The organism is Streptomyces sp. NPDC002623, from assembly GCF_053592635.1.
In genome coordinates this window covers 57,672-285,452 of sequence record NZ_JBSFWB010000002.1, presented here as the reverse complement: position 1 = coordinate 285,452, position 227,781 = coordinate 57,672, and the positions used below count along the sequence as shown (strand labels likewise).

Annotated in this window: 205 protein-coding genes, 2 tRNA genes, 4 pseudogenes and 1 riboswitch (2 of these 212 running past the window's edge); of the genes and pseudogenes, 121 read left to right on the top strand and 90 right to left on the bottom strand. The window is 71.5% G+C overall.

Features of this window, described 5'->3' with window-relative positions; genetic code table 11:
* The 5 genes from ACWD4O_RS03985 to ACWD4O_RS03965 all read left to right on the top strand — a co-directional run.
* On the top strand, positions 1-1,307 hold the 3' portion of the coding sequence (locus tag ACWD4O_RS03985) for a hypothetical protein (protein ID WP_451277152.1). 1,210 nt of this gene lie to the left of the window's left edge; 1,307 of the gene's 2,517 nt are visible here — the last part of the coding sequence; its start codon lies beyond the left edge, outside the window; the stop codon is at positions 1,305-1,307.
* A 107-nt stretch (positions 1,308-1,414) separates the two neighbouring features.
* Positions 1,415-2,410 (top strand): ABC transporter ATP-binding protein, encoded by a 996-nt coding sequence (locus ACWD4O_RS03980; protein ID WP_451277150.1) that lies wholly within the window; start codon positions 1,415-1,417, stop codon positions 2,408-2,410.
* A complete protein-coding gene (locus ACWD4O_RS03975) occupies positions 2,407-3,147 on the top strand; it encodes an ABC transporter permease (RefSeq protein WP_451277148.1) in 741 nt (246 codons plus the stop codon). The genes ACWD4O_RS03980 and ACWD4O_RS03975 overlap by 4 nt, the downstream gene beginning before the upstream one ends.
* Before the next feature lie 5 nt (positions 3,148-3,152).
* Positions 3,153-4,352 carry a sensor histidine kinase gene (locus ACWD4O_RS03970; protein WP_451277725.1) on the top strand — a complete coding sequence of 400 codons (1,200 nt, stop codon included), beginning with the start codon at positions 3,153-3,155 and terminating at the stop codon, positions 4,350-4,352.
* Positions 4,349-4,966, top strand: coding sequence for a response regulator transcription factor (locus ACWD4O_RS03965; protein ID WP_363166908.1), 618 nt, complete (start codon positions 4,349-4,351; stop codon positions 4,964-4,966). Before ACWD4O_RS03970 ends, ACWD4O_RS03965 begins: the two co-directional genes overlap by 4 nt.
* Before the next feature lie 17 nt (positions 4,967-4,983).
* Here the strand turns inward: ACWD4O_RS03965 and ACWD4O_RS03960 are convergent, their stop codons facing one another.
* On the bottom strand, positions 4,984-5,829 hold the full coding sequence (locus ACWD4O_RS03960) for a transglutaminase family protein (protein ID WP_451277146.1): 846 nt from the start codon (positions 5,827-5,829) through the stop codon (positions 4,984-4,986).
* Positions 5,826-6,827 (bottom strand): GNAT family N-acetyltransferase, encoded by a 1,002-nt coding sequence (locus ACWD4O_RS03955; RefSeq protein WP_451277723.1) that lies wholly within the window; start codon positions 6,825-6,827, stop codon positions 5,826-5,828. The genes ACWD4O_RS03960 and ACWD4O_RS03955 overlap by 4 nt, the downstream gene beginning before the upstream one ends.
* Before the next feature lie 140 nt (positions 6,828-6,967).
* Between ACWD4O_RS03955 and fdxA the strand changes: the two genes are divergently transcribed.
* Together fdxA and ACWD4O_RS03945 are read left to right on the top strand one after the other, a co-directional pair.
* Positions 6,968-7,288 (top strand): ferredoxin, encoded by a 321-nt coding sequence (gene fdxA, locus ACWD4O_RS03950; protein WP_007495984.1) that lies wholly within the window; start codon positions 6,968-6,970, stop codon positions 7,286-7,288.
* A 113-nt stretch (positions 7,289-7,401) separates the two neighbouring features.
* On the top strand, positions 7,402-8,502 hold the full coding sequence (locus ACWD4O_RS03945; protein WP_451277144.1) for a bifunctional succinyldiaminopimelate transaminase/glutamate-prephenate aminotransferase: 1,101 nt from the start codon (positions 7,402-7,404) through the stop codon (positions 8,500-8,502).
* A 79-nt stretch (positions 8,503-8,581) separates the two neighbouring features.
* Here ACWD4O_RS03945 and ACWD4O_RS03940 read toward each other — a convergent pair whose 3' ends face one another.
* Both ACWD4O_RS03940 and ACWD4O_RS03935 read right to left on the bottom strand, forming a co-directional pair.
* A complete protein-coding gene (locus ACWD4O_RS03940; protein WP_451277142.1) occupies positions 8,582-9,031 on the bottom strand; it encodes an ATP-binding protein in 450 nt (149 codons plus the stop codon).
* A 333-nt stretch (positions 9,032-9,364) separates the two neighbouring features.
* Positions 9,365-10,327 (bottom strand): heavy metal transporter, encoded by a 963-nt coding sequence (locus ACWD4O_RS03935; protein ID WP_451277140.1) that lies wholly within the window; start codon positions 10,325-10,327, stop codon positions 9,365-9,367.
* 94 nt (positions 10,328-10,421) lie between these two features.
* On the opposite strand from ACWD4O_RS03935, the gene dapE reads away from it, so the two are divergent.
* A complete protein-coding gene (gene dapE / locus ACWD4O_RS03930) occupies positions 10,422-11,501 on the top strand; it encodes a succinyl-diaminopimelate desuccinylase (protein ID WP_451277138.1) in 1,080 nt (359 codons plus the stop codon).
* Between the two features lie 109 nt (positions 11,502-11,610).
* On the top strand, positions 11,611-12,369 hold the full coding sequence (locus ACWD4O_RS03925) for an LOG family protein (RefSeq protein ID WP_451277136.1): 759 nt from the start codon (positions 11,611-11,613) through the stop codon (positions 12,367-12,369).
* 129 nt (positions 12,370-12,498) lie between these two features.
* Here the strand turns inward: ACWD4O_RS03925 and folP are convergent, their stop codons facing one another.
* Positions 12,499-13,359 (bottom strand): dihydropteroate synthase, encoded by an 861-nt coding sequence (folP, locus tag ACWD4O_RS03920; protein ID WP_451277134.1) that lies wholly within the window; start codon positions 13,357-13,359, stop codon positions 12,499-12,501.
* Between the two features lie 130 nt (positions 13,360-13,489).
* On the opposite strand from folP, the gene ACWD4O_RS03915 reads away from it, so the two are divergent.
* The gene (locus ACWD4O_RS03915; RefSeq protein ID WP_451277721.1) at positions 13,490-13,834 is read left to right on the top strand and encodes a DivIVA domain-containing protein; all 345 of its coding nucleotides are present in this window, start codon (positions 13,490-13,492) and stop codon (positions 13,832-13,834) included.
* The gene (locus tag ACWD4O_RS03910) at positions 13,831-14,409 is read left to right on the top strand and encodes a DNA-3-methyladenine glycosylase I (protein ID WP_451277132.1); all 579 of its coding nucleotides are present in this window, start codon (positions 13,831-13,833) and stop codon (positions 14,407-14,409) included. The genes ACWD4O_RS03915 and ACWD4O_RS03910 overlap by 4 nt, the downstream gene beginning before the upstream one ends.
* Before the next feature lie 35 nt (positions 14,410-14,444).
* Here ACWD4O_RS03910 and chcB read toward each other — a convergent pair whose 3' ends face one another.
* Positions 14,445-15,236, bottom strand: a complete 792-nt coding sequence (gene chcB / locus ACWD4O_RS03905; protein ID WP_451277130.1) for a 2-cyclohexenylcarbonyl CoA isomerase — start codon at positions 15,234-15,236, stop codon at positions 14,445-14,447.
* Between the two features lie 378 nt (positions 15,237-15,614).
* Here chcB and ACWD4O_RS03900 point away from each other — a divergent pair, with 378 nt between their 5' ends.
* Entirely contained in the window at positions 15,615-15,782 is a 168-nt protein-coding gene (locus ACWD4O_RS03900; RefSeq protein WP_003966491.1) for a DUF3117 domain-containing protein, read from the top strand.
* Between the two features lie 191 nt (positions 15,783-15,973).
* On the opposite strand, the gene ACWD4O_RS03895 is transcribed toward ACWD4O_RS03900, so the two are convergent.
* Positions 15,974-16,672: an O-methyltransferase gene (locus ACWD4O_RS03895; RefSeq protein ID WP_450948290.1), complete on the bottom strand. Its 699-nt coding sequence runs from the start codon at positions 16,670-16,672 to the stop codon at positions 15,974-15,976.
* Between the two features lie 235 nt (positions 16,673-16,907).
* Here ACWD4O_RS03895 and sigE point away from each other — a divergent pair, with 235 nt between their 5' ends.
* The 5 genes from sigE to ACWD4O_RS03870 all read left to right on the top strand — a co-directional run bounded on the left by sigE (position 16,908) and on the right by ACWD4O_RS03870 (position 22,216).
* Positions 16,908-17,621 (top strand): RNA polymerase sigma factor SigE, encoded by a 714-nt coding sequence (sigE, locus tag ACWD4O_RS03890; RefSeq protein ID WP_351916789.1) that lies wholly within the window; start codon positions 16,908-16,910, stop codon positions 17,619-17,621.
* Positions 17,618-18,631, top strand: coding sequence for an anti-sigma factor family protein (locus ACWD4O_RS03885; RefSeq protein ID WP_451277128.1), 1,014 nt, complete (start codon positions 17,618-17,620; stop codon positions 18,629-18,631). The genes sigE and ACWD4O_RS03885 overlap by 4 nt, the downstream gene beginning before the upstream one ends.
* A 109-nt stretch (positions 18,632-18,740) precedes the next feature.
* Positions 18,741-20,624 carry a trypsin-like peptidase domain-containing protein gene (locus tag ACWD4O_RS03880; protein WP_451277126.1) on the top strand — a complete coding sequence of 628 codons (1,884 nt, stop codon included), beginning with the start codon at positions 18,741-18,743 and terminating at the stop codon, positions 20,622-20,624.
* Positions 20,625-20,914: 290 nt separating this feature from the next.
* A complete protein-coding gene (locus tag ACWD4O_RS03875) occupies positions 20,915-21,376 on the top strand; it encodes a sec-independent translocase (RefSeq protein ID WP_358801108.1) in 462 nt (153 codons plus the stop codon).
* A gap of 180 nt (positions 21,377-21,556) precedes the next feature.
* Positions 21,557-22,216 carry a hypothetical protein gene (locus tag ACWD4O_RS03870; protein ID WP_451277124.1) on the top strand — a complete coding sequence of 220 codons (660 nt, stop codon included), beginning with the start codon at positions 21,557-21,559 and terminating at the stop codon, positions 22,214-22,216.
* An 82-nt stretch (positions 22,217-22,298) separates the two neighbouring features.
* Here the strand turns inward: ACWD4O_RS03870 and ACWD4O_RS03865 are convergent, their stop codons facing one another.
* From ACWD4O_RS03865 to ACWD4O_RS03855, 3 genes are read right to left on the bottom strand one after another with little or no spacing between them, the layout of a single operon-like run.
* Positions 22,299-23,432, bottom strand: coding sequence for an Mrp/NBP35 family ATP-binding protein (locus ACWD4O_RS03865; protein ID WP_451277122.1), 1,134 nt, complete (start codon positions 23,430-23,432; stop codon positions 22,299-22,301).
* Between the two features lie 43 nt (positions 23,433-23,475).
* Complete coding sequence (locus tag ACWD4O_RS03860; protein ID WP_451277120.1) at positions 23,476-24,075, bottom strand: DUF1003 domain-containing protein; 600 nt, start codon at positions 24,073-24,075, stop codon at positions 23,476-23,478.
* Positions 24,065-25,405: a magnesium transporter MgtE N-terminal domain-containing protein gene (locus ACWD4O_RS03855; RefSeq protein WP_451277118.1), complete on the bottom strand. Its 1,341-nt coding sequence runs from the start codon at positions 25,403-25,405 to the stop codon at positions 24,065-24,067. The genes ACWD4O_RS03860 and ACWD4O_RS03855 overlap by 11 nt, the downstream gene beginning before the upstream one ends.
* A gap of 175 nt (positions 25,406-25,580) precedes the next feature.
* Here ACWD4O_RS03855 and ACWD4O_RS03850 point away from each other — a divergent pair, with 175 nt between their 5' ends.
* Complete coding sequence (locus ACWD4O_RS03850) at positions 25,581-26,333, top strand: hypothetical protein (RefSeq protein WP_451277116.1); 753 nt, start codon at positions 25,581-25,583, stop codon at positions 26,331-26,333.
* Between the two features lie 60 nt (positions 26,334-26,393).
* Here the strand turns inward: ACWD4O_RS03850 and ACWD4O_RS03845 are convergent, their stop codons facing one another.
* Both ACWD4O_RS03845 and ACWD4O_RS03840 read right to left on the bottom strand, forming a co-directional pair.
* Positions 26,394-26,924, bottom strand: a complete 531-nt coding sequence (locus ACWD4O_RS03845; RefSeq protein ID WP_451277114.1) for a hypothetical protein — start codon at positions 26,922-26,924, stop codon at positions 26,394-26,396.
* A 25-nt stretch (positions 26,925-26,949) separates the two neighbouring features.
* Complete coding sequence (locus ACWD4O_RS03840; RefSeq protein WP_451277112.1) at positions 26,950-28,080, bottom strand: magnesium and cobalt transport protein CorA; 1,131 nt, start codon at positions 28,078-28,080, stop codon at positions 26,950-26,952.
* 511 nt (positions 28,081-28,591) lie between these two features.
* Between ACWD4O_RS03840 and ACWD4O_RS03835 the strand changes: the two genes are divergently transcribed.
* Positions 28,592-29,176, top strand: coding sequence for a suppressor of fused domain protein (locus tag ACWD4O_RS03835; RefSeq protein WP_451277110.1), 585 nt, complete (start codon positions 28,592-28,594; stop codon positions 29,174-29,176).
* 52 nt (positions 29,177-29,228) lie between these two features.
* On the opposite strand, the gene ACWD4O_RS03830 is transcribed toward ACWD4O_RS03835, so the two are convergent.
* Positions 29,229-30,494, bottom strand: coding sequence for an MFS transporter (locus ACWD4O_RS03830; protein ID WP_451277108.1), 1,266 nt, complete (start codon positions 30,492-30,494; stop codon positions 29,229-29,231).
* A gap of 127 nt (positions 30,495-30,621) precedes the next feature.
* On the opposite strand from ACWD4O_RS03830, the gene ACWD4O_RS03825 reads away from it, so the two are divergent.
* The 3 genes from ACWD4O_RS03825 (at position 30,622) to ACWD4O_RS03815 (ending at position 32,932) form a co-directional block, all read left to right on the top strand.
* A complete protein-coding gene (locus tag ACWD4O_RS03825) occupies positions 30,622-31,263 on the top strand; it encodes a DUF6758 family protein (protein ID WP_450948264.1) in 642 nt (213 codons plus the stop codon).
* 154 nt (positions 31,264-31,417) lie between these two features.
* Entirely contained in the window at positions 31,418-32,275 is an 858-nt protein-coding gene (locus ACWD4O_RS03820) for a PHP domain-containing protein (protein ID WP_451277106.1), read from the top strand.
* A 51-nt stretch (positions 32,276-32,326) separates the two neighbouring features.
* Positions 32,327-32,932 (top strand): MarC family protein, encoded by a 606-nt coding sequence (locus tag ACWD4O_RS03815; RefSeq protein ID WP_351916712.1) that lies wholly within the window; start codon positions 32,327-32,329, stop codon positions 32,930-32,932.
* Positions 32,933-33,015: 83 nt separating this feature from the next.
* Here the strand turns inward: ACWD4O_RS03815 and ACWD4O_RS03810 are convergent, their stop codons facing one another.
* A complete protein-coding gene (locus tag ACWD4O_RS03810; protein WP_451044433.1) occupies positions 33,016-33,168 on the bottom strand; it encodes a hypothetical protein in 153 nt (50 codons plus the stop codon).
* A gap of 195 nt (positions 33,169-33,363) precedes the next feature.
* Here ACWD4O_RS03810 and ACWD4O_RS03805 point away from each other — a divergent pair, with 195 nt between their 5' ends.
* Entirely contained in the window at positions 33,364-34,260 is an 897-nt protein-coding gene (locus tag ACWD4O_RS03805; protein ID WP_450948266.1) for an NYN domain-containing protein, read from the top strand.
* A 71-nt stretch (positions 34,261-34,331) separates the two neighbouring features.
* Here the strand turns inward: ACWD4O_RS03805 and ACWD4O_RS03800 are convergent, their stop codons facing one another.
* Both ACWD4O_RS03800 and ACWD4O_RS03795 read right to left on the bottom strand, forming a co-directional pair.
* A complete protein-coding gene (locus ACWD4O_RS03800) occupies positions 34,332-35,216 on the bottom strand; it encodes an alpha/beta fold hydrolase (protein WP_451277103.1) in 885 nt (294 codons plus the stop codon).
* A gap of 118 nt (positions 35,217-35,334) precedes the next feature.
* Positions 35,335-38,052, bottom strand: a complete 2,718-nt coding sequence (locus tag ACWD4O_RS03795) for a DEAD/DEAH box helicase (RefSeq protein ID WP_451277101.1) — start codon at positions 38,050-38,052, stop codon at positions 35,335-35,337.
* Positions 38,053-38,572: 520 nt separating this feature from the next.
* Between ACWD4O_RS03795 and ACWD4O_RS03790 the strand changes: the two genes are divergently transcribed.
* Positions 38,573-39,313 carry a ferritin-like fold-containing protein gene (locus tag ACWD4O_RS03790; protein WP_451277099.1) on the top strand — a complete coding sequence of 247 codons (741 nt, stop codon included), beginning with the start codon at positions 38,573-38,575 and terminating at the stop codon, positions 39,311-39,313.
* Between the two features lie 72 nt (positions 39,314-39,385).
* Here ACWD4O_RS03790 and ACWD4O_RS03785 read toward each other — a convergent pair whose 3' ends face one another.
* The 4 genes from ACWD4O_RS03785 to ACWD4O_RS03770 all read right to left on the bottom strand — a co-directional run bounded on the left by ACWD4O_RS03785 (position 39,386) and on the right by ACWD4O_RS03770 (position 41,304).
* Entirely contained in the window at positions 39,386-39,655 is a 270-nt protein-coding gene (locus ACWD4O_RS03785) for a hypothetical protein (protein ID WP_351903043.1), read from the bottom strand.
* A gap of 232 nt (positions 39,656-39,887) precedes the next feature.
* Positions 39,888-40,115: a DUF3107 domain-containing protein gene (locus tag ACWD4O_RS03780; protein ID WP_189920010.1), complete on the bottom strand. Its 228-nt coding sequence runs from the start codon at positions 40,113-40,115 to the stop codon at positions 39,888-39,890.
* 147 nt (positions 40,116-40,262) lie between these two features.
* Positions 40,263-40,904, bottom strand: coding sequence for a TetR/AcrR family transcriptional regulator (locus ACWD4O_RS03775; RefSeq protein ID WP_069771643.1), 642 nt, complete (start codon positions 40,902-40,904; stop codon positions 40,263-40,265).
* Positions 40,905-41,085: 181 nt separating this feature from the next.
* Positions 41,086-41,304: a hypothetical protein gene (locus tag ACWD4O_RS03770; protein ID WP_451277096.1), complete on the bottom strand. Its 219-nt coding sequence runs from the start codon at positions 41,302-41,304 to the stop codon at positions 41,086-41,088.
* 251 nt (positions 41,305-41,555) lie between these two features.
* On the opposite strand from ACWD4O_RS03770, the gene ACWD4O_RS03765 reads away from it, so the two are divergent.
* The 7 genes from ACWD4O_RS03765 to moeZ all read left to right on the top strand — a co-directional run bounded on the left by ACWD4O_RS03765 (position 41,556) and on the right by moeZ (position 50,770).
* The gene (locus ACWD4O_RS03765; RefSeq protein ID WP_451277094.1) at positions 41,556-42,533 is read left to right on the top strand and encodes an alpha/beta fold hydrolase; all 978 of its coding nucleotides are present in this window, start codon (positions 41,556-41,558) and stop codon (positions 42,531-42,533) included.
* 196 nt (positions 42,534-42,729) lie between these two features.
* Positions 42,730-43,911, top strand: coding sequence for a DUF3152 domain-containing protein (locus ACWD4O_RS03760; protein WP_451277092.1), 1,182 nt, complete (start codon positions 42,730-42,732; stop codon positions 43,909-43,911).
* Between the two features lie 384 nt (positions 43,912-44,295).
* Positions 44,296-46,035, top strand: a complete 1,740-nt coding sequence (locus tag ACWD4O_RS03755) for a glycosyltransferase (RefSeq protein WP_451277090.1) — start codon at positions 44,296-44,298, stop codon at positions 46,033-46,035.
* Positions 46,032-47,432 carry a hypothetical protein gene (locus ACWD4O_RS03750; protein ID WP_451277088.1) on the top strand — a complete coding sequence of 467 codons (1,401 nt, stop codon included), beginning with the start codon at positions 46,032-46,034 and terminating at the stop codon, positions 47,430-47,432. The genes ACWD4O_RS03755 and ACWD4O_RS03750 overlap by 4 nt, the downstream gene beginning before the upstream one ends.
* A gap of 378 nt (positions 47,433-47,810) precedes the next feature.
* On the top strand, positions 47,811-48,773 hold the full coding sequence (locus tag ACWD4O_RS03745; protein WP_451277086.1) for an NAD-dependent epimerase/dehydratase family protein: 963 nt from the start codon (positions 47,811-47,813) through the stop codon (positions 48,771-48,773).
* Positions 48,761-49,528 carry a spherulation-specific family 4 protein gene (locus tag ACWD4O_RS03740; protein WP_451277084.1) on the top strand — a complete coding sequence of 256 codons (768 nt, stop codon included), beginning with the start codon at positions 48,761-48,763 and terminating at the stop codon, positions 49,526-49,528. The genes ACWD4O_RS03745 and ACWD4O_RS03740 overlap by 13 nt, the downstream gene beginning before the upstream one ends.
* Before the next feature lie 63 nt (positions 49,529-49,591).
* Complete coding sequence (moeZ, locus tag ACWD4O_RS03735) at positions 49,592-50,770, top strand: adenylyltransferase/sulfurtransferase MoeZ (RefSeq protein WP_351903065.1); 1,179 nt, start codon at positions 49,592-49,594, stop codon at positions 50,768-50,770.
* Between the two features lie 86 nt (positions 50,771-50,856).
* Here the strand turns inward: moeZ and ACWD4O_RS03730 are convergent, their stop codons facing one another.
* The 3 genes from ACWD4O_RS03730 to ACWD4O_RS03720 form a co-directional block, all read right to left on the bottom strand.
* Positions 50,857-52,419, bottom strand: a complete 1,563-nt coding sequence (locus tag ACWD4O_RS03730) for an alpha/beta hydrolase (RefSeq protein ID WP_451277081.1) — start codon at positions 52,417-52,419, stop codon at positions 50,857-50,859.
* Positions 52,420-52,557: 138 nt separating this feature from the next.
* Positions 52,558-54,102 (bottom strand): alpha/beta fold hydrolase, encoded by a 1,545-nt coding sequence (locus ACWD4O_RS03725; RefSeq protein ID WP_451277079.1) that lies wholly within the window; start codon positions 54,100-54,102, stop codon positions 52,558-52,560.
* A gap of 72 nt (positions 54,103-54,174) precedes the next feature.
* On the bottom strand, positions 54,175-56,862 hold the full coding sequence (locus ACWD4O_RS03720) for a lysylphosphatidylglycerol synthase domain-containing protein (protein WP_451277077.1): 2,688 nt from the start codon (positions 56,860-56,862) through the stop codon (positions 54,175-54,177).
* A 186-nt stretch (positions 56,863-57,048) separates the two neighbouring features.
* Here ACWD4O_RS03720 and ACWD4O_RS03715 point away from each other — a divergent pair, with 186 nt between their 5' ends.
* From ACWD4O_RS03715 to nudC, 5 genes are all read left to right on the top strand, one after another.
* On the top strand, positions 57,049-57,456 hold the full coding sequence (locus ACWD4O_RS03715) for an MGMT family protein (RefSeq protein ID WP_451277075.1): 408 nt from the start codon (positions 57,049-57,051) through the stop codon (positions 57,454-57,456).
* Positions 57,457-57,788: 332 nt separating this feature from the next.
* The gene (locus tag ACWD4O_RS03710; protein ID WP_451277073.1) at positions 57,789-61,103 is read left to right on the top strand and encodes an ATP-dependent helicase; all 3,315 of its coding nucleotides are present in this window, start codon (positions 57,789-57,791) and stop codon (positions 61,101-61,103) included.
* A 118-nt stretch (positions 61,104-61,221) separates the two neighbouring features.
* A complete protein-coding gene (locus ACWD4O_RS03705) occupies positions 61,222-64,773 on the top strand; it encodes a UvrD-helicase domain-containing protein (RefSeq protein WP_451277071.1) in 3,552 nt (1,183 codons plus the stop codon).
* A 10-nt stretch (positions 64,774-64,783) separates the two neighbouring features.
* On the top strand, positions 64,784-66,196 hold the full coding sequence (locus ACWD4O_RS03700; RefSeq protein ID WP_451277069.1) for a dipeptidase: 1,413 nt from the start codon (positions 64,784-64,786) through the stop codon (positions 66,194-66,196).
* 155 nt (positions 66,197-66,351) lie between these two features.
* Positions 66,352-67,296: an NAD(+) diphosphatase gene (gene nudC / locus ACWD4O_RS03695; protein WP_451277067.1), complete on the top strand. Its 945-nt coding sequence runs from the start codon at positions 66,352-66,354 to the stop codon at positions 67,294-67,296.
* Between the two features lie 84 nt (positions 67,297-67,380).
* On the opposite strand, the gene ACWD4O_RS03690 is transcribed toward nudC, so the two are convergent.
* A complete protein-coding gene (locus ACWD4O_RS03690; protein ID WP_450948919.1) occupies positions 67,381-67,623 on the bottom strand; it encodes a mycoredoxin in 243 nt (80 codons plus the stop codon).
* Between the two features lie 116 nt (positions 67,624-67,739).
* On the opposite strand from ACWD4O_RS03690, the gene ACWD4O_RS03685 reads away from it, so the two are divergent.
* The 4 genes from ACWD4O_RS03685 (at position 67,740) to ACWD4O_RS03670 (ending at position 71,431) form a co-directional block, all read left to right on the top strand.
* Positions 67,740-70,043 carry an ATP-dependent DNA helicase UvrD2 gene (locus ACWD4O_RS03685; protein WP_451277065.1) on the top strand — a complete coding sequence of 768 codons (2,304 nt, stop codon included), beginning with the start codon at positions 67,740-67,742 and terminating at the stop codon, positions 70,041-70,043.
* Positions 70,044-70,243: 200 nt separating this feature from the next.
* The gene (locus tag ACWD4O_RS03680) at positions 70,244-70,561 is read left to right on the top strand and encodes a hypothetical protein (protein ID WP_451277063.1); all 318 of its coding nucleotides are present in this window, start codon (positions 70,244-70,246) and stop codon (positions 70,559-70,561) included.
* A 178-nt stretch (positions 70,562-70,739) separates the two neighbouring features.
* Positions 70,740-71,108: a WhiB family transcriptional regulator gene (locus ACWD4O_RS03675; RefSeq protein WP_030038270.1), complete on the top strand. Its 369-nt coding sequence runs from the start codon at positions 70,740-70,742 to the stop codon at positions 71,106-71,108.
* Complete coding sequence (locus ACWD4O_RS03670) at positions 71,105-71,431, top strand: hypothetical protein (protein ID WP_351903101.1); 327 nt, start codon at positions 71,105-71,107, stop codon at positions 71,429-71,431. Before ACWD4O_RS03675 ends, ACWD4O_RS03670 begins: the two co-directional genes overlap by 4 nt.
* Positions 71,432-71,701: 270 nt before the next feature.
* On the opposite strand, the gene ACWD4O_RS03665 is transcribed toward ACWD4O_RS03670, so the two are convergent.
* Entirely contained in the window at positions 71,702-73,081 is a 1,380-nt protein-coding gene (locus tag ACWD4O_RS03665) for an ABC1 kinase family protein (protein ID WP_451277060.1), read from the bottom strand.
* Entirely contained in the window at positions 73,074-74,288 is a 1,215-nt protein-coding gene (locus ACWD4O_RS03660) for a TOMM precursor leader peptide-binding protein (protein WP_451277058.1), read from the bottom strand. Before ACWD4O_RS03660 ends, ACWD4O_RS03665 begins: the two co-directional genes overlap by 8 nt.
* 241 nt (positions 74,289-74,529) lie before the next feature.
* Between ACWD4O_RS03660 and ACWD4O_RS03655 the strand changes: the two genes are divergently transcribed.
* From ACWD4O_RS03655 to ACWD4O_RS03640, 4 genes are all read left to right on the top strand, one after another.
* On the top strand, positions 74,530-75,126 hold the full coding sequence (locus ACWD4O_RS03655) for a M48 metallopeptidase family protein (RefSeq protein WP_451277056.1): 597 nt from the start codon (positions 74,530-74,532) through the stop codon (positions 75,124-75,126).
* 145 nt (positions 75,127-75,271) lie between these two features.
* Positions 75,272-76,972 carry a TerD family protein gene (locus ACWD4O_RS03650; RefSeq protein WP_451277054.1) on the top strand — a complete coding sequence of 567 codons (1,701 nt, stop codon included), beginning with the start codon at positions 75,272-75,274 and terminating at the stop codon, positions 76,970-76,972.
* A gap of 11 nt (positions 76,973-76,983) precedes the next feature.
* Positions 76,984-77,664, top strand: a complete 681-nt coding sequence (locus ACWD4O_RS03645; RefSeq protein ID WP_351903116.1) for an AIM24 family protein — start codon at positions 76,984-76,986, stop codon at positions 77,662-77,664.
* 18 nt (positions 77,665-77,682) lie between these two features.
* Positions 77,683-78,438 (top strand): AIM24 family protein, encoded by a 756-nt coding sequence (locus ACWD4O_RS03640; protein ID WP_450948913.1) that lies wholly within the window; start codon positions 77,683-77,685, stop codon positions 78,436-78,438.
* A 70-nt stretch (positions 78,439-78,508) separates the two neighbouring features.
* Here ACWD4O_RS03640 and ACWD4O_RS03635 read toward each other — a convergent pair whose 3' ends face one another.
* Positions 78,509-79,024: an NUDIX hydrolase gene (locus ACWD4O_RS03635; RefSeq protein ID WP_451277051.1), complete on the bottom strand. Its 516-nt coding sequence runs from the start codon at positions 79,022-79,024 to the stop codon at positions 78,509-78,511.
* Positions 79,021-80,472, bottom strand: a complete 1,452-nt coding sequence (locus tag ACWD4O_RS03630) for a zinc-dependent metalloprotease (protein WP_451277049.1) — start codon at positions 80,470-80,472, stop codon at positions 79,021-79,023. The genes ACWD4O_RS03635 and ACWD4O_RS03630 overlap by 4 nt, the downstream gene beginning before the upstream one ends.
* 192 nt (positions 80,473-80,664) lie before the next feature.
* Between ACWD4O_RS03630 and ACWD4O_RS03625 the strand changes: the two genes are divergently transcribed.
* The 4 genes from ACWD4O_RS03625 (at position 80,665) to ACWD4O_RS03610 (ending at position 83,945) form a co-directional block, all read left to right on the top strand.
* Positions 80,665-81,774: an SDR family oxidoreductase gene (locus ACWD4O_RS03625; RefSeq protein WP_451277047.1), complete on the top strand. Its 1,110-nt coding sequence runs from the start codon at positions 80,665-80,667 to the stop codon at positions 81,772-81,774.
* Positions 81,775-81,997: 223 nt separating this feature from the next.
* Positions 81,998-82,459: a molybdenum cofactor biosynthesis protein MoaE gene (locus tag ACWD4O_RS03620; protein ID WP_451277045.1), complete on the top strand. Its 462-nt coding sequence runs from the start codon at positions 81,998-82,000 to the stop codon at positions 82,457-82,459.
* Positions 82,460-82,634: 175 nt separating this feature from the next.
* Positions 82,635-82,799 carry a hypothetical protein gene (locus tag ACWD4O_RS03615; RefSeq protein ID WP_358801141.1) on the top strand — a complete coding sequence of 55 codons (165 nt, stop codon included), beginning with the start codon at positions 82,635-82,637 and terminating at the stop codon, positions 82,797-82,799.
* A 54-nt stretch (positions 82,800-82,853) separates the two neighbouring features.
* Positions 82,854-83,945: a YlbL family protein gene (locus ACWD4O_RS03610; RefSeq protein ID WP_451277043.1), complete on the top strand. Its 1,092-nt coding sequence runs from the start codon at positions 82,854-82,856 to the stop codon at positions 83,943-83,945.
* Positions 83,946-83,982: 37 nt separating this feature from the next.
* On the opposite strand, the gene ACWD4O_RS03605 is transcribed toward ACWD4O_RS03610, so the two are convergent.
* On the bottom strand, positions 83,983-84,525 hold the full coding sequence (locus ACWD4O_RS03605) for a PPA1309 family protein (protein WP_351903139.1): 543 nt from the start codon (positions 84,523-84,525) through the stop codon (positions 83,983-83,985).
* Positions 84,526-84,688: 163 nt separating this feature from the next.
* Between ACWD4O_RS03605 and ACWD4O_RS03600 the strand changes: the two genes are divergently transcribed.
* The 4 genes from ACWD4O_RS03600 to ACWD4O_RS03585 all read left to right on the top strand — a co-directional run bounded on the left by ACWD4O_RS03600 (position 84,689) and on the right by ACWD4O_RS03585 (position 90,029).
* Positions 84,689-87,670: a UPF0182 family membrane protein gene (locus ACWD4O_RS03600; RefSeq protein WP_451277718.1), complete on the top strand. Its 2,982-nt coding sequence runs from the start codon at positions 84,689-84,691 to the stop codon at positions 87,668-87,670.
* A gap of 41 nt (positions 87,671-87,711) precedes the next feature.
* A tRNA-Met gene (locus ACWD4O_RS03595) sits at positions 87,712-87,785 on the top strand.
* Between the two features lie 207 nt (positions 87,786-87,992).
* Positions 87,993-89,873: a tetratricopeptide repeat protein gene (locus ACWD4O_RS03590; protein ID WP_451277041.1), complete on the top strand. Its 1,881-nt coding sequence runs from the start codon at positions 87,993-87,995 to the stop codon at positions 89,871-89,873.
* A gap of 82 nt (positions 89,874-89,955) precedes the next feature.
* Positions 89,956-90,029 (top strand) — tRNA-Met (locus ACWD4O_RS03585).
* Positions 90,030-90,298: 269 nt separating this feature from the next.
* Here the strand turns inward: ACWD4O_RS03585 and ACWD4O_RS03580 are convergent.
* From ACWD4O_RS03580 to hisN, 4 genes and pseudogenes are all read right to left on the bottom strand, one after another.
* Positions 90,299-90,682 (bottom strand): annotated as a pseudogene (locus ACWD4O_RS03580) (ATP-binding cassette domain-containing protein); the annotation flags it as partial.
* A 127-nt stretch (positions 90,683-90,809) separates the two neighbouring features.
* Entirely contained in the window at positions 90,810-91,226 is a 417-nt protein-coding gene (locus tag ACWD4O_RS03575) for a Fur family transcriptional regulator (protein ID WP_363166974.1), read from the bottom strand.
* Between the two features lie 228 nt (positions 91,227-91,454).
* Positions 91,455-91,847, bottom strand: a complete 393-nt coding sequence (locus ACWD4O_RS03570; protein ID WP_451277038.1) for a CBS domain-containing protein — start codon at positions 91,845-91,847, stop codon at positions 91,455-91,457.
* Between the two features lie 174 nt (positions 91,848-92,021).
* Positions 92,022-92,822: a histidinol-phosphatase gene (gene hisN / locus ACWD4O_RS03565; protein ID WP_451277036.1), complete on the bottom strand. Its 801-nt coding sequence runs from the start codon at positions 92,820-92,822 to the stop codon at positions 92,022-92,024.
* A 137-nt stretch (positions 92,823-92,959) separates the two neighbouring features.
* Between hisN and ACWD4O_RS03560 the strand changes: the two genes are divergently transcribed.
* Positions 92,960-93,574 carry a TetR/AcrR family transcriptional regulator gene (locus ACWD4O_RS03560; RefSeq protein ID WP_351903164.1) on the top strand — a complete coding sequence of 205 codons (615 nt, stop codon included), beginning with the start codon at positions 92,960-92,962 and terminating at the stop codon, positions 93,572-93,574.
* Between the two features lie 16 nt (positions 93,575-93,590).
* Here the strand turns inward: ACWD4O_RS03560 and ACWD4O_RS03555 are convergent, their stop codons facing one another.
* The 4 genes from ACWD4O_RS03555 to ACWD4O_RS03540 all read right to left on the bottom strand — a co-directional run bounded on the left by ACWD4O_RS03555 (position 93,591) and on the right by ACWD4O_RS03540 (position 97,305).
* Positions 93,591-93,914: a DMT family transporter gene (locus ACWD4O_RS03555; RefSeq protein ID WP_451277033.1), complete on the bottom strand. Its 324-nt coding sequence runs from the start codon at positions 93,912-93,914 to the stop codon at positions 93,591-93,593.
* A 110-nt stretch (positions 93,915-94,024) separates the two neighbouring features.
* Entirely contained in the window at positions 94,025-95,035 is a 1,011-nt protein-coding gene (gene rsgA, locus ACWD4O_RS03550; protein WP_451277031.1) for a ribosome small subunit-dependent GTPase A, read from the bottom strand.
* Between the two features lie 11 nt (positions 95,036-95,046).
* A complete protein-coding gene (gene aroA, locus ACWD4O_RS03545; protein ID WP_451277029.1) occupies positions 95,047-96,375 on the bottom strand; it encodes a 3-phosphoshikimate 1-carboxyvinyltransferase in 1,329 nt (442 codons plus the stop codon).
* Between the two features lie 207 nt (positions 96,376-96,582).
* A complete protein-coding gene (locus ACWD4O_RS03540; RefSeq protein ID WP_450948902.1) occupies positions 96,583-97,305 on the bottom strand; it encodes a M50 family metallopeptidase in 723 nt (240 codons plus the stop codon).
* Between the two features lie 50 nt (positions 97,306-97,355).
* On the opposite strand from ACWD4O_RS03540, the gene ACWD4O_RS03535 reads away from it, so the two are divergent.
* From ACWD4O_RS03535 to rsrA, 4 genes are all read left to right on the top strand, one after another.
* Positions 97,356-98,171, top strand: coding sequence for an SOS response-associated peptidase (locus ACWD4O_RS03535; protein WP_451277027.1), 816 nt, complete (start codon positions 97,356-97,358; stop codon positions 98,169-98,171).
* A 12-nt stretch (positions 98,172-98,183) separates the two neighbouring features.
* A complete protein-coding gene (locus ACWD4O_RS03530) occupies positions 98,184-98,813 on the top strand; it encodes an alpha/beta hydrolase family protein (protein ID WP_451277025.1) in 630 nt (209 codons plus the stop codon).
* A gap of 257 nt (positions 98,814-99,070) precedes the next feature.
* On the top strand, positions 99,071-99,766 hold the full coding sequence (sigR, locus tag ACWD4O_RS03525) for an RNA polymerase sigma factor SigR (RefSeq protein ID WP_351903184.1): 696 nt from the start codon (positions 99,071-99,073) through the stop codon (positions 99,764-99,766).
* Positions 99,763-100,092: a mycothiol system anti-sigma-R factor gene (gene rsrA / locus ACWD4O_RS03520; protein ID WP_450948899.1), complete on the top strand. Its 330-nt coding sequence runs from the start codon at positions 99,763-99,765 to the stop codon at positions 100,090-100,092. The genes sigR and rsrA overlap by 4 nt, the downstream gene beginning before the upstream one ends.
* A gap of 45 nt (positions 100,093-100,137) precedes the next feature.
* On the opposite strand, the gene ACWD4O_RS03515 is transcribed toward rsrA, so the two are convergent.
* Positions 100,138-100,503, bottom strand: a complete 366-nt coding sequence (locus ACWD4O_RS03515; RefSeq protein ID WP_451277022.1) for a hypothetical protein — start codon at positions 100,501-100,503, stop codon at positions 100,138-100,140.
* 164 nt (positions 100,504-100,667) lie between these two features.
* On the opposite strand from ACWD4O_RS03515, the gene ACWD4O_RS03510 reads away from it, so the two are divergent.
* From ACWD4O_RS03510 to ACWD4O_RS03465, 10 genes are all read left to right on the top strand, one after another.
* Positions 100,668-101,033 carry a hypothetical protein gene (locus ACWD4O_RS03510; RefSeq protein ID WP_450948897.1) on the top strand — a complete coding sequence of 122 codons (366 nt, stop codon included), beginning with the start codon at positions 100,668-100,670 and terminating at the stop codon, positions 101,031-101,033.
* Positions 101,030-101,908: a hypothetical protein gene (locus ACWD4O_RS03505; protein ID WP_451277020.1), complete on the top strand. Its 879-nt coding sequence runs from the start codon at positions 101,030-101,032 to the stop codon at positions 101,906-101,908. Before ACWD4O_RS03510 ends, ACWD4O_RS03505 begins: the two co-directional genes overlap by 4 nt.
* 275 nt (positions 101,909-102,183) lie before the next feature.
* Positions 102,184-102,342: a hypothetical protein gene (locus tag ACWD4O_RS03500; protein ID WP_451277768.1), complete on the top strand. Its 159-nt coding sequence runs from the start codon at positions 102,184-102,186 to the stop codon at positions 102,340-102,342.
* Positions 102,343-102,401: 59 nt separating this feature from the next.
* Complete coding sequence (locus ACWD4O_RS03495) at positions 102,402-102,803, top strand: roadblock/LC7 domain-containing protein (protein WP_450948895.1); 402 nt, start codon at positions 102,402-102,404, stop codon at positions 102,801-102,803.
* Positions 102,804-103,017: 214 nt separating this feature from the next.
* The gene (locus tag ACWD4O_RS03490; RefSeq protein WP_451277017.1) at positions 103,018-104,358 is read left to right on the top strand and encodes an HD-GYP domain-containing protein; all 1,341 of its coding nucleotides are present in this window, start codon (positions 103,018-103,020) and stop codon (positions 104,356-104,358) included.
* Positions 104,355-105,623 (top strand): HD-GYP domain-containing protein, encoded by a 1,269-nt coding sequence (locus ACWD4O_RS03485; RefSeq protein ID WP_451277015.1) that lies wholly within the window; start codon positions 104,355-104,357, stop codon positions 105,621-105,623. Before ACWD4O_RS03490 ends, ACWD4O_RS03485 begins: the two co-directional genes overlap by 4 nt.
* Before the next feature lie 125 nt (positions 105,624-105,748).
* A complete protein-coding gene (locus ACWD4O_RS03480; protein ID WP_451277013.1) occupies positions 105,749-106,729 on the top strand; it encodes a tetratricopeptide repeat protein in 981 nt (326 codons plus the stop codon).
* Positions 106,730-106,855: 126 nt separating this feature from the next.
* Positions 106,856-107,506: a peptide deformylase gene (gene def / locus ACWD4O_RS03475; RefSeq protein WP_451277011.1), complete on the top strand. Its 651-nt coding sequence runs from the start codon at positions 106,856-106,858 to the stop codon at positions 107,504-107,506.
* A gap of 285 nt (positions 107,507-107,791) precedes the next feature.
* Positions 107,792-108,889, top strand: coding sequence for an epi-isozizaene synthase (gene cyc1 / locus ACWD4O_RS03470; RefSeq protein ID WP_451277009.1), 1,098 nt, complete (start codon positions 107,792-107,794; stop codon positions 108,887-108,889).
* The gene (locus ACWD4O_RS03465; RefSeq protein WP_451277007.1) at positions 108,886-110,256 is read left to right on the top strand and encodes a bifunctional albaflavenone monooxygenase/terpene synthase; all 1,371 of its coding nucleotides are present in this window, start codon (positions 108,886-108,888) and stop codon (positions 110,254-110,256) included. Before cyc1 ends, ACWD4O_RS03465 begins: the two co-directional genes overlap by 4 nt.
* A 10-nt stretch (positions 110,257-110,266) precedes the next feature.
* Here ACWD4O_RS03465 and ACWD4O_RS03460 read toward each other — a convergent pair whose 3' ends face one another.
* The 7 genes from ACWD4O_RS03460 to ACWD4O_RS03430 form a co-directional block, all read right to left on the bottom strand.
* A complete protein-coding gene (locus ACWD4O_RS03460; RefSeq protein WP_451277005.1) occupies positions 110,267-111,235 on the bottom strand; it encodes a helix-turn-helix domain-containing protein in 969 nt (322 codons plus the stop codon).
* A 257-nt stretch (positions 111,236-111,492) separates the two neighbouring features.
* Positions 111,493-112,527 (bottom strand): ribonucleotide-diphosphate reductase subunit beta, encoded by a 1,035-nt coding sequence (locus ACWD4O_RS03455; RefSeq protein WP_451277003.1) that lies wholly within the window; start codon positions 112,525-112,527, stop codon positions 111,493-111,495.
* Complete coding sequence (locus tag ACWD4O_RS03450) at positions 112,527-114,896, bottom strand: ribonucleoside-diphosphate reductase subunit alpha (protein WP_451277001.1); 2,370 nt, start codon at positions 114,894-114,896, stop codon at positions 112,527-112,529. The genes ACWD4O_RS03455 and ACWD4O_RS03450 overlap by 1 nt, the downstream gene beginning before the upstream one ends.
* A 122-nt stretch (positions 114,897-115,018) precedes the next feature.
* A riboswitch (cobalamin riboswitch) is annotated at positions 115,019-115,154 on the bottom strand.
* Between the two features lie 52 nt (positions 115,155-115,206).
* A complete protein-coding gene (locus tag ACWD4O_RS03445) occupies positions 115,207-115,713 on the bottom strand; it encodes a GNAT family N-acetyltransferase (RefSeq protein WP_451276999.1) in 507 nt (168 codons plus the stop codon).
* Between the two features lie 84 nt (positions 115,714-115,797).
* A complete protein-coding gene (gene mctP / locus ACWD4O_RS03440; protein WP_451276996.1) occupies positions 115,798-117,426 on the bottom strand; it encodes a monocarboxylate uptake permease MctP in 1,629 nt (542 codons plus the stop codon).
* Complete coding sequence (locus tag ACWD4O_RS03435; RefSeq protein WP_451276994.1) at positions 117,423-117,689, bottom strand: DUF3311 domain-containing protein; 267 nt, start codon at positions 117,687-117,689, stop codon at positions 117,423-117,425. The genes mctP and ACWD4O_RS03435 overlap by 4 nt, the downstream gene beginning before the upstream one ends.
* Before the next feature lie 111 nt (positions 117,690-117,800).
* Entirely contained in the window at positions 117,801-118,565 is a 765-nt protein-coding gene (locus ACWD4O_RS03430) for a GntR family transcriptional regulator (RefSeq protein ID WP_451276992.1), read from the bottom strand.
* 342 nt (positions 118,566-118,907) lie between these two features.
* Here ACWD4O_RS03430 and ACWD4O_RS03425 point away from each other — a divergent pair, with 342 nt between their 5' ends.
* From ACWD4O_RS03425 to ACWD4O_RS03410, 4 genes are all read left to right on the top strand, one after another.
* Positions 118,908-120,188: an extracellular solute-binding protein gene (locus ACWD4O_RS03425; protein ID WP_451276990.1), complete on the top strand. Its 1,281-nt coding sequence runs from the start codon at positions 118,908-118,910 to the stop codon at positions 120,186-120,188.
* A 150-nt stretch (positions 120,189-120,338) separates the two neighbouring features.
* Positions 120,339-121,322: a carbohydrate ABC transporter permease gene (locus tag ACWD4O_RS03420; RefSeq protein ID WP_451276988.1), complete on the top strand. Its 984-nt coding sequence runs from the start codon at positions 120,339-120,341 to the stop codon at positions 121,320-121,322.
* Entirely contained in the window at positions 121,319-122,158 is an 840-nt protein-coding gene (locus ACWD4O_RS03415) for a carbohydrate ABC transporter permease (RefSeq protein WP_451276986.1), read from the top strand. The genes ACWD4O_RS03420 and ACWD4O_RS03415 overlap by 4 nt, the downstream gene beginning before the upstream one ends.
* Positions 122,159-122,166: 8 nt before the next feature.
* Entirely contained in the window at positions 122,167-123,696 is a 1,530-nt protein-coding gene (locus ACWD4O_RS03410; protein WP_451276984.1) for a glycoside hydrolase family 3 protein, read from the top strand.
* An 83-nt stretch (positions 123,697-123,779) separates the two neighbouring features.
* On the opposite strand, the gene nagB is transcribed toward ACWD4O_RS03410, so the two are convergent.
* On the bottom strand, positions 123,780-124,565 hold the full coding sequence (gene nagB, locus ACWD4O_RS03405; protein WP_451276982.1) for a glucosamine-6-phosphate deaminase: 786 nt from the start codon (positions 124,563-124,565) through the stop codon (positions 123,780-123,782).
* 475 nt (positions 124,566-125,040) lie between these two features.
* Between nagB and ACWD4O_RS03400 the strand changes: the two genes are divergently transcribed.
* A complete protein-coding gene (locus tag ACWD4O_RS03400; protein ID WP_451277716.1) occupies positions 125,041-126,507 on the top strand; it encodes a sensor histidine kinase in 1,467 nt (488 codons plus the stop codon).
* A 228-nt stretch (positions 126,508-126,735) separates the two neighbouring features.
* On the opposite strand, the gene ACWD4O_RS03395 is transcribed toward ACWD4O_RS03400, so the two are convergent.
* On the bottom strand, positions 126,736-126,993 hold the full coding sequence (locus ACWD4O_RS03395; RefSeq protein WP_006380970.1) for a WhiB family transcriptional regulator: 258 nt from the start codon (positions 126,991-126,993) through the stop codon (positions 126,736-126,738).
* A gap of 321 nt (positions 126,994-127,314) precedes the next feature.
* Positions 127,315-128,283 carry a diacylglycerol/lipid kinase family protein gene (locus tag ACWD4O_RS03390; RefSeq protein WP_451277714.1) on the bottom strand — a complete coding sequence of 323 codons (969 nt, stop codon included), beginning with the start codon at positions 128,281-128,283 and terminating at the stop codon, positions 127,315-127,317.
* A gap of 148 nt (positions 128,284-128,431) precedes the next feature.
* Between ACWD4O_RS03390 and ACWD4O_RS03385 the strand changes: the two genes are divergently transcribed.
* Positions 128,432-128,872: a hypothetical protein gene (locus tag ACWD4O_RS03385; RefSeq protein ID WP_451276980.1), complete on the top strand. Its 441-nt coding sequence runs from the start codon at positions 128,432-128,434 to the stop codon at positions 128,870-128,872.
* 46 nt (positions 128,873-128,918) lie between these two features.
* On the opposite strand, the gene ACWD4O_RS03380 is transcribed toward ACWD4O_RS03385, so the two are convergent.
* The 3 genes from ACWD4O_RS03380 to ACWD4O_RS03370 all read right to left on the bottom strand — a co-directional run bounded on the left by ACWD4O_RS03380 (position 128,919) and on the right by ACWD4O_RS03370 (position 131,045).
* A complete protein-coding gene (locus ACWD4O_RS03380) occupies positions 128,919-130,067 on the bottom strand; it encodes an RNA polymerase sigma factor SigF (RefSeq protein WP_451276978.1) in 1,149 nt (382 codons plus the stop codon).
* A complete protein-coding gene (locus ACWD4O_RS03375) occupies positions 130,064-130,477 on the bottom strand; it encodes an ATP-binding protein (protein ID WP_020130755.1) in 414 nt (137 codons plus the stop codon). Before ACWD4O_RS03375 ends, ACWD4O_RS03380 begins: the two co-directional genes overlap by 4 nt.
* Positions 130,478-130,784: 307 nt before the next feature.
* Positions 130,785-131,045, bottom strand: a complete 261-nt coding sequence (locus ACWD4O_RS03370; RefSeq protein WP_358801172.1) for a UBP-type zinc finger domain-containing protein — start codon at positions 131,043-131,045, stop codon at positions 130,785-130,787.
* Positions 131,046-131,105: 60 nt separating this feature from the next.
* Here ACWD4O_RS03370 and ACWD4O_RS03365 point away from each other — a divergent pair, with 60 nt between their 5' ends.
* A complete protein-coding gene (locus tag ACWD4O_RS03365; protein WP_451276975.1) occupies positions 131,106-132,701 on the top strand; it encodes a Na+/H+ antiporter in 1,596 nt (531 codons plus the stop codon).
* Positions 132,702-132,722: 21 nt separating this feature from the next.
* Here the strand turns inward: ACWD4O_RS03365 and ACWD4O_RS03360 are convergent, their stop codons facing one another.
* On the bottom strand, positions 132,723-133,610 hold the full coding sequence (locus ACWD4O_RS03360; RefSeq protein ID WP_451276973.1) for a 1-aminocyclopropane-1-carboxylate deaminase/D-cysteine desulfhydrase: 888 nt from the start codon (positions 133,608-133,610) through the stop codon (positions 132,723-132,725).
* A gap of 170 nt (positions 133,611-133,780) precedes the next feature.
* Between ACWD4O_RS03360 and ACWD4O_RS03355 the strand changes: the two genes are divergently transcribed.
* Complete coding sequence (locus tag ACWD4O_RS03355; RefSeq protein ID WP_451276971.1) at positions 133,781-135,187, top strand: family 2B encapsulin nanocompartment shell protein; 1,407 nt, start codon at positions 133,781-133,783, stop codon at positions 135,185-135,187.
* The gene (locus tag ACWD4O_RS03350; RefSeq protein WP_451276969.1) at positions 135,184-136,302 is read left to right on the top strand and encodes a family 2 encapsulin nanocompartment cargo protein polyprenyl transferase; all 1,119 of its coding nucleotides are present in this window, start codon (positions 135,184-135,186) and stop codon (positions 136,300-136,302) included. Before ACWD4O_RS03355 ends, ACWD4O_RS03350 begins: the two co-directional genes overlap by 4 nt.
* 172 nt (positions 136,303-136,474) lie before the next feature.
* On the opposite strand, the gene ACWD4O_RS03345 is transcribed toward ACWD4O_RS03350, so the two are convergent.
* Entirely contained in the window at positions 136,475-137,077 is a 603-nt protein-coding gene (locus tag ACWD4O_RS03345; protein ID WP_451276967.1) for a TetR/AcrR family transcriptional regulator, read from the bottom strand.
* Positions 137,078-137,198: 121 nt separating this feature from the next.
* Between ACWD4O_RS03345 and ACWD4O_RS03340 the strand changes: the two genes are divergently transcribed.
* Genes ACWD4O_RS03340 through ACWD4O_RS03330 form a run of 3 tightly spaced genes read left to right on the top strand, consistent with a single transcriptional unit; the run spans position 137,199 to position 138,349 of the window.
* Positions 137,199-137,783, top strand: coding sequence for a dihydrofolate reductase family protein (locus ACWD4O_RS03340; protein WP_451276965.1), 585 nt, complete (start codon positions 137,199-137,201; stop codon positions 137,781-137,783).
* 56 nt (positions 137,784-137,839) lie between these two features.
* Entirely contained in the window at positions 137,840-138,034 is a 195-nt protein-coding gene (locus ACWD4O_RS03335; protein WP_451276963.1) for a hypothetical protein, read from the top strand.
* A gap of 42 nt (positions 138,035-138,076) precedes the next feature.
* On the top strand, positions 138,077-138,349 hold the full coding sequence (locus ACWD4O_RS03330; protein WP_451276961.1) for a hypothetical protein: 273 nt from the start codon (positions 138,077-138,079) through the stop codon (positions 138,347-138,349).
* An 11-nt stretch (positions 138,350-138,360) separates the two neighbouring features.
* Here ACWD4O_RS03330 and ACWD4O_RS03325 read toward each other — a convergent pair whose 3' ends face one another.
* The 3 genes from ACWD4O_RS03325 to ACWD4O_RS03315 are packed head-to-tail and all read right to left on the bottom strand — an operon-like array spanning position 138,361 to position 140,029.
* Positions 138,361-139,170 (bottom strand): VOC family protein, encoded by an 810-nt coding sequence (locus ACWD4O_RS03325; protein ID WP_451276959.1) that lies wholly within the window; start codon positions 139,168-139,170, stop codon positions 138,361-138,363.
* A gap of 26 nt (positions 139,171-139,196) precedes the next feature.
* Entirely contained in the window at positions 139,197-139,613 is a 417-nt protein-coding gene (locus ACWD4O_RS03320) for a VOC family protein (protein ID WP_450948868.1), read from the bottom strand.
* A gap of 11 nt (positions 139,614-139,624) precedes the next feature.
* The gene (locus ACWD4O_RS03315; RefSeq protein ID WP_451276956.1) at positions 139,625-140,029 is read right to left on the bottom strand and encodes a helix-turn-helix domain-containing protein; all 405 of its coding nucleotides are present in this window, start codon (positions 140,027-140,029) and stop codon (positions 139,625-139,627) included.
* On the opposite strand from ACWD4O_RS03315, the pseudogene ACWD4O_RS03310 reads away from it, so the two are divergent.
* The 5 genes and pseudogenes from ACWD4O_RS03310 to ACWD4O_RS03290 all read left to right on the top strand — a co-directional run.
* Positions 139,913-140,392, top strand: a pseudogene (locus tag ACWD4O_RS03310) (inorganic phosphate transporter); the annotation flags it as partial. The gene ACWD4O_RS03315 and the pseudogene ACWD4O_RS03310 overlap by 117 nt on opposite strands.
* Positions 140,393-140,517: 125 nt before the next feature.
* Positions 140,518-141,438, top strand: coding sequence for a polyphosphate kinase 2 (ppk2, locus tag ACWD4O_RS03305; RefSeq protein WP_451277712.1), 921 nt, complete (start codon positions 140,518-140,520; stop codon positions 141,436-141,438).
* A gap of 150 nt (positions 141,439-141,588) precedes the next feature.
* Positions 141,589-143,376: an aminotransferase class I/II-fold pyridoxal phosphate-dependent enzyme gene (locus ACWD4O_RS03300; protein ID WP_451276954.1), complete on the top strand. Its 1,788-nt coding sequence runs from the start codon at positions 141,589-141,591 to the stop codon at positions 143,374-143,376.
* On the top strand, positions 143,376-144,179 hold the full coding sequence (locus tag ACWD4O_RS03295; protein WP_451276952.1) for a phosphatidate cytidylyltransferase: 804 nt from the start codon (positions 143,376-143,378) through the stop codon (positions 144,177-144,179). Before ACWD4O_RS03300 ends, ACWD4O_RS03295 begins: the two co-directional genes overlap by 1 nt.
* Before the next feature lie 115 nt (positions 144,180-144,294).
* Entirely contained in the window at positions 144,295-144,648 is a 354-nt protein-coding gene (locus tag ACWD4O_RS03290; RefSeq protein ID WP_451276950.1) for an SCO4225 family membrane protein, read from the top strand.
* Between the two features lie 140 nt (positions 144,649-144,788).
* On the opposite strand, the gene sodN is transcribed toward ACWD4O_RS03290, so the two are convergent.
* Positions 144,789-145,184, bottom strand: a complete 396-nt coding sequence (gene sodN / locus ACWD4O_RS03285) for a superoxide dismutase, Ni (RefSeq protein ID WP_010353595.1) — start codon at positions 145,182-145,184, stop codon at positions 144,789-144,791.
* A 144-nt stretch (positions 145,185-145,328) separates the two neighbouring features.
* Between sodN and sodX the strand changes: the two genes are divergently transcribed.
* On the top strand, positions 145,329-145,781 hold the full coding sequence (gene sodX, locus ACWD4O_RS03280) for a nickel-type superoxide dismutase maturation protease (RefSeq protein ID WP_351903305.1): 453 nt from the start codon (positions 145,329-145,331) through the stop codon (positions 145,779-145,781).
* Here the strand turns inward: sodX and ACWD4O_RS03275 are convergent.
* Entirely contained in the window at positions 145,667-146,314 is a 648-nt protein-coding gene (locus ACWD4O_RS03275; RefSeq protein ID WP_450948860.1) for a CGNR zinc finger domain-containing protein, read from the bottom strand. The genes sodX and ACWD4O_RS03275 overlap by 115 nt on opposite strands.
* 100 nt (positions 146,315-146,414) lie before the next feature.
* Between ACWD4O_RS03275 and ACWD4O_RS03270 the strand changes: the two genes are divergently transcribed.
* Complete coding sequence (locus tag ACWD4O_RS03270; RefSeq protein ID WP_451276947.1) at positions 146,415-147,185, top strand: class I SAM-dependent methyltransferase; 771 nt, start codon at positions 146,415-146,417, stop codon at positions 147,183-147,185.
* Positions 147,186-147,250: 65 nt separating this feature from the next.
* Here the strand turns inward: ACWD4O_RS03270 and ACWD4O_RS03265 are convergent, their stop codons facing one another.
* From ACWD4O_RS03265 to ACWD4O_RS03255, 3 genes are read right to left on the bottom strand one after another with little or no spacing between them, the layout of a single operon-like run.
* Complete coding sequence (locus ACWD4O_RS03265) at positions 147,251-148,012, bottom strand: amino acid ABC transporter ATP-binding protein (protein WP_451276945.1); 762 nt, start codon at positions 148,010-148,012, stop codon at positions 147,251-147,253.
* Complete coding sequence (locus ACWD4O_RS03260; RefSeq protein WP_451276943.1) at positions 148,009-148,971, bottom strand: amino acid ABC transporter permease; 963 nt, start codon at positions 148,969-148,971, stop codon at positions 148,009-148,011. Before ACWD4O_RS03260 ends, ACWD4O_RS03265 begins: the two co-directional genes overlap by 4 nt.
* 39 nt (positions 148,972-149,010) lie before the next feature.
* Positions 149,011-149,973 (bottom strand): ABC transporter substrate-binding protein, encoded by a 963-nt coding sequence (locus ACWD4O_RS03255; RefSeq protein ID WP_451276941.1) that lies wholly within the window; start codon positions 149,971-149,973, stop codon positions 149,011-149,013.
* Between the two features lie 618 nt (positions 149,974-150,591).
* On the opposite strand from ACWD4O_RS03255, the gene ACWD4O_RS03250 reads away from it, so the two are divergent.
* From ACWD4O_RS03250 to ACWD4O_RS03235, 4 genes are all read left to right on the top strand, one after another.
* On the top strand, positions 150,592-151,821 hold the full coding sequence (locus ACWD4O_RS03250) for an NAD(P)-dependent malic enzyme (RefSeq protein ID WP_358801190.1): 1,230 nt from the start codon (positions 150,592-150,594) through the stop codon (positions 151,819-151,821).
* 297 nt (positions 151,822-152,118) lie between these two features.
* Complete coding sequence (locus ACWD4O_RS03245; protein ID WP_451276938.1) at positions 152,119-153,084, top strand: zinc-binding dehydrogenase; 966 nt, start codon at positions 152,119-152,121, stop codon at positions 153,082-153,084.
* Between the two features lie 68 nt (positions 153,085-153,152).
* Positions 153,153-153,362, top strand: a complete 210-nt coding sequence (locus tag ACWD4O_RS03240; RefSeq protein ID WP_282511538.1) for a helix-turn-helix domain-containing protein — start codon at positions 153,153-153,155, stop codon at positions 153,360-153,362.
* Positions 153,362-153,952, top strand: coding sequence for a Clp protease N-terminal domain-containing protein (locus ACWD4O_RS03235; RefSeq protein ID WP_451276936.1), 591 nt, complete (start codon positions 153,362-153,364; stop codon positions 153,950-153,952). Before ACWD4O_RS03240 ends, ACWD4O_RS03235 begins: the two co-directional genes overlap by 1 nt.
* A 9-nt stretch (positions 153,953-153,961) precedes the next feature.
* Here ACWD4O_RS03235 and ACWD4O_RS03230 read toward each other — a convergent pair whose 3' ends face one another.
* Both ACWD4O_RS03230 and ACWD4O_RS03225 read right to left on the bottom strand, forming a co-directional pair.
* Entirely contained in the window at positions 153,962-155,107 is a 1,146-nt protein-coding gene (locus ACWD4O_RS03230) for a helix-turn-helix transcriptional regulator (protein ID WP_451276934.1), read from the bottom strand.
* Between the two features lies 1 nt (position 155,108).
* Complete coding sequence (locus ACWD4O_RS03225) at positions 155,109-156,188, bottom strand: DUF4097 family beta strand repeat-containing protein (RefSeq protein ID WP_451276932.1); 1,080 nt, start codon at positions 156,186-156,188, stop codon at positions 155,109-155,111.
* A 145-nt stretch (positions 156,189-156,333) separates the two neighbouring features.
* On the opposite strand from ACWD4O_RS03225, the gene ACWD4O_RS03220 reads away from it, so the two are divergent.
* A complete protein-coding gene (locus ACWD4O_RS03220) occupies positions 156,334-157,188 on the top strand; it encodes a hypothetical protein (RefSeq protein ID WP_451276930.1) in 855 nt (284 codons plus the stop codon).
* Positions 157,189-157,424: 236 nt separating this feature from the next.
* On the opposite strand, the gene ACWD4O_RS03215 is transcribed toward ACWD4O_RS03220, so the two are convergent.
* Positions 157,425-157,604 (bottom strand): DUF6104 family protein, encoded by a 180-nt coding sequence (locus ACWD4O_RS03215; RefSeq protein ID WP_046418474.1) that lies wholly within the window; start codon positions 157,602-157,604, stop codon positions 157,425-157,427.
* A gap of 166 nt (positions 157,605-157,770) precedes the next feature.
* Here ACWD4O_RS03215 and ACWD4O_RS03210 point away from each other — a divergent pair, with 166 nt between their 5' ends.
* The 8 genes from ACWD4O_RS03210 (at position 157,771) to fxsT (ending at position 171,520) form a co-directional block, all read left to right on the top strand.
* Positions 157,771-158,328, top strand: coding sequence for a CU044_2847 family protein (locus ACWD4O_RS03210; RefSeq protein ID WP_451276928.1), 558 nt, complete (start codon positions 157,771-157,773; stop codon positions 158,326-158,328).
* A gap of 68 nt (positions 158,329-158,396) precedes the next feature.
* Positions 158,397-160,682 carry a VMAP-C domain-containing protein gene (locus ACWD4O_RS03205; RefSeq protein ID WP_451276926.1) on the top strand — a complete coding sequence of 762 codons (2,286 nt, stop codon included), beginning with the start codon at positions 158,397-158,399 and terminating at the stop codon, positions 160,680-160,682.
* A gap of 108 nt (positions 160,683-160,790) precedes the next feature.
* Entirely contained in the window at positions 160,791-161,813 is a 1,023-nt protein-coding gene (locus ACWD4O_RS03200; RefSeq protein ID WP_351903346.1) for an AAA family ATPase, read from the top strand.
* A gap of 7 nt (positions 161,814-161,820) precedes the next feature.
* Positions 161,821-165,186: an SAV_2336 N-terminal domain-related protein gene (locus ACWD4O_RS03195; RefSeq protein ID WP_451276923.1), complete on the top strand. Its 3,366-nt coding sequence runs from the start codon at positions 161,821-161,823 to the stop codon at positions 165,184-165,186.
* A gap of 45 nt (positions 165,187-165,231) precedes the next feature.
* Positions 165,232-165,507 (top strand): FxSxx-COOH cyclophane-containing RiPP peptide, encoded by a 276-nt coding sequence (gene fxsA / locus ACWD4O_RS03190; protein WP_451276921.1) that lies wholly within the window; start codon positions 165,232-165,234, stop codon positions 165,505-165,507.
* A gap of 55 nt (positions 165,508-165,562) precedes the next feature.
* Positions 165,563-166,759, top strand: coding sequence for an FxsB family cyclophane-forming radical SAM/SPASM peptide maturase (locus tag ACWD4O_RS03185; RefSeq protein ID WP_451276919.1), 1,197 nt, complete (start codon positions 165,563-165,565; stop codon positions 166,757-166,759).
* On the top strand, positions 166,759-168,378 hold the full coding sequence (locus ACWD4O_RS03180; RefSeq protein ID WP_451277710.1) for an aKG-HExxH-type peptide beta-hydroxylase: 1,620 nt from the start codon (positions 166,759-166,761) through the stop codon (positions 168,376-168,378). The genes ACWD4O_RS03185 and ACWD4O_RS03180 overlap by 1 nt, the downstream gene beginning before the upstream one ends.
* Positions 168,379-168,508: 130 nt before the next feature.
* A complete protein-coding gene (gene fxsT, locus ACWD4O_RS03175; RefSeq protein ID WP_451276917.1) occupies positions 168,509-171,520 on the top strand; it encodes an FxSxx-COOH system tetratricopeptide repeat protein in 3,012 nt (1,003 codons plus the stop codon).
* 94 nt (positions 171,521-171,614) lie between these two features.
* On the opposite strand, the gene ACWD4O_RS03170 is transcribed toward fxsT, so the two are convergent.
* From ACWD4O_RS03170 to ACWD4O_RS03155, 4 genes are all read right to left on the bottom strand, one after another.
* Positions 171,615-175,427 carry a multifunctional oxoglutarate decarboxylase/oxoglutarate dehydrogenase thiamine pyrophosphate-binding subunit/dihydrolipoyllysine-residue succinyltransferase subunit gene (locus ACWD4O_RS03170; protein ID WP_451276915.1) on the bottom strand — a complete coding sequence of 1,271 codons (3,813 nt, stop codon included), beginning with the start codon at positions 175,425-175,427 and terminating at the stop codon, positions 171,615-171,617.
* Positions 175,428-175,729: 302 nt separating this feature from the next.
* Positions 175,730-176,833 carry a sensor histidine kinase gene (locus ACWD4O_RS03165; RefSeq protein WP_451276913.1) on the bottom strand — a complete coding sequence of 368 codons (1,104 nt, stop codon included), beginning with the start codon at positions 176,831-176,833 and terminating at the stop codon, positions 175,730-175,732.
* Complete coding sequence (locus tag ACWD4O_RS03160) at positions 176,830-177,570, bottom strand: response regulator transcription factor (RefSeq protein WP_358801205.1); 741 nt, start codon at positions 177,568-177,570, stop codon at positions 176,830-176,832. The genes ACWD4O_RS03165 and ACWD4O_RS03160 overlap by 4 nt, the downstream gene beginning before the upstream one ends.
* A gap of 122 nt (positions 177,571-177,692) precedes the next feature.
* Positions 177,693-178,379 (bottom strand): spermine/spermidine synthase domain-containing protein, encoded by a 687-nt coding sequence (locus ACWD4O_RS03155; RefSeq protein WP_451276911.1) that lies wholly within the window; start codon positions 178,377-178,379, stop codon positions 177,693-177,695.
* Positions 178,380-178,596: 217 nt separating this feature from the next.
* Here ACWD4O_RS03155 and ACWD4O_RS03150 point away from each other — a divergent pair, with 217 nt between their 5' ends.
* A complete protein-coding gene (locus ACWD4O_RS03150) occupies positions 178,597-179,346 on the top strand; it encodes a rhomboid-like protein (protein ID WP_451276909.1) in 750 nt (249 codons plus the stop codon).
* Here the strand turns inward: ACWD4O_RS03150 and ACWD4O_RS03145 are convergent.
* On the bottom strand, positions 179,343-180,359 hold the full coding sequence (locus tag ACWD4O_RS03145; protein WP_451276907.1) for a DUF5954 family protein: 1,017 nt from the start codon (positions 180,357-180,359) through the stop codon (positions 179,343-179,345). The genes ACWD4O_RS03150 and ACWD4O_RS03145 overlap by 4 nt on opposite strands.
* Before the next feature lie 140 nt (positions 180,360-180,499).
* Between ACWD4O_RS03145 and ACWD4O_RS03140 the strand changes: the two genes are divergently transcribed.
* The 3 genes from ACWD4O_RS03140 to ACWD4O_RS03130 all read left to right on the top strand — a co-directional run bounded on the left by ACWD4O_RS03140 (position 180,500) and on the right by ACWD4O_RS03130 (position 183,826).
* Positions 180,500-180,667 (top strand): hypothetical protein, encoded by a 168-nt coding sequence (locus tag ACWD4O_RS03140; RefSeq protein WP_451276905.1) that lies wholly within the window; start codon positions 180,500-180,502, stop codon positions 180,665-180,667.
* Positions 180,668-180,761: 94 nt separating this feature from the next.
* A complete protein-coding gene (lon, locus tag ACWD4O_RS03135; protein ID WP_451276903.1) occupies positions 180,762-183,176 on the top strand; it encodes an endopeptidase La in 2,415 nt (804 codons plus the stop codon).
* 170 nt (positions 183,177-183,346) lie between these two features.
* A complete protein-coding gene (locus ACWD4O_RS03130) occupies positions 183,347-183,826 on the top strand; it encodes a MarR family winged helix-turn-helix transcriptional regulator (protein WP_451276901.1) in 480 nt (159 codons plus the stop codon).
* A gap of 49 nt (positions 183,827-183,875) precedes the next feature.
* Here the strand turns inward: ACWD4O_RS03130 and ACWD4O_RS03125 are convergent, their stop codons facing one another.
* Positions 183,876-184,667, bottom strand: a complete 792-nt coding sequence (locus ACWD4O_RS03125; protein WP_451276899.1) for a protein phosphatase 2C domain-containing protein — start codon at positions 184,665-184,667, stop codon at positions 183,876-183,878.
* A 369-nt stretch (positions 184,668-185,036) separates the two neighbouring features.
* On the opposite strand from ACWD4O_RS03125, the gene ACWD4O_RS03120 reads away from it, so the two are divergent.
* From ACWD4O_RS03120 to ACWD4O_RS03100, 5 genes are read left to right on the top strand one after another with little or no spacing between them, the layout of a single operon-like run.
* Positions 185,037-187,760: a nitrate- and nitrite sensing domain-containing protein gene (locus ACWD4O_RS03120; RefSeq protein WP_451276897.1), complete on the top strand. Its 2,724-nt coding sequence runs from the start codon at positions 185,037-185,039 to the stop codon at positions 187,758-187,760.
* On the top strand, positions 187,757-188,287 hold the full coding sequence (locus tag ACWD4O_RS03115; RefSeq protein ID WP_351903387.1) for a roadblock/LC7 domain-containing protein: 531 nt from the start codon (positions 187,757-187,759) through the stop codon (positions 188,285-188,287). The genes ACWD4O_RS03120 and ACWD4O_RS03115 overlap by 4 nt, the downstream gene beginning before the upstream one ends.
* Positions 188,284-188,736, top strand: coding sequence for a DUF742 domain-containing protein (locus tag ACWD4O_RS03110; RefSeq protein ID WP_451276894.1), 453 nt, complete (start codon positions 188,284-188,286; stop codon positions 188,734-188,736). The genes ACWD4O_RS03115 and ACWD4O_RS03110 overlap by 4 nt, the downstream gene beginning before the upstream one ends.
* Complete coding sequence (locus tag ACWD4O_RS03105; protein ID WP_451276892.1) at positions 188,717-189,361, top strand: GTP-binding protein; 645 nt, start codon at positions 188,717-188,719, stop codon at positions 189,359-189,361. The genes ACWD4O_RS03110 and ACWD4O_RS03105 overlap by 20 nt, the downstream gene beginning before the upstream one ends.
* A 14-nt stretch (positions 189,362-189,375) precedes the next feature.
* A complete protein-coding gene (locus ACWD4O_RS03100) occupies positions 189,376-190,629 on the top strand; it encodes a styrene monooxygenase/indole monooxygenase family protein (RefSeq protein WP_451276890.1) in 1,254 nt (417 codons plus the stop codon).
* On the opposite strand, the gene ACWD4O_RS03095 is transcribed toward ACWD4O_RS03100, so the two are convergent.
* From ACWD4O_RS03095 to ACWD4O_RS03080, 4 genes are all read right to left on the bottom strand, one after another.
* The gene (locus ACWD4O_RS03095) at positions 190,602-191,720 is read right to left on the bottom strand and encodes an NlpC/P60 family protein (protein ID WP_451276888.1); all 1,119 of its coding nucleotides are present in this window, start codon (positions 191,718-191,720) and stop codon (positions 190,602-190,604) included. The two genes, ACWD4O_RS03100 and ACWD4O_RS03095, sit on opposite strands and share 28 nt — an antisense overlap.
* Before the next feature lie 101 nt (positions 191,721-191,821).
* A complete protein-coding gene (locus ACWD4O_RS03090; RefSeq protein ID WP_451276886.1) occupies positions 191,822-192,175 on the bottom strand; it encodes a hypothetical protein in 354 nt (117 codons plus the stop codon).
* 14 nt (positions 192,176-192,189) lie between these two features.
* Positions 192,190-192,840 (bottom strand): TetR/AcrR family transcriptional regulator, encoded by a 651-nt coding sequence (locus tag ACWD4O_RS03085; RefSeq protein WP_451276884.1) that lies wholly within the window; start codon positions 192,838-192,840, stop codon positions 192,190-192,192.
* A 94-nt stretch (positions 192,841-192,934) separates the two neighbouring features.
* The gene (locus tag ACWD4O_RS03080; protein ID WP_451276882.1) at positions 192,935-193,876 is read right to left on the bottom strand and encodes an AurF N-oxygenase family protein; all 942 of its coding nucleotides are present in this window, start codon (positions 193,874-193,876) and stop codon (positions 192,935-192,937) included.
* A 131-nt stretch (positions 193,877-194,007) separates the two neighbouring features.
* Here ACWD4O_RS03080 and ACWD4O_RS03075 point away from each other — a divergent pair, with 131 nt between their 5' ends.
* Both ACWD4O_RS03075 and ACWD4O_RS03070 read left to right on the top strand, forming a co-directional pair.
* A complete protein-coding gene (locus tag ACWD4O_RS03075; RefSeq protein WP_451276880.1) occupies positions 194,008-194,610 on the top strand; it encodes a Uma2 family endonuclease in 603 nt (200 codons plus the stop codon).
* Positions 194,607-194,921, top strand: coding sequence for a hypothetical protein (locus tag ACWD4O_RS03070; protein ID WP_451276878.1), 315 nt, complete (start codon positions 194,607-194,609; stop codon positions 194,919-194,921). Before ACWD4O_RS03075 ends, ACWD4O_RS03070 begins: the two co-directional genes overlap by 4 nt.
* 15 nt (positions 194,922-194,936) lie before the next feature.
* On the opposite strand, the gene ACWD4O_RS03065 is transcribed toward ACWD4O_RS03070, so the two are convergent.
* The 7 genes from ACWD4O_RS03065 to ACWD4O_RS03035 form a co-directional block, all read right to left on the bottom strand.
* Positions 194,937-195,536, bottom strand: a complete 600-nt coding sequence (locus ACWD4O_RS03065; RefSeq protein WP_451276876.1) for a DUF3291 domain-containing protein — start codon at positions 195,534-195,536, stop codon at positions 194,937-194,939.
* 45 nt (positions 195,537-195,581) lie between these two features.
* Positions 195,582-197,039, bottom strand: a complete 1,458-nt coding sequence (locus tag ACWD4O_RS03060; protein ID WP_451276874.1) for a peptidoglycan D,D-transpeptidase FtsI family protein — start codon at positions 197,037-197,039, stop codon at positions 195,582-195,584.
* Complete coding sequence (locus ACWD4O_RS03055; RefSeq protein WP_451276872.1) at positions 197,036-198,556, bottom strand: FtsW/RodA/SpoVE family cell cycle protein; 1,521 nt, start codon at positions 198,554-198,556, stop codon at positions 197,036-197,038. Before ACWD4O_RS03055 ends, ACWD4O_RS03060 begins: the two co-directional genes overlap by 4 nt.
* Before the next feature lie 53 nt (positions 198,557-198,609).
* A complete protein-coding gene (locus tag ACWD4O_RS03050; RefSeq protein WP_451276870.1) occupies positions 198,610-199,812 on the bottom strand; it encodes a hypothetical protein in 1,203 nt (400 codons plus the stop codon).
* A gap of 70 nt (positions 199,813-199,882) precedes the next feature.
* Entirely contained in the window at positions 199,883-201,199 is a 1,317-nt protein-coding gene (locus ACWD4O_RS03045) for an ATP-binding protein (protein ID WP_451276868.1), read from the bottom strand.
* A complete protein-coding gene (locus ACWD4O_RS03040; RefSeq protein ID WP_451276866.1) occupies positions 201,196-201,990 on the bottom strand; it encodes a hypothetical protein in 795 nt (264 codons plus the stop codon). The genes ACWD4O_RS03045 and ACWD4O_RS03040 overlap by 4 nt, the downstream gene beginning before the upstream one ends.
* Positions 201,991-202,086: 96 nt before the next feature.
* Positions 202,087-202,596, bottom strand: coding sequence for a protein-tyrosine phosphatase family protein (locus tag ACWD4O_RS03035; protein WP_351903435.1), 510 nt, complete (start codon positions 202,594-202,596; stop codon positions 202,087-202,089).
* A 111-nt stretch (positions 202,597-202,707) separates the two neighbouring features.
* Here ACWD4O_RS03035 and ACWD4O_RS03030 point away from each other — a divergent pair, with 111 nt between their 5' ends.
* Positions 202,708-203,511, top strand: coding sequence for a nuclease-related domain-containing protein (locus ACWD4O_RS03030; protein ID WP_451276863.1), 804 nt, complete (start codon positions 202,708-202,710; stop codon positions 203,509-203,511).
* 44 nt (positions 203,512-203,555) lie between these two features.
* Here the strand turns inward: ACWD4O_RS03030 and ligD are convergent, their stop codons facing one another.
* Positions 203,556-204,437: a non-homologous end-joining DNA ligase gene (ligD, locus tag ACWD4O_RS03025; RefSeq protein WP_451276861.1), complete on the bottom strand. Its 882-nt coding sequence runs from the start codon at positions 204,435-204,437 to the stop codon at positions 203,556-203,558.
* 64 nt (positions 204,438-204,501) lie between these two features.
* Here ligD and ku point away from each other — a divergent pair, with 64 nt between their 5' ends.
* Positions 204,502-205,530: a non-homologous end joining protein Ku gene (gene ku / locus ACWD4O_RS03020; protein WP_451276859.1), complete on the top strand. Its 1,029-nt coding sequence runs from the start codon at positions 204,502-204,504 to the stop codon at positions 205,528-205,530.
* Between the two features lie 48 nt (positions 205,531-205,578).
* Here the strand turns inward: ku and ACWD4O_RS03015 are convergent, their stop codons facing one another.
* Complete coding sequence (locus tag ACWD4O_RS03015; RefSeq protein ID WP_451276857.1) at positions 205,579-206,940, bottom strand: acyltransferase family protein; 1,362 nt, start codon at positions 206,938-206,940, stop codon at positions 205,579-205,581.
* A 155-nt stretch (positions 206,941-207,095) separates the two neighbouring features.
* Between ACWD4O_RS03015 and ACWD4O_RS03010 the strand changes: the two genes are divergently transcribed.
* The 7 genes from ACWD4O_RS03010 to ACWD4O_RS02980 all read left to right on the top strand — a co-directional run bounded on the left by ACWD4O_RS03010 (position 207,096) and on the right by ACWD4O_RS02980 (position 216,843).
* Positions 207,096-207,647: a DUF6336 family protein gene (locus tag ACWD4O_RS03010; protein WP_451276855.1), complete on the top strand. Its 552-nt coding sequence runs from the start codon at positions 207,096-207,098 to the stop codon at positions 207,645-207,647.
* A gap of 175 nt (positions 207,648-207,822) precedes the next feature.
* Positions 207,823-209,034, top strand: coding sequence for an MFS transporter (locus tag ACWD4O_RS03005; protein ID WP_451276853.1), 1,212 nt, complete (start codon positions 207,823-207,825; stop codon positions 209,032-209,034).
* Between the two features lie 270 nt (positions 209,035-209,304).
* Positions 209,305-211,110, top strand: a complete 1,806-nt coding sequence (locus ACWD4O_RS03000; RefSeq protein WP_451276851.1) for a glycoside hydrolase family 35 protein — start codon at positions 209,305-209,307, stop codon at positions 211,108-211,110.
* 81 nt (positions 211,111-211,191) lie between these two features.
* Positions 211,192-213,654 (top strand): beta-galactosidase, encoded by a 2,463-nt coding sequence (locus tag ACWD4O_RS02995; RefSeq protein WP_451276849.1) that lies wholly within the window; start codon positions 211,192-211,194, stop codon positions 213,652-213,654.
* A 76-nt stretch (positions 213,655-213,730) separates the two neighbouring features.
* On the top strand, positions 213,731-214,795 hold the full coding sequence (locus tag ACWD4O_RS02990; protein WP_451276847.1) for a LacI family DNA-binding transcriptional regulator: 1,065 nt from the start codon (positions 213,731-213,733) through the stop codon (positions 214,793-214,795).
* Positions 214,796-214,965: 170 nt separating this feature from the next.
* Entirely contained in the window at positions 214,966-215,703 is a 738-nt protein-coding gene (locus ACWD4O_RS02985) for an ABC transporter ATP-binding protein (RefSeq protein WP_451276845.1), read from the top strand.
* Positions 215,704-215,799: 96 nt separating this feature from the next.
* Positions 215,800-216,843 (top strand): ABC transporter ATP-binding protein, encoded by a 1,044-nt coding sequence (locus ACWD4O_RS02980; RefSeq protein WP_451276843.1) that lies wholly within the window; start codon positions 215,800-215,802, stop codon positions 216,841-216,843.
* A gap of 82 nt (positions 216,844-216,925) precedes the next feature.
* Here ACWD4O_RS02980 and ACWD4O_RS02975 read toward each other — a convergent pair whose 3' ends face one another.
* Both ACWD4O_RS02975 and ACWD4O_RS02970 read right to left on the bottom strand, forming a co-directional pair.
* Positions 216,926-219,871, bottom strand: a complete 2,946-nt coding sequence (locus tag ACWD4O_RS02975) for a hypothetical protein (RefSeq protein WP_451276841.1) — start codon at positions 219,869-219,871, stop codon at positions 216,926-216,928.
* Positions 219,872-219,981: 110 nt separating this feature from the next.
* Positions 219,982-223,251 carry an FtsX-like permease family protein gene (locus ACWD4O_RS02970; protein WP_451276839.1) on the bottom strand — a complete coding sequence of 1,090 codons (3,270 nt, stop codon included), beginning with the start codon at positions 223,249-223,251 and terminating at the stop codon, positions 219,982-219,984.
* Between the two features lie 516 nt (positions 223,252-223,767).
* Between ACWD4O_RS02970 and ACWD4O_RS02965 the strand changes: the two are divergent.
* A pseudogene (locus ACWD4O_RS02965) lies at positions 223,768-224,583 on the top strand (IS5 family transposase).
* Here the strand turns inward: ACWD4O_RS02965 and ACWD4O_RS02960 are convergent.
* Both ACWD4O_RS02960 and ACWD4O_RS02955 read right to left on the bottom strand, forming a co-directional pair.
* Positions 224,575-225,099, bottom strand: a complete 525-nt coding sequence (locus ACWD4O_RS02960; RefSeq protein WP_451276838.1) for a DUF5959 family protein — start codon at positions 225,097-225,099, stop codon at positions 224,575-224,577. The pseudogene ACWD4O_RS02965 and the gene ACWD4O_RS02960 overlap by 9 nt on opposite strands.
* A 29-nt stretch (positions 225,100-225,128) precedes the next feature.
* On the bottom strand, positions 225,129-225,788 hold the full coding sequence (locus ACWD4O_RS02955; protein ID WP_451276836.1) for an HNH endonuclease: 660 nt from the start codon (positions 225,786-225,788) through the stop codon (positions 225,129-225,131).
* Positions 225,789-226,022: 234 nt separating this feature from the next.
* On the opposite strand from ACWD4O_RS02955, the pseudogene ACWD4O_RS02950 reads away from it, so the two are divergent.
* Positions 226,023-226,307, top strand: a pseudogene (locus tag ACWD4O_RS02950) (tyrosine-type recombinase/integrase); the annotation flags it as partial.
* Between the two features lie 65 nt (positions 226,308-226,372).
* On the opposite strand, the gene ACWD4O_RS02945 reads toward ACWD4O_RS02950, so the two are convergent.
* The 3 genes from ACWD4O_RS02945 to ACWD4O_RS02935 form a co-directional block, all read right to left on the bottom strand.
* On the bottom strand, positions 226,373-226,711 hold the full coding sequence (locus ACWD4O_RS02945) for a type II toxin-antitoxin system PemK/MazF family toxin (RefSeq protein WP_451276834.1): 339 nt from the start codon (positions 226,709-226,711) through the stop codon (positions 226,373-226,375).
* Positions 226,705-227,034 (bottom strand): hypothetical protein, encoded by a 330-nt coding sequence (locus ACWD4O_RS02940; RefSeq protein WP_451276832.1) that lies wholly within the window; start codon positions 227,032-227,034, stop codon positions 226,705-226,707. The genes ACWD4O_RS02945 and ACWD4O_RS02940 overlap by 7 nt, the downstream gene beginning before the upstream one ends.
* Positions 227,035-227,774: 740 nt before the next feature.
* Positions 227,775-227,781, bottom strand: the 3' end of a protein-coding gene (locus ACWD4O_RS02935; RefSeq protein WP_451276830.1) for a hypothetical protein. Its footprint extends 515 nt past the window's final position; 7 of the gene's 522 nt are visible here — the last part of the coding sequence; the start codon falls outside the window, past its right edge — the gene reads right to left on this strand; the stop codon is at positions 227,775-227,777.

Sequence of the window (227,781 nt, the reverse complement as noted above, 5' to 3'; positions counted from 1 at the left end):
CGACCCGCCCGCCCGGCGCCCCGCGTGCCGCCGGCCCCGGCGCCGGACCGGGCGCCGCCCCCGGCACCGGTCGTCTCCCCGGCGGTGGTCTGAGCGACGACACCGCGATCCTCACCCCGCAGAAGCCCGCCGCCGAACCGGGCGCGGGCGGCTACGGCGGACGGCCCGTCGACAACGTCTCCGGACACACCGTCACCAGCGGCATCCCCGTCGTGCCCGCCGGCGGTCAGGCCGGGCCGGGCGGATCCTTCCCGCCGGGCCCCGTACGCACCGACGGACCGGGATCCGGGCCGCACACCCCGCCGAACGGGTCGGAGCAGGTCAGGCCGCCCGCGCCCGCGGGCGACTCCAAGAAGAAAAAGAAGAAGGGCCGCAGCAAGGCCCCCCTGCTGGGCGGCCTGGTGGTCGTCGCGGGGATCGGCCTCTACGGCGCCGGCCTGCTGATGAACCACTCCGACGTGCCCAAGGGCACCACCGTGCTCGGCGTGGACATCGGCGGCGGCACCCGCGACGACGCCGTCAAGAAGCTCGACGACGCCTTCGAGAAGCGGGCCGTCACGCCGCTGAAGCTGTCCGTGGACGGCACCACCGTCACCCTCAAGCCGGACCAGGCGGGCCTGCAGTTCGACATGCCGGCCACGGTCGAGGACGCCGCCAAGAGCGACTACAACCCGATCTCCGTGATCGGCTCGCTGTTCGGGCAGCACCGTGAGGTCGAGCCCGAGATGCCGGTCGACGAGGAGAAGCTCCAGGCGGCTCTGGCGACCGCCGCGGGCGGCTCCGGCTCGGCCACCGAGGGCACGATCAAGTTCGAGTCCGGCAAGGCCGTCGCCGTCTACGGCAAGGCGGGCAAGGGCATCGACGCGGCGAAGGCCCAGACCTCCGTCGTGGCGGCCTACCGCGCGCAGGTCGAGTCGGGCACGACCACCCCGGTCAAGGTCCCGACCACGGCCAAGCAGCCGACGATCACCGACGCCGAGGTCGACCGGATGATGAAGGAGTTCGCCGAACCGGCGATGTCCGACCGGGTCACGGTCGAGACCGACGCGGCGCACTCCGTGCCGATGAGTCCGAAGAACTCCCTGTGGAAGTTCCTCGGCGTCAAGGCCGTCGACGGCAAGCTGGTGGAGAGCTACGACCAGGCCGCCCTGAAGGAGCTGTACGGGAACGCCTTCGACGGCGTCCTGATCACCCGCGGCACCGGCCAGAAGACCGCCGTCACCGTCCAGGACGTCATCAGCGCGCTGCGCCCGGCCCTGGTCAGCAAGACCGACCGGACCGGGATCATCGACACCGACCCCAGCTAGGCAGCTACGGGTCTCGGAGATCCGCGGTGCCGCATGACATCTGTCATGCGGCACCGTGGACGGCCGACACTGCCGCCCGCCCGGTCCCCCCGACGACCATTGCCGTCATGACGACGACGACAGCACCGGTGGTCGGGTTCGACCAGGTGACCAAGAGCTTCGGGGACGTACGGGCCGTGGACGGCCTGACCCTGGCCCTGCGCCCGGGGGAGACCGTGGCGCTGCTCGGGCCCAACGGCGCCGGCAAGTCGACCACTCTCGATCTGCTGCTCGGCCTCAAGCACGCCGACAGCGGAGCCGTCCGCCTCTTCGGCGCCACCCCGCGCGAGGCGATCGTCACCGGGCGGGTCGGCGCGATGCTGCAGAGCGGCGGCCTGATGGACGAGGTGACGGTCGCCGAACTGGTCCGGCTCGCCTGCGCCCTGCACCCGAGGCCGTACCGGCCCGCCGATGTGCTGGCCCGCGCGGGCGTCACCCAGATCGCCGACCGCAAGGTCGACAAGCTCTCCGGCGGCCAGGCCCAGCGCGTCCGGTTCGCCCTGGCCACGGCCGGCGACAGCGACCTGATCGTCCTGGACGAGCCCACCACCGGCATGGACGTCACCACCCGGCAGGCGTTCTGGGCCACCATGCGCGAGCAGGCCGACCAGGGCCGCACGGTCCTGTTCGCCACCCACTACCTCGAAGAGGCCGACGCGGTCGCCGACCGGGTGCTGGTCCTGCACCGGGGCCGGCTGCTGGCCGACGGCACCGCCGCCGAGATCAAGGCGAAGGCGGGCGCACGCCGCATCTCCTTCGACCTGGACGTCGACCCGGACGTCGACCCGGACAACGGCCCGGACAACGACCCGGACATCGACCTCGGCGCCGGCCCGGCGGGCGAGATCGACGAGGCAGCGCTGCGCGCCCTGCGCGCCCTGCCGTTCCTCACCGCCCTCGACGTCTCGGGCCGGACCGTCCGCATCCAGTCCACCGATGCCGACGCCACCGTCCACGCGGTCTACGGCCTCGGCCTCTACCCCCGCAACCTCGAGGTCGCCGGGCTCGGCCTGGAACAGGCCTTCGTCGCCCTCACCACCGCCGAGGAGGCGAAGTCGAAGTGAACGGCCTGATCAAGCTGGAGCTCACCCGCGCCCTGCGCAACCGCAAGTTCCTGTTCTTCTCGGTGATCTACCCGTCCGTGCTGTTCCTGCTCATCGCGGGCAGCGCCGACGGCACGGAGAAGGTCGACGGCACCGGCCTGACCCTGCCGACCTACATGATGGTGTCGATGGCCTCCTTCGGCGCCCTCACGGCCGTCCTGATGGGCAACAGCGAGCGCATCGCCAAGGAGCGCCAGAGCGGCTGGGTGCGCCAGCTGCGGCTGACGGCCCTGCCCGGGCGCGGCTACGTCCTCGCGAAGACGGCGAGCGCCGCGGTGGTGAGCCTGCCCTCCATCGTCGTCGTCTTCGCGGTCGCCGCGGCCGTGAAGGACGTCCGGCTGGACGCCTGGCAGTGGCTCGCGCTCACCGGTGCGATCTGGGCCGGCAGCCTCGTCTTCGCGGCCCTCGGCGTGGCGATCGGCTACCTCGCGAGCGGGGACGCGGTCCGCCCGATCACGATGATCACCTACTTCGGCCTGTCGATCCTCGGCGGCCTGTGGATGCCGACGACGACCTTCCCGACCTGGCTGCAGGACATCGCCAGGTGGGTGCCGACGCACGCGTACGCTGCCCTGGGGCAGGCGATCGAGCAGAGCCAGGCCCCGCACGCGAAGGACATCGTCGTCCTGGCCGTCTTCTTCGTCCTGTTCACGGGCGGTGCGGCCTGGCTGTACCGGAAGGACACGCTGAAGGCGTGAGCGGCATGACCGACGACCAGCTGTCCCAGAAGGCCCGGCGGGAGCCGCTGATCCCGATCGGGCAACCGGCCCGCAACCGGCGCGAACTGTGGCGGCGAAAGGCGCTGTGGATCGGCGTCTGGCTGGTGTTCCTCAGCTCGCCGGTCCACGACCTCGTCTCCGGCAACCACACCACCGGCGCCACGGTGGCCGGCTGGCTGGGCCTGGCGGTGTTCGTGGCCGGCTACCTCTCGCTCCTCTTCCGGGACATGGGGGCCACGCCCTACCCGTCGAAGCTCATCGGGGCCCTCATCGGCTCCATGGCGGTGCTCGCCACCGTCCTGTCCCTCACCCTCGGCTCCGCCTGGCTCGGCCTGTACTGCTACGTCTCCGTGGCCTGCGGGATGGTGCTCCCGCTGCGGGTGGCGTTCTGGACGATCCCGGCCACGGGCGCGACGCTGCTCCTCGTCGGCCTGCGCACCGACGAGGAGGAGGCGCTCAACCTCCTGCTGCTGGTGCTGCTCATCGGCTTCGCGATGACGGGCGTGAGCCAACTGGTGCGTACGACGATCGAGTTGCGCCAGGCCCGGGCCACGGTCGCCCAGCTCGCCGCCAACGAGGAGCGTCTGCGCCTCGCCCGGGATCTGCACGACCTCCTCGGCCACTCCCTCTCCCTCATCACCCTCAAGAGCGAGCTGGCCGGCCGGATGCTCCCCGACCACCCCGACAAGGCCGCCCAGCAGGTCGCCGACATCGAGCAGGTCAGCCGGCAGGCGCTGGTCGACGTCCGTGAGGCCGTCACCGGCTACCGCCGCCCCCGCCTGGCCTCCGAACTCGCCGGTGCGCAGGTCGCGTTGACGGCGGCCGGCATCACCGCCGCGATCCCCGCCGAACCGGACCTGGACGGCGTCCCCGAGGGGAGCGAGTCCGCCCTCGCCTGGGCCCTGCGCGAGGCGATCACCAACGTCGTCCGGCACAGCGGCGCCGACCGCTGCACGGTGGACCTCGTGCGCCGCCAGACCCTCGACGGTCCCGTCCTGGAGCTCTCCGTCGAGGACGACGGCGCCGGCGGCTCCGGAAAAGGCCCCGGCAACGGCCTCACCGGCCTCACCGAGCGCCTGGAGAAGGCCGGCGGCACTCTGGAGGCGGGCGGCGGCAGGCGAGGCTTCCGGCTGACCGCCCGGGTCCCGGCCGGTCCGGCGCCGGACGTAGGATCCCGCTCATGAGTGGTGGCACGATCAAGGTCCTGCTGGCCGAGGACCAGTCGATGGTCCGTGAGGCACTGGCGGCCCTGCTCGGCCTGGAGGACGACATCGAGGTGGTCGCCCAGGTGGCGCGCGGCGACGAGGTCCTCGCCGCCGCCCACGCCCACGACGTCGACGTGGCCCTCCTCGACATCGAGATGCCGGGCGCGACGGGCATCGAGGCGGCGGCTCAACTCCACCGGGAACTCCCGCGGTTGAAGCTGGTCGTCCTCACCACCTTCGGCCGCCCCGGCTATCTGCGCAGCGCCATGGAGGCCGGCGCCGACGCCTTCCTCGTCAAGGACGCCCCCGCCGCCCAACTCGCGCAGGCGGTCCGCAAGGTCCTGGCGGGCGAGCGGGTCATCGACCCCACGCTCGCCGCCGCGGCCCTGGCGGAGGGCGCCAACCCGCTGACCGACCGCGAACGGGAGGTCCTGCGCGCGGCGGCCGACGGCTCCACCAACGCGGAACTGGCGACGGCCCTGCACCTGTCCCAGGGCACGGTCCGCAACTACCTGTCCACGGCGATCCAGAAACTGGCGGTGCGCAACAGGGCGGAGGCGGTACGGATCGCCCGGGACAAGGGCTGGCTGTGACAGCCCTGCGGCCGGGCTCAGTTCAGCATCGCCCGCGCCGCGAACGCCTCTTTCCGTACCCGTTCCGCGGCTCCCTCGTCCACGACCTCCACCAGGTCCGCGTACTCCTCCATCTCCGCCGCCCCGCCCAGGAAATCGCCCCGCCGTACCAGCAACTGCCCCCGCTCGTACCGCAACCGGGCCGGGTGCGAGGGAATGGTCAGCCCCAACTCCACCGCCCACAGGGCGACATCGGACCGCTCCGGCCGGGCCGCCGCCCAGGCCCGGACGTTGTTCAGGATGCGCACGACGACGTCCAACGGCTCGGCCGGCGTCAGCATCGACGCCTCCAGCGGCGCGCCCGTGGCCCCGACGACCAGCGACGACGCGTCCTCGTCCGTCAGCAGCCGCCCCCCGTCGAAGGGGTCGACGAGCACCTGCCGCTCCGGGTCCTCGGGCGGCCCGAACCCCACCACGAAGTGCCCCGGCAACGCGACCCCGTACACCGGCGCCCCGGCCCGCCGCGCCACCTCCACCCACACCACGGACAGCAGGATCGGCAGCCCCCGCCGACGCCTCAGCACCTGATGCAGCAGCGACGACTCCAGCCGGTCGTAGTCCGCCGCCGACCCGCGGAACCCGTACCCCTCGCCGAGCAGGTCCCGCAGCGCCACGGCCCAGGCCCGCGGCCCGCCCGCCGGTCGGTACGGCAGCTGCCCCGCCAGCCGGTCCAGCTCGATCTGAGCGGCGTCCAGCCCGGCCTCGTCCAGCTCGGCATCCGCCTCGGCGCCGATCAGCAGACACAGCAGAGCCAGATCGGGCCGCTCGGCCCGCACCTCCTGCGCGAACCGCCGTACCGCCTCGCCGCCCTCGAACCCGCTCACGCCGCCGGCTCCCGGTAGTGGTGGTACGCGTGATGCGCCGCGAAGCCCATCCCGGCGTACAGCGCCCGCGCCCCCGCGTTCTCCTCCTCCACCTGCAGCCAGGCCGCCGACGCCCCCTCCGCCAGCGCCCGCCGCGCCAGCGCGGCCATCACGGCCGTGGCCAGCCCCCTGCGCCGCTGCGCCGGATCGACCTCGACGGCGCCGAACCCGGCCCACCGCCCGTCCACGACACACCGTCCGATGGCGGCCGGAGCTCCGCCCTGCGGTCCGGGCACGGAGGCGAACCAGACCGACGGCCCGCTGCTGAGCACTTTCAGGGCCACCTCGTCCACGCCCTTGCGCTGGTACCGGGCCAGCCAGGCCGCGTCGGCCTCCCGCGCGAGTGCCACGCTCTCCGCGTCCGCCGCCAGATCGGCGACCGGCGCCAGCGCTCCGACCCACAGCTCGGCCGTCACCTCCCGCACCCACCCACGCCGCTCCAGCTCCGCGCACAGCGGCTCCTGGGCGCTCTCGGCCCCCGTCGCCGTCTGCACATAGGCGGGCAGCCCGCGCGCGCCGTACCAGCGCCGTACGACCTCCAGGGCCTCGTCGAGCGGGACGCCCGGCTCGCCGAGCGGCAGCACCGAGTTGGCCCGGCGCGTGTACCCGGCGGCGGCCCGCAGCTCCCACCCGCCGAGCCGCTCGCTCTCCACGGGCCGCCAGCCCCGTGCGGCGACCCGGGCGAGCTCCTCGTAGGAGGCGGCAGGACCCCGACGGCGGGCCGGGGCGGCCGGGACGACCTTCCCGGCGACCAGCGAGGACTCGTCAATGCGGACGCTCTCGCCGCTCTTCCGTGTGATCGCGAGCACACCGTCGTCCCATGATGTGAGAACACCCACCGTGTCGGTGAATTTCCCCCCGGTCTCTCCAGGGTCGCTCAAGCGGCGCACGGAGACACGTTTGCCCACGTCAGCAATGGTGAGGCGGACCTCGAGGCGTCCGGCGGCCGAGATTTCCACAGGTCTGTTCACCCCTCCTGTTCGGATCATGCCCAAGAACGGAGATACTAGGGGCGGGCATCGACGACGCCGCGCTCCCGCGCGCCAGGCGGCGGAGCCTGAGGAGGCCCGCCAGCGCCCTATCGAGGAGGAACGACAGCGTGACCTACGTCATCGCGCAGCCTTGTGTCGACGTCAAGGACAAGGCGTGCATCGAGGAGTGCCCGGTCGACTGCATCTACGAGGGCCAGCGGTCCTTGTACATCCACCCGGACGAATGCGTCGACTGTGGCGCCTGTGAGCCGGTCTGCCCGGTCGAGGCGATCTTCTACGAGGACGACACTCCGGAGGAGTGGAAGGACTACTACAAGGCTAACGTCGAGTTCTTCGACGAGCTCGGCTCCCCCGGCGGCGCCAGCAAGCTGGGTCTGATCGAGCGCGACCACCCCTTCGTCGCCGCGCTGCCGCCGCAGGCCGAGTAATCCCCGTCAGCGGTCCGCACCACGTGCCGCCTCGGTCCCGTACGGCCTGATCGCCCTTGATCGCCGTACGGGACCGAGGCGTTTGCCGTACGTACGAAAGTGAGCCAGTAACCGTGTCCTCCGTAGTCTCCGACCGCCTCCCCGCCTTCCCCTGGGACAAACTGGAGCCGTACAAGAAGACGGCCGCAGCGCACCCGGACGGCATCGTCGACCTCTCCGTCGGCACCCCGGTCGACCCGGTCCCCGATCTGATCCAGAAGGCGCTGATCGACGCGGCGGACTCCCCGGGCTACCCGACCGTCTGGGGCACCCCGGCGCTGCGCGACGCGATCACCGGCTGGCTGGAGCGCCGTCTGGGGGCCCGTGAGGTCACCCACCGGCACGTCCTGCCGATCGTCGGCTCCAAGGAGCTCGTGGCCTGGCTCCCGACCCAGCTGGGCCTCGGTCCCGGCGACCGGGTCGCCTACCCGCGCCTGGCGTACCCGACGTACGAGGTGGGCGCGCGCCTCGCCCGCGCCGACCACGAGGTCTACGACGACCCGACCGAGCTGGACCCGACGGGCCTGAAGCTCCTCTGGCTGAACTCCCCGTCCAACCCGACGGGCCGGGTCCTGTCGAAGGCGGAACTGACCCGGATCGTCGCCTGGGCCCGCGAGCACGGGGTGCTGCTCTTCTCCGACGAGTGCTACCTGGAACTGGGCTGGGAGGCCGACCCGGTCTCGGTCCTGCACCCGGAGGTCAACGGCGGCTCGTACGAGGGCATCGTGTCGGTGCACTCCTTGTCGAAGCGCTCGAACCTGGCCGGCTACCGGGCGGCCTTCCTGGCGGGCGACCCGGCCGTCCTGGGCCCGCTGCTGGAGATCCGCAAGCACGGCGGGATGATGACGTCCGCGCCCACCCAGGCGGCGGTCGTCGCGGCGCTGGGCGACGACGTCCACGTCCGCGAGCAGCGCGAACGCTACGCGGCCCGCCGCACCCGGCTGCGCGAGGCGCTCCTGTCCCACGGCTTCCGCATCGAGCACAGCGAGGCCAGCCTCTACCTCTGGGCCACCCGGGACGAGTCCTGCTGGACGACGGTCGCCCACCTGGCCGACCGAGGCATCCTGGTGGCCCCGGGCGACTTCTACGGTGAGGCCGGCGAGAAGTTCGTCCGAGTGGCCCTGACGGCGACGGACGAGCGGGTGGCGGCAGCGGTCGAGCGTCTGGCGCTGTAGCCCCGCCCGGACGCGCAGAGCGACGGGGCCCGGGGAATTCCCCAGGCCCCGTCGCTCTGTGTGCCTGCGTGGGCGTGGCTCAGCCGAGGGGCAGGCCCTTGACCGGCAGGGTCTCCGCTCCCGGCAGCCCACCCTTGGTGAGCGAGTCCGTCGGCAGCCCGCCCTTCGTGGCGGTCGACGCGGTGTCCCCGAGGATGCCCCCGGCGGAGCCCGCCGCCTCGCCGGCCGTCTTCTGCGCCACGGGCGCGGCCTTCTTCACTGCCTTGCCGCCGGTCTTGCCCGCGGCCGGCACCGCCTGCTTGACGGCCTTGCCGCCGGTCTCACCCGCGAGCCCGGTGACGTGCTGCGTCGCGCCGTCGAGCGTGTTGCCGACGCCCGCCGCGTCCAGGGCGGTCAGACCGCCGAGGCTCGGAGCGGCGGGAAGGCCGGGGGCCGCACCGGCGGAGCCGGCCGCACCGACCCCGGCGGCCGCTCCTGCAGCGACGAGCAGCGCGGCACGGGCGATCCGGCGGGTCAGGGGGAGGGACATGGTGCTCCTTCGACGGGAGAGTACAAGGACTGTCTGTGACTGTCTGTGACTTTCTGTCCGGGCCCGGACGCAGTGACTACCGCTCGAAGCCCGCGAAGGTTGCGCACGGCCGACGTAAAGAGTTGGCAATGCGTCGCATTATCGGCTGTGGATAAAAACGGGCAAAAGCGGCCCGATATGAAAGTCCGGCAAACCCCCGGAGCCCTTTGATCGCAAGGGTCTCCCCGGATGCGAGGGTGACGGCGCGAAAACCTGAGCACCCGGCCGCCCGCCGGCCCGGCACATGACCCGTCCGGGTGAAGACCCGCACTGCTGCGCGGTCTGCTGCGCGGTCTACTGCGAGGTGACGATCCGCACGCTGTCGGCGGCGCCGCCCGCCGCCGAGCCGCCGGCGGCCTCCGCGGTGGTCGCACCGGTTGCCCGCCACTGGCTGCCGCTGTTCCCGGAGACCCACACCCGGCCGGCGTACGAGACGCGCTCTATGCGCAGCGCCGAGGCGTTGGCCACCGCCCAGTGCGCCAGCTGCCAGCCGCGCTCGCTGACACTGCGTCCGCCCGCGGTGGTGTCCTCGGTCACCGGCAGCGTCACGGTCCGCCCGCCGCTCTCGGCGGCCGGCGGGGCGGTGTCCTGGTCGGTGTCCTCGTCGGCGACCCGTCCGAAGTCCCGTGCCAGTGCCGCCTGTACCGCGGCCGGGCCGGTGGTCGTCGTGGGGCCGGAGCGGCCGTCGCAGGTCAGCGAGGCCGCCGAGGCCCCGGTCAGCGCGGCGGCCAGCACGGTGGCGTCCGGCTCGTGCTTGGCGTACGCCTCCGGGTAGCCGCTGCGCTGCACGCGCTGCGCGGCAACGGTGAGCGGGAGTTCGGTGTAGTCGTCGACCTTGGCGAGGTGCTCGTAGAAGATGTTCGCCGAGTACGCGGGGTCCGTGACCTGTTTCACGGTGCCCCAGCCCTGCGAGGGCCGCTGCTGGAACAGACCGAGCGAGTCCCGGTCGCCGTGGGTGAGGTTGCGCAGCCCCGACTCCTGGATGGCGGTCGCGAGCGCGATGGCGACGGCCCGCTCGGGCATCGCCCGGTCGGTGCCGACGGCGGCGATCGTGGCCGCGTTCACCGCCTGCTCCGGCGTGAACTCGTACGTCAGCCCGGTTCCGTCGCCGGAAACGACTCTGCAGCCCGGATCTCCGGTGCCACCGGCGACGTACTGCACCACGACATAGCCCGCGACGGCGGACAGGACCACGCAGGCCGCCCCGAAACGGAGGAGGCGGCCGCGGCGCTTGGGGGAGGGGGACTGCGTCGGCACGCGTACAAGGTACTGGAGACTACTGAGGAGTAGGAGGCTCTTGCGCACAGACGGGAAGAGCGGTATCGACAACTGGCGCGTTAGGGTCGACGGCATGGCCGACACCCCGCTTGACCTCACTCTGGACGCCGCCGCACTCACCGCGCGGCTCGTCGACTTCCGTTCGGAGAGCGGCGCCGAGAAGCCGCTCGCGGACGCGATCGAGACCGCCCTGAGCGCGCTGCCCCACCTCACGGTGGACCGCTACGGCAACAACGTGATCGCCCGCACGAATCTGGGCCACGCGGAGCGAGTGGTCCTCGCCGGCCATATCGACACGGTCCCGATCGCGGACAACGTCCCCTCGCGGCTCGACGAGGACGGGGTGCTCTGGGGCTGCGGCACCTGCGACATGAAGTCGGGGGTGGCGGTCCAGCTGCGCATCGCGGCGACGGTCCCGGAGCCCAACCGCGACCTGACGTTCGTCTTCTACGACAACGAGGAGGTCGCGGCCGACCTCAACGGCCTCAAGCACGTGGCCGAGGCCCACCCGGAGTGGCTGGCGGGCGACTTCGCGGTCCTCCTCGAACCCTCCGACGGCCAGGTCGAGGGCGGTTGCCAGGGCACCCTGCGGGTCCTGCTCAGGACGAAGGGCGAGCGGGCCCACTCGGCGCGCGGCTGGATGGGCTCCAACGCCATCCACGCCGCCGCCCCGATCCTGGCCCGCCTGGCCGCCTACGAGCCGCGCCGTCCGGTCATCGACGGCCTGGAGTACCGGGAGGGCCTCAACGCGGTCGGCATCACGGGCGGGGTGGCCGGCAACGTCATCCCGGACGAGTGCGTCGTCACCGTCAACTTCCGTTATGCGCCGGACCGGAGCGCCGAGGACGCCGTCGCCCATGTCCGCGAGGTCTTCGCCGACTGCGGGGTCGAGGAGTTCGTGGTCGACGACCACAGCCCCGCCGCCCTCCCCGGCCTCTCCCACCCGGCCGCGGCGGCCTTCATCAAGGCGGTGGGCGGCACCCCGATGCCCAAGTACGGCTGGACGGACGTCAGCCGCTTCTCCTCCTTGGGCGTCCCCGCGGTCAACTACGGCCCCGGCAACCCGCACTTGGCGCACAAGCGGGACGAACGCGTGGAGACGGCCAAGATCCTGGCGGGCGAGGAGCGCCTGAGGACCTGGCTGACGCTCTGAGGGGACGTTCGGCGCGGCGGCGCTTCGTGGCGGACACGCCGACGTCCCCCGCACGTAACCGGCGTAGATCTACGCTGAGGTGGAACCACTGCAAGCGGAGGGAGCTCACATGGCTACAGGGAACCCCGAGGGCAAGAAGCAGCCACCGGAGGAACAGCGCCTGGGACCTGTCCTCCGGAGGCGGGGCCAGGTCACGGCGAGCACGACCGACCAGCGCCTGCTGGACGCCGGCGGCCCGTCGGACTGGGTCCACACGGACCCCTGGCGGGTCCTGCGCATCCAGTCGGAGTTCATCGAGGGCTTCGGCACCCTCGCCGAACTCCCCCCGGCCATCAGCGTGTTCGGCTCCGCCCGTACCCCGGTGGACTCACCGGAGTACGAGGCGGGCGTCCGGCTGGGCAGCGCGCTGGTCGAGGCCGGCTGGGCCGTGATCACGGGCGGCGGCCCGGGCGCGATGGAGGCGGCCAACAAGGGCGCGTGCGAGGCGGGTGGCATCTCCGTCGGCCTCGGCATCGAGCTCCCCTTCGAGCAGGGCCTCAACCCGTACGTCGACATCGGCCTCAACTTCCGCTACTTCTTCGTGCGGAAGATGATGTTCGTGAAGTACGCGCAGGGCTTCGTGGTCCTGCCCGGCGGCCTCGGCACCCTGGACGAACTCTTCGAGGCGCTCACCCTCGTCCAGACCCAGAAGGTCACCCGCTTCCCGATCGTCCTCTTCGGCACGGAGTACTGGGGCGGCCTGATCGACTGGCTGCAGAACACCCTGATCGCCCAGGGCAAGGCCTCCGAGAAGGACCTCCTGCTCTTCCACATCACGGACGACGTGGAGGAAGCGGTGGCGCTGGTGTCGAAGGAAGCGGGCCGCTAGGGCTGTCGGAAGCCTTTCGAACGCCGGGCGGGTGTCTGTCTTTCAGCCCGTCCGGCGTTTGAGGACGAGGCCCATCGAGGGCCGATCGGGGGTCCAGGGGGCGGAGCCTCCTGGTACGGCACCTGAGGCCTACGCCAGCCCGCGCCGGGCCACCGCCGGAGGCCGGTGCCCGGCGATGGACGCGACCATGTCCAGCACCTGCCGGGTCTCGGCGACCTCGTGCACCCGGTACACCTGCGCCCCCAGCCACGCCGACACCGCGGTCGTCGCCAGGGTCCCCACCACCCGCTCCTTCACCGGCCGGTCCAACGTCTCCCCGACGAAGTCCTTGTTGGACAGCGAGACCAGCACCGGCCACCCCGTCTCCACCATCTCCCCGAGCCGCCGAGTCGCCTCCAGGCTGTGCCGGGTGTTCTTCCCGAAGTCGTGCCCCGGATCGATCATGATCGACTCCCGCGGCACGCCCAGCGCCGCCGCCCGCTCCGCGAGCCCCACGGTCACGTCCAGGATGTCGGCCATGACGTCGTCGTACGTCACCCGGTGCGGACGCGTCCGCGGCTGCGCGCCCCCCGCGTGCGTGCACACCAGCCCGACCCGGTACCGCGCCGCGACCTCCGCCAGCCGCGGATCCACGCCGCCCCACGCGTCGTTCAGCAGATCCGCGCCCGCCTCGCAGACCGCCTCCCCGACCTCCGCGCGCCAGGTGTCCACGCTGATGATCACGTCCGGGAAGCGCCGCCGCACCTCGGCCACGAAGCCGACGGTCCGCCGGGCCTCCTCCTGCGCCGTCACCTCTTCGCCGGGCCCGGCCTTGACCCCGCCGACGTCGATGACGGTCGCGCCCTCCGCCACCGCCTGCTCCACGCGCGCGAGGGCCGGCTCGTCACGGAAGGTCGCCCCCTGGTCGTAGAAGGAGTCCGGGGTCCGGTTCACGATCGCCATGATCACCGGCTCGTGCGCGCCGAATTCCCGCCTGCCCAGCCTGAGCATCCCCTGTGACCTCTCCTAGTACGGCCTGCACATCCACCGCCTGCGACCCTAACTGTCCGACCCGCATGGCACGATCGGACGCACACACATCCACTCCGAGCACACCGAGTGTGGGGGCCCACCGATGGTTATGTTCTTGTTCCTGGTCATCGCGCTCGCCGTCGTGGTCGCCGCGGTGACACTCGCCGTGGTGGGCGGCGGCGAGGGCACCGGCCCGCTGCCGGAGGTCGCCCCCGAGCGACTGCACGACCCGCTGCCCCCGGACCGCCCGGTCGACCGGGCGGACATCGACCACCTCCGCTTCCCGCTGGCCACCCGCGGCTACCGCATGGCGGACGTGGACGACGCCCTCAACCGCGTCGCCGCCGAACTCGCCGAGCGCGACGCCCGCATCGCCGACCTGGAGTCCGCCCTGTCCGGCGTGCACGCCTCGGCGGTCTCCTTCGAGAAGCCCGCCCCCGAGGACCACCAGTGAGCGACGGCACGGCCCTCCCGGGCGAGGACGGCGCGCTGCGCTGCCCCTGGGCCCTGTCCACGCCGGACTACGTGACGTACCACGACGAGGAGTGGGGCCGCCCGGTCCACGGCGACGACGCGCTCTTCGAACGCCTCAGCCTCGAGGCCTTCCAGTCCGGCCTCTCCTGGATCACGATCCTGCGCCGCCGCCCCACTTTCCGCACCGCCTTCGCCGGCTTCAAGATCGCCTCGGTGGCCGGCTTCACCGACGAGGACCGCGAACGCCTTCTCATCGACCCGGGCATCATCCGCAACCGGGCCAAGATCGACGCCACCCTCGCCAACGCCCGTCTGCTGGCCGACTGGGCCCCGGGCGACCTGGACGAACTGATCTGGTCGCACGCCCCGGCCGCGGGCCCGGCCCCGAAGACGGTGTCGGACGTCCCTGCCGTCACCGACGAGTCCACGGCCCTGTCGAAGGCCCTGAAGAAGCGGGGCCTGAGGTTCGTGGGCCCGACGACGGCCTACGCCCTGATGCAGGCGTGCGGCCTGGTCAACGACCACCTGGAAGCGTGCGCGAGCAGACCCGCCTAGGGGCGCGGGGCGGTGTCGGTACGGGGCACGGATCGTCAGCGGCCCAGATACTTGGGCTGCTCCTTGTCGATGAAGGCCTGCACCGCGATCCCGTGGTCCTCGGACGCCCCGGCTCGCGTCTGCAGCTCGTCCTCCTTGTCCAGCGTCTCGGAGAGCGAGTGCGAGAACCCGTAGGCGACGGCCTCCTTGATCGCCGCGTATGCCACCGTCGGCCCCGAGGCCAGGGCGCGAGCGACCTTCTCGCCCTCCACGCGCAGCTCCGCCGAGGGAACCACCCGGTTCGCGATGCCGAGCTCGTACGCCTCCTGCGCCTTGATGCTGCGCGGGAACAGCAGCAGATCGGCGGCCCGCCCGGGGCCGATCACCCGCGGCAGGGTCCAGGACACCCCGGAGTCGGCGGTCAGCGCGACACCGGCGAACGAGGTGTTGAAGGACGCGGTGTCGGCCACGATCCGGTAGTCCGCGGCCAGCGCGAACCCGAATCCGGCGCCCGCGGCGACCCCGTTCACCGCGGCGACCACCGGCTTCCGCGCTTCCGTCAGCGCCCGCACGATCGGGTTGTAGTGCTCGGCGACCGTGCTCATGACCTGCTTCGAGCCCTCGGCCAGCAGCCCGATGTGCTCCTTGAGGTCCTGCCCCACGCAGAACGCCCGCTCACCCGCGGCGGTCAGCAGCACGGCCCGTACGGCCTCGTCGGCCGCCGCGGACCCGACCGCGTCCCGGAGGGCGACCTTGGTCGCGATGTTCAGCGCGTTCATCGCCTCGGGGCGGTTCAGCGTGATCGTCGCGAGTCCGTCGCTCACCTCGTAGAGCACGGTGTCGGCCATGGCGTTTCCCCTCCGTGTCGCGGCTCCGACGTACTACTGGTCGGTACGTCCGGTGTACGAGGACAGCATGGCGGAGATCGCCGTCCACGGACCGGACCCGACATGTGACCTGCGTCAAAGAATTCGGGACGGTTTCCGGGCGGGCGGAGCTCGTGCGGCGGCGCAGTATCGCAGTCACATCGCCGAATTGAGTGGTTTTGCTCGCGCGCGTTGCCCAAGCGATGCCGACTGATGTTGGTCATCGGGTCCTGAGATGCGGGATAATGGCTTGGAAGCAATGTGTTCGATGCCGGTGTCGCGTGTCCCACGCTGGACTGCGGCTGCCCTCCACGGGCCGTCGGCTTTGGCGATGAGCTGGTTTCAGGAAGGGGAACGAGCATGGCGGCCATGAAGCCGCGGACGGGTGATGGCCCGCTCGAGGTGACCAAGGAGGGGCGGGGCATCGTCATGCGCGTTCCGCTCGAAGGCGGCGGGCGGCTCGTCGTCGAGCTGACCCCTGACGAGGCCGACGCGCTCGGCGACGCCCTCAAGAAGGTCGTCGGCTGACGCGCAAGCGACCCTGTTCTTTCGACCGCTCCGGCATCCTTCGGGATGCCGGAGCGGTTGTTTTTCCACGTTTCGCCTAAGCGGGCCGGGCGAAGTCAGCAGCGCCCCGAAGGGGCGCGGGGAACTGCGCGACCAGCCACGACGGCGCCGCAGCCGAACGACGGCACATCGCGGCATCTCCAGCGGAGCGCCTAGCGCTTGACCGCGCACAGCAGGCCGTCGCCCACCGGGAGCAGCGACGGCACCAGCTCGTGGCTCTCGCGCACCGCCCGCAGCAGCTCCCGGATCCTTATGACCTCCGTGGGCTGCGGCCCCGAATCGACCGTGCGGCCGTTGGCGAAGACGCCCTCGAAGACGACCAGCCCGCCCGGCCGCAGCAGGCGCAACGATTCAGCGAGGTACTCCATCAGCTCGAGCCGGTCGCCGTCGCAGAAGACGAGGTCGTAGCCGGCGTCCGCGAGGCGGGGCAGGACGTCCAGGGCGCGGCCCGGGATGAAACGGGCCCGGTTGCTGGCGAAGCCGCAGGCGCGGAAGGCCTGCCGGGCGAACTGCTGGTGCTCCGGCTCGGGGTCGACGGTCGTCAGGACGCCGTCGGGGCGCATCCCGTACAGCAGGTGGATCCCGGAGACGCCGGTTCCGGTACCGATCTCCGCGACCGCCTTCGCGTCCGCGGTGGCAGCGAGCATCCGCAGGGCCGCGCCCGTGCTGGGCGACACCGAGCGCAGCCCTGCGTCGCGGGCCCGGTCACGGGCCCAGAGCAGCGCTTCGTCCTCGGCGGCATAGGCGTCGGCGAACGCCCAGCTTGCCTGCCGGTTGCCGGTAATGACCCTCTCCTGTCCCCGTGGTTGCCTGGGCGTGACTGTATCCGTTGCCGCCGGGAACCCGCAGATGGGACCGGGCGTTTGAAGGGGTGGGAACGATGACGGGGGGACACAGTTGGATCACGATGAGGGACCGGGTGTCGAGCAAGTGCTGACGCAGCCGTATGAGCCGTATCAGCCCAGATCAATTTCTCGTAAAACCGCTTATCCGGAGCTAACGGGCGAGGTGGCTATGGTAGGGGCTCCACTGGACACCACCAGAGCCGACAGGGGAGGTGCGGCTGCGCCTGTGGATCGGGGAGGAGTGCTGCGGCGCTTTCTCGGTTCGGCAGGCAGGCCGAAATCCGTGAACGACACCGCTGCTGACCCCAGCCACGCCGCCGGCATCGCCGACGGCCCAGCCCAGACCGCGACCTTCTCCACCGACGCGGACGGGCAGGCATGGACTCCGCCCACGTGGGAGGAGATCGTCAGCATGCACAGCGGCCGGGTCTACCGGCTCGCCTACCGTCTGACCGGCAACCAGCACGACGCCGAGGATCTCACCCAAGAGGTCTTCGTCCGTGTCTTCCGTTCCCTGTCGACGTACACGCCGGGCACGTTCGAGGGCTGGCTGCACCGCATCACCACCAACCTCTTCCTGGACATGGTCCGCCGCAAGCAGCGCATCCGCTTCGACGCGCTGGGCGACGACGCGGCCGAGCGGCTGCCCAGCAAGGAGCCCAACCCGCAGCAGGTCTTCAACGACGCCCACTTCGACGCGGACGTCCAGCAGGCCCTCGACACCCTCGCGCCCGAGTTCCGCGCCGCGGTCGTCCTCTGTGACATCGAAGGCCTGTCCTACGAGGAGATCGCCGCGACCCTGGGCGTCAAGCTGGGCACGGTCCGCTCGCGCATCCACCGCGGCCGTTCACAGCTGCGCAAGGCCCTCGCCCACCGCTCGCCCGAGGCACGCGCGGAGCGACGCTCCTTCGTGCCCCGCGTGCCCGCTCTGGGAGGAGGGGGCGCGACCGCGTGAGTGGAACCGGATCCCGAAACAACGCAGCCGAGAGGCTCCTCGCGGAGCAGCATCTCGGTGACCGGCTCTCGGCCCTGGTGGACGGCGAGCTCGGTCATGACACCCGCGAGCGGGTGCTGGCGCATGTGGCGACCTGCCCCAAGTGCAAGTCGGAGGTCGACGCGCAGCGCCGGCTGAAGAACGTCTTCGCGGAGGTGGCCCCACCGGCCCCCTCGGAGAGCTTCCTGGCCCGTCTCCAGGGGCTTCCCGGGGGCGGCGATCCCGGCGACGGCGGCAGCCCGCTGGGCGGCGGAGCCTTCACCGAGGGAATCCCCGGCGGAGTCTTCGGAATGAGGGGCGGCAGACGGGACGAGCCGTTCGAGTTCGGCTATGTACCCGCCCGCGACCACGGCTCCGTCCTGTCACCCGCCTCGGACCGGGGTTTCCGCATCCACCCCGTCGGCCGTGGCGGCGACCGCAGCGACGCGGAGCGCTCGCGCAGCATGCGGTTCGCGTTCGTCGCCGCCGGCGCGGTGTCGCTGGCCGCGATCGCCCTGGGCGGCATGACCACCGTCGCCCCGATCGACACGACCGCGGACGGCCGTGGCGGCTCGGGGTCCGGGAGCAATGTGACGCCGGCCCGCACACCTGGCTCGGGCACGGGTTCCTCGGCGACGCAGGAGAACCAGCGCCGTCGTGCCGTCGGCCCGCTGCTCTCCCAGGGCGGCCAGCTCGGCGACACCCCGGTGGCCCCGACCGAGGTGTCCGCGCCGCTGCTGCCCGGCGTGCCCTCGCCGGCCGGCGGTCAGGTCGAGCAGGCCCTGCACCGGCTCACCACGCCCATGGTGGCCGGCGCGGCGGTCATGTCCCCGCTGATACGTCCGCTCGGCACGCATCCGCCGATCGCGCTGACCTCGCTCACCGCCTGGACCAACGGGACCGAGGCCACTGCTCCCGGTCTGCTCGCCGCACCCGTCCCCGACGCCACCTCCGCTCCCAGCGGCTCGCCTTCCTCGCAGAACACCCGCTGACCCGGGCCCTGCGTCGCTCCGGCTCGAACCTGGTTGAATCCAGGGTGGACCGACCGTGCCCTGCCCGGAGTCAGCCGGGCCGGGGCTGGGGCTCGAGCGTGGGGAGAGCATGGACGAGGGGAAGCCCACGGGGGCGAAGTGGTGGAGCCGGCCTCGACCGCAGGCGTCCTCGGAGCGACAGCGCCCCGCGGACCCGGGTCCGGAGACGGCCGTGAGCCCGCCCGCTCCCACGGACGAAGGCGACTTCGAACTGGCCCGCCCGACGCCCGCGGAGCCCGTGCCTGAGTCGGTGGAGTGGGGGGAGTCGGAGTCGGTGGAGTCGGCCGGGTCAGCAGGTTCGGTGGGCTCGGCAGACTCGGTGGGCTCGGCAAGCTCGGCAGGCTCGGCAGGCTCGGCAGGCTCGGCAGGCTCGGCAGGCTCGGTGGGCTCGGCAGGCTCGGAGGCTCTCGTCGCCGCCGGGTCGAGCCGGTCCGTGGTCCAGGACGGCGCGGGTCCCGGGGAGACGGGTCCCGTGGAGTCGGGGCCGGTCGCCGAAGAGCGTCCCAAGCCGTTGCACGACCCCGACCCCTACAGCACCCCGCCGTACGGTGAGCCGGGTCCCTGGGCGCCCGCGCCGCCCGTCCAGCACCCGGCGGTCACGCCCGCGCACGGCACCGCGCTGCCCCCGCCCGCACCCGTTCCCCCTGCGATCCCGCACCAGGCCGCCCCCGGCCCGCCCGTACCGCTGCCGATACCGCAGCAGTCCGCGACCGAACCCGCCGACCCCTGGCGCCGCTACGACCCCTGGGCTCCCGCCCCGCTCGCAGGTGCACAGGGGGCCGGGCCCGCCGTCGGCGGACCGTTCCAGCAGACCGGGGCCGGGGTGGACACCGAGGCGGAGCGGCGCAGGCGGGTGCGGGGGAGGCTGATCGGCGGAGCGCTGGCCGTCGCGCTGGTCTCCGGTGGGCTCGGCGGAGCCGTGGGCACCTATCTGGAGCGCAACGGCGGGCTGAACCCCGTACGGCTGCCGCAGGCCTCCGCGGAGCCCACCGGGCGGGCCGCGGACAGCGTCGCCGGGATCGCCGCGCGGGCCCTGCCCAGCGTCGTCACGCTGCATGTCAGCGGGAGCGAGGAGTCCGGCACCGGAACCGGCTTCGTGCTCGACCCGCGCGGCTACATCCTCACCAACAACCATGTCGTCGAGCCCGCCGGCGGCGACGGCGAGATATCGGTCGTCTTCAACGGGGGCCAGACCGCCGAGGCCGAGGTCGTCGGCAGGGACAGCGGCTATGACCTCGCCGTGGTGCGGGTGACCGGGGTGCAGGGTCTGCAGCCCCTCCAGCTCGGCAACTCCGACAACGTCCAGGTCGGCGACCCGGTCGTCGCCATCGGCGCCCCCTTCGATCTGGAGGGCACCGTCACCTCCGGCATCATCAGCGCCAGGGAACGGCCCGTCGTCGCCGGTGGCGAGAGCGGGGACGGCAGCGACGTGTCGTACGTCGACGCCCTGCAGACCGACGCGCCGATCAATCCCGGCAACTCCGGCGGCCCCCTGCTCGACGCGCAGGGCCATGTCATCGGCATCAACTCCGCCATCCGCTCCGCCGACGACGGCACCGACTCCGGCAGCGCCCAGGCCGGTTCGATCGGCCTCGGTTTCGCCATCCCGATCAACCAGGGCAAGCGGGTCGCCGAAGAGCTGATCAACAACGGCAAGGCGACCCACCCGGTCATCGGCATCACCCTCGACCTGGACTACGCCGGTGACGGCGCCCGGGTCGGCGCGGCCGGCGGTGACGGAGACGCGCCGGTCACCGCGGGCGGCCCCGGCGACCGGGCCGGCATCCGGGCCGGAGACGTCGTCACGGAGGTCGACGGGCAGCGCATCCACTCCGGTGAGGAGCTGATCGTCAAGACCCGCGCCCACCGCCCCGGCGACCGCCTGGAGCTGACGATCCAGCGTGCCGGGCAGGAACGGACGCTCACACTGGTCCTGGGCTCGTCCGACGGCTAGGACCAGGTCGTGGGCCGGTCGTGAGACCGGTACTGGGCTCGTCCGCCGGGGCGCTGCCAGCCCGCTCCCATCGATTGACAGAAACGTCACAGGTCGGACCGTGAAACGCGGTCCCACAAGGCAAACAACGCGGAAAACCGGCCGCCTACACGCATTCGGGGGCCTCGGGACGGTACCGGTCGGACAGGTGCGACAGGTACCGTGGACCCGGCCCGGACCACGGAAGACCCGCACTTGATCACTCAGGGCCCGAGGGCCGAGGACCGCGGACATCGCGCAAGGAGCTTCAGGTGTTCAATGACATAGGACCGCTCGAGCTGGTGACGATCGCCGTCCTGGCCGTGCTCGTCTTCGGTCCGGACAAGCTCCCGAAGGTCATCCAGGACATGATGCGTACCGTCCGGAAGATCCGTGAGTTCTCGGAGAGCGCCAAGGCGGACATCCGCAGCGAGCTGGGACCGGAGTTCAAGGACTTCGAGTTCGAGGACCTCAACCCCAAGACGTTCATCCGCAAGCAGCTGGACAACGACGAGCTGGGGCTCAAGGAGATCCGCAACGGCTTCGACCTGAAGAAGGAGATGGCCGAGGTCACGGACGCGGTCCACAGCCGCGACACGGACACCGCGGCCTCGGGATCGTCCTCCTCGTCCTCGGGTTCGTCCTCGTCCGGCGACGGTCGGATCGACATGACCAAGAAGCCCGAAGAACCGGGCAAGGACGACCGCCCGCCCTTCGACGCGGACGCCACCTAGGCCTGTCCCGAGTCACTCGCGTCCCCCGATGTGAGGGGGCGCACGCCGCACGCGCCGGGTGGATTCCCGGCAGTCCGGAGCGGGGTGGCTATGCTGCCTGGTTGTTGTGCGGAGCGGACGAGTACGCCCGAAGGGGGGCGGGCCGGTCGCTTCGTCGAGAACGAGGAGGCGTCCGGGCACATGGAGACGACGAGTCGGGCAGTCGCGCAGACGCCGGACGCGGAGGGCGGACAACAGGTCCCCTCCGCCCGGCGTACCGTCGACGGCTACTTGGAGGCACCCTTCCCCTGGTACGGCCTCGACGAGGCCTTCACAGGGCCGCGCTGGCTGATGCAGGTGGGTACGGCGGCCGACGGGGCCGTCGAGCACGGTTCGATCGGACACGGCGACGAGCCCTCCGTCCGGCATGAGACGGCCGGCGAGGACCGCGGGAAGTTCGCGGTCGTCGTGACCGTCGCCACGAACCCCGTACGGCGCAGCGCCGACGGCACGGGCCTGCTGGAGGCCACCTCGGTGTCCTCGGCGGCCTGGCTCGCGGGGGTGGGCCTGCTGTCCTTCACCTGGCCGGGCCAGATGGACCACAGCCTGCGCGACGACTGGCTGGACCAGCAGACCGAGACGGCGTGGGTCCTCGCCGACGACCTCTCGGGACCGGACTGGTCGACGCTGTCCCTGCCGGTCGACGGCGTGCCGACGCCCTTCCACTACCGCGAGTCCGAGTTCGGCTGGGTACTGGCCGGCTCGACCTCGGAAGGGGTGCACGTGGGGGCGTACGGGAGGGGCATGAGCGCATACGGGCTCGGCTTCGCCATGATCAAGGACATCGCCGAGTACGCCTAGGGCCGGACCGGCCCTAGGTACGACGTAGGGTGCCCTCCCGGCGGTGGGCACCCTGACGGTCGTCGCGCCAGAACTTGTCGCGCTAGAACTTGTTGCGCGGAGTGATCCCCAGCGACAGTCCGGAGAGGCCGCGCTGGCGGCCGCCGAGCTTGCCCGCGATCGCCCGCAGGGCCGCGCCCGCCGGGGAGTCGGGGTCGCTCAGGACCACCGGCTTGCCCTCGTCGCCGCCCTCGCGCAGCCGGACGTCGATCGGGATGGAGCCGAGGACCGGGACGTTGGCGCCGGTCGTGCGGGTCAGTCCCTCCGCCACCGACTGTCCGCCGCCCGTGCCGAAGACGTCGACCATCTCGCCGCAGTGCGGGCAGGGCAGGCCGGACATGTTCTCGACCACGCCGACGATCTTCTGGTGGGTCTGCACGGCGATGGAGCCCGCCCGCTCGGCCACCTCGGCCGCGGCCTGCTGCGGGGTGGTGACGACCACGATCTCCGCGTTGGGGACCAGCTGGGCCACCGAGATCGCGATGTCGCCCGTGCCCGGCGGAAGGTCCATCAGCAGCACGTCCAGGTCGCCCCAGTACACGTCGGACAGGAACTGCTGGAGCGCGCGGTGGAGCATCGGGCCGCGCCAGACGACCGCGGAGTTGCCCGGCGTGAACATGCCGATGGAGATGACCTTCACGCCGTGCGCGGACGGCGGCATGATCATGTTCTCGACCTGGGTCGGAAGGCCGTCGGCCCCCAGCATGCGCGGCACGCTGTGACCGTAGATGTCGGCGTCGACCACGCCCACCTTCAGGCCGTCGGCCGCCATCGCCGCCGCCAGGTTCACCGTCACCGACGACTTGCCGACGCCGCCCTTGCCGGAGGCGATCGCGTACACGCGGGTCAGCGAGCCCGGCTTGGCGAAGGGGACCTCGCGCTCGGCGGTGCCGCCGCGCAGGGCGGTCGCCAGCTCCTTGCGCTGCTCGTCGCTCATCACGTCGAGCGTGACGTCGACGCGGGTGACACCGTCCACCCGGGAGACCGCGTCCGTCACACGCTGCGTGATCGTCTCGCGCATCGGGCAGCCGGAGACCGTCAGGTACACGGCGACCGCGACCACCCCGTCCGCGCCGATCTCGACCGACTTCACCATCCCGAGTTCGGTGATGGGTCGGTTGATCTCGGGGTCGTTCACCGTCGCCAGTGCCTCGCGCACCGCGTCTTCGCTAGCCATGAGGTCGATGGTACGGCTGCCGGCGGGGGCCCCGGTAAGTCGGTCACCGGTCTTCTACGTCACGTCCCCGAGACCGTTCTGCCGGGAATACGGCATGTCGGCGGTGCCCGTTCTCCCGTTCCTCCAGTTCCTTGACCATGTCCTGGAGCTCCGAGCGGATCCAGTCCCGGGTGGCGACCTCGCCGAGGCCGATGCGCAGGGCGGCGATCTCCCTGGTCAGGTACTCGGTGTCGGCGATGGACCGTTCGTTCTGCTTGCGGTCCTGCTCGAGGTTGACCCGGTCGCGGTCGTCCTGCCGGTTCTGCGCGAGCAGGATCAGCGGGGCCGCGTAGGAGGCCTGGAGGGACAGCATCAGGGTCAGGAAGATGAAGGGGTAGTTGTCGAAGCGCAGGTCGCGCGGCGCGAAGATGTTCCACAGCACCCAGACGATGATGACGACCGTCATCCAGACGATGAACCGTCCGGTGCCCAGGAAGCGGGCGATGCGCTCCGACAGCCGTCCGAACGCCTCCGGGTCCCACTCGGGCAGCAGCGGCCGCCGGCGCGGCCGCGGCTGGTCCAGGCGGGGGCGGTGCCGGCCGGCCGCCGTCGCCCCGACCGGGGTGCGCTCCACGCGGCCGCCGCTCTCGCGCTCAGGAGCCATGGGAACCAGCCCCCTCGGCCGTCGCCCCGGCGTCCGTCGCGTTCTCGGCCCCGGTCGCGTCCTCGGGCTCGTCCTGGAGGTGGAACTCGGTCTCCCGCCAGTCCTCCGGCAGCATGTGGTCCAGGACGTCGTCCACGGTCACCGCGCCGAGGAGCGACCCCGCCTCGTCCACCACGGGCGCCGCGACCATGTCGTACGTCGCGAAGAACCCGGCGACGACCGGCAGCGCCGCGTCCGGCGCCAGGGCCTGCAGATCGTCGTCGAGCAGCGCGCTGACCAGCGTGTACGGGGGGTCGCGCAGCAGACGCTGGAAGTGGACCGTGCCCAGGTACTTGCCGGTCGGGGTCTCGTCGGGCGGGCGGCAGACGTAGACCTGGGCGGCGAGCGCGGGGGAGAGGTCCGGGTTGCGGACGCGCGCGAGGGCGTCGGCGACGGTGGCGTCGGGCCGCAGGACGATCGGCTCGGTGGTCATCAGCCCGCCCGCGGTGTGCTCCTCGTACGCCATCAGCCGCCGCATGTCGGCCGCGTCCGCCGGCTCCATCAGGCTCAGCAGCCGCTCCTTGTCCTCCTCCGGGAGCTCGGAGAGCAGGTCGGCCGCGTCGTCGGGGTCCATCGCCTCCAGGACGTCCGCCGCGCGCTCCTCCTTCAGCTTGCCGAGGATCTCGATCTGGTCGTCCTCCGGCAGCTCCTCCAGGACGTCGGCGAGGCGGTCGTCGTCCAGGGCGGCGGCGACCTCGGCGCGCCGCTTCGGCGACAGATGGTGAAGGACGTTGGCGAGGTCGGCGGGGCGCAGCTGCTCGAAGGTGGCGAGAAGGCTCTCCGCGCCCTGTCCCTGCTCCTCCAGCGAGAACCCGGTCACCGAGGACCACTCCACGGTCAGCGTCTCGCCCTTGGCCCGCCGGAAGGCGCTCGCCTTCTTCCCCTTGCGGACGAAGACCCGGTCGATCTCCCAGTCCCGGCGGGCCGGCAGCTGCCGCACCGACACATCGAGGACGTTGACCTCCTCGCCGGTCTCGACGAGCGTGACGCGCCGGTCGAGCAGCTCCCCGAACACCAGCCGCTCGGTGGGCCGCTGCTCGAAGCGCCGCACGTTGACCACGCCGGTGGTGATGACCTGGCCGGACTCGATGCCGGTCACCCGGGTCATGGGCAGGAAGATCCGGCGCCGGGTGGACAGTTCGACGACCAGCCCGAGCACCCTCGGCGGCCGCCGCCCCACGCGCAGCACGACGACCAGATCGCGCACCCGCCCCACTTGATCGCCGTTCGGATCGAAGACGGGGATAGCGGAGAGATGCGAGACGAAGATCCGCGGGGCGCCCGCTGCCATGACCGCACCTCCGCCCTTGTCCCGATTGCCCGCCGTTGCGGGCTTCAGGCTAGCCCGTCCCGATCGGATACGCCCTGGTGGGCGGTCCGGACGGACCGGCTCCGTTCGGGGCCCGAGACCCCGGTACGCTGCCGTACGCCGCTCAGCACACCCCCGCAGAAAGGCAGCCTTCTCTGTGACTGCGATTCCCCACGGTCGTACTCGCCGGACCTCGTTGGTGAGCGCGCTGTGCGCACTGGTCGTGGGAAGTACGGGACTGGCGGGGTGCAGTGAGGATCCGGACGCGGGCACGAACGGGGTGGGCAAGCTGCCGGCCGCGCAGATCCAGTCGAAGACGAAGACGGCCGCGGCCGCCGTGGACGCCGTGCGGCTGTCGGGGAGCGTGGTCACCAGCGGGCACACGTACAAGCTCGACATGAGCTTGAAGGCGGACGGCGGCACCGGCTCGGTCACCGCGGAAGGGGTCGCCTTCCATCTGCTGCGGGTCGGCGAGCAGCTGTACCTGAAGGCCGACGCGTCCTTCTGGAACAAGGAGGACGGCAAGGCCGGCGACGGCTCGGACACGGCGGCCGCCGACAAGCTCGACGGCAAGTACGTGAAGGTGCCGACGGGCGACCCCTCGTACAAGAAGTTCAGCGGCTTCACGGACAAGGACCTCCTCCTCGACGGTCTGCTGACACTGCACGGCTCGCTGGCCACGGACGGCCACCACGAGCAGTCCGGCGTCCGCACGATCCGCATCACCGGCGACGGCGGCTCCGGCGGCAAGCTGGACGTGTCGCTGGAGGGCAAGCCGTACCCGCTGCGCCTGGAACGCGCGGGCGGCGCGGGCACGCTGAGCTTCTCCGCCTGGGGCAAGGACTTCGACCTGGAGGAACCGGCGAAGGGCGAGACGGTGGACTACGGCAAGCAGCTGCCGTCCTCGTGACTCTCGGAGCTCTCGGAGCTCTCGGAGCTCTCGTGGCTCTTGTGGCTCCGTAGCGACCGGTTACTTGCGTCTGCGCTTCTTCAGCAGCAGCTTCGGCAGTCCGGCCGGGACCGGCTCACGGGTGGTGGCGGGCGAGGGCGCCGGCCGCGCCGCCAGATCCCCGTCGGGCAGCGGCAGGACGGTCCCGGTCGGCTCCAGACGCAGTACCCGGCACTCCCGCGCCCAGCGCCCGGTCATGGCCTCCCCGTCGGGCGCGTTGAGCCGCTTGCCCTTGAGCTCGGCGACGGCCGCCTCCCACGCCTCGGAAGCAGGCTCGAGCTGCACGACGCGCGCCGTCCAGGAGACCAGCCGGCCCCCCTTGTCCTTGCTGCGGACGGTGACCTCGGCCGACCCCCCGCCGACGAGCCCGGACAGCGGTTGCTCACCGGGCCCGTCGCCGACCAGACAGGCCGCGCCCTCGTGCCACACGTGCCACAGTGCACGCGCGGCCGGTTCGCCGGCGCCCTGGACCCAGATGAGGCCGGACTTCTTGGTGGCCTCCTCGACCAGGGCCTGCGTGACGAGGGCCTGGTCGAGCAGCTCGCTTGTCATGGCGCTCAGCCTATCCAGAGCGCCGTCAGAGCCAGCCGTTGCGCTTCAGCGTGCGGTGGATGCCGAAGCAGAGGGCCACCATGGCCGACATGACCACGGGGTAGCCGAACTTCCAGTGCAGCTCCGGCATGTAGTCGAAGTTCATGCCGTACACCCCGCAGACCATGGTCGGCACGGCGATGATGGCCGCCCAGGACGTGATCTTCCGCATGTCCTCGTTCTGTGCGACGGACGCCTGCGCCAGGTTGGCCTGGAGAATCGAGTTGAGCAGCTCGTCGAAGCCGACGACCTGCTCCTGGACCCGGGCGAGGTGGTCGGCGACGTCCCGGAAGTACTTCTGGATGTCGGGGTCGATCAGCCGCATCGGCCGCTCGCTCAGCAGCTGCATCGGCCGCAGCAGAGGCGACACCGCACGCTTGAACTCCAGCACCTCACGCTTGAGTTGGTAGATCCGGCCGGCGTCCGTGCCGCGCGGGCTGCCCTTGCGTCCGGGCGAGAACACCTCCGTCTCGACCTCGTCGATGTCGTCCTGTACGGCGTCCGCGACCGCGATGTAGCCGTCGACGACGTGGTCCGCGATGGCGTGCAGCACCGCGGAGGGGCCCTTGATCAGCAGCTCGGGGTCGTCCTGGAGGCGGTGGCGCAGGGCGCGCAGCGAGCCCTGGCCGCCGTGCCGGACCGTGATGAAGAAGTCCTTGCCGGTGAAGCACATGACCTCACCGGTCTCGACGACCTCGCTGTTGGCCTCGAGCCGGTCGTGCTCGATGTAGTGGATGGTCTTGAAGACCGTGAAGAGGGAGTCGTCGTAGCGCTCCAGCTTGGGCCGCTGGTGCGCCTGCACCGCGTCCTCCACGGCCAGCGGGTGCAGCCCGAACTCGGCTGCGATACCGGCGAATTCGGCCTCGGTCGGCTCGTGCAGACCGATCCACACGAAGCCCCCGTCGCGCCGCACCTGGCGCATGGCCTCCTGCGGGGTCGGCGACTGGGTGCACACGACGCGCGAGCCGTCCCGGTAGACGGCGCAGTCGACGACGGCCGACGGGGTCGCGGGGTCACGGGTGGTGTCGTACGCGCCGCTGTCCATGCGCCCGCCCCCCTTGCGCAGGGAGGGGCGGGCGGGGCGGACGACAGCACGGAGGTCGCGGATCATCGACATGGCAGGCTCCTTCGTGACAGGCAACGAAAGGCCGCCGACGACGGGTGGAACTACCCGGAATGGGGACGTCCTGACTGCGGAGGTTTGGCACGTCCACAAAGCGGGGAGCACCGCTCCGTCGCGGTGGCGAGCTTCGCTACTGATTCAGATCAGAGAGATCTGGCAGATCAGAAAGATCGGGTCAGACAGATCAGGTCGGACAGATCAGGCAAAAAACGAAACGAAGTGCTCTTCCGCATGAAGATGAGCGCGAGAGGTGGCGACCAGCCGAGGGCCAAGAAGCCGGAGCAGCTGCATCAGCGGCCGGAAGAGCGAGTGGTACTGCACGGGTGACTTCGATCCATGACAGCCCCACCTCCTCCAGCCGGTCCCTCGTAAGGGAGTCTCGTCTGCGTCGAGGCAAGATAGCGACGCTTCTGCGTGCTGCCCCGAACCACCGGGCCAGACTACCAGCCGAGTGAAGTGTCAAGGCGCTGCTTTGCCCTGTGCCGATGAGTTCTATGCTCGCCGCATGGTTGATGTTCTTCCTCTGGTCGAGGCTCGTTTGCGCTCCGCGCTGGGCGAGCCGGACGCCCGCGCCGCGGTCACCTTCCTCGGTACGGACCGCGTCGAGGTGCTCCGTTTCCACGAGGGCGACATCGTCCGCTACGCCACGCTCGGCATGTCCGCACAGCCCATGAGCGACCCCACGGCGGTGCTCGCGGATCCGGTCGAGGGGCCGCGTGCCGAGCTGGTCCTGTCGGTCCGGCCGGGCGTCGCCGACACCGACAAGGTGCTCCGTCCGCTCGCCGTGCTCGCCGCGTCCCCGCAGGTCGAGGGCCTGGTCGTGGCCCCCGGCGCCTCACTCGATGTCGGCGGACCGCTGTGGCCCGGCGCACCGTTCACCTCGGTCCTGGTCGCCGAGCCGGGCGGTCTGGTCGAGGATCTCGACCTCGACGAGCCCCTCGACCCGGTCCGCTTCCTGCCGCTGTTCCCCATGACCGCGAACGAAGCCGCCTGGAAGCGCGTGCACGGCGCCCAGGCCCTCCAGGAGCGCTGGCTGACGAACGGGACGGACCTGCGGGATCCGTCCCGCAGGTCCGTCCCGCTCGACTGACGCCTCATATGACGTTTCGTGAGGAAGGTCACCAACCTGTGGCCGAAGGCGTTCAGTTGGCGAAGACGGTGACCGAGTCCTCGGCCGCGTGCCTCGGTTCGAGCTCCTCGACGTCCTTCGTGAGCGCCTTGCGCCGTACGACGACCACGGCCGCGCCGAGCACCGACGTCACCGCCGCGACGACGAACGGGACGTGGATGTCGGTCCACTCCTCGATCCTCGGCGCGAAGAACGGCGCGGCCGCGGCCGCGAACCACCGCACGAAGTTGTATCCGGCGCTCGCCACCGGCCGCGGGGCGTCCGAGACGCCGAGCGCCAACTCGGTGTAGACGGTGTTGTTCACACCGATGAACGCGCCCGACAGGATCGTGCAGACGATCGCGGTGGTGTGGTCGCCGTAGCCGAGGACGAGCACGTCGATGGCGAGCAGCAGCAGCGAGCCGCCGAGCACCTTGAGCGAACCGAACCGCTCCTGCAGCCGCGGCGCCGCGACGACCGAGCAGACGGCGAGCAGTACACCCCATGCGAAGAACACCGCCCCGGACCTGTAGGGGGTCATGTTCAGCACGAACGGGGTGAAGGCCAGCACGGTGAAGAACGTGTAGTTGTAGAAGAACGCCGAGGCCGCGGCGGAGGCCAGACCGCCGTGCCCGAGCGCCTTGAGCGGGTCGAGGACCGAGACCTTGCGGGCGGGCTTGGGCTGCTCCTTCAGGAACACCGTGATGCACAGGAAGCCGACGGCCATCAGGAACGCGGTGCCGAAGAAGGGGTAGCGCCAGCTGGCGTCGCCGAGCAGCGCGCCCAGCAGCGGCCCGCAGGCCATGCCGAGGCCGAGGGCGGACTCGTACAGCAGGACGGCGGCCGCGCTGCCTCCCGCCCGTCGCCCGCCACCACCCCGGCCGGAATCGCTTCGCGATGCCCCTATGGGATTCGCCGCTCCGACGATCACCGCGAGGGCGGTGGAGACGAAGAGCGCGTTGCCCAGTCCCCAGCCGGCCCGGAAGCCCACCAGTTCGGCGACCGAGCCCGAGGTGCCCGCGAGACCCGCGAAGACGACGACGAGGGCGAGGCCGAGCAGCAGCGTCCGGCGGCCGCCGATGCGGCTGGAGACGAAGCCGGTGATCAGCATCGCGAACGCGGTGATCAGGAAGTACGAGGTGAACAGCAGCGAGACCTGGCCGGCCGTGGCGTCCAGTCCCTGGGCGATGGACGGCAGGATCGGGTCGACGAGGCCGATGCCCATGAAGGCGACGACGGACGCGCCGGCCGTCGCCCACACCGCTTTCGGCTGCGCACCCCTCACGAAAATAGTTGGCATATACACACGATAAGTTAGACCACCTAATTAATGCAAGCTACACCTAAATACGTCCGGTCGATCGGTTTCCGCCCGGACGGGTGATCGTCCTTGACGTGGGCGGGCTCGGGTAGGACCGTGGGGCTCTATGAGGGGCGAACCCAGTTGCCCGAAGTGTGGTGGCCGGGTCAGGGCTCCCGGACTCTTCGCCGATTCCTGGCAGTGTGATGTGCACGGGACGGTGCATCCGCTGCAGCCCGTGATCCCGCCCAGCGTCGAGGCCCTCAGCGTCGTCGTGCACCGTACGCAGGTGCCGTTGTGGATGCCGTGGCCGCTGCCCGTCGGCTGGCTGTTCACGGGTGTGACATACGCGGGGGACGACCGCAGCGGCGGTCGCGCCACCGTCGTGGCCTGCTCCGGACCGGGGCCGCTCGGCGGCATGGGCGAGCTGATCCTCGTCGCCGAGGAGCTGGGCGTCGGGCTCGGCGCGCGGTACGCCGGTGTCGACGGGCCGGATCCCGGTCCGTACATGAGCGTCGAGAAACCTCCGCAGGCGAAGGTCCTGGCCGCGGGCCGCCCCACCCCGCTCTGGCATGTCTCCGCCACCCCGGACGACCGTGCCGTCTTCGCGGGCGAGGCGCGGGGACTGTGGCTGTGGGCGGTGGTGTGGCCCGAGCAGTCGGGGCTGCTGATGTACGACGAGCTGGTGCTGACGGATCTGCGGGACGCCGGCGCGGAGCTGGAGTTGGTGCCCTGCGGGGCGCTGTCGCCGCGCCTGCTCAAGCCGTAGCGGGTCGCAGCGGGTCGCAGCGGGTCGTGGGGCCGTGCGGCGGGGCCCTGTGCGTGTAGGGGGTGCTCCGGGCTTTTGGGTGTGACAGGGGCGGTGTGATGAGCCGTTATGCTGGAGCGTCCGCTTCCGTCCCGTAGCCGTCTGGAGTCCGCTCGTGCGTGTCGATCTGCACTGCCACTCCACCGCCTCCGACGGGACGGACACCCCGGCCGAACTGGTCCGCAACGCTGCCGCCGCCGGTCTGGACGTCGTCGCGCTGACCGATCACGACACCACCCGTGGGCATGCCGAGGCCATCGCCGCGCTGCCGCAGGGGCTCACCCTTGTCACCGGTGCCGAGCTGTCGTGCCGGATCGACGGCATCAGCATGCACATGCTGGCCTACCTGTTCGACCCCGAGGAGCCCGCGCTGCTCGCCGAGCGCGAGCTGGTGCGGGACGACCGGGTGCCCCGGGCGCGCGGGATGGTCGCCAGGCTCAACGAGCTGGGCGTGCCCGTCACCTGGGAGCAGGTCGCGCGGATCGCGGGGGAGGGGTCCGTCGGGCGGCCGCACGTCGCCACCGCCCTGGTCGAGCTGGGCGTCGTGCCGACCGTGAGCGACGCCTTCACCGAGGACTGGCTCGCCGACGGCGGCCGGGCCTATGTCGCGAAGCACGAGACCGACCCCTTCGAGGCGATCCGGCTGGTCAAGGGCGCGGGCGGGGTCACCGTCTTCGCCCACCCCGGCGCGAGCAAGCGCGGTCGCACGGTGCCGGAGTCGGCGATCGCCGAGCTGGCCGCGGCCGGCCTCGACGGCATCGAGGTCGACCACATGGACCACGACGCGGACACGCGGGCCCGACTGCGCGGGCTGGCCGCCGATCTGGGGCTGCTGGTCACCGGCTCGTCGGACTACCACGGCAGCCGCAAGACGTGTGTGCTCGGCGAGTACACCACCGACCCCGAGGTGTACGGGGAGATCACCCGGCGTGCCACCGGCGCGTTCCCGGTGCCGGGGACCGGCGGAGCCTGAGGCTCACCCTCCGCCCTCGTTCGCCCTCTTCCCCGCAAGGTCTGTGCACTGATGTTCGACGTCGCCGTCTTCGGCTCTCTCTTCCTGACCCTTTTTGTCATCATGGATCCCCCCGGGATCACCCCGATCTTCCTCGCGCTGACCTCCGGGCGTCCCGGCAAGGTGCAGAAGCGGATGGCCTTCCAGGCGGTCTGCGTGGCGGGCGGTGTGATCGCCGTCTTCGGGCTGCTGGGGCACCAGATCCTCGACTATCTGCATGTCTCCGTGCCCGCGCTGATGATCGCGGGCGGACTGCTGCTCCTGCTGATCGCGCTCGACCTGCTCACCGGCAAGACCGACGAGCCGAAGCAGACCAAGGACGTCAACGTCGCTCTCGTCCCGCTGGGCATGCCGCTGCTGGCCGGACCGGGTGCGATCGTGTCCGTCATCCTCGCCGTGCAGAAGGCCGACAGCGTGGCGACGCAGGTGTCCGTCTGGATGGCGATCCTCGCCATCCATGTCGTGCTGTGGCTGGTGATGCGGTACTCGCTGCTGATCATCCGGGTCATCAAGGACGGCGGTGTGGTCCTGGTGACCCGGCTCGCGGGCATGATGCTCTCCGCGATCGCCGTGCAGCAGATCATCAACGGGGTCACCCAGGTGATCCGGGCGAGCTGACCGGATCCCCGGTCGTATGCGCGGAGCCCCCTACGGCATGGCCGTAGGGGGCTCCGAAAACCTGTAAGGGACCGTGTCCCGTGTTACGAGGCCGTGGGGTCGGCCGGACGGATCCACAGTCGCTGCCCGATGGCGGCGGCCTGCTGAACGATCCGGTTGACGGAGGCGGCGTCCACGACGGTGCAGTCCACGGGTGTTCCGTCGACGTCGTCGAGTCGCATGATTTCGAAGCGCATGGCTTCTCCCTTCGTCTGGTCATCCTCCTGAGGAGAACTACTTGGTTACGTAGGGAGTCAACGGGATGCGTGTTACAAACATTCCCTACGCTAAAGAAATTTTTCGAACGACTAATTACTAACGAGTAAGCCGGTTTGTGGAGACTGAACGGGACCGGTTGTGTTCGCAGCGTGACCACCGGGACAATGGAGGCGATGAACGACGACCTGCCGGACCTTGCCGCCCGCATCGACCGCACGAACGAGCTGCTCACGCGCATGCTCGCCGAGGTGGCCAAGACGCCCTCGACCCACGCGATCTTCGTCGACGCGGGGTATCTGTACGCGGCCGCGGGGCGCCTGGTGGCAGGTACCGAGGACCGCCGGGCCTTCGACCTCGACGCCGAGGGCCTGATCGAGGCGCTCATCGACCGCGCCCGCTCGATCTTCGCCGACAGCCGACTGCTGCGCGTCTACTGGTACGACGGCGCCCGGCGCCGCATCCACACCTCCGAGCAGCAGTCCATCGCCGAACTGCCGGACGTGAAGGTGCGGTTGGGCAACCTGAACGCCAACAACCAGCAGAAGGGCGTCGATTCGCTCATCCGGACGGACCTGGAGTCACTGGCCCGCCACCGCGCCATCAGCGACGCGGCCCTGCTGGGCGGCGACGAGGACCTGGTCTCGGCGGTGGAGGCCGCGCAGGGGTACGGCGCCCGCGTCCATCTCTGGGGCATCGAGGCGCCGGAGGGCCGCAACCAGGCCGAGCCGCTGCTCTGGGAGGTCGACAGCCAGCGCACCCTCGACCTCGACTTCTTCAAGCCGTACGTCTCCCGGCGCACCGCCGCCGCCTACGAGACGACCGGCGCGAGCCGTCCCACCCGCGAGGCCGTCCGATTCGTCGGCGCGCAGATCGCGGCGAAGTGGCTGGCGGCGCGGGGCAGGGAGGCCCTGGCCGAGCTGCTGCCGGGCCACCCCTACCTCCCCGGCTCCGTCGACCAGGACCTTCTGGTGGAGGCCGAGGGCATCCTGCAGTACTCCCTGCGCGGTCAGGCGGACCTGCGGCGTGCGCTGCGCGACGGCTTCTGGGAGCACGTGCAGACGCAGTACTAGGGCGGTACCAGGGCCTGTCCGGCCGGAGCGGCCCCGGCTTACCGGCTTGCGCTACCGGCTCCCGGCCTGCGCTACCGGTTTTCCGGGTGACGGTCCCAGAAGTCGGCCAGCCCCTGGGCCGTCGGCAGCGGCTTGTCCAGGTTCGGTGAGTGCTCGGCGCCCGGCACGACCGTCCGGTGCGCCCGCAGCTCCACGGCCATGTCGTCGAGGAGGGGCACCGGCCAGGTGTCGTCCCGCGCACCCGACAGGACATGGAGCGGCAGCGGGACGGCGGCGAGCTCCGCGACCCGGTTCGGCTCGACGCACAACCGGCGTCCGGCGACGAGGAGTTGTGCGGGCTTGTGGTTCAGCCAGCGCAGCTCCAGCTGTTCCAGCTTCCCGAAGCCGCGGGCCGGACCGCCTACCTCCTCCGGCGGCCCCATCGCCTGCATCGCCGCCCACACCTCCGGCATCGTCATCACCGCGAGGGCGTCGTGCAGCAGCTTCACGCGCTGCTTCTGGGACTCCGAGATCTCGGCCGGGCCCGAGGAGACGAGCGTGAACGAGACGAAGGGCGAGTGGTCCAGAAGGACGGCCGCGCGGGCGACCTGGCCGCCCATGGAGTGCCCGGTGAGATGCAGTGGCGTGCCCAGGGCGGCCGCCTGCGCGAGCACGTCCCGCGCCAACTCCTCCTGCGCGTACGGGGATTCGTCGTCGGCCGGTCCGTCGGACTCGTTCTGCCCACGCCCGTCCACGGCGACGGTCCGGTAGCCGCGGGCCGCGAGGGGCTCGTGCAGCCGGTGGAAGTCCTCCTTGCTGCCGGTGAAGCCCGGCAGCAGCAACGCGACCCCCCGCGGCTCGACGCCGGCGGCCGCGGGCGAGTCGACGACGGCGAACTCGCCGCGCTCGGTGCGCAGGGCGTACGAACGTGCGCCGGGGGGCGGCGGGAAGGGAGTCGACCTGGTGGGCTTGGGCACGGGGGGAGATTACCCGGCGTTCCTCTCCTCGCCCTCAACCGGGGCGGCCGTCGAGGAAACGTCCGGCGAACGCCGAGGGCCCGGCCCACACAGGTGGACCGGGCCCTCGGACGTGACCTCAGCTCTCCGACGGCTCCACGGCGGCGGCGGTCTTGCGGGTGGTGCGGCGGCGGGGCGCGGCGGCCGCGGTCTCCGCTTCCTGCGTGGCCTGGGCCGGGATGTCGGCCGTGGTGGCCGTCGTCTCGGTCTTGGCGGCGGTCTTGCGGGTGCGGCGGGGCTTGGCCTCGGTCGCTTCGGCGGTGTCGACCGCGGTCTCGGCGGCGGCAGCCGTCTTCCGGGTGCGACGCGGCTTGGTCACCGCGGCCTCCGCGACCGGCTCCGCTTCCGTCGCCGTGCCGGTCGTGACCGTCGTGACGGCCTTGGCGGCTGTCTTGCGGGTGCGGCGCGGCTTCGCCTCCGTGCCCTCGGCCGTGTCGACCGCGGCCTCGGCCGGAGCCGCTGCCTTGCGCGTGCGACGGGGCTTGACCTCGGCCTCGACGGCTTCCGGGGCCTCGACGGCCGTGGTGGCCGTCGCTGCCGTCTTCCGGGTGCGACGCGGCTTGACCTCGGTGGCCTCGGCCGTTTCCACGGCGGCCTCCGCGGGGGCCGCCACCTTGCGGGTGGTGCGGCGACGCGGCTTGGTCTCCGTCGGCTCCACGCCCTCCGCGGTGTCGACCGCGACCACGGCTTCGGCCGGGGCCGGGGCGGTGGCGGCGGTCTTGCGGGTGGTGCGGCGGCGGGGCGCGGCGGCCGCGGTCTCCGCTTCCTGCGTGGCCTGGGCCGGGATGTCGGCCGTGGTGGCCGTCGTCTCGGTCTTGGCGGCGGTCTTGCGGGTGCGGCGGGGCTTGGCCTCGGTCGCTTCGGCGGTGTCGACCGCGGTCTCGGCGGCGGCAGCCGTCTTCCGGGTGCGACGCGGCTTGACCACAGGCTCGACCGTCTCGACGACCTCGACGGCCTTGACCGTCTCGACCTCGACCACGGCTTCGGCCGGAGCCGCCGCCTTGCGGGTGCGACGGCGCGGCTTGACCTCCGCCGTCTCCTGCGTGTCGACGACCGTCTGCGCCGTGGCCACGACGGCCTCGGCAGCCGGCTCCGGCACGGTGGTGGACGGCGCGGTGGTGGACGGCGCGGTGGTGGCCGGCGCGGCCTCCGCGGTCTTACGGGTGCGGCGGCGACGCGGCTTCTCCGGCGTGTCGAGGACGAGGCCCTCCGCCGGCGTGACGGCCGCTTCCGCAGCCTGGACGACCGGCTCGACGACACGCTCGACGACGGGCTCGACGACCACCGGGGTGCTCGGCGCGACGACGGCCTCCTGCGCCGATCCGACGCGCGTGCGGCGGCGACGGCGCGGGGTGCGCGGGCCGGCGGCCTCCTCCGTCACCTGCTCCGGCGCGGTGGTCGCGGCCGGGGCCGAGGTGGCGTCGACGGGGGCGCCGTTGCGCATCCGACGACGTCGGCGCGGTGTACCGGCCGAACGCTCGCGCTCGTCGGAGCGCTCGTTGGTGCGCTCGTTGGAACGGGACTCGCCCCGGCCGCCGCGGTCACCGCGACCGCCTCGGTCGCCACGACCGCCCCGGTCGTTGCGACCGCGTGCGTTGCGGCCGCCCGGCTCGCCCAGGTCCTCGAGCACTTCCGCGTCGAGCCCGGCGCGGGTGCGCTCCGCGCGCGGCAGGACGCCCTTGGTGCCCGCGGGGATGCCGAGCTCCTCGTAGAAGTGCGGAGAGGTGGAGTACGTCTCCGGCGGGTCGCTGAACTCGAGCTCCAGCGCCTTGTTGATGAGCTGCCAGCGCGGGATGTCGTCCCAGTCGACCAGCGTGATCGCGATGCCCTTGGCGCCCGCGCGGCCGGTACGGCCGATGCGGTGCAGGTACGTCTTCTCGTCCTCGGGGGACTGGTAGTTGATGACGTGCGTGACGCCCTCGACGTCGATGCCGCGAGCGGCGACGTCGGTGCAGACGAGCACGTCGACCTTGCCGTTGCGGAACGCGCGCAGCGCCTGCTCGCGGGCGCCCTGGCCGAGGTCGCCGTGGACCGCGCCGGAGGCGAAGCCACGCTGCTGGAGCTGGTCGGCCAGGTCGGCCGCCGTGCGCTTGGTACGGCAGAACACCATGACCAGGCCGCGGCCCTCCGCCTGGAGGATGCGCGCCACCATCTCGGGCTTGTCCATGTTGTGCGCGCGGTACACGTGCTGCTTGGTGTTCGCGACGGTCCGGCCCGCGTCGTCCGGCGACGTGGCGTTGATGTGCGTCGGCTGCGACATGTAGCGGCGGGCCAGGCCGATGACCGCGCCCGGCATGGTCGCCGAGAACAGCATGGTCTGGCGCTTCGCCGGAAGCAGGTTGATGATCTTCTCGACGTCGGGCAGGAAGCCCAGGTCGAGCATCTCGTCGGCCTCGTCGAGGACGAGCGACCTGATGTGCTTGAGGTCGAGCTTCTTCTGGCCCGCGAGGTCCAGCAGTCGGCCCGGGGTGCCGACGACGACGTCGACGCCCTTCTTGAGGGCCTCGACCTGGGGCTCGTAGGCCCGGCCGCCGTAGATGGCGAGGACGCGCACGTTGCGCACCTTGCCCGCGGTCAGCAGGTCGTTGGTGACCTGCGTGCACAGCTCACGCGTGGGGACGACGATGAGCGCCTGCGGGGCGTCGGTGAGGTCCTCGGGCTTGGCGCGGCCGGCCTCGACGTCGGCGGGGACGGTCACGCGCTCGAGGAGCGGGAGGCCGAAGCCCAGCGTCTTGCCGGTGCCGGTCTTCGCCTGGCCGATGACGTCCGTGCCCGTCAGGGCCACGGGGAGCGTCATCTCCTGGATGGGGAAGGGACTGATGATGCCGACGGCCTCAAGGGCCTCGGCGGTCTCGGAAAGGATTCCGAGCTCTCGGAACGTAGTCAGGGTGCTGCCTCTTCTGTGTGCGCGGTGCGAGGCGAGCGCGGGGGTCGTTGACGGACCGTGCCGGGGGGACGTCGGCTGCCTTACGAGCCAACCGCTGGGGCAAGCCGTATGGCACGGGACCTCTGCCGACGCTCTAGCGCTCGTACCGCTGAGGGGGTCCCTCCGGGTTCCGTACGCACCGTGACTGCACAGTGCTTTACGGACGAGGAGGGCTGTCGGGTCGGAGCCGATCGGGCCACCGACCGGGCATCCTCATACGTGCGGCCCGTCGAATATTCGGCAGGCGCATTACCACCATACCCCGGAATCGTGCACATGCGATGGCCGATTCGGTCACGTTGTGGTTGTCACAGTGTCTGGCGTGGTCCCGTACGTCTTCGTTGTCACACTGATTGACCAGGGACTTCCACCCTGCGACGAGCGGGCTATTGTGCGCTGCATGACGACCTCTGACAAGCCTGAGAACACCGCCGCCACCGGTATCGCCGCGCAGGACTGGGCGCAGGCCGCCGCCGACCCGCAGTACCGCGCTGCGGTCGTGGATCTGCTGGGTGCGCTGGCGTACGGCGAGCTGGCGGCGTTCGAGCGGCTCGCGGAGGACGCCAAACTGGCGCCCACGCTGGAGGACAAGGCGGAGCTGGCCAAGATGGCGTCGGCCGAGTTCCACCACTTCGAGCGGCTGCGCGACCGGCTCACGGAGATCGGTGAGGAGCCGACGCGGGCGATGGAGCCGTTCGTCGCCGCGCTCGACGGCTTCCACCGGCAGACGGCGCCGTCGGACTGGCTGGAGGGCCTCGTCAAGGCGTACGTCGGCGACTCGATCGCCAGCGACTTCTACCGCGAGGTCGCGGTACGCCTGGACAACGACACCCGCGCACTGGTGCTGGCCGTGCTCGACGACACCGGTCACGCCGGCTTCGCCGTGGACCGGGTGCGCGCCGCGATCGACGCGGACCCGCGCGTGGGCGGACGGCTCGCGCTGTGGGCGCGGCGGCTGATGGGCGAGGCCCTGTCGCAGTCCCAGCGGGTGGTCGCGGACCGTGACGCGCTGTCGACGATGCTCGTGGGCGGCGTCGCGGACGGCTTCGACCTCGCCGAGGTGGGCCGGATGTTCTCCCGGATCACCGAGGCGCACACCAAGCGGATGGCCGCGCTGGGGCTCGCGGCGTAGCGCAGGCGGTCCGGCGTCGGCGGCCCGGGAGGGTGGTCCGGCGTCGGCGGTCCAGCGGGCGGAGCGCTGTGGCTACGCCGGGACCGATCGTCGCCGGAGTCTTCCGGCCGGGCGCAGCAGCAGGGAGAGCGAGGCGGCGGAGACGATCGCCGCGCCGAGGAGGCTCGGCAGGGCGGTGCCGGGGCCCAGCGCGCTGTGGGTGACGAAGTCACCGAACAGGGCTCCGGCGACGCCCGTCGCGAAGACGAGGGACCGGACGGGCATGCGGTGGGAGAGGCGACGTACCGCCACCCATGCGAGCACGAGACCTAGCGCAGCGGAGCCGAGCGCTTCCAAGATCATGTGGGTCCCTCCCAGACGGCGGGGCTGTGCACCAGGGTCGTAGCCCGTCATTACCCGTGACCTGCGGAATACAATCCTCCTCTGTGGTCGAGTTGTGCTCCATCTGTGGAGAACACGCTGACAGCGAAATCCACGCAGCCGCAGCAGCGGGCGCGCGGCGAAGAGGCTCAGGACAAACGAAAGAGGGGCCCGGCGATCGAACGATCGCCGGGCCCGTCTTTCGTTGCTTCGCCTAGAGCGCGCCGAAGCCCACCTTGCGCGGGGCGGCCTCGCCCAGCTCGACGTAGGCCAGGCGGTCGGCCGGAACCAGGACCTTGCGGCCGTGCTGGTCCACGAGGCTGAGCAGCTGCGACTTTCCGGCCAGGGCCTCGGCCACCACGCGCTCGACTTCCTCGGGAGTCTGACCGCTCTCCAGAACGATCTCGCGGGGTGCGTGCAGCACGCCGATCTTGACCTCCACGGCTATGTCCCTCCGACGGTCATGGGGTGCGCGGGCGTCCGCGCCGTACGCTGCACACATTAGCCCGGTGAGGGGACGTACACGGTGCGGCCGTCCACGCCAGGAGCGAACAGCGGGCGGGAACAAACGGCCGGACGCCCCCGCGGGTCAGTGCTGATCGGTTCCGTGCAGCGGGAAACCGGCGATGCCCCGCCAGGCCAGCGAGGCCAGCAGCTGGACCGCCTGGTCGCGCGGGACGCTGCGGTCGCTGTGCAGCCAGGACCGGGCCACGACCTGTGCGAGGCCGCCCAGGCCGGAGGCGAGCAGCATCGACTCCGCGCGCGAGAGGCCCGTGTCCTCGGCGATGACCTCGCAGATCGCCTCGGCGCACTCGGTGGTGACCTTGTCGACGCGCTCGCGCACCGCCGGCTCGTTCGTCAGGTCCGACTCGAAGACCAGGCGGAAGGCGCCGCCGTCGTCCTCGACGTAGGCGAAGTACGCGTCCATCGTGGCCCGGACGCGCTGCTTGTTGTCGGTCGTCGACGCGAGCGCGCCGCGCACGGCCTGGATGAGCGACTCGCAGTGCTGGTCCAGCAGGGCGAGGTAGAGGTCGAGCTTGCCGGGGAAGTGCTGGTAGAGCACCGGCTTGCTGACGCCGGCCCGCTCGGCGATGTCGTCCATCGCGGCCGCGTGATAGCCCTGTGCGACGAAGACTTCCTGGGCAGCGCCCAGCAGCTGGTTCCGTCGGGCACGGCGCGGCAGGCGAGTGCCCCGCGGGCGCGCCGCCTCTGTCTGCTCGATGGCTGTCACGCCGCCTCCCAAAGTCGTCCTCTTGCGGTGAGCGCCGCGCCGCCATCGTACTTTTCAGTAACCGTGGTGTGCGCGGTGCGAGCGCAGAATTTCACGGACTGGACGACAGAAGTAGCGGCAGAGACAGTTTTGAAACGGGATCTTCCGGGCATACTCCGGCCCCGCTCCGGCTCGGCGTCCGTCAGCGGTAGTCGTCCTCGTCGAGCGAGACGACGCGGGCCTGTTCGGCGAGGTCGGCCTCGTTGGCCCGGGCGGGGTCCGCGTCTTCCAGGGAGTCGTCGCGATCCGGTGCGACGTCCGCGTACTGCTCGGCTGCGTCGTTCTCCGGCGCCTCGACGTCGATCTCTCCGAAGTCGTCGTCCTCTTCGAACGTCTCCGGGTCGGTGGGGTCAACGGCCATGGTGGGCTCCCTTCCTACGAAAGTCCCTGCGAGCTGCAGGGGCCACAAGCGGGTGCCCTCGGTATGAGCCTAGGAGACACCCGTTTCGGACGCTATGCGATCGGTGTGCGCTGTGCCCCCGATTCGCGCGGGTATGGCATCGACGGGCGTCGGTCGGAGGTCGATGTCGATTCGATGTCGATATCTGTTCGACCCGCGCGTGTGACGGCGAACACACAAAGTCGTGCGTGATCGTCTCGTAACATTGCCGCATGTCTTCGACCGAGTTGCCCTCAGTGCCGCCCGCCAGCGTGCTGCCGAAGGTGACCGCCGTGCGGGTGGCGGAGGGCGAGCGACTCCGGTCGGTCGGGCTGCCCGGCGTCACACTGGCGGTCCGTTCCAGGCCTCCCGCGCGCGAGGGGCTCCAGCCCGCGCTGTACGTGCACGGCCTGGGCGGTTCCTCGCAGAACTGGTCCGCTCTGATGGAGCTGCTCGACGGGGTCGTGGCCAGCGAGGCCGTCGACCTCCCGGGCTTCGGCGACTCCCCGCCGCCGGACGACGGCAACTACTCGATCACGGCACACGCGCGTGCCGTCATCCGCTACCTCGATGCCGCCCAGCGCGGGCCGGTCCACCTCTTCGGCAACTCCCTCGGCGGCGCGGTGTCCACGCGCGTCGCCGCGGTCCGGCCCGACCTCGTGCGCACCCTGACCCTGGTCTCGCCCGCGCTGCCGGAGCTGCGCGTGCAGCGCACCGCGGTGCCCACGGGCCTGGTCGGGCTGCCCGGGGTGGCCGCGCTCTTCAGCAGGTTGACCCGGGAGTGGACGGCCGAGCAGCGCGTCCGGGGCGTCACCGCGCTCTGCTACGGCGATCCCGGGCGGGTCAGCCCGGAGGCGTTCCAGCACGCGGTGGAGGAACTGGAACGGCGGCTGCAGCTGCCGTACTTCTGGGACGCGATGACGCGCACCACGCGCGGGCTGCTCAGCGCGTACACGCTGGGCGGCCAGCACGGGCTGTGGCGACAGGCCGAGCGGGTCCTCGCCCCGACGCTCCTCGTCTACGGCGGCCGCGACCAGCTCGTCGGCATCCGCATGGCGCAGCGGGCCGCCCGCGCCTTCCCCGACTCCCGCCTGCTCACGCTGCCGAACGCCGGCCACGTGGCGATGATGGAGTACCCCGAGACGGTGGCGATGGCGTTCCGGGACCTCGTCGCCGAGACGGCTGCCGCGACCGAGACCGCAAGGGGCTGAGGCCGTCGTGGGACGCCACAGCCGGCGTGGGCCTGCGCCCAAGGGTGCCGCGAAGGGCACCGCCTCCCAGGGCGCGCCCGAGGGGGCCCAGGGGCCGCCCCAGGGGCCCGCGTGGGGGGATGCGCGAGGTGCCCGCACCCAGGCTCCGCCCCGGGGCCCGGACGCCACTCCGTCGCACGGAGTGCCCCGCTTTCCCGTGCCCGACGGGACGCCCGCCCACGGGTTCCCGCAGGTGCGCGGCGGTCACCCCGAGCAGCGCGAAGCCGGAGGCGGCTGGGGCGAGCTGAGGGGACGTCAGGCGGGGGCCGGGCCGGGCGCCGGGCAGCCCGTGATACCGCGTCAGCGTCAGACGCCGACGGGCGGCCCGCGCCGGGTTCCCCGTCAGGACTACCTCGACGCCTTCGAGGAGGACGACGTCTTCACGCGCACGCGTGAGCAGGATCGGTACGCCTCCTTCGCCTCGGTCCCCGACTGGGACACCATCTCCGGTGTGACCGCCCCACCCGAAGTCGAAGTGGCCGCCGACGCTCCGCCCGCCGGGGAGCCCCTGCCCGCCAAGGGCGCCAAGGGGCGCGCGTTCGCCGGCATCGCCGCCGCCGCCGTCACCACGGTGCTGGCCGTCGTGGTGGCCGGGCAGGTCACCGGCGGGCGCGACGAGGACTCCGTCCAGTCGCAGTCCGCGACCGACCAGGCCCGTGACGCCGTGGACGACACCACGCGCGGGGACGACCGGCCGAGCCCGGCGGCGTCCGCGTCCGCCTCGCCACGCCCCGTCACGCTGACGTACGCGCAGAAGATGGACGCGAAGTACGCGCTCGGGCCCAAGCTGAAGGGGTCGGGGAAGTTCGACGCGATCGCCGGCATCGACAAGGCGCCCGGCAAGGGACAGAAGTTCACCTACCGGGTGGACGTGGAACAGGGCCTCGGGCTCGACGGACAGCTCTTCGCCGAAGCCGTGCAGGTGACGCTCAACGACGACCGCAGCTGGGCGCACAACGGCGCCCGCACCTTCGAACGGATCCACTCGGGCACCCCCGACTTCGTGATCACGCTCGCCAGCCCCGGCACCACCGCCGACTGGTGCGCCAGGTCGGGCCTGGACACCACCGAGGACAACGTCTCGTGCGACTCGGCCTCCACCGAGCGCGTGATGATCAACGCCTACCGGTGGGCGCAGGGGTCGGAGACCTTCGGCAACGCGATGTACGCCTACCGGCAGATGCTGATCAACCACGAGGTCGGCCATCGGCTCGGGTACAGCCATGTCACCTGCGACAAGGACGGCGAGCTCGCGCCGGTCATGCAGCAGCAGACGAAATTCCTCGACCACGACGGGATCCACTGTCTGCCCAACGCCTGGCCGTATCCCGGTAACTGACATGTCGTCCGGCAGAAGCTGACGCGGCGTCCGGCACGAGGCGTGGCGTCCGGTACGAGGCGTGGCGTCCGGCATGAGGCGCGGCGCGCCATGGGCGCGCCGTGGGCGTACGCCATGGACGTACACCGTGACGCATGCTGTGATGTCCGCGCAGTAACGTTTCGCAGTCGGATGATCTCTTAGCGCGACCGAACGCGACCCGCACGGGAAAGTTACGACCGTTCACCCCTTTTGGTGGTGCGACGGACAACCGTCCATCGCACCCCCGCCTTGTCCGCATACGTTCGTCCCGCTGCGAGCCGCCGGGTCAACGGCGGCTCCCCAAACGGGAGATCGGGGGCGCGCGTGCGCATCGGACTGCTTACGGAGGGTGGCTATCCGTATGTGAGCGGTGACGCCGGGCTCTGGTGCGACCGGCTAGTGCGCAGGCTCGGGCAGCACGAGTTCGAGGTCTACGCGCTCAGTCGTGCGGAACACCAGGAGGACTCGGGCTGCATCGAGCTTCCGCCGCAGGTCAGCCGGGTGCGTACGGCGCCGCTGTGGACGGCCGAGGACGACGGGGTGACCTACGGCCGACGGGCGCGGCGGCGCTTCGCGGAGTTCCACGGCGAGCTGGTGGCCGCGCTGTGCGAGGGAGAGCCGCCAGCCGCGGCGGACCCTTCAGGCGCCGGTTCAGCCGCGCAGGCGGACCGTTTCGCCAACGCGCTGTACGGCCTCGCCGAGCTCGCCCGGGACGAGGGCGGGCTGGTGGGAGCGCTCCGCTCGGAGAGCGCCGTGCGCACCCTCGAACGTGCCTGTCGTGCGCCCGGCGCACTGCGAACGGCGCGCGAGGCGCGCGTCCCGGACCTGCTCGCCGTCTCCGCGCACCTCGAACGCGCCCTGCGCCCCCTCTCGCTCGACTGGTACGAGGACGCGGTCGGCGACGGCGGCGAGGGCCTCGGCTCGGTCGACCTGTGCCATGCCACGTCGGGCGGCACCGCGGCCCTGCCGGGGCTGCTCGCAGGGCACTTCTTCGACGTGCCGCTCCTAGTGACCGAGTACGGCGTACGGCTGCGGACGCACTACCTGAGCTCGGGGAGCGGAGCGTCGCCCACGGGCTCCGGGAGCCCGTCGCCGTCGTCCGCCGAGGCCGCACCCGCCGTACGCGCCCTGCTCGCCGCCTTCCACGGCCGGCTCGCGGCCGAGGTGTACCGGCAGGCGGCGTGCATCACGCCCGGCAACACCCACGCCCGCCGCTGGCAGGAGCGGTGCGGCGCCGACCGCGCGAAACTGCGCACCGTCTACCCGGGCATGGAGGCGTCCCGCTTCGCCGAGGTGGGGGACTCCCCGGACGCCGCCGACCCGCACACCCTGGTCTGGGTCGGCCGGGTCGAACCGGCCAAGGACCTGGTGTCCCTGCTGCACGCCTTCGCCGAGGTCCGCAAGGAGGAGCCCCGGACCCGCCTGCGGATAGTCGGCGCGGCGGCCGGCGCGGAGGGCCGGGCCTACCTCGGCCACTGCCGGATGCTCGCCGCACAGCTCTTCCCCGACGAGGCGGACGGACCGCACGCCGTCGGCTACAACCCGGTGTCCTTCGAGGAGATCGGCGGCCCGGAGACGCCCAGCCTCGCCGAGGCGTACGCGGCCGGCGCGGTCGTCGTCCTGTCCAGCGTCGTCGAGGGCTTCCCGGTCGGTCTGGTCGAGGCGATGTTCTGCGGCCGGGCGACCGTGTCGACCGACGTCGGCGCGGTGGTCGAGGTCATCGGCGGCACGGGACTGGTCGTCCCGCCGCGCAATCCGCGCGCGCTCGCGGAGGCGTGCGTGGCGCTGCTGCGGGACCCCGAGCGCCGTGCGCGCCTGGGCGCTGCCGCCCGCGCACGCGCCCTCGAACTGTTCACCGTCGAGCAGAACGTCGCCGCGTTCCACGACATCTACCTGGAGCTCGTCTCCCAGGCCCCGGTGAGCCGGTTCGTCTTCGACGACGACGGCGATCCCCGGCCGTTCGCCGTCCCGGCCGAGGCGCTACTGCCGGGCCTCTGGACCGCTCCGGGCGCGCGGGTCGGCTCCGGGCGCGGCCCGAGCTGGGCGGCGGGGCCGCCGGTACGGGGCACTTCGCCGGTCGCTGCGACGGAGGGAGCACGATGAGCGGGCTCGACGAACTGGACCGGTCAGGACTGGACGGGCTGGCTTCCGGCCGGTCAGGACTCGACCGGTCAGGACTCGACCGGTCAGGACTCGACCGGTCGGGACTCGACCGGCCGGAAGCCAGCCGGTCAGGACGCGACCGGTCGGGACTCGACCGGTCGGGACTCGACCGGCCGGAAGCCAGCCGGTCAGGACGCGACCGGTCGGGACTCGACCGGCCGGAAGCCGACAGGCTGGAAGGCGACCGGCCGGAACCGGAGGTCGACCGGTCGGCACTCGGCAAGCCGGGCGGGGGCAGCCTGCGGCGCGGTGCGGCGGACCCGGTGAAGGCGCTGATGCACCGGCACCGCGAGCTGTGCGAGCGGGCCGTGGACCCGCTGGAGATCGCGGCGGGCCTGGAGGCCCACGGAGTCACCGACCGCACCGCCGCCCGCTTCCGGCACCGGGACGTCTTCTCCCTGGCGGAGGAGATGTACGCGCGCGTGCCCCGCGACGGCGAGGCGCCCCCGCTCACCACGCCCACGGCGATCCTGCGGCCCCGCCTGGACTGGGCGCTGCTCACCCTCCTGCCGGGCGCCCTGTGCGCCGCGACCGTGACCGGCGTCCGCCTCACCCACGGACGCACCTGTCTCCTCGTAGCCGCCGCAGGCCTCCTCGCCGTGGCCCTGGCCGTGCACGCGGCGCTGCGCCGGGGCCCGTTGAGTCCGCACCACGGCGCCCACCCCGGCCTGCACCGGACGGAGGCCTGGACCTGCTGGCTCCTCGGCTACGCGGCCCTCGGCGACAGCCTGCTGCGCGCAGCCGTCGGCGGCGGCCCCGACGGCCTGCCCGACGGGACGGCGAACGGCCCCTGGCCCGTGGCCGCCGCCCCGCTGCTGGCCCTCGCCCTGGCCTGCGCGCCCGCCGCCTGGAGCGCCCACCTCCTCGCCGCGCACGCCCGGCGCCGCCTGGACAACAGCCGTGGCCTGGAGGAGTTCGCCGCCTCCGTACAACCGCTGCTGCTCGGCGCCTTCACCCTGTTCATGTGCGCGCTCGCCGCACTGGCCGCCCTCTGCGGCGCGGCCCTGGGCGAGCCCGCCGGCTACGCGCACACCCTCGCCCTGGGCGCCCTCCTCTTCCTCGCCCGTCTGCTCACGGTGCACGGTTTCGCCCACGCCCCGGCGGTCGTCCTCGGAGTCGTCGGCGCGGCCGAGGCGCTCGCCCCGGCCACGGTGTTCGCGGGACGGCTGCCCGGCTGCGACTTCCTGGCCACCCCCGTGGAGACCCTCGTGGCCGCCTGGGGCCCGGCCGGCGTCCCGTCACTCGTCTGCGGAACCGCCGCCCTGACCCTGCTGATCCACGCGAGCCGCACGCTGACCAGGGCCTCGGCCCACGCACGAACGGACCAGCCGTGCTGACTCGACTCCCGACCCGAAGCCGTTCCCGAAGCCGTCCCCGGCCCCGCCCCGTTCCCCGTCCCTGCCTCTGTCGGCCGTACCGGCCTTCGCACGCAGCGCAGCCCCCACCGTGCCCCGACGGCACGCCGCACGCGCTCCTCCACCCAGCCGCAGCCCATCGCAACACCCCTGAAGGAGAGACCAGATGACCACCTCCCGATCCGGAGCGACCGGAACCACCGGGGCACCCGCGGCCACAGGAGCGCCCGGAGCGCCCGGAGCGCCCGGAGCACTCGGAGCACTCGGAGCGCCCGGGGCACCCTGGGCACCCTGGGCGACCGGAGCCTCTGCAGCCCCGGCGGCAGCGGCAACCCCAGCGCACACCCCGGGAGCCGCACGATGAGGGTCCTGCTGATCGGAGCCAACGGCTACCTCGGTCGATTCGTCGCCGACCGGCTGCTCGCCGACCCGGCCGTCCAGCTCACCGCGCTCGGCCGCGGCGACGACGCCGACGTCCGCTTCGACCTCGCGTCCGGCAGCCCCGGCGCACTCACCCGCTTCCTCGACGCGGTCCACCCCCAGGTCGTCGTCAACTGCGCGGGCACCACCCGCGGCGGCGCCCGCGAGCTCACCCGGCACAACACCGTCGCCGTCGCCACCGTCTGCGAGGCCCTGCGCCGCAGCGGCTGCGGCGCCCGGCTCGTGCAGATCGGCTGCGGCGCCGAGTACGGCCCGAGCCAGCCCGGTTCCTCCACGGCCGAGGACGCCGTGCCCCGCCCCGGCGGCCCGTACGGCGTCAGCAAACTCGCCGCCACCGAACTCGTCCTCGGCTCCGGTCTGGACGCCGTCGTGCTCCGGGTCTTCTCGCCCGCCGGTCCGGGCACGCCCGCCGGCTCCCCGCTGGGCCGGCTCGCCGAGGCCATGCGCCGCGCCATGCAGTCCGGCGACGGCGAGCTCAAGCTCGGCGGCCTCGGGGTGCAGCGTGACTTCATCGACGTCCGTGACGTGGCCCGCGCCGTGCACGCCGCCTCGCTCTCCGCCGCCCAGGGCGTCATCAACATCGGCTCGGGCCGTGCCGTGCGACTGCGCGACGCCGCCGCGATCCTCGCGCGCGTGGCCGGATACGGCGGCGCCCTCCACGAGCTCGACGGCCAGCCCGGCGGCCACCTCAGGCCCGCCATCGGCCATCCCCGCCCCGAGCCCGACCAAGGGGGCCCGGTCGCATACCCGTACCCGGACGGCTGCGGCAGCTGGCAGCAGGCCGATGTGCGCACCGCCCGCGACCGGCTCGGCTGGCGGCCCCGGATCAACCTCGAGGAGTCCCTCGCCGACATCTGGATGGAGGCGGCGTGTCGTATCTGACCGGAACTCCGGCGGGCACCGCGAGCGCCGGGACGACCGACGTCCGCACCGGCCTCGGCGTCCCCGGACTCGCCCATCCCCTCGTCGCGTCGACCGAGTGGGGCGAACTCGCCCGTCCCGGCAGACCTCTGCACTGGGTCGCCCTCGACGTCGCCGAGGGCCCCGGCGTCCGCCCCGATCCGCGCTGTCTGGAGTACGCGGGCCGGTTGCGCAACGCGGGCGTGCGCGTCCTCGGCCGCCTCGACACCCTCTACGGCGCCCGCTCCTTCGCCGAGGTGATCTCCGACGCGCAGCGGTACCTCGACTGGTACCAGGTCGACGGCTTCCTCCTGGACCGCTGTCCGACCGAGCGCACCGCGCTCCCCGAACTGCGCCGCACGGCCGGCGCGCTGCGCACCCTGCACGACGCGCCCCACCTCGTTCTCGGCCACGGCGTCCACCCCTACCCGGGCTACGCCGAGCACGCCGACCAGTTGGTCACCTTCTCCGGGCCGTGGAACGACTACCGCTGGTCGCAGGCGGCCGAGTGGACCGCGGAGCATCCCCCCGAGCGCTTCTGCCACTTCGTGCACGGTGTGCCGCGCGGGCACCTCGACGAGGCGCTGCGCATCGCCCGCTGGCAGGGCGCCGCGACGATCTGGTTCACCGACGGAACCTGCGGCGCCGACCGCGGCGGCCCGGGCAAGCCCTGGGAGACCATGCCCGGCTACTGGGACGAACTCGTCTCGCGGATCGGAACGGGTGTCTCGGAATGAAGAAGGCCATGGCAGTGTTACGAGGAGAACAACTGTAGTGATAGACCGACCAACGGAGTCCCCGTGTCGCTGCCACCCCTGGTCGAGCCAGCCTCTGAGCTCACCGTAGACGAGGTCCGCAGGTACTCCCGCCACCTGATCATCCCGGACGTGGGGATGGACGGGCAGAAGCGGCTGAAGAACGCCAAGGTGCTCTGTGTGGGCGCCGGCGGCCTGGGCTCGCCGGCGCTGATGTACCTGGCCGCGGCGGGCGTGGGCACGCTCGGCATCGTGGAGTTCGACGAGGTCGACGAGTCGAACCTGCAGCGGCAGATCATCCACAGTCAGGCCGACATCGGCCGCTCCAAGGCGGCGTCCGCCCGTGACTCCGTCCTCGGCATCAACCCGTACGTCAACGTGGTCCTTCACGAAGAGCGGCTCGAGGCCGAGAACGTGATGGACATCTTCAGCCAGTACGACTTGATCGTCGACGGCACGGACAACTTCGCGACCCGCTACCTGGTCAACGACGCGTGCGTGCTGCTGAACAAGCCGTACGTATGGGGCTCGATCTACCGCTTCGACGGACAGGCGTCCGTCTTCTGGTCGGAGCACGGCCCCTGCTACCGCTGCCTCTACCCGGAGCCCCCGCCGCCGGGCATGGTCCCCTCCTGCGCCGAGGGCGGCGTCCTGGGCGTGCTGTGCGCGTCCATCGGCTCCATCCAGGTCAACGAGGCCATCAAGCTCCTCGCGGGCATCGGCGAGCCGCTGGTCGGCCGCCTGATGATCTACGACGCCCTGGAGATGCAGTACCGCCAAGTCAAGATCCGCAAGGACCCCGACTGCGCGGTCTGCGGCGAGAACCCGACCGTCACCGAGCTCATCGACTACGAGGCCTTCTGCGGCGTCGTCTCCGAGGAGGCCCAGCAGGCGGCGGCCGGCGCCACGATCACTCCCAAGCAGCTCAAGGAGTGGATCGACGACGGCGAGAACATCGAGATCATCGACGTCCGCGAGCCGAACGAGTACGAGATCGTCTCCATCCCGGGCGCCAAGCTGATCCCGAAGAACGAGTTCCTGCTGGGCACCGCCCTGGAGGGCCTGCCCCAGGACAAGAAGATCGTCTTGCACTGCAAGACGGGTGTCCGCAGTGCGGAAGTCCTCGCCGTGCTGAAGTCTGCGGGCTTCTCGGACGCCGTGCACGTCGGCGGCGGTGTGATCGGCTGGGTCCACCAGATCGAGCCGAGCAAGCCGGTCTACTGACCCGACCGCCCGCTCTGCCCACCGGGCTTCCCGGTTCGATCGGCGGGGGCTTCGCGTACCACGAGTGCGCGAAGCCCCCGCCGTCGTCATGAGCAGACCGTGCCGTCCTTCGGCACCGTCCCCTTCAGCAGGTAGTCGTCCACCGCCGAGTCGACGCAGGAGCTCCCGCTCCCGTACGCACCGTGCCCCTCGCCCTTCCAGGTGAGCAGTACCCCGACGCCCTTGCCGAGCTCGTCCGCCATCTTCCGCGCACCCTCGTACGGCGTCGCCGGGTCCCCGGTGTTGCCGACCAGCAGGATCGGCGCCGCGCCCGCCGCGCTCACCTCCGGGGTGTCGTACTGCCCGGCCACCGGCCAGTCGTGGCACCAGCCGGCCGTGTCCCAGCCCAGGAAGTCCCCGAACACCGGCGAGATCTGCTCGAACTCCGGCAGCAGCTTCTTCGTGGCCTCCGCGGTCGGCCGCTGCTTGTCGTCCAAGCACGATATGACCCGTTGGGAGTGGGTCGTCGTGCCGTAGTGCCCCGAGGTGTCCCGCTCGTTGTAGCCGTCGGCGAGCCCCAGCAGCTCCGAGCCGTCCCCGTCCTCCGCCGACTCCAGAGCGCTGGTCAGGCTGGGCCAGCTCGCCTTGCTGTACAGCGGCAGGACGATGCCGGTGACCGCGAGCGTCTGTGTCAGCTTCCGTCCGTCCGACGTGGACAGCGGCTTGCTGTCGAGCCCGTCCAGCAGGGCCGCGATCTTCTTGCTGCCCGCCTCGGGATCCTCGCCCGTCGCCTTGAGGTAGTCGTCGAGCGCCCGCTGGAAGCCGCGTGCCTGGTTCTGCGCGTGGCCCACCGAGTCGGCGCTCGGGTCGACGACCGCGTCGAGGATCAGCCGCCCCACGTTCTTCGGGAACAAGTGGGCGTACACGCCGCCCAGTTCGGTGCCGTAGGAGATGCCGAAGTAGTGCATCTTCGTGTCGCCGAGGACCTGGCGCATCAGGTCCATGTCGCGGGCGGTGTCGGTCGTCGACACATGGGCCATCAGCTTGCCCGCGGCCTTCTCACAGCCCTTGCCGAAGTCGGTGGCGTCCTGGAGGTACGCCTGCTCCTCCGCCGGGGTGTCCGGGGTGGAGTCGAGGGACTCGGCGGACTGGATCTCCTTGTCGCTGCGGCAGCGGACGCCCTCGCTGGCGCCGACCCCGCGCGGATCCCAGCTCACCAGGTCGTAGCTCTCGCGCAGTGAGGAGAACGTCGAGCCGTACGCGGGCAGCGTGGAGACGCCCGAGCCGCCGGGGCCGCCGAAGTTGAACAGCAGCGAGCCGGCCCGCTTGCTTCCGTCGGCGCTGGACTTGGTGCGCACCAGGGCAAGACCGATCGTGTTGCCGTCCGGCTTCGACCAGTCCAGCGGCACCTTCAGCGTCGCGCACTGCCAGTCGCTGCCCGGCGCCGCGGAGTCCGAAGTGCCCTTGCAGCGACCCCAGTCGAGCTTCTGCCCGGTCAGCGAGGCGGGCAGGGCCGCCGTCGTGGCCGTCGCCCCGGAGGAGTCGGTCGAGGGTCGTGCGTCGGCCGAGGCGCCCTTGCCGTCCTCGCCGCCGTCCGACCCGCCGCTGCAGCCTGCCACCAGCAGCGCGGCGGCGGCACCCAACACCGTCCACCGTACGAATCGCACCATGTGCACTTCCCCCCTCGCAGGCCGTCCGCACTCGGCGGCGAACGGCTGTCAGGCCATACTAGGCGGCTGGCGACTCGACCGTCGGGGCCTGTGGATAACCTTTTGACCTGCGGGTTTTCCGGGAATTCGGGTCGGATGTCAGGAGCAGACGGTCCCGGCGGCGGGCACCTTGCCGCTCAGCAGATAGCCGTTCACCGCCGCCTGCACGCACTTGCTCCCGCTGCCGTACGCACCGTGCCCCTGCCCCTTGTACGTCAGCTCGACCCCGACCCCGCGGCCCAGCGCTGCCACCATCTTCCGCGCCCCCGCGTACGGGGTGGCCGGGTCGCCGGTGTTGCCCACGACCAGGATCGGCGCCGACCCGGGCGCGCTCACGTCCGGATGGTCGGCGGCGCCCGGCACGGCCCAGTCGGTGCAACCGACCATGCCCCAGGCCAGAAAGTCCCCGAACAGGCTGGAGGCGGCCCGGAACTCGGGCAGCTTCTCCTCCACGTAGGCGGTGGAGTGACGCGCCTTGTCGTCGGAGCAGTTGATGGAGACGTTGGCAGCCGCGATGTTGCTGTACGCGCCGTTCTGACTGCGGCCGTTCATCAGGTCGGACAGCAGCATCAGAATCCTGCCGTCCCCGGCGTAGGCCTGCACCAGGCCCTCGGTGAGGTACTCCCAGAAGTCCTGCGAGTACAGGGCCTGCGCGATGCCGTTGGTGGCGGCGCTCTGGGTCAGCGGGCGCGGGAAGACGCCCGGGATCGGCTTGCCGTCGAGGTCGGTCAGGAGCCGGGCGATCCGGTCCTTCACGTCCTGCGCGGTGTCTCCGACGGGGCAGTCCTCCGTCTTGGACGTGCAGTCCTCGGCGAAGTTGTCGAGCGCGAGCTGGAAGCCCTTGGCCTGCGCGAGCGAGCCCTGCTCGGACGTCTGCGTCGGGTCGACGACCGCGTCGAAGACGGCCCGCCCCACCTTCTTCGGGAACAAGTGGGCGTACACGCCGCCCAGTTCGGTGCCGTAGGAGATGCCGAAGTAGTACAGCCTGTCGTCGCCGAGGACCTGGCGCATCAGGTCCATGTCGCGGGCCGCGTCGGTGGTCCGCACATGCGGCAGCACCTTCCTGGAGTTCTTCTCGCAGGCCGCGTTGAAGTCCTCGGTGTTGTCCAGCAGGGCGGTGCGCTCGCGGGCGTCGTCGGGCGTGGCGTCCTGCTGGAAGTACGCGTCGAGCTGCTGGTCGTTCTCGCACCGCACACCGGCGCTGCGGCCGACTCCGCGCGGGTCGAAGCTCACCAGGTCGTAGCGGGTGCGCAGCGCCGCGTACTCGTCGCCGAAGGCGGGCAGCGTGGCGACGCCCGAGCCGCCGGGGCCGCCGAAGTTGAAGACCAGCGAGCCGATCCGGCTGCTCTCGTCGCCGCTGCTCCGGGCCCGGATCAGCGCGATGCCGATGGTGTCGCCCTCGGGGTCGTCCCAGTCGAGGGGCGCCTTCAGCGTGGCGCACTGCCACTGGTCGCCGTTCGGCAGCGGGGACGGGGCGCTGCCGCCGCCCTCCGCCTGGGAGGGGGCCGGGCAGTCCTTCCAGCCGAGCTGCTGCGCCGTCAGTTCCTCGGCCTGCGAGTCGTCTCCGCAGCCCGTCACCAGGGAGGACAGCAACAGGGCGGTGACGGTCAGGGCGGCGGCGCGCAGGCGGGAGGGGTTCGGCATGATCCCATCCTGCGGTCGCGTGCGGGCACGCGCGCGGGGCGCGGGCCGTACGAGGTACGGGCGCGCGACCTCCTACAGCGCGCCCTTGCGGCTCAGGTGGTTGAAGGCCAGCCAGCCCGGCAGCACCGGCAGCCACAGCGTCAGCAGACGGAAGAGCAGCACCGCGGGAGCGGCGACCTCCTTGGGCAGGCCCACCGCGATCAGACCGACCGTCAGAGTCGCCTCGACGGCACCGACTCCGCCCGGGGTCGGGGCGGCGGAGCCGAGCGCGTTGCCGGCGAGGAAGACCACGGCGACGCTGGCGATGCTCAGCGAGGTCGTCTCGTCGCCGAAGGCGCGGATGGAGGCGTCGAGGCACATCACGAAGCAGGCGGTGAGCAGCAGCATGCCGCCGATGCCGGTGACCAGCTTCTGCGGCCGCTGGAGCACGTCCAGCATGCGCGGCACGACGCCCGCGAACAGCGAGCGCACGCGCGTGGAGACGAATTTGCGCAGGAACGGCACCGAGGTCACCACGAGCACGAGCACCGCCACCGTGAGCAGACCCGCGATGACCGTGCGGGACGGCGACAGCGACGGCGTCTTCTCGGTGCCGGTCAGATAGCCGAACGACAGCAGCATCACGATGTGGCAGCCGAGCCCGAACAGCTGCGAGGCGCCGACGCTGGCCACCGCGAGACCGGGCCGCACCCCCGCCCGCTGCAGGAAGCGCGTGTTGAGGGCGACCCCGCCGACCGCGGCCGGGGCCACGATCTTCACGAAGGACCCGGCGACCTGCGCGGCCACGGTCCGCGGGAACGGCACCCGCTCCGGCACGAACCCCAGCAGGCTCATCGCCGCGGCGACGTAGCTCAACGCCGAGAACACGACGGCCGCGGCGACCCAGCCCCATTCGGCGTTGGCGACGAGCGGACCGAACTCGATGTGGGTGAGCTGCGTCAGCAGGAAGTACGCGCCGATGGCGCCGGCGATCAAGCTCATCAGGGTGCGCGGCCGTACCCGCTCCAGCCGGGCGGGCTCGACCGGCGCCTGGGGCCGGATCAGCAGCACCTCGTGCCGGATCTGCGTCAGCAGATCCTCCTCGCGTGCCTCCTCCAGCGCGTCGTCGATGGCCCGCTTCTCGGCCCGTGCCTCCGCGCGCACGGTCTTCTTGTCGGGCTTCTCGAGGGCGACGGTCCCGGTGTCGTTCCCGGTCGACTCCAGCCGAGCCTGCTTGGCCTGCTGGGAGGCTTCCAGCACCGCCTCGCGTTCCCGCTGGGCACGCTCGCGTGCCAGCCGGCGCAGCGTCGCGCGCGTGGAGCGGGTCAGCGCGATGGGCTGGAGCATCGGCAGACAGTCCGCGACCGCGTCCGGTCCCAGCACGTCGACCGCGGAGGCCACCGCGCGTTCGGCGCCCACCAGCAGGCCGAGCGTCGTCACCAGCTGGGCCACGTCCATGCGCAGCAGCAGGTCGCCGGCCGCGATCTCGCCGCCGCGCAGGTCGGTGAGGATCACCGTGCCGGAACGATCCACCAGAATCGCGTCCCCCGCGAGCCGGCGGTGCGCGATGCGCCGCGACTGCAGGGCCTGCACCTGGTGCCAGGTGTTGCGCAGCAGCTCGTCGGTGATCTCGTCGTCCGCCAGTGAGTCGAGGGTGCGGCCACCGGTGTGCTCGTAGACGAGCATCACCGCGTCGGGACCGAGCTCGGAGGTCGCGATCAGCTTGGGCGCGTTGGCGCCGGCCGCGATGGCCGCGTACGCGAGCAGCGCCTCCTGCTCCAGCGCCTGGCGCAGCGACTGCAGGCTGCTGCGGGTGGCGAAGCCGCGCAGGGTCAGATTGCGCCACGCGCGGTAGAAGAACCCCTGGGCCTGCTGTTCCCGGTCGACGACCGTGACGTCCAGCGGTGGACCGTCCTCCAGGGTGACGAAGTAGCGTCTGCCCCGGTCGCTCTCCGCCGCGTCCGCCCCCTCCTCGCGGGCCGCGCTCACCGGGTGGAACCCGACGTGCCGCAGGCCCGCCATCAGCGTCCGTCCCGTGGGACGCACGTTCGGCGAGCCGACCGCGTAGAGCGTGCCGTACGCCACCGTCCAGCCGATCAGGACGGTGAGGATGATCGAGAACGGCGTCGTGTAGCCGGTGACGAGCATCGAGAAGGCGTCCAGGAGCAGCACGATCCACAGCACCGAGCGCCAGCGCGGCCGACGGGACATGCCGACGGCCGTCATGTACGCGATGACGGGCGCCAGGTAGCCGTGCACCGGATCGGTGAGGGCGTGGATGTCACCGGGGGAGGGCTGGGTGAGCGCCTCCTGGATCGAGTTCGGCGCGGCCTTGGCGACCCACAGGTCGGTGGCGAGGGTCACACCGTGTGCGAGGACCGCCGCGAGCACGCCGTCGGCGATGCGCAGTCCGTCCCGCTTGATCAGCCGCTCGATGGCGAACGCGACAGGGACCAGCAGGATCGCGATGCTGGAGGCCAGCCCCGCGATCTTGATGAGGAGATCGGGGGCCTGTCCGGTGCCCTTGTTGATGTCCTGTTCGAGGCCCGAGGTCGTCCCGTGTGCGAAGGCGGCGATGCCCAGGAGCAGGATGACGGCGAGCACCCCGACCAGCAGCCGCATGAGGTCGGAGGGGCGGTGCACGCGCGCGGGGAGCAGTGGCTCGTCGCCCTCGACCTCGTCGATGCGCGCCTCTTCCCGTGGCTCTTCGGCGGTGTCAGGGCGCGACGCAGCGTCAGAGGTGCCTTCCGCGTCCTCAGGATGCACGCCCTGCTGCTTCATCGTCTCTTCTTGATCTCGTATCACCGGTCACCGCCTGCACGATGGTGGCATGCCCCACCGACACACGGGGGCATCAGGGTGCAAACGCGGGGGCGCACAGTCTGCCTGAAGCACCGCCCGGGAGCGAGGGTCACACAGGGTCGTGGACCCGTCGCATTGTCGGTGCGGTGGGGCAGGATGGGGCGGATGAGCGAGCAGAGCCTTCCGGACGACGCCCGACCGGAGTACCCAGACGCCCGCCCGGAGCACACCGAGGCGCTGCCGGAGTACGCCGAGCGGGTCCTCGAGGTCGCGGAGCTGATCCCGCCCGGGCGCGTCATGACGTACGGGGACGTCGCGGAGTGGCTGGAGGAGGGCGGGCCCAGGCAGGTCGGCCGGGTGATGGCCCTCTACGGGGGCGCCGTCCCGTGGTGGCGTGTCGTGCGCGCGGACGGGGTGCTGCTCCCGGGTCACGAGCTGCGGGCGCTCGACCGCTACCGGGCCGAGGGCACGCCTCTGAAGCAGGCGAGCAGGTCCGCCGAGGGGCATGTGCCCCGCCTCGACATCAAGCGGGCGAGGTGGGACGGCGGCGAACGCGCGGAAGGTCACACCTGAGGTCACATCCGACAGCTTTCGCCATCGGACGGAATCGGGGGGATCTTGCTGCCCGTTCGGGGGAACGGTGGCAAACGGGGCACGTCGGTGGCATGGCGTACGTTCGAGGGGCGAGGGACGTGCGTGGCATACGGGCCGGGAGGGCTGCGAGGGTCTTGAGGGCATCACGTGCCGCGAGTGCCCTGAGCGCCTCAAGGGAAGAACCGGAAGCAATCCTTCCGGGCCGCCCGTCGGCGTAGCGTCGGCCGCACGCGTCCCTCTCATCCCGCGGTCACCGCTCTCCCGAAGCGGCGCTCCGTCAACCAGCACACCCACCAGGACCGGCGAACCACGTGAGCTCCTCTTCCTCCACCAGGCGCCTGTCGCACCCCCAGGGGCGACAGGGGAACCGTGGCGCTTACCGACTGGTCCGTACCCCGCCGGCCCGGCCGGATCCCCCTCGTCTGGACGCCGCACAGCGCTCCGTGGTTGACCACGGCGCCGGCCCGTTGCTCGTCCTCGCCGGCCCGGGCACCGGAAAGACCACCACGCTCGTCGAGTCCGTGGCGGCCCGGATCGCCCGCGGGGGCGACCCCGCGCGCATCCTGGTGCTCACGTTCAGCCGTAAGGCGGCCGTCGAGCTGCGGGACCGGATGGCACAGCGCATGGGCGCCGCCCGCGCCCCCCAGGCGACCACCTTCCACTCGTACTGCTACGCCCTGGTCCGCGCCCACCAGGACGCCGACCTGTTCGTGGAGCCCCTGCGGCTGCTGTCCGGCCCCGAACAGGACGTGGCCGTCCGCGAGCTGCTCGCCGGCCAGCTCGACCTGCAACGGCTCGGCCTCGCGCACGTGCGCTGGCCCGACGAACTGCGCGCCTGCCTCACCACCCGGGGCTTCGCCGACGAGGTCCGCGCGGTGCTGGCCCGCAGCCGCGAACTGGGCCTCGACCCCGCGTCCCTGGACGCCTTCGCACACCGCATCGGCCGCCCCGACTGGCGCGCCGCGGCCGCCTTCCTCGCCGAGTACCTCGACGTGCTCGACCTGCACGGCGTGATCGACTACGCGGAACTCGTCCACCGCGCGGTCCTCCTCGCCCACCGCCCCGAGATCGCCGAGCGGCTCGCCGCGCAGTACGACGCCGTGTTCGTCGACGAGTACCAGGACACCGATCCGGCCCAGGTGCGGCTGCTGCACGCCCTCGCCGGCCGCGGCCGCACCCTGGTCGCGTTCGGCGACCCCGACCAGTCGATCTACACCTTCCGGGGCGCCGACGTGAACGGCATCCTGGACTTCCCCGGGGCCTTCCCCCGCCCCGACGGCCGTCCCGCCCCCGTCGAGGTCCTGCGCACCTCCCGCCGCTCCGGAGCGGCCCTCCTGGCCGCCACCCGGCTGGTGACCCAGCGGATGCCGCTGACCCGCCTGCCGGCCCAGAAGGTCCGCGCCCACCGCGAACTGGCCGCCGCACGCGACGGCGGCCGGGTCGAGGTCTACACGTACCCGACCGCTGGCACCGAACTGGACAACGTCGCCGACATCCTGCGCCGCGCCCACCTGGAGGACGGCGTGCCCTGGAGCGAGATGGCCGTCCTGGTCCGCGCCGGCTCCCGCACCATCCCCACGGTCCGCCGCGCCCTCACCGCCGCCGGCATCCCCCTCGACATCGACGGCGACGACCTCCCCCTGCGCCACGAACCGGCGGTGGCGCCCCTGCTGTCGGCCCTGCGGGCGGTCGCGACGGCGGAGGCCTCGGCACCGCCGACGGCCGATCAGGACACCGAGGGCGCGGACGCCTGCTGGCTCGACGTCGAAACCGCCCTCGCCCTTCTCGCCTCCCCCCTCGCCGGCATGGACGCCGCCGATCTGCGCCGCCTCGGACGCGCCCTGCGCGAGGAGGAGCGCGCCGCGGGCAACGCGCTGCCGCCGCCCTCCGACGAGCTGCTCGCGCGCGCCCTGGCCGAGCCGGAGCGGCTGGTCACCCATGACCCGACGTACGCGCGCGGCGCCCAGCGCCTCGGCGCGCTGCTGGCGACGGCCCGCGCGCGGCTCGCGGGCGGCGGTACGGCCGAAGAGGCGCTGTGGGACCTCTGGGACGGCACGCCCTGGCCCGCGCGCCTGGAGCGGGCCGCCCGGCGCGGCGGCGCGGCCGGCCGCAACGCCGACCGGGACCTGGACGCCGTGTGCGCGCTGTTCGCCACCGCCGCGCGCGCGGAGGAGCGCACCGGCGGCCGGGGCGCGCTGAACTTCCTGGCCGAGATCGAGGCCGAGGACATCGCCGCCGACACCCTCACCGGGCGTGCCGTGCGCCCCGACGCCGTGCGCCTGATGACCGCCCACCGCGCGAAGGGCCTGGAATGGGGCCTGGTCGTCATGGCCGGCGTCCAGGAGGGCCTGTGGCCGGACCTGCGCCGCCGCGGCTCCCTCCTGGAGGCCGACCGCATCGGCCGCGACGGGCTCGCCGAGCCGCTCACCCCGGGAGCGCTGCTCGCCGAGGAACGCCGCCTCTTCTACGTGGGAGCCACACGCGCGCGTGAGCGACTCGTCGTCACCGCCGTCAAGGCGCCCGCCGACGACGGCGACCAGCCCTCCCGATTCCTGACCGAACTAGGCGTCGAACCCAAGGACGTCACAGGACGCCCGCGCCGCCCCCTGTCGGTCGCCGCACTGGTCGCCGAACTGCGCGCCACGACGGTCGACCCGCGCGCCTCCGCCACGCTCCGGGAGGCCGCCGCCCACCGCCTCGCCCGGCTGGCCGCGCTCGCCGACGAGGAGGGCAGGCCCCTGGTGCCGTCCGCCCACCCGTACCGCTGGTGGGGCATGTTCGAGCCGACCGAGAGCAAGGTGCCGCTGCGCAACCGCGACCAGCCCGTCGTGCTCTCCGGCAGCGCCCTGGACCAGCTCGCCAACACCTGCGCCCTGCAGTGGTTCCTGGGGCGCGAGGTGAAGGCCGACGCCCCCGCCACCGCCGCCCAGGGCTTCGGCAACGTGGTGCACGTCCTCGCAGACGAGGTCGCCTCCGGGCACACCCCGGCCGACCTCGACGTCCTCATGGAGCGCCTCGACTCCGTGTGGAACGCCCTCGCCTTCGACGCGCCCTGGAAGTCCACGCAGGAGAAAGCGCACGCACGCGTGGCGCTCGAACGCTTCCTGCAGTGGCATGTGATGGACCGCGCGGGCCGCACGCCGGTCGCCAGCGAGCACGACTTCGACGTCACCCTCGAAGCGGGCGACTACGAGGTGCGCGTCCGCGGCCAGATGGACCGCGTCGAGGCGGACGGCGACGGCCGCGCCTATGTCGTCGACTTCAAGACGGGCAAGCAGACGCCGACCGCCCGCGAGGTGGAACGCCACCCCCAGCTCGCCGTCTACCAGCTCGCCGTCCGCGAGGGCGCCGTCGACGAGGCGTTCGACGGCGTACGACCCGCACCCGGCGGCGCCGAACTCGTCCAGCTGCGCCAGGGCGCCGCCAAGAAGGACGGCGGCGACACCGTGCCCAAGGTGCAGGCACAGGAGGCGCTCGACGGGGAGTGGGTCGGCGAGCTCCTCGCCACGGCGGCCGGCAAGGTCCTCGACGAACGGTTCACCCCGACCGCCGGCCAGCAGTGCACCCACTGCGCGTTCCGCGCCTCGTGCAGCGCCCGGCCCGAAGGACGGCACGTGGTCGACTGACGGGTCGTCCGCCCGGCACGCGTGTGACGGACCGCACCAACCGTACTGACCTGCGCTTCTCCCGGTCGGGGCGGGCGATTTGTCATCGACTGTCAGTGCCCGCCGCTAGCCTCTCACCATGCCCGCCCGTATCGACGATCCCGAGCAGCTCAAGGAGCTCCTCGGGATCCCCTTCACCCCGGAGCAGACGGCCTGCATCATCGCGCCGCCCGCCCCGCAGGTGATCGTGGCCGGAGCCGGGTCGGGCAAGACGACGGTGATGGCCGCGCGCGTGGTGTGGCTGGTCGGCACCGGCCAGGTCGCCCCCGAACAGGTCCTCGGCCTGACCTTCACCAACAAGGCCGCCGGCGAACTCGCCGAACGCGTCCGCAAGGCACTGATCAGGGCAGGCGTCACCGACCCCGACCTCATCGACCCCGACCGTCCGCCGGGCGAGCCGGTGATCTCCACCTACCACGCCTTCGCGGGCCGCCTCCTGACCGACCACGGCCTGCGCATCGGCCTGGAGCCGACGGCCCGGCTGCTCGCCGACGCCACCCGCTACCAGCTTGCCGCGCGCGTGCTGCGCGAGGCCCCCGGCCCCTACCCGTCGCTCACCCGCTCCTTCGCCGACCTGATCAGCGACCTCCTCGCACTCGACGCCGAACTCGCCGAACACCTCGTCCGCCCCGAGGAACTGCGCGCGTGGGACGCCGGACTGCTGCACACCCTGGAGGGCGCCAAGCTCACCAACGCCGACCTGCGCAAGGTGCCCGAGACGGCCGCCGCCCGGCGCGAACTGACCGACCTGGTGCTGCGCTACCGGGCCGCCAAACGCGAGCGCGACCTGCTGGACTTCGGCGACCAGATCGCGCTCGCGGCGCAGCTCGCCCAGGTTCCCGAGGTGGGCCCGCTCCTGCGCGACGAGTTCCGCGTGGTCCTGCTCGACGAGTACCAGGACACGTCGGTGGCCCAGCGCATCCTCCTCGCCGGCCTGTTCGGCGGCGGCACCGGCCACCCCGTGACCGCCGTCGGCGACCCCTGCCAGGCCATCTACGGCTGGCGCGGCGCCTCGGTCGCCAACCTCGACGACTTCCCCGAGCACTTCGCGCACACCGACGGAAGCAGGGCGCGGCGCCAGTCGCTCAGCGAGAACCGGCGCAGCGGAGGCCGCCTCCTGGACCTCGCCAACGGCCTCGCCGAGCCCCTGCGCGCCATGCACGCGGGCGTGGAAGCCCTCCGACCGGCACCTGGCGCCGAACGCGACGGAGTGGTCCGCTGCGCCCTCCTGGCCACCCACGCCGAGGAGATGGACTGGATCGCCGACTCCGTCGCCCACCTCGTGCGCACCGGCACGGCGCCCGGTGAGATCGCCGTCCTGTGCCGCACGGCCACCGACTTCGCGGAGATCCAGGGCGCGCTGGTCGCCCGGGACGTCCCCGTCGAGGTGGTGGGCCTGTCCGGGCTCCTGCACCTGCCCGAGGTCGCCGACCTCGTCGCCGTCTGCGAGGTCCTCCAGGACCCCGGCGCCAACGCCTCCCTGGTCCGGCTGCTCACCGGCCCGCGCTGGCGCATCGGCCCACGCGACCTCGCCCTCCTCGGCCGCCGGGCCCGGCTGCTCGTCGGCCACGCCCGCGCGGGCGGCGACGACGACCCGGACCGCCGCCTCGCCGAGGCCGTCGAGGGGGTCGACCCGTCCGAGGTGATCTCGCTCGCCGACGCCCTCGACACCTTCCTGGAGACACCGCTGTACGGCGACGGCGGCGCCGCGGGCGACGACGGGCTGCCCTTCTCGCCGGACGCGCGCGTGCGGTTCGCGCGGCTCGCCACCGAACTGCGCGACCTGCGCCGCTCCTTGGCCGACCCCCTGATGGACGTCCTGCACCGCGTCCTCGCCGTCACCGGCCTCGAGGTCGAACTGTCGGCGTCCCCGCACGCCCTGGCCGCCCGTCGCCGCGAGACCCTGTCCAACTTCCTCGACATCGCCGCGTCCTTCGCCGCCCACGAGAGCGAGGCGAGCCTGCTGGCCTTCCTCGGCTTCCTGCGCACCGCCGCCCAGTACGAGAAGGGCCTCGACAACGCTCTGCCCGGCGGCGAGAACACCGTCAAGGTGCTCACCGCGCACAGGTCCAAGGGCCTCGAGTGGGACGTCGTCGTCGTCCCCGGCCTGGTCACCGGCACGTTCCCCAGCGGTCAGGGCCGCGAGAAGTGGACCGCGCAGGCCAAGGTGCTGCCGCACGGACTGCGCGGCGACGCCGACACGCTCCCCGACCTCGACTCCTGGGACGCACGGGGCATGAAGGCCTTCCACGAGGCCATGAAGGACCACCAGCACACCGAGGAACTCCGCCTCGGCTACGTCGCCTTCACCCGCCCCCGGTCCCTGCTCCTCGGCTCCGGCCACTGGTGGGGCCCCACCCAGAAGAAGCCCCGCGGCCCGTCCGACTTCCTGCACGCCCTCTACGACCACTGCGCGGCCGGACACGGCGAGATCGAGGCCTGGGCGGACGAGCCGGCGGAGGACGCGGAGAACCCTGCCCTGCACCGGGCGACGGTCGACCAGGTCTGGCCGCTCCCCCTGGACGACGCCGCCCTGGCCCGCCGCCGCGCCGCCGCCGAGACCGTCCTCGCCCACCTGGAGGCCCTCGCCTCGCCCGCGGACGGCCGCCCCGGCGCCACCCACGACCCGGACACCTACGACGACCCGGACTGGCCCCCGCCATCCGACGAGGACCAGGACGAGCCGCCCTACGACGAGTCCGACCCCTTCGAGTCCGACCCGTTCGACGATGCGCCGTTCGACGATGCGTCTCTCGACGACGTGTCGTTCGACGACGCCCCTCCCGAAGCCCGCCCCGCCGTGCCCCACCAGGGCACGGCCCCCGAGGTTCCCGTCACCCGCCCGCGCGGGAACCGCCTCACCCCCGAGGAAGCCCGCGCCGTCACCTCCTGGGACCGCGACCTCGACGCACTCGCCGGAGAGCTCCTGCGCGCCCGCCAGAGCGTCACGGAGGTCCCCCTGCCGACGACCCTGACCGCCTCGCAGGTGATGCGGCTGGCCGAAGACCCGGACGGTCTCGCACAGGAACTCGCGCGCCCCATGCCGCGCCCCCCACAACCGGCCGCGCGCCGGGGCACCCGGTTCCACGCATGGGTGGAGGCCCGCTTCGAGGAATTGACGCTCCCCCTGCTGGGACCGGACGAGCTGCCCGGGGACGACGACGTCGAGATCGCCGACGAGCGCGACCTGGAAGCCCTCAAGGACGCCTTCGAGCGCACCGAGTACGCCCACCGCACGCCCTACCGGGTCGAGGCCCCGTTCCAGCTCGCCCTCGCCGGACGCGTCGTACGGGGCCGTATCGACGCCGTCTACAAGGAGGGCGACGGAGCCTCGGCGACCTACGACATCGTCGACTGGAAGACCCACCGCGCCCGCACCGCCGACCCCCTCCAGCTCGCCCTGTACCGGCTCGCCTGGGCCGAGCAGCAGGGGGTGCCCGTGGAATCCGTCACAGCGGCGTTCCTTTATGTACGCACCGGCGACGTCGTACGACCGGAGGGTCTGCCCGATCGTGCCGCGCTGGAGCGCCTGTTGACCGGGGAAGAGAGCGCCGACGGCGACCGCGACGGACCGGCCGCGCAAGTAAACCCTGCGCAAGGGCCCGGCCAGGATGTCGGCGCGGGCCGATAGGCTCGTGACCATGAGCCATCCCGTTGACAGTGCCGTCAGCGCCGTCCGCACGTACATCGAGCAGCACCGCGCCGCCTTTCTCGACAACCTCTGCGAGTGGCTGCGCATCCCGTCGGTGTCGGCGCAGCCCGACCACGCCCCCGACGTCCGGCGCAGCGCGGACTGGCTCGCCGCCAAGCTCAAGGAGACGGGCTTCCCGACCGTCGAGGTCTGGCACACCCCGGGCGCACCGGCCGTCTACGCCGAGTGGCCCTCCGACGATCCCGAGGCGCCCACCGTCCTGGTCTACGGCCACCACGACGTGCAGCCCGCCGCCCGTGAGGACGGCTGGGACACCGACCCCTTCGAGCCCGTCGTCCACGGAAACCGCCTCCACGCGCGCGGGGCGGCCGACGACAAGGGCCAGGTCTTCTTCCACACCCTGGGCGTCCGAGCCCACCTCGCAGCCACCGGCCGCCCCGCCCCGGCCGTCCGTCTCAAGCTGCTGATCGAGGGCGAGGAGGAGTCCAGCTCCCCGAACTTCCGCGCCCTGGTCGAGGAGCGCAGCGAGCGGCTCGCCGCGGACGCCGTGATCGTCTCCGACACCGGCATGTGGTCCGAGGACACCCCCACGGTGTGCACCGGCATGCGCGGGCTCGCCGAGTGCGAGATCCGACTCTTCGGCCCCGACCAGGACATCCACTCGGGCTCCTTCGGCGGCGCGGTGCCCAACCCGGCCACCGCGGTCGCCCGCCTCGTGGCGGCCCTGCACGACGAACACGCACGCGTGGCCGTGCCCGGCTTCTACGACGGCATCGTCGAACTCACCGAACGCGAGCGCGAGCTCTTCGCCGAGCTGCCCTTCGACGAGGACCGGTGGCTGCGCACCGCCAGGTCGCACGCCACCCACGGCGAGGCCGGACACACCACCCTGGAGCGCATCTGGGCCCGCCCCACCGCCGAGGTCAACGGCATCGGCGGCGGCTACCAGGGCCCCGGCAGCAAGACGATCGTCCCGTCCTCGGCGTTCGTGAAGCTCTCGTTCCGGCTCGTCGCCGGCCAGGATCCCGAGCACGTGGAGAAGGCCGTCCGCGCCTGGGCCGCCGAGCAGCTGCCCGCCGGGATCCGGCACGAGATCACGTTCAGCCCGGCCACGCGCCCGTGTCTGACCCCGCTGGACCACCCCGCCCTGCAGTCCGTGGTCCGCGCCATGGGCCGAGCCTTCGAAGGGCCCGTCCGCTTCACCCGCGAGGGCGGCTCGGGACCCGCCGCCGACCTGCAGGAAGTCCTCGGCGCCCCGGTGCTCTTCCTCGGCATCTCCGTCCCGTCGGACGGCTGGCACGCGCCGAACGAGAAGGTCGAGCTGGATCTCCTCCTCAAGGGCGTCGAGACCACCGCGTACCTCTGGGGCGACCTCGCCGAGAGCTGGCGTCATGCGCCCTGACACCCCCGATCGGTCCGGAGGGGACACGCGCGCGGGGCACACTGGACAGACCGCCCCGCACCGCGACACCGCACCGGAACCGGTCGTCCTCTGCCGTACGTCCCGCTGAACCGCCCGCCGAAACAACCGTTCCACCGGGGGAGTTGGAAGTACCCGTGACCACCTGGACCGACCAGAACGCCGATCGACCCATCTCGCTGACCGCACCGAGCGGCCTCGACCGGGCCGCCCACCACCGGCTCGACGAGGCATGGCTCGCCGCGGCGTGGAGCCACCCGACTACGCGTTGCTTCGTCGTCTCCGGCGGCCAGGTCCTCATCGACGAGACGTCCGACGGCCGCACCGAACTCGTCATGACGCCGTCCTTCGAGGCCCCCCTCACCGAGGCACACCGCTACTTCCTGGGGACCGACGACGACGGCGTCAGCTATTTCGCCCTCCAGAAGGACACGCTGCCCGGCCGGATCGATCAGTCCGCGCGCTCGGCAGGGCTGCGCGAGGCGGGCCTGCTGTTGTCGCCCCGGGACGTGGGCCTGATGGTGCACGCGGTCGGCCTGGAGAACTGGCAGCGCACCCACCGCTTCTGCTCCCGCTGCGGCGAGCGCACGGTCATCGCGGCGGCCGGCCACATCCGCCGCTGCCCCGCCTGCGGCGCCGAGCACTATCCGCGCACCGACCCCGCGGTGATCATGGCGGTGACCGACGACGAGGACCGCATCCTCCTCGGCCGCCAGGTCCACTGGCCCGAGGGGCGCTTCTCCACCCTCGCCGGTTTCGTGGAGCCCGGTGAGTCCATCGAGCAGTCCGTGCGCCGCGAGGTCTTCGAAGAGGCCGGCATCACCGTCGGCCAGGTCGAGTACATCGCCAGCCAGCCCTGGCCGTTCCCGTCCAGCCTCATGCTGGGCTTCATGGCCCGCGCCACCTCCACCGACATCGACGTCGACGGCGACGAGATCCACGAGGCCCGCTGGTTCTCCCGCGACGAACTCGGCGCCGCCTTCGAGTCCGGCGAGGTGCTGCCGCCCTACGGCATCTCCATCGCGGCCCGGCTGATCGAACTCTGGTACGGCAAGCCGCTGCCGACCCGCACCTTCATCTGACCCGGCGCACACAGATCTGACCCGGCGCATACAGAAGGGCGGCCCCCGCAACTGGGGGCCGCCCTTCTCCGGGTGCGCCTACGCCTACGCGCCGACCTTCTGCTTCACCTGGGCCAGCGACGGGTTCGTCAGCGTCGAGCCGTCCGGGAACAGCACGGTCGGCACCGTCTGGTTTCCGCCATTCGCCTTCTCCACGAACGCCGCGGACTCCGGGTCCTGCTCGATGTTGATCTCGGTGTACGCGATGCCCTCGCGGTCCATCTGCTTCTTCAGCCGCTGGCAGTAGCCGCACCACGTGGTGCTGTACATCGTCACAGTGCCCAGCATGTCTCTTGTGCTCCTTCGGCGGGTCCGGGGGTCGAGCGGTCAGGTGGTCGCAGAGGGAGAACGTACTTGAAAGGGCCACCATTCCCGGGACGCCCCCGAGGAGCGAACGGCCGGAGGTGACGTCCGCCGCATTAGTACGACTGCAAGGGCCCGCCTGTGGACAACCGTCCCGCCCGTCTCCGCCGACCTGGCAGCATGGCCATGTGACAGCAGCAACGCACTCCCCCCTCTTCCCGCAGGCACCGGACTCGGCCGACGCGGTGCTCGACGGGCTCGACCCCGAGCAGCGCGAGGTGGCCACCGCCCTGCGCGGTCCGGTGTGTGTGCTGGCGGGAGCCGGTACCGGCAAGACCCGGGCGATCACCCACCGCATCGCCTACGGTGTGCGCGCCGGCATCCTGCACCCCTCGAGCGTGCTCGCCGTCACCTTCACCAACCGTGCCGCCGGGGAGATGCGGGGCCGCCTGCGTCAGCTCGGGGCCCAGGGCGTGCAGGCCCGCACCTTCCACTCCGCGGCCCTGCGGCAGCTCCAGTACTTCTGGCCGAAAGCGATCGGTGGCACCCTGCCCCGGCTCGTCGACCGCAAGTTCCAGCTCGTCTCCGATGCGGCCGCCGCCTGCCGCCTCCGTCTCGACCGGGGCGAGCTGCGGGACGCGATCGCGGAGATCGAGTGGTCCAAGGTCACCCAGACCGTCCCCGCCGACTACGCGCTGGCAGCCGCCAAGGCGGGCCGCGAGATCCCCCGCGCTCCCGCCGAGATCGCCCAGCTCTACGCCGCCTACGAGGACCTCAAGCGGGAGCGCGCCGTCATCGACTTCGAGGACGTCCTGCTGCTGACCGTCGCCGTCCTGCAGGACCGGCACGACATCGCCGAGCAGGTCCGCGCCCAGTACCAGCACTTCGTGGTCGACGAGTACCAGGACGTCAGCCCTCTCCAGCAGCGCCTGCTGGAGCTGTGGCTCGGCGACCGGGACGACCTGTGCGTGGTCGGGGACGCCAGCCAGACGATCTACTCCTTCACCGGAGCCACCCCCGACCACCTCCTCGACTTCCGCACCCGCCACCCCGGCGCCACGGTCGTCAAGCTGGTCCGCGACTACCGCTCCACCCCCCAGGTCGTCCACCTGGCCAACGGCCTGCTCTCCCAGGCCCGCGGCCGGGCCGCGGACCACCGCCTCGAACTGGTCTCCCAGCGCAGCCCCGGGCCCGAGCCCGGCTACGCCGACTACACCGACGAGCCCGCCGAGGCCGAGGGCGCGGCCCGCCGCATCCGCGAGCTGCTCGGCGCGGGCGTCCCGGCCGCGGAGATCGCCATCCTGTTCCGCACCAACGCGCAGTCGGAGACCTACGAACAGGCCCTCGCCGACCTCGGCATCCCCTACCAGCTGCGGGGCGCCGAGCGCTTCTTCGACCGCCCCGAGGTGCGCAAGGCGATCGCCGCACTGCGCGCCGCCGCCCGCTTCGGCGGCAACGACACGCTCCTCGAAGACACCGTCGACCTGCCTTCCCAGGTGCGTGCCGTCCTCTCCGGCGAGGGCTGGACCTCGCAGCCGCCGGCCGGCTCCGGAGCCGTCAGAGAGCGCTGGGAGTCGCTGGCCGCGCTGGTCAATCTCGCGCAGGACTTCACCGCCGCCCAGCCCGGCGCGACCCTCGCCGACCTGGTCACCGAGCTTGACGAACGGGCGAACGCCCAGCACGCCCCGACCGTCCAGGGCGTCACGCTGGCCTCCCTGCACTCGGCCAAGGGCCTGGAGTGGGATGTCGTCTTCCTGGTCGGCGTCGCCGAGGGCATGATGCCGATCAGCTACGCCAAGACCGACGAACAGATCGAGGAGGAGCGCCGCCTCCTCTATGTCGGGGTCACCCGGGCCCGTGAGCGCCTCCATGTCTCCTGGGCGCTCTCCCGCTCGCCCGGCGGTCGCGCGAGTCGCCGTCCCAGCCGCTTCCTCGACGGCCTGCGCCCCGGTTCCGGCACCGCCGGCAGCCGCGGCGGCACCGGCAGCGCCGGAGGCGCCGGAGGCATCGAGCGCGGATTCACCGGGGCCGCCGCGGTCGGCGGCGGTGCCGCGCCGCGCCGGACCCAGCGCACCCCGGCCCGCTGCCGGGTCTGCGGGCGCACCCTCACCGACGCCGGCGAGATAAAGCTGATGCGCTGCGAGGACTGCCCCTCCGACATGGACGAGGGGCTCTACGAACGGCTGCGGGACTGGCGGGCGGTGCAGGCGCAGCGCGTCGGCCAGCCCGCGTTCTGCGTCTTCACCGACAAGACGCTGATGGCGATCGCCGAGACCGTCCCCGAGGAGGAGGGCGAGCTCGCGCGGATCCCCGGGGTCGGCATGCGCAAGCTCAACCGTTACGGAGCCGACGTCCTGGCCATCTGCGCAGGCCACGACGTCGGAGGGGACGACGAGAAGGAGTGACGGGGGACTGACGGGGGACTGACGGAGGACTGATCCGAACTCGTCGAAAAAATAGTTTGCGCATGCCCCAGCAATCCCCATAGGTTCTTAGACACGGGAACGGCGGCCTTCTCGAAGGCCCTGATTCCGTGCTGTACTTGCATATCCGACGGACTGGGTTCACCCCCGGTCCCCCGAGACGCCGAGAGGAGGCGATTCCAGTGATCATCACCAACAGCAGCTCCACCGCGAAACTGAACGATCGCTCGATCGTCTCCGCGTGCACGCTCGGCACCTCGGTCCTGGGCACCGGTCTGTCCGGCATTCGTGCCGACCGGTCGGCGTCCTCCTCCGCTGCTCCCGCGGGTCTTCCCGTCCGCGAGCGCAATGAGCGACCGACTGAGGCACTGGAAGCAGTAAAGGCAGAGGAACTGACCTATGCCTTTACGGCAGCCGGTGCCGGAAGCCGGAAGCAGACGACGCAGCACCACCTGATGTGGGCCTTCCGTGGGCCAGAACCCTGGAGTGATCCAGCCTGATCGACTCAGGCCGGCGCCTTCAGGGCCGCGGAACCCCACCCGGGATCCGCGGCCCTTCTGTTTTCCCCGAAACAACGGGGACGACGGAGCGAAGGGGCCTCGGGACAAGAAAAGAACCCGGTACCCAGCCGACAACCGGTCCCACAGGGCCGGACCGACCAGACGAGGAAGACGAACCGTGCAACTCGAAGCGCACGCCCCGTCCGTACCGCCTTCCGAAACGATCCCCCCGCCCGGCCTCACGGAGGACTCCACCTTGACCCCGCTCACGGCGCTCACCGCGCTCGACGACGCCATCGAGAACCTCGGCGTACCCGTCCCCTGCCGTTCCTATGACCCGGAGGTCTTCTTCGCCGAGTCGCCGGCCGACGTCGAGTACGCCAAGTCCCTCTGCCGTACCTGCCCGCTGGTCGAGGCCTGCCTCGCCGGCGCCAAGGAGCGGCGCGAGCCCTGGGGCGTCTGGGGTGGCGAGCTGTTCGTCCAGGGTGTCGTCGTCGCCCGGAAGCGGCCGCGTGGTCGCCCGCGCAAGAACCCGGTCACGGCATGAACACCATCGCAGGAACGATCGACCGCCCCCTCACGCAAGACCCCAAGAAGCAGGCCCCGATGAAGCCGATCACCAGCGAGCCCGCAGGCTCCGCGACCGAAGACATCACCACCACCGGCGCGTACGACTCGCGCCAGAACAGGACACGGGAGATGCAACTCATCCCAGAAGCCCTGGCTCGTGCGCATATGCACGACCGACTGCAGGAGGCCGAGCGGGAACGTCGGGCCGTGCGCCTGGCGACCGCTCGCCGGATGCAGCGCCGGGCCGAGCGCGCCTCGATGCGTGCTCGCCGGGCGCTCGCCATCGCCGTGATGCAGTAACCACGCCCACCTGAAGCGGTGGCCTCCCGACAGGGGAGGCGAAGCTCTCCCCCGCGGGGGCCGGTCCGTCCGAACGGACCGGCCCCCGCGGTGCGTTGTCCGGGCGATCCTCCGCGGAGTGGTGGTGAGGTACGTCACAGTGCGGCGAGCAGGCAACTCACGCCTGCCAACTCACGGCTGCCCACTCACGCTTGCCCACTCACCCTTGCCAACTCGCGGCTGCCGGCTCAGGCTTGCCAACTCGCGGCTGCCGGTGTCACGCCTGCCCGCTCACGCCTCCGCCACCGACTCCTCCGCTTCCAGGGCCTCCAGCGCGTCCTCCGGGAGGAACCCGGGCAGCCACTCCTCCAACTCCTCGCGCAGCCGGACCGTCGCGCCGAGCTGGCACAGCACGCCGATGGTGCTCAGCGTCACCCGGTGTATCAGCAGGTAGGCAGGAGGCAGGTTGAGCTGCTTGCCCAACTGGTGGGCGGGGGAGCGGGGGTCGGCGATCCTCGCCGCCTGGCTGCGTATCCAGCCGCGGGTGAAGGTGAACTCCTCCACCTTCGCCGGCTCGATGATCGGCAGCAGGTAGTCGAGGACCGCGTCGGGATCCAGCTCGATGGAGTCCTTGACGAAGCCCTCGGTACAGAGGAGTTCGTAGACCGCCTCCGCCTCGCCGTCCAACGTCATGCGCAGGGACTCGCCGATCGGGTCCGGCAGGCCGCCCGGGAGCCGGTCCACCGTGCCGAAGTCCAGGACGCCCAGGCGCCAGTCGTCCTCGCCGTCCGGACCGCCGGGCAGCAGGCGGAAGTTGCCGGGGTGCGGGTCGGCGTGGAGCAGGCCGGTGCGGGCCGGGCCGGAGAAGAGGAAGCGGGACAGCAACTGGCCGGCGCGGTCGCGCTGTTCCCGGGTGCCGTCGGTGATCACCTCGGACAGGGGCACGCCGTCCATCCACTCGGTGACCAGGATCTGGTCGCACTGGTGGACGACCGCCGGGACCGCGAAGTCGGGATCGTCGGCGAACTCCTCCGCATGGGCGCGCTGGGCCTGCGCCTCGAGGCTGTAGTCGAGTTCCTCGGAGACCCGGTCCTTGAGCTCGGAGATCAGCGGCTTCACGTCCATGCCCGGGATGAGCGGGCCCAACAGCCGTGCGAAACGGCTGAGTTGGTTCAGATCCGACAGCAGTGCCTCACCGGCCCCCGGGTACTGGACCTTGACCGCGACCTCCCGGCCGTCGTGCCACACCGCCCGGTGCACCTGGCCGATCGAGGCCGCCGCGGCCGGCTTGTCGTCGAACTCCAGGAACAGCTCGGACCAGTCCTCGCCGAGCCGCTCCGCGAGCACGGAGTGCACCGTGCGGGTCGGCATCGGCGGCGCCGCGTCCTGAAGCTTGGTGAGGGCCGCCCGGTAGGGGCCGGCCACCTCCTCGGGGAGGGCGGACTCGAAGACGGACATGGCCTGCCCGAACTTCATCGCGCCCCCCTTCAGCTCGCCCAGCACCTTGAAGAGCTGATCGGCGGTGCGCTGCTGCAGCTCGCGGCTGACGATCTCCGCGGACTCGCCCACGATCCTCTTGCCCAGACCCCAGGTCGCCCGCCCGGCGAAGCCGAGCGGGAGCGCGGCGAGCTTGGCGGTCCGGGTGACCGCCTTCCGGGGAAGATCAGACATGCGCCCTCCAAGTCCCAGCCAGCCGCGCCGCGTCCGTCGTACGGCGAAACCCCTTCGAATGCCGTTGCTCCCCCATTGTCGCGTGCGATGCCTGGTCCTCGGAGGTGTGTTCCTGCTTACCTTTCTCCGCGGCCCCGCACAGACAGGCGGAGTGGGGCCATACCGGTCGCGCGTGCCACTGGAGAGTGGGGACGGAGACCTCCCAGCGGGCGCCCGCGCTCGACGGGGTCCGGCCGTCGAGGAAGGCGAGCGCGTGGGCCGCCGCCAGCCCGGCGACCGTCGTGGCCAGGGTCAGGTCGCAGGCGCGGGCCGCGCGCCGCTTCCCGGAGTGCCACTGGGCGACCAGCCGAGGCCAGGCCGGGTCCCGGTCGGTGCGGTCCTGCTGCAGACAACCGGCGCAGCCCGTCTCACCCGGCAGTACGAGCGGGCCGACCACGCCCGTGCCCTCCACGACCCCGGCGTAGAGATGCGGTGTGCCCGAGGCGATCAGCGGCTCCGCCGCAGAGGGAGCGGGCGCGTGCACCGACACGTCGTCGCGTGGGGCGATGATCACCAGGGAGTGGCCCGGGGTGTCCGTCCCGGCCGGTGATCCTGTCTTCCTGCGGGGCGGGCGGCCGGGGGCGGCGCGGCGCACGACGCGCCGAGCGGCCTCGTCCCGACGCTCGCCGACCGCCTCGGCGGGCAGGCCGCCCGGCGCCACGTCCGCAGGCTCCACCAGGCCGCCGTCCCGCACGTCCACCTCGCCCACTCCCGCTCCCGACAGCAACGCGGCCAGCACCGCGCCGACCCGGCCGGCGCCCCGTACCTGGACCCGCAGCCGGCCTCGGGCTGTCAGATGCTCCATCGCGTCGCCCGGTTCCGAGGTGATCAGGGACAGCGCGGCGAGATCCGGGCGCAGCCGGTCCATGACCTCCTTCTTCTCCCGCAGCGCGCAGGCCTCCGGCCCGCCGCCGCGCGCGTCGTCGAGCAGCCCGGCCCGTGCCAGCCGTTCCACCAGCCGGTCGACATGGCCGTCGGGCAGATCCATGCGGCGGCCCTCCTCGCGCAGGAGCGCGAGGCCGCGGGTGCCGTCCAGCAGATCGAGGAAGCTGCCCGTCGCCGTGTCTACCGGACCGAGTGTCAGCGCGTGCGCCGGTGTCATACCGAACTGCACCGTGTTGAGGTCACGCCAGCCGCGCCGCAGCGCGGGCTTCACCGTCGGATGCATCAAAGGCCCCCGTATGCCTGGAATCTCCCCGTCAGGTCGGCGGAGCGGGGGCGTGGGGTTGTCCTCGCTCCGCCGACGAGTGCCAGCATGCCCGGGACCGCTCGGGCGTGCCGAAAGTTGTCCACAGGCAACGGCGTTCGTCGTACAAATCCGTCGTACGAGGCAAAGGCGGCGGAGGAGATCGGAAGCGAACCGTCCCGGAGTCGGGACTTCCCCCGTGTGCAGCGGGTAACGTCGGGGCGTGTCCGCCGACCCACTGCACCGCGCCGGAAGCCCACAGCGCAGCGCGACGAGCCAGCCGCCGAGCGGCTCGGGGGCGAGCGCGATCGAGGTCCGCAGAAGCGCCCGTCGACGTCGGACGGTCTCCGCGTACCGCGAGGGCGATCGCACCATCGTGCTCATCCCTGCCCGGATGTCCGAGGCCGAGGAGCAACGCTGGGTGAGCGTCATGCTCGACAAGCTCGCCGCCCAGGAGAGTCGGCGGGTGCCCGGCGACGCCGAGTTGGCCGAGCGCGCGGAGCGGCTGTCGGCCCAGTGCTTCGGCGGCCGGGCCCGGCCCACCTCGGTCCGTTGGGTGACCAACCAGAACACCCGCTGGGGCTCGTGCACACCGGCCGAGGGCAGCATCCGTCTGTCGCACCGCCTCAAGGGCATGCCCGAGTACGTCATCGACTACGTCCTCGCCCATGAGCTCGCGCATCTGCTCGTGCCCGGCCACGGCCCCGACTTCTGGCGGCTCCTGGAGTCGTACCCGCGCACCGAGCGCGCCCGCGGCTACCTCGAGGGCGTCGTCGCGGCCGAACGGCTGCCCCACCTGCCCGGCGCGGGCGGGGAGTGACCTGCGGCGCACGCGGAGCGAACCCGGTCGGTATCAGGTGACGCGGGTTGTGTACCGGGTCTGTACCGACATCGTGCGTTGTCAGACTTTGCCGTTAGCCTGACGCGACGCACTCGCACATCGGGATGGGGGACGGTCGTTACGCATGCCCAGGGAATTCCAGCGCGGCCACAAGGCCAAGATCAGTGACCTCACCGCGGGCACCGATCTGTACGTAGGCGTGCAGATCACCGCTCCCGGCCTGACCTTCGACATCAGCTGCTTCGGCCTCGACGCCGACGAGCGGCTCTCGGACGACCGGTACTTCGTCTTCTTCAACCAGCCGAAGTCCCCTGAGGAGTCCGTCCAGCTCCTGGGCGCCCAGGCGGGAGACACGGAGTCCTTCCGGATCACTCTGGACCGGATCCCGCAGCAGATCCGCAGACTGTCCTTCACCGCGACCCTCGACGGCGCCGGACAGATGTCGCAGATCCACCCCGGCTACATCCGCATCGTCGCCGGCGGCGAGGAGGTGGCCCGCTATGCCTTCAACGGCTCGGAGTTCACCACCGAGCGGGCCGTGATGCTGGGCGACTTCTACTTCAAGGACGTGTGGCGGTTCGCGGCCGTCGGACAGGGCTTCGACGGCGGCCTGGACGCGCTGCTGAAGAACTTCGGCGGCGAGGTCGCCGAGGAGGAGGCGCCCGCCGCCCCGCCGCAGCAGCCGCAGGCCGGGGCGGCTCCCGGCTTCGCCCCGCCCGCCTTCGGCGCACCGTCCGCACCCGCCCCGGCGCCCGCTCCGCAGCAACCGCAGCCCGCCGCGCAGGGCTTCGCGCCCCCGCCCGCGGCGACTCCGCCGCCGGCCCCGGCCCCCGCGCCGTCGATGCACGCCGCGCCGACGATCGTCGCGCCCCTGACCCCGCCCGGCGGCGGCCATGTGCCGCCCCCCGCCCCGGCACCGGCTCCGTACGGCCAGCCGCCCCAGCAGCAGCCGTACGGTCAGGGTCCCGCGCCGACCGCGCCCATGCCGCCCGGGTACGGCCAGCAGCCCCCGGCACCGCCGGCCCCGCCCGGCTATGGTCAGCAGCCGGCCCCGCCCGGCTACGGCCAGCCGCCCGCGCCGCCCGGCTACGGTCAGCAGCCGCCGTTCGGGCAGGTCCCGGGGCAGCAGGCGTACGGCGTGCCGCAGGGCGCGCCCCAGGGCGGCGCGGGTGTGACCGCCGCACTCCAGCAGTTCAAGGAGACGCCCACCGGGCAGCGCTGGACGCCGCAGACCAAGAAGATGATCCGCGTCGACCTCGCCATCGGCGGCCAGCCCGTGCTCGCCCGCCAGGGCAGCATGGTCCTCTACCAGGGCAAGGTCGACTTCAGCTACAAGGGCGCCGGATTCGCCGGCCGGATCGTCGGCAACGCGACCGGCCAGGAGATGCAGCTGATGCGCTGCACCGGCCAGGGGCAGGTGTTCCTCGCCGAGAACTCCACCCAACTGCACCCCATCGAGCTCCAGGGCGACGCGATCTGCGTCTCCGCCGAGAACGTCCTCGCCTTCGACGAGAGCCTCCAGTACGAGGTCCGTCGCGTCGAGGGGCACGGGATCCCCGGCGGCGCGCTGTTCACGATGCAGTTCCAGGGCACCGGCACGATCGTCGTGAAGACGCACGGCACGCCCGTCGTCCTGCCCGTCACGCCCACCACGTTCGCCGACTGCAACGCCGTCGTCGCCTGGTCGGCCGCCTCCCAGGTGGTCGTCTCCAGCCAGGTGCGGATGCGCCGCAACGCCTACCCGGGCGACACCGGAGAGAGCGTCAACCTCCAGTTCCGGGGAGCTCCCGGCAACTTCATCGTCGTCCAGCCGTACGAGGTCTGAGGGAGCCCGTCATGAACCAGCCGCTCGCGGGCTACGCCCCCGCACCCGTCACCGCCCGCATGGAGAACCACGGCAACCACATGCTGAAGGTCGCCATGCAGACCGGGAACGACCTCTTCGCGCGCGTGGGCTCGATGGTCGCCTACGAGGGCTTCGTCCAGTACGAGCCCAACCCGCCGGCCGTCCGCCAGATCGCCCGCGACTGGATGACCGGCGAGGGCGCGCCCCTCATGAAGTGCACCGGCGACGGCCTGCTCTACCTCGCCGACTACGGGGCGAACGTCGTCGTCATCCAGCTCAACGGCGACGGCATCTCCGTCAACGCCACCAACCTGCTCGCCTTCGACGCGCACCTCACCTGGGGCGTCGAGCGCGTCAAGGGGCTCGCGAAGTTCGCCGGTCAGGGCCTGTGGAACACCAAGATCTCCGGGCAGGGCTGGGTCGCGCTGACCTCGCGGGGCAAGCCGATCGTCGTCGACTGCGGCGGCGGCGAGGACGAGACGTACGTCGACCCCGACGCGCTCGTCGCCTGGTCCCCGAACCTCAAGGTGAAGGGCAAGCGCAGCTTCAAGGCGCAGTCGCTCATCGGCCGGGGCAGCGGCGAGGCCTACCAGATGGCCTTCTCCGGCCAGGGCATCGTCGTCGTCCAGCCCAGTGAGGACAGCACCGACCGCCTTCGGGTCCGGGGCTGAGGGGGAGCCAGAAACGCCATGCAGAGCCCACTTTTCGCGCACAACGACTCGCAGACCCAGGAACGCTGGAGTCTGCAGAACAAGCAGATGCTCCGGGTCACCCTGGAGGGCCACGACGACATCCTCGCCCGCAAGGGCACGATGGTCGCCTATCAGGGCCTGATGGAGTTCGACGCCGAGTACCAGAGCAACAACCAGGGACGCGCGCGTGCGCACACCGGCGAGGGCCTGGACCTGATGCGGTGCCACGGGCAGGGCACGGTCTACCTCGCCAACCTCGCCCAGCACGTCCATGTCGTGGACGTGGAGCAGGACGGTCTGACCGTGGACAGCAGCTACGTGCTCGCCATGGACTCCGGGCTGCACCACGAAGTCATCGCCGTCGACAGCCTCTACGGCATCTCCGGCTCGGGGAAGTACCAGCTCAACATCACCGGCCGCGGCAAGGTCGCGCTGATGACCTCGGGCGCGCCCCTGATGATGCAGGTCACGCCCGACAAGTACGTCAACTGCGACGCCGACGCCATCGTCGCCTGGTCGACCGGGCTGCGGGTGCAGATGCAGGCCCAGACGCACACCTCCGGCGTGTGGCGCCGGCGCGGCAACACCGGTGAGGGCTGGGAGCTGAGCTTCATGGGCAGCGGCTACGCGCTCGTCCAGCCCAGCGAACTGCTGCCGCCGCAGAACGCCCAGCTCGGCTCCGGCCTGGCCGCCCAGTACGGCATGGGGCAGCAGGGGGCACGCGGACAGAACCAGGGCAACGTCTGGAGCTGACCCTCCGCAGAGCGAATGTAAGGGGCGACCACCTGGTGAGTCGCCCCTTACCCGTTGCGGCCGTCGCCGCTCACAGCCGCGCGCGGGTCGCTTCCAGCAGCCGTACGACCGACCCGTCGGCCACGCCCGCCACCTCGTCGTAGGCGAACCAGCGCAGGTCGAGGGATTCGTCGCTGATGGCCTCCACCGCCCCGGCCGGAGCGAGCGCCGCGTACTGGACGTCGTAGTGCCAGGCACAGGGCGTGAGATGCCGGTCGAGCCGGACCGGGCCGCCGGGCAGCAGGCTCAGCCCCGGGACGCCCGACTCCTCGGTCCCCTCCCGCAGGGCCGCGGCCGCCAGCGTCGCGTCGGCCGGCTCGCAGTGGCCGCCCGTCTGCAGCCACATGCGCAGCTTCTTGTGGAGCGTGAGCAGCACCCGCCCCCGCCCCGGGTCGATCACCAGCGCGCTCGCCGTGAGATGGCCGTCCCCGCAGGCCTTGCGCATGCCGTCCGGATGCGCCGCGAGATGGTCCAGATAGGTCTGGCGCAGCTCTTCCTGGCCCTCGTACCCCTTCAGGACGAGGACCGCGTCGTCGTACAGGCTCACTCGGTGTCGTCGCCCCTGGAGTCGTTCTCGTCGTCCTTCTTCAGATTCGGCTTCTCGGTGTGGCCGCCGCCGCTCGCCGCCTCGCCGAGCATCTTGTCCAGCTCGGAGAAGTCCAGCTGCTCGCGGTGCACGAAGCCGTCCGGGTCGTCCAGGTCGGACGCCGTGGGCAGCATGTCCGGGTGGGCCCACAGGGCGTCACGGCCGTCGACCCCGCGCGCGTCCGTCAGCGAGGCCCACAGCCGGGAGGCGTCGCGCAGTCGGCGTGGGCGCAGCTCCAGACCGATCAGCGTCGCGAACGTCTGCTCCGCGGGACCGCCCGTGGCACGGCGGCGGCGCAGCGTCTCGCGCAGCGCGTCGGCGGACGTCAGGCGCGGCTTCGCGGCCGCGTGCACCACCGCGTCCACCCAGCCCTCGACGAGCGCCAGGGCCGTCTCCAGACGGGCCAGGGCGGCCTTCTGCTCCGGGGTGTCCTCCGGCTGGAACATGCCCTGCTGCAGTGCGTCCTGCAACTGCTCGGGGTTCTGCGGGTCGAACTGGCCGACCACGTCCTCCAGCTTGGCGGTGTCGACCTTGATCCCGCGCGCGTAGCCCTCGACCGCACCGAACAGGTGCGAGCGCAGCCACGGCACATGCGCGAACAGGCGCTGGTGGGCGGCCTCGCGCAGCGCGAGGTAGAGCCGCACCTCCTCCTTCGCCACGCCCAGGTCCTTGCCGAACGCCTCGATGTTCACCGGCAGCAGTGCCGCGCGCCCGGCCGGGCCGAGCGGCAGGCCGATGTCGGTCGAGCCGACGACCTCGCCCGCGAGCACGCCCACGGCCTGGCCGATCTGCGAACCGAACATCGCGCCGCCCATCGACCGCATCATGCCGATCAGCGGGCCCGCCATGGCCTGCATCTCCTCCGGCAGGACGTCGCCCATGGCCGCGCCGACGCGCTCGGCGACCGGGTCGACGAGCTCCTTCCACGCGGGCAGGGTCGCCTCGACCCACTCCGCGCGGGACCACGCCACCGCAGTGCCGGCGCCGGACGGCAGGGAGGTCGCGTCGTCCAGCCACAGGTCGGCCAGGCGGACGGCCTCCTGGACCGCGGTGACGTCGGAGGGGCCGACGCTCGCGTCCTTCACGCCGTCGGAGGTGCCCTGGGAGACCTGCTGGCGGGCGATCTGCTTGGCCATGTCCCAGTTCACCGGGCCGCCCTCGTAGGAGAGCATCTGGCCCAGCTGCTGGAACGCGGCCCCCAGGTCGTTGGGGTTCAGTGAACCGAACATCGCGGCGAGCGGATTGTCCGCGCCGGGGCCGCCAAAGCCGCCGGCGCCGGGCATCCCGCCGAAACCGAACGGGTTGGCCGGTCCCTGACCACCGCCGCTCTGCGGGTCCTTCTTCTTGCCCTCGTCGCCGTCTTCCGGCTCCTCCGGCGGAAGGCCGAATCCGAATGGGGTGTCACTCACGGGGTTCCTCGGCTGGTAAGGCCACCGGTTATCGGCCGGCGGCGACTGCCCTGCAACACCACCCAGCGTAGACACCCCGGCTCGATCGGGCCTCGGTGCTTCGCCGACTCCTGGCCTGCGGCAGGATGGATGCCACCTGGTACGTACGCGTCACTCACGCCCGTATGCCAAGACAACCGCTGGAGACACCTGGTGAGTTCCCCAGATCCGCAGGTTCGCGCAGCGCGAAACCACGCAACCCCGAGCGGTGCGCGCGGGCCCGTCGTCGCCGTGACCGGTGCCGCGACCGGGGTCGGCGCGCTGCTCACGGAGCGGCTCGCCGCATCGGAGGAGGTCAAGCAGGTCGTCGCCATCGACGAGCGGCGAGGCGAGTGCGACGCGGCGCAGTGGCACATCCTCGACGTCCGTGACCCGGCGATCGCCGAGAAGCTGCGCGGGGCGGACGTCGTGGTCCACCTCGCCCTCGACCTCGACCTGGGGAGTGACGCCGCCGCCCGGACGGCCTACAACGTGCGCGGAACGCAGACCGTGCTGACGGCCGCCGCGGCGGCCGGGGTGCACCGCGTCGTGCTGTGCACCTCCGCGATGGTCTACGGAGCGCTGGAGGACAACGAGCTGCCGCTCGCGGAGGACGCGGAGCTGCGCGCGACGGCCGAGGCGACCGGCGTCGGCGACCTTCTGGAGATCGAACGGCTCGCACGGCGTGCGCCCCGGGCGCATCCGGGACTGAACGTCACCGTGGTGCGGCCCGCGATCCTGGTCGGCGGCACCGACACCGCGCTGACCCGGTACTTCGAGTCCCCGCGGCTGCTGGTCGTCGCCGGTTCGCGGCCGGCCTGGCAGTTCTGCCACGTCGAGGACCTGGTGGGCGCTCTGGAGTACGCCGTCCTGGAGAAGGTCGACGGGGAGCTGGCCGTCGGGTGCGACGGGTGGCTGGAGCAGGAGGAGGTCGAGGAGCTCAGCGGGATCCGGCGGATGGAGCTGCCGTCGGCGGTCGCGCTGGGCGCCGCCGCCCGGCTGCACCGGATCGGGCTCACGCCGTCCCCGGCGGGCGACCTCGCGTACACGATGCACCCCTGGGTGGTGAGCGGGAGCCGGCTGCACGACGCGGGGTGGCGGCCGCAGTGGACCAATGAGGAGGTCCTCGCGGAGCTGCTGGCGGAGGTGTCCGGGCGGCACACCGTCGTCGGCCGGCGGCTGGGCCGCAAGGACGCGACCGCCGCGGGCGCGGCAGGCGCGACGGTGGCTCTGTTGGGTGCGGCGGCAGTGGTGCGCAGGGCCCGTAAGGCCCGGCGGCGATGAGCGCGGGGGCTTCCCGCCGCCGGGAAGCCCCCCCCGGGGACGGGCCGCCTCATACCGGAGGCCTACTGAAGCCTGCTGAGGCCTGCCTGGGCAGGCTCCTGTAGGAGGCGCCGAAGCGAGGCCTGCTTGGGCATCCTCCTGTAGGAGGCTCCGAAGCGTCACACGCGCGTACCGGGCGATGACGCTATTCCCCCTGGTCTCAGGCGTGCGGCACGATGGGGGCATGGCAGCCACCAACGAGCACCCCGGCGAGCAGGCGGCGCAGGATCCCGTCAAGCTGATCGCCGTCCGCGACACCGCCCTCTCCCTGGACGAGGTCTTCCGCGCCGTCGGAGACGACGCGGCCGGCGGGACGGCGCTGTTCGTGGGCACCGTGCGCAACCACGACGGGGGCGCCGACGTCGACGCGCTCGGCTACTCCTGCCACCCCAGTGCCGAGGCGGAGATGCGGCGGATCGCGGAGAAGGTCGTCGCGGACTACCCGGTGCGCGCGCTCGCGGCCGTGCATCGCGTGGGGGACCTGCGCGTGGGCGACCTCGCCGTCGTCGTCGCCGTCTCCTGCCCGCACCGCGGGGAGGCCTTCGAGGCCTGCCGGAAGCTGATCGACGACCTCAAGCACGAGGTGCCGATCTGGAAGCACCAGAAGTTCTCGGACGGGACGGAGGAGTGGGTCGGCGCCTGCTGAACCGGTCCTGCCGAACCGGCCCCGTCCCCCTCCCCGGGGCATTCCGCTTCGCGGCCCGTTCCCGGGGCCACCCGTCCGGTTGCGTAACCGGACCCCTGCCATGAGCGTTGTCAGTGCGGATGGTTAATCTGCTGATCAGTCAGTTGTGGTAGCTCATCGGGGTTGGGAGGTCGGCATGGCTGCGCTCGCCTGGTTGCTGATTCCGCTTGCCACCGGGATCGGTGCCGGCCTGTGGGGCAGTTGGGCCAACCGAACCCGCAAGGCTCGCAGCGACGGCCCTGAGCTGGACGGATACGCGCGCTTCCGCGCGGCCATGGAGAAGCCCCACTCGCATACCTGACCCGGGTGGCAGCCCTGACGGTGCGCTGACAGACGCGTCACGTAATGTCGAGTCATGCCACGCCGCACCGCGACGATGCTCGCCTCCACCCTGATGCTGATCGCGCTCCTGTGCGCGGGAGTACTCATCCCCGTGCCGTACGCGGAGATGTCCCCGGGGCCGACGGTGAACACACTCGGCGACCACGACGGCGAGCCGGTGCTGCAGATCTCCGGGCGCAAGACCTACGCGACCAGCGGCAACCTCAACATGACCACCGTGCGGGTCACCAGCGCCGACTACCGGATGAACCTCGTCGAGGCCGTCTACGGATGGCTCGCGCACGACAACAAGGTCGTGCCGCACGACACGCTCTACCCGGACGGCAAGACCGAGGAGCAGTCCACCCAGGAGAACGCCGAGGAGTTCAGCCAGTCCCAGGAGAGCGCCAAGGTCGCCGCCCTGAACGAGCTGGACATCCCGGTGACCTCCTGGGTGATCGTCTCGACCGTGGTGAAGGCATCCCCGGCGGAGGGCAAGCTGCACGCCGGTGACGTGATCAAGGCCGTGGACGGCACCGCGGTGAAGGAGCCCGGCGACGTCGCGAAGCTGGTGACGAAGCACAAGGCGGGGGAGAACGTCGTCTTCACGATCGTTCCGGCCAAGGAGCAGGCGGCCGCCGAGAAGGCGAACAGGACGGCGACCAAGACCCAGGACGTCACCATCACCACCGCGGCCTCCGACGACACCGGCGAGAAGCGGGCCATCGTCGGGATCTCGGCCGGGACCGACCACACGTTCCCGTTCACCATCGACATCAAGCTCGCCGACGTCGGCGGGCCCAGCGCCGGTCTGATGTTCGCGCTCGGCATCTACGACAAGCTCACCCCGGACAGCCTCACCGGCGGCAAGTTCGTCGCCGGCACCGGGACGATCGACGACGCCGGCAAGGTCGGGCCGATCGGCGGCATCGAGATGAAGACCGTCGGCGCGCGCAGCCAGGGCGCCCAGTACTTCCTGACGCCCGCCGACAACTGCGCGGCCGCCGCCAAGGACACCCCCTCGGGGCTCAGGCTCGTCAAGGTGAACACCATCGACGACGCCCTCACCGCCCTCAAGGACATCCGCAGCGGCGACACCGCCGACCTGCCGAAGTGCACGAAGTAGCCGCAGGACCGACCACCGCGCGAACCTTCCTCAGGAGCTACTCCGCGAAGGTCGCCGACAGCGCCTCCGCGAGGCCCGGCACCAGGCCCGCGCCCGTGAGGACCTCCGTCGGGGCGTCCTTCTCGCGCAGCCGGAGGGCCGAGTCGCGGGTGCCGTCGCGCAGCACGCCGACCGTCATCCGGACCTCCTGACGGTCGGGGTGGTCCGCCACCCACTTCGTGAGCTTCGCCCCGCTCAGCCCCTGCGGGACCTGGGCCTCGGCGGACGGGGGCAGCATCAACCGCTCCACGGTGAGGGCGCAGCCGACCACCGCGTCGGGCCAGGCGATCGTGGCCAGGAACTCGTCGAGCGGCTTGTCCGTTGGCACTTCGTCCTGCTCGATCGGGGTGAGACCGGTGGTCTGGGGCTCGTCCTGAAGGCCGAGCTGGGCGGCGAGCGACGGTTCCTGGGCTCGCAGCCGAGCGGTGTCTACGAGGGCGAAAAGGCGGGCGGGCTGGTCCCAGCCGAGGCCGGAGGCGTACTCGTCGATCTCGAGTACGGCCCGGGTGAGCGGGCTCGCCGCCATGGGAGTGTTGGACATGGTCACAATCCTCTCTCGTTCCTGGCCGGAATCGGGAACCGAGTAAACGGTGAGTAAGTTGCATAGATGTGGGCTCGCGATCACGGGGGGCCACGAACGGTCCACGAACACGCGGGCCTGACGGATCAATTTCGACTTCGAGGTGCGCACCTTGGCTTTCCAGATGCCGGACCGCGGCGGAGGCCCGACAGGGCCGCGGATGAGAGTGGGCCGCCCGTCCCGGCGCGTCCGGACCCTGCTCCTGACACTGGGCGTCCTTGCCGTTCTCGGCATGGCGTTCACCATGTTCGCCGGGTTCTGGACGGACTGGCTCTGGTACCGCTCGGTGAACTACTCGTCGGTCTTCACCACCACGCTGTGGACCAAGATCGGGCTGTTCTTCGTCTTCGGCCTGCTGATGGCACTCGCGGTCGGCTTCAACATCTGGCTGGCCCACCGGCTGCGGCCGCCGCTCAGCGCGATGTCGGTGGAACAGCAGAGCCTGGACCGCTACCGCATGGGCATCGCGCCCTACAAGACGTGGCTGCTGCTCGGCATCACCGCCCTGGTCGGCCTCATCGCCGGCGCCTCGGCGGCGGGCCAGTGGCGGACCTGGCTGATGTGGGTCAACGGTGTGTCCTTCGGACAGAAGGACCCGCAGTTCCACCTCGACGTGTCCTTCTTCGCCTTCGACCTGCCCTGGTACCGGTTCCTGCTCGGCTTCGGCTTCGCCGCCACGATCCTCTCCCTGATCGCCGCCGCGCTCACCCACTACCTGTACGGCGGGCTGCGGGTCACCAGCCCGGGCGCGCGCGCCACGGCCGCGGCCACCGGGCACCTGTCGGTGCTGCTGGGCATCTTCGTCACGCTGAAGGCGGTCGCCTACTGGCTCGACCGCTACGGACTGGCGGTGAAGTCCAGCGACTTCAAGGCGACGGACAACTGGACGGGCCTGAGGTACGTCGACGCCAACGCCTACCTGCCGGCCAAGACGATCCTGTTCTGCATCGCCGTCATCTGTGCGCTGCTGTTCTTCGCCACCCTGTGGCGGCGCACCTGGCAGCTGCCCGTGATCGGCTTCGGCCTGATGGTGCTCTCGGCGATCCTCATCGGCGGGCTGTACCCGGCGATCGTCCAGAAGTTCCAGGTCCAGCCGAACGAGCAGGCCAAGGAAGCCCCGTACGTCGAGAAGAACCTCAAGGCGACGCGCGAGGCGTACGGCATCGAGGACGCGCAGGTCACCGAGTACTCGGGCACCGGCACCACCAAGGACAAGACGAAGCTGCGCGACGACGCCGACGCCGCCGCGAGCATCCGGGTCCTGGACCCGAACATCGTGTCCCCGACGTTCCAGCAGCTCCAGCAGATGCGGAAGTACTACGCCTTCCCGACCAACCTGGACGTGGACCGCTACAACATCAAGGGCACGGACGAGGACACGGTCATCGGTCTGCGCGAGCTGAACCTCGCGGGCGTGGACAAGCAGAACTGGATCAACAACCACTTCCGCTACACCCACGGCTACGGCGTGGTCGCCGCCAACGGCACCACCTCCGACGCCGAGGGCCGGCCGCTCTTCACCGAGTCCAACCTGCCCTCCGTGGGCGAGCTCGGCACATACGAGCAGCGGGTCTACTACGGGGAGAAGACGACCACGTACTCGATCGTCGGCGGTCCCCAGAAGGAGATCGACTACTCCGACGACCAGGGTGAGAAGACCACCAGCTACACCGGCAAGAGCGGGGTCAACCTCTCCAACCCGATCAACCGGGCCGCGTACGCGGTGGCGTTCGGGGAGCCGCAGATCCTGTACTCCGGTGCCATTGGCGACGGTTCGCGGATCCTGTACAACCGCACGCCGAAGGAGCGCGTCGAGGCGGTCGCCCCGTGGCTGACCATCGACGGCGACGCCTATCCGGCCGTGGTCGGCAACAAGATCCAGTGGATCGTCGACGCGTACACGACGACGAACGGCTACCCGTACGCCTCCCGTACGACCCTGGGCGACACGACGGCCGACTCGCTGACCGCGACCAACGACAACCGCGCGGTGGTGGCCCAGCAGAACCAGGTCAACTACATCCGCAACTCGGTGAAGGCGACCGTCGACGCGTACACGGGCGAGGTCAAGCTCTACCAGTGGGACACCGAGGACCCGGTCCTGAAGACCTGGATGAAGGCGTTCCCCGGCACGGTGAAGTCCAAGTCGTCCATCTCGAGCGACCTGATGGCGCATCTCCGGTACCCGCAGGACCTGTTCAAGGTCCAGCGCGAGCTGCTCACCCGCTACCACGTGAAGGACGCCACGACGTTCCTCAGCGGCAGCGAGGTGTGGCAGGTGCCGGACGACCCGTCCAACAAGTCGGGCGACGCGGTGCCGCCGTATTACCTGAGCATGAAGATGCCCGACCAGGCGGCGCAGGCGTTCTCGCTCACGACGACGTTCACGCCCAACGGCCGGGACAACCTCAGTGCGTTCATGGCGGTCGACTCCGAGGCGGGCACTCCTGACTACGGCAAGATCAGAGTGCTGAAACTGCCGACCAGTACGACGGTCGACGGACCCAAACAGGTGCAGAGCCAGTTCAACTCCGAACAGGACATCGCCGAGTCCATCAGACTCCTGAAGGGCGGCGACTCCGACATCGAGTACGGCAACCTGCTGACGGTGCCGTTGGACGGCGGCCTGCTGTACGTGGAGCCGGTCTATGTGCGCGGTGGCGGGCTCAAGTACCCCCTCCTGAAAAAGGTGTTGGTGACCTACGGAGGCAACACCGCCTTCGAGGACACCCTGGACGAGGCCCTCAACAAGGTCTTCGGCGCGGAGAGTACGACCACGCCGCCGGCTGACGAGGGCGACGGCACCACGACACCGCCGACGTCCACCAACCCGACGGTCAGAGAGGCGCTCGCCGACGCCCAGAAGGCCTTCACCGCGGGCCAGGAGGCGCTGAAGAAGCCCGACTGGGACGCGTACGCCAAGGCGCAGAAGGATCTCGAGGCCGCGCTGAAGCGGGCCGAGGCCGCGCAGGCGGAGGCCGACAAGGGCGCCAAGGCCAGCAGCACACCGAGTCCCACCGGCTCGGCGAGCCCCGGCGGCGGCTCGGGCTCCGGCTCCGGCAGCAGTGCGAGTCCGAGCCCGAGTCCCAGTCCGACCAGCGGCTGATCATGCTCCACCCCGCGTCGTGGTACGGTTGTGGAACACGACGCGGGGTGGAGCAGCTCGGTAGCTCGCTGGGCTCATAACCCAGAGGTCGCAGGTTCAAATCCTGTCCCCGCTACTGAAAAACGAAGGCCCGGATCCAGAAACGGATCCGGGCCTTCGTGATGTGCGAACGCATGTGCCGGGGGACGTGATGGCCGCGCCGCTGTGGGGAGTTGAGGGATCTGTGTTTGACTTGTCTCTCTGTGGGCATGTCGACAAAACGCTGAAGTGACCTTACGGGCCGCGGTATACCAGGTGTACCCGGGTTGCAGGTGGTGCGACGATGGACGTTATGGGGGACAAGGCAACTCTGTTCGAGACAGGGCGGTTTGTGCAGCCTTCCGGCGAGGAAGCGACCCCGGACGAGAGCCGGGACGAGGCGGCGGACGCCGTCGAGACGGGTGAGGCCGTCGAGGAGATGCGCCTGCGGCTCGCGGCGGAAGCCGGCGACGCCGAGGCCATGAGCGTCCTCGGGGCCATGCTGCTGCGCCGCGGCGACCTCGACGGTGCCGAGCCCCATCTGCGTGCCGCCACCGCCGAGGGCGACCGGGCCGCCGCCAACAACCTGGGCGTCCTCCTCCACCAGCGCGGTTACCCCGACGACGCCGCCGGCTGGTGGCGGGTCGCCGCCGTCGCCGGCTCCGCCGCGGCCGCGCACGCGCTGGGCCGCCACCGACGTGAGTGCGGGGACGAGCCGGCCGCCGAGTACTGGCTGCGCCAGTCCGCCGAACAGGGGCACGCGCTGGGCGCGTACGCCCTCGCCGACCTGCTGGAACACCGTGGCGACGCGGGGGCCGAGCGCTGGATGCGGGCCGCCGCCGAGCGCGGGCACCGGGAAGCGGCCTACCGGCTGGCCCGCGCCCTCGACCAGAAGGAATACGAGCAGAGCGGGGAGCGCCGAAGCGCCGTCACGGACGGCGACCGGGACGGGCACGGCCACGACAACGGTGTCGCCGCGGGGGCCGAGGCCGAGCAGTGGTACCGGCAGGCCGCCGCGCGCGGACACCGGCGGGCCGCCCTGCACCTTGGCACCATCCTGGAGAAGCGGGGTGACCTGAAGGAGGCCGGGCGCTGGTATCTGACCTCCGCCAAGGACGGCGAGGCACGGGCCGCCTGCGCGCTCGGCTTCCTGCTGCGCGACGCCGGCGACACCGAGAACGCCGCCATCTGGTGGCTGCGGGCCGCCCAGGAGGGCGACGGCAACGCGGCGAACGCCCTGGGCGCGCTGCACGCCGAGCGGGGGCAGACCCAGACCGCCGAGCGCTGGTACCGGGCCGCCATGGACGCCGGTGACGACAACGGCGCCTACAACCTCGCCCTGCTCTGCGCCGAGCAGGGCCGCACGGCGCAGGCCGAGCAGTGGTACCGGCGCGCGGCCTACGCCGGGCACCGGGAGGCCGCCAACGCGCTCGCCATCCTGCTGCTCCAGGGCGGCGACACGGCCGGCGCCGAACCGTGGTTCTCCAAGGCCGCGGAGGCGGGCAGCGTCGACGCCGCGTTCAACCTCGGCATCCTGTTCGCCGGACGGGGCGAGGAGCCCGTCGCGCTGCGCTGGTACGAGCGGGCGGCCGCCGCCGGGCACACCGAGGCGGCGCTCCAGGTCGGCATCGCGCGGCTGCGGGACGGCGACGAGCAGGAGGCCGAACGGCATCTGCGGTGCGCCGCCGGCGGCGGGAGCGCGGAGGCGGCCTACCGGCTGGCGTCCGTGCTCGACGCGCGCCGGCCGCAGCAGCCGGCGCACGAACTCGGGGAGATCGTGCACGAGAAGACCGAGTGCGAGGAGTGGTACGAGCGGGCGGCCACGCAGGGTCACCGCCGGGCGCAGGTGCGGGTCGGGATGCTGGCCGCCGCTCGCGGCGACGTCGTCGAGGCGGCGCGCTGGTACCGGACGGCCGCGGAGGCCGGATCGCGCAACGGCGCCTTCAACCTCGGGCTGCTGCTCGCGCGGGAGGGCAGCGAGCCCGAGGCCGCTGTGTGGTGGACCCGGGCGGCCGACGCCGGGCACGGGCGGGCGGCGTTGCGGCTCGCCCTGGTCTACGCGCGTCGCGGCGAGCTGGCGGAGGGGCAGCGCTGGGCGGACCGGGCGGTGTCGCTCGGGCCGGCGGAAGTCTCCGAGCGGGCGGCGCGGCTGCGGGACGCGCTGCGCGAAGAGCTCTCGGCCTGACCTCGTCCGACCTGCGAAGACGGGCGGCCGTCCAATGGATTTGCCTTCGTCGTCCCCCTTCACGTAACGTTGCATTCATCGCCGCGGGGTGGAGCAGCTCGGTAGCTCGCTGGGCTCATAACCCAGAGGTCGCAGGTTCAAATCCTGTCCCCGCTACTGAAGGCCGAGGGCCGGAATCCAGAACATGGATTCCGGCCCTCAGTCGTTGTCGCTCTCGGGAATTTCAGCCGCTGCGGCCGACCGCCTCCTCGTCCGGGATGCTCAGTGCGGCCGCGGACCTGCGGTGGTGACGGAGAGTGCATGATCCCCGCAGACGGTTCGGTGAAGCTGAACCCGAAGTCCGGCAGGCAGGTCATGGGCCGCTCGGTGGTCGAGCGGAAACCGCCACCCTCCCCCAGAGCCCAAAGGGCCTGGGGGGACCCCCAGCGCATCCCGCCCGGGAGGGTCGCCGGGTAGGCGTCCGCGAAGCCCGCCAGGCCCATGCGGGCCAGCCAGTCGTCGCCGCGGGCGGTCGCCGCGCGGCGCGGGACGCGCTGGACGTCCAGGCCGAAGCGGACGTCGGCGCGGACGGTCTTCCAGTCGTAGATGCCGTAGTCCTGGAAGATCATGGCCGCGGGGCGGGGGTTGGAGGTGCGGATCTCCAGCGTGCCGGTGCTCGGGCGCAGCAGCCCCGCCGCGATGCGCGGCAGGGTCGACTTGCCGCAGCCCGAGGGGCCGACGGCACAGGTGAACTCGCCGGGGGCGACGGCCGGTTCGAGGGGACCGAGGGCGTCGACCGCGCCTGGGCCCCGGCCGATGGTTCGGGTCAGATCACGTGCGCTGAGTTTCGGATACGGCTCTCCCGCAGCTCCCGACGATGTGACGGGTCGTCAGATTCGGGAACCCCGCGTGCTGGAGCGTGCCGGAGCGGGCGGGTGTGCGGGTGGGCGGAAGGGGTTACGCCGCGGCGCAGTTCGGGCAGATCCCGCGGTATGTGACCTCGACGTCCGAGACCTTGAAGCCGAAGCGCTCGGAGTCGGGGAGGTCGGCCAGCGGGTTGCCGCTCGGGTGCACATCCTTGATCGCGCCGCACTGGGCGCACACCAGGTGGTGGTGCGGGCGGTGCGCGTTCGGGTCGTACCGCTTGGCGCGCTTGTCGGTGGCGACCTCGAGCACCTCGCCGAGCGAGACCAGTTCGCCGAGCGTGTTGTAGACGGTCGCCCGGGAGATCTCCGGCAGCCGGACGACGGCCCTGGCGTGCACCTCGTCGGCGGTCAGATGGACGTGATCGCCGTCGAGCACCTCGGCCACGACACGCCGCTGCGCGGTCATTCGCCATCCGCGTCCGCGCAGTCGTCCCAGAAGGTCACTCATGGAGCCCAGCCTAACAGCCAGCGGGAACAGGTCCCGAACGAGTGTGACTTTAGAGTCCAACTTGACTTGGACAAAGTCCATTGTAGGATCAACCCAGAGACTGCGGCAAGCGGCTGGAGGTCGCGGTCCAGGCCCTGCGCGGCTGACAGCACTGGACCGCTTGTCGTGAGCGAACGGGCCGGGTTCCCCCTCGGGGGCCCGGCCCGTTCGTCGTCCGGGCCGGCGTCCTCAGGCCGGTACCTGCTGTCGGGCCGGCGCCCAGCAGCGGATGATGTCGCGGACCGAGACGATGCCGACCGGCTCGCCGCGGTCGAGGACGATCAGATGGCGGAAGCCGCCGTGTGCCATCGCCTGCGCCGCTTCCTCCAGGGTCCAGGTCGGTGCGGCGAAGACGACGTCGTTGGTGGTGTGGGCGTGGGTGTGTTCGCTGTCCGGGTCCTGGCCCAGGCCCACGGAGTTGAGGATGTCCCGCTCGGTGAGGATGCCTATGCCGCCGGCGTCCGGGTCCAGGACGATGGCCGCACCGACGCGGCGTGCGGACATCAGGGCGGCGGCCTGCCGGAGGGTGTGTGCGGGGCCGATGGTCAGGACCACCGTGCTCATGGCGTCGCGGACGAGCATGGGCTGAGCACCTCCTATGAATCCGTGACTTGTCGGTTCATGGATTAGTTCATGAATTCACAAGTTCACAAGTGGGGGTGGTGTCAGCGTGGCAGGTAAAGCGGGGGTCAACAAGAGGGCGCGCGCGTCCAATTGAGGGCGCGCGCGCTCATCTGTGGTTCTCGGGCGTGATGTTCAGGAGCGCTCGTTCAGATAGCCCAGCAGCTCGTCGTGGAGCAGCCCGTTCGACGCGGCCGCGTCGCCGCTGTGCGGGCCCGGACGGCCGTCGAGGCCAGTGAAGACGCCACCGGCCTCCGTCACGACGATCGCGGTGGCCGCCATGTCCCAGAGCGAGAGCTCCGGTTCGGCGCACAGGTCGACCGCGCCCTCGGCGACCAGCATGTACGGCCAGAAGTCGCCGTACGCGCGCGTACGCCACACCTCGCGGGTCAGGTCGAGGAAGCCGTTCAGCCGCCCGCGCTCCTCCCAGCCGGTGAGCGAGGAGTACGCGAAGGAGGCGTCCGACAGCTTCGAGACGCGGGAGACGTGCAGCCGGCTCGCGGCGGAAAGACTGCGGCCGGTGAACGCGCCGTACCCCTTCGCGGCCCACCAGCGGCGGCCCAGCGCCGGCGCGGAGACCACGCCGACGACGGGCTGATAGCCGCCCTCGCCCGCCTCCATCAGCGAGATCAGCGTGGCCCAGACGGGGACGCCCCGCACATAGTTCTTCGTGCCGTCGATCGGATCGATCACCCAGCGGCGGGGGCCGGTGCCCTCGATGCCGTACTCCTCGCCCAGGATCGCGTCCCGGGGCCGGGCCCGCTGGAGATGGCCGCGGATGATCTCCTCGGCGGCCTTGTCGGCCTCGCTCACCGGGGTCATGTCCGGTTTGGTCTCGACCTTGAGGTCGAGGGCCTTGAAACGGTCCATGGTCGCGGCGTCGGCTGCGTCCGCGAGGACGTGCGCGAGTCGGAGGTCGTCCAGGTAGTCCGGCATGGAACGAACCGTATCCGGCGGGGCCGAGCAGGGGCCACAGGGGACCGGGGTGTGGACGCCGTCCCCCTCGCGGACCCTTGACAGTGCCGTCGTGCGCGTCAAACCTGGGGCGCAGAGCCGCTCGTTCCAGGGAGGCGATGATGCCTGCAGCGCGGGAATCCCTACTGGACGCCGCCTTCGAGGCACTTGCGCTACGGCCGTGGGCCGCGGTGCGGATGGTGGACGTCGCCGCGGCGGCCGGGGTGTCCCGGCAGACGCTGTACAACGAGTTCGGCAGCAAGGAGGGCCTGGCCAGGGCACTCGTCAGACGCGAGGCCGACGGATATCTGGCCGGGGTCGACCGGGCGCTCGCCGTGCGCGGGGACGCCCGGGACCGGCTCACCGCCGCCGCCGAGTGGACCACCGCCGCCGCCCGCGACAACGTCCTCGTACGGGCCGTCCTCACCGGGTTCTGGAGCGAGCGACTGCCCGCGCCGACGCTCTCGGCGGTGCCGTCCTCCTCCGCCGTTCCGGCGCAGCGGCGGGCGGACGGGCCGCTGCCCTCGCCCGGCGATCTGGTGGGCGCCGTCCGCGACCGGGCCGTGGCCGTGCTCTCGGGACCCGGCGCCGTCCGGGCCGACGCCGCCGACCTGGCCCGCGCCTGCGAACTCGCCGTCCGCCTCGCCCTGTCCTGCGTGGCCGCGCCGCCGCCGGGGGAGGACGGGGTCGCCGAGCTGGTACGGGGAGCCCTGCAGCGCCAACCGGCCGTCTGACCGCCGATGCCGCGTCCTACTGCGCCGACCCCGACAGCTGCAGTCCGATCACTCCTATGATCACCAGGCTGATCGAGACGATCTTCAGGATCGACACCAGGTCGCCGAGGAAGATCATGCCGTAGATCGCGGTGCCCGCCGCGCCGATGCCCGTCCACACGGCGTAGGCGGGGCCCACGTCGAGTTTCTTCAGGGAGAGGGTCAGCAGGCCGAAGCTCCCCAGGGCGAAGATGCAGAACGCGACGGTGGGCCAGAGCCTGGTGAAACCGTGGGACAACTTGAGGCACACGGCGAAACCGGTCTCGAGCAATCCGGCTACGACGACCAGCAGCCACGCCATGAGCTGTCCCTCCGTGTGTCCGGCTCGGTGCGATTATGCACTTACCGGACTCGGGTGTACGCAAACAACGCGGTGGTCAACAGCCTGTTCGTCGGCTGCCCGTCTGCTGTTCAGTCGCCTTCCGTGCGCTCGCGCGTGGACAGCAGCCGTCGCAGGGAGTAGAGCCGCGCCGGGTCGGCGTGGCCCTCGGCCACCCACGCGTCCAGCGCGCAGTCCGGCTCGTCGTGACTGCACGCGCGCGGGCAGCCCTCGGTGCCCGGCACCAGGTCGGGGAAGGCGAGGATCACCCGGGACGGGTCGACGTGATGCAGGCCGAAGGACCGTAGGCCCGGAGTGTCGATCACCCAGTCGTCCGTGCCCGCCAGCGGCAGGGCCAGCGCCGAGGTCGTGGTGTGGCGGCCGCGGCCGGTCACCGCGTTCACATGGCCGGTCACCCGCCGCCGCTCCTCCGGGACCAGCGCGTTGACCAGGGTCGTCTTGCCGACGCCCGAATGCCCGACGAACGCCGTGGTCCGCCCGGCCAGCAGCTCGCGCACCCGGCCCACCGCGTCGCCGTTCTCCAGTTCCTCGCGGCTGGTGACGACGTACGGGATGTCGAGGTGGCCGTACAGCTCCAGCAGCTTGTCCGGGGACGCCAGGTCCGACTTCGTCATGACCAGCAGCGGGGTCAGACCGCCGTCGAACGCGGCCACCAGACAGCGGTCGATCAGCCGGGGGCGCGGCTCCGGGTCGGCCAGTGCGGTGACGACGGCCATCTGGTCGGCGTTGGCGACGATCACGCGCTCGAACGGGTCGTCGTCGTCCGCGGTGCGGCGGAGCACCGAGGTGCGCTCCGAGATGCGGACGATGCGGGCGAGAGTGTCCTTCTTGCCGGACAGGTCGCCGACGATGTCGACCCGGTCGCCCACGACCGCGGCCTTGCGGCCCAGTTCACGGGCCTTCATCGCGAGGACGATCCGGTCCTCGACGAGGCAGGTCAGCCGGCCCCGGTCGACGGTGAGGACCATGCCCTCGGCGGCGTCCTCGTGCTTGGGCCGGATGTGTGTACGAGGCCGGTTGCCCTTGCGGTTCGGGCGGCTGCGGATGTCGTCCTCGTCGGTGTGCTTGCCGTAGCGGCGCATGGCGGAAGTCCCTATACCCCGGACGTCCCGAGCATCCCGGTCCACAGGTCGGGGAAGTCCGGCAGGGTCTTCGCCGTCGTCGCCACGTTCTCGATCTGCACGCCCTCCACCGCCAGGCCGATGATCGCACCGGCCGTGGCCATGCGGTGGTCGTCGTAGGTGTGGAAGATCCCGCCGTGCAGCCGGCGCGGACGGATGTGCAGACCGTCGGCGGTCTCCGTGACGTCCCCGCCGAGCTCGTTGATCTCCTTGGTGAGGGCCGCCAGCCGGTCCGTCTCGTGCAGGCGCAGATGGGCCACGCCGCGCAGGGTGGACGGGGAGTCCGCGAGGGCGGCGACCGCCGCGATGCCTGGGGTCAGCTCGCCGACGTCGCTCAGGTCGACGTCGATGCCGTGGACCGAGCCCGAGCCGGTGAAGACCAGGCCGTAGTCGGCCAGCTCGCAGGAACCGCCCATCTCGGTGAAGATCTCCCGCAGCCGGTCACCCGGCTGGGTGGTGCGGGCCGGCCAGTCCGGGATCAGCACCCGGCCGCCCGTGACCAGCGCCGCCGCCAGGAACGGCTGGGCGTTGGACAGGTCCGGCTCGATCGTCAGGTCCCGGCCGAGCAGGGCGCCCGGAGTGACCCGCCAGACGTTCGGCTCGCCGCCCGACTCCGGGGTGTCCACCTGGGCGCCGACCGCGCGCAGCATGTCCACCGTCATCCGGATGTGCGGCACGGAGGGCAGGGTCGAGCCCGTGTGGCGGACCTCCACCCCCTGGTTGAAGCGCGGGGCGGAGAGCAGCAGCGCGCTCACGAACTGGGACGACGAGGACGCGTCGATGGCCACCGGCCCGCCGTCCAGCGCGCCCGAGCCGTGCACGGTCAGGGGCAGCGCGCCCCGGTCGTCGTCGTCGATCCGCGCGCCCAGGACGCGCAGCGCGTCGATGACGCCGTTCAGGGGACGCTCGTACGAACGCGGGTCGCCGTCGAAACGGACCGGGCCGTCGGCGAGGGCGGCGACCGGCGGCAGGAAGCGCATCACCGTGCCGGCGTTGCCGACGTCGACCGTGGCCGGTCCGCGCAGTCCCGCGGGCAGCACACGCCAGGCCTCGCCGGTGCCGTCCGGGCCCACGCCCTCCTCGATGCCGACGCCCATCTCGCGCAGCGCGCTCGCCATCAGCAGGGTGTCGCGAGAGCGGAGCGGGCGGCGCAGCCAGCCGGGTTCGGAGGCGAGGGCGGCGAGGACGAGGGCGCGGTTGGTGACGGACTTCGACCCCGGCACATGGACCGTCGCGTCGACGGCCTCGCTCGCGTGCGGTGCGGGCCAGAGGGCGGTGGTTGCGGCGGGGTTCACGGGCATGCGCCCACTTTAGTCTGCGGCCGTGGTTCGGGTGCGGCGCGTAAGCCTGGCCGGCGCGCAAGTCCGGGGCCGTGGTTCGGGTGCGGCGCGTAGGCCTGCGGCCGGTCGTGGTCGGGTGCGGCGCCGTCGGGGCTGGTCGCGCCCCGCGGCGGAGCCGCATATGGACGCAGCCCCGCGCCCCTTAAAGGCCTTAAAGGCAGGGCGTTTCTACAACCCCAGGAGCCAGCGTCCCCCGCCCAGCAGTGCGCACAGGCTCACCGTGTGGAACAGGAACAGCCACAGTGCCGCCGGGACGTGGGTCAGCCGGGAGAGCTGGTCGGCGTCCGAGTCGCCTGCGCCGCCCCTCGATCGCTTCATCTGCAGCTCGAAGGCCGGGCGGACGCCGCCCAGGAGGAGGAACCAGACCACCGCGTACGCGAACGCCGCCTGCACCTGGGGGCCCGCCAGCCAGGAGACCAGGAGGAACGTGCCGCCGGAGAGGACCACCGTCAGGGCGCCGTACGCGTTGCGGATCATCACCAGCATCGCCACCAGCAGGGCCGTCGCCAGCCACAGCAGCAGGGTGATGCGGCCGGCGCCGAGCAGGGAGGCGCCGCCCAGGCCGAGGAGCGGGGGAGCGGTGTAGCCGGCGGCCGCCGTGAGGATCATCCCGAGGCCGTGCGGCTTGCCGCGGCTGACGGTCAGGCCGCTGGTGTCGGAGTGCAGGCGTATCCCCGTGAGCTGGCGGCCGGTGAGCAGCGCTATCAGGCCGTGACCGCCCTCGTGGGCGATGGTGATCGCGTTGCGGGAGACGCGCCACAGGCTGTGCGGCACGACGACCGCGAGGGCCGCGACCGCGGTGGCGATCACCACCCACAGGTCGGGGTCGGGCTGGGTGCCGACGAGACGGTCCCACAGGTCGGGCAGCGCGGTGGCGGCGGTGCTGTCCATGGTGTGCGGTGGCTCCCAATCGACGTACGGAGTCTGGCAGTGTGGCACGTATGTGCGGACGGTATGCAGCGAGTCGCAGGCCCGAGGATCTCGCAGGAATCTTTGAAATCGAGAAGTGGGAGCCCGAGGAGACCTTGGAGCCCGACTACAACGTGGCGCCGACCAAGGAGGTCTACGCCGTCCTCGACCGTCCGTTGAAAGACGCCGACGACCGCCGACCGGTTCGCCAGCTGCGCACACTGAAGTGGGGGCTCGTGCCCTCCTGGTCGAAGACGCCCGAGGGCGGCGCCCGGATGATCAACGCGCGCGCCGAGACCGTCCACGAGAAGCCCTCGTACCGCCGGGCCTTCACCGCCCGGCGCTGCATCCTGCCCGCCGACGGCTACTACGAGTGGGTCACCGCCAAGGACGAGCGCGAGCTGGAGGTCGAGGGCAAGAAGAAGCGGGCCCGCAAGCAGCCCTACTTCGTGCTCCCGGCCGACGGCTCGGTCTTCGCGATGGCCGGGCTGTACGAGTTCTGGCGGGACCGCACCCTCCCCGACGACCATCCGGGGGCCTGGTGGGTGACGTGCTCGGTCATCACCACGGAGGCCGAGGCGTCGCCGCTCGCGGTGGCCCCCGCCGACGGGCCGCACGCCCTGGCCGACATCCACCCCCGGATGCCGCTGATGCTCACCCCGGACCGCTGGGACGCCTGGCTCGACCCGGCGCGGACGGACGTCGACGACCTGCGCTCGCTCCTCGAACCCCCGCCGGCCGGGCTGATGCGCGCCTACCCGGTGTCCACGGCCGTCAGCAATGTCCGCAACAACGCGCCGGAGCTGCTCAAGGAGCTGGAGGGGCCCGAGGAGGGCACACTCTTCTGACACCCTTCCGACGTGAGCACCGAGATCGTTCCCACGGACGCGGGTGACGCCCGCGTCACCTGGCACCAGGCCGAGAAGGCCCGCCTCGTCCTCGCCGTCAGCCATGGCGCAGGCGGTGGCATCGAGGCCCGAGACCTCCGGGCGCTGGCCGCCGTGCTGCCCGGGCACGGGGTGAGCGTGGCCCTCGTCGAGCAGCCCTGGCGGGTGGCCGGCAAGAAGGTCGCGACCGCGCCGAAGACCCTCGACATCGGCTGGCGCGGGATCTGGCCGGCCGTCGGCGCACCGGGACTGCCGGTGATCTCCGGCGGGCGGTCGGCGGGCGCGCGGGTGGCCTGCCGTACCGCCGTCGAGCTCGGCGCCCACGCCGTCCTCGCGCTCAGCTTTCCGCTGCACCCGCCGGGCAGACCCGAGAAGTCCCGCGCCGACGAACTGCTCGCCGCCGGGGCGCCCACCCTCGTCGTCCAGGGCGCCAACGACCCCTTCGGCAGGCCGGACGAGTTCCCCGAAGGCGCCTACGAGCTCCTGGAGGTGCCGTACGGCGATCACGGGCTCGCCGTGCCCAAGAGGGCCGCGACCACCCAGGAGGAGGCCCTGGAGGCCGTCACCGCCGGTGTCGTCCGGTGGATCACGTCACTCGGGTAAAGAGCGGGGAATGTCGAGGGGCGGGTCGCTGTTGAGGCGGACAGAAGTGCTGAACGCCCGGCACCGACGCCAGTGGGAAGGAAGTCCGCCGCATGGGTTCGACCGTATGCCCGAGCCGTAGCAGCCGTACCGACCTGGACTGGACGGTGCTGCACGCGGCCAAGGCCGCTCCTATTCGAGCGGCGGCAGGCACGGGTAGTCGTCTATCCTCCGATTCGAGTGGGATCGGTTTCGTTCCCACCCGCGATCTTGAGGAGGTGGGTCCGGTCACCGGTACCGACGCAGGGACCGACAACGGCCAGGCGGAGCTGCCCGAGGGCCAGGGCGTGAGCGCGGAGACGGGCACGGAGTCCACCGTGGAGCGCAGTGCGCGCTTCGAACGGGACGCGCTCGAATTCCTCGACCAGATGTATTCGGCCGCGCTGCGCATGACGCGCAACCCGGCGGACGCCGAGGACCTGGTGCAGGAGACGTACGCCAAGGCGTACGCGTCCTTCCACCAGTTCCGCGAGGGCACCAATCTCAAGGCCTGGCTGTACCGGATCCTCACCAACACCTTCATCAACTCGTACCGCAAGAAGCAGCGCGAGCCCCAGCGCAGTGCGGCCGAGGAGATCGAGGACTGGCAGCTGGCGCGCGCCGAGTCGCACATGTCCACCGGTCTGCGCTCCGCCGAGTCGCAGGCGCTGGACCACCTGCCCGACTCGGACGTGAAGGCAGCGCTCCAGGCCATCCCCGAGGAGTTCCGCATCGCCGTGTACCTCGCGGACGTTGAGGGCTTTGCGTACAAGGAGATCGCGGACATCATGGGGACACCCATCGGTACGGTGATGTCCCGGCTGCACCGGGGCCGCCGTCAACTGCGCGGCATGCTCGAGGACTACGCCCGTGAGCGCGGGCTGGTTCCGGCGGGCGCCGGAGAGTCGAACGAAGTGAAAGGTTCGGGCTCATGAGCTGCGGAGATCCGCACGAGACGGACTGCAGTGAGGTCCTCGACCACCTGTACGAGTATCTCGACAGCGAGATGCCCCCTCTCGACCGGGACAAGTTCCAGCACCACTTCGAGGAATGCTCGCCGTGCCTGGAGAAGTACGGGCTCGAGGAGGCCGTGAAGAAGCTGGTCAAGCGGTGCTGCGGGCATGACGACGTGCCGAGCGACCTGCGGGCCAAGGTCATGGGCCGGCTCGATCTGATCCGTTCCGGTCAGACCGTTCCCGAGCATGACGTGTACGAGGCGGCGCCGGCCGAGATGCCGGGCGCGACGGCCGCCGAGGGCTGAGCCCCCCGGCTGCCGTCGCGGCGGTATCCGAACCTGCCTGCCGGGTCAGACCTCCAGCGTGCTCTCGATCTTCTTCAGGCTGTGCCGGGCCAGCGCCAGGTTGCTGCGCGAGCGGTCGAGGGCCAGGTAGAGGAAGAGCGTTCCGGTGGTGCTCGAGAGCGGCCGGATCAGGTGGTACTGCCGGCCCAGGGTGATCAGGATGTCCTCGATGGTGTCGTCCATGTGCAGGGACGCCAGCGTGCGCATCTTCGAGCGCACCACCTCGGTGTTGCCCGCCGCGGCGAGCTCCAGGTCGAGCTGCGGACCGCCGCCGAGCGTGCCGAGCGACATGCCGCTTTCGTAGTCGACGAGGGCGACGCCGAGGGCGCCGTCCACAGTCATGGCTTCTTTGAGTGCTGTCTCGATGTTCATGGTGTTGCCTCAATTCCCCAGTGCCGCTGACTGGTCGCTGCACGTACAACTACGATCGAACGTAAGCGACTTCTGAGTCACGGAACATCAACTTTGTTGCTTGTTCTGAAAGATGACGTTCAACGTACTGTGTGACGTCTGCACGTGAAGGGGGAAACGCGGAAATGACGACCGCGCTCCAGGCTTCCCTGGCCCGGCTCCTCGACTCCCCCGGGGTCACCGGCGTGGCTCTGGTCGACGCCGTCACCGGTCTCACCTACGGGGAGGCGGGCGACGCCGGGGCGGTCGGGGACGGGGCGGCCGACGCCGCACTGGCCGCTCTCATCGCCGAACGGCTGGGACAGGCGGGCGCCGAGGGGGAGCTGGAGAGCGTGATCACCACCAGCACGCGGCGCCACCAGGTCCTGCTCGCGGTGGCGCGACCGGGCGGGGACCCCCTGCTGCTGGCCGCGGGCCTGGACCGGGAGCGGGCCAACCTGGCGCTCGCCGCCCGCAGTCTGGACTCGCTGGCCGCCGAGGTCCTCGGATGACGGCCGGCGCGCGCAATCTTCCTGCGCTGCTGCAGGGGCTGCGCGACGAGGGCTTCAGCGGCACGGTCCGGGTCTCCGGCACCCCGGGGGGAACGATTCATCTGCGACAGGGCCTGATCGGCGCGATCGAGACCCCCGGCGCGCCCCCCGCCACCTCGCTGCTGCTCACCCCGGGCCGGGTCGACGACGAGGCCTGGCTCGCCGCCCGCGCCGCCCAGCCCGATGTGGACCTGCTGGGCGGACAACTGGTGGCCGCCGGTCTGATCGGCGCCGCCGAACTGGAGGTGGTGTGCGTCGCCGCCGTGTTCGACGCCGCCTTCGCCATGGGGCTCGGCGCGCCCGGAAGCTGGCAGCTCAGCGGCCTCGAACCCACGCTCCGCGCCGAACCGGGCGTGGAGCCGAGGAAGGTGACCGAGGAGACCACTCGGCGCATCGCGCTGCTGGCCGAACAGTGGGGTCCGCCGGGCGAACTCGTCCGGGTCCGGCCCACCCCGTCCCCGGACGCCGCCGACGGGCCGCCCGAGTGGCTGTCGCTCCGCCACCGGTCCGTGCTCGGCGGAGTCAACGGCCGCCGTACGGCGCGGGACATCGCCTTCACGCTCGGCCGTGGGCTGTACGCGGTCATGCTCGACCTGATCCGGTTGCGGACGCTCGGGCTCGTGCGATGGGAGCCCGGTGAAGGACCCCGCGAACGGCCCAGCACCGCGCCGCGCGTGCTGCCGGGGAACGGGGCGGTGCCCGAGACGGCGAGCCGGCCGGTGAGAGCCGTGCCGCTGCCGAGACGCACACCCGGCGGCAATGCCTGGCGGCGCGGGAACGCCCAGGGAGAGGACCCGACGAGCCCGACCGGCTCAGAGAGTTGGGGCGGTCGGTGAACTCACGCCAACGCCGTGCGGAGCTGCGCAACAGACGGCGCGAGAACGCCGAAGCGAAGCGGACCCAGCGGCTCCGGGCCCGGGAACCGGACCGGTACCGAGACCCGCCACCGACGCCCGAGCAACCCCTGACACCCCTGCAACCCCTGACGCCCGATCAACCCCCGCCGACGTCCGATCGACCCCCGACGTCCGAGCCGGACCGACCGCCGCCCGACCGACCGTTGCCCCACCGATCGCCGCCTCTTCGACCGACGACCCCGCAGAAGCCGCCGTTGCCCGTGCGAGGCGCGTCGCCGTCCACAGACTCCGCCGGTGCCCTGCCGTTCGTCCTGCCGATGCTGTCGGCCGAAGCCCTGGCCGCCGATCAGCCCTCCCTCGACATCCTGCGCCGAGTCCGGCGGGGCCTGGACGCGCTGCCGGAATCCGACTGAGGCGACTCGGCCGGCACAGTCGAAGAATATGCCAACAGCAAGGTACCAAGGAGTAGTTCATGAGTGAAGACCCGTCACCGCAGCCGCCGCCGAACCCCTTGACCGACATCCTGATCTCGCTGCGCGACCGGGTGATGGGGGTCTCCGAAAGCGTGCTGTCCACGGTGGACGGTCTTCTCGTCGTCGCCGACGCGGACTCCGCCCACCCCGAGTCCGTGGCCGCGCTCGCCGCCGCCACCCTCGGGGTCGCCAGCCGCATGGCCGAGCAGGCGGGCACCGGCACACTGCGCGAGGTGGTCGCGAGGTGCGGCTCCGGGCACGTCATCGTGGTGGGCGTCGGCGAACGGGCGCTGCTGACCGTCATCGCGGACGACGGCCTCGACCTCGCCGCGTTCCAGCGCGAGTCGCCGGCCACGGTGGAGCAGCTGAACCGGACGCTGGCGGCGGACGTGCCGAGGTGACACGTGTGAGGCGGACCGGCGGACACCCGGGTCGCTCACTCGAACGGGCTAATCTCACGCCGCTGGGACCGCGGAAACGTCCATTGCCTCCCCGGGGTCCCCGCCGGCCGTCCTATTCTCCAACTCCCGAGCATGTCCCGTAATCCGTACCGGGCTTGAGCCCGAGCAGGTCCGCACGGCCGGCCGAGGCCTCGGGCCACCGGGGAGGAGAGCGATGCGGTCGGTTCCGCCGCGGGCGTGGGGCTACGTCGCCTGTGTCGTGGTCGGCGCCGCGTCCTGCCTCTGGGGGCTGCCGTCCGTCCGGACGCCCTGGTGGGCGGTAGCCCTGCTGGCCGGGCTGTACGTCGGCTGCGAGCAGGTCACCCGGTACCGCCCGGCCGGCCGAGCCGTCGCCGGGGACCTGGGCGCCTTCTACCCCGTGCTGCTCGCCGGGGCCTTTCTGCTGGCGCCGCCCGCCGCCGCGCTCGTACCGCTGCCAGGGGCGTTGCTCGCGCGGGTCGAGCAGCGCCCCCGGGGGCTGCGGCGGATCTGGCGGGCCGCCCAGCTGGCCGTCGCCGTCTGGGCGGCGTCCCGCACGCACGAGGCGCTGGGCGGGCGGGCCGCGATCGGCGACTCCGACTTCCCCGCCGCCCTCGGGCCCGCCGGGGCCGCCGTGCTGGTGTTCTGCCTGGTGCTGAGCGTGCTGGACGGCGGAGTGCGCACGCTCGCCGAGGGACTGCCGGCCCGGGCCGCCGGGCGCGGGCCGTTCACACGGTCGCTCGCCCCCGTCGCCGTGCACGGGCTCGCCGGGCTGATGATGGCGGTCCTGTGGCGCAGCCCGTACGGGCCGGTGGCCGCGCTGCTCGTGCTGTTCCCGATGGGCGTGTCCTGGTGGGTGTTCGCGCAGTACCACCGCGAGCGCGCCGCGCACCAGGCGACCATCCGCGCCCTCGTGCAGGCCGTCGACATCAAGGACGGCTACACGCGCGGCCACAGCGAACGCGTCGGACAGGCCTCGATGCTCATCGGGCGCGAACTGGGCATGGACGAGAGCCGGATCGAAGTGCTCCGCTTCGCCGGGATCCTGCACGACGTCGGCAAACTCGGCGTCCCCACCCGCCTGTTGCGCAAGGACGGGCCACTGACGCCCCAGGAGCGGCGGGTGATCGAACTGCACCCCGAGTACGGGCACGAGATCACCCGCGGGATCTCCTTCCTCGGCGACGCCCGAGCGGCGATCCTCCACCACCACGAACGCATCGACGGCACCGGCTACCCGTACGGCCTGGCCGGCGGTCAGATCCCGGAGTCCGCACGGGTGGTCGCCGTGGCGGACGCCTTCGACGCGATGACCTCCACCCGCTCCTACAGCCGGGCCCGGCCGGTGGCGGCAGCCCTGGCGGAGCTGCGACGGTGCGCGGGCGCCCACTTCGACCCCCGGATGGTCACCGCGCTGACCCGGGTCGTCGAGCGGGACGGCTGGCATCCGGTCGTCACCGCCGAGGAGGCCCGGCCCTCCGCCGTCCCGACGCCCGCGCAGGCCCCCGACGACGACCGGTCCGAGGCACGCCGATGATCGCCCGCCGCCCCTTCCTCGCCCTCTACACCGCCGCTGCCCTCCTCGTCGCCGGCTCCCTCCTCGTGACGTTCATGACCGGCGTCGAGGAACGCCCCGTCGCGCTCGCCTTCGGGATCCTCGTCGCCGTCGGCGAGCTCATCCGGTGGAACGGGCCGGGGCTGCGCGAGGCCGCGCCGCTCGGCGCCGCCGGGTCGCTGTCCTACGCGCTGGTCGGGGAGCACGCCGGGCACCCCACGCACCACGGGGTCGCGCAGGTCGTGTCGGTCGTGGTCGCCGCCTCCCTGCTGGGCAGCGTGCCGCGGCTGGCCCGCGGCGAGGGACCCGTCCTCGACCACCTGGTCCGGCGGGTGCTGGCCGTCGGGTTCGCCGCCGTCTGCTTCCAGCCCCTCTACAACCGCGGTGCGTTCGACGGCTGGAGCGGCCCCGCCTACGCGCTGCTGCTGCTCGCGCTGCTCGTCCTGACCGTGCTGTGCGACGCCGTGGTCGCCGCCGCGCTCGCCCGCTCCCGCACCGGCTGGCCGTTCGCCCCGCTGCTGCGGGACGAGCTGCGGGCGGTGCCCGGCATCGGGTCGGCGGTGTGCGCGACGGGCGCGGTGATGGCGCTCGCGGTCGCCGTCGTCGGCCTGTGGGCGCTGCCCGTGTTCTCGGTGCCGCTGCTGCTCACCCAGCTGTCCCTGCGCCGGTACGCGGCCGTGCGGGCCACCTACCGGCAGACCATCGCCTCGCTGGCGCGCGCCACCGAGATCGCCGGGTACACCCCGGCCGGGCACGCGCGCCGGGTCGCCGCCCTCAGCCAGGCCGTGGGCCGCGACCTCGGGCTGCCCGAGCCCGAGCGGGCCGTCCTGGAGTACGCGGCCCTCATGCACGACATCGGGCAGCTCAGCCTCGTCGACCCGGTCCCGGCCGGGGCCACCGCCGGACTCCCGGCGGCCGAGCAGCGGCGGATCGCGCTGCTCGGCGGGGCCGTCGTCCGCCAGACCGGGGCCGGCGCCCAGGTCGCGACGGTCGTCGAGCGGCAGGCCGACCCCTACCCGGAGCAACCGGTGGCCGCGCGCATAGTCCGGGTGGTGAACGCCTACGACGAGAAGGTGCGGGGCGCCGGTCCGGGCGGGCCCCTCACCGCACTGGAGGAACTGCGTCTGGGCACCGGCGGGGAGTACGCGCCCGAGGTGGTGGAGGCGCTGGCCAGGGTGCTTTGGAATTTAGGGGGGCGCGCAGCGCCTCAGGCAGGGTGGTGGTGGGCGACGGGTGGGGGCGTCTGACCTTGCCTGTGGGTGGGTAACCCATGGGTAATGAGCGGCCCTCCGGCGTCACGTGGTTGGATGCGAGGGAGAGAGTGTCCGGGGGCACTGGCCAGCCCACAGAACGGAACTGGCAGGCGGGAATCGTGAGGATCTTCGGCAAGGGACGGCACCGGCCCTCCGCCTCCTGGCGGCAGGCCACCGACCGCGCGTTCACGCTGATCGGCGACGGGCGGTACGAGGACGCGGGCGCGCTGCTGACACGTGCCGCCGACCTGGAACCCTGGCTGTCCGAGTCCTGGTTCAACCTCGCCCTGCTGCACAAGTTCCGGCACGACTGGGAGCAGGCCCGCACGGCAGGCCTGCGCGCGGTCGCCCTGCTCGACCGCGAGGCCGGGGCCCCCGACTGGTGGAACGTCGGGATCGCCGCCACCGCCCTGCAGGACTGGCCGCTGGCCCGCCGCGCCTGGCAGGCGTACGGGCTGCACGTCCCGGGCCACGCCACGGGCGCAGGCGAGCCCGTCGGCATGGAACTGGGGAGCGCGGCCGTACGGCTGTCGCCCGAGGGCGAGGCCGAGGTGGTGTGGGGGCGGCGGCTGGACCCTGCCCGTATGGAGGTGCTGTCGATCCCGCTGCCCTCCTCCGGACGGCGCTGGGGCGAGGTCGTCCTGCACGACGGGGTGCCCCACGGCGAGCGGACCACCTCCTTCGGCCACTCCTACCCGGTCTTCGACGAGATCGAGCTGTGGGCGCCGTCCCCGGTGCCGACCTGGGTGGTCCTCCTGGAGGCGGCCACGGAGGCGGACCGGGACGCGCTGGAGCAGCTGGCCGCCGACGCGGGGTTCGCGGCGGAGGACTGGTCCTCCTCGGTGCGGCTGCTGTGCCGGATGTGCTCGGAGTCCCGGATGCCCTCCGACGAGGGTGACGGCGAGCATCTCGATCCGCATGATCACAGCGAGCCGGGACATCCGGGGCCGCTGGGGCATCGGACGGACGGGCAGCTGTGGGTGCCGGAGCGTGAATGTGGCGTGGCCGCCCCGGCGTCGCTCGTCCGAGGGCTGCTGGACGGGTGGGTCGCGGACAGCCCGGACTCTCGTGACTGGCGGGATCTTGAAGAGGTCTGCTAGGCCGGTGGCCGACTGCGGGCTCGTCGTGGTTGCTCGCGCAGTTCCCCGCGCCCCTTAGGGGCGCGACCCCCCGTACCCTGTATCGAGCATTCACCCCATGTTTTTCCAGGAAGGCGTACGTCGGTCATGGCGCAGCAGGACACCGATCAGCAGCACGCGGGCGTGCTCCCCGTGGACGACGAGGGCTTCGTCATCGACACCGAGGAGACGGAGGCGCGCGAGCTGGCCTGGCGTGAGGCCGGCGCCTCGCGGCCGATCACCGTGGTCGGGAACCCGGTGCTGCACAAGGAGTGCAGGGACGTCACCGAGTTCGACGACGAGCTGCGGCAGCTGGTCGCGGACATGTTCGCCTCGCAGCACACCGCCGAGGGCGTGGGCCTGGCCGCCAACCAGATCGGCGTCGACCTGAAGGTCTTCGTCTACGACTGCCCCGACGACGAGGGCGCCCGGCACACCGGTGTCGTGTGCAACCCCAGGCTCGTCGAGCTGCCCGCGGACCGGCGCCGGCTGGACGACAGCAACGAGGGCTGTCTGTCGGTGCCCACCGCCTACGCGCCGCTCGCCCGTCCCGACTACGCCGAGGTGACCGGGCAGGACGAGCAGGGCAACCCGATCAAGGTGCGCGGGACCGGCTACTTCGCTCGGTGTTTGCAGCACGAGACCGACCACCTGTACGGGTACCTGTACATCGACAGGCTGTCCAAGCGCGAACGCAAGGACGCCCTGCGGCAGATGGCCGAGAACGAGCCCCGTTACCCCGTGGTCGCCAACGACTGAGCCCACCCGCACGAACTACGACGCCTGGCCGGGATGCCTCCCGGCCAGGCGTCGTTCGTGTGTCCGACGGACGTTCGATCGCTTACGCACATCTACTGCACATCTGCTGATCCGTAATCAGTCAGGCGGGGGTGGATTCTCAGCATGTTGGGGTAGTGAATGAAGCAAATCCGTTCCCATAGTGGTCAGTTGTAGTGCTGAATAGGAAGTGCGGGGATACGCAACGGCGCACGCCCGGCACGGCGGGAGGGGTGTGTGCCCACTGGCGGCTGAGAGGGGTTGTTCGTGCCAGCTTTGCCATGCAGCACCACATACAGCACCACAGCGACGGTGGCCGCGCCCGCGGTTCCTCCCTCGCTCTCTCTTCCGGTCATCGAGGCGGCGTTTCCCCGGCAACTGCATCCGTATTGGCCCCGGTTGCAGGAGAACACGCGCTCCTGGCTGCTGAAAAAGCGGTTGATGCCGGCGGACAAGGTCGCAGAATATGCCGACGGTCTTTGCTATACGGACCTGATGGCGGGCTACTACCTCGGCGCACCCGACGAGGTGATGCAGGCCATCGCCGACTACAGCGCGTGGTTCTTCGTCTGGGACGACCGGCACGACCGTGACGTCGTGCACGCCCGGTCCTCCTCCTGGCGGCAACTGCGGTTCCGCTTACATGCGGCCCTGGACGCCCCGGCCGGGTATCTGCGGCACCCGGATCCGCTGGTCGCCGGACTCGCGGACAGCGTGGGCCGGCTGTACGCCTTCCTTCCCGGCACCTGGAACGCACGGTTCGCCCGGCACTTCCACACCGTGATCGAGGCGTACGACCGGGAATTCCGCAACCGCGTCGAAGGACGCATTCCCGGCGTCGAGGAATACCTCGCACTGCGTCGGCTGACCTTCGCCCACTGGATATGGACCGATCTGCTCGAACCGAGTGCGGGCTGTGAACTCCCGGACCCGGTACGGAAACACCCCGCGTTTCGGCGTGCGGCCCTGCTGAGTCAGGAATTCGCCGCCTGGTACAACGACCTCTGCTCGCTCCCCAAGGAATTGGCGGGCGATGAGGTGCACAATCTCGGAATCAGTCTCATCACCCATCAGAGGCTGACTCTGGAAGAAGCGGTCGAGGAACTACGGCGACGCGTCGAGGAATGCATATCCGAATTCCTTGCCGTCGAGAAGGACGTCCTCCTGCTCGCCGACCGCCTCACCGACGGGACCGTCCGCGGAAGGGAACTCGGCGCCGCCGTGCGGTCCTGCCTCGGCAATATGCGGAACTGGTTCAGTTCCGTCTACTGGTTCCACCACGAGTCCGGCCGATACATGGTCGACAGCTGGGACGACCGGTCCACGCCCCCGTACGTCAACAACGAAGCGGCAGGTGAGAAATGACCGTCGAGTCGGTGAAGCCCGCGACCCCCGGGACATCCGAACCGGGTGAGGCGCCTTTGGCCGGTGGCGGGGTTCCGCTGCTCGGACACGGCTGGAAGCTGGCCCGCGATCCGCTGGCCTTCATGGCCCGGCTGCGCGACCACGGCGACATCGTGCGTCTGCGGCTCGGCCCCAAGACGGTGTACGCCGTCACCGCGCCGGAACTCGTCGGGGCCCTCGCGCTCAGCCCGGACTACATCATCTCCGGCCCCCTGTGGGAGACCCTGGAGGACCTGCTCGGCAAGGAGGGCGTGGCCACGGCCAACGGTCCGCTGCACCGCCGGCAGCGACGCACGATCCAGCCCGCGTTCCGGCTCGACGCCATCCCCGGCTACGGGCCGATCATGGAGGAGGAGGCGCACGCGCTCGTCGGGCGCTGGCGGCGGGGCGAGGTCCTCGACGTCACCGCCGAGTCCTTCCGGGTGTCCGTGCGCATCTCCGCCCGCTGTCTGATGCGCGGCAGCTATATGGACGCCCGGTCCGAGCGCATCACCTCCGCCCTCGCCACCCTGTTCGCCGGTATGTACCAGCGCATGGTGGTACCCCTCGGACCGCTTTATCGGGTACCGATTCCGGCCAACCGCGTATTCAACCGGGCACTGGCCGATCTGCATCGGCTGGTGGACGAGATCATCGCCGAGCGTCGCGCATCCGGTCAAAAACCGGACGATTTGCTGACGGCTTTGCTGGAGGCGAAGGACGAGAATGGCGAGCCCATCGGGGAACAGGAGATCCACGACCAGGTCATCGCGATACTCACCCCGGGCAGCGAAACCGCGGGCTCCGTGGTCATGTCGCTGCTCCACGTCCTCACCGAGCACCCCGACCAGGTGGACAAGATCCGCGAGGAGGTGAAAAGCGTCGTCGGTGACCGGCCGGTCGCATTCGGCGACGTCCGAAAGCTGCGGCACACCGCCAATGTCGTGGTCGAGACCATGCGGCTGTATCCCGCCGTATGGATATTGACCCGGCGCGCGGTGACCGACACCGAGCTCGGCGGATACCGCATTCCCGCCGGCGCCGACATCGTCTACAGCCCCTACGCGGTGCAGCGCGATCCGCGGTCGTACGAGCGGCACACGGAGTTCGATCCCGACCGCTGGCTGCCCGGCGGCTCCCCGGAGGTGCCGAAATACGCCATGACGCCGTTCGGCGTCGGCAACCGGAAGTGCCCGAGCGACCACTTCTCGATGGCCGAGCTGACGCTGATCGCCGCCGTGGTGGCGTCCGCGTTCCGCTTCGAGCCGGCGCCCGGCTCCGACTCCCGGACGCACGTCGGCATCACGCTGCGGCCGCGCAGGCTGCTGCTGCGGGCGATACCCGGGTGAGAGCCGCGGCTCAGGCGACTGCCTGCGGGCCGCGGAACGTGCGTCGGTAGGCGTTGGGGGTCGTCCCCAACGCCTGCACGAACTGATGGCGCAGGGCTCCCGCGGTGCCGAAGCCGGCCCGCCAGGCGATCGCGTCCACCGTCTCGTCCGTCGCCTCCAGCAGGTGCTGTGCCAGCAGCACCCGCTGGCGCAGCAGCCACCGGTAGGGGGTGGTGCCCGTCTCCTGCTGGAAGCGGCGGGCGAAGGTGCGCGGGGACATGTGGGCGCGCTCCGCGAGCTGCTCGACCGTGATCTCCTGGTCGAGATGCGCCTCCATCCACACCAGCACCCCGCCGACCGTGTCGCACGCCGACCGGGGCAGCGGCCGTGCGACGTACTGCGCCTGTCCGCCGTCCCGGTGCGGCGGTACGACCATCCGCCGCGCGATGCCGTTGGCCACCTCGGGCCCCTGCTCCTTGCGCACGAGGTGCAGACACGCGTCGATCCCGGCGGCCGTGCCGGCGGAGGTGATCACCGGGTCCTCGTCGACGTAGAGGACGTCCGGCTCGACGGTCGTCCGCGGATAGCGGCGGGCCAGCAGATCGGCATGCCGCCAGTGCGCCGCGCAGCGCCGCCCGTCGAGCAGCCCCGCCGCGCCCAGCACGAAGACGCCCGAACAGACGCTGAGCACCCGGGCGCCCCGGTCCACGCCCCGGCGCAGGGCGGCGAGCAGTTCGGGCGGATACTCCCGCTCGACGTTCGCGTCCGAGGCCGGCACGGCGATCAGGTCGGCCTCCTCCAGCCGGTCGAGGCCGTACGGCGTGGAGACGGTGAGTCCGCCGACATGGGTGCTCAGGACCGGGCCCTCCGCCGACACGACGGCGAAGTCGTACGCCGGCAGCCCCCCGTCGCTGCGGTCGAGGCCGAACACCTCGCACAGGACGCCGAGCTCGAAGGGATGCACACCGTCTAGGAGGACGGCGACCACGTTCTTCAGCATCTTGCCAGTGTGCCACTGGAGTGGCAGGAATTTGAAGGTGTACGGCAGTCCTGCCACTCCCGGTCAGGAGTCTCAGGCAGGACAGTGGTGTCCATGAACACAAACCAGCTGGAAAGCCTGATCGGAATGCTCATGGTCCTCGGGATCATGGTTCTCCTGATCCTCCCGTCCGTGGTCGGCATCGTGCGCGACAGGCGCGCCGACCGGCAGATCCGGGAGGCTCAGGAGAACCGCGAGAGCCGGGAGACCCGGAAGAATCAGAAGTCCTCGTCCAGGTCGACGGTGCCCTCCACCGCTACCTGGTACGCCGACGGACGGCGCTCGAAGAAGTTGGTCAGCTCCTGAACGCCCTGCAGCTCCATGAAGGAGAACGGGTTCTCCGAGCCGTACACCGGGGCGAAGCCGAGCCGTGCCAGACGCTGGTCGGCGACGCACTCCAGGTACTGCCGCATGGAGTCGGTGTTCATCCCCGGGAGGCCGTCGCCGCACAGGTCACGGGCGAACTGCAGCTCGGCCTCGACGGCCTCCCGCAGCATGTCGGTGACCTCCTGCCGGAGCTGGTCGTCGAAGAGCTCCGGCTCCTCCTTGCGGACCGTGTCGACCACCTCGAAGGCGAAGCTCATGTGCATCGTCTCGTCGCGGAACACCCAGTTGGTGCCGGTCGCCAGGCCGTGCAGCAGGCCCCGGCTGCGGAACCAGTAGACGTACGCGAAGGCCCCGTAGAAGAACAGGCCCTCGATGCACGCGGCGAAGCAGATCAGGTTGAGCAGGAAGCGGCGGCGGTCGGCCTGGGTCTGCAGGCTGTCCAGCTTCTCGACCTCGTTGATCCACTTGAAGCAGAACTCGGCCTTCTCGCGGATGGAGGGGATGTTCTCCACCGCGTCGAAGGCGGCCGCCCGGTCCTCGGGGTCGGGGAGATAGGTGTCCAGCAGCGTCAGATAGAACTGGACGTGGACGGCCTCCTCGAACAGCTGACGGCTCAGGTAGAGCCGCGCCTCGGGGGAGTTGATGTGCTTGTACAGCGTCAGCACGAGGTTGTTCGCCACGATCGAGTCGCCCGTCGCGAAGAACGCGACCAGCCGGCCGATCATGTGCTGCTCGCCCTGTGACAGCTTCGCGAGATCCGTCACGTCCGAGTGGAGGTCCACCTCCTCCACGGTCCAGGTGTTCTTGATGGCGTCCCGGTAGCGCTCGTAGAAGTCCGGGTAGCGCATCGGACGCAGCGTCAGCTCGAAGCCCGGGTCGAGCAGGTTCTTCTCGGCCTTTTCGGTCTTTTCGGGGGCGGTGGACATTACTGGCAGGCCTCGCAGGACTCGGGGTTCTCAAGAGAGCAGGCGACCGCGTCTTCAGGGGTCGCCTGTACGGGAATCGGGGCTTGCGCCTGGGCGGCGCGGGCGATCCGGGTCGCCGGACGCGAGCGCAGGTAGTACGTCGTCTTCAGGCCCGACTTCCAGGCGTACGCGTACATCGAGGAGAGCTTGCCGATGGTCGGCGTCTCCAGGAACAGGTTCAGCGACTGCGCCTGGTCCAGGTACGGGGTACGGGCGGCCGCCATGTCGATCAGGCCGCGCTGCGGGATCTCCCACGCCGTCCGGTACAGGGCGCGGACCTCGGCCGGGATCCACGCGAACTCCTGCACCGAGCCGTTGGACTCGCGCAGCGCCTCACGGGTGCGGGCGTCCCAGACGCCGAGCTCCTTCAGCTCGTTCACCAGGTAGGAGTTGACCTGGAGGAACTCACCGGACAGCGTCTCGCGCTTGAACAGGTTGGACACCTGCGGCTCGATGCACTCGTACACGCCCGCGATGGACGCGATGGTGGCGGTCGGCGCGATGGCGAGCAGCAGCGAGTTGCGCAGGCCCGTCGCCGCGATCCGCGTCCGCAGCGCCGCCCAGCGCTCCGGCCAGGTGAACTCGACGCCGTAGTGGTCGGGGTGCAGCACACCGCGAGCGGTACGGGTCTTGTCCCAGGCGGGCAGCGGGCCGCTGCGCTCGGCCAGGTCGGCGGAGGCCTCGTACGCGGCCAGCATGATGCGCTCGGCGATCCGGGTGGACAGGGCCTTGGCCTCGGCGGAGTCGAACGGCAGCCGCAGCTTGAAGAAGACGTCCTGCAGGCCCATCGCGCCGAGACCGACCGGCCGCCAGCGGGCGTTGGAGCGGCCCGCCTGCTCGGTCGGGTAGAAGTTGATGTCGACGACCCGGTCGAGGAAGGTGACGGCGGTGCGGACGGCCGCGTCCAGCCGCTCCCAGTCGATGCCGTCGCCGTCCTCGGCCGCCGGGTCGACGAACGCGCCGAGGTTCACCGAACCCAGGTTGCACACGGCCGTCTCGCCGTCGTCCGTGACCTCCAGGATCTCCGTGCAGAGGTTGGAGGAGTGCACGACGTGACCCGGCTCGGCCGTCTGGTTGGCGGTGCGGTTGGCGGCGTCCTTGAAGGTCATCCAGCCGTTGCCGGTCTGCGCGAGGGTGCGCATCATGCGGCCGTACAGGTCACGGGCCGGGATGGTCTTCTTCGCGAGCCCGTCCCGCTCGGCCTTGCGGTACGCGGCCTCGAACTCCGCGCCCCACAGGTCGACCAGCTCGGGCACGTCCGAGGGCGAGAACAGCGACCACTGCTCGTCCGCGTTCACGCGCCGCATGAACTCGTCCGGGATCCAGTGCGCGAGGTTCAGGTTGTGCGTACGGCGGGCGTCCTCGCCGGTGTTGTCCCGCAGCTCCAGGAACTCCTCGATGTCGGAGTGCCAGGTCTCCAGGTAGACCGCGGCCGCGCCCTTGCGCCGGCCGCCCTGGTTCACGGCGGCGACCGAGGCGTCCAGGGTCTTCAGGAACGGCACGATGCCGTTGGAGTGCCCGTTGGTGCCGCGGATCAGCGAACCGCGGCTGCGGATCCGGGAGTACGACAGCCCGATGCCGCCGGCGTGCTTCGAGAGACGGGCGACCTGGTGGTAGCGGTCGTAGATGGAGTCCAGCTCGTCCAGCGGGGAGTCGAGGAGGTAGCAGGACGACATCTGGGGGTGCCGGGTGCCGGAGTTGAAGAGCGTGGGGGAGGACGGCAGGTAGTCCAGGCGGCTCATCAGCCCGTACAGCGCGGCGACCTCGTCCAGCGCACGCGTGCTGTCGTCCTCGGCCAGGCCGGCGGCGACGCGCAGCAGGAAGTGCTGGGGCGTCTCGACGACCTTGCGGGTGATCGGGTGCCGCAGCAGATAGCGGCTGTGCAGAGTGCGCAGCCCGAAGTAGCCGAAGCGGTCGTCGGCGGTCGTGTCGATCAGCGCGTCGAGACGGGCCGCGTGGACGCGCACGAACTCGGCGGTGCGGTCCGCGATCAGACCCTCGCGGTGGCCGACGGCGACCGAGGCGGTGAACGACGTGACCCCCTGGGAGGCGGCCTCCGCGGCGATGCTGATGGTCAGCAGCCGGGCGGCCAGCTTCGAGTAGGCGGGGTCCTCGGAGATCAGACCGGCGGCCGCCTCCGTCGCCAGCTCGCGCAGCTCCGCCTCGTCGGCCCGCGAGGACCGGCCGCGCAGGGCGGCGGCGGCGACCCGGCCGGGGGCGGCGTCGGGAAGGTCGGCGGTCAGCTCGGTCAGGGTCCGCAGCAACGCGTTCCCGGGACCGTCGGTCTCCAGCTCGAAGACTGAAACCGGGTCGGCTGGCGCGATGGTCACGTGAGGCTCTCCCTCGCTCGGCAGGGGGCCTGGCGGAGGGCAGGGCAGCACACGAGCGCACGGGGCGTCGCGTCCACCGGCCCACTCCGCGAGGCCCGGACGTCAGGGCACCCGGACCGGGACGGCCGGGCGCGCTGTCGGCAGGACCTCGGACTGAACAGGCGTGCACATATGGGTGGACATGCACGCGTGTACACCGTTGCGGGACAGTTCCGGATTCGCACCGGATTCCCCTGCGGCGACAGCGAGCATGAGCATACATCTTGTGCCCGGCTGTCGTGTCACCCCCAGATGTTGTGTCGCGCTGGTTTCAGAGCGTCAACTTGTAGGCGAGGAGAGTGATGTCGTCCAGGTGCGGCAGGGGATTCCAGTCCCGCTCTGGTGTGCGGACGAAACCGAGACGTTCGTAGATGCGGTGGGCGGCCGCCATGGTGCGCTGGGTCGACAGGACGACGGCCGTGCAGCCCTCCGCGGCCCGCGCCCGGTTGAGGCAGGCCCGCACGAGGGCCTCGCCCGCGCCGCGGCCGCGCGCCTCGCGCGCGACCGCCAGCATCCGTATCTCGGCCTCGCCGGGGCGCGCGATGTCGGCCATCGCACCCCCCGAGGGGACGAAGGTCACTCCGCCGAGGACCGCGTCGCCCTCCACGGCGACCAGCACCTCGGCGGCGGCCGTACGTTTCGCGACGTCCCTCAGCTCGTGGAGGTACTCGTCGCTCTCGCCGAAGTCGAGCAGCCCGTCGTCCAGGTAGGCGCGGGCCGTGAGTTCGCCGAGGGCGTCGTGCTCGGTGGGTCGTACTGCCCGGATGTGGATGTCCATGCCAGGCAGTGTGCGACACGCACAGGGCGGAGGGCCGCCGGATGTCTCCGACGGCCCTCCGCGTGCTTCGCCCGGTTCCTCGGGTCAGTGACCGGCGTTCGCCGTCGCCGGGGGCAGTTCCTTCTGGACGCCCGGGTCGCCGGCGTCCGCCGTGTAGTCCTCCGGCTTGGTCTCGTCGATGCCTTCCGGAGCCTTGAGCGCCTTCAGGGCGAAGGTCAGGACCACCGTGACGGCGACGTTCAGGACGAACGCCGTCAGGCCGATGTAGCCGATCTCGCCGAGGCCCGGGATCTCCTTCGACGAGCCGCCGAAGTGCTTCTGGGTCGGGGAGGCGACGCCGTACGCGGCGACCGTGCCGTAGAGCATGCCGACCGCCCAGCCGGCGAGCAGGGCCCAGCGGTGGAACCAGCGGGTGAAGAGGCCGCCGACCAGGGCCGGGAAGGTCTGCAGGATCCAGATGCCGCCCAGCAGCTGGAAGTTGATGGCGACGGTCTTGTCCATGGTGAGGACGAAGACCAGGGCCCCCACCTTCACCAGGAGCGAGACCAGCTTGGAGACCCTGGTCTCCTGCGCGGGCGTCGCGTCCGGCTTGATGAAGTCCTTGTAGATGTTGCGCGTGAAGAGATTCGCGGCCGCGATCGACATGATGGCCGCCGGCACGAGCGCGCCGATGCCGATCGCCGCGAACGCCACGCCCGCGAACCAGGCCGGGAACATGTCCTCGAACAGCTGCGGGATGGCCAGCTGCCCGTTGGTGACCTTGACCCCGGCGGCGATCGCCATGAAGCCGAGCAGCGCGAGCAGGCCCAGCATCAGGGAGTACAGCGGCAGGATCGTGGTGTTGCGGCGGATCACCTCACGGCTGCGGGAGGAGAGCGTCGCCGTGATCGAGTGGGGGTACATGAACAGCGCGAGCGCCGAGCCCAACGCCAGCGTCGCGTAGGTCCACTGACCGGGTTCGCCCGGCGCCAGCGCGCCGCGCGGCTTGCCCGTCGCCGGGTTGGTCTGGCTGAACGCCTCGCCCGCCTTGGCGAAGATGTCGTCGAAGCCGCCGAGCTTGATCGGGATGTAGATGATCGCCACCGCGATGACGATGTAGATCAGCGTGTCCTTCACGAACGCGATCAGCGCGGGGGCCCGTAGGCCCGAGGAGTAGGTGTAGGCGGCCAGCACGCCGAACGCGATCAGCAGCGGCAGGTCCTTCACGAACCAGTTGGTGTCCTCGCCGCCGCCGACGCCCATCACGTCGAGCACCGCCTGGATGCCCACGAGCTGCAGCGCGATGTATGGCATCGTTGCCAGGATGCCGGTGACGGCGACCGCCAGCGACAGGCCCTTCGAGCCCCAGCGGCCGCGCACGAAGTCGGAGGTCGTCACATAGCCGTGCTTGTGGGAGACCGACCACAGGCGGGGCAGGAACGTGAAGATCAGCGGGTAGACGAGGATCGTGTAGGGCACCGCGAAGAAGCCGGCCGCGCCCGCCGCGTAGATCGCCGCCGGGACGGCGACGAAGGTGTACGCGGTGTAGAGGTCGCCGCCGAGCAGGAACCAGGTGACCCAGGTGCCGAACGACCGGCCGCCCAGGCCCCATTCGTCGAGGCTGTTCTCGTTCTCGGCCTTGCGCCAGCGCGCGGCCAGGAAGCCCATGGCCGTGACGGCCAGGAAGAAGAAGATGAAGACGGCGAGTGCCACGCCGTTCACGCCGTCGTTCATTCCGCCGCACCCCCGCTCCGGGTCCTACGGCCGCGCTGGTCGATCTGCCACAGCTTGTACGCGGTCACCGTGAGCGCGGTGGACAGCAGCACCCACAGCATCTGGTACCAGTAGAAGAAGGGGATCCCGATGAACGCCGGATCGACCTTCGCGTACGAACCCACCCACAGCATCGCCACGAACGGCGCGAACAGACACAGGGCGATGACGACGCGCACAGGCGTCACCACCGGCTCCTTCGGCACTTCCGGGGCATCTGACATCGGCGGCTCCATCCCCTCGCTGATCGCCTTGATCACCGTTGTAATGCGCAGGCAATGTAAGGGACGAATAAGCGCAGCGGAAGACCGCCTCCGTATACGACTACAAGATCCTCACTCGGTGGGCCGCTTCAGGCGTGCGACGAACTTGTACCGGTCGCCCCGGTACACCGACCGGACCCACTCCACCGGCCGGCCCTCCTTGTCCAGCGAGTGGCGGGAGAGCATCAGCATCGGCAGACCCACGTCGGTGCCGAGCAGGCCGGCCTCGCGCGGGGTGGCCAGGGAGGTCTCGATGGTCTCCTCGGCCTCGGCGAGATGGACGTCGTAGACCTCGGCGAGCGCGGTGTACAGCGACGTGTACCTGGCGAGCGACCTGCGCAGGGCGGGGAAACGCTTCGCCGACAGATGGGTCGTCTCGATCGCCATCGGCTCGCCGTTGGCCATGCGCAGCCGCTCGATGCGCAGCACGCGCCCGCCTGCCGTGATGTCGAGCAGCTCGGCGAGCCGGTCGTCGGCGGTGATGTAGCCGATGTCCAACAGCTGAGACGTCGGTTCCAGACCCTGGGCGCGCATGTCCTCGGTGTACGAGGTGAGCTGGAGCGCCTGGGAGACCTTCGGCTTGGCGACGAACGTGCCCTTGCCCTGGATGCGCTCCAGCCGGCCCTCGACGACCAGTTCCTGCAGCGCCTGCCGGACGGTCGTGCGCGAGGTGTCGAACTCGGCCGCCAGCGTGCGCTCGGGCGGCACCGGGGTGCCCGGGGACTGTGTCTCCGTGATGTCCAGCAGGTGCTTCTTGAGGCGGTAGTACTTGGGCACACGCGCGGTACGGACGGTCGCCCCACCCTCGTTCTCCGCACTGCTGACGTCGGTGCTCATGGCCTGCCTTCCCGGCTGCGGATGCGGTCACATCGTGGCACGGCAGCCTATCGGGCGGCCCGCGCACTCCGTGATCCCTTCTGTATACCGTCGCCGCCTCTTCTGGTCTAGTCCACCAGGGCAAGTGGTCTACCGGAGCCGTGTCTTCCGGGGGTGATGTTTTCGACGGCTTCTTACTTAAAGGTTCCTGCATATGTAGGTCCCATAACGGCTGGTCAAAGGCGTTTCGGCCACCCTTGACAGGCGTATTGGTCTCAGCCAAGCTCTGCGCACTGGTCTACACCATTGGTCCAGGTCCCGGCTGGTGGGCGGGGGGGTGTGGGCATCCCTGAGGAGGATGGCGTGAAGCGCAAGCTGATAGCCGCGATCGGTATCGCGGGCATGATGGTGTCCATCGCGGCGTGCGGGGACGACGGCGGCAGCGGGGACTCGAAGGGCTCCGACGCGAAGGAGCTCACCGTCTGGCTCACCGTCGACGCGCAGAACAACTGGCCCGAGCTGGTGAAGGCGGCCGACGCGGCGCTCGTGAAGGCGCACCCCGGCGTCAAGATCACCCACGAGTACTACGGCTGGCCGGACAAGAACGCCAAGCTCGACGCGGTCCTCGCCACCGACAAGGCCCCCGACGTGGTCGAGATGGGCAACACCGAGATGCTCGGCTACATGGTCAAGGGCGCGTTCGCCCCCCTCGACGCCTCGAAGTTCGACAACTCCTCCGCCTGGCTGGACGGCCTCAAGGAGTCGGTGACCTACGACGGCAAGACCTACGGCGTGCCGTACTACGCCGGCGGCCGCGTCGCCAACTGGCGCAAGGACGTTTTCGCCGCGGCGGGCGTCAAGTCCACGCCGAAGACCTACGCGGAGCTGACCGCGGCCCTGGACAAGGTCCAGAAGAAGGAGGGCGACAAGTTCTCCGCCTGGTACCAGCCCACCCGCGACTGGTACGCGGCCATGTCCTTCGTCTACGACGCCGGCGGCTCCATCGCCAAGGAGGACGGCGGCCAGTGGAAGGCCAGCCTGTCCTCGCCCGAGTCCATCAAGGGCCTCACCGACTTCAAGAACGTCGTCGACAAGTACATGCACGGCGACAAGACCAAGGACGAGTCCGACCGTTACATCGTCTACGGCCAGGGCAAGTCCGGCATGATCTTCGCCCCCGCCTGGGAGGGCGCGACCGCGGCGGCCAAGGAGAACGACAAGACCGGCAAGCTCGCCGGCAACGTCGAGAACTTCGTGATGCCCGGCCCGTCCGGCAAGAACCTCCCGGTCTTCCTGGGCGGCTCCGACCTCGCCGTCCCGGTGAAGTCCAAGGCGCAGGACCTCGCCGCCGAGTGGATCAACGCCTTCACCGGCCCCTCCGGCCAGAAGGGCCTGATCGCCAAGGGCAACCTGCCCAACAACAAGACCGACCTCGCCACCCTCAAGAACGACCCGGCGACCGCCGTCCCGGCCACCGCCGCCGAGTCCAACTGGTTCGTCCCCATGGCCCCCGGCTGGGGACAGGTCGAGAAGGCCCAGGTCCTGCAGACCATGCTGCAGAGCATCGGCACCGGCAAGCAGACGGTCGAGGCCGCCGCGAAGGAAGCGGACGCCGCCATCGACAAGGTCATCAACACCAAGTGACCTGAGGGCAGGGCCCCGCGACGCGCCGGGCCCTGCCTCCCCCCCCGAACGACTTGAACGACCTGAACGACCCGACGACTCGAACGACCCGAACGACTCGTACGGGACTTCGCCTTCGTACGACCCGAGGGACCGCTGAGGAGCGCGCGGATGAGTGCCGCAGACACGACCACCCCTGCCAAGGCGCCGCCGACGCGGCCGTCGCCCCCACCGCCCGCGCCACCCAGAAGACCACGGGCGAGACGTTCACCCGCCGGCACTCCCTGGCTGCTCCTCGCCCCCTGTCTGCTGATCCTCGCCCTGGTCATGGGCTATCCGCTGATCCGGCTGGTCACCCTCTCCTTCCAGAAGTTCGGGCAGTCCCAGCTCTGGGGCTTCCAGCCGGCCGAGTCGGTCGGGTTCGACAACTTCGCGGGGGTGCTGGGCGACGGCGAGTTCTGGCAGGTCGTCGTCCGCACGATCGTCTTCGCGGCCGGCTGTGTGATCCTCACGATGGTCCTCGGCATGCTGATCGCCCTGCTGCTCCAGCGGGTCTCCGGCTGGGTGAAGACCCTGATCAACATCGCGCTGGTGGCCAGCTGGGGCATGCCCGTCATCGTCGCCACCACGGTCTTCAAGTGGCTGTTCGACTCCGACTACGGCATCCTCAACGCGGTCCTGAGCAAGCTGCCCGGCGTCGAGCTGATCGGCCACAACTGGTTCGCGAGCGGACCGCAGGGCCTGGCCGTCATCATGCTGCTGGTGATCTGGGGCGCGGTCCCCTTCGTGGTCATCACCCTCAGCGCCGGCCTCACCCAGGTCCCGGCCGAACTGGAGGAGGCCGCCCGCCTCGACGGCGCGGGCTCCTGGGGCGTCTTCCGGTACGTCACCCTGCCCATCCTCAAGCCGATCATCGTGATGCTCACGACCCTGTCGGTCATCTGGGACATGGGTGTGTTCCCGCAGGTCTTCGTGATGCGCAACGGGCATCCCGAGGCCGAGTTCCAGCTCCTGACGACGTACTCCTACGACCGCGCGTTCGTGGTCAACGACTACGGACAGGGCTCGGCGATCGCCCTGATCACCGTGCTGCTGCTGCTCGGGGTGGTCGCCGTCTACATGCGTCAGATGCTGAAGATCGGAGAGGTCGAATGAGCAGCACGGTTTCCGCTCCGCGGCGGTCGAAACTCGGCTGGAACCTCGTCGGTCTGCTGGTCTTCGCCGTCGTCGGCTTCCCCGTCTACTGGATGCTCAACACGGCGTTCAAGCCGGCGAAGGACGCCATCGACCCGGACCCGAGCCTGCTGCCGACGGGCTTCACGCTCTCCAACTTCAGCCGCGCGCTGAACATCGCCGACTTCTGGGGCCCGGTGGGCCGCAGCCTGATCGTCTCCCTGGCGGTCGTCGTGATCGGCGTCGTCGTCGGGATGCTGGCCGCCCTCGCCATCTCCCGGTTCGCCTTCCGCGGCCGCAAGATCGTGATCGTCGGCATCCTGGCCGTCCAGATGGTCCCGCTCGTCGCCATGATCATCCCGGTCTTCCTGCTGCTGAACGACCTGGGCCAGTACGACAAGCTCACCGGTCTGATCATCACGTACCTGACCTTCATCCTCCCCTTCACGGTGTGGACGCTGCGCGGCTTCATCGTCAACATCCCGAAGGAGCTGGAGGAGGCCGCGATGGTCGACGGCTGCTCCCGCACCGGCGCCTTCGTCCGCGTCGTCTTCCCCCTCCTCGCCCCCGGCATGGTCGCCACCTCGGTCTACGGCTTCATCCAGGCCTGGAACGAGTACCTCTACGCCCTGATGCTGCTCAGCCAGAAGAACCAGACCGCGACCGTCTGGCTCGGCAACTTCACCACCAAGCACGGCACCGAGTACGCCCCGATGATGGCCGGCGCCACGATGATGGCCCTACCGATCGTCGCCCTCTTCCTCCTCGTCCAGCGCAAGATGGCCGCGGGGCTGACCGCGGGCGCCGTGAAGGGATAACGCCCCCGATGACCACATTCGCCAGCGGCACCACTGCGTCCAACAGAGACAGGCTCACGCGCGACGCCCTGACGGTCCTGCAGCCCGGTTTCCCCGGCACCACCGCCCCCGACTGGCTGCTGCGCCGGCTCGGCGAGGGCCTGGCGTCGGTGGGACTGTTCGGCAGGAACATCACCTCACCCGAACAACTCGCCACCCTGACCGCCCAGTTGCGCGCCGAACGCGGCGACGTCCTGGTCGCGATCGACGAGGAGGGCGGAGACGTCACGCGCCTGGAGGTGCGCACCGGCTCCAGCTTCCCCGGCAACCACGCGCTGGGCGCGGTGGACGACGTCTCCCTCACGCTGGCGGTCGCCGCCGAACTGGGCCGCCGGCTCGCCGAGTGCGGGGTGAACCTCAACTGGGCCCCGTCCGCGGACGTCAACTCCAACGCCGCGAACCCGGTCATCGGGGTCCGCTCCTTCGGCGCCGACCCCGACCTGGTCGCCCGGCACACCGCCGCCTATGTCACCGGCCTGCAGTCGGCGGGCGTCGCGGCCTGCACGAAGCACTTCCCGGGCCACGGCGACACGGCGGTCGACTCCCACCACGCGCTCCCGCGCATCGACGCCGACCCGGCGGTCCTCGCGGAACGCGAACTGACCCCGTTCCGCGCGGCCATCGCCGCCGGCAGCCGTGCCGTCATGACCGCGCACATCCTGGTCCCCGCCCTGGACCCCGCCCGACCGGCAACGTTGTCCCCCCGCATCCTCACCACCCTCCTGCGCGAGGAACTCGGCTACGACGGTCTGATCGTCACCGACGGCATGGAGATGCAGGCCGTGGCCGCGACCTACGGCATCGAGCGCGGCAGCGTCCTCGCGATCGCCGCCGGCGCCGACGCCATCTGCGTGGGCGGCGGCCTCGCGGACGACGAGACCGTGCGCCGCCTGCGCGACGCCCTGGTCACGGCCGTGCGCACCGGAGAACTCCCCGAACAACGCCTGGCAGAGGCGGCGGAGCGCGTCCGCGCGCTGGCCCGCTGGACGGCGACGGAGGCCAAGGCCGACGGCGGCGCCGGCCACACGCCTGACGGCCCGGCGCACGCCGGGCGCGCCGATGTCGGCCTGGTCGCCGCCCGTCGGGCCCTGCGCCTCACCGGCGGCGATGTGTTCACGCCGCTCGTCGAGCCCCCGTTCGTCGCCGCGTTCACCCCGGTCGCGAACATCGCCGTCGGGGACGAGACCCCGTGGGGCGTGGCCGCGGAGCTGCTGCGACTGCTGCCGGGGACGGAGACGGCCGGCTTCGCGGGCGCGGACGCCGGGCACGCGGCGCTGGTCGCGGCGGGGGAGCGGCGCATCGTCGTGGTGGTCCGCGACGAGCACCGGCACCCCTGGATGACGACCGCCCTCGACACCGTCCTGACGGCCCGCCCGGACACGATCGTCGTCGAGATGGGCGTCCCCCAGGCCCCGCCGCGAGGCGTCCTGCACATCGCCACCCACGGCGCGGCCAGGGTCTGCGGCCGCGCGGCGGCGGAGGTCATCGCGGGCGCGTGAGGTCTTTGCGGGCGCGTGAGGTCTTTGCGGCACGACGAGGCGCCGGTTCCCCCGAAAGGAACCGGCGCCTCGTCGTGCCTCGCCTAGATCCCCTGCCAGCCGGGCTTGTTGACGAAGGTGTGGCGGAAGTAGTCCGCAAACTTCAGCTTCGACGCCGCCCCCTCGTCGACGACGACCGTCGCATGCGGGTGCAGCTGGAGCGCCGAGGCCGGGCACACCGCGGCGACGGGCCCTTCGACGGTCGCCGCGACCGCGTCCGCCTTCCCTTCGCCCGTCGCGAGCAGCACCAGGTGCCGCGCCTCCAGGATCGTGCCGATGCCCTGGGTGATGACGTGGTGCGGGACCTGCTCGATGTCGCCGTCGAAGAAGCGCGCGTTGTCGACGCGGGTCTGCTCGGTCAGCGTCTTGATCCGGGTGCGCGAGGCCAGCGAGGAGCAGGGCTCGTTGAACCCGATGTGTCCGTCGGTGCCGATCCCGAGCAGCTGGAGGTCCACCCCGCCGGCCTCGGTCAGCTCACGGTCGTAGCGCTCGCAGGCGCCCTGCACGTCCTCGGCCGTGCCGTCCGGGCCGAGGAACGCCTCCAGGCCGATGCCCAGCGGCTGCAGCACCTCGCGCAGCAGCACCGAGCGGTAGGACTCGGGGTGCTCGGCGGGCAGCCCCACATATTCGTCGAGCTGGGCGATCCGCGCCCGCGCGGTGTCCACCGCGCCGGCGCGCGCCTTGGCCGCGAGCGCCTCGTAGATGGGCAGCGGGGTGGAGCCGGTGGCCACGCCGAGCAGCGCGTCCGGCTTGCGCCGCAGGAGCTGTGCCATGGCCTCGGCGATGAGCTCGCCACCCGACCGGGCGTCCGAAACGATGACAACTTCCACGCTGGCCTGCCGTTCTCGTATCGCTGCGTATCCGCTATGTGGTTTAGACCAATCTAGCAGGGCTCCCCGAAATTGCCCCTCGTATCTCACTCCGTGGAGGAACCCCTACAGGCTAGGCTGCGTTGTGGACGGTAGGGCATGGACACCCCTAGTGGTCTAGTCCACAATGGATGGTGCGGAAACAGCACAAGAACCTCCGTCTTCCCCGCACAGGAAGGCGGATCGAGGACCCGGAGCTCTCTGCCCTGACTGCCCCGGCTCCTCACCTTCGGCCTGTGGGACCGCACACCCCGCTCGCCGTATTGCTCCGGGCTGCGGTGCCGGGAGGGCTGAGGGTCCCTCTCAGGCGCCGCGGCCCGCGGGTGTTTCCGGGCCTCTTCCCGGACCGCTTCCCGGGCCGCTGAGCGGATCGCGCGCCGTTCGGCGCATTTAGGCCCCCGACAAACCCACAGGTACGCTCGCAGACGTGCCCTCCATGAACGAACTCGTACGCCAGCACACCGCACTCGACGACTCCGACCTCGAGTGGCTCCACCTGCTGGTCTCGGAGTGGCAGCTGCTCTCCGACCTGTCCTTCGCCGACCTGGTCCTGTGGGTCCCCACCCGCGACGGCACCCGCTATGTCTCCGTCGCCCAGATGCGCCCCAACACGGGCCCCACCTCCTACCAGGACGACATGGTCGGCCACCTCGTCCCGCGCGGCCGCCGCCCCCTGCTGGACGCCGCCCTGGACGAGGGCCGGATCGTCCGCGAGGGCGACCCGGAGTGGCGCGAGGAGGTCCCCGTACGGGTCGAGTCGATCCCCGTACGGCGTGAGGGCCGGGTCCTCGGCGTCATCGCCCGCAACACCAACCTGCTCACCGTGCGCACCCCGAGCCGCCTGGAACTCACCTACCTCCAGAGCGCCTCCGACCTCGCGCAGATGATCGCGGCCGGCTCCTTCCCGTTCCCCAACCAGCAGATGGACATGGACGCGGCCCCGCGCGTCGGCGACGGCCTGATCCGGGTCGACGGCGAGGGCATCGTCCAGTACGCCTCCCCGAACGCGCTGTCCGCCTACCACCGGATGGGCCTCGCCTCCGACCTGGTCGGCCAGCACCTGGGCCTGACCACCGCCGAACTCGCCCCGACCCGGGGTCCGGTGGACGAGGCGCTCGCCAAGGTCGCCAGCGGCTGGGCGCCCCGCGAGTTCGAGATCGAGGCCAAGGACGGGGTCATCCAGTTCCGGGCGATCCCGCTCAAGCCCAAGGGCACCCGCATCGGCGCGCTCGTCCTGCTCCGTGACGTCACCGAACTGCGCCGCCGCGAGCGCGAGTTGATCACCAAGGACGCGACCATCCGGGAGATCCACCACCGGGTGAAGAACAACCTCCAGACGGTGGCCGCCCTGCTCCGTCTGCAGGCCCGCCGTATCGAGTCCGAGCGCGGCCGTGAGGCCCTCGAAGAGGCCGTCCGCCGGGTCGGCTCGATCGCCATCGTGCATGAGACGCTGTCCCAGAACCTGGACGAGCGGGTGGAGTTCGACGAGATCGCCGACCGGGTGCTGGCGATGGTCGCCGAGATCTCACCGGGCAAGGTCGCCGGCCGACGCACCGGACGCTTCGGCATCCTGGACGCCGAGGTCGCCACCCCGCTGTCCATGGTCCTCACTGAGATCCTCCAGAACGCCCTGGAACACGGCTTCCGCGAGGGCGAGACCGGCACGGTCGAGGTCTCCGCGGTCCGCGGCGGCGGCACGAAGGAGGCCCGCCTCCTCGTCACCGTCCAGGACGACGGCGTCGGCCTCCCCGAGGGCTTCGACCCGCACACCTCCGGCAACCTCGGCCTGCAGATCGTCCGGACGCTGGTGGAGGGCGAGTTGGGCGGCACCTTCGACATGGTCCCGGCACCGGACCGCGGCACGCAGGTGATCCTGGACATCCCGGTGGTCTCGCAGAAGTGACCCGCAGAAGCAACTCGCGGAAGCAACTCGCGGAAGTGAGCAGAGGTAAGAGGTCCGTAAGGCCGGCTGCGCACAGCAAGAAGCCCCGGACCGTTCAGGGGTCCGGGGCTCGAATGCTCGTTGCCAGCTTGTGCTGCGCATCGGGGGTACTGCGCGCTGCGGCTCGGGGGCGGGAGATGCGTACTCGCTGTACGCGCCGCCAAGCTCAGGCTTGTGGGGCGGGTGTTGTCAGGCGGTGGCCTGACGGGCCCGGTTGCGGGCGGCGCGACGCTTCATGGCACGGCGCTCGTCCTCGCTGAGACCACCCCAGACGCCGGAGTCCTGGCCGGACTCGAGCGCCCACTGCAGACACTGCTCCATAACCGGGCAGCGACGGCAGACGGCCTTGGCTTCCTCGATCTGCAGCAGCGCAGGACCGGTGTTGCCGATGGGGAAGAAGAGCTCGGGGTCTTCCTCGCGGCAAACGGCGTTGTGACGCCAGTCCATGGCTGCTACCTCTCCTTGGTATTACGTGCAGGTTGCTTGTGAATGTGAACGCTTTCACGAATCCCTCAACAAGTGAAGGGCCAACCCGCCAGCATGACTGGCGTGGTCCTGTGTGTTTGAAGAGGGGTTCCGGTGATCAGTGGATGCCGGTGTTGCGGGCTGTCCCGATCGCCACGTAGAGACTCGCAAACCTCAGCGGCGGATACAACCCCTACCGGAAAGTTTTTTTTGATTCCTCGGTGTCGACTAGGTCACAGCCGTACTTCCATGGGGTGGATCCTGGCCTAAACGTTCGAGTGAAAGGACTTCAGCCCTTTCTGCTCACACAATCACACGCAGTGCACGGCGTACGCCTGTGAACGTCACGCTCGTTCGCAGCCCCAGGTGGTCGCCGTCCATCTGGAGGGGCAACGGGACCTTCGAATGCAAGGTGAACTGGTCCAGGTCGTGCAGCGACACGGCATGCCTGCCGTGCGGTCCCCGTTCGGGGGACGAAGTGAGCATCTGGGTGCCATATCGGGCAACCGCGACGGTGGACAGACGGCTGAGACCGAGTACGTCGAGCCCTGTATCGAACGAGGCCTTAGGCGACGCGTACACCGGGCGATTGCCCAGATAGGTCCACGGAGCCGTGTTGCAGACTATGGACAGCACCAAATCGGTCACCGGCTCCTCACCCGCCCGCTCCAGGGTGATCGACCCGTGCCGGCGCTGTGATTCGCCCAACAATTGGCGGACGGCCTGCCGGAGGTAAAGAGCGTGTGTGGATTTTCTGCCGCGCTCCCGCTGCTGCTCCACCCGGCCCACCACTCCGGCGTCGAAACCGAGCCCGGCGTTGAAGGTGAACCAGCGCGAGGGCACCGCCTCGTCCTCCGTGCCGGGCGTGCCCGAGGTCAGACCGAGCCCGACCGTGCGCTCGCTGTTCTCACGCAGAGCGTCCAGCAGGGCGCCGGTGGCCTCCACCGGGTCGTTGGGCAGACCCAGGGCGCGGGCGAAGACATTGGTGGAACCGCCGGGCACCACCGCGAGGCCGGGCAGGTTGCCCGGATCCGGGCCGTCGTGCAGAAGGCCGTTGACGACCTCGTTCACCGTGCCGTCGCCGCCGAGGGCGACCACCAGGTCGACGTTTCCGCTGTCCGCGGCCTGCCGGCCCAGGTCACGTGCATGACCGCGGTACTCGGTCGTGACCGCCTCGAGCTTCATCTCGCTCGCGAGCGCGTGGATGAGGACGTCGCGCGTCCGTGCACTCGTAGTGGTTGCCGCCGGATTGACCACGAGAAGTGCACGCATGAGTTGCAGCGTACCTACTGGGTGGTACCGGGCACAGGCCGAGGTGGGGATCGGGTAAGACATCACGGAGTGAGGCTGGACACGAGCGCCGTGCACCCGCGCGTGGGCGGCCCGAGGTCCGCCGGCGGGTGCGGGCTACCCTTCAGGGGTGAGCAGTGAGCAGACCCCCGCCGCCCCGGAAACCGCAGAACCCCGCCCCCGCCGGCTGACGTACGCCGCCGCGCTCGTCGCCCTGGAGGGGCTGGCGCTGGTCGTCGGCGGGGTGTGGATGCTCGCCCTGGGGATCACCGGTGAACCGGACGACCGTCAGCAGGCCGTCACCGGCGGGATCACGCTGTTCGTGCTCGCGCTGCTGCCGCTGCTCGCCGCCCGTGGACTGCTGGGGCTGCGCGGCTGGAGCCGGGGGCCCGCCGTCATCACGCAGATCATGGCGCTGCCGGTGGCCTACAACCTGTTGCAGGCCGACAGCATGGCGATCCCGGCGGGCATCGCGCTCGCGGCCGCGGCCGTCGCCTCGCTCGTGCTGCTCGTCAACGGGGAGACGACGCGGGCCCTCGGGATCCGGGGGCCCGGCCGCACATCGGAGTGAGCGTTGCTCTTCGGCTGCCTCTCGACCACTCCTCGACCGCTCTCGACTACTCCTCGACGAGGAGCTTCTCCCGCAGCTGGGCCAGCGTGCGCGCCAGCAGCCGGGAGACGTGCATCTGCGAGATGCCGACCTCCTGCGCGATCTGCGACTGGGTCATGTTGCCGAAGAACCGCAGCAGCAGGATCCGCTTCTCGCGCGGCGGGAGATCCTCCAGGAGCGGCTTGAGCGACTCCCGGTACTCGACGCCCTCCAGCGCTTCGTCCTCCGCGCCGAGGGTGTCGGCGACCGCGGGCGACTCGTCGTCGGTGTCGGGGACGTCCAGGGAGAGCGTGGAGTACGCGTTGGCGGACTCCAGGCCCTCCAGGACCTCCTCCTCCGAGATCGCCAGCTTCTCGGCGAGCTCGTGGACCGTGGGGGAGCGGCCGTGCTGCTGAGACAGCTCGGCCGTCGCCGTGGTCAGCGCCAGGCGCAGCTCCTGGAGCCTGCGCGGCACCCGCACCGCCCAGCCCTTGTCGCGGAAGTGCCGCTTGATCTCGCCGACGACCGTCGGGGTCGCGTACGTGGAGAACTCCACGCCCCGCTCCGGGTCGAAGCGGTCGACCGACTTGATCAGGCCGATGGTGGCGACCTGGGTCAGGTCGTCCAGCGGCTCGCCGCGGTTGCGGAAGCGGCGCGCGAGATGCTCGACCAGCGGCAGATGCATCCGGACCAGCTGGTTGCGCATCTCCGCGTACTCGGGACTGCCGTCCCTCAGGCCGCGCAGCTCGACGAACATCGCCCGTGCCCCGCTGCGGTCCCCCGGTGCGGGGGGCGCCGGGGTCGCCGGCGGCGCCGGTGGTGCCGGTGGGGGTGGTGGTTCGTGCTGCGTGCCCGGCACGCTCTGTTCGCCGTCTCGCTCGTGCTCGCTCATCGTCCCGCCCGTCGCCCTCTGTCGAGCCCTCGCCTCTGCTCGGCCTGGGGGCGAGCCCCCGTTACGCCTCTCCTGAAGCGAGCCCTGCACGGCGCCTTCCGGCAGCTCCGTCCGTACGCAGGCCGAGTCGTCCTCCGGATGCGGCCGGGCCTGCTCGGGGATGCCGTCGACACCGTCCGCCATACGTCGGGAACCGTCCGGAGAGGCTGGCATCTCGGCGTTGTCGGCCGGCAGCTCCCGTGTGCCGCGCTCTTCGTCCCGCACCGGCCCGTCCCCGTTCCTCACGCCGGCCCGGGTCCCGCGCCGCGTTGTTTGTAGAGGCTGATCGTCACGGTCTTGTCCTCGTCGACGGCGGAGGACACCTTGCCCGCGAGGGCGGACAGGACGGTCCAGGCGAAGGTGTCGCGCGAGGGGGCGTGTCCGTCCGTGGTCGGCGCCGAGACGGTGACCTCGAGCGAGTCGTCGACGAGTCGGAACACGCAACTGAGAACCGAGCCGGGCACGGCCTGCTGGAGCAGGATCGCGCAGGCCTCGTCCACCGCGATGCGCAGGTCCTCGATCTCGTCCAGGGTGAAGTCCAAACGGGCCGCGAGGCCGGCCGTGGCCGTCCGCAGCACCGACAGGTAGGCACCCGCAGCCGGCAGCCGGACTTCCACGAAGTCCTGGGTCGCGGGCTCGCCTGCGATCTGGGACACCCTCACCTCCAAGGTGGTACAAGCTTTTCGGGGCCGAGGGTCGCCCCCCGGGGTAACGCGTGTGTGGTGCAGCGGTGACGCTATCGCGCTCTCAAGTTTCCTGTTCCCGGGACCCCAACCCCCTGGTCGTCACTCACAGTAAAGCTGTGAACACGCTCCGTGTCTAGAGGTCTGCGGGCCCAAATGGGAAGAGGGCGCGCCGGGTTGACGTACCCAGGCGTCAGATGGTCGAACCGTACCCGCCGGACGGCCGGGGCGTCTCATGAGTTCAACGGTCGCACCACCTCAGAAGTTCACGCGAGCACGGTCAAACCAGGACGTGGTCGACGAAGCACCAGCGCCAGTTCTCACCGGGTTCGAAGGTGCGCATCACGGGATGGTCGGACTCCTTGTGGTGCTCCGTGGCGTGCCGGCTCGGCGAGGAGTCGCAGCAGCCGACGTGCCCGCACGTCAGGCACAGCCGCAGTTGTACCGGGTGGGTGCCGTCTCGCAGACACTCCAGACACGTCTCGCTCAGCGGGACGGGTTCGGGGTGGGGCAGCGCGTCGGAGTGCGTGCACTGTTTCATGATTGCCAGATTACGACGGCCGTGCGGACGACCGCGCGAAAAGACGAGGGCGGGGGAGACATGGACGTGATGCCACTGCTGTTGCTGGTGGCCGGCAGCGCCGCGATCGCGGCGGCCGCCCGGCGCACGCCGGTGCCCGCGCCGCTGCTGCTGGTGGCGGTCGGCCTGCTGGTGTCGTACGTGCCCGGGGTCCCGGACTACACCCTGGACCCGGACGTCGTCCTGCCGCTGCTGCTGCCGCCGCTGCTCTACACGTCGGCCACCGACAGCTCCTACCTCGACCTGCGTGCCCAGATGCGGCCGGTGGCCCTGCTGTCGGTCGGCTACGTGCTCTTCGCGACCTTCGCCGTCGGCTGGGCCGCCTACCTGCTCGTCCCGGGGCTGCCGCTGACGGCGGCCCTGGTGCTCGGCGCGGTGGTGGCGCCCCCGGACGCCGTCGCGGCCACGGCGGTGGCGCGCCGGGTCGGCCTGCCCTCCCGGATCACCACGATCCTCCAGGGCGAGTCCCTGCTGAACGACGCCACCGCGATCACCGCCTACAAGGTGGCCCTCGCGGTGGTCGTCGGCGAGGGCGCCTCCTGGGCCGGCGGCATCGAGGAGTTCCTGGTGGCGTCGGTCGGCGGTACCGCCGTCGGCCTGATCCTGATGGCCCCGCTGCACTGGCTGCGCACCCACCTCAAGGAGCCCCTCCTCCAGAACACGCTCTCCCTGCTGATCCCCTTCGTCGCGTACGCGGCCGCCGAGCAGTTCCACGCCTCCGGCGTCATCGCCGTGGTCGTCGTCGCGCTGTACCTCGGCCACCGCGCGTGGGAGGTCGACTTCGCGACCCGCCTCCAGGAGGAGGCCGTGTGGAAGATGGTCGCCTTCGTCCTGGAGTCGGCGGTCTTCGCGCTGATCGGCCTGCAGCTCCCGGTCGTCCTGAGGGGCCTCGGCGACTACGAGGGACCGGACGCCGCCTGGTACGCCGTCGCCCTCTTCCTCGTGGCCGTCGTGGTGCGCTTCCTGTGGGTGTACCCGGCGACCTTCCTGCCCCGGCTGTCGGCACGCGTGCGTGCGCGGGAGGCGAACCCGACCTGGCGGGGGCCGATCGTGATCGGCTGGGCCGGCATGCGGGGCGTGGTCTCGCTCGCCATCGCCTTCTCCATTCCGCTCACCGTGGACGACGGCGAAGCGCCCTTCCCGCACCGCAACCTCATCCTCTTCCTCACCTTCACGACGGTCATCGGCACCCTGGTGGTGCAGGGCCTGACGCTGCCCCCGCTGATCCGTCTGCTGAAGTTCCCCGAGCCCGACCCGCAGGCCGCGACCCTCGCCGAGGCCAACGCCCAGGCACAGGCCTCCCGGGTCGCCGAGGAGCGCCTGGACGCCCTCCTCGCCGACGAGCGCAACGCCCTGCCCCCACCCCTCGCCGACCGCCTGCACAGCGTCCTGGAGCGCCGCCGCAACGCCGTCTGGGAGCGGCTCGGCCAGGTCAACCCGATCACCGGCGAGACCGTCGACGACACCTACCGCCGCCTCTCGCGCGAGATGATCAGCGCCGAGCGCGAGATGTTCGTCCGGCTGCGCGACGGCCGCTACATCGACGACGAGATGCTCCGCACCCTGCTGCGCCGACTGGACCTGGAGGAGGCGGCGGCCTACCGGGAGACGACGTGAGCGGCGCTCACGCGGTGCGGCTCACGCGGTGAACGGTGAGCCCGTCACGACGGCCGCGAGGCGGGTGCCGGGCGGGAACGCGCCCTCCTCGGCCAGGGAGACAAGGGCGTAGAGCGACTTGGCGACATAGAGACGCTCGACGGGGATGCCGTGGCGTCGCTCGAAGTCCGCCGCGAAGGCCTCCAGCTCGGGGGTGACGCGGGCGTATCCGCCGAAGTGGAAGCGCTCGTCGAGCCGCCACTGGCCCCGCCGGCCCCCGAACGCCTCCTCCTGGAGCGCCTGTATCTCCGCGCCCAGGAAACCGCCCCTGAGGACCGGGACGCCCAGCGCCCGCTGGTCGGGGGCGAGACCGGCGGCCAGGCCCGCGAGCGTGCCGCCGGTGCCACAGGCGAGGGCGACCACGTCCGCGTGGCCGCGCAGCTCCGCCCCGAGCGCCCGGCAGCCGAGGACCGCCGCCGCGTTGCTGCCGCCCTCGGGGACGACGTACGCGTCCGCCGCGTCGGCCGCGGCCGACAGCCTCGCCAGCACGTCCGGCTCGGCCTTGCGGCGGTATGTCGAGCGGTCCACGAAACGCAGCCGCATGCCGTCGGCCGCGCAGCGGGCCAGGGACGGGTTCAGCGGCCGGTCGGCCAGCTCGTCGCCGCGCACCACGCCCACGGTGGGCAGCCCCAGGAGCCGGCCGGCGGCGGCCGTGGCCCGCAGGTGGTTGGAGTAGGCGCCGCCGAAGGTGAGGAGCGTCCGCCCCGCCGCCCGTTCCAGGTTGGGCGCGAGCTTGCGCCACTTGTTGCCGATCAGCTCCGGATGGATCAGGTCGTCCCGCTTCAGCAGCAGCCGCACGCCGTGCCGTCCGAACCGGTCGTCGGCCACTTCCTGGAGGGGGGAGGGGAGGCGGGGGCGCAGGTCGGTCACCCGCTCATTGTCGAACACCGTTCGGGGAAACGTGCCTCTTCCCAGCCCTGCGGTGATCCATTCCCGCTCTTTCGGGTAATAGCACGAGCACACTCCGTGATGGAAGGGTTGCCCCCGTGAAGTGCACCGGCGCAGTTCGGCGCCCGTGCATGATTCGGGAGGCAACTTTCATGTCGGTAGGCGAAGAGGTCCGCACGGATTCGGGCAAGCCGCAGCAGAGTCTCGGCACCGCAGCCGCGCGGAACCTGGCCACCACGACCAAGTCCGCACCGCAGATGCAGGAGATCAGCTCCCGCTGGCTGCTGCGGACTCTGCCCTGGGTGGATGTGCAGGGCGGTACTTACCGGGTCAACAGGCGTCTGACGTACGCGGTGGGCGACGGCCGCATCACGTTCGTCAAGACCGGCGACCGGGTCGAGGTCATCCCGGCCGAGCTGGGCGAACTGCCCGCGCTGCGCTCCTACGAGGACGAGGAGGTGCTCGCGGAGCTCGCCCAGCGCTGCCGGCAGCGGGAGTTCGGCCCCGGCGAGATCATCGCCTCCTTCGGCAGTCAGAGCGACGAGGTCTACCTGCTGGCGCACGGCCGCGTGGAGAAGGTCGGCAGCGGCCCCTACGGCGACGACCAGGTGCTCGGAGTCCTCGCCGACGGCGCCTACTTCGGCGACCAGGCGCTGCTCGACCCGGACGCCATCTGGGAGTACACGGCCCGCGCGGACACCGCCTGCACGGTGCTGATCCTGGCCAGGCAGGACGTCGAGCAGGTCGCGGAGCGCGCCGACACCCTGGGCGAGCACCTCCGGCAGCTGCGCGCGATCCCCGAGCAGCGCACCAACAAGTACGGCGAGAAGGAAGTGGACCTCGCCGCGGGTCACGCGGGCGAGCCGGACATCCCGCACACCTTCGTGGACTACGACGCCCGGCCGCGCGAGTACGAGCTGAGCATCGCCCAGACCGTCCTGCGCATCCACTCGCGCGTGGCCGACCTCTACAACAAGCCGATGAACCAGACCGAGCAGCAGCTGCGGCTGACGGTCGAGGCGCTCAAGGAGCGCCAGGAGCACGAGCTCGTCAACAACCGGGAGTTCGGGCTGCTGCACAACTGCGAGTACGACCAGCGGATCCAGCCGCACGACGGCGTCCCCAGCCCGGACGACCTGGACGAACTGCTGTGCCGGCGGCGCGGCACCAAGATGCTGCTCGCCCACCCGCGCGCGATCTCCGCGATCGGCCGTGAGCTGAACAAGCGCGGGCTCGTCCCCGAGACGATCGACGTCGGCGGGAACCGGATCCCCACCTGGCGCGGGGTGCCGATCTACCCGTGCAACAAGATCCCCGTCACCGAGGCCCGCACCAGCTCGATCATCGCGATGCGGCTCGGCGAGCAGGACCAGGGCGTCATCGGCCTGCGCCAGTCCGGCATCCCGGACGAGATCGAGCCCAGCCTGTCCGTGCGGTTCATGGGCATCAACGAACAGGCCGTCATCAACTACCTGGTCACGGCCTACTACTCGGCCGCGGTCCTCGTGCCGGACGCGCTGGGCGTCCTGGAGAACGTCGAGATCGGCCGCTGGCGGTGACCTTCGCCACCAGGCGGACGCAGGTCAGGGGCGGGGCGCGCGAAAGGCGGAGGTCCATCGGGAGTCAGGGCGGCAGCGGTCCGGGGCCGGTCGACGGGCACGAGGCGGCGGCGATCCTGGCGGGGTCCCGGGCGTCGGTCGACCCCGCACTGCGGGCGGCGATCGACTCGTTGCCCGGCTCGATGCGCCGCATCGCGCTCTATCACTTCGGCTGGGAGCACGCCGACGGCACTCCGACGGCGGGCAACGCGGGCAAGGCGATCCGCCCGGCCCTCGTGCTCGCCGCGGCCGCCGCGCTCGGCGGCCCCGCGGCCCGCGAGGCGGCCGTCCGGGCCGCCGCGGCGGTCGAACTGGTCCACAACTTCACGCTGTTGCACGACGACGTGATGGACCGGGACACCACCCGCCGGCACCGCCCCACCGCCTGGACGGTGTTCGGCGACGCCGACGCGATCCTCGCCGGGGACGCCCTGCAGGCCCTTGCGCTGGGTCTGCTCGCCGGGGATCCGCACCCCGCGTCCGCGCAGGCCGTCGGCCGGGTCGCCGCCTGTGTGGTCGAACTCTGCGCCGGCCAGCAGGCGGACACGGCCATGGAGAGACGCGGCCCCGCCGAGATCACCCTCGACGAGGTGCTCGCCATGGCCGAGGCCAAGACCGGCGCGCTGCTCGGCTGCGCCTGCGCGGTGGGCGCGCTGTACGCCGGGGCGGCCGAGGAGGACGTCGACGCGCTGGACGCGTTCGGCCGGGAGGCCGGGCTCGCCTTCCAGCTCATCGACGACGTCATCGGGATATGGGGCGACCCCCGGCACACCGGCAAGCCGGCCGGCGCGGACCTCGCCGCCCGCAAGAAGTCCCTGCCGGTGGTCGCCGCGCTGACCTCGGGCACCCCGGCGGCCGGCGAACTGGCCGAGCTGTACGCGGCGCCCTACGAACCGGCCGACCTGGACCGCACGACGCTGGCCGTGGAGCGGGCCGGCGGCCGCGAGTGGGCCCAGGAACAGGCGGCCGACCGCATGTCCCGCGCCATGCACGAACTGGCCCGGGCGATCCCGGACCCGGAATCGGCGGGCGGCCTGCTCTCCCTGGCGGAGTTCGTGACCCGACGCAGCAACTAGCCCGACGCAGCAACTAGCCCGACGCGGCAATCAGCCCCTCTCGGCGACCGGCGGTTCCCGGCTCCGCGCGGTCGTCGGGGCGGGTCCTTCGGGGGCGGGGCCGGTGGGTCCCGCGCATCCCCACGGTGGGCGGGGCCCGCCTCCGGTCGCCGCTGCCCGCGGACCGGCCCGTTCAGGGGGCCTGCGGCGCCTCCGGCACCACCGTCGCCACGATCCGCTCGACCAGGCCCTCCGGGACGGAGACTCCCGGCAGGGCGCCGTCCAGGACGTCGGGCAGGGTCAGGTGTTCCAGGATCAGGCCGAGCATCGCCAGATACAGCACGACGACGGTCTCGTCGCCGCCGGGCAGACCCGCCTCGCGGTGGAAGTCCATGCCCTGCTGGAGGTCGCCGCGCACCGACGTGGTGAAGGAGGCGCGCAGTCCGGGGCGCCGGGTCGCTTCCAGGCGCATCTCCAGCAGGGCCAGATAGCCCGTCCGGTCGCGGGTCGCGCGGGTCGTCAGGTCGTGCATGAACGCCGCGACCAGCGAGCGGTCCCGCGGCCCGGTCAGCAGCGCGCCGAACACCTCGGGGTCGGGCGCCAGCCGTACATGCAGTCGGGCGTCGATCTGGCGCAGCAGGTCGTCACGTCCGGTGAAGTAGTTGGAGGCGGTGCCCACCGGCACCCCCGCCGCCGCGTCCACCGCGCGGAAGGTCAGCCCTCGCGCCCCTTCGTGTGCGAGCACCTCGACCCCGGCGTCGACCAGGGACGCCCGGCGCTCCGGATTTCCGGCCATGCGGAACCCACTCCCTCACTTGGCTCCGTTTCCCGAAACACCGGGAAACCCTCTTGCAACCACTACAACCGAAGTACTACAACTGGAGTGGTTCAAGCGCAGCCTACGGAAAGAGCCCTACTTGCGAAAGCTCACGTACTTCATCGCCTGCTCCCTCGACGGCTTCATCGGGGACGAGACCGGGGACGGCTCCGCGATGATCTCCTTCGTCGACGAGGAGTTCCTCGACTTCCTCAAGACGGAGTATCCGGAGACCCTGCCCACCCACGGCCGCCGCCCGCTCGGCATCGACGACCTGGCCAACCGGCGGTTCGACACGATCATCCAGGGCCGGGCCAGCTACGACATCGCGCTGAAGGAGGGCGTCACCAGCCCCTACGCCCATCTGCGCCAGTACGTCGCCTCGCGCACCCTCGCCGAGTCGCCCGACCCGGACGTCGAGATCATCGCGGACGATCTGCTCGGCAGGGTCCGCGAGCTGAAGGCCGAGGACAGCGACCTCGACATCTACCTGTGCGGCGGCTCCCGCCTCGCGGGCGAGCTGTTCGACGAGATCGACGAGCTCGTCATCAAGTCGTACCCGATCGTCTACGGCACCGGCATGCCCATGTTCGGCGCCCGCTTCGACATCGCCCGCTTCGCCTTCGGCGGCCTGCGCACCTTCGGCAACGGCGCGGTGGTGCGGACGTACGCCAGGGAGCGCTGAGGGGTATCGGCGCACGGCAGGGGGCGCTCGCGCCCGGCCCGGCCTACCCTGAGGAGATGGACAGGGAACAACGCGTCTGTCCCACCTGTGGGCAGCCCGTGCAGTCCGTCATCCAGCGCTACAAGACGCTGGGGGCGTGGGTTCCGCGCTGGGTGCCGGGGCCGTGCCACAACCCGAAGTGCGACGCGCATGTGGGGCCGGACGCCGAGCCCGAACAGGCGCCCGACGCGCACACCGCCCCGGCCTCCTGACATTCGGCCCCGCACGGCCGCCCGCGCGGCTACCGTGACGCCATGGGGAGCAGTCGGCGTCGGATGTGGCAGTGGGCCGTGGGAGCGTGGCTGGCGGCCGTGGTCGTCGCGGGCGGTCTGACGCTGTGGCTCCAGGATGCCGCCGCACCCCCGGCGCAGCAGCCTCAGAGCGGGTCCGCGCCCGGCGAGTCCGCGGCGCCGCTGCTGCACATGGACGCCGACGACACGGACGACGATCCGTGCCCGAGCCCGGGCGGACAGGGGTCGTCGACCGACGGCCGGCGGGTCATCTGCGTGTACGCGACGGGCCCGTAGCCGTCAGGCCGTCACGAAGCCTGCCGCGGCAGGCCGCCCGTCTCCGCGTCGCGCCCGGTCAGGCAGTACAGACCGCCGGCCGGGTCGCGCATCACCGTCCAGTGGGGGTGGCGGGCGACGAGTTCCGCGCCGAGCCGCTCGTGCCGGACCCGCACGGCGTCGACGTCCGGTCCGCAGGCCAGGTCGAGATGGGCGGCGGCCGCACCTGCGTCCTCGGGCCGTTCCTCGTCGAGCCGCTGGAGCAGGATCCGGACCGGAAGGCCGGACGGCGGTTCGACCACGTGGAACTCGGGCCGGGAACCCGGCCGGGCCGACCAGTCGGGCAGCAGGCCGCTCCAGAAGGCGACTTCGGCGTCGTACGCCGACGGCGGGAGGTCGACGCACACCTGGTCCAGGCGGCTGTCGGCCACCACGGGCGGCCGCACCGACTCCCCGTGCCACGGCACCGCGCAGAACGCCAGCCCGGCGGGGGAGCGCAGCACGGCCCACCCCTCGTGGGCGGCGGCCGTCTCCGCCCCCAGCCTCCGCGCCGCCTCGACGAACGCGGGCACGTCCACGACGGCGAAGTCGAGATGCGCGCCGCCGTCGCCGCCCGCGACCCCCTGGACCTTCACACAGGCGTCGGCGCCCTCCGCCAACAGGGTGACGAACTCCCCGTCCTCGCCCCGGAGGTCGGAGAGCGAGGTGTCCGTGACGGCGGTCCAGAACGCGCAGGCCCGCTCGAAGAGCGCGGCGGGCCGGTCGACGAAGGCGTACGTCCAGCGGACGGGAGTGTGGACGGAGGTGTGGGCGGGGGTGTGGACGGAGGTGTGGGCGGTCATGGCGCGATCGTAGGCGGCGCCGGTCGTCACGCGTCCTTGCGTTCCATGAACCGCAGCAGGTTTCCGGCCGGGTCCCGGAAGGCGCAGTCGCGCACCCCGTACGGCTGGTCGGTCGGCTCCTGGAGCACCTCGACGCCGGCCTCCTGCACACGCGCGTGCAGCGCGTCGCAGTCGGCGGTGGAGAAGATGACCCCGCGCAGCATGCCCTTGGCGAGCAGCCGGGCCAGCGCGTCCTTGTCGGCGGGGGAGGCGTCGGGGTCGGCGCCCGGGGGTTCCAGCACGATGCTGACGTCCGGCTGGAGCGGCGAGCCGAGGGTCACCCACCGCATCCCCTCGAAGCCGACGTCGCCCCGGACCTCGAGCCCGAGGACGTCGCGATAGAAGTACAGAGCCTTGTCGTGGTCGTCGACGGCGATGAAGCACTGGTGCAGTCTCAGGTCCATGGTGTCCAGCCTCAGGAGGAGCGTCGGGGCAGCTTCGGGCGGGTGAACTTCCGGGCGACGCACGGCGGGATCACCGCGCTCGGCTCGTGCGACCGCGCCCGGTACGCACTCGGAGTCTCGCCGACGAGTTGGGTGAAGCGGGAGCTGAACGAGCCGAGCGAGGTGCAGCCGACCGCGAGGCAGACCTCCGTCACGCTCAGGTCCCCGCGGCGCAGCAGGGCCTTGGCGCGCTCGACCCGGCGGGTCATCAGATAGCCGTAGGGCGTCTCGCCGTAGGCCTCGCGGAAGCTGCGCTGGAAGTGTCCCGAGGACATCAGCGCCGTGCGCGCGAGCGCGGCGACGTCGAGCGGTTCGGCGTACTCACGATCCATGCGGTCACGCGCCTGCCGCAGCCTTACCAGGTCCTCCCGTTCCATCACGCCAGGATTGCACGATCCTCACCCCGCGGGCGCGGGGACCTGGAACAGCCTTTGCCTCCAGTTCGCTTCCTGTACGGAAGCGCTTGTTCCCATGAGGCAATGGACCACATCACGATCCTCGTGGCGGTCGTCATCGTCACGGCCCTGTCCACCACACAGGTGGCCTCCGGCAGCATCCTCGGCGCGAGCCTGGGCAGGCGGCCGGCGGAGGTGCGGTGGGGCGTCGCAGGACACATGGTGATCGCATGGCTGGTCACGCTCCCCGCCGCCGCGCTGGTCGGCGGCCTCGCCGCGAGCGCGGTCACGCACGGCGGGAACCTCGGCACCACGGTCGTGGCCCCGGTCGGCGTAGCCATGAGCATCGACCGGACCGCACTCGGCGAGGTCGCCGCGGTGAGCGTCGGCGTCACCGTCGCCGTGGTCACCGTCTTCGCCCGATCGTGCCGCAGTTCCACTGAGATCCGACACCGGGAGCAAGGATGACCATGCCGCCTCTGCTGTCCGAGTCGACCGACCTGACGGTCGACTACACCGACGCCGACGACCCCGTACTCGTCCGGCCGGACGGAAGTCCGATCGACACCTGGCGGGAGAACTATCCGTACGCGCACCGCATGGAGCGCAAGGAGTACGACTGGCACAAGCGGCTCCAGCAGATCGAGCTGCTGAAGCTGCAGCGCTGGATCAAGGAGACCGGGCGCCGGCTCGTCATCGTCTTCGAGGGGCGGGACGCGGCCGGCAAGGGCGGCACCATCAAGCGCTTCACGGAGCACCTCAACCCGCGCGGCGCACGGGTCGTGGCGCTGGAGAAGCCGACCGAGCGCGAGCGCGGGCAGTGGTACTTCCAGCGCTATGTCCAGCACCTGCCGACGGCGGGCGAGATCGTGCTGTTCGACCGCTCCTGGTACAACCGGGCGGGCGTCGAGCGGGTCATGGGCTTCTGCTCGGACGACGAGTACCGGCGCTTCATGCGCCAGGCGCAGATGTTCGAGCGGATGCTCGTGGACGACGGCGTCGACCTGCTGAAGTTCTGGTTCTCCGTCTCCCAGGGCGAACAGCGCACCCGCTTCACGATCCGTCAGGTCGACCCCGTACGACAGTGGAAGCTCAGCCCCATGGACCTGGCCTCCCTCGACCGCTGGGACGACTACACGGCCGCGAAGGTCGCCATGTTCCGGGAGACGGACACCGAACACGCGCCCTGGACCGTGGTCAAGAGCAACGACAAGAAGCGGGCCCGCGTCGAGGCCATGCGCAGCGTGCTCGCCCGTTTCGACTACACGGACAAGGACGACGAGGTCGTCGGCACCCCCGACCCGCGCGTGGTGGGCGCGGCGGCCGGCCTGCTGGAGGTCGGCGAGGACGACCCGGCCGACGGCGGCGACGCCACCGCCACGACTGCCTGAGAGCACCGGGTGCCCGAGTGCCCGGATGCGACGCAGCCCGCCTGAGTACGCGTACTCAGGCGGGCTGCGTCGCTCGGCCCTGGCCCGGTCGGTCCGTGCTCCGCACGATGGAGTGCTTTCCGTGCCGAGTCGGTTGCTCGAGAGGTGCCCATGGGCCGTGATCTGCAGGTGCGCATTGCCACTCCGGAGGATTTCGAGTGGATCCACGAACTACGTCACCGGGTGTACGCGGCAGAGCTGGGCCAGCATCCGCCGCATCCGGCCGGGCGGCTTCGCGACGGACTGGACGACGGCGGCAACGTCTACCTGGTCGCGGCGCGAGGACCGGCCCGCATCGGCTTCGTCAGCCTGACCCCGCCCTGGTCGGGGCGGTACGCGCTGGACAAGTACCTGACCCGTGACGAACTGCCGCTGCTGACCGACGAAGACCCGTTCGAGGTACGCATCCTCACCGTCGAGCCGCGCTGGCGGGCCACCGCGGCGGCGCCTCTGCTGATGTACGCGGCGCTGCGCTGGATCGCCGCCCGGGGCGGTCGCCGGGTGGTGGCGATGGGGCGCACCGAACTGCTCGACATGTACCTGGCCGTCGGCCTGCGCCCGGTCGGCCGCACGGTCCACAGCGGTGCGGTGACGTTCGAGGTGCTGACCGGCGAGGTGATCGAGCTGACGAGGCGGGCGAGGGAGCGGTACGGGCCCGCGCTGGAGCGGCTGCGGTCCGCCGTGGACTGGCGGCTGGACATGGCGTTCGCACCCCGGCCGGACGGCTGTGAACACGGCGGCGCCTCGTTCACCGCCATCGGCACGGACTTCCGCACCCTGCACCGGCGCGAGCAGGTCGTCGCGGCCGATGTGCTGGACGCCTGGTTCCCGCCGGCCCCCGGGGTGCGGGCGGCGCTCGCGGAGGACCCGGCCTGGGCCGCCCGGACCTCGCCGCCGTCCGGCGCCGAGGGCCTGCTGGCGGAGATCGCCACGGCCCGGGCGCTGCCCGCGGAGACCCTCGCCGTCGGCGCAGGCTCGTCCGACCTGATCTTCAGGGCGTTCGGCCAGTGGCTGACCCCGGAGAGCCGGGTACTGCTGACCGACCCGTGCTACGGCGAGTACGCCCATGTCACGGAGCGGGTGATCGGCTGCCGGGTGGACCGGCTGCGGCTGCGCCGCGAGGAGGGCTGGCGGATCGACCCCGACCGGCTGTCCGCCGCCGTCGGATCCGGCCGCTACGACCTCGTGGTGGTCGTCAACCCGAACAACCCGACCGGACGCCACGCGCCGGCCGCGGAGCTGCGCTCGGCGATCGCCGCCGCGCCGGCCGGCACCCGCTGGTGGATCGACGAGGCGTACCTGGGATACGTCGACCCGGCCGAGTCGCTCGCCGAGCCGGCCGCGACGGACCCGCGGGTGGTCGTCTGCACGTCGCTGTCCAAGATGTACGCGCTGTCCGGCCTGCGGGCCGCCTACCTGGTGGCCGAGCCGGGCACCGCGGCGGAGCTGCGCCGACGGACCCCGCCCTGGCCGGTCAGCCTGCCGGCGCAGCTGGCCGCCGTGGCGGCCCTGCGCGACCCGGAGCACTACCGCGACTGCTGGCGTCGCACGCATGAGCTGCGCCGCCGACTGGCCACGGCCCTGGCCGGGGCGGACGAGAACCTGGCGGTCGAGGAGTCCGTGGCGAACTTCCTCACCGTGACCCTGCCCCCGGACGGCCCGAGCGCCGCCCAAGTGGTGGCCGAGTGCCGCCGCCACGACGTGTACCTGCGCGACCTGTCGCCGTTGTCGCCCCGGTACCAGGGGCGCACCGTGCGGATCGCGGTCAGGGACACCGCCGAGAACGCGCGCATCGTGGCCGCGTGGGGCGCCGCGCTGGAGGCGCTGGGCGCCGGGCCGCGGACGGGGCCGGCGGCGCGCGCAGAGACGCCCGCCGTCGCCGCCGTCGGATCCGTTTGATGGTCACCGTGGCATCGCTGGCGCCCTACCTCGGTGGGGCGTTGGTGCTCGGCGGCATTGCGGTGGCGGTGTCGCGGCGTCGTGAGCTGATGGTCCGGTGGTGCGCGTGGGCGGTCGGAGTGCCGCTGGTCACCGGGGCGTTCTGGTGGGGCCGGCCCGGTGCGGCGGCTGTCGCCGTCGCCGTCGGGGTGATCGCGGTGATGGAGTTCGGCGGGCTGCTGCGGCTGGGCCGGGCGGACCGGCTGGTGCTGGCCGCGGCGGTGGTCGCCGTGGTGCTGACGGCCTGGGCGGCGCCCGGACAGGTGTTCCGGGCGGTCGGGATCGGGGCGCTCGCGGTGGCCGCGGTGCCGTTGCTGGCCGGCGACGCCGACCACGGCCTGCGCCGACTCGGCGCCGGTCTGCTCGGGCTGGCCTGGCTCGGTCTGTCGGCCGCGCTGGTGCCGCTCGGGGCGACCGCGCTGGCGCTGTTCGCGGCGGTCTCGATCGCCGACATCGCGGCGTACTTCGCCGGCCGAAGGCTCGGCGGGCCGCGTCTGTCGCCGCTGTCGCCGGCCAAGCGGTGGAGCGGGACGCTGGCCGGGGCCGCGGCGGGCCTGGCCACGCTCGCCGTGCTGTCCGCGCTGAGCCGGCCGACGGCTATCGCGGTGGCGGTCGGCGGCCCGGCCGGGGACCTGCTCGAATCCATGGTCAAGAGAGGTGCGCAGGCCAAGGACGCCGGGCGCTGGCTGCCCGGCTCGGGCGGGCTGCTGGACAGGATCGACTTGCTGCTCGTCGCCCTGGCCGTCGTGCTGGTCCTGAACTGAGCCCGCTTCCGGAAACTCCCATGCGGGGATGAGCAGGCGTACTCATCCCCGTTCGAGGCCCCTGGTTCACCGTGGAGATCACGAACCGGACCGACCCGAACTCGAAGGAACCCAGATGCCGAACGCCTCCCGCCCGCGCCGCCTGCCGCGTCGGCTCTTCGCGCTTGCCACGGACAACTGGCTCGCGCGCGGCTACCTCGCCGTGGTCGCGGCGGCACTGGGCTTCTTCCTGGTCGCCGTCCACGCGCTGCCGGACCCGGGGTTCGCCGGCATCTGGCCGCTGATGACCACGGCGCCGTTCAGCTTCCTCGCCCTCCTGCCGGCGGTCGCCACGGAGGACTCCGCGCTCGGCTGGCTGAACTCGCTGACCTTCTCCGCGGGCGTGGCCCTGTGCGGGCTGTTCAACGCCGTGCTGCTCGGCCGCCTCGCCCGTCGGCTGCGGGTACGGGAAGCGCGTACGGCGGCCTGAGCGAGACGCCGGACCGGACGGCCCGGGGGAGGGCGGTGCAGTGGCGTCGCCGGGGGGACAAGACCGCACCCGGACCCTCCGGACGCCGAGTTCGGCGGCCTGCGGGCCCGGGTGCGGGCTGGTGCAGCGGTACGCGGAGATCAGGCCTTCTTGGTCTCCCAGAAGATCCTGTCGATCTCGGCGATGAGCTCCAGGGCCTTCTCGCCGGTCTTCGGGTCAGTCGAGGCCTTGGCGGCCGACAGGGCCTTCAGGGTGTCGTTGACCAGGACGTGGAGCTCCGGGTACTTCTCGAAGTGCGGGGGCTTGAAGTAGTCGCTCCACAGGACCGACACGTGGTGCTTGGCGAGCTCGGCGCGCTGCTCCTTGATGACAACGGCGCGAGCCTGGAAGTGCGGGTCGTCGTTGGCGGCCATCTTCTCCTGCACGGCCTTCACCGACTCCGCCTCGATGCGGGCCTGGGCCGGGTCGTACACACCGCAGGGCAGGTCGCAGTGTGCGCTGACCTTGACCTTGGGGGCAAACAGGCGGGAAAGCATGGAGCATTCCTTCCTCGTGATCGTCTTCTCAGGTGGGACATTACTCCCTGAGGGACGGGTTTTCGCGAGTGCCCCCATGGGCTTAGGACAAAAGTCCGGGGTCAGACTGAGACTGGTGGAGGAACGACCGGGGAGGTGCCGGCGATGCCGGAGCTGTCGCAGGAGACCGAGCGCGCGCGGGCGTCCGCGCTCTTCGGACTGGCCGAGGTGACCGGTCCGTCCATGGTGCCGACGCTGTACCACGGCGATCAGCTGGTGGTGCAGTACGGCGCGCGGGTGCGGCCGGGGGATGTGATCGTGCTGCGGCATCCGTTCCAGCAGGACCTGCTGGTCGTCAAACGGATCGCGGAGCGTCGTGACGGCGGGTGGTGGGTCCGCGGGGACAACGCCTACGCCGGCGGCGACAGCACCGACTACGGGACGGTGCCCGACGAGCTGGTCCTGGGCAAGGTGCGGCTGCGCTACCGTCCGCGCAGGCCGGCTCAGCGCTCGCCGCTGGCGTTGGTGCGCTGGGCGCTGTCGGCGGCCAGGCCGGTGCCGAGGGTTCGGTCCGTCCGGTCCGTCCGGTCCGCCTCCAGGCGCTTGCGGGCGCGGTAGGCGGCCACGTTGGCGCGGGTCGCGCAGCGGTCGGAGCAGTAGCGCCGGGAGCGGTTCGTGGACGTGTCCAGGTAGGCGTTGCGGCAGGGGGGCGCCTCGCACAGGCCCAGGCGGTCCACGCCGTACTCGGTGAGGTGGAACGCCAGGCCCATGGCCGCGATCGCCGCGTAGCCCGCCGTCGCGTTCGACGGGTGGTCGGCCAGGTGCATGTGCCACAGCGGGCGGCCGTCGTCGTCGCGGAAGTCGTGGCCGGAGATCTGCGGGCTCACCGGGAACTCCAGGAGGAGGGAGTTCAGCAGGTCGACGGCGAGGGTCTCGTCGCCGTCGTCGGCCGCCTCGAACACCGCGCGAAGGCGGGCCCGGACCGAGCGGAAGCGGGTGACGTCCGCGTCGGTGGCGCGACGGCCCGCCGACTGGTTGACGCCGAACAGGGCGCGCACGGCATCGACCGAGGTCAGCGCGTCCTTGGCCCGGGCCGGTTCCTCGCTGTTCACGAGACGCACGGCGTAGTCCGAGTAATAGGCCAGTTCCACTTGTAGTCCTTACGGGGGCGCTCTAGTGTCGGGATGCGGGCGGAGTAACGGCCGTTCGTACTTCCAGGGTATTACGGGACATACGCGGTGGAGGGTTGCGATGACGGACGCGCAGACGGCCACGACCGGTACCGACTGGGCTGCCTGGCAGCGAAGCTGGGACCGCCAGCAGGAGTGGTACATGCCCGACCGCGAGGAACGCTTCCGGGTCATGATCGACATGGTCGAGGCCGTCGTCGGCCCGGAGCCGCGGGTGCTCGACCTCGCCTGCGGGACCGGGACCGTCACCGCCCGGCTGCTCGCCCGCCTCCCCGGCGCCACCAGCATCGGCGTCGACCTCGATCCGGCGCTCCTCGCCATCGCCGAGGGGACCTTCGAGGGCGACGACCGCGTCACCCTCGTCACCGCCGACCTCAAGGACCCGGACTGGGCGACGGCGCTGCCGTACGACTCGTACGACGCGGTGCTGACCGCCACGGCCCTGCACTGGCTGCACAGTGAACCCCTTGCCGCCCTCTACGGATCGGTCGCGGAACTCGTCCGCGACGGCGGTGTCTTCATGAACGCGGACCACATGATCGACGACACGACGCCCAGGATCAACGCGGCGGAGCGGGCGCTGCGGCACGCCCGCATGGAACAGGCCAAGGCGGACGGGGCGCTCGACTGGGCCCAGTGGTGGCAGCTGGCCGGCCGGGATCCCGTCCTCGCCGCGCCCACCGCCCGCCGCTTCGAGATCTACGGCGAGCATGCGGACGGCGACATGCCCTCCGCCGCCTGGCACGCGCGCGTGCTGAGGGAGAAGGGCTTCGGCGAGGCCCGGGCGGTGTGGTGCTCGCCGTCGGACACGCTGTTGCTGGCCGTGAAGTGACCTGATCGCCAGGACGCGGAAGGGGCGGTACGGGAACCCCGTACCGCCCCTTGCGCGTTGCCGGGTTACAGCACCTTGGACAGGAACGCCTGCGTCCGCTCGTGCTGCGGGTTGGTCAGGACCTCGCGCGGGTTGCCGGACTCGACGACCACGCCGCCGTCCATGAAGACCAGGCTGTCGCCGACCTCGCGGGCGAAGCCCATCTCGTGGGTGACGACGACCATCGTCATGCCGGACTCGGCCAGGTCGCGCATGACGTCGAGGACGTCGCCGACCAGCTCCGGGTCGAGGGCCGAGGTCGGCTCGTCGAACAGCATCAGCTTCGGGTCCATGGCCAGCGCCCGGGCGATGGCCACGCGCTGCTGCTGGCCGCCGGAGAGCTGCGAGGGGTAGCTGTCGGCCTTGTCGGCCAGGCCGACCCGGTCCAGCAGCTCCCTCGCCCGCTCCTTGGCCTGGGCCTTGCTGACGCCCTTGACCTGGATCGGGGCCTCGATGACGTTGTCCGCCGCGGTCATGTGCGGGAACAGGTTGAACCGCTGGAACACCATGCCGATGTCCCGGCGCTTGCGCGCGACCTCGCTGTCCTTGAGCTCGTACAGCCGGTCGCCCTTCTGGCGATAACCGACCAGCTCCCCGTCGACGTACAGCCGGCCGGCGTTGATCTTCTCCAGGTGGTTGATGCACCTCAGGAAGGTCGACTTGCCGGAGCCGGACGGGCCGATGAGGCAGAACACCTCACCGTTCTTGACCTCCAGGTCGATGCCCTTGAGGACCTCGACCGCGCCGAAGGACTTGTGGACGCCCTCGGCCTTCACCATCGCGGTCATGCCTTGCTCCTCGAGGATCCGAACAGGTTCGCCCTGATCTTCTGGAAGACCGTGGGCGGCAGGCTGCGGCTGCTGCCGCGGGCGTAGTAGCGCTCCAGGTAGTACTGGAAGACGCTGAAGACGCTGGTCATCACCAGGTACCAGATGGAGGCGACGAAGAGCAGCTCCATCACGGCGAACGACGACGAGCCGATCACCGAGGTCGAACGCAGCAGCTCGTTGTACGTCACGACGTACACCAGCGACGACGTCTTCAGCATGTTGATGAACTCGTTGCCGGTCGGCGGCACGATCACCCGCATCGCCTGCGGGATGACGATCCGGCGCAGCGTCTTGCCGTGGCTCATGCCGAGCGCGTGCGCGGCCTCCGTCTGGCCCTCGTCGACGGCCAGCAGACCGGCCCGGCAGATCTCCGCCATGTAGGCCGCCTCGTTCAGACCGAGGCCGAGCAGGGCGCACATGAACGGCGTCATGACGTCCGTCATCTCGTCCTTGTAGATCGGACCGAGGTTCAGGACGGGGAAGATCAGCGCCAGGTTGAACCACATCAGCAGCTGCACATACACCGGGGTGCCGCGGAAGAACCAGATGTACAGCCACGCGACGGTGCTGGTCACCGGGTTCTTCGACAGCCGCATCACGGCCAGGACGACGCCCAGGACGACGCCGAGCACCATGGACAGGACGCTGATCAGCAGGGTGCGTCCGGCGCCCGCGATGACGGTCGAGTTGAACAGCTGGTCGCCGACCGTGTCCCACTGGATGTCACCGTTGGCGAAGGCGTTGACCAGCAGTGCCAGCAGCGCGATGACGACCACGGCGCTGACCCAGCGGCCCCAGTGGCGCACCGGGATGGCCTTGATGGCCTCCGGCGGGCCGGAGAACGCCGAGTCCTTCGCGACCGGCGGGGTGTCCTCCGGTGGTGAGCCCGCGGAGGACTTCTCGAGCTTGTCAGTCATGGGGAGTGCCCTTCGAAGGCTGAGAGAGGTGCGGGTGGATCACTTGCCGCCGTTGACCGCGGCGGCCTTGATCGCGCCGCTCTCGGCGCCCCACTTCTCCAGCACCTTCTGGTACGAGCCGTCCTTGATGATCGCGTCGACGGCCTCCTTCAGGGCGTCGCGCAGCTGGGTGTTCTTCTTGTCCACGACGATGCCGAACGGAGCGGCCTCGTACTGCTCGTCGAGGACCTCGAAGGTGTTGCCGCCGCCGGCCTTGCGGGCCATGTCCACGGCGACCGGGTAGTCGTTGACGCCGGCCACGGCGCCGCCGGACTTCACGCGGGTCTGGGCCTCGGTGTCGTTCTCGAAGGACTCGATCTTGAGCGCCTTCTTGCCGCCCTCGGTGCAGGTCTTGGACTGCGTCTGCAGGGCCTCTTCGTAGGTGGTGCCCCGCTGCACGGCGACGGTCTGACCGCAGAGGTCGTCCAGCGTCTTGATGCCCTTGGGGTTGCCCTTCTGGACGTAGATGGCGGTGCCCGCGGTGAAGTAGTCGACGAAGTCGACGCCCTCGCCGAGCTTCTTGCCGCTGTCGTCCAGGCCTTCCTGGCGCTGCTTGTTGTCCGTGATCGACGACATGGCGACGTCGTAGCGGCCGGTGTTGACCGCGGTGATCAGGGTGTCGAAGCCGCCCGAGGTGAACTGGAAGTCGACGCCGAGCTGCTTGCCGAGCGCGGCGGCGATGTCGGGGTCGACGCCCACGATCTTGCCGCCCTCGACCGACTCCATGGGGGCGTACTCGGCGTTGGTGCCGACCTTGATGACGCCCGCCTTCTGGATGTCGGCCGGCAGCTTGGAGAAGAGCGGCGCCGCGTTGGCGCTGCCCGAGGTCTCGGAGGAGCTGCCGTTGCTCTCGGTCTGGTCGCCGCAGGCGGTGAGCAGCAAGGCGCCCGCGACCGCGAGGGATCCGACCGCTGCCAGGCGGGTGCGCGCGGCGGTCGAGCGTCGGGTGATGCTTGCGGTCATGGTGGGTTCCTCCGGCGGATGGATGGAGATGCCGATGGGTCGACAATGCCGATGGGTCGACGAGAACACACACCTTTGGGTGTCGCGACCTCGTGTGATTACGGCATCTTGCCATTCGGACTACGCCAATCAGGGGCCCACCCATGTCAAAATCGGATAACGGGCGACCCCCGAACCCCATCAGTCCGGTACATCACGACCGGACGGAGCCGGACCATCTGCGGGAATCCCCCGTTCCGGCCGGAAGATCTTCGGTTCATCTTGTGATGTGATCGTTTGGCGTGCGCTTCATACCTTGACTTGACTCCATGTGAGTCCATGTCAAGCGGTTTCAGGACCTTGGCGAGTCTTCGCGCATGACGCATGTCACTCCCGGTGACCACTGTCGAAGGTCCACAGGTCGCGGGATGTGACCTTGCACGAATCGACTCGTCGGCTGTGGTCTCCGTCCGGTAAGAAGGTTTTTTACACCCCTCATCCGGGGCTCAGGGCGCGTGTGCGGCGCGCCCGACGCGCAGGCGCCCGTCGCATCACCTCTGGGGCCCGCGCGATGCCCGCCCACTTCTCAATCAGGAGTGGCCACCCTCAAGCCAATGAAGACCTAAGGGGTAAGACACAGTGGCAGCGGAGATCGTCAATCCTCGCAGCAAGAGCGCCGACGGATCGGGCCAGGAGGGCGGTGCGGAGCCCCTCGACTCGTTCGACCCGGTGTTCGCGCTGCACCGTGGCGGCAAGATGGCCGTGCAGGCCACCGTTCCCGTCCGTGACAAGGACGACCTGTCCCTCGCGTACACGCCCGGTGTGGCGCGGGTGTGCACCGCGATCGCGGAGCAGCCGGATCTGGTCAACGACTACACATGGAAGTCGTCCGTCGTCGCCGTCGTGACCGACGGCACGGCCGTGCTCGGGCTCGGGGACATCGGCCCGGAGGCCTCCCTTCCGGTGATGGAAGGCAAGGCGATTCTGTTCAAGCAGTTCGGCGGCGTGGACGCGGTTCCGATCGCGCTCGCCTGCACGGACGTGGACGAGATCGTGGAGACGGTGGTGCGCCTCGCACCCTCGTTCGGCGGAGTGAACCTCGAGGACATCTCGGCGCCGCGATGCTTCGAGATCGAGCGCCGGCTCCAGGACGCGCTCGACATCCCGGTCTTCCACGACGACCAGCACGGCACCGCGATCGTGTCGCTGGCGGCGCTGCGCAACGCGGCGAAGCTGAGCGGGCGGGACCTCGGCGAGCTGCGGGCGGTCATCTCGGGCGCCGGCGCGGCCGGTGTCGCCATCGCCAAGATGCTGGTCGGGGCCGGTATCGGGGACGTCGCGGTCACCGACCGCAAGGGCATCGTCTCGGCGGACCGCGAGGACCTCACCGACGTCAAGCGCGAGCTGGCCGAGATCACCAACAAGGCCGGACTGAGCGGTTCGCTGGAGGACGCGCTGGCCGGCGCCGACGTGTTCATCGGCGTCTCCGGCGGCACGGTCCCGGAGGAGGCGGTGGCCTCGATGGCGAAGGGCGCGTTCGTCTTTGCCATGGCCAACCCGACCCCCGAGGTGCACCCGGACGTCGCCCACAAGTACGCGGCCGTCGTCGCCACCGGACGGTCGGACTTCCCGAACCAGATCAACAACGTGCTGGCGTTCCCGGGCATCTTCGCCGGTGCGCTGCAGGTGCGGGCGTCTCGGATCACCGACGGCATGAAGCTCGCGGCGGCGGAGGCGCTGGCCGGGGTCGTCGGCGACGATCTCGCGGCCGACTACGTCATTCCCTCGCCGTTCGACGAGCGGGTCGCTCCCGCGGTGACCGCGGCGGTCGCCGCGGCTGCCCGCGCCGAGGGCGTTGCCCGTCGCTGACGTTCGGCTGAATGGCCCCGCCCGTCAGGGCGGGGCCATTCTTCTGTCCGCAGGCCCGCCTGTTCGGGTGAGCTGCTTCGGCGCCGTCCCCGGGGGCTTCGCCCCCGGACCCCCATCGGCCCCGAAAGGGCCTCGTCCTCAAACTCCCCCAGAGGGGGTGCCCCCAGACGGGCTGAAAGGCCACTGTTCGGCCCTCGCCATCGAAAGTCACCGCCCGACGTGGCCGAAGCGCAAGAGGGCGTGTCTCACAGTCGTCTCCGGTTTCGCCTGTTCCTCCCCGCCCCTATCGTCGACGTCATGTTCGCCGTCTACGCCGCCCGAATCGATCGCGACCAGCCGCTTTCCGGCCTGGAGTTGGGGGAGCGTCCGGCCCCCGAGATCCGGCCCGGCTGGAGCACCGTCGACGTCAGGGCCGCCTCCCTCAACCATCACGATCTCTGGTCGCTCCGCGGCGTCGGCCTCCCGGAGGGCCGGCTGCCGATGATCCTCGGCTGCGACGCCGCCGGGGTCGACGCGGACGGCAACGAGGTCGTCCTGCACTCCGTGATCGGGCAGACCGGGCACGGTGTCGGGCCCGACGAACCCCGCTCCATCCTCACCGAGCGCTACCAGGGCACCTTCGCCGAGCAGGTCGCCGTGCCGACCTGGAACATCCTGCCCAAGCCCAAGGAGCTCTCCTTCGAGGAGGCCGCCTGTCTGCCCACGGCCTGGCTGACGGCGTACCGGATGCTGTTCACCAACGCGGGTGTGCGGCCCGGTGACTCCGTCCTCGTCCAGGGCGCGGGGGGCGGTGTCGCCACGGCGGCCATCGTGCTGGGCAAGGCGGCCGGCCTGCGGGTCTTCGCCACCAGCCGCGACGAGGCCAAGCGGAAGCGGGCGCTGGAGCTCGGCGCCGTCGAGGCGGTGGAGTCGGGCGCCCGGCTGCCGCAGCGGGTGGACGCCGTGATCGAGACCGTCGGCGCGGCCACCTGGTCCCACTCCGTGAAGTCGCTGCGCCCCGGCGGCACGCTCGTCATCTCCGGCGCCACGAGCGGCGACCGGCCCTCGCACGCCGAGCTCACCCGGATCTTCTTCCTGGAGCTGAAGGTCGTCGGCTCCACCATGGGCACCAAGGACGAGCTGGAGGACCTGCTCTCCTTCTGCGCCGCCACGGGTGTTCGCCCCGTCATCGACGAGGTGCTCCCGCTCGACCGGGCCCGCGAGGGCTTCGAACGGCTCGCGTCCGGCGACCAGTTCGGCAAGATCGTGCTCACCCACTCCTGACGAGGACGGGACGCCAGGGTCGTCAACCTCGGTTGACGTTGCCGCTCATGTCAATGTAAGTTGACAGCATGACCGAAGCAACGGATCTCGCCGAGCGCGCCGGCGACCGCGATCCACGGGTCGGACTGCGCGCCGTCGCCGCACTGCGCCGATTGCTGGAGCAGCTGGAGTCGGTGCAGGTGCGCAGTGCGCGCAACCAGGGCTGGTCGTGGCAGGAGATCGCCGCGGAACTCGGGGTCAGCAGGCAGGCCGTGCACAAGAAGTACGGGAGGCAGTGATGTTCGAGCGGTTCACGAAGGACGCCCGAGCCGTGGTCCAGGCGGCGGTGGTGCATGCCGAGCGGGCGGGGGCCGAGCGGGTCGAGGAGACCCATGTGCTGCTCGCCCTCCTCGACCGCGAGGGCAGCCGCGGCTCGTTCGCGCTGGCCTCGCTCGGGCTGCCGCCGGGCCGACGCGAGGGACTCGTGCGGGATCTCGGCGAGGTCCGCCGCCGGGGCGGTCTCTCCCGCGCCGACACGGACGCCCTCTCGGGGCTGGGCATCGATGTCTCGGAGATCGTCTCGCGGGTCGAAGAGGCCCACGGGGAAGGCGCGTTGGCGGCTGAGGGCAACGGCGGGCGGGGCGGTTCCGGCGGGCGCCTCTTCGGCGGGCGGCCCTTCGGCCGCGGGGCCAAGGAACTGCTCACCGACACCCTGCGCATCGCCCTCAGCCACCGCGAACGGTCCATCGGCGACGAGCACATGCTGCTCGCGCTCACCAGCCGCCGCGGCGTCCCCGCCGAGATCCTCGCCGACCACGGCGTCACCTACACCGCCCTCACCCGGGTGCTGTACGGCCATGGTAGGGAAGGCGAGGCCAAGGCCGGCTGAGGGGAGCCGTCAGGGCCTCGGGGCGCGGAGTATCACTCCGATGTGCGCCGCCGCCGTGGACAGATGGCGGCGGGCCTCACGGAGCTGGTCGCCGGTGACGCCGTGGTCGCGCGCCGCGTCCCGGATGTCGTCCCGGAAGCGGTCGAGCAGACGGTCCAGGTCACGGGCCGGGTCGCCGCCGGATTCCTCGTGCGCCCAGGTCGGCTCGTATGCGGCCGGGAAGTCCTCCGGGGTGCGGGAGTACTCCGGGCGCTCGGTCGCCGAGGAGCCCGAGGTCTTCGCAGAGTCCGTGGTCGTCGCAGAGTCTGTCGGCGTCGGCGGCGTCGGTCCTGTCGTGCCGGGGCGGCCGAAGCCGAAGTCCTTGCCGTACTCCCTTCCGAAGTCCTTGCCGAACTCCCCGAACTCCTTGGCGAGTTCGGTCAGGCCCTCCCGGACCCCGGTCGGCCAGTCGCCACGGGTGAAGTGGTCCTGGACCTGTTCCTGGACCCGGCGCGCGATGCGCTGCACCTCTTCCTGGGCCTGTGTCCGGGCCCGCTCCTGCGCCTCCTTGGCCTGGCGGCGGGCCCGCTGCGCTTCGTCCCGCGCGCGGCGGCTCTCGTCCTTCGCCCGGCGGGCCTGTTCCTTCCACTCCTGTTTGGCGCGGCGCATCTCCTCCTTGGCGGCGCGCCAGGCGTCCTTGTCGCCGTACTCTCCGTACTCCGCGGAGTCGCCGTGCTCGTCGTGTTCTCCGTGCCCGCCGTGTTCTGCGGAGCTCGCCCCGGCGCCCCTGCGGGCCTCCGAGGCCGCGGCCCGCATCTCGCGGCGCAGATCGCCCGCCGCGCCGCGCACATCGGCCCGTATCTCCGCGGCCAGCTCGGCCACCGACTCGCCGATCTCCAGCTCCAGGTCGACCAGTTCACCGCTGCGGTCCGCCAGTTCGGCCCGGCCCGCGTCGGTGATGGAGTACACCTTGCGGCCGCCCTCGGTGGTGTGGGTGACCAGACCCTCGGCCTCCAGCTTGGCCAGCCGGGGGTACACCGTGCCCGCCGAGGGCGCGTAGAGCCCCTGGAAGCGTTCTTCGAGGAGGCGGATCACCTCGTAGCCGTGGCGCGGTGCTTCGTCCAACAGCTTCAGCAGGTAGAGGCGGAGACGGCCGTGGGCGAAGACGGGAGGCATGTCAGAGCACCTTCTTGTCGGTCGTGCTGTCGGCCGGGTCGTCGCAGGAGCGGTCGCTGCCCGGGCCGGAAACGGCATTGTCCCCCGAGTCGGAGTGCGGGCCGGATCGCTCTTCACCCTCCGGTCCGGCTGCGGGGGCCGAAGCCGACGCCGAAGCCGGGGCTGACGGCGGGGCCGAAGCCGGTTCGGGCGCCGGTTCCGGGGCCGGTGCTGTGGCTGGTGTCGTGGCTGGTGTCGCTTCCCGGGTCTTGTTGCGCGCATCGCTTCCCGCCTCGTCCGCCGGAGGACGCCGCAGCAGGGCGATCGAGCCGGAGACCGTCGTCGCCTTCAGACGGCCGGTGCCCGCGCCGAGGCGGCCGGTGATCCGCTTGGCGCCCCACTGGCCGCTGACCCGGAGATCCTCGAAGGCGTTGGAGACCGAGCCGCTCGCGGTGTTCGCCTCCACCCGTGCGTCCGCCGGGTGGGGCAGCCGGATGGCGATCTCGCCCGAGACGCTGGTCAGGTCGATGTTCGTGGGGCGGCTCGTGGGGTCGAGGTCGACGATCATCGACCCGCTCACGGAGTCCGCCTTCACGGAGGAGCCGGCCTCGACCACGGTCAGGTCCCCGGAGACGGAGTTGAAGCGCAGGTCGCCGGTGAGGGCTTGGGCCTCCACGTTCCCGGAGACGGTGTCCGCGCGCACCGGGCCCGCGAGCCCGACCAGGGTCGTGTCGCCGTTGACCCCCTTCACCTCGGCGCGGCCGTCGATGCCCGAGACCACCGCCCCGGCGCTCACCACGCCCACTTCCACCCGGGTGCCGGCCGGCACGGCGAGCGAGACGACGGCGCTGCGCCGCCAGCCCTTGCGGTCGAGCCACTTGAGGAAGCCCTTCCAGGGCAGATCCTCGTACGCCACCGTCAGGTTCCCGTCGCGGTGGCTCACCATCAGGGGCGGTCCCTCGATCCGGGAGACTTCCAGGCGGGCGGAACCTTCGTCCGTACCCACCACGTTCACAGTGCCGTCGACGATGCGCACGTGCAGCTCGTGCACGGGCTCGTCGAAAGAGAGCTTCTTCGGCTCGGCGACGGACCACTCGGACATGGTGCGGACCTCCTCCTCGACAGCGACACGACACGCCATATCGCGTCTCACGTAAAACACGATATATCGCGGCCGTCGAAAGTCAAGACACCCGTTCTGGTGATCACCTCCGCCCAAAGGTGACGAACTGACCTAGCGTGTGATCATGCCGAGCGATGACAAGGAAGCCGGGGAACAGGGCGGCGCCCTGCTGCTCTGCCGGGCGGAACCCGAGGCCGTCGCCCCCGCCGCCCATCTCCTGCGCGCCCGCATGCTGCTCACCGGGGCCGGTGAGGCCGGCGGCGAGTGGAGCGTCCTGGTTCCCGAGGGCGGGCTGTGGCAGAGCGGCGACGAACCGGTGGACCGCGTCCTCACCGGCTGGGCCGGCGCCCTCGCCGTCGGCGCCCCCTGGCCGGTGCTCGCGCTGTGGTGGGACACCGACCGCGCCGGATTCACCCTCGCCTCAGGCTTCCGCCGTCCCGTCGGCTACGTCTGGCTGGCCGACGGCACCCCGGCCGGCGAGGACGAGGCCATGCGCACCTTCGCCGCCCGCCTCGGCCTCGACCCCGTGCACGACATGGAGTCCCTGGAACGGCTGACGCGGCCGGACAGCGGAGCCGACGCCCACGCACGCGTACATGCCCTGGTCGCCGTCCTCGCCCGCACGGGCCTCGCGCTCCCCGACGGCCTCGCTCCCGGCGCGTCCGCCGACCGGCTGCGCGAAGTCGCCCGCGCCCGGCCGGACGTCCGGCAGATCGCCTGGCTGGGCTGGCGGGAGACGCTCCGCGTCGAACTCGACGCCGTGGAGGACAGGGTCGAGCACAGTCCCCTGGGCCCCTGGCTGCCCTGGTCGGGCAGCCCACGCGCGCGTGCACTCGCCCTCGCCCAGGTGGCGGCCGGACTGCCCCTCACGGCCTGGGGCGCGCACCGGCGCAGCGCGGGCTGGATCGCGGCGGGCGCGCTCCTCCTGGCCCACGGCGCGCTCGGACTGTCGTACGAACTGGTCCGCCCCCGCGACTGAGCGCCGCCCGGGACGACGGCCTCTTCGCGCTCCGGAACGGCTTGCTCGCCGCCCGGAGCGACTGCTCTGCGCCCCCGTCGCCGGCCTGCCAAGCGGGTCGCGGGAAGTCGGCGGGCGGTTCGGCAGCGCCCTGAAGGGGCGCGGGGCGCTGACGTGTGCGGCTCCGCCGCGCGGGCGCGACCGGCCACGATGGCGCCGCAGCGGAACGACGGCACATCGCGGCACTTCCAGCGGAGCTACTCGTCGTCCTCGTCGTCCAGGCGTGCCAGCCACGTCGCCAGGCGCTCCACCGGCACCTCGAAGTCCGGGTTCAGGTCGACGAACGTCCGCAGCTGCTCGGCGAGCCACTCGAAGGTGACCTCCTGCTCGCCGCGACGCTTCTCGAGTTCCTCGATTCCGCGATCGGTGAAGTACATGGATCGTGCTCCGTGGGTGGGTCGCAGGGATAGGGATCCTCCCTCGGGGGAAGGACCTTTGTTCCTGTGAAGGGGAAAGGTTCCGCTCTCCGGTGGGGAGGGGACAGGAAAAGGATAGGCGTACGCACGGGCGGGACCAGGGGGACTGGGGAAGCGGGGGAGTGCAATGAGCGGTGACGACGTGACGCGGGTAGCGCGTATCGCGCTGCCGGACGGGACGCCGGTGTGGGCCCGGATCTCGGGGGCCGAGGAGTTGTCCGCGCCGGCCGCGCCGGCCGGACGGCTGTCGTACAGCGACACCGGGTTCACCGAGCGCGTGGAGGCGAGCGTGGAGAGCCTGCACGCGCTCGTCACGGGGGTCGCGCGGTCGCTGGCGGAGCCGCTGCGCGCGGTGCGGCCCGACGAGGTGAGCGTCGAGTTCGGCATCGAGCTGACCGCCAAGGCCGGGAAGGTCGTGGGCCTGCTCGCCGACGGCGAGGCCAAGGCCGGCATCACGGTCACCCTCACCTGGAACAGCGGACCGCCGGACCTCGACGCACCGCCCCCGGCCGCCGACCCGCACGCGGCCACGACGTCACGCGCGCGTGACGGATCGTCCTCCACGGCGCCACACGCGCGCGACGGCTCATCATCCGACGCGGGCGCGGCGCGGCGCGCGGGCGCGTCCCCCGGCGCGCCGATGCACGGGGGCGGCGACGGCACCCTCGGCGGGGGCGGAGCGTGACGGGCGGGCACGCCCCGGGCGCATCGAACGCGTTCGATGCGGCCCGCCGTGCACTGCGTGGACTCGTCGTGGCGGCCACCGTGCGCATTCATCGCCCGGTCGTCGGGTATGCCCTGGAGGAGCCCGGCACGTTCCTCGGAAGCGGCTTCTTCGTCGCCCCGAACTGGGTTCTGACCTGCGCACATGTGGCCTGCGGCGGGGAAGGGGGCGAGGTCGCGGTGGTGTATGAGACGGCTCCCGGGCGGGGAGTCTCGACCGCACCCGGCAGGGTGGTGGCGACCCTCCCCGACCGCGCCGAACAGGCCGTGCCCGCGGCCGGCAACTGGCCGGCCCCGGACCTGGCCCTCGTCCAACTGACCGAACCCGTGGACGACCACGAGTGCGTCTATGTCTCCGAGCGCCCGGCCGCCTACTACGGCGAGGGCCGGGTGCTGTACGCCGGCTGGACCGAGAACGAGGGGCGCCTCCAGGTCCTGGACGGCACCCTCACCGTGCAGGGGACGATCGGCGGCTGGTCCTCGGACGTGCAGATGCGGCTGGGCGACAACGATCTGCCGTACGGCGTCTCGGGCGGCCCGGTGATCGACCCCGCGCGCGGTGAGGTGATCGGCGTGCTGAAGGCGCGCTCGGACCACCGGCCCGGCGGCACGTCCACCGGGATCGAGCAGCTGCGCACCCTGCGGGTCCCCGTGGAGGGGGTGTCCGCCGAGCACAGCGACCTCTACCAGGCCGTCTTCCACGCCCATGACCGCTACCACCGCGACCGGCAGCGCCACCCGGCCTCCCGCCGCCAGACGTGGACCGATGTGCAGGGCCGGCTCGGCGCCCGTCCGGGCCGCACCCTCAGCCCGGACGAGCGGATCCAGCTGCTCGGCCGGCTCGCCGAACTCCCGCCGCCCGAGAGCACCCGCGGTCTGCTGGACATCCTCGACTCCCTGCCGGACTTCGAGGCGCCCACCCCGCTGCCCGCGCCGCGCGGCTGGCGCGACGGCCTCGGGGCCCTGTACGAGAGCGCGAGTGACGACGGGGCGCTGGAGCTGGTGCTCGACTACGCGATGCGGGCGATGTCCGCTCCGCGCCCGTTCCTCGTGCCCAGCACCCCGGATGCCGAGAAGGCCCTGTGGGTCTGGGTCTGGCAGGCCGCGCAGCGGCTGAGCGCCCGCTACCGGTCCGGCCTCGCCGAGCAGCGGATCGAGCGCCTGCGCCGACGGGACGAGGCGGAGCACGAAGCGCACCCACGCCCGCACCACGACATCCCCGAGACCCCCGACACCTTCTCCGGGACCCGTCCGGCCCCCGGCTCCCACCGTCCGGCCCCCGGCGGCGCCCACGCGCCGACCGGCCGCACCGGCCACGTCGACCGGACGACCGTCGACGCCGAACGGACGCCCGCCGACCGGACGCCCGGCCTCGACGGGCGCAAGCCGCACCGGCGCGGCGGATCCGACGCACACGCGCGTGCCGGCGCCCGTGCCGTCGGCAGTGTGGCCCGGCCCTCCGCGCTGCTCGAACTCGTGCAGCGCGGCTGGGAGCCGGACCGCTGCGACTGGTCGGTCTCCGTGTCCGCGCCCGGCGGGGACGCGGTCCGGCTGCACGAGGCCGAGCGCACGCCCCTGGCCGAGCTGCCCGCCCATGTGGCCGGTCCGCTCGCGGAGGCCTTCCGGCACTGCGACGAGCCCGGCAGGCCCGCGCTGTTGCAGGTGGCGCTGCCCCACGCGCTGCTCGGCCTGGAGGTGGACACCTGGCTACTGCCGCCCGAGACGGAGTCGTTGGGCACCCTGCGGCCGGTCGTCGTGCGCTGCGCGGACCGCGACCGGCTGCCCGACGAGGCGTTCGGCGCGTACGACACCGACCGCTACGACGACCCGTACGGCATGGACGACTCCGGCGACGTGGACGAGGAGCGCCGGGCCCGCTGGCGCTGGCTGCACGCACACCGCGCGCGTGCCGAAGTCCTGGACTGCGACGAGGGGTTGCGCAAACCCGTGCCGACCGTGGAGCAGTTGCGCGCCCTGTCGCACGGCACCGTCCCGGTGCTCTGCCGGTACGGCGACCTCCGCTTCGAGGACGACGCGGCGGCGCTCGCGCGGATCGTGCTCGGGGGCTACGGCGTGGCCCTGTGGCGGCGCCGGCGCGGACAGCCCGACGACGTGTGCGGGGAGTTCCACCGCGGCACGATCGACGAGATCGCCGAACCGCCCAGCGCGCAGGCCCTTCCCGAGGCCGTGCACGATCTTCGGATGCGCCTGCGCGCGGGCCGCACCGAGTCCTTCTGGGCGGACGGGGTCGCCCTGTTGTACGACGATCCCCACCAGCCCCTCCCCGGAACCGGCGACCTGCTGGAGGCCCCTTGAGCCCACCCGCGCGCGGGCCGGTCGGCCCCTTACCAGGCACCCGCAGGATGGATAACGTGATGCACGTTCGGACGGCCGCGGCGGTGGACGAGTGACGAGGACCGGATCATGACCGAATCCAGTGAGTGGCTCATCTACCGAGGCGCCGGCGAACCGCACGACGGGATCGAGCGGCTGCCCGATCCGCCCCCGTGGCGGGACTTCACCAGCCGTGACGCGGCGGGCTCCGGCGACGGATCCGAGGACCGCAGGCTCGGCGCGCACCGGCATCTGGCCGAACTGCACCGGCCGGGCGCCGAGGAGCTGGAGATGATCAACGCGGCGCTCTATCTGCGCCGCCCGCTGCTCGTCACCGGCAGTCCCGGCGCGGGCAAGAGCACGCTCGCCCACTCGGTGGCGTACGAACTCGGTCTCGGCAATGTGCTGCGCTGGTCCATAGTCAGCCGGTCCGCGCTCCAGGACGGGCTCTACCACTACGACGCGATCGCCAGACTGCAGGACGTGCAGATCGCCGCACAGGGCGGGTTCGGGTCGGCGGCGGGCACACCGGGCGCGGTCGAGGGCATCGGCAGCTATATCCGGCTGGGGCCGCTCGGCACCGCGCTGCTGCCCTCCGACACCCCGCGCGTGCTGCTCATCGACGAGCTGGACAAGAGCGACATCGACCTGCCCAACGACCTGCTGAACGTCCTGGAGGAGGGCGAGTTCGCGATCCCCGAGCTGGAGCGGATCGCCGACCGGCTGCCGGACGGCGAGGCGGAGGTGCTGACCGCCGACGGCGTGAAGGTCCGGGTGCGCGACGGCCGGGTCCGCTGCCGCGCCTTCCCCTTCGTGGTGCTCACCAGCAACGGGGAGCGGGACTTCCCGGCCCCGCTGATGCGCCGCTGCATCCACCTGGAGCTGGGGCGCCCCGACCACAACCGGCTCGCCACGTTCGTCCGCGCCCATCTGGGGGACGAGGCGGCGCGTGCGGGGGACGATCTGATCACCCGGTTCCTGGAGCGGTCGCGCAGCGAACTCCTCGCGGCGGACCAGCTGTTGAACGCGATCTACCTCACCGACGCGGCCGCGCCGCCCAGTCGTGACCGCCTGGCAGACCTGCTCATCCAGCGACTCGACCGCCCGAGGTGAGGGCCTGATGCCCGACGCAGCGGCCCGCCACGGCCCCGTACCGCCCGACGGCGATCCGCTCGCCGAACTCGTCGTACGGCTGCGGGAGGTCGGGCTCGATCCCGACGTCACGCAGTTGTGCGACGCGCTCTGGCTGGCGCGGTGGACCCGGCCGGTGGAGGCGGCGGAGCCGGAGGAGCCGCACACCGCGACCGGCGGGACCCCCGGACGCCGGCTCACCGGGACGCGCGACCGGGACCCGGGCGGCCGGGACGCGGGGGAGCGGACCGGGCGGCCGGAGCGGCCCCCACAGGACGTGGTGGCCGACGGGCGCGTGAACCTGTACCCGATGCCCCAGGACGGGCTCCCGCGGGCCCGCGGCGCGGGCCGGGCCGCCGCGCTGCCGGTCGGCGTACCCGCTGCCCCCGCGCTGCCCGCCCCACTCGAACTCCAGCGCGCATTACGCCGGTTGCAGCGCTACCGGAGCCCGGCGCCGCCGCTGCGCACCGTGCTCGACGAGACGGCCACGGCGGAGCGCAGCGCGCAGGCGGGCGGCCTGATCCTGCCCGTCCACCGCGCCGTCACCCGGGGGGACGCCCGGCTGCAACTGGTCCTGGACGCCTCGTCGTCGATGCGCGTGTGGGACCGGCTGTTCGTCGAACTGCAGCAGGTTTTCGGTCAGTTGGGGGCCTTCTCCGACATCCAGGTCAGCCATCTGCACCAGGGCCCGGACGGCGAGCCCGCCGTCAGCCGCAGCCCCGACACGTTCGCGGCGCCGCTGCACTCCACGGACCGGCTCAGCGACCCCACCGGCCGCCGGATCGTGCTCTTCGTCAGCGACTGCGCGGGCCCGCTGTGGCACAGCGGCCAGGCGCACCGGCTGCTGCACCACCTCTCCCGGCAGGGCCCGGTCGCCGTGCTCCAGCCGCTGCCGCAGCGCCTGTGGAACCGCACCCGACTGCCCGTGATCAACTGCGAGTTGAGCCGCGGCGACACGCTCGGCGGAGCCTCCGCACTGCGCGTCCGCACCCCCGCCGGCGTCCCCGTGGAAGCCCGCCGCGGCGCTCTGCCCGTGCCGGTGCTGCCACCCGAGCCGGTCGCCCTGGGCGCCTGGGCCAGGCTGCTGTCCGGGGCCGGCGCCGGGCCCGTGCCGGGCACCGTGGGCTGGGTGCGCGCCGACCAGCCGCCCGCCCCGACCGCGCGCGCGGACCGGCGACGCACCCCGTTCGAACGGGTCAGCAGGTTCAGCTCCACCGCCTCCGCGGCCGCCGCCCGGCTCGCCGTCTACCTGGCCGCCGCGCCCCTGTGCCTGCCGGTGATGCAGCTCGTCCAGCGCACGATGCTGCCCGACTCGGGCCCGTCCGAACTCGCGGAGGTGCTGGTCGGCGGCCTGCTCACCCGCGCCACGGAATCGGCGGAGTACGCCGACGACGGCGCCCAGTGGTACCGCATCGAGCCGGACGTCCGCGACGCCCTGCTGTCCCGGCTCGGCCGTGACGAGGCCATGCTGGTGCTCAAGCACTGCTCGGAGTACATCGAGCAGCGCTTCGGCAAGGGCGGCCCCAACTTCCCGGCCCTCGCCCTGGCCCAGCTCGGCGACGGCGGCGCGGGCCGCCCCTACACGCCCACCGCCCGCCCCCCGGGCAACGGCGATCACGGCGACCACGGGGACAACGGCGGCAACGGCGACGAAGCGCCCGTGCCGCAGCCCTTCGCCGAGGTCGCGGCCCGGGTCCTGCGCCGCTTCATGCCGCTGCCCGAGCAGTTCGAGACGCACGGCGGGCGCGGCGGCCCCGGGCAGCCCGCGGACCGGCCGACGCATCAGGCGGTCCGCAGGGCCCGCATCCTGATCGAACGCTTCGACGACGAGGGCATGATCCAGGACGTCATCGACGCGGTGCAGCTGCTGCGCGGTGCCACCGAACGCGAGCGGCCCACCGGCGCGGACCCCGAGCTGTGGGCCGAGTACGCGCACTGCACGCTGCGCCTGTGGGAGGTGCAGGGCGGCGACGACCTGCTCCAGGAGGCGGAGGCGGCCGCGGAGCGGGCCACCGCGCATCCGCGCCGGCTGCACGAACGGGCCGTCCTCGCCCGGGTGTTGCACGCCGCCGCGACCGACCGCAGGCGCCGCGGCGACCGGACCGGCGCCCTCGACCTGCTGCGCCGCGCCGACCGCGAGTACGCCGTGGCCTGCGCGGCGCCCGACCTCGACGAGAACCAGGCGCTGAAACTCACCCTGGAGCGGGTGCGCGCCCTGGAGGCGCAGTGGCGGCTCGGCGGGGACAGCGCGCTGCTCCAGGGCGCCGTCGGCATGCTGGAGGCCTTCGCCGACGTCTGGCCCGACCGCCGGCTGCGCCCGCCCGAACTCCCCCTGGAGCACGGGCGGATCCTGCTGCGGCTGTCCGGCGCCACCGCCGACGCCGTCCAGGCCCGGCTCTACGCCGAGCAGGGCGCGCAGTCCCTGCGCAACGCCCTGGACACGGCCGAGCAGCCGTCCACCGCCGAGTCGGTACGCGCGCGTGTACGGATCCTGCTCGACCTGGTCGACGCGCTGCTGCAGGCCGGCGGCCCCCTGGACGACGCCCAGACCCGGGTCGACGAGGCCCTCGCCCTGGTGCGCGAACAGGGCCGGCGGGCGGCCGTGCTGGCGCGCGCCGGGCGGATCGCCCTGGCCCGCTACGCCGAGTCGGGCGAGCCGACGGAACTGGAGACGGCCGCGGACCACTTCGCGCAGGCCGCCCAGCGCATGTCACGCGACGCGCCCGCGCACGCCGACGTCCTCGCCGAGTGGGGCGAGGCGCTGCTGCGGCTGGCCGGACTGCAGTCCGGGGCACGGGCGCAGGGCACCCTCTCCCGGGCGATCCGCGTCCTGCGGGACTGCCGGATGGAGACCCCGGCGGGCAGCGCCCAGGTCGCCCACCGGCTGCTGCTGCTCGGCCGCGCGCTGATGCTGCGCTACCGGGCCCGCGGGGACCGCGTCGACCTGCGCGAGGCCGAGCACCTTTTCGGCCTCGCGGCGGCGGACGCGGAGGACCCGCTGCTGGCCGCCCGCTGCCGACTCGACCTCGGCCAGGTCCAGTTCGAGGCCTACCGCAGCCTGCGCCGCCCGGCCCGCCTCGACCTCGCGGTCGACGCCTTCCGGGACGCGGCCGAGGCGGCCCGGGAGGCGGAGGGGGTGGCCGAAACCGATCGTCGGCGCCATGAGGCCGTCGAACTGTGCGCTCAGGCGCACCACTGGCGGGGTAGGTCCTATGAAGCGGCCGCTCGGCCGCGTGCCGCACGCGAGGCCTACCGCCTCGCCCGCGCGGAGTGGTCGAGGCTGCCGGACGACCATCTGGGCACGGGCGAGCCGACGGCGGAGCAGACGGCGCGGCGGCTGGCCGAGCTGGGCTGAACACGCCGGCGGGGCGAGCGGGCGACAGGGCGAGAGGGGAACGCAATGGACGCACACATCGGGCCGACGGACGCCACGGAGCGCGCGGAGGCCCTGCCGGATCTCACAGACCTGCCACCCGTCACAGACTCTCCGGACCCGACGGACCCGACGGACCCGACGGACCCGACGGACCCGACGGACCTGCCGGATCTGACGGAGCTGAGCCTTGCCGAGCTGGGGACGATCCAGAACCCGTTGCTCCAGGAGGTGTTGGCCGATCTGCGCGAGCGGGCCAGGCGGCCGAGCGAGATGCTCTGGGGCTGGAACAGCTCGTTCTGATCCCGTCGGGCCGACTTCCACAAGCCTGACTCGACATCGACACGGGGGTGCTGATGTGTCCGGACAGCGCGTGCCGTTCCGGCAGTTCATCGTCAAGGTCCACGGCCGCTGCAACCTCGCCTGCCGGTACTGCTACCTCTACGAGGGCCCCGACGCCACCTGGCGGGACCGCCCCGCCGCCACCTCGCCCGAGGTGCTGGACCGCACCGCCGACCGCATCGCCGAGCACGCCCGCAGCCATGGCCTGACCGCCCTCTCGCTGATCCTGCACGGCGGCGAGCCACTGCTGGCGGGCGCCGAGACGCTCGGCCGGTTCACCGCCCTGGTCCGCGAGCGGGTCCCGGCCGGCTGCACGGTCCGCGCCGTCGTCCAGACCAACGCCACCCTGCTGACCGAGAAACGCCTCGCGACCCTGGCCCGGCACCGGATCGGCGTCGGCATCAGCCTCGACGGAGGGCTCCCCGCCCACAACGCCCGGCGCGTCGACCACGCCGGACGCCCCTCCTGGCCCGCCGCCGCCCGCGGGGCGCGCCTGATCGCCGAGCGCTTCCCGGAGTCGTACGCCGGAATCCTGGCCGTTGTCGACGTCACACAGGACCCGCACGAGACGTACGAGTCGCTGCTCGCTCTGCGCCCGCCCGCCCTCGACCTGCTGCTCCCGCACGGGAACTGGTCCGCTCCGCCGCCCCACCACGGCGGTACGGGGACGGCGTACGGCGACTGGCTGTGCGCCGTCTTCGACCGCTGGTGGGAGGCCGGGCGGCGGGAGACGCGCGTGCGGCTCTTCGAGGAGTGCATCGCGCTGCTCCTGGGGCTCCCGGCGATCACGGAGACACTGGGGCTCGAGGCCTTCGACGCCGTGGTGGTCGAGACGGACGGCTCGATCGAGCAGGTGGACGCCCTGAAATCGGCCTACGACGGAGCGGCCCACACCGGCCTGGACGTCTTCCGGCACGGTTTCGACGAGGCCCTGCGGCACCCGGGGGTGGTCGCCCGGCAGGCGGGCGCGGCGGCCCTCGCCGGGCAGTGCCGGGCCTGTCCGCTGCTCCCGGTCTGCGGAGGCGGTCACTACGCCCACCGCTACCGGGCGGGGCACGGCTTTCGCAACCCCTCCGTGTACTGCGCCGACCTCCAGCGCTTCATCCGCCATGTGTCCGTCCGGCTCGCCGACGCCACTGTCACCGCCACTGCCGCCGCCACGCCCACCGCCATGGCCCTGCCCGGATCCACCCGCGAAGGGGGCGCCCCGTGATTCTCCCGGCGATCTGGGACCGGGCCCTCGCCGAGCTCGGCAGGTCCCAGGGCGGCGCGGACACCCTCGCGCTCCTGGTCCGCGATCAGGACACCCGGCGGCTGCTTCTGCTGCGTGCCGTGCTCGACGCGGCCCAGGCGGCCGACCGGGCCGTCTGCTCCACCGGAGAGAAGTCGCGGCTGCGGGACGACTGGACGCTGCTGGTCGAGGCGGACCGGTCCGCACCGGCCGGCCGCCCTGCCCCCGGCGGAACCGGCGGAACCGGCGGGACCGGTGCGATCGGCGGGACCGGTGCGATCGGCGGGACCGGTGCGATCGGCGGGACCGGCGGGACCGGTGCGATCGGCGGGACCGGTGCGATCGGCGCGATCGGCGGGACCGGTGCAACCAGCGCGACCGGTGCCACCGGCGGCCTCGCCGACCGCTTCGCCGACCGGTTCGCCCGCGCCCGGCTGCTGCACCCGCTCACCGGACCGTGGGCGCTGAGCGCCCTGCGCGGCCTGGACCCGGCGGGGCGAGCGCCTGCCCGGGACGGCGAGCGGGAACTCCGGCGCGCCCTCGCCCACTTCAGCGCCCTCGCCGCCGTGGCCGCCGCACGCGCCAAGATCCCCTTCACCGTCGAACTGACCGCCCACGACGGACAGCTCAACCTGCCCTCCCTCGGCACCCTGCACACGGCCACGTCCGGCGACGTCCCGGTCCGCGCGGCCTACGCCCGAGGCCGGGTCACGCTCCGGCAGCCCGCCGCCCCGGACGTGATCGTGTTCCTGGAGCGCGGGTACGGCGCGTGGTCCGGCGCACTCGCCTGGACGCCCGCCTACGCGCTGCCCGGCCTGGTGCCCGAGGCCGCCCCCATGCCCCTGGACGACCTCGACCCGTTCCGCACCGCGCGGGGCGACCCCCGCCACCGGGCGCTGAGCGCGCCGACGACCCTGGACGACCCGGAACGCAAACGGTGGCTGCAGGCCTGGTCCGGCACGGCCGCCGCCCTGCGCACGGGCGGCGAGCACCGGGTGACGGAGGCACGGGCGTTGCTGCGCTGCCTCGTCCCCCTGGAGATGCCGCCGGACGCGGACGGCAGCGGCGGCTGCAGCGCGACGCGGCGCGACGCGTTCGGCGCCCTGCTGTGCAGCACCCCGCCCTCCCCGGTGGCCTTCGCCGCGACGCTCGTCCATGAGCTGCAACACGCCAAGCTGGCGGCCCTCAGCGATATGACGACGCTCCATCAGGCAGGTCCGGAGGCCCGGTACTTCGCGCCCTGGCGCCCGGACCCCCGCCCGTTCGACGGACTGCTGCAGGGCGCCTACGCGCACCTCGGGCTCGCGGACTTCTTCCAATGCCGCGCCCTCACCGCGGACCCCGCGCACCGGGAGTCGGCCTGGGCCCAGCACGCCCGCTACCGCGCCCAGGTCGGGGCCGCGCTGCCGGCGCTCGTCGGAGCACCGCATCTCACCGTGCGGGGACGGCGTTTCGTCGACGCGATGGCCGCCGCCTACGAGGGCATGGACGCGCATCCCGCCCCCCGCGGCCACACGGCCCGTGCCCAGGCGTATCTGAAGGCCGCGCGAACGTTGTGGACGCAGCGTCAGACTCCGTCCCCGCCACGGCTGAATGAGTGAAGATACCCGCGTCGAGCCCCCCACTGCGGAAAGATCGTCGCGCCGAGGTGTCGTTCGCGGGCCCGCCACACTTACCAGCGATGCGCCGAGGTTCTAGGATTTTTGTGGACTACGCGCTGGAGGCCGCTGCATGTCTGGAGCTCGTACGCCGGTCGGGACGACCGTGGGGGAGGCGGCGAAACAGACCGTCACGATCAGCTTCGCCGGGTTCAACCGCGCCTGGGCGGCATGGATCGGGGACCGGCTGGAGCGCCGGGGGCTGCGCGTGGTGTTCCAGCGGTGGGACTCCCCGGCGGAGGTCCCGCTCGCGGACCTGCTGCGCCATCTCAAACTGGCCGAGGGCCGGATCCTCGTCGTGGTCAGCGAGTGGTACTTCCAACTGGGGCCGCGCACCCGCGAGGAGTGGAACGCCGCCCTCGGCGAGGTCGTCGCCCCCGACCCGTCCCGGTTCGCGGGCGTCTCCGTCACCACGGCGTCCGTGCCGACCGCCGCCGCCGTGCTGGCCCCGGTCGAACTGATCAACGTCGGAGCCGACGAGGCCGAGCGCCGCCTGGTGGAGCGGCTCGGCCTGGCCGCCGGACCGCTCCCGGAGCCCGCGGAGGTCGAGCGGCGCTCCCCGCGCTTCCCCGCGTCCATGCCCGAGGTGTGGGGCGGGGTACCGCGCCGCAACACCCGCTTCACCGGCCGCGAGACGATCCTCAACGACGCCTACCACCAGCTGCAGGGCGCGGCGCCGGGCGCGGGCGTGGTGACCTTCCACGGCATGTCCGGCGTGGGCAAGACACAGCTCGCCGCCGAGTACGTCTACCGCTTCGGCTCCGAGTACGACGTCGTGTGGTGGGTCAACGCCGAGAAACGGGTCACCTACCGACGGCTGCTGGCCGAACTCGCCCCCAAACTCGGCCTGCGCACCGGACAGGAGTACGGCGAGCGGCTGCGCGCCGTACGCGACTCCCTGCGCCGGGGCGACCCCTTCGCACGCTGGCTGCTGATCCTGGACGGCGCGGACGAGCCCGACCAGATCTGGGACCTCGTCCCCACCGGCCCCGGGCACGTGATCATCACTTCGCGCAACCCCGAGTGGAGCGAGCACAACAGCATGCTCCTGGAGGTGCCGGTGTACGACCGCTTCGAGTCGGTGGCGTTCATCCGCCGCCGCGCCCCACGGCTCACCGAGGCGGAGGCCGACCAGCTCGCGGACGCGCTGGAGGACCTCCCGCTGCTGCTGGACCAGACGGCGGGCTGGCTCAACGACTCCGACCTGTCGGTCCAGGAGTACATCGGGCTGCTGGAAGGCGGCATCGACCAGGACGTCGTGAAGGTCTCGGCGGACTTCCCGCTCGCCTTCCAGACCGCCTGGTCGATACTGCTGAACAAGCTCCGCGAGACCGTCCCCGAGTCCGTGGACCTCCTCAGGCTGTGCACCTTCTTCGCGCCCGGCTTCATCCCGGTACGCCTCCTCAAGGAGATGCCGAGCGGCGATCTGCCCGAACAGATCGCCGGACTGCTCAACGACCCCCTGCTGTGGAACAAGGCGATCAGCCAGCTGCGCCAGTACTCCGTGGTGCGCCTGGAGTCCCACGAGACCCTCGGCGACGAGGGGGCCTCCACCGGCGAGTCCCTCTACCTGCACCGCATGGTCCACCAGATCGTCCAGAAGGACATGCCGGACGCCGACCGGGCCGAGTTCATCGACGTCGTACGGCGGGCCCTGGCCGCGGCCGATCCACGCCGGCCCACCGACACCAGCCTGTGGCAGCGGTACGCCGAGATCGTGCCGCACCTCAAGTACGCGGACGTCCTCAAGAGCACGGACCCCGGCGTCCAGGGCATGGTGCTCAACTGTCTGCGCTACATGTACTTCTCCGGCGAGTACACGGCCGGCATCAAGCTCGGCGAGCGCGCCATAGAGGCATGGCCCTCGGTGCTCGGCGAGAGTCACCCGAGGCTCTGGGAACTGACCTTCCACTACGTCAACGTGCTGCGGGCCGGCGGCGAGTACACGCGCACCGAGGCGATCAACCGCGCGACCGTCGAGCAGCTGCGGGAGGAACGCGGACCGCAGGACCTGGAGCACCTGCGCGCCGCCAGCGGCCTGGCCGCCGACCTGCGCGGCCTCGGCCGCTACGACGAGGCGCTCGAACTGTCCCGCTGGATCCAGCTGGCCTACCACGAACTCCTCGGCGAGCAGGACTCACGCACCCTGAACGCGCGCAACAACGTCGCCGTCTCGCTGCGCCTGCTCGGCACCTACCAGGAGGCCCTGGCCATCGACCGGCAGGTCATGGAGTCACGGCGGCTGGTGCTGAAGGGGCGTCACCCGTGGACCCTCGACTCCCAGATCTCCTACTCCATCGACCTGCGTCTGCTGGGCCGGTACACCGAGGCCGAGTCGATCCAGACGCAGAGCGTCCGCGACAACCGCATCGTCATGGGCGACAGCAACCCGCAGACCCTGAAGGCCGAGTACAACCTCGCGCTGTGCCACTACCGCAACGGTGAGCGCGCCAAGGCGGGCGAACTCTTCACCACCGTCCTGGAGAGCGGCGAGCGGGTCATGGGCGAGACCCACCCGTGGACCCTCATGTTCGCCTGCGCCCAGAGCTGCTTCGCCCGGGAGCACGGCGACATCGACCAGGCCCGGGAGCTCAGCGAGGCCGTCGTCGCCCGCTACGAGGTGATGCTCGCCGACGCCCATCCCTTCGTCGCCGGAGCCCGCGCCAACCAGGCGCTCATCCTGCGCAACGTGGGGGAGCGGGAACACGCCCACGTCCTCATCGAGCAGGCGCTGGCCGCCATGACGGAGGCCGTCGGGGAGAGCCACCCCTGGACCCTGGGGTGCGCCCTCAACGCCTCGGCCCTGCGCAACCTCGTCGGCGACACCGAGAGCGCGGCGGCCCTCAGCCGGGACACCGTGACCCTGGCCACCGAACTGCTGGGACGCACCCACCCGCTCACCCTCTCCGCCCGTGTCGCGCACGCGGCCGACCTGCGCGGACTGCGGGACCGCCGACAGGCGGAGAAGGTCGAGCAGGAGGCCCTCTCCGACCTGGAGGCGACCTTGGGCAAGCAGCACGTCCACACCATCTCGGCCCGCTCCCGCAACCGGCCGTACTGGGACTTCGAACCCCAGACGACCTGAGCGACGACCCGGTTCGCAACGCTGAAGGGCCCGCCCCCGGAAACCTCCGGGGGCGGGCCCTTCGACGTCAAGCGCGTTCAGCGGGCGGCGAGGCTCAGGCCTCGAACACCTCACGCACCAGCTGTTCCTGCTCCGCCTGGTGGCGCTTCGCGGAACCGACCGCCGGGGACGAGCCGTGCGGGCGCGAGATGCGCCGCAGCCGCTCGCCGTGCGGGACGTCCGCGCCGACCGCGAGGTCCAGGTGGTCGATCAGGTTCAGCGCGATGAACGGCCACGCGCCCTGGTTGGCCGGCTCCTCCTGCGCCCAGATGTACTTCTCGGCGTTCGGGAACTTGTTCACCTCGGCCTGGACCTCCGCGCCGGGCAGCGGGTACAGCCGCTCGAGGCGGATGATCGCCGTGTCCGTGACCCCGCGCTTCTGCCGCTCGCCCTCGAGGTCGTAGTAGACCTTGCCGGTGCAGAAGACGACCTTCTTGACCGCGTTCGGGTCGACCGAGGCGTCACCGATGACCGGGCGGAACTGGCCCGTGGTGAACTCCTCCGCCTTCGACGCGGCGGCCTTGAGGCGCAGCATCGACTTCGGGGTGAAGACGACCAGCGGCTTGTGGTGCGGGTTGTGCACCTGCCACCGCAGGAGGTGGAAGTAGTTCGACGGGAGCGTCGGCATCGCGACCGTCATGTTGTTCTGGGCGCAGAGCTGCAGGAACCGCTCGACGCGGGCCGAGGAGTGGTCCGGGCCCTGGCCCTCGTAGCCGTGGGGGAGCAGGAGCGTGACGCCGGACGTCTGGCCCCACTTCTGCTCCGCCGCCGAGATGTACTCGTCGACGACCGTCTGCGCGCCGTTGACGAAGTCGCCGAACTGCGCCTCCCACATCACGAGCGCGTCGGGGCGGGCCAGCGAGTAGCCGTACTCGAAGCCCATGACCGCGTACTCGGAGAGGAGGGAGTTGTAGACGTTGTAGCGCGCCTGGTCCTCGGCGAGGTACTGGAGCGGGGTGTGCTCCTCGCCCGTCTCACGGTCGATGAGGACCGCGTGACGCTGACCGAACGTGCCGCGCTGGGAGTCCTGGCCGGACAGCCGGACCGGGGTGCCCTCGAGCAGCAGCGAGCCGACGGCGAGGGTCTCGCCCATGCCCCAGTCGATCGTGCCGTCCTCGACCATCGACGCCCGGCGCTGCAGCTGCGGCAGCAGACGCGGGTGGACGTGGAAGTAGTCGGGGATGTTGACCTGGGACTCGGCGATCCGCTTCACGGTCTCCGTGGAGATCGCGGTGTTCACGGCGACCGGGAACTCCGCCTGCGGGTCCGACACCGGGCCGGTGGCGGGCTGCGCGGTGACGGCCTCGCGGACCTCCGTGAAGACCTTCTCCAGCTGGCCCTGGTAGTCCTGCAGCGCCTGCTCGGCCTCTTCCAGGGTGATGTCGCCGCGACCGATGAGGGACTCGGTGTAGAGCTTGCGCACCGAGCGCTTCTTGTCGATCAGGTCGTACATCAGCGGCTGGGTGAAGGCCGGGTTGTCCGACTCGTTGTGACCGCGGCGGCGGTAGCAGATGAGGTCGATCACCACGTCCTTGTTGAACGCCTGACGGAACTCGAAGGCCAGGCGCGCGACGCGCACGACGGCCTCGGGGTCGTCGCCGTTCACGTGGAAGATCGGGGCCTCGATCATGCGGGCCACGTCGGTGGCGTACATCGAGGAACGCGACGACTCGGGAGCCGCCGTGAAGCCGACCTGGTTGTTGATGACGATGTGGACCGTGCCGCCGGTGCGGTAGCCGCGCAGCTGCGACATGTTCAGGGTCTCGGCCACCACGCCCTGGCCCGCGAAGGCCGCGTCGCCGTGCAGGGCGACCGGCAGGACGGTGAAGTCCGTGCCGCCCTTGTTGATGATGTCCTGCTTGGCGCGGCTGATGCCCTCGATGATCGGGTCGACCGTCTCCAGGTGGGACGGGTTCGCGGCCAGCGAGACCTTGATCTGCTCGCCGTCCAGACCGGTGAAGGTGCCCTCGGCGCCCAGGTGGTACTTCACGTCGCCGGAGCCGTGCATCGACTTCGGGTCGAGGTTGCCCTCGAACTCGCGGAAGATCTGCGCGTACGACTTGCCGACGATGTTGGCGAGCACGTTCAGCCGGCCGCGGTGGGCCATGCCGATGACGACCTCGTCCAGGCGGGACTCGGCGGCGCTGTCCAGGACGGCGTCCAGCAGCGGGATGACGGACTCGCCGCCCTCCAGGGAGAACCGCTTCTGGCCGACGTACTTGGTCTGCAGGAAGGTCTCGAAGGCCTCCGCCGCGTTCAGCCGGCGCAGGATGCGCAGCTGCTCCTCGCGCTCCGGCTTGCTGTGCGGGCGCTCGATGCGGTCCTGGATCCAGCGGCGCTGCTTCGGGTCCTGGATGTGCATGAACTCGACGCCGGTGGTGCGGCAGTACGAGTCGCGCAGCACGCCGAGGATGTCGCGCAGCTTCATCAGGGACTTGCCCGAGAAGCCGCCGACCGCGAACTCGCGCTCCAGGTCCCACAGGGTGAGGCCGTGCTCGGTGATGTCGAGGTCGGGGTGCTTGCGCTGGCGGTACTCCAGCGGGTCGGTGTCGGCCATGACATGGCCGCGGACCCGGTAGGAGTGGATCAGCTCGAAGACGCGCGCGGCCTTGGTGACGTCGTCGTCGTGGCTGGCGTCGATGTCCTTGAGCCAGCGGACCGGCTCGTAGGGGATGCGCAGCGCCTCGAAGATCTCGTCGTAGAAGCCGCTCTCGCCGAGCAGGTAGTTCGCGACGATCCGCAGGAACTCGCCGGAGGCGGCGCCCTGGATGACCCGGTGGTCGTAGGTCGACGTGAGCGTCATGACCTTCGCGATGCCGAGCTTGTTCAGGGTGTCCTGGCTGGTGCCCTGGAACTCCGCGGGGTAGTCCATCGAGCCGACGCCCATGATGACCGACTGGCCGGGCATCAGACGCGGCACGGAGTGGACGGTGCCGAGGCCGCCGGGGTTCGTCAGCGAGACGGTGACGCCGGTGAAGTCGTCCATCGTCAGCTTGCCCTCGCGGGCGCGGCGGACGATGTCCTCGTAGGCCTGCCAGAACTCGAAGAAGTTCAGCGTCTCGGCCTTCTTGATGCCGGCGACGACGAGCTGGCGGTCGCCGTTGGGCTTCACCAGGTCGATGGCCAGGCCGAAGTTGACGTGCGCCGGCTTGACGAGGGTGGGCTTCCCGTCCTTCTCCGCGTAGTGCCAGTTCATCGACGGCATGGCCTTGATGGCCTGCACCATCGCGAAGCCGATCAGGTGCGTGAAGGAGATCTTCCCGCCCCGGGCCCGCTTGAGGTGGTTGTTGATGACGATGCGGTTGTCGAACAGCAGCTTCACCGGGACCGCGCGCACGGACGTGGCCGTGGGCAGCTCCAGCGAGGCGTTCATGTTCTTGGCGACCGCGGCGGACGGGCCGCGCAGCGTCACGAACTCCGGGCCCTCGGGCGCTGCGGGAGCCGCAGCGGCGGGCGCGGGCTTCGCGGCGGCCGGGGCCGCCTTCACCGGAGCGGGAGCCGCAGCCGCAGCAGCCGCCGGGGCGGCCGCGGGCTTCGGCACGGCGGCCGGGGCCGGCGCGGGGGCCGGAGCGGCGGGCGCGGCCGGGGCCGCAGCAGCCGGGGCGGCGGGCGCCGGGGGCGTGCTGGTGGTCGCTGCGGCCCCCGCGGCCGCAGTACCCGCCGGAGCCGAGGGAGCAGCAGCCCCCGGCTTGTAGTCGGCGAAGAAGTCCCACCAGGCACGGTCTACCGAGTTCGGGTCCTGGAGGTACTGCTGATAGATCTCGTCGACGAGCCACTCGTTCGGTCCGAACGCGGCCGCGGGATTCTTGCCCGCTTGGTCTGCGTCGGTCGAGATGCTCGATGCGTTACTGGGGGACTGTGGCGACACGGCGGCAACCGCCCTCTTCCGCTTCACAAGGTTATGGACAGCGGGAATAAAGGCTACGCCCCCGGGAGGGTGAAGGTCAGGTCGAGCCGGGCCATCGTCGCGTAAGTCACATCGGAAAGCGCGTTTCGCGGGTGGAAATGGCGGGAAACAAGCGCGGTTGCGCTGCAAAAGGGAAAGGTTGATGCAGGTCGCGCACGCCGAACGTGCGAACCCGTGCCGACCTGGGCCGGTCCTCTGCCTGATCACACGTGTCCGACTGTGCGAACGCCCGTGGATCTTGTGGCTCCGGTTCGAACTTTACGTCAACTTGGGACGGATGACTCTCCCGGAAGGGTGATAAGAATCCGGCAACCCCGCTCGGATTCGGCCACTCCGATCCGGCCGCCGTGAAGATCGACCGCCCAGCGGGCGATCGCCAGCCCGAGGCCCGTGCCGCCGTCGCTGCCCGGGCCGTGCGGCCGGCGGACGGCTCCCCGGTTGAACCGCTCGAACACGCGGTGCCACTCCGAGCGCGGAATGCCGGGCCCCTCGTCCAGCACCTCCAGCGCCAGCGACTCCGGCTGCGGCCCGCGCCGCGCCTTCACCGTCACCCGTCCGTGCGGTGGGCTGTGCTTGACGGCGTTGTCGATCAGGTTGGCGACGACCTGGTGGATGCGCTCCGGGTCCGCGTGCGCGGTCAGCTCCGGCGGGGAGACGTCCAGGTGCAGATGGACGTCCGTGCGCGTGTGGTTGCCGCCCGAGCCCATGGTGGCGCGCGCGGAGGCGACCATGTTGGCCTCCTTGAGCACGCCGGACAGATACGGCCACACCTCGAAGCGCCGCCTGCGCAGCGGGACGACGCCGTTGTCGAGGCGGGACAGGTCCAGCAGGGTCTCCACCAGCCGCCCGAGCCGCTCCGTCTGCTTCAGCGCCGTGCGCATCGTCTCGGTGTCGGCCTCGGCGATGCCGTCGACCACGTTCTCCAGGACGGCGCGCAGGCCCGCGATGGGCGTGCGCAACTCGTGCGAGACGTTGGCCACCAGCTCCTTGCGCTGCCGGTCCTGCGCCTCCAGCTCGTCCGCCATGACGTTGATCGTCTGGGCCAGGTCGCCCAGCTCGTCACCGCGGTTCTCGCGCACCCGGCGGGTGTAGTCGCCGTGCGAGATGGACCGGGCCACCGTGTTCATCTCGTCCAGCGGCGCGGTGAGCGAATGAGCCACGAACTGCGTGATCAACAGTGTGGCGATCATCGAGAAGACCGTGATGAAGCGCAGCTCCGTCGCCGTGCGCATGGCGATCATCATCAGACCGGTGGTGATGAGCACCGCGATGACGACCAGCGCGCCCAGCTTGGTCTTGATCGAGAACGGGCGTACGCGGCCCCAGGGCTCCCCGGGGCTTCTCGGTCCGTCCGGCCCGGAGCTCATGGCGTCGGGGTCTCCAGCGCGTAGCCCACGCCGTGCACCGTGCGGATCCGCTCGGCGCCGATCTTCCGCCGCAGCGCCTTGATGTGGCTGTCGACGGTGCGGGTGCCGGAGGCGTCCGCCCAGTCCCAGACCTCGGCGAGGAGCTGCTCCCGGGAGAGCACCGCGCGCGGGGTGTTCGCCAGGCAGACCAGCAGGTCGAACTCGGTGGGCGTGAGGTGCACGTCCTCCGAGCGCACCCGCACCCGGCGCTGTGCGTGGTCGATCTCCAGCTCGCCGAGCCGCAGGATCCCGCTGCGCGGGGTCGTCGCCGCGATCGCGGCCCGTTCCACCCGGCGCAGCAGCACGTGCACGCGTGCCGCCAGCTCCCGCATCGAGAACGGCTTGGTCATGTAGTCGTCCGCGCCCACGCCGAGCCCGACCAGCATGTCGGTCTCGTCGTCGCGCGCGGTGAGCATCAGCACCGGCACCGGACGGGCGGCCTGCACACGACGGCAGACCTCCAGACCGTCGAAGCCGGGCAGCATGATGTCGAGGATCAGCAGATCGGGCTGCCAGGCCTCGGCGGTGTCGACGGCCGCCGGGCCGTCCCCCGCCGTTTGCACGAGGAATCCCTCGGCGCGCAGGCGGGCCGCGATGGCGTCGACGATCGTCGGGTCGTCCTCTACCACCAGGACGCGCCGCTGTGCGCCTGGCGTCGCCGTCGCCGTGGTGTTGTGTGCGGTGTGTGTCTGCTCCATCGCCCGCCCCTGAGTGTGCTTTCCGGAACCAGTGGGGTGATCCCTTGTCTGCGCATGACTGCGGTTGACGCATGAATGATCGGCGTCAGGGGTGCAGCGTACGGGGAGTCACCGCGGGTTTGCTATCCAGGTCGGACGGCGAGGTGCACCACGTCCGGCACTCCCCGGGCAACCTGGATCTCTTCGGTACGCACCTGTTGGAACCCGGCATTCCTCATGGTTCCCTCGAATTCCGGAGAGGGCCGGGCCGACCATACGGCCAGTACTCCACCGGGTCTCAACACCCGTGCGCAGCTTGCGAGTCCGGCCGTCGAGTAGAGGCTGTCGTTGCCCTCGGTGACGGTCCAGTCGGGCCCGTTGTCGATGTCCAGGCACACCGCGTCGAACGTGTCGCATGTCTCATTGACGTAGTCGAGGAGGTCCGTTTCGACGATCTTCGTACGGGGGTCGGCGAGCGCCGGTCCGGAGAGCGCGGCCAACGGGCCGTCGAGGTGCCAGTCGATGACGGCGCGTTCGCGCTCCACGACCGTGACCTCGCCCCAACGGGGATCGGCGGCGGCGTGCGCGAGCGAGAAGCCGACGCCGAGGCCGCCGATCAGCAGGTCCGGGGCCGGACGGTCGTCCAGCGCGTCCCGTGCCGCGTCGACCAGCAGGCGTTCCGAGCGGCCGTCCGAGGTGTCCATCAGGAAGCAGCCGTTGGCGATGATCTGGAGCAACTCCCCGTGCCGGCGCAGGACGACCTCACCGTAGGGGCCCTCGCGACGGTCCAGTACCTGCGGCGCGTCGGGGATGTCGTACGGGATGGGCATCGGTCCATCCTGGCAGTTCCCTGACGGTTTGTTGAGGGAATTCCGTGTGTGACGAGTGGGGTTGACGCACACCTGTTCGGAACAGGCTCTGAGCGGCCGGGAATCAGCAGGGAGAAGCCTCGGAGCTTCCTGTGAATCGGCTTCGACGTGGCCCCCGTCACAGACAGCGGTCAGCCGCGACCCGAAAGGTGGAGTGAAACGGAAGGAGCGCCTCACGGTGGAACGTACGGTCGCCCCCACGGGCCCGCCCCTGCCCGAAGTCTCCGCACTGCTGGACGGCATCCCGGGCCAGCGCGCTCCGCGCCCCGCCCGGCCGCCCGCCGCGCCGCCCGCCGCTGCGGGCTCTCCACCGCGCTTCCGGCTCCCGGTGCCCTTCACCCTGGCCTACGCGGCCGTCCTCGCCCTCACCTCGTACGTCACCGAGCAGCTGGACCCCACCCTCGTGCACACCCTTCACCAGGGGTTCAGCACCGACGTGGCGCACCTGGTGCAGACCCCGGTGCTGGTGCTGGTGGGCAGCGCGCTGTGGGTGGCGGGCGGCTTCGCCTCGCTCTTCACGCTCAGCTTCCTGGTCGTCCTCACCCTGCTGGAACGGCGCATCGGCGGGGCCCGCACGGCGCTCGTCTTCCTGATCGGGCACGTCCTGGCCACCCTCGCGACCGAGGTCCCGGTCGGTCTGGCCGTGCTGGTGGGCCGGCTGCCCGACAGTTCGCTGCACCGCCTCGACTACGGCATCAGCTTCGGCGTCGCCGCGTCCGTCGGCGCGCTGGCCGGGCTGCTCGCACCATGGCTGCGCTGGCCCCTGCTCGCCGCCTTCGGCGGGATGCTGCTCCAGGACCTGATCGCCTTCACCGACCCGCTGACGAACTGGGGCCACCTGATCGCCCTGACGACAGGCATCGCCACCTGGCCCTGGGTCCGTCGCTGGGCCGAGGCCGCACCGGGCCTCGGACCGGACAGGCCCTAGTCCTCGAACTGGACCGTTCCGTCCTCGTGCAGGGTCGGGTGGAGCTTCATCGGGCCGTACTCGTCGACGTCCGACGGGCGGGGCGGCTCGGGGCCGTCCGGGCCGAGGCGGACCATCCGCTCGACACGGCAGATCCGGAACAGCCGGTCCTCCACCCGCGCCTCGTCGGCCCGGCCCGCGTTCCTGAACGCCTCCGCGGCCCGCGCGTACAGGGCCTTCTTCCGCTCGTCGAAGCGGTACAGCATCGCCCACACGCGGGACATCCCCTCGTACAGCGTGCGGCGCGCCTCGTGCGGGGTCGCCGTGAGCGACCCGCACGGGGTCCAGCCCGAGTCGTCGCGTTCGGCCACCGAGAAGCCGACGGGCAGCCGGACCACGTCCGGGTGCGTCCTGGTCGCCCGCGCCGAGTCGGCGCGCACGTCGGCCGGGAACCGGGCCCCCGTGTACGTGAAGTCGCGCAGACCCAGTCGCAGGGCGCCCGCCATCGGGCCCTCGTCCCGGCCGGGGTCGAGGACGAAGCCCACGTCGGGTGACGGGGCGGCGCTCTGGTCCTCCCAGGACGGGGCCGTGGTCTCCGGGTCGGTGGGCCGGGGCGGCTCCAGGCCGTCGTCGCCGGTGCGGGCGAACTCGTCGCCGCGCACCACCCGGTAGCGCACGCCCAGCGCCTCCACCTCGTCGGCCGGCGCCCGCTCCAGCACGGCCACGGCCGCCAGCAGCTCACGCCGGGCCGCCGGGCCGCCGGCGCCGTCCTTCGCCTTGAACCACAGATGCGAGTTGAGCCCGTCCCGGGCCTGCTGGGGCATGCCGTCCACCATCGGTTTCAGCAGCCGCCAGCGCGGCTCGGCGGCCGGGTCGCGCGCGGCGATGCCGAAGACGGGCCCGCGCAGCGCGATGTGCGGATAACGCCGGGAGGCCTCGACGGCGTCCGCCTCCGTCACCCAGGCGACGGGGTCGTCGCGGCGGACCAACTCGGCGTGGAGGGCGTCGAGACGTCGCTTCCAGTCATCGGTCATATGCGCATTGTGGTCGCGGGAGGGGACGCTTCGGGGCGAATGCCGGAAGTGAGCGGGGTACGGGGAGGGGGCGTGAGGGGCGTGCCCCGTCGTGCGGCACCGCAGGGTGCGCCCTCTCGGCCGCCGGACGTCACCCGCGTGTGCTTCCGCCGGGCTTCGCGCTGGTCAGCGGCGCCCCGACGGGCCGGCCCGGCGACCCGTACGCCGTCGGCCCCTCCGGTGTGGCCCCCGGTACGCCGGTGCTCGCGCCCTGTGCGACCCGCAGTGCGCCGGAGCGTGCGCACGACGAGGCGCCGGACCCGTTGTGATCGCCCACAGCGAACGGGCGGCCCCGTGGGGAACATTCAGGGGCTCAGGTGCATTGAGTCGGCATAGCTCAACTTGACTGCCTAAGGGGAGATCATGGCATCGACGTCCGTACTGCTCACCCTGCCCGTGCTGCCTCTCGATGACGAGGTCGTGCTCCCCGGCATGGTGGTTCCACTGGACCTCAACGACACGGACGTGCGCGCCGCGGTCGAGGCCGCCCAGGCCGCCGCCCGTTCAACACCGGGCAAGCCTCAGGTACTCCTGGTGCCGCGCATCGACGGGACGTACGCGAGCACGGGTGTGCTCGGCACCGTCGAACAGGTCGGCCGCCTCGCCGACGGCGACCCGGGCGCGCTGATCCGCGGCCGCGGCCGGGTGCAGATCGGCGCCGGCACCACCGGCCCCGGCGCCGCCCTGTGGGTCGAGGGGACGCGGGTCGACGAAAGCGTGCCCGAGCCGCTGCCCGGTCAGGTCGCCGAACTCGTCAAGGAGTACAAGGCGCTCGCCACCGCGTGGCTGCGCAAGCGCGGCGCCTGGCAGGTCGTCGACCGCGTCCAGGCCATCGACGACGTCTCCGCGCTCGCCGACAACTCCGGCTACTCGCCGTTCCTGACCACCGAACAGAAGGTCGAGCTGCTGGAGACCGCCGACGCGGTGGCCCGGCTGAAGCTCGCCACCCAGCAACTGCGCGAGCACCTCGCCGAGCAGGACGTCGCCGAGACCATCGCCAAGGACGTCCAGGAGGGCGTCGACAAGCAGCAGCGCGAGTTCCTGCTGCGCCGCCAGCTCGATGCCGTCCGCAAGGAGCTGCGCGAGCTCAACGGCGAGCAGGAGGGCGAGGAGTCGGACGACTACCGCGCCCGCGTCGAGGCCGCCGACCTGCCCGAGAAGGTCCGCGAGGCCGCCCTCAAGGAGGTCGACAAGCTGGAGCGGTCCAGCGACCAGTCGCCCGAGGGCTCCTGGATCCGCACCTGGCTGGACACCGTCCTCGAACTGCCGTGGAACGAACGGACCGAGGACCGCTACGACATCCAGGGCGCCCGCGCCGTCCTCGACGCCGAGCACGCCGGTCTCGACGACGTGAAGGAGCGCATCACCGAGTACCTGGCCGTGCGCAAGCGACGCGGCGAACGCGGCCTCGGTGTCGTGGGCGGCCGGCGCGGCGGCGCCGTGCTCGCGCTCGTCGGCCCGCCCGGCGTCGGCAAGACCAGCCTCGGCGAGTCCGTCGCCCACGCCATGGGCCGCAAGTTCGTCCGCGTCGCCCTCGGCGGCGTCCGGGACGAGGCCGAGATCCGCGGCCACCGCCGCACCTACGTCGGCGCGCTGCCCGGCCGGATCGTGCGGGCGATCAAGGAGGCCGGGTCGCTGAACCCGGTGGTCCTGCTCGACGAGATCGACAAGGTGGGCTCCGACTTCCGGGGCGACCCGGCGGCCGCCCTGCTGGAGGTCCTCGACCCGGCCCAGAACCACACCTTCCGGGACCACTACCTGGAGGTCGAGCTCGACCTGTCGGACGTGGTCTTCCTGGCCACCGCCAACGTGCTCGAAGCCATCCCGGAGGCCCTGCTCGACCGCATGGAGCTGGTCCGCCTCGACGGCTACACCGAGGACGAGAAGGTCGTCATCGCCCGCGACCACCTGCTCCCGCGCCAGCTGGAGCGGGCGGGCCTGGACAAGGACGAGGTGGCGCTCGACGAGAGCGCGCTGCGCAAGCTCGCCGGCGAGTACACCCGCGAGGCGGGCGTGCGCACCCTGGAGCGGTCCATCGCCCGGCTGCTGCGCAAGATCGCGGCCCAGCACGAACTCGGCGAGCGCAAGCTGCCGTTCACCGTCCGGGACGAGGACCTGCGCGCCCTGATCGGCCGGCCGCACCACGTCCCCGAGTCCGCCCAGGACCCGGCCGAGCGCCGCACCGCCGTGCCCGGAGTCGCGACCGGCCTCGCGGTGACCGGAGCGGGCGGCGACGTCCTCTTCGTCGAGGCGTCGCTGGCCGACCCGGAGACGGGCGGGTCGGGTCTGACCCTGACCGGTCAGCTCGGCGACGTGATGAAGGAGTCGGCGCAGATCGCGCTGAGCTTCCTGCGCAGCCACGGCGCCGAACTGGAACTGCCCGTGGGCGACCTCAAGGACCGGGGCGTGCACATCCACTTCCCGGCGGGCGCGGTCCCCAAGGACGGCCCGAGCGCCGGCGTCACCATGACGACCGCCCTCGCGTCCCTGCTGTCCGGCCGGCTCGTCCGCACCGACGTGGCGATGACCGGCGAGGTCTCGCTGACCGGCCGGGTGCTGCCCATCGGCGGCGTGAAGCAGAAGCTGCTCGCCGCGCACCGGGCCGGCGTCACCACCGTCGTCATCCCCAAGCGCAACGAGCCCGATCTGGACGACGTCCCCGCGGAGGTGCTGGACAAGCTCGACGTCCACGCCGTCACGGACGTCCGCCAGGTCCTGGAGCTGGCGCTCGCGCCCGCCGCCGAAGGCGCGAGGTCGGAGGTTCCCGTGGCGGCGTGACGGACGCCGTGGGAGGGGCGGGGCCCGGGTTCCCTGAGGGAGACCCGGGCCCTCGCCATACCCGAGCCGCACCCGCCGCGCGCCCTGGGAAGCGCCGCCGGTCCGTGCCTTGCGAAATACTTGAAGTGCTGCGCCGATGGCGGCGAGGCGGCGAGATCAGGGGTGCTGACGTGCACGAGGACACAGACGGCAAGACGTCGTCGCGTGGTGTGGAGCAGGGCGACCGGGAGTTCCTCTCCCTGGAACGGGAGCTCACGGTGCTGCTGCGCCGCGCCCGCGCCAACCAGGGCGAGATGGCCCGCGAGGTCCATCCGGACCTGGAGTCCGCCGCCTACGGGCTCCTCGTCCGGCTGGAGGAGTGCGGCCGCCAGCGCGCCACGGAGCTCGCCGCCTACATCGGCGTCGGCAAGGCCACCATGTCCCGCCAGCTGCGCGCCCTGGAGGAACTCGGCCTGGTCGCCCGCGAACCGGACCCGGCGGACGGCCGCGCCTGGCTGGTCGACCTCACCGAGGAGGGCCGCACCCGGGTGCGCCGGGTCCGCGAGGCCCGCCGTGAGCGGTACGTCAGCCATTTCTCCGACTGGGACCGCGCCGAGGTCTCCGAGCTGGCCCGGCTGCTGAACCAGCTGAACCGGGGCATGGAGAAGTAAGAAGTAAGCGGAGAAGCAGAGGGAGAAGTAGCCGGCAGCGGCCCGCGGCCTACGGCTCCACCCACACCACCGTCGCGTCGTCGTGGGTCTTCGCCCGGCCCAGGAAGGCCCGCCCGGCGGCGTCGTCGGCCCGTTCCAGCGCCCGGACCCGCTCCACCAGCGACCGGGCCCCCTCCTCGCGGACCACGGCGAGCAGGTCCGCCCAGTCACCCTCCCGGAAGAGCTCGGTCCAGCGGGCGGCCCCGTCCGACAGGGCGGCCAGGGAGCGGACCTGCGCGCGCGGCAGGGTTCCGGTCACCGCCCGGGCGGCCACCGAGGGGTCGGCCGCGGCCGTGAAGAACCCGCCCTCCCTGTTGCGGAGCGTGCCGTCGACGACCTCGGCGCTCCTCAGCAGCTCACGCGGCAGCCGGGCCAGCCGGTCGTCGTGGACGGGGACGACCGTGCCGTCCGGGGACACCAGCAGCAGCGTCGCGTCGCACAGCACCAGGTACTCGACGAGCTCCGGCGACCAACGCGCGAGAACCACGGTGGCCTGAGGGGTGCGTGGGTGAGAAAGGTCACAGGTTTCGGCATGGGCCTCGGCGGTACGCGCGATGGCGAGGGCGAGCGCCTCGGCCAGCGGAACATCCATGAGTGAAACGGTCAGTTCGGTCAGGGCGCCGCCCAGTCGCGCGGTGAACCAGGGGACCGGATGCAGACAGCCCGCGTCGCCCTTCGGCGGCGTCACCCCGTCCAGGACGACGAGCGAACCGCCCTGTCCGGAGGCGGAAAGCCCGACGCTCGCGAAGTCCTCGTCGGGGCGCGCCCGATCGCCCGCCTCCGACACAAGTTCCGTACGCATTCGGCCAGTCTGCACGACCCCCTCACAGTCTTCGCAAAAGGCTGGCATCGTTCGCCGAACGGTTGCACCGCCGCAGGTCAGACGGGTGCTTTGGGTAGGAATGCAGCACTCCGGGAAGACGTGGCGGCGAATACTGTCAAAGCCCGCCGCCCACGTCCAACCGGCCTGCCGCACAAGGCCGCTGCGCACGCCAGAGGAACTTGCCCGCCAACTCCCCTCCGATGTTCACTCCTTCGGGTGGCGGGGCAAGCGATGCGCGGCCCCTGCCCACCGGCACTGGGAGGGTCGGGAGCCGTACCGGACGTACGCGCCAGTTGACGGAGCGTCACATCCGGCCCATGGGTACACGAGTCAGGAATGCGAGCACCGGTGCAGAAGACGCGGCCTCGGCGTACAGGCAGGCAGACAGCCTCCGAGGGGGGCGCGGAGCGCACCCCCGTCGGCAAGGGCCGTCCGACCCACGTACGCAACCGGCTGATCGTCGGGGTGGCCGTCGTGGCCGCCGCGATCGCCGGGGCCGGCGCCCCCTCGATCCTGGCCGCCTCCGGCCAGTTGAAGGACGCCCAGGACCTGGTCACCCTCGCCGAACAGACCCAGGACGCCCTCGCCCTCGCCCAGTCCCTCGCGGACGAGCGCGACGAGGTCACCACCTATGTGGCGGCCGGCCGGGTGAAGTCCAAGGCGCCCACCACCGAGGGCAGCGCCCGGGTGGACCGGCAGGTGCGCGAGCTGACCACCGAGACGGAGGTCTCCGCCGCGCTGCGCGAGGCCCTCGGCTCCGTCCCGACCGTGCGGCAGGCGGCCCTCACCGGCAAGAGCTCGGCACTCCAGGCGCACGAGGCGTACTCCCGGGCCATCACCGCCCTCCACGTCCTCGTCGACCGGCTCGCCGAGCAGATGCCGCCCCGCGCGGGCTCCGGCGCATACGCCCTCGCCGAACTCGACACCGCCGTCCAACAGGCCTCCGCGGCCCGGGGACTGCTGCTCTCCGCGCTGAACGTGCCGACGCGGATCGAGACCGAGTACGACCCCCTCACCGGGCGCTCGACCACCGAGAAGGTCTCCTCCAGCGCCGGCACCAAGCTGCGCGACGCCCTCACCACCGCCGCGCAGCAGGCCCGGCTGCGCTCCGACGCGGCCCTCGCGGACTTCCGGGAGGGCGCACCGCAGGAAGCGGTCGCCTCCTACGACTCCACGGTCACCGGCGGCGACGTCGACGCCGCCGAGGCATACCTCGCGGCCCTCACCGACCAGCCGGAACTCAGCGGCGCCGACCTCGACACCAGCGTCAAGAAACTGGACGCCGCGCTCTCCGCCCGGGTCGACCTGATGCGCGGCGTCGAGTCCTCCCTCTACGGCAAGCGCACCGAGGACCTCGCCCAGCTGCGGGACGACGACGTCACCGACCTGGAGCTGCGGGTCACCCTCCTCGGCGCGCTGATGCTGCTCGCCGTCGTCGTCGCCACCGGCATGGCGCGCAGCCTCACCCGCCCGCTGTCCGTGCTGCGCCGGGGCTCGGCGCGGCTCGCGGAGGCCGAGAACCCGGCGGCTGAGGAACCCGTCAGGTTCACCGGCCGCAACGACGAGTTCGCCCAGGTCGTCCGCTCCGTCAACGCCCTGCACCAGCACGCCGTCGCCCTCCACGAACGCGTCACCACCCTGGAGTCCGACCGCAAGCACCTGGTCGGGCAGCGCCAGCGGATGGCCGACGCCCGCGAGGAGCTGCGCGCCGAACTCACCGACTCGGCCACCCAGCTGGACGGCCTGCGCGACAGCATCAGCAGCACCTTCGTCAACCTCGCCCTGCGCACCCTCGGCCTGGTCGAGCGCCAACTCGCCGTCATCGAGGGCCTGGAGGAGCGCGAGCAGGACCCCGACCGGCTGGCCACCCTCTTCAAGCTCGACCACTTCGCCACGGTCATGCGCCGCCACAGCGAGAACCTGCTGGTCCTGGCCGGCACCGAACACGTCCAGCAGCACGCGGGCCCGATCCCGCTGGTGGACGTGGTCCGCGCGGCGGTCAGCGAGATCGAGCGCTACGAGCGCGTACGGATATCCGCGCTGCCCCCGCACGCGCACGTGGCCGGCTTCGCCGCGGACGACCTGAGTCATCTGCTGGCCGAACTCATGGAGAACGCCACCTCGTTCTCCCCGCCGGACCTGCCCGTCGAGGTCTCCGGCTGGCTCCTGGAGAGCGGCGAGGTCATGCTCTCCGTCCAGGACGAGGGCATCGGCATGACCGACGAGCGGATGGGCCGCCTCAACGCCCGTCTCGCCGAGTTCGACCCCGAGACGCCCTACGACCAGGAGGGCGAGGAGGGTCTCGGCCTCGGCCTGTACGTGGTGGCCCGGCTCGCCCACCGGCACGGGGTGCGGGTGCGCCTTCGCGAGCAGAAGCAGGGCGGGGTGGCCGCGGTCGTCGTCCTGCCGATCCCGCTCCTGGCAGCGGCCCCGACCGCCGCGATCCCCTCGGCGACCCCGGCCTCGGCCGCCCACCACACCTTCACCCTGCCCGGCGCCGACGCGGAGGCCAACTCCAACGTCCTGCCGGGCCGTGCCAAGTCCACGGACCCGCTGATCGCCCTGGCGGAGAAGACGGCACGCCAGGCGCAGACTCCGGAACCGGCCCCGGAACCCGCCCCGGACCGGGCCCCGGAGACGGCAGCCGAGACGACGATGGAACTCCTGCTGCCGACCCCGCAACCGGCGCCCGAACCCGGACCCGAAGAAAGCGGTGACGACAGCAGCGCCGAGCACAGCCGCGTCCCGGACGTCCTGGACGCACCGGACGCAACCGTGGAACCCGTCACCGACAAGGGCCTCCCCAAGCGCACCCCCAAGATCACCGCACCCGCACAAGCCCCGCGCCAGCGGACCGGTTCCGTCGACGCGGAAGCCCTCCGCCGCCGTCTGGGCGGATTCCGTCAGGGGGCGCAGGCCGGCTACCGCGATGTGGAAGCGGAGATCGCCGAACGGACGGGCCAGAACAAGGTCCCGTCAGCTCCGGCGCATCAGGCATCCCACAGAGCTCAAGAAGCACACGCACACGCCGAAGATGACACGGGGGGCACAGTCGAGGAGGCAAGCAGTTGACCGCGCCCAGTACCTTCGGACTGAGCAGTGAAGCCCGAAACCTGCACTGGCTGTTGACGAACCTCGTGGAGGAGGTGCCCGGCATCCAGTCCGTCGCGGTCGTCTCCTCCGACGGTCTGCTCCTGCTGTCCTCGGACCCAGGCCGCAACGACGAGGCACGTCAGGCCCGCGAGACGAAACCTTCCGGCCCGCGCGGATCCTCCGCCGACCTCGCGACCATCGTCTCCGGCATCGGCAGCCTCACCATCGGCGCCGCCAAGCTCATGGCGTTCGGCGGGGTGAAGCACACCATGATCGCGATGGCGGAGGGCAGCCTCTTCGTCATGTCGATCAGCGACGGCTCGCTCCTCGGCGTGCACGGCTCCGCCGACTGCGACATGAGCGTGGTGGCGTACCACATGGCCCTCTTCGTGGGCCGCGCCGGACACGTCCTGACCCCGGAGCTCCGCAGCGAGCTGAGGAAATCCCTGGAGGCCGCGGAGTCGGGGTCCGAACCCGAGTCGGAGTCGGCCGGGAGCGTCCGATGAGTACGCGCCCCGAGAACGCCAGGCAGCAGCTCCCCGTCCGCGGCGGCGACCGCAAGCCCGCCCGGGTGCGCCCCTACTCGCTCACCGGCGGCCGCACCCGCTTCGGGCACGTCCTGCTCGTCGAGACCTTCGTGGCGGCCCTCGAAGCGCCCGAGGAGCGCAGGGAGCTGACTGGGGGCACCTCCCATGTGTTGAGCTATGGGGGAGGCTCGCTCAGGTCGGCGGTCATGCCGGAGCTGCTGGCCATCGTCGAACTGTGCCGCCGGATGCGCACGGTGGCCGAGATCGCCGCGCTGCTGAAGATGCCGCTCGGCGTGGTCCGGGTGCTCCTCAGCGACCTCGCGGACCAGGGAAAGATCCGTGTGTACGGCACCGGTACCGCTCACGGTACGGGCCGTCCCGACCGCGCTCTGCTGGAAAGGGTGCTGAGTGGACTCCGTCGTCTCTGACGCCGCCTCCTCCTTTGGCGTCACCCCGCCCGTCGAACCCGACGAGCCCCTGCAGCCCTGGCAGCTGGACCGGACCCGCGCCCCCATCGCGACGAAGATCGTGGTGGCGGGCGGCTTCGGCGTCGGCAAGACCACCCTCGTCGGCACTGTCTCGGAGATCGAGCCCCTCCAGACCGAGGCGCTGATGACCGAGGCCAGCGAGGAGACCGACGACCTCACCGGCACGCCCGAGAAGATCACCACCACGGTCGCCATGGACTACGGCCGCCTCACGCTCGACGACGACCTCGTGCTCTACCTGTTCGGCACGCCGGGCCAGCAGCGGTTCTGGTTCATGTGGGACGACCTGGTGCGCGGCGCGATCGGCGCGGTCGTCCTCGCCGACACCCGCCGGCTGAAGGACTGCTTCCCCGCGCTGGACTACTTCGAGAGCTGCGGACTGCCGTACATCGTCGGCGTCAACCACTTCGACGACAGCGAGCGGTTCGAGCCGGACGACGTGCGGGAGGCGCTCACCATCCCCCCGCACATACCTGTCATGATCATGGATGCGCGGCGCCGGATCTCGGTGATCGAGACCCTCTTGGCCCTGGTGGGCCACGCGCTCGACGAAACCCCCGAGTAGGAGACGTTCCCCGCATGCGGAAGATACTCGTCGTCGGAGCCGGCCAGTCCGGTCTCCAACTCGCCCTCGGCCTCCAGTCGCACGGGTACGAGGTCACCCTGATGTCCAACCGGACGGCGGACGAGATCCGCGCCGGACGGGTCATGTCGACGCAGTGCATGTTCCACACGGCGCTGCAGCACGAGCGCGATCTCCAGCTGAACTTCTGGGAGTCCCAGGCCCCGAAGATCGCCGGAGTCGGCATCTCGCTCGCGGCGCCCGGCTCGCACGACCCCGGCCCCACCCAGCGCGTGATCGACTGGGTCGGCGCCCTCGACGGCTACGCGCAGTCCGTCGACCAGCGGGTGAAGATGGCCGGCTGGATGGAGACCTTCGCCCAGCGCGGCGGCCAGCTCGTCATCCACGGCGCGGCCGTCTCCGACCTCGACTACTTCTCCCGCGCCTACGACCTCGTCCTGGTCTCGGCCGGCAAGGGCGAACTGGTGTCGATGTTCGCCCGCGACCCCGAGCGCTCCCCGTACGCCGAGCCGCAGCGCGCCCTCGCCGTCTCCTACGTCCACGGTCTGGGCCCGCGCCCCGAGCACCCGGACATGGAGGCCGTCCGCTGCAACCTCGTCCCCGGCGTCGGCGAGCTCTTCATCATGCCGACGTTCACCACCTCGGGCCGCGCCGACATCCTCTTCTGGGAGGGCATACCCGGCGGCCCGCTCGACGTCTTCAACGGCGTCAAGGACCCGGCGAAGCACCTCTCCCTGACCCTGGAACTCATGGAGAAGTTCACGCCGTGGGAGTACGCGCGCGCGACGAACGTCGAACTGACCGACGCGGGCGGCACATTGGCCGGCCGCTACGCGCCCACCGTCCGCAACCCCATCGGCCGGCTGCCGGGCGGCGGCCTGGTGCTGGGCGTCGCCGACGTCGTCGTCGCCAACGACCCGATCACCGGCCAGGGCTCGAACTCCGCCGCCAAGTGCGCGGCCGCCTACCTCGCCTCGATCCTGGAGCGCGGTGAGAAGGAGTTCGACGAGGAGTGGATGCGGGCGACCTTCGACCGCTACTGGGACACCGCCCAGCACGTCACCAAGTGGACCAACGCCATGCTGGCGCCGCCGCCGGAGCACGTGGTGAACCTGCTGGGCGCGGCCGGGCAGCTGCCGCCGGTGGCGAACCGATTCGTCAATGCCTTCAACGACCCGTCCGACCTCGAGAACTTCTTCTACGAGCCGGAGAAGACGGGGGCCTACCTGGCGGAGGTCGCGGGCGCGTAGCGCCTCTGCGGCCTGTCCGGGATGTCCGGGCTGTCCGGGCGTACGGCCCCCAGCACCGGGAAGGACGCGACCGGGGAGATCTTGACCTTCTCCCCGGTTCGCGGCGCCTGGACCACCTTGCCCTCGCCCAGGTACATCGCCACATGCGTGGCCTCGGGGAAGTAGATCACCAGGTCGCCGGGGCGCAGCTCCGTCAGCGGGATCCGGCGCAGCCGGGCCCACTGCTCCTCGCTGGTCCGGGGGATCGGCGTCCCGGCATGCCCCCAGGCCTCGGACGTCAAGCCCGAGCAGTCGTACGTCCGCGGGCCCTCGGCGCCCCATTCGTACGGCTTGCCGATCTGCCGCAGGGCGTACCGCACGGCCCGCCCGCCCTCCTTCGACGGCTTGCGCGGCTTGCCGTCCTCGCCGATCGCGCCGGACGCCAGCAGGTCTTCCTGCGCCTGCGCGACCCCCTTCTTCTCCAATGCGGCGAGGGCGGCGAGCTGGTCGGCGGTGAGCGAGGCCAGGAGTTCCTCGACGTCGTCCAGACGCCGGCCGACGTCGTCGCGCTCCTTCTTCCTGCGTTCCGCGAGGGTGAGCTGGTCGTCGAGGGCGGCGCGGGCCGCGCGCGCCAGCCCGCCGGCCCTGCGCTCGCCGCTCTCCAGCCGTCCGACCGTCTCGGCCCGGGAGCGCGCCAACCGGCCGATCACATGCCCCTGGTCGAGTGCGTGCTGCGGATCGCGCGCGAGCAGCAGCCGTACATAGGAGGAGACGTCGGTGCCGGTGCTGCCCTGGTACTGCTGGCGGGCCAGCCGGCCGGCCGCTCCCCGGCTGTCCTGCAGGGAGAGCCGCGCCTTCGCCAGCTCGGCGTCCAGCCGCCGGGTCTCGGCCCGCTGCTGCTTCAGCCGCTCCTCGGTGGCGTTGTAGGCCTCGGTGGAACGTTCCGCCTCCCGGTACAGCTGCTGAAGATCCGTCAGCAGCTCGGCCACCGTGCGCTCGCCGGGCTCCGGCGGCTCCGGCACGGCCATGGCGAGCCCGGGGGCCAGGACGGCCTGTGCGGCGAGCGCCGCCGCCCCGACCGTACCGACCAGACGCAGCAGTCTTCCTGACACGTCATCACCTCCGCTGCGGGGTGGCCCCTCCATCCCGCAGGGCGAGCATCAGGCGCGGCTGCTCGGCCCGCGCGCCGAGTGCGCGGTTCGGCGCAACCACGTCACTCGTCGGCGTCGTCCCGCCGCCGGCCCGGCGTGGCGTCGGGCGTGGCGCCGGGGGTCGTGTCGGGGGTGGCCCCGGGTGTGGTGTCCGGTTTGGACCAGGGCCAGCGCAGACGGCCGGTGTTCCGGTTCCCCTCGGGGTCGAACTCGTACTTCCAGCCCTGCGGCAGTCCGAGCTTCTTGCTGTGGCCGCGGGGCACGCGCCGGTAGACCAGGACGGTGGGCGGCCCGCCGGCCGCGTCGGGGACCGGGATGCGGTACGTCTTCGGCGGGTGGCCGGTGGGGCCCAGCAGCACGGACAGCACCCGGCCGTCCATGGGCCCGCCCTCGAAGGGGGTGTCTTCGCTCTTCACGCCACCAGTGTCGATCAGGTCTGCGCGGCCGACGCACCCCGGATCAGCTCGGCGGTCTGCGCGTCCCGGGCCGCGGTCACCGTCAGGGCGGCGACGAACTGGTCGACCAGCCAGTCCCGCAGCTCGTCGGCGGGCGGCTGCTTGTCCTCGTCGAGCCAGATCAGGGAGGCCGCCTCGACCGCGGTGATCCACATCCGCACGGTCATCCGCAGCCGCGGCCCGGGATCGGCGACCCCCAGATGGCTGTAGATGTGCTCGGCGGCGGCCCGCCGGACGCCGTCCACGATGGCGGTCGTCCGGGACGTCTCGACGACGCTGCCGCCCTGGAGCAGGGCGCTGAAGCCGGCGTCGTGGCGGCCGACGAACGTGAGGTAGCGGTCGAGGGCGCGGGCCAGCCGGGGCAGCAGCGGTCCCTCCCGGGGCTCGCCGAAACAGTGCTGCAGCTCCTCGGCGGCGGAGCGCAGCGCGGCCTCGTAGAGCTGCTGCTTGCCGCCCGGGAAGTACCGGTAGACCAACGGCCGGGACACCCCGGCGGCCTCCGCCACGTCGTCCAGCGAGACGTCCTCGGGGACGCGGTGGGCGAACAGCGAGAGCGCGGCGTCGAGCAGCTGACTGCGGCGCTCCTCGACGCTGAGCCGACGGTAGGCGGGCGCGGCGGGGGACATGCTTGCAGCGTAGTCCGGTGGCCCCGGGTTCGTTGTCCTGTGCAAGCAGCGTCCTGTGGCAGCAGCCCCGAGTCCCGTCCGAGCAGCCCGAGTCCTATGCAAGCAGCCCGGACGACCGCCACAGCCGCCGACCCACTCCGCGCAGCACGCCGATGTCGTCCAGGAACTCCGTCAGCCGCTTCGCCCCCGACTGCATGACCTCCCGCCGGTGCCCGCTCGCCTGCACCTGAGCGATCGCCTCGCGCCGGTCCAGTCCGACGTTCGTGTAGACCTCCGGATTCACGAACGCCACCGAGAACACCCGCGCGAACTCACCCGACGTGACCCTCGTGAACTCCTGGGACCACCGCGGCGCGGTCACCATCTGGCGGCGCAGTTCCTCGCGGGCGTAGCGCACATGCCGGGCCTCCTCCACGACATGGATCCGGGTGACGCCCCGGACCAGCGGCTGGACCCGCTCGTCGGGGAAGGTCAGCCGCTGCATCCAGTCGAGGACCTCCTCGCCGAGCAGGGTCGCGGTGAAGGAGCCGGGGGTCGTGGAGATCGTCTTGAACAGACGGCCCAGGTTCTGGTGGGCCCGGCTCACCGGATACCAGGGCGTCTCACCGCGGGTGATCAGCCGGGCGAACATCTTCGAGTGCCGGCACTCGTCCTCGATCTCGGTCAGCGCGTACCGCACATGCGCGCTCGTCGCCGCCTTGTCGTAGATGTGCCGCACGAGCAGCTGCATGAGGATGATCTCGAACCAGATCCCCAGCGAGGCGAGCGCGGCGGCCTCGTGCCGGGACAGCAGGATCCGCTGCTCCTCGCTCATCCGCCGCCATATCGGCGTGTCGTACAGCGACACCAGCTCCGGCGGCCAGAACCACTTGCCGTCCTCGAAGGGGGCGTCCCAGTCCAGCTCCTCGTCGGGGTCGAAGGAGTGCTTGGCGGAGGACGCGAGCAGCCGTTCGGCCACCTGCTCCCGGTCCTTGAGCAGGCCCAGCGCGTCCCGCAGCCCTTCCAGCGCGTCGGCATCGGTGAGGGTCGTCGTCATGGCTCTTATGAGACTGCTTGTCAGCAAGGGCGTCAATCCCTGCGGCATGATCACTCTTCGAGGTGGCGGATCGGCGCACTCCGCTGGGTACGCTGGCAGTGTCTGCCAGGCTCCACCGCATGGGAGTAATCATGAGCGCCGCACGCGAGTACGGGCTGGATGAGGACTACGAGTGGGCCCGCCCGCCGGCTGACGGCTGGACGGCGGATGACCTTGACCGGCTCCCGAACCTGCCTCCGCACACGGAGCTGATCGACGGGAGTCTGGTTTTCGTGAGTCCGCAGACCCGTTTCCACATGCGCACCCTGCGTCTGCTGGAGCACACCCTGCTGGAACAGGTGCCGGACAAGTTCGACATCTACCGCGAGTTCACCGTCAGGCTGGACAAGCGCAACCGCCCGGAGCCCGATGTCCTGGTGGTCCGCGCGGACGCGGACACCGGGCCCCTGCAGACCTGGCTCGACCCCGACGACGTCGTCCTTGCGGTGGAGATCGTCTCGGAGGACTCGCAGCCCCGCGACCGCCAGGTGAAGCCCCTGAAGTACGCGCGTGCGGGCATCCGTCACTACTGGCGAGTCGAGCAGAACGACGGCCTGCCCGTGGTGTACGTCTACGAACTCGACCCCGCCACCAGCACGTACGTGCCCATGGGCATCCACCGCGACCAGCTCAAGCTGACCCAGCCGTTCCCTCTCGCCGTCGACCTCGCCGCGGCCGACCGCCGTCACCGGTGACCGCAGACCCGCCCCCCACAGCCGCCCTCCGCGTCCGTAACTCCGGCGCGGAGTTGCTGGAGCTCGTCCTCGAGCCGTACGGCAGTGATCACTGGCTGCTGCCCGGGGAGACCTTCGTGGTCTGGACGCTCGAACCGGCCGGCGCCGAGATCCTCGAGGTCGAGCACGCGCCGGGCACGGTGACGGTGCACGCGGAGGTGGCCGCCTACGTCGGGGACACGGACGGCAACGAGATTGAGTCCGGCCACAACAGACCGCGACCCGCCGACCCGACCGGCCCGGCCGCGCTCTTCCGACTGAGGCTTCCCTAGCTCCCTAGTGCCTGATCAGACCGAGCAGCCCAGGTCCTCCGGGATCGTCAGGGCGACCGGCTCCGCGCCCTGGGGCGGGAACGAGGTGCGCAGGGTGAAGGCGTACGGGGTCGGGCCGTTGGTGCGCAGATGGAGCAGGCGGGACTCGGCCTCCGCGACCGTCGGACGATGACCGGCCGGCACCCACCACAGGGTCGCCATCGACTCCGCCACCCGCTCGAAGAACTCCCGTCGGCGGGACATGATCTGGCGGTGCCCGCCCTGGTAGATGTACGTCGTCAGGGCGTTCGCGTCCCTCCACACCGACATGTTGACGATCAGCCACTCGTCGCCGAAGAAGCTGATGTCCGTCGCGTTGCCCTCCTCGGACTGCAGTCGCCACACGAACCCGTCCGCCGTGTCGGCGTCGGCGTTGACCGGATCGAGGGCGTCCACGAAGGGCTTCAACTCGGGGGAGTCCAAAGGGAACTTGAGGCGCGAGATATTGACCTGCGCGAGCTCGAAAGCGGCCTCGGGAACGGAGTCGGGAGCAGCGTGGGAAACAGGGTCGGGAGCAGACGCAGAGGCGGTCTCAGAGGCGGCTTCCGGGACGATTTCGGCGCTGGCATCAGTCATGAGCGAACCGTAGAACGCCCCTGTACGGTCCCGGAAGCCCCCGTCTCACGAATTGAGCACCGCCTCCATCACCGCCCGGGCGATCGGCGCCGCCATCCCGCCCCCGGTGATGTCCCCGCGGCGCGCCGACCCGTCCTCCACCACCACCGCGACCGCGACCCTCGGCTCCATGTCCCGCTCGCCCTGCGCCCAGGAGACGAACCAGGCGTACGGCGTCCCGGCGTTGCCGACGCCGTGCTGCGCGGTGCCGGTCTTGCCGCCGACGATCGCGCCGGGGATCGCCGCGTTCGTGCCGGTGCCCTCCCGCACCACGTCCTCCATCAGCTCGCGCAGCCGCCGCGCCGTCGAGGGGTACATCGCCTGACGGACGGGACGGGAACCGGCCGTGGCCACCGTCGCCCCGCCCTTCCGCGTCGTCCGCTCCACCAGATACGGCGTGCGCACCAGCCCCCCGTCGGCCACCGCCGCCGACACCATCGCCATCTGCAGCGGGGTCGCCCGGGTGTTGTACTGGCCGATGGAGGACAGCGCCAACTGCGCCTTGTCGAGCGAGGTGTCGAAGGTGCTCGGCGCGACGGCGAACGGGATCCGCACAGCCACGTCGTTGAAGCCGAACGCCTGCGCCGTCCGGGTCATCCGGGCCAGGCCCGTGTCCACACCGAGCTTCGCGAACACCGTGTTGCACGACCACTGGAAGGCCTCCCGCAGCGGGGCGTCCTCACAGCCGTCGCCCTCGTTGGTCAGCCTCGTGGTCGTGCCGGGCAGCCGATAGGGGGCGGGGGAGCGGGTCGCCTCGTCGAGGTCCGTGATCACCCCCGCGTCCAGCGCCGCCGCCGCGGTGACCACCTTGAACGTCGACCCGGGCGGATACGTCTGCCGCACCGCCCGGTTCAGCATCGGCTTGTCCGGATCGCCGTTGAGCCGCGCCCAGGCCCGCTCCGCCCCCGCGTCGTTCCCGGACAGCACGGCCGGGTCGTACGACGGACTCGACACCAGCGCCAGCACCCGCCCCGTCGCCGGCTCCACCGCCGCCACCGCGCCCTTGCGCCCGCCCAGACCCTCGTAGGCGGCCCACTGGGCATGCCGGTTCAGTGTCGTCACCACGTTGCCGCCGGGCGGACGGCCGTGCGTGACGTCGTTCCACAGCGGGAACGGCGAGAGCAGCGGATCCGACCCGGAGAGCACATCGTCCCCGGCGTGCTCCAGGAACGTCGTCCCGTAGACCTGTGAGGCGAAGCCGGTCACCGGCGCGTACAACGGCCCGTCGAGGTACGTGCGCTCGTAGCGCAGCTGCTCCCCGGTGTCCCGGGACCCGGTGACCGGGTCGTCGTCGACCAGGATGTCGCCGCGCGGCTGGGCGTAACGGGCGATGGAGTCACGCCGGTTGGCCGGATTGTCGTCGTAGCTCGAGGACCGGACGATCTGGACGCGCGCGGCGTTGACCAGGAGCGCCACCAGCAGCAGGGCGCAGAAGACGGCGGCGTGCCGGATGTGCCGGGTCACGCGGGCCTCCGGGGGTTGTTGTCGAGGGGTTCATGATGAGGACCGTCGGACGATTCCATGGACGACTTCGTGGGCGACTCCATGAACGACTTCGTGGACGACTTCGTGGACGACTCCATGTGCGGCCGTCTCGCCGAATCGCTCACCCGGATCAGCAGCGCCACGATCGCCCAGTTGGTGACGACCGACGAGCCGCCCTGCGCCAGGAACGGCATCGCCATGCCGGTCAGCGGGATCAGACCGGTCACCCCGCCCGCGATCACGAACACCTGGAGCGCCACGATCGAGGCGAGGCCCGTCGCCAGCAGCCGTCCGAAGGGATCCCGCAGGGACAGGCCCACCCGGTAGCCGCGCTCCACCAGCAGCCCGTAGAGGAGGAAGAGCGCCGACAGCCCCGCCAGGCCCAGTTCCTCGCCCGCCGTCGCCAGGATGAAGTCCGACTTCGCGGCGAAGCCGATGAGGACGGAGTGGCCGAGCCCCAGACCGGTGCCGAACACCCCGCCCGCCGCGAAGGAGAACAGCGACTGTGCGAGCTGGTTGGGTCCCTCACCGGCCTCGATCGACGCGAACGGGTGCAGCCAGTCCTCGACCCTGCTGTGCACATGCGGCTCCAGCCGGCCGACGGCGACCGCGCCGAGCGAGGCGAGCAGCAGCCCGACGGCGATCCAGCCGGTGCGGCCGGTGGCGACGTAGAGCATCACGACGAACAGCCCGAAGAAGAGCAGGGACGTGCCGAGGTCCCGCTCCAGGACCAGCACGCCGACGCTCAGCAGCCAGATCGCGACGATCGGACCGAGAACGCGTCCGGTGGGCAGTTGCATCCGCGAGAAGCGCCAGATCCGGCGGCCCGAATACGCCAGCGCCGTGCGGTTGGCGGCCAGGTACGCGGCGAAGAACACCGCGAGCAGCACCTTCGCGAACTCACCCGGCTGGATGGAGAAGCCGGCGATCCGGATCCAGATGCGGGCCCCGTTCACGGCCGGGAAGAGGATCGGGAGGGTGAGCAGAGCGAGCGCGGCGACCACGCACACGTACGCGTACCGCTGCAGCACGCGGTGGTCGCGCAGCACGGCGACGACCACGATGAACAGGGCCACCCCGACCGTCGACCACACCAGTTGCGTGGGCGCGGCCCGGTCGCCCGGCGTCTCCAGGTCGAGTCGGTAGATCAGCACCAGACCGATCCCGTTGAGCAGCACGGCGATGGGGAGGAGGAGCGGATCGGCGCAGGGGGCGCGCAGCCGCACCGTGAGATGCGCCAGCAGCGCGAGCACGCCGAGCCCGGCGCCGTAACCGGCGGCGCCGGGCGGGACGGTGCCGTTCTTCGCGAGGCCGACCGCGCAGTACCCGTACACGGAGAGCAGGACGGCCAGGACGATGAGCGCGAGTTCGACGCCACGGCGCCGGAGGAGGCGCACCGCGGGTGCGGGCGCGTCTGCCGCCGCAACAGTGGTCCCGGTTGCGGTCCCGGTCTCGGGTCCGGTTCCGGGGCCTGCTCCGGCTCCCACTTTCGTCATGTCCGGAACTTACCCAAATAGGGCTCCTTGTGAGCCTTGGAAGTGTTTGCGTGTCAGCACCAGCGCGGCGCCGCCCCGATGTTGTCGATGTAGCGCGCCGCGCCCCAGGCCCAGGTGCCGTCCGTGAGGAGGTACCAGAGGGAGTTGCCCTGGACGTTCTGACCCGAGGTCTTGCAGAAGATCGAGACGATCTCGCCGCGGTACGCGACGCGGATCACCTGGCTGGCGCGGGTCGGCCTGCTGCGCAGCAGCAGCTCGTTCGCGCTCACCCGCCCGCGGTAGGTGCGGGAGTCGTTCTGGTCGTCGGGACGGCCCCCGCCGCCGGACTGCCAGTCACCGTCGCCACCCGACTCCCAGTCGCCCCCGCCGCCGGACTGCCAGTCGCCGCCATCGCCGCCATCGCCGCCGCTGGACTGCCAGTCGCCCCCGCCGCTGGACTGCCAGTTGTTCCCGCCACTGGACTGAGAGTCATTGCCACCCCCGGCCTGAGAGTTCCCGGCCTGCCCACTCTGAGTGCCTTGACCGTTCTGGCTGCTCTGGCCGGTCTGGCCACTCTGGTCGGCCTGGCCTGACTGTGTGCCCTGCCCGGTCTGAGTGCCCTGGCCGGCCTGGGTGCTCTGGCCGGTCTGCGTTCCCTGGCCACTCTGGTTGGCCTGGCCTGACTGATTGCCTTGGCCGGTCTGGGTTCCTTGACCGGTCTGACCCGTCTGCGTGCCCTGGCCGTTCTGGTTGGCCTGGCCGACTTGGGTGCCTTGGCCGTTCTGGTTGGCCTGACCGGTCTGAGTGCTCTGACCCGTCTGGTTGCCTTGGCCGGTCTGTGTTCCCTGGCCGGTCTGAGTGTTCTGGCCCGCCTGGTTGCCCTGTCCGGTCTGCCCGGTCTGGTTGCCTTGGCCTGCCTGGTTGCCCTGCCCGGTCTGCGTTCCCTGGCCCGTCTGGTTGCCCTGCCCAGCCTGTGTGCCCTGGCCCGTCTGGTTGCCCTGCCCGGTTTGATCGCTTTGGCCGGTCTGGCCGGTCTGGCCGGTCTGGCCGGTCTGGCCGGTCTGGCCTCCGCCGCCTCCCTGGCTCTGCCAGTCGTATGTGCCGCTCTGCCAGTCGTATGAGCCGTTCTGCTGGGCGGCGGTGCCGCTGCCGCTGCCGGTGGTGCCGTCACCGTCGTCGGCGAGGGCCGGGGAGACGGCCGCGGTGGCCGCGAGGGCGCCGGCTGCGGTGACTATGGCGAGGCGGGTGAGGGGGGAGCGCAGGGACGTGGCGGACATGGCGATACCTCCATGAAGAGGGTGAAGCTGACTAATCGCCACATTAGGAGCGGTTCGCGCGTGTCGCCCGTCACGCTGCGCCATCGGGGAGGACGCTCGCGGCAGGAGGCGTCTGAGGGAGCGTCAGCGTCGCCACCGCACCGCCGTCCGACGCGTTCATGAACGTCAGCCGAGCGCCCAGCACCTCCGCCTGGCCGACCGCGATCGTCAGCCCGAGCCCGTGCCCCTTCGCCCCGCCCTCGGTGCGGAACCGCTGCGGCCCGTGCGTGACGAGGTACTCCGGATAGCCGTCCCCGTGGTCCCGCACGGTGACCACAGGACCGTCCACCGTCAGCACGACGGGCGACCGCCCGTGCCGGTGCGCGTTGGCGAGCAGATTCCCCAGCACCCGTTCGAGGCGCCGCCGATCGGTCTCCACGCGCGCGTCCCGGACGACCCTGACCTCGGCGCCGGTCGTCACGGAGGCTCCCGATGCGCCGGACGCGCCGGATGCCTCCGCCGCCCGCACCACCCGCGCCGCCAGCGCGCCCAGTTCCTCGGCGTCCAGCTCCAGCCGCTCGCGTCCGGTGTCCAGCCGGGAGATCTCCAGCAGGTCCTCGGTGAGCGTGCGCAGCGCCGCCACCCGGTCGCGCACCAGCTCCGTCGGCCGTCCCGGCGGCAGCAGTTCGGCCGCCGCGTGCAGCCCGGTCAGCGGCGTGCGCAACTCGTGCGCCACATCGGCGGTGAACCGCTGCTCGCTCAGCAGCTTGCCCTGCAGCGAGGTCGCCATGGAGTCCAGCGCGACGGCGACGGCGCCCACCTCGTCCTGCGGCCCGCCCGGATCCTTGGCGCGCGGGTCGTCCACGCGCGCGTCGAGGTCGCCGGCGGTGATCCGCCTGGCCACCTGCGCGGTGGTGTGCAGCCGACGGGTCACCCGGGTCACCGCGAGGGCGCCGACCAGCAGCGTCGCCCCGATCGCCAGCGCCGACGACCACAGGATCGCGGTGTCGAGCGCCTCGATGGTGCGGGCGCTCTGCGAGTAGTCGACGGCGACCGCGAGGGCGTGCTCACCCTCGGCGGGGCCCGCCGCCCACATCGTGGGGCGCCCTTGGTTGTCGGCGACCATCGTGCCGCGTTCCCCGGCCACGGCCAGCGAGCGCAGCGAGCTGGGCAGTCCCGCCGGATCGAGGCTCGCGCCCCGCTCGAGCGTGTCCCCCGCCTCGAAGGCCGTCGTCGCGTCCGTCAGCCGGGACAGTGCGAGGTCGCGGGCCTGGCCGACGGTCTGGTTGGTCACCGAAACATGTACCAGGACGCCGAGCAGGGCGGCCAGCGCGCAGCACATCACGGTGATGAAGGCGGCGGCCTTCGCGGCGAGCGTGCCGGCCCACGAGGGAAGCGCGAGCCTCATCGGCCGCTCGCCGAGGCAGACGACGATGAGGGCGATGTGGGTGATGTGGGCGACGAGGGTGATGTGGGCGATGTGGGTGCCGAAGGCGACGTGGACGGCTGCGCGGAGTGCTTCCGACCGCCGCCGGTGCGCAGCATCTCGTCATGGGTGAGCAGCATGGCCTGCTGCTGCTGATCCCAGGTCCACTGGAGCCGGTACTCGTAGCCGGCGACCTCCGACGGAGCGCGGATGATCACGGACCGCCCGGCCAGCTCGACCCCGCTCACGGCGTCCTCGTAGGACATGACCTGCACGAGTCGGTCGCCGCGGACGGTGTAGACGCGGACGGCGGTCAGATTGCCGGGCAACTGCCGGAAGCCCAGCGTCATGTCCTCCTGGCCGTCACCGGTGAGATCGCGGTAGTACGCCTTGAGGACGGGACACCTGGCCCCTTCCTTGCCGCTCTTGCCGCAGTCGGCCATCCGGCGGGCCGTCTCGTCGTACGCGCCCTCGCTGTAGTCGCCCGGGGCGGCGGCGATCTCCGCGCGCACCACCGCGACCGGGTCCACCTTGCGGATGTCGCCGTCCGGCACGTTGACGCCCTTCACGACCTGGGTCTCCACCTCGCCGATGTCGAAGGCCGGACTGGCGGCGGGGGTCAGATCCGGCCAGAGCCGGTCCGGGCTGATCGCGGTCGGCGTCGAGCCCGCGCCTTTCAGCTCGCCGGCGTCCCCGCAGCCCGCCAGGGCCGAGGCCAGCAGAACGAAGCCGGCGACGGCGAACGCGGAACGGGTGGGACGACTGCGGAACACGGGACTCCTGTGACTCCTCTGCGGCGACGACGAGGCCGGGCCCGTACACCATATTCGTAGGGAAGTCCGTTTTACGTACCGACTGCGACGAAACGATTACTCGGCCAGTTCCTCCAGCAGCCTGGCCGTCGGCAGCCCCGCCCGCAGGTACTCCACGAACAGCTCGTTGTGCAGGGCCCACGGCGAGCGCCGTGACCGTATCAGCCGGATCGCGGCCTCGGCCGAATGCCCCTGGCGCACCAGCGCATGGGCGACGACCAGCCCCGACCGGTTGTAGCCGCTGTAGCACCGCACGAGGACCACCCGCCCCTCGTCCATCGCGTCGGCCGCGGCCTGCGCCAGCCGGATCACGCCGGCGAGCTGGGTCCCGTCCAGCGGCCCGTCCGGAATCGGCCACACATGATGTTCCACGCCGGTGTCGGGCCCGTGCCCCTGCCTGGCCCGGGTCAGGGTCTGGACGACGTCGAACTCACCCCGGACCACGGCGAGCTCCAGTTCCCCGGACGGCCCCCGGAACTCGTGTCCGCCCATCCACAGACCGGGCACGATCTCGCTCCACGGACGCTCCGGAGCCGGTACGTCGGGTTGCTTCCTGCGGGTCCGCAACGGCGCCTCCCCAAACGCGCTGCCTAGGGCCTGCCCAACTCCTCCCGAAGGTAACCGCCTTCTTGCCCCGGGAGCACCCCTCCTGTTCCCTTGGTCAAGGGGTGATGGTGCATGAACGGACTGCGCGTCATACCGACCTGGCGACATGGCCAGGAGCGGCTCTACGTCTGCCTCACCGACGGCAGGAACATCGCCTGGTACGACCGTGAGGCGGCCAGGGTCAACCTCATCGGGGACGACCGCAGAGAGGACGTCCTCGAAGCCCTCGGACCCTTCATCACCGGCCCGGTCACGGTCGGCCCGCCCCCGGTCCCCACGCCCGCGGAGCTGGCCCGGCTCTCCCTCCATCCGGACGACGACCTCGCCCCCAACCGCCCCGGCGAGGCCCTCATCGTCGACCTGGACCGCGACCCGGGCCCGGCCCGCCGCCTCAGGAGCGACCCGCGCCGACGAGCCCTCGCGGCGGAACAGGCGATCGGCGAGGCCCTGGACCGCCTCGAAGGCGCCGGCTGGCGCACGCTGCACTCGCTCCCCCTCCCGGGCGGAGACCGAGTCCACCACCTGGCGATCGGCCCGGCCGGACTGTTCGCGATCCACGCGCTGTACGCCCGCAAGCAGCGGGTCAGCATCGCCGACCCCGTGGTCGCCGTGGGCCGCCGCGACCCGGAACCCGTCCTGCGCCGGGTCCGCGCGGACGCCGACCGCGCCTCCTACGCCCTGACAGCCGAGGTCCACCCGGTCCTGGCCCTGCTGGCCCCGACCGACGTCTCCTTCAAGGCCCCGCCCCGAACCGTCCGCATCGTTACCGACACCACCCTCGCCGATCTGACCCACCCGGGCGCCGTCCTCAAACCGGCCGACATCGAAGCACTGCACGCGATGGCGAGGGACAGGGAGACATGGGCAAGGGTATGAGGCACCTGCCCGCATAGGTGTTCGCCTGTCACCCGCCGGGGCCCTCACGGCACACTCCCCGCCCGCCCCGCCTCCAGCAACGGCGCAAGCAGATCCCCTCGCTCCCGAACCCGCGCGGCGACGTCCGAGGCCAGAAAAGTCAACGCGTCCACGCCCCCACACCCCTCGACCTCCTCCCACCCGACCGGCGCCGACACACTCGGCTCCGCCCGCGCCCGCAACGTGTACGGCGTGGCCGTCGTCTTGCGCGCCGCGTTCTGACTCCAGTCCACGAAGACCTTCCCCGGCCGCAGACTCCGCGTCATCCGATGCACGACCAGCCGCGGAACAGCCCGCTCCGCCTCCACGGCCAGCCGCTTGGCGTACTCCGATACCCGTTCGGACGACGCCCCGCGCACCGCCGCCAACAGATGCAGCCCCTTCGCCCCCGAGGTCTTCGGGTAGGCCTCGATCCCGTCCTCCGCCAGCCGATCCCGAAGCCACACCGCGACCTCGCAGCACTCGACGACGGTGGCGGGCGCCCCGGGATCGAGGTCGAAGACGAGCCGGTCGGCGAGGCCGGGATCCTGAATCACCCACTGGGGCGTATGGAACTCGGTGACGAGGTTCGCCGCCCACACCAGGCTCGCCAGATCCTGCACGAGCACCATCCGGGCCGGCCCCTCCGACCGCGGCACCTCGGCGGTGGTGACCCACTCGGGCGTCCCCGGCGGCACGTTCTTGGCGAAGAAGACCTGCCCGTCGGGCCCGTCCGGATAGCGCAGCCAGGACAGCGGCCGGTCGCGCAGATGGGGGAGCAGGACGTCGGCGACGGTCGCGTAGTAGTGCAGCACCTCGCCCTTGGTGAAGCCGGTCGCCGGATACAGCACCTTCTCCAGGTTGCTGAGCGCGAGCCGCCTGCCCTCCACCTCGGTGATCGGCGTCATAGGATGAGAATCACACAAAACGGCGGAAGTCATCCGAAAACGGAAACCCGGGAGGGCGCTGCACGTGAGATCCATCTGGAACGGCGCCATCTCCTTCGGTTTGGTCAGCATCCCGATCAAGCTGGTGAACGCCACCGAGAGCCACTCCATCTCCTTCCGCCAGATCCACACGGAGGACGGCGGCCGCATCCGCTACCGCAAGGTCTGCGAGCTGGAGGAGCGCGAGGTGAGCTCCGCGGAGATCGGCAAGGGGTACGAGGACGCGGACGGCACGATCATCCCGATCACCGACGAGGATCTGGCCCAGCTGCCGATCCCGACCGCGAAGACGATCGAGATCGTGGCGTTCGTCCCGGCCGACCGCATCGACCCGCTCCAGATGGACGCCTCCTACTACCTCCAGGCGGGCGGCGCCCCGGCGGCGAAGCCGTACACGCTGCTCCGGGAGGCCCTCAAACGCAGCAACAAGGTGGCGATCACGAAATACGCGCTGCGCGGCCGCGAGCGCCTGGGCATGCTCCGTGTGGTCGGCGACGCGATCGCCATGCACGGACTGCTCTGGCCGGACGAGGTCCGCGCACCGGAAGGCGTCGCCCCGGACACCTCGGTCACCGTCCGCGACAAGGAACTCGACCTGGCGGACGCCCTGATGGACACCCTCGGCGAGGTCGACCTGGAGGACCTGCACGACGAGTACCGCGAGGCCGTCGAGGAAGTGGTCGCGGCGAAGGCGGCCGGCGAGACACCCCGCGAGGCCCCGACCCCGCCGTCCAGCGGCAAGGTGCTGGACCTGATGGCGGCCCTGGAGAAGAGCGTACGGGCGGCGAAGGAGTCGAGAGGCGAGGAACCGGAGCAGGCAGAGGTGACACGCCTACCCGCACGCAAGTCGGCCCGCACGGCGCCCAAGCGGACGGACGGCAAGAAGTCGACGTCGACGGCGAAGAAGACGACAGCGTCGAAGAGCACGACGAAGACCACGGCGGCAAAGAAGACAGCCACAAAGAAGACGACAGCGAAGAAGGCAGCGCCAACGACGGCGTCGGAGAAGCGGACGGCGTCAAAAAAGACAACAGCCCGCAAACGCCCAGCCTGACCACTCCACCGGGCGGCGACCCCGGGCGGTGCTGCGCACCATGGCGGATCAGACAGCCTCCTCGAACTCCCCGCGCCCTTCCAGATCCCCCTCCCCACCACCCTCCCCACGGGCATCACCCCATCCCGGGAAGGCCAGCAGCGCCGTGCCCACCCCCAGCCCCACCGCAGGCCACACCGGAAACGCGCCCCCGTACGCGAACCCGTGCCCGGCGAAATACGTCAGCGCCCAGACACTCACACCGAGCCCGGCCCAGATCCGCCAGGAGTCGGCCCCGCGAGCCTTCGAGCAGGGCCGCACACGCATCTCCAGCGCGACCACCCCCCGCTCCACCGGCCGCAGCACTCGCAGAACCCCCACCAGCACGCCCCCCAGCACCAGCAGCCACGGCACCCGCAGAGCCCACCAGGCCAGGGAGCCGTAGCCGGGTTCGGGAGCGAGCCCCGGCAGATAGAACGCGGCGGCGACGATCAGCACCGGCAGCATGTGCCACAGGTAGAGCGCCATGCTGCCCGCCCCAAGCACCCGCACCGCCCGTGCCACGCGGGCCCGCTCAAGCACCCGCCGCACGACCGGCGCGACCAGCAGGGCGACCCCGACCTGCGCCACGGCCCACGCCAGCATGGCCGCCGACGGCGGGTTGGTGTTGCTCAGCTCCTGCCCGGTCACCAGGATCAGACTGACGGGAAACGGCCCAGGCCCGACCAGCGCGACGAACACGCCGGCACCCGCCAACGCCATGGCAGCCGGCGCCGTCCGCCCATGAGTGCCCGACAGCCCGTCCCGCCAGCAGAACCCGAGCTGATAGACGACACCCCACACGAGCAGGTAGTTGAGCGCCCCGACGACTTCGACGCCCCCGGAACGCGGCGAGTCCGCAGCCGCAACGAGCACGCCGATGCCGAACCCGAGGACGCCCATCCCCACGGGCACGCGCACCCCCCACCGCTCGTGAAGGGCGTACAACGCCGGAGTAAGGGCGCTGAGCAGCAGATACACCGGCAGGAACCAGAACTGCATGGCCATCGCCCACCCGACCAGCGCAAGGGTGGCGGGATCCACGCCGAGCCCGGAGGACACCCCGACGGCAAGCAGCACGAGCCCGCTGTACGCCGCCGTGGGCAACAACAACCGCACGGCCCGCTGCCCCACCCACCCCGCGCCGGTCCCGCCGACCGCCCGGGCCCGCGCCCAGGACCCCCCGGCGGCATACCCCCCGGCCAGGAAGAACAACGGCATGATCTGAAACCCCAGGGTCAGCCACTGCGTCCAGGGCACGGTCGCCAGCAACTCGGGCGCGTCGATCTCCCCGCCCTGCCGCCGGACCAGCCCGGTGATCAGCCAGTGGCCCAGCACGACGAGCAGGATCGCCCACGCCCGCAGAAAGTCGACGTACCGGTCACGATTCATGCCCGAATGGTTCCGCCCCTCCCAACTCCCGTACACGGAAAACCCTTTGTCGCAACCAACCCGTGCCCACCCCGACACAAGCACGAGGACCCCAAGTGCGAGAGTCCGAAGCCCGAGAACCCCCAGTGGGAGAGCGATAAGTGAGAAAGCCCCAAATGCCCGAGCCGCAAGCCCGCGAGCCGCAAGCCCGCGAGCCGCAAGCCCGCGAGCCGCAAGCCCGCGAGCCGCAAGCCCGCGAGCCGCAAGCCCGCGAGCCGCAAGCCCGAGAACCTCAAGCCCGAGAACCTCAAGCCCGAGAACCTCAAGGCCGGGACCTTGTAGTCCGCGAGCCAAGACTGAGCCTGACCGGAATAGTCCTGCGCGGCCTGGCCTTCGGCCTGGCGACCGCCCCCCTCCTCCTCCTCACCACCCTGACCATCGAGGACCACGAGCCCCGCCGGGAGTTCCTGGGCCTGACCGGAGGCCTGGCCGCCTCCGGCGCGCTGGTCTGCCTCCTGGCCGGCGCGTCCTTCTGGTCGCTCCTGGAGGGCGACATCCGCCGCCTCCGGGACTGGCGCACGATCACCGGCCAGGCCGACAGCTACGCGGTGGCGATCCCCTTGATCATCCGCGCAGGAGCCTTCGCCCTGACCCTCTCCCCAGCGGCGTTCACCCTCCTGGCACTGGTCGGCGACGCAGCGCCCGGCACCTGGCTCCACAGCCGCTGAGCACCTCAAGGCCGCCCACCCCGGAGAGAAGGACTCTCCGCCCCCCTCTCGACGCTTGCCTCGCCCCCTGCAAAACATCTTGACGCCGCCCTGAATGTTACCGGTAACATCAATTCTCGTCGGAAGCACCACACCGCACCCCACACCGCAGTGGGCCGTCTGTCCTGGAGTCCGCGTGACCGACCACCGCACGGCACAGCGCGCTCCGGCCACAGCACCCCTGCCCCCCACCACCGTCGACGCCGACCGGGTCTTCTCCCCGCTCGCGGTAGCAGCCTCCTGCGTCGGCTTCGTCCTGATCGGCGCACTCCAGGCCCTCTACGGCCCCTCGATCCCCGCCCTCCGCGAGGAGTTCGGGCTCTCCCCCTCAACTGCCGGACTAGGCCTGAGCGCCCACTTCGTGGGCGGGGTGGCCGGAGTCCTCCTCTTCGACCGCCGCTACGGCCGAACCGGCAACCGACGCATCCTCGCGACCTCCTACCTCCTCATGGCGGCCGGAGCCGCAGGCTTCGCGCTGGCCCCGAACTGGCCCCTCGCCCTCACCGCGGCCTTCCTCGCAGGCCTCGGCTTCGGCGGCATCGACTACGGCCTCAACCAGCTCTTCGCGGTCGGCTTCGGACACCGTTCCACCGCGATGCTCAACATCCTCAACGCCCACTTCGGCATCGGCGCGATCCTGGGCCCGGCCCTGATCGGAACCGTGGGCGCGGAGCACTACCCCGCGATTTTCACAGCCTTCGCACTGGCCAACCTGCCCCTGCTCCTCTGCCTGCGCGGAGTACGCGACCATCCCCCGCACACCCCCACCCCCACCGAGAAGGCCACACCCGCCAACGGCGCCCTGCGCTCCGTCCTCACCGTCTTCGTCACGCTCTACGTCCTCCATGTCGCCATCGAGGCCGGCGTGGGCGGCTGGGAGCCCACACATCTGGAGACCGTCGGCTACGGCGCGGGCATAGCGGCCACCGCGACCTCCGTCTACTGGCTGATGATGACCGTAGGCCGCTTCCTGGTGGCCCCGATCGCCCTGCGCTTCTCGGCTCAGGCCATCATCACGGTCTCCTGCGCCGGCATGACCGTCTGCCTCCTCCTGGCGGCCGTACCGAGCCTGGCCCCCTACGCCTACGCCGGAGTGGGCCTCTTCATCGCACCGATCTTCCCCACCGGACTCCCGTGGCTCACCCGGGCGGCCCCCCGAGCCCGCCGCGCCGGCGCGCTCGTCATCGCCGCGTCCATGCTGGGCGGCGTGGCGGCGGGCCCAGCACTCGGCCAGGTCATCGAGTGGTCGGGCGTCAGAGCCGTCCCCCTCCTCCTGGCCGCAGTCTCAGCAACGTGCCTGGCAGCCACCGTCTGGCTGACAAGAGCAACCCACACGAAGACCGCGTAAGCCCGGAGCGACCACCCGTCGGAGCATCGGGACCCCGATGAAGGCGCGGCCGCCCATCCACGGGAGTGGGTCGTGGCGGTGCGGCGCAGCCCGTCGCTCAGCTCGTCACAGCCAAGTCCCACTGTGGCAGCAGGCAGCAGTACGCCCAACACGCGACGGGCTCGCCGCACCGCCACGACCCCGACCCACCCACCGCACAGCGGGCGACAGTCACCCCAACCCACCCGCACGCCCCACCCCACCCCACCCCACCCCACCGAAGGAACCCACATGCCCAGTTCCACCCCAACTCAGCCGCAGCCGCAGCCGCAGCCTCAGCCTCAGCCCCCCGCCCTGACCACAACCCCCGACGGCTTCCTCCTCCACGGCACCCCCTTCCGCATCCTCTCCGGCGCCCTCCACTACTTCCGAGTCCACCCCGACCAGTGGACCGACCGCCTCCGCAAGGCCCGCCTCATGGGCCTGAACACGGTGGAGACCTACATCCCCTGGAACCTCCACCAGCCAGAACCCGGCACCCTGGACCTGGAAGGCCTCCTCGACCTGCCCCGCTTCCTCCGCCTGGCCGCCGCAGAGGGCCTGCACGTCCTCCTCCGCCCCGGCCCCTTCATCTGCGCCGAGTGGGACGGCGGCGGCCTGCCCCACTGGCTCACCACCGACCCCGACGTCCGCCTGCGCTCCAGCGACCCCCGCTTCACGGACATCATCGACCGCTACCTGGACCTCCTCCTCCCCCCGCTCCTCCCGCACATGGCGGCAGCCGGCGGCCCGGTCATCGCCGTACAGGTGGAGAACGAGTACGGCGCCTACGGCGACGACACCGACTACCTCAAGCACCTGGAGCACGCCTTCCGCGAACGAGGCATCGAGGAACTCCTCTTCACCTGCGACCAGACCGCCGGCGACCACCTCAAGCACGGCACCCTGCCCGGCGTCCTCGCCACCGGCACCTTCGGCAGCCGCGTGGACGAGTCCCTCAAGCGCCTTCGCGAGGCACAGCCCGAAGGCCCGCTCATGTGCTCGGAGTTCTGGATCGGCTGGTTCGACCACTGGGGCGGCCCGCACCACGGCAGGGACGCCGAGAGCGCAGCCGCCGACCTGGACCGACTCCTCTCCGCGGGCGCGTCGGTCAACATCTACATGTTCCACGGCGGCACCAACTTCGGGTACACCAACGGCGCCAACCACCACCACGCCTACGTCCCCACCATCACGTCCTACGACTACGACGCCCCGCTGACGGAGAGCGGCGACCCGGGCCCGAAGTACCACGCCTTCCGCGAGGTGCTGGCCCGCCACACCCAGCTCCCGCAGGAACCGATCCCGGCCCCGTCCCCCAAACTCCCCCTGACGACAGTCGAGTTGACGACGTACACCCCCCTCCTCCCCCTGGCGCGGACCCCGGTCCACGCCAAGGACCCCGTCACCGCCGACGAGATGAGCCAACGCGCCGGCTACACGCTGTACCGGACAACGGCCCCCACCCCCGGACCCGGCCTCCTCCACTTCACCGGCGGAGTAGGGGACCGAGCCCAGGTCTTCCTGGACGGCGCCCCCGCCGGCGTCCTGGAGCGCGAGCGCTACGACGAGACCCTGCCCGTCCACGTCCCCCGCGCCGACGCCGTCCTCGAGGTACTCGTGGAGAACATGGGCCGGGTCAACTACGGCCCCCGTATAGGCGTCCCGAAGGGCCTGCTGGGCCCGGTGACCCTCAACGGAAGGCCCGTACAGGGCTGGGACTGCCACGCGCTGCCCCTGGAGACCGCCCCGGACCCGGCCTCGTTCACCAAGTCCGAGCCGACCTGCGCAGTGCCCGCCTTCCACCACGGCACGTTCGAAGTGGAAACCCCTGCAGACACGTTCCTCTCCCTCCCGGGCTGGACGAAGGGCCAGGCCTGGATCAACGGCTTCCACCTGGGCCGCTACTGGAACCGCGGCCCCCAGCGCACCCTCTACGTCCCGGCCCCCGTCCTCCGCCCGGGCGCCAACGACCTGGTCCTTCTGGAACTCCACGGCACCACCACACCCCAGGCCCACCTGACCGACACCCCCGACCTGGGCCCGAAGGGCCCCTGACGAAGGCACACGCCCCCCCACCGCACCCCCGCCCCCACCGCAGCCGCCCCCCACCCCCATCCCGCGCCCTGGAGGGCCCTGATGCCACACCACAAGATCCACATCTCCACCCCCGCTCCCTCCCCACCCCGAGGCCACCTCCCCTTCCCCGAAGCTCCCGCTCCCGCTCCCGCTCCCGCCCCCATAGAGATGACCACCCGCTGCCTGACCAAAGGCGGACGCCCCTGGTTCCCGATCTCGGGCGAGTTCCACTACTCCCGCTACCCGGCCCAGGACTGGGAGGAGGAACTGCTGAAGATGAAGGCGGGCGGGATCACGGCCGTCGCCTCGTACCTCATCTGGATCCACCACGAGGAGACGGAGAACCAGATCCGCTTCGACGGCGACCGAGACCTCCGCCGCTTCGCCCAGCTCTGCGCCCGCCACGGCCTCGACTTCATCCCCCGCATAGGCCCGTGGTCACACGCGGAGGTCCGAAACGGCGGCTTACCCGACTGGGTCCTGGCCCGCACGACGGCCACCCGCACCGACGACCCGGCGTACCTGGACGCCGTCCGCCCCTGGTTCCAGGCGATCGCCGCGCAACTCCACCACCTGGACCGGGCGAACGGCGGCCCGATCGTCGCGATCCAGATCGAGAACGAGCTCTACGACCGCCCCGGCCACCTCCGCACCCTGAAGCGCATGGCTCAGGAGGCCGGCTTGACCGCACCCCTGTGGACGTCGACGGCCTGGGGCGGAGTCCAACTCCCGGACGACGAACTGCTCCCGCTCTACGGCGGCTACTCCGAGGCGTTCTGGACCGAGGCCGACGGCGGCTGGCCCGACACCTGCCGCAAGCACTTCTTCTTCACCCACCAACGCGACGACGAGGGCATAGGCGCCGACCTACGCCCGACGACCGTCCGCGGCACGGCTCCCGAGATCTACGCGTCCAAGTTCCCCTGGGCGACATGCGAGTTGGGCGGCGGAATGGCGGTCGCCTACCACCGCCGCCCGCGCGTGGACGCCGCCGACATCGGGGCGCTCGCCCTCACGAAGATCGGCTGCGGCTCGGTCTGGCAGGGCTACTACATGTTCCACGGCGGCACCAACCCGACGGGGGAGCGGACGCCCCTCCAGGAGTCCCACGCCACCGGCTATCCCAACGACCTCCCCGTGCTGACGTACGACTTCCAGGCCCCGCTGGGCGAACACGGCCAGTACCGCCCGTCCTACGACGAACTCCGCCTGCAGCACCTCTTGTTGGCAGATTTCGGCGAGACGATCGCCCCCATGCAAATGACGCTGCCCGCCACCGGCCCACGAGACCAGCACGACCGCGAAACCCTGCGCTGGGCGGTCCGCACCGACGGCAGCGCCTCAGGCTTCCTCTTCGTCACCAACCACCAGCCGCACGAGCCCCTCCCGGACCACCCGGACACGAGCTTCACGGTCGCTTTCCCCGACGCTCCGCCGCTCACCCTCCCCAGCACCCCCGTCACCGTCCCCGCAGGCGCCTACTTCTGCTGGCCCCTGCGCCTGGAGGTGGCGGACCTCCGCCTCGACTGGGCCACAGCGCAGCCGATATGCAAGGTCAGGGACAACGACGGCCGCACGACCCTCGTCCTGGCGTCGACGGACGGCATCGACCCCGAACTGGCCCTGGACGCAAGGACGGTGACGAGGGTGACCACCCCGTCCGGCCGACCGGCCCCGGTCACCGACGGCGAGCGAATCCTGATCACGGGCCTGGTCCCGGGCACGGACGCCTTGGTGGAAGTAGAGACCGGCGAAGGCGCGAAGGTCGCGCTGCTCGTCCTGGACGCGACCACGGCCCGAACCGCCTACCGAGGCGAGGCCTGGGGCGCGGAACGCCTCGTGCTCTGCCCCGAAGGCGTCGTCTTCGACAAGGAAGAAACCAGAATCAAAGCCCGCACCACACCCCCCACACCCCCCATGCACCCCACACTCTCCCTCTCCGTACTCCCACCCCCGCACCACCCCCCAAAGGCACGGGGAGCCACGCTCAGGGAAAGCCAGGACGGAGCCCTGACCCGCTACACGCTCACCCCCGACAAGACCTTTGCCCCCACCCCCACTCCCACCCCCACCCTCACGCAGCTCCGCAAGGCAGGCCCACCCCCCACCCCCAGGACCGGCGTACTGGGCAGGGCAAGCGCCCCCGACGACAAGCACTACGACAAGACGGCGGCGGTCTACCGAGTGGACATCCCGCAGCCCCAAGCCACCGCCACCACAGGCACCACCGCCACCACCGCCACCACAGCCACCGCGCCCACCCTCCTGCGTCTGCACTGGACCGGAGACGTGGCCCGTGCCTACCTGGGAGAAGAGCTGGTGGCAGACCAGTTCTTCACAGGCGCCCCCTGGGACATAGCGCTCAACCGACTGCCACCCGGCGGCCCCCTGACGATCAAGATCCTCCCCCTGGCCGCAGACGCACGGATCCACCTCCCCGTAACCGCACCACCACCCACCGCCGCCGAGATACACCGAGCCGAATGGATCACCCCCCACACCTGGAGACTGACCACGCGCTGACCCCACCCCCCTCCGGCCTATCCTGTGGTTGGTTTCCCGCCGACCACCCCAGGCCGAAGGAAGAAGAGCCCCCACCATGACCCCAGGCGCCGCTGACGGCCCGGCGACCAAGGGACGCAGCCGTCGCAACTTCGCGGGCGCGCGCCCGGTGATGGACGACGTCGCCAAGCTGGCCGGCGTCTCCAAGCAGACGGTCTCCCGGGTGCTCAACGACCACCCGGCCGTCCGCGCGGAGACCCGGGAAGCGGTCCGGGCGGCGATGCGCACACTCGGCTACCGCCCCAGCAGCAGCGCGCGCTCGCTGGCCAGCGGCCGTACCCGGATGCTCGGCGTGATCTCGTTCGACGCGGCCCGCTACGGCCCCGCCTCGACGCTGACGGCGATCAACACGGCGGCGCAGGAGGCCGGTTACCTGGTCAGTTCGATCGCCCTGGACACCGCGGACCGGGACACCGTCGTACGCGCGGCGGACCGACTCTCGGCGGAGGGCGCGGACGGCGTGATCGCGATCGCCCCCCAGGTCAGAGTGGCCCGAGCCCTCGCCGAGGCCCATCTGGACACCCCCCTGGTCGTCATGGACAACGACCTGGGCGACGGCACCCCCATGGTCACCTCGGACGCCGTCACCGGCGCCCGTATGGCGACGGAGCACCTTCTCTCCCTCGGCCACCCCACGGTCCGACATGTAGCGGGCCCGCAGGGCTGGACCTCTGCGGACCGCAGGTCGGACAGCTGGCAGGCTACGCTCCGGGCAGCCGGAGCCGAGGTGCACACCCCCCTGATCGGCGACTGGAGCGCCGACTCCGGCTACGACCTGGGCCGCGAACTGGCGAAGGACCCGACCATCACCGCGATCTTCGTCTCCAACGACCAGATGGCGCTGGGCGTACTCCGCGCCCTGCACGAGGCAGGCCGCCATGTCCCCGACGACGTCAGCGTGGTCGGCTACGACGACATCCCGGAAGCCGCCCACTTCCTCCCCCCGCTGACCACGATCCGCACGGACTTCACCGACATCGGCACGATCGCCCTCCGCATCCTCCTGAACCACATTGACGCCGCCCCACAGCCCACCGCCCCCCACCTGACGGTCGTCCCGGTGGAACTACGCCTCCGCAACAGCACCACAGCCCCCCGCTGACCATGGCGGAGATCCGGCGTACCGTACGGTGCGGACGCCGTGAGGTGCGGACGCCGTACGGTGCGGACGCCGTACGGTGCGGACGCCGTACGGTGCGGACGCCGTACGGTGCGGACGCGGAACCGCCTCCGCAGAGCCGGGGCGGGTCGGGTCGGGGCGGGGGAGGAAGCATGAGCGAGCGGGCCGACGGTCACGGCGCCGTGGCGGACATCGGGACGCGGACGCCGGTCGGCGACATGGTGGTGGTCGAGGACCTGCGCCGCACGTACGGCAGCGGCGACACCGCCGTCCACGCCCTGCGCGGTGTCTCCTTCAATGTGCCGCGCGGCGAACTCGTCGCCCTCAGAGGCCGTTCCGGCTCCGGCAAGACCACCGTGCTCAACCTGGTCGGCGGCCTCGACACCCCGGACGGCGGCCGGATCGTCCTGGACGGCGTCGATCTGGCCGGCCTCGGCGACGACGACCTGCTGGCGCTGCGCCGCGACCGCATCGGCTTCGTCTTCCAGTCCTTCGGTCTCATCCCGATCCTGACCGCTGCCGAGAACGTCGGGGTCCCGCTGCGCCTGCGGAAGGTCCCGGCCCGGGAGCGCGAAGCCCGCGTCGAGCTTCTCCTCTCCCTGGTGGGCCTGTCCGACCACGCCGACCAGCGTCCCGGCGAGCTGTCCGGCGGCCAGCAGCAGCGGGTCGCGATCGCCCGCGCGCTCGCCAACGACCCGGCCCTGATCATCGCCGACGAACCCACCGGCCAGCTCGACGCCGACACCGGTCTCACCGTGATGGACCTGCTGCGCGCCGTCGTCCGCAGTGAATCCGTCACCGCCCTCGTCGCCACCCACGACACACAACTCCTCGCGCTGGCCGACCGCGTGCTCGAACTCCGCGACGGCCGCATCGTCGAGGACATCTGACCGGCGCAGACTTCACCTCCTAGCCTCCTAGCCCTTCAGCCTTCCAGCCTTCCAGCCTTCTGGCCTTCTGGCCTTCTAGCCTCCTCAGGGGACCGCGTGGCAGTTCACGAACAGCCCACCGGGGCACCGGACTTGGACGAGTTGCGTCGGCGGGCCGCCGCGGCCGCCGCCCCGCAACGCGAGGAGGGGCTGGTCGTCTGCGAGAACCTGGTGCGGATCTACCAGAGCGAGGGCGTCGAGGTGCAGGCCCTCCAGGGCCTCGACCTGACCGTGGCCGAGGGCGAGATGATCGCCGTGGTCGGTGCCTCCGGCTCCGGCAAGTCCACCCTGCTGGGCATACTCTCCGGCCAGGACGTGCCCACCGCGGGAGCCGCCCAGGTCGCCGGACACGATCTGCTGACGATGAAGCGCCGCGAGCGGCTCGACTACCGGCGCGGCACCGTCGGCTTCGTCTGGCAGCAGACCTCACGCAATCTGCTGCCCTACCTCTCGGCGGCCGAGAACGTGATGCTTCCGATGACGTACACCGGGATCAAGCGCTCGAAGCGCCGGGCCCGGGCCGAGGAACTGCTCGACCTGCTGTCCGTCGGCCACTGCCGGGACCGCACCCCCGACACGCTCTCCGGCGGCGAGCAGCAGCGGGTCGCCGTCGCGGTCGCCAACGCCAACCAGCCCCGGGTGCTGTTCGCCGACGAACCCACCGGCGAACTCGACACCGCCACCAGCGACGAGGTCTTCGCCGCACTGCGCCGGGCCAACGAGGACCTGGGCGTCACCGTGATCGTGGTCACCCACGACGCGCTGGTGTCCGAGCAGGTCCAGCGCACCGTACGGATCCGCAACGGCCGTACCTCGACCGAGGTGCTGCGCCGGGTCGCCACCGGCGAGGACGGCGTCGAGGTGCTCACCGCCGAGGAGTACGCGGTGCTGGACGGCAGCGGTCGGCTGCAACTGCCGGGCGAGTTCACCGAGCGTCTGCATCTGCGCAAGCGGGTGCGGCTGGCGCTGGAGAGCGATCACATCGGCGTATGGCCCGACGAGGCGGCGCGGCGGGCGAAGTCCGATGCGGAGGAAGTAGCGGAGGAAGTAGAGGAGGCGGCGGACGGCACGGGCACGGCGCGCGGCGGCCGGACGCGCTGAACAGCCCCTCGCGTGCACGGGGCAGTTGGTCCATTGGGCCGTTGGTCCGTTGTGCCGTTGTGCCGTTGTGCCGTTGGGCGGTTCACATGCGGCGCAGTTCGGCCCCCAGGCCGCGTCGGCGGGCGAGGACGGTTTCGACGGCCGCGGCGGCCAGGATCAGCGCGGTCACGCCGGCGACGAGGGCCAGGGTCAGCGAGTAGTCGGTCCGCAGCGCCGGTTGGGCCGGGCCGCCGGTGAACTGCCGCAGGTCCAGCGTCCCCGCCATGAGCCGCGGTTCGAGCAGCCCGAGCAGCGTGCCGCCCACCGCCGATGCCACCGCCGGCGGCAGCAGTTGCAGGAAGTGCACCGCCGCGGCCTCCTTGCCGCCGAGTCCGAGCGTGCGCAGGAACGAGGTGGTGCGCCTGCGCTCGTGGGAGGTGAGGGTCAGTTCCAGGGCGAGCGCGAGCAGGCCGGCCAGCGCGGCCAGGATCGAGCCGACGGTGTAGATCGTGCCGAGGCCCTGCGTCAGGCCGTCCGTGCGCAGGGTGCTCAGCGTCTCGGAGCGGACGCGGATCCGGGCCAGCGGCCCGAGCACCTCGGCCGCCGCCGACCGCAGTACTGCGGGCTCGGCGGTGGCGGGACCGTCCGCTTCGAGGAGCAGGACGGTGCTTCCCGAGGGCTGCTGGGGCATCAGGTGCTCGGCGGCGGCGGTGGTGATCAGCATCGGCGTCCCGGCGGCGATCTGCGCCGTGACCGGCCCGAGGAGGGGGTCGCGCAGCTGCGCGGCGGTGAGGGTGCCGACCGGCTTGAAGTCCAGGTTCACCGGCGGCTGTCCCTGGGTCAGCACGGTGGCGGTGAAGCCGCCGGTGCGTTCGGTCGCCCGCAGGTCGGGCGAGAGGAAGGACGGCAGCGGGGCGTTCGCGTCGACCCGGTCGCCCGGCGGGGTGGCAGGCCCGGACAGCAGAGCGTCGGCCAGCGCCGACTTCGGGGCGATGGCGGCCAGTTGCCGGGCGTCGACGGTGATCACGGCGACCCGGGAGATCACCGCGCCGTCGGCCTGTCCCACCAGGTCGAGGGTGCGCAGACGCTGGACGGCGGTCCGGATTCCGGTGGCGGCGGTGCCGTCCCCCGGCGCGGCGGCCGCGGCATCGGCGGAGGCTACGGCCCCAGCGGAGGTCACGGTGCCTGCGGGGGCCACGGTCCCGGCCACCGTCGCGCTCGCGTCGGCGCCGGCGGTCCAGGCCGCACCCGTGGCCAGGCCGTCGTCGATCGTACGGTGCACGAGTCCGCCGAACACGGCCGTGCCCAGGGTCAGGACCAGGACGAACAGGGCCGGCCCGGTCGCCGGGGCGTCGTGGGCGGCCCGGGCCGCCCCGACGAAGCCCACCGCTCCCCGGCCGCGCCGGGTCTGCCGCAGCACCAGGCGCAGCACGAGCGGGTAGATCCGCAGCAGGATCAGCACGACGGCCAACGCCACCAGCACCGGCACCGCGCCCAGAATCCCGTCGGGGCCCTGTGAGCGCAGCGCGACCACGCCCGCCGCCGCCGCGAGCAGCACCGTCAGCTCCAGGACCACGCGCCGGCCGACGGCGGTGTTCCGGCGCGAGCGCCGCGGCCGGCCGGGCCTGCGCGGCTCGCGGACCGCGAGCCAGGTCATCAGCGGCACCGTCAGCATCACCACCGCGGCAGCGAGGGCGGCGGGCACCGGCTGCGGCGATCCGGACGTGCCGGTGGGAGCGCCGATCCGTCCGACCGCCCAGCCGAGCAGGGCGGCGATCAGGACCACCGGCCAGGCCACGGCGCAGCGCAGCAGCACCAGCCGCGCGGTGGACGCGCCCCGCGCACGCTGCAGCCGCAGATACGCCTGCCTCCGACGCAGCAGCAGTCGTACGGCGACGGCGACGGTGGCCAGCGCGACCGCGGCGAGTGCGTCGACGGCGTACGTCGCCAGCGCCCGGGCCTGCCGGTCCTGAGCGGTGAACGCGGCGAGCAGCGGCGTCAGGGAGTCGGTCACCAGCAGGGACTGGGTGGCCTGGCCGCCGACCCGACAACTGGTGTCGCCGGTGACCCAGTCGCTGCCCTGGCACAGGGCGGCGCTCAGGTCCGCGCTGTAGTGGGACAGCGGCCCGGTCAGTGCGCGGGCCCGGTCGAGCGCCGCCCCGGACAGGTCGGCGTGCAGCTGCCAGGTCACCCGCGGGCCGCCCACCCCGGCGCCGGCCAGCAGGTCGGCGGCGTCGAGGCCGACGAGGCCGCGGACGGCGAGCACCGTGCCGGCGGAGCGCTCCGCCGGATAGCGCGACGGCTGGTCGAGCGTCTCCCGGCCGGTCCAGAAATCGTCGGCCGCGGCCGTGGCGCGGTAGACCCCGCTGACCAGCAGTTCCGCGTGCGGCGGTGCGTTCTGTGCCCCGGGCGTCTTGGCGAACTCGAGGGCCAGTCGGCTGCCGGCCCGGACGCCCAGCGCCTGCGCGGTGGCCTGCGACAACCCGATCTGGGGCGCGGTGCCCGGCGGCGTGCGGTCGGCCGGCGCGCGGCCGCTGACGTAACGCAGATGGGCCCGCGCGGACGGCAGATGACTGACCGTCAGCCGGGTGCCGACGATCGCCGACCCCGCCGGTTCCGCTGGTTGTGATGGCTGCGCTGGTTGTGATGGCTGTGATGGCTGCGGTGGTTGCGGTGAGATCAGGGACGCCGGGTTGTAGTCGTAGCTGCCGCCGCCGGCGAAGGTCAGCTGTCGCGCGGCGGGCCCGCTGAGCTGCTCGGTGAGGGTGCGGCCGGCGCCGAGCAGGGCGGCCATGTCCACGGCGGGCGGCGAGGTGTCGAAGACCGACGGTGTGGTGCTCAGGCTGATCAGGGGCGCCTGGGCCTGAGCGGCGTCGACGCGCTCACGCAGGGCCCGGTCCTCCTGGCGGCCCGCGAGGACGGGGGCCCAGGCGCACAGCGCCGTCACCACCAGGACGAGCACCGCCAGGCAGGCCAGCAGCGGCAGGTCGCCGCGGATCTCCTTGCGTATCAACCGCCGCGTCACCGCCCCGCCTGTACCCATGCCCATGCCCGTACCCGTACCCGCGCCCGTACCCGCGCCTCTGGCCGTATCCGTGCTACCCGTGCCCACGGGTCGGGTCACCGTCCGCGCTCCTCGGTCCTGTCCGGCCGCCCGGCTCAACGGTCTTCCCCCGCTCGCAGTACGCGTACCAGGTCCACCCGGGCCAGCAGTCGGGCCAGCGCCAGCACGACCGCGCTGATGGCCACGGCGGTCGCCACCGCGGTCAGCGCCACGGTGCCCCAGGGTATGACCAGCGGCAGCGGCGGATAGGGGGCCTGTCCGCTGTCGTCCACGGTGACCAGCGGCAGCACCGCCGACGCCAGGGCCATGCCCATCAGCGCCCCCGGGACCACCGCGAACAGCGCCAGACTCAGTTGCTCGGCGCCCAGCAGCGCGGACAGGCTCCGGGAGCGGACGCCGATCGCCCGCAGCAGGGCGAACTCCTTGCGGCGCTGCCGGGTGGAGACCACCGCGTGCACGGTGAAGGCGATGACCGCGAACCCGGGGGCCAGGTACCGGACCAGTTCCAGCACCCGCCGCAGCCCGCTGCGGAACGGGTCGGCCTGCAGGGACGCGGCGGTGCGCGCCGTGGTGGTGACACGGCCCAGCGCGGGCTGCGCCTCGACGGCGACGGCCGTGCGCGCGCTGTCGGCGCTGCCGATCCACCAGAACGCGGGATCCTGCTGGTCGACACCGGCCAGCGTCATGGCGGCGGCGAGTTGGCGCTGATCGGCGATCAGATGCCCCTGCCCGCGGCCCAGTCCGGGCAGCGAGTCGACCCGGCCCACGATCCGGGCGGTGATCCGGCCGCCGCCCAGACCGAGTGTGGTGGTGCTGCCCACGTGCAGGCGCGCGTCGCGCAGCGTCGAGGCGTCGGCGTGCACCGGAAGCGGCGCCGGCCCGCCGGCCGGGCCCGCCACGAGTCGCACCCGGGTGCCGGGCCGGGTGTCGTAGTCGCTGTCGGCCAGGTCGCCGAAGACGTCCTCGACGGCCTGGGAGGTCCGGACGCCGGTACTGACGGTGGTCCGGAGCACCTCGGAGCCGCCGGGAGCGATCGAGCACACCCCGGGGGTGCCGAGACCGAAGCCGTCGGCCGGCTTTCCGTCGCACGCCCCCGCGGTGGAGTCGGCGGCGTGGTCCGTGCCGTCGGCCCAGACCTGCCCGCCGGGCAGCCCGGTGACCCAGGTGTCCGTGTCCGTGTCTGTGTCCGTGTCCGTGTCCGTGGTGCCGCGCGCGCCGACCCGGATCAGTTCCAGATCCAGCCGCGCGGGACGCACGTCCGGCTGCGGCAGCACGTCGACGGCGGTCACCGTCAGCGGATACGTCCGCGGGTGGCCGCCGCTCAGCGGCACGTCGAGCGGGACCACGACCGTGTGCCTTGCTCCGTCGGCGGGGGGTAACCGGGCCGCCACGGTGCTGACGAGACCGGACGCGTCCTGCACGGTCAGTTCCAGGCTCGGCGCCGCCCGGCTGCCGTCGCTGCGCAGCCGCTCGTCCAGCAGCAGCGCGGTCGGCCGCCCGGGAAGCGGTATCCCGGGGACGACCGGTGACGGGGTGCGGGGAGCGGGCCCGCCGACCGTGCCGACCAGGCCTTCGGTGGCGCCGCCGGGCAGATTCACCGTCGACTGCGTCACCGGTGTCACGGCGGTCACCGCCGGCAGCGCGCGATAGGCGGCGCCCAGCACGGAGGAGGGGTACCCGGCATCCGCGGACGGCGAGATCCGCGCGTCCGCGCCGACGGTGAACGAGGCCTCCTCGGACGCCAGGCCGCCCAGGCAGGCCAGCGCGGTGGTGGCGAAGGCGCTCACCGCCATGGCCAGGCACATCAGCACCACCGGCCCCGCGTTGCGGGCGGCCCGCCGGCTCAACTGCCAGCCGGCCAGCGCCAGGACCAGGCCCCGGCTGCGCCGGCCGAACGCGTCCAACAGCAGGGAGGTCAGCGGCAGCAGCCGGAGCAGCAGGAGCGCGGCGGCGCCGGCCACCAGGGCCGGCACCAGGACCAGCACCGGGTCCGCGGACGCGCCGCCGGTGCCCACGTCGGCGATCAGCGAGCGGTGCCTCCGCAGCTCCAGATACCCCAGGGCCGCGACGGCCAGCAGCGCCAGGTCGGCGCCCAGGCGCTGAGCGGCGGCGGCCCGTGCGCCGCGGGGCGGCCGCGACGGCGCCGACGGCAGCACGGGGAGCAATACCGCCGCGGCATGCACCAGCAGGGTCAGACCCACCGCAGCCCACGCGCCGGCGCCCCGGCCGCCCGGGTGCAGCAGCCCGGCCAGGAAGGGCGCGGCGACGGCGGCCGGGACGCCGGTGAGCGCCCACTCGGCCGCCGCTCCGCGCAGCAACCGCAGGGTGCCGGCGCCTCTGGCCTGTTGGAGGGCCAGCTCACCGCTGCGCCGCACGGTCAACTGACGAGCGGCCAGCACCAGGGTGGCCAGGGCGAGGACCGCCAGCAGCACGCTCGGCAGGTACAGGGAGGACCGGGCCGCCACCATCGGCACCGTCAGATCGTCGATCGCGCCCGGCAGACCGGAGACCACCTTCAGGTCGTCCAGCGACGGTGGCCGCCCCTGGAACACCGACACGCGGCTCTGGCTGCCGGCGAAGGCACGCAGTCGGTCGCGCAGCGCGCCGAGGCTGCCCGCGTCGAGACGGGAGAGGTCGGGCTGCACACTCCAGTGGGCCGTCAGATGCCCGTTCAGGACGGCGCTGCCGTTGAGAGCCGACGCCGAGACCACCAGCAGATCCTGGCCGGCGGCCTCCCCCCGGGTCAGGTCGCCGGCCATCGCGGGCCAGAACCCGACGGCACCGGTCGCCCGGAAGACGCCGGTGATCCGCAGCGTCATGGCACGGCTGAAGGCGTCCTGCACCTGCAAGGTGGAACCGACCGTGATGTCCAGGAGTCTGGCCAGCGTTTCGGGCACCGCCGTGTCGACCGGGGCGGTGGAACCGGTGGCGACCCGGACATCGGGCAGCGAGGTGAACGCGCCGGCCGGCGCGTCGGCCGTGCCGGCGGGCCACCGCCCGGCGGTCAACTGCCCGAACCTGCCCCCGCCCTGCACCGCGACCGGGTGCAGCCCGCTGCCCCCGGGACCGCGTGGCGGGCCCACGACCCCGTCGATCCCCGTCACCGAGACCGGCGAGGTGCCCAGCAGCCCGACGTAGGTCCGCTGCGGCACCCCGGCGAACACCCGCTCACCGGCGTCCCGCACATCCCGATCGGCGACGGCCATGCCCCCGGCCCGGAAGGACGCGTGCACGCTCACCTGCGCGTCGACATCGGCAGCCAACCGCCGTACGGCCCCCGCCTGCACCGAACTCCCCGCCAACGCCGCGAGCGCGGCCAGCGCCGTCGCACACAGCAGCACGGTCACCGCGACAGCACCCAGCACCAGCCCGTGCTGACCGGCCCGCCTGGCAACGACGGGAAGCCGCCGCGTCGAAGAGGTGACAGCCGTGGCGACCACATGACCCCCCGCAGAATCGAACATGTGACGGCAACAGCGCGCCACAGTCCTACCAGGCGCCCCTCGACAACACAAAAATCACCTGAACGCGGCTGCCGACACGTCACGGCGTCGATGGTCTGGTCGGCAGCAAGTGTCCGTGTCCGCTCTATCGCAAGTGTGAATCCCGAGTATCGCGAAGGCCCTCGGCCTCGGGAGCGCACCTTCTCGGCTGCCGGCGCCAGACTTTGACGCCGGTGATCCGAGAGCCGCACAGGGCGGTCAGCCCCTCGGGGTCTGAGCCGAGGACCGACACCGGCCCGGGCTCGTCGAGGGCCGTGACGCTGAGCATGGCGTAGAGGGCGTACGTGTGACCGTGCAGACCGGCGTCGACGATGAGGCGGGCAGCTGATGGCAACGACCTCTCACCGGCCTCACCTACTCGTGGTGCGGGGCCAGGGGATGCCTCTCGTTGGAGCCCAGGGCCGCTCCTCGTTGTGGTCGTCCTTGATCGAGCCGCTGCTGCCCAAGGTTGAGCGTCGGACCCAGCACCCCGGGCGCAAGCGGCATCCGGATCGGCTGGTGTTCCAGGGCATTCTGTTCGTCCTGCACACCGGGATCGCCTGGGAACACCTGCCGCAGGAACTCGGCTTCGGCTCGGGCATGACCTGCTGGCGCCGCCTGGCCGAGTGGACCGAGGCCGGAGTGTGGCCCCGAATGCACGAGGTCCTCCTTGCCAAGCTCCGCAGCGCGAACGCCCTGGACTTCTCCCGGGCGGCCGTCGACGGCTCCCATGTCCGCGCGTCAAAGGGGGCTCCAGGACCGGACGAAGCCCCGTTGACCGGGGCAGGACGGGCAGCAAGCACCACCTGATCACCGACGCCACCGGCATCCCGCTCGCCGTCACCCTGACCGGCGGCAATCGCAACGACGTCACGCAGCTCATTCCGCTGCTGGAAGCCGTTCCACCGGTGCGGGGGAAGCGCGGCCGACCCCGGCGCCGCCCGGACAATCGTGCTCGGTGACCGTGGTTACGACCACGACAAGTACCGCCGCCTCGTCTGGGCCCTCGGCGTGAAACCGGTGATCGCCCGACGCGGCACCGAGCACGGCTCAGGACTGGGTACCCAACGCTGGGTCGTGGAGCGTGCATTCGCCCACCTGCACTGGTTTCGCCGCCTGCGGATTCGCTGGGAGATCCGCGACGACATCCACGAAGCCTTCCTGGCCCTCGGATGCGCCCTCATCTGCTGGCGGCGACTTGTCTCCCTACCCTGACAGCATCGGAACCCAGTGATCCATCACCTGGCGCAGACGCTGGCGATGATCGGCAATCCAGTCATCCGGAGGGACGAGCGGGACTCGAACGGTCACCATGGACCCGGACTCGTCCTCCACGACCACCTCAGGGCAGTCACGCTCACCCGTGAGCTGGATGAAGATGGACGGCCCGCTGCTCATCTCCATCCAGGCCACGTCTTCGCCGGCGTCAAGCTGGTCCAGTGCGTCGGCCCAGCTCTCCAACCTCGCGACATACAGCGCCAGATCGACACGGCCGGACACGAAGGGCGTCTTGACGACGATCTCCGCGTCGAGCCCGGCGGTCCATCCGGGGCTACGTCCCAGAACGTTGACCGAGACGCTGTTGCCCTCGTCATCAGCGAGCGAGATGAGCTCTCTCGGGGGACTGTCTCCCATAGCTGCCCTTTCGTCGGCGAGTACCCGTTTGCCACTGTAGAGGCCGGTCAGGAGTGCTGGTGTGTGCCCCTGCCCGCCGTCGTGGATGTCAGCCATGGATGTCAAGGACTATCTGATCCGTTGATTTATGTGGAACGGCCAGAGGCGGGCAGACCAGTCGCTGTCCCGTTCTCCCCAACGGAGGGCGGTGTTGTCTGTGGTTGCGGTACCCCGTTGCTGTGCCCCGCCGAACCGATGCTTGGCATCTCGGTATTGGACCGTTGACTATCAAGGTCTAGAGGCTGTGCTGCCATCCATCGGCGCAGGAATGCGATTCCAGACGGGGTGAACCTAAAGAGTTCATAGGGTGGCGTTTCGTCCTCCCGAAAGCGATATGTTTCGAGGTATCCGTCCTGTATCAAGTACCAAAGCAATAGGTCGGAACCGATACCCATTCGGATGGTCCTGTTCTCCGGTATCTTTCCTTTTGCTAGCAGGTTTCCAAATACCTCAATTAGGCGCCGCTCTGTATCGCCGTACCTGTGGTTCAGGAGGCCCAGGTTGGTCTTGTACTGCCGTAGGGACTTCTTGTCGATCTGATCCGGTCCGTTCCCCTTGCGTCGATGACACGTCGGGCAGATGGCGATCAGGTTCTCGAACCGATGCTCGCGAACTGTCGCCCAATCGTCGATGTGCTCGATGTCTACGGGGTGGCGACGGCAGGTCGGAATCGCACAGCGATGCCCGGCTTCAACTAGGACACGCCGTCGTAGCTCGGCAGGTATTGCAGGTCGGCCTTGAGGCATGAGGAGAAGCGTAAGGGCCCTCACTGACAGGCACTCAAGTGGAAAGGGCCACGGGGACGGGGCAGGGGGTAGCTGCACATCAGCCGACGAATGTCAGCCACGACGGCGGGTGCCTCGACCGACCACGCACGCGTGTGCCTCGCCGTGGCCCACCGGCCTCAGCCACGCTGCCATGCCGTCGCCCAGAGCAAGCCGCGTCGGCGGAAGCGTGGCAGTGAGACCTTGAGTGAGGACCTGGTCGGCTTCTCTACCTACTGGCGGGTATGGGAGGAAGCGCGGGAGTACGCGCTACCGCCTGAGCGTGTCGCCTCGCCGTTGGCCGTACGACCGTACGACCTACGGCACGCGTGCATCACGCGGTGGTTGAACGCGGGAGTGCCGATCGCTGAGGTCGCCCGGCGGGTCGGGAACTCACCCGAGGTGATCCATCGGCGCTATCACGGCTGCATCGACGGTCACGAGGAAGCGGCCAACGCGAAGATTGCAGCGGCCTTGGAGGAGGAGGGCGACTCCGTGTAGCAACGGTGCAAATGCTGGAAGGGCGGTCCGATTCGTCGGACGGCCCTTCCAGGGGTGAAGCTGGCCTAGGACAGTCCCAGAATCACCCGGACGCGGTCTCCAACGTGCTTCATCTCAGCCGGATCGAGCAGCCCGAGACGCTTCCGGAGCCTGGACTTGTCGACTGTGTGCAGGTCGGTGCAGTTGACGTAGGACTCGTCGTACTTGGTAACGCCGCATTCAGGACCGATGGGCACGTGAGTAGCCGCCGGTCCAGACGTCCCCGTGACTACGGCAACCGTCACCGCTGATAGCGGCTCGGCAATGCGATTCACCGTGAGAACGACTACGGGATGTGCACCAATAGGGCTTGGTAGAACACATCCCCAGACCTCACCACGCAATGCAGAGCCGGGGTTCACCATTCGATTTCGTCCCCTGCTGCCAGCTCCTCAGCAGTGGCAGGCAGCACACCGGCGGGAGCCGGCGCAGGAGCTCCCTGGTAGAAGGATCGAATCTCCTCAGAGGCTGCCAACTCTGCTGCCTCACGCGAGAGCAAGCGGAGTCCTTCTCGAAGCGCGTCCGAGACCGACGCCAGATTGAGAGACTGCATCACCAGCCGTAGGTCTGCCATCTCATCAGGCCTGAGCCGGACTTGAGCCACTTCGGTAGAGCGGGAATAGCTGCCTTGTTGGAGTAGGCCACGGTACTGATCAGACTTCGTTGTTTTCGTGGTCTTGCTGATCACAGGGGTCCTTGTGGTCCTGCTGCGCGTAACGCTCGCCTCGCCTCGCTTCGTGCGGGATGAGGCTGGCTCGACCTTCTTACCTCGGGTTTTAGGGGTCATCGTTCCTCCTTCCCTAGCTGCGTAGTACAGATGTCATACGCCAAGTGTCAGGGGTGCGACCCGGCTGGTCAAGGCAACAAGGTCGGACTGGTCAGCGGTGCTGGTGGCGTCCTGCCTGAAGCGTGTCGGGGGCGTGTCGCGTGTATCGCAGATGGTGCGTGAACAGTGAGAGACAACGAGAAAGAGCGGGAGTCAGTGAGACTGACTCCCGCTCTCTCAAGTCGGCATTCGCGCTGGTCAGAGCTTGATTCTTGCTGGCTGACTGGCGAGTGCCCCCGGCAGGATTCGAACCTGCGCACACGGCTCCGGAGGCCCTTTAAGATTCGGACGACCCACCAGGTCAGAGCCCTGTGCGTGGCAGATCCGCCGGTACGAGTCCACCAATAGTCCACAGCCGTTGAGAACCGTTGGAAGCACGATCGAGAGGGGGGACGCGCGGCTCGATGCTGCTGAGGGATGGTTGTGCGAAGGGCGTCTGGAGGCATCGCTGTTCGCGGTTGTCCACGCAAGCGTTGGATATATGGCAGGAGCAACTCGCCAAGCCGGACACATGATGGAGGATCGCTCAGCCGAGCTCCAGCGCAGCAGAACATGCGTAATGTGTTGCGCAGGCGTAGGGCGTTGCCGTCCACCCGGAGGAGTCAGGAG

Coding starts and splice junctions, on each gene's coding strand:
- ACWD4O_RS03980 (WP_451277150.1), top strand. CDS start 1,415: ATGACGACGACGACAGCACCGGTGGTCGGGTTCGACCAGGTGACCAAG.
- ACWD4O_RS03970 (WP_451277725.1), top strand. CDS start 3,153: ATGACCGACGACCAGCTGTCCCAGAAGGCCCGGCGGGAGCCGCTGATC.
- ACWD4O_RS03965 (WP_363166908.1), top strand. CDS start 4,349: ATGAGTGGTGGCACGATCAAGGTCCTGCTGGCCGAGGACCAGTCGATG.
- ACWD4O_RS03940 (WP_451277142.1), bottom strand. CDS start 9,031: ATGTCCCTCCCCCTGACCCGCCGGATCGCCCGTGCCGCGCTGCTCGTC.
- dapE (WP_451277138.1), top strand. CDS start 10,422: ATGGCCGACACCCCGCTTGACCTCACTCTGGACGCCGCCGCACTCACC.
- ACWD4O_RS03925 (WP_451277136.1), top strand. CDS start 11,611: ATGGCTACAGGGAACCCCGAGGGCAAGAAGCAGCCACCGGAGGAACAG.
- folP (WP_451277134.1), bottom strand. CDS start 13,359: ATGCTCAGGCTGGGCAGGCGGGAATTCGGCGCGCACGAGCCGGTGATC.
- ACWD4O_RS03915 (WP_451277721.1), top strand. CDS start 13,490: ATGTTCTTGTTCCTGGTCATCGCGCTCGCCGTCGTGGTCGCCGCGGTG.
- chcB (WP_451277130.1), bottom strand. CDS start 15,236: ATGGCCGACACCGTGCTCTACGAGGTGAGCGACGGACTCGCGACGATC.
- ACWD4O_RS03900 (WP_003966491.1), top strand. CDS start 15,615: ATGGCGGCCATGAAGCCGCGGACGGGTGATGGCCCGCTCGAGGTGACC.
- ACWD4O_RS03880 (WP_451277126.1), top strand. CDS start 18,741: ATGGACGAGGGGAAGCCCACGGGGGCGAAGTGGTGGAGCCGGCCTCGA.
- ACWD4O_RS03870 (WP_451277124.1), top strand. CDS start 21,557: ATGGAGACGACGAGTCGGGCAGTCGCGCAGACGCCGGACGCGGAGGGC.
- ACWD4O_RS03865 (WP_451277122.1), bottom strand. CDS start 23,432: ATGGCTAGCGAAGACGCGGTGCGCGAGGCACTGGCGACGGTGAACGAC.
- ACWD4O_RS03860 (WP_451277120.1), bottom strand. CDS start 24,075: ATGGCTCCTGAGCGCGAGAGCGGCGGCCGCGTGGAGCGCACCCCGGTC.
- ACWD4O_RS03855 (WP_451277118.1), bottom strand. CDS start 25,405: ATGGCAGCGGGCGCCCCGCGGATCTTCGTCTCGCATCTCTCCGCTATC.
- ACWD4O_RS03845 (WP_451277114.1), bottom strand. CDS start 26,924: ATGACAAGCGAGCTGCTCGACCAGGCCCTCGTCACGCAGGCCCTGGTC.
- ACWD4O_RS03840 (WP_451277112.1), bottom strand. CDS start 28,080: ATGTCGATGATCCGCGACCTCCGTGCTGTCGTCCGCCCCGCCCGCCCC.
- ACWD4O_RS03835 (WP_451277110.1), top strand. CDS start 28,592: ATGGTTGATGTTCTTCCTCTGGTCGAGGCTCGTTTGCGCTCCGCGCTG.
- ACWD4O_RS03830 (WP_451277108.1), bottom strand. CDS start 30,494: ATGCCAACTATTTTCGTGAGGGGTGCGCAGCCGAAAGCGGTGTGGGCG.
- ACWD4O_RS03825 (WP_450948264.1), top strand. CDS start 30,622: ATGAGGGGCGAACCCAGTTGCCCGAAGTGTGGTGGCCGGGTCAGGGCT.
- ACWD4O_RS03815 (WP_351916712.1), top strand. CDS start 32,327: ATGTTCGACGTCGCCGTCTTCGGCTCTCTCTTCCTGACCCTTTTTGTC.
- ACWD4O_RS03810 (WP_451044433.1), bottom strand. CDS start 33,168: ATGCGCTTCGAAATCATGCGACTCGACGACGTCGACGGAACACCCGTG.
- ACWD4O_RS03805 (WP_450948266.1), top strand. CDS start 33,364: ATGAACGACGACCTGCCGGACCTTGCCGCCCGCATCGACCGCACGAAC.
- ACWD4O_RS03795 (WP_451277101.1), bottom strand. CDS start 38,052: ATGACGCTCCCCGTGGCCCTGACGGGCACGGACGTCATCGGCCAGGCG.
- ACWD4O_RS03785 (WP_351903043.1), bottom strand. CDS start 39,655: ATGATCTTGGAAGCGCTCGGCTCCGCTGCGCTAGGTCTCGTGCTCGCA.
- ACWD4O_RS03770 (WP_451277096.1), bottom strand. CDS start 41,304: ATGGCCGTTGACCCCACCGACCCGGAGACGTTCGAAGAGGACGACGAC.
- ACWD4O_RS03765 (WP_451277094.1), top strand. CDS start 41,556: ATGTCTTCGACCGAGTTGCCCTCAGTGCCGCCCGCCAGCGTGCTGCCG.
- ACWD4O_RS03750 (WP_451277088.1), top strand. CDS start 46,032: ATGAGCGGGCTCGACGAACTGGACCGGTCAGGACTGGACGGGCTGGCT.
- ACWD4O_RS03745 (WP_451277086.1), top strand. CDS start 47,811: ATGAGGGTCCTGCTGATCGGAGCCAACGGCTACCTCGGTCGATTCGTC.
- ACWD4O_RS03730 (WP_451277081.1), bottom strand. CDS start 52,419: ATGGTGCGATTCGTACGGTGGACGGTGTTGGGTGCCGCCGCCGCGCTG.
- ACWD4O_RS03725 (WP_451277079.1), bottom strand. CDS start 54,102: ATGCCGAACCCCTCCCGCCTGCGCGCCGCCGCCCTGACCGTCACCGCC.
- ACWD4O_RS03720 (WP_451277077.1), bottom strand. CDS start 56,862: ATGAAGCAGCAGGGCGTGCATCCTGAGGACGCGGAAGGCACCTCTGAC.
- ACWD4O_RS03715 (WP_451277075.1), top strand. CDS start 57,049: ATGAGCGAGCAGAGCCTTCCGGACGACGCCCGACCGGAGTACCCAGAC.
- ACWD4O_RS03705 (WP_451277071.1), top strand. CDS start 61,222: ATGCCCGCCCGTATCGACGATCCCGAGCAGCTCAAGGAGCTCCTCGGG.
- ACWD4O_RS03700 (WP_451277069.1), top strand. CDS start 64,784: ATGAGCCATCCCGTTGACAGTGCCGTCAGCGCCGTCCGCACGTACATC.
- ACWD4O_RS03690 (WP_450948919.1), bottom strand. CDS start 67,623: ATGCTGGGCACTGTGACGATGTACAGCACCACGTGGTGCGGCTACTGC.
- ACWD4O_RS03670 (WP_351903101.1), top strand. CDS start 71,105: ATGAACACCATCGCAGGAACGATCGACCGCCCCCTCACGCAAGACCCC.
- ACWD4O_RS03665 (WP_451277060.1), bottom strand. CDS start 73,081: ATGTCTGATCTTCCCCGGAAGGCGGTCACCCGGACCGCCAAGCTCGCC.
- ACWD4O_RS03660 (WP_451277058.1), bottom strand. CDS start 74,288: ATGCATCCGACGGTGAAGCCCGCGCTGCGGCGCGGCTGGCGTGACCTC.
- ACWD4O_RS03650 (WP_451277054.1), top strand. CDS start 75,272: ATGCCCAGGGAATTCCAGCGCGGCCACAAGGCCAAGATCAGTGACCTC.
- ACWD4O_RS03645 (WP_351903116.1), top strand. CDS start 76,984: ATGAACCAGCCGCTCGCGGGCTACGCCCCCGCACCCGTCACCGCCCGC.
- ACWD4O_RS03640 (WP_450948913.1), top strand. CDS start 77,683: ATGCAGAGCCCACTTTTCGCGCACAACGACTCGCAGACCCAGGAACGC.
- ACWD4O_RS03620 (WP_451277045.1), top strand. CDS start 81,998: ATGGCAGCCACCAACGAGCACCCCGGCGAGCAGGCGGCGCAGGATCCC.
- ACWD4O_RS03615 (WP_358801141.1), top strand. CDS start 82,635: ATGGCTGCGCTCGCCTGGTTGCTGATTCCGCTTGCCACCGGGATCGGT.
- ACWD4O_RS03610 (WP_451277043.1), top strand. CDS start 82,854: ATGCCACGCCGCACCGCGACGATGCTCGCCTCCACCCTGATGCTGATC.
- ACWD4O_RS03605 (WP_351903139.1), bottom strand. CDS start 84,525: ATGTCCAACACTCCCATGGCGGCGAGCCCGCTCACCCGGGCCGTACTC.
- ACWD4O_RS03600 (WP_451277718.1), top strand. CDS start 84,689: ATGCCGGACCGCGGCGGAGGCCCGACAGGGCCGCGGATGAGAGTGGGC.
- ACWD4O_RS03590 (WP_451277041.1), top strand. CDS start 87,993: ATGGACGTTATGGGGGACAAGGCAACTCTGTTCGAGACAGGGCGGTTT.
- ACWD4O_RS03575 (WP_363166974.1), bottom strand. CDS start 91,226: ATGAGTGACCTTCTGGGACGACTGCGCGGACGCGGATGGCGAATGACC.
- ACWD4O_RS03570 (WP_451277038.1), bottom strand. CDS start 91,847: ATGCTCGTCCGCGACGCCATGAGCACGGTGGTCCTGACCATCGGCCCC.
- hisN (WP_451277036.1), bottom strand. CDS start 92,822: ATGCCGGACTACCTGGACGACCTCCGACTCGCGCACGTCCTCGCGGAC.
- ACWD4O_RS03560 (WP_351903164.1), top strand. CDS start 92,960: ATGATGCCTGCAGCGCGGGAATCCCTACTGGACGCCGCCTTCGAGGCA.
- ACWD4O_RS03555 (WP_451277033.1), bottom strand. CDS start 93,914: ATGGCGTGGCTGCTGGTCGTCGTAGCCGGATTGCTCGAGACCGGTTTC.
- rsgA (WP_451277031.1), bottom strand. CDS start 95,035: ATGCGCCGCTACGGCAAGCACACCGACGAGGACGACATCCGCAGCCGC.
- aroA (WP_451277029.1), bottom strand. CDS start 96,375: ATGCCCGTGAACCCCGCCGCAACCACCGCCCTCTGGCCCGCACCGCAC.
- ACWD4O_RS03540 (WP_450948902.1), bottom strand. CDS start 97,305: ATGGACAGCACCGCCGCCACCGCGCTGCCCGACCTGTGGGACCGTCTC.
- ACWD4O_RS03535 (WP_451277027.1), top strand. CDS start 97,356: ATGTGCGGACGGTATGCAGCGAGTCGCAGGCCCGAGGATCTCGCAGGA.
- rsrA (WP_450948899.1), top strand. CDS start 99,763: ATGAGCTGCGGAGATCCGCACGAGACGGACTGCAGTGAGGTCCTCGAC.
- ACWD4O_RS03515 (WP_451277022.1), bottom strand. CDS start 100,503: ATGAACATCGAGACAGCACTCAAAGAAGCCATGACTGTGGACGGCGCC.
- ACWD4O_RS03510 (WP_450948897.1), top strand. CDS start 100,668: ATGACGACCGCGCTCCAGGCTTCCCTGGCCCGGCTCCTCGACTCCCCC.
- ACWD4O_RS03505 (WP_451277020.1), top strand. CDS start 101,030: ATGACGGCCGGCGCGCGCAATCTTCCTGCGCTGCTGCAGGGGCTGCGC.
- ACWD4O_RS03495 (WP_450948895.1), top strand. CDS start 102,402: ATGAGTGAAGACCCGTCACCGCAGCCGCCGCCGAACCCCTTGACCGAC.
- ACWD4O_RS03490 (WP_451277017.1), top strand. CDS start 103,018: ATGCGGTCGGTTCCGCCGCGGGCGTGGGGCTACGTCGCCTGTGTCGTG.
- ACWD4O_RS03485 (WP_451277015.1), top strand. CDS start 104,355: ATGATCGCCCGCCGCCCCTTCCTCGCCCTCTACACCGCCGCTGCCCTC.
- def (WP_451277011.1), top strand. CDS start 106,856: ATGGCGCAGCAGGACACCGATCAGCAGCACGCGGGCGTGCTCCCCGTG.
- ACWD4O_RS03465 (WP_451277007.1), top strand. CDS start 108,886: ATGACCGTCGAGTCGGTGAAGCCCGCGACCCCCGGGACATCCGAACCG.
- ACWD4O_RS03460 (WP_451277005.1), bottom strand. CDS start 111,235: ATGCTGAAGAACGTGGTCGCCGTCCTCCTAGACGGTGTGCATCCCTTC.
- ACWD4O_RS03455 (WP_451277003.1), bottom strand. CDS start 112,527: ATGTCCACCGCCCCCGAAAAGACCGAAAAGGCCGAGAAGAACCTGCTC.
- ACWD4O_RS03445 (WP_451276999.1), bottom strand. CDS start 115,713: ATGGACATCCACATCCGGGCAGTACGACCCACCGAGCACGACGCCCTC.
- mctP (WP_451276996.1), bottom strand. CDS start 117,426: ATGAACGACGGCGTGAACGGCGTGGCACTCGCCGTCTTCATCTTCTTC.
- ACWD4O_RS03435 (WP_451276994.1), bottom strand. CDS start 117,689: ATGTCAGATGCCCCGGAAGTGCCGAAGGAGCCGGTGGTGACGCCTGTG.
- ACWD4O_RS03430 (WP_451276992.1), bottom strand. CDS start 118,565: ATGAGCACCGACGTCAGCAGTGCGGAGAACGAGGGTGGGGCGACCGTC.
- ACWD4O_RS03420 (WP_451276988.1), top strand. CDS start 120,339: ATGAGTGCCGCAGACACGACCACCCCTGCCAAGGCGCCGCCGACGCGG.
- ACWD4O_RS03415 (WP_451276986.1), top strand. CDS start 121,319: ATGAGCAGCACGGTTTCCGCTCCGCGGCGGTCGAAACTCGGCTGGAAC.
- ACWD4O_RS03410 (WP_451276984.1), top strand. CDS start 122,167: ATGACCACATTCGCCAGCGGCACCACTGCGTCCAACAGAGACAGGCTC.
- ACWD4O_RS03400 (WP_451277716.1), top strand. CDS start 125,041: ATGAACGAACTCGTACGCCAGCACACCGCACTCGACGACTCCGACCTC.
- ACWD4O_RS03395 (WP_006380970.1), bottom strand. CDS start 126,993: ATGGACTGGCGTCACAACGCCGTTTGCCGCGAGGAAGACCCCGAGCTC.
- ACWD4O_RS03390 (WP_451277714.1), bottom strand. CDS start 128,283: ATGCGTGCACTTCTCGTGGTCAATCCGGCGGCAACCACTACGAGTGCA.
- ACWD4O_RS03370 (WP_358801172.1), bottom strand. CDS start 131,045: ATGAAACAGTGCACGCACTCCGACGCGCTGCCCCACCCCGAACCCGTC.
- ACWD4O_RS03365 (WP_451276975.1), top strand. CDS start 131,106: ATGGACGTGATGCCACTGCTGTTGCTGGTGGCCGGCAGCGCCGCGATC.
- ACWD4O_RS03355 (WP_451276971.1), top strand. CDS start 133,781: ATGTCGGTAGGCGAAGAGGTCCGCACGGATTCGGGCAAGCCGCAGCAG.
- ACWD4O_RS03345 (WP_451276967.1), bottom strand. CDS start 137,077: ATGGCCGGAAATCCGGAGCGCCGGGCGTCCCTGGTCGACGCCGGGGTC.
- ACWD4O_RS03335 (WP_451276963.1), top strand. CDS start 137,840: ATGGACAGGGAACAACGCGTCTGTCCCACCTGTGGGCAGCCCGTGCAG.
- ACWD4O_RS03330 (WP_451276961.1), top strand. CDS start 138,077: ATGGGGAGCAGTCGGCGTCGGATGTGGCAGTGGGCCGTGGGAGCGTGG.
- ACWD4O_RS03325 (WP_451276959.1), bottom strand. CDS start 139,170: ATGACCGCCCACACCTCCGTCCACACCCCCGCCCACACCTCCGTCCAC.
- ACWD4O_RS03320 (WP_450948868.1), bottom strand. CDS start 139,613: ATGGACCTGAGACTGCACCAGTGCTTCATCGCCGTCGACGACCACGAC.
- ACWD4O_RS03315 (WP_451276956.1), bottom strand. CDS start 140,029: ATGGAACGGGAGGACCTGGTAAGGCTGCGGCAGGCGCGTGACCGCATG.
- ppk2 (WP_451277712.1), top strand. CDS start 140,518: ATGCCGCCTCTGCTGTCCGAGTCGACCGACCTGACGGTCGACTACACC.
- ACWD4O_RS03300 (WP_451276954.1), top strand. CDS start 141,589: ATGGGCCGTGATCTGCAGGTGCGCATTGCCACTCCGGAGGATTTCGAG.
- ACWD4O_RS03295 (WP_451276952.1), top strand. CDS start 143,376: ATGGTCACCGTGGCATCGCTGGCGCCCTACCTCGGTGGGGCGTTGGTG.
- ACWD4O_RS03290 (WP_451276950.1), top strand. CDS start 144,295: ATGCCGAACGCCTCCCGCCCGCGCCGCCTGCCGCGTCGGCTCTTCGCG.
- sodN (WP_010353595.1), bottom strand. CDS start 145,184: ATGCTTTCCCGCCTGTTTGCCCCCAAGGTCAAGGTCAGCGCACACTGC.
- sodX (WP_351903305.1), top strand. CDS start 145,329: ATGCCGGAGCTGTCGCAGGAGACCGAGCGCGCGCGGGCGTCCGCGCTC.
- ACWD4O_RS03270 (WP_451276947.1), top strand. CDS start 146,415: ATGACGGACGCGCAGACGGCCACGACCGGTACCGACTGGGCTGCCTGG.
- ACWD4O_RS03265 (WP_451276945.1), bottom strand. CDS start 148,012: ATGACCGCGATGGTGAAGGCCGAGGGCGTCCACAAGTCCTTCGGCGCG.
- ACWD4O_RS03260 (WP_451276943.1), bottom strand. CDS start 148,971: ATGACTGACAAGCTCGAGAAGTCCTCCGCGGGCTCACCACCGGAGGAC.
- ACWD4O_RS03255 (WP_451276941.1), bottom strand. CDS start 149,973: ATGACCGCAAGCATCACCCGACGCTCGACCGCCGCGCGCACCCGCCTG.
- ACWD4O_RS03245 (WP_451276938.1), top strand. CDS start 152,119: ATGTTCGCCGTCTACGCCGCCCGAATCGATCGCGACCAGCCGCTTTCC.
- ACWD4O_RS03240 (WP_282511538.1), top strand. CDS start 153,153: ATGACCGAAGCAACGGATCTCGCCGAGCGCGCCGGCGACCGCGATCCA.
- ACWD4O_RS03235 (WP_451276936.1), top strand. CDS start 153,362: ATGTTCGAGCGGTTCACGAAGGACGCCCGAGCCGTGGTCCAGGCGGCG.
- ACWD4O_RS03230 (WP_451276934.1), bottom strand. CDS start 155,107: ATGCCTCCCGTCTTCGCCCACGGCCGTCTCCGCCTCTACCTGCTGAAG.
- ACWD4O_RS03225 (WP_451276932.1), bottom strand. CDS start 156,188: ATGTCCGAGTGGTCCGTCGCCGAGCCGAAGAAGCTCTCTTTCGACGAG.
- ACWD4O_RS03220 (WP_451276930.1), top strand. CDS start 156,334: ATGCCGAGCGATGACAAGGAAGCCGGGGAACAGGGCGGCGCCCTGCTG.
- ACWD4O_RS03215 (WP_046418474.1), bottom strand. CDS start 157,604: ATGTACTTCACCGATCGCGGAATCGAGGAACTCGAGAAGCGTCGCGGC.
- ACWD4O_RS03210 (WP_451276928.1), top strand. CDS start 157,771: ATGAGCGGTGACGACGTGACGCGGGTAGCGCGTATCGCGCTGCCGGAC.
- ACWD4O_RS03200 (WP_351903346.1), top strand. CDS start 160,791: ATGACCGAATCCAGTGAGTGGCTCATCTACCGAGGCGCCGGCGAACCG.
- ACWD4O_RS03195 (WP_451276923.1), top strand. CDS start 161,821: ATGCCCGACGCAGCGGCCCGCCACGGCCCCGTACCGCCCGACGGCGAT.
- fxsA (WP_451276921.1), top strand. CDS start 165,232: ATGGACGCACACATCGGGCCGACGGACGCCACGGAGCGCGCGGAGGCC.
- fxsT (WP_451276917.1), top strand. CDS start 168,509: ATGTCTGGAGCTCGTACGCCGGTCGGGACGACCGTGGGGGAGGCGGCG.
- ACWD4O_RS03165 (WP_451276913.1), bottom strand. CDS start 176,833: ATGAGCTCCGGGCCGGACGGACCGAGAAGCCCCGGGGAGCCCTGGGGC.
- ACWD4O_RS03160 (WP_358801205.1), bottom strand. CDS start 177,570: ATGGAGCAGACACACACCGCACACAACACCACGGCGACGGCGACGCCA.
- ACWD4O_RS03155 (WP_451276911.1), bottom strand. CDS start 178,379: ATGCCCATCCCGTACGACATCCCCGACGCGCCGCAGGTACTGGACCGT.
- ACWD4O_RS03145 (WP_451276907.1), bottom strand. CDS start 180,359: ATGACCGATGACTGGAAGCGACGTCTCGACGCCCTCCACGCCGAGTTG.
- lon (WP_451276903.1), top strand. CDS start 180,762: ATGGCATCGACGTCCGTACTGCTCACCCTGCCCGTGCTGCCTCTCGAT.
- ACWD4O_RS03125 (WP_451276899.1), bottom strand. CDS start 184,667: ATGCGTACGGAACTTGTGTCGGAGGCGGGCGATCGGGCGCGCCCCGAC.
- ACWD4O_RS03110 (WP_451276894.1), top strand. CDS start 188,284: ATGAGTACGCGCCCCGAGAACGCCAGGCAGCAGCTCCCCGTCCGCGGC.
- ACWD4O_RS03100 (WP_451276890.1), top strand. CDS start 189,376: ATGCGGAAGATACTCGTCGTCGGAGCCGGCCAGTCCGGTCTCCAACTC.
- ACWD4O_RS03085 (WP_451276884.1), bottom strand. CDS start 192,840: ATGTCCCCCGCCGCGCCCGCCTACCGTCGGCTCAGCGTCGAGGAGCGC.
- ACWD4O_RS03080 (WP_451276882.1), bottom strand. CDS start 193,876: ATGACGACGACCCTCACCGATGCCGACGCGCTGGAAGGGCTGCGGGAC.
- ACWD4O_RS03075 (WP_451276880.1), top strand. CDS start 194,008: ATGAGCGCCGCACGCGAGTACGGGCTGGATGAGGACTACGAGTGGGCC.
- ACWD4O_RS03065 (WP_451276876.1), bottom strand. CDS start 195,536: ATGACTGATGCCAGCGCCGAAATCGTCCCGGAAGCCGCCTCTGAGACC.
- ACWD4O_RS03055 (WP_451276872.1), bottom strand. CDS start 198,556: ATGACGAAAGTGGGAGCCGGAGCAGGCCCCGGAACCGGACCCGAGACC.
- ACWD4O_RS03050 (WP_451276870.1), bottom strand. CDS start 199,812: ATGTCCGCCACGTCCCTGCGCTCCCCCCTCACCCGCCTCGCCATAGTC.
- ACWD4O_RS03045 (WP_451276868.1), bottom strand. CDS start 201,199: ATGAGGCTCGCGCTTCCCTCGTGGGCCGGCACGCTCGCCGCGAAGGCC.
- ACWD4O_RS03030 (WP_451276863.1), top strand. CDS start 202,708: ATGAACGGACTGCGCGTCATACCGACCTGGCGACATGGCCAGGAGCGG.
- ligD (WP_451276861.1), bottom strand. CDS start 204,437: ATGACGCCGATCACCGAGGTGGAGGGCAGGCGGCTCGCGCTCAGCAAC.
- ACWD4O_RS03015 (WP_451276857.1), bottom strand. CDS start 206,940: ATGAATCGTGACCGGTACGTCGACTTTCTGCGGGCGTGGGCGATCCTG.
- ACWD4O_RS03010 (WP_451276855.1), top strand. CDS start 207,096: ATGCCCGAGCCGCAAGCCCGCGAGCCGCAAGCCCGCGAGCCGCAAGCC.
- ACWD4O_RS03000 (WP_451276851.1), top strand. CDS start 209,305: ATGCCCAGTTCCACCCCAACTCAGCCGCAGCCGCAGCCGCAGCCTCAG.
- ACWD4O_RS02995 (WP_451276849.1), top strand. CDS start 211,192: ATGCCACACCACAAGATCCACATCTCCACCCCCGCTCCCTCCCCACCC.
- ACWD4O_RS02990 (WP_451276847.1), top strand. CDS start 213,731: ATGACCCCAGGCGCCGCTGACGGCCCGGCGACCAAGGGACGCAGCCGT.
- ACWD4O_RS02985 (WP_451276845.1), top strand. CDS start 214,966: ATGAGCGAGCGGGCCGACGGTCACGGCGCCGTGGCGGACATCGGGACG.
- ACWD4O_RS02975 (WP_451276841.1), bottom strand. CDS start 219,871: ATGGGCATGGGTACAGGCGGGGCGGTGACGCGGCGGTTGATACGCAAG.
- ACWD4O_RS02960 (WP_451276838.1), bottom strand. CDS start 225,099: ATGGCTGACATCCACGACGGCGGGCAGGGGCACACACCAGCACTCCTG.
- ACWD4O_RS02955 (WP_451276836.1), bottom strand. CDS start 225,788: ATGCCTCAAGGCCGACCTGCAATACCTGCCGAGCTACGACGGCGTGTC.
- ACWD4O_RS02945 (WP_451276834.1), bottom strand. CDS start 226,711: ATGGTGAACCCCGGCTCTGCATTGCGTGGTGAGGTCTGGGGATGTGTT.